This window comes from Mycobacterium sp. SM1, assembly GCF_018361265.1.
Lineage (GTDB): Bacteria > Actinomycetota > Actinomycetes > Mycobacteriales > Mycobacteriaceae > Mycobacterium.
The window spans coordinates 461374-692059 of the sequence record NZ_JAFLNH010000002.1 but is presented as its reverse complement, the minus strand read 5'-3'; the positions used below and the strand labels follow the sequence as shown (position 1 = coordinate 692059).

The window sequence follows — 230686 nt, the reverse complement described above, 5'->3', positions numbered from 1 at the left end:
CTCGGCCTCCGCGACAGCGCTGACCCCGTTTGCCCCACCCCGGCGCAACACCGACCCCGCCGCATCGGCCGATCAGGCCGCCGCGGTCAACCGGGCCGCCGCCACATCGGCCGGCAACGCGCAAAGCACCGTCTCGTCGGTCCAGCACGCTCTTTCCGCGGTACCCAACGCGCTGCAGGCTGCGGCCGCGCCGGCAGCCGCGGATCCCACCCCGGCGAGCCTGCTGAACATCCTGGACCTGCTCAGCGACCTGGTCACCATCTTTCTCGACATACCGGCCGACCTGGTTACCTTCTCGGTCGACATACCGGCCGGGGCGATCAGCGTCGTGTCGCTGCCCCTGGACGTCGTCGGCGCCGGGACCGGTTTGCACACGGACGAGATTGTCAGCGGCTGGGCGGGCGAAGAGCCCTGGCCGGGCACGGGTGAGGCGCCCCCCACCCCGTTCAAGGCGATCATCACTGGCCCGGTGGCGCCATCGGCGCCGGCGCCGGTGCCCTCGCTGTCGGCCGGTCTGGGCGAGGCGAACACGGTGGGGGCCTTGTCGGTGCCGCCGACCTGGCAGATCGCCACACCCGCGGTGCGCCCGGTCGCGGTGGCGTTGCCGGCGCTACCCGGCCTTAGCGCCATCCCCGTGGCGGCGGTTGAGGAGATCGTGGAAACCGGCTCGGGCAGCACGCTCGGCGAGATAGCGCTGGCGGGGATGGCCGGGAGAGCCGTCGCCGGGGCGGTCGGCGCCGGCGGCGGCAAGGATGCCGGCAAGGCGGCCACCGACCGACGGGTGGCCGCCCTCCCGGCAGGCTCCGGAATCGCAGGCGCCCCGGCGGCGGCCGACCCTGACGCCGACGCGGCCAAGCCGCGGACCGTGGTGACGGGAGTCGCGGCCGAACTGCGCGAATTCGCCAAGCTTCGCGACGAAGGCATTCTCACCGATGAGGAATACACCGAGCAGAAAAACCGCCTGCTGGGGCGCTGAACACGCGCCGCGCTGTGACATCGGCGCCGGTCTTGCGCAGGTAGGGGCACGCAGCAATGGATTTCGGAATCTATCCACCGGAGATCAACTCCGGCCGGATGTATACCGGTCCGGGATCGGGCCCGATGCTGGCCGCTGCGCAGGCCTGGGAAGCACTAGCCGACGAGCTGTACACGGCGGCGGGCTCGTATCGGTCGGTGGTGACGGCACTGATCTCCGGGACGTGGGCCGGACCGTCGTCGGCGGCGATGGCGGTTGCGGCCGAATCGTTTGTGACATGGCTCAGCGCCACCGCCGTACAGGCGGAAGAGACGGCAATCCAAGCCAAGGCCGCTGCCGCCGCCTACGAGGCGGCGTTTGCTTTGACGGTGCCGCCGCCGATGATCGCGGCCAATCGCAGCCTGCTGATGGCTCTGGTGGCGACCAACTTCTTTGGCCAGAACACGCCGGCGATAGCGGCCACCGAGGCGCAATACGCCGAGATGTGGGCCCAAGACGCCGCGGCAATGGCCGGCTACGCGAGCTCGTCGGCATTGGCGACCGTGCTGACACCGTTCAGCCCACCACGCCAAAACACCGCACCGGGCGGGTTGGCCGGTCAGGCCGCCGCGGTCGGCCACGCCGCCACTACCCCCGCGGGACATGTGCAGAGCACCGTCTCGGGTGTGTCCCAAGGGGTTTCGTTGGCGGATCCGCCAGCCCTGGCGACCCCGCTGGATGTGCTGAACACGTTAAGCAACCTGGTGACCGTCTTTCTGGACGCGCCAACCTATACGGCTATTCTTTCCGCCGGCGCGCCGATGGAAATCCTGGGCGGGATCGTGGACCTTCCGCCGGCCTATCTGGGTACGGTGGCCGGTCTGCATACCGATGACGACGTCAGTGGCTGGGCAGGAGTCGAGCCCTGGCCCGGGACAGCGCAGGTTCCCCCCGCCGAGTTCCGGGCGATCATCACCAACCCGGGTCCGCTCGCGACGTCACCACCAACGGTGTCAGCGAGTCTGGGCCAGGCCAACACCATCGGGACGTTGTCGGTGCCTCCGAGGTGGGCCGTCGAGGCGCCGGCGGTACGCCCCACCTCGATGACCCTGCCGATGTCGTCGGCCACCAGCATCACCCCTGCCGTTGCGGCGGCGGCCGCAGAGACGACGCAAGCCGAATTGGGCAGCCCGTTCACCTCGATGGGCCTGGCGGGCATGCTCGGGTCGGCCATGGCCGGCGGCGCGGGCACCGACGGCGGCAAAGTCGGCGCCGCAACACCCGAAAAACGGACGGCGGCCAGAATCGCCGAAGCCGCGACCGACAAGGCGACGGGCGATAAGCCAGCACCATCGCCCGTCAACCCAAGGATCGTGGTGACGGGAGTCGCGGCCCGGATACGGCAGCTGGCCGAGCTTCGCTCCGCGGGCATACTGACCGAAGAAGAATACGCCGAACACAAGAATCGCCTGCTCGGCCGCTGACTCTGCGACCCGATCAGGCGATGATCGACGCCGCGACGCCGTCCAGGATGTCGTGTTCGCTCACGATCAGCTCCCCGATGCCGGCGCGCTCGTGCAGCAGCCGCGCCAGCTCGTCGACGATGATCGCGCCTCCCCCGATCACGTCGGCCCGGCCCTCGTGCATCGGTCCCAGCGCGGCGCGCTGGCGTCGTGCCATGCCGATCACCTGTTCACAGGCCGTCAGCAGCTCATTGCGCCGCACACGTGAAAGGTGGATGGCCGCAGCGTCATACGTCGTCAGGCGCTGCGCCAGCGCCGAGAGCGTCGTCATTGTCCCGGCCACCCCCACCCAGGTCCGAGCCTCCTCGACCGGCACCACGCGCAGTGCCGCAGCAAGCTGCTCGCGCACCACCCGGCGGGCGGTCGCCACCTCGTCGGGTGCCGGCGGGTCGGCATGCAGGCAACGCTCCGTCAGCCGCACACAGCCGATGTCGACCGAAACACTGGCCCGCACCCCGTCGGGTCCGCCAAGCACGATCTCGGTGGAGCCGCCACCCACGTCGACGACCACGAAAGGTGCGCCGACGGGATCTAATTCGCTCACCGCTCCCCGGAAGGACAGCTCAGCCTCCTGGGCCCCGCTGATCGCCTCCGCCATCGCCCCGGGCATCACCGCACCCAGCACGCCGGCGGTCATCGCAAAGAAGGCATCCCGATTCGCGGCGTCACGAACGGCCGAGGTGGCCACCATCCGCACCCGCTGCACGGCATGCCTCGCACACAGCGCCGCGTAATCGGTGAGCGCGGCGCGGGCACGCTCCAGTGCCTCCGGGGCGAGCCGGCCGGTGGCGTCCACTCCCTGTCCCAGCCTCACGATGCGCATCTCGCGGTGCACATCGCGCAGGTGCCGGTTGACCGCCTCGGCGATCAGCAACCGGATCGAGTTGGTGCCGCAGTCGATCGCCGCGACGCGACTCATGCCCACCGCCCTGGCGCCAAGATCCCGATCCGCTCCAACCCGAGGTGCGCTTCGCTGGCCAGCAGCGCCAACGCCTCGTCACCGAGCGGATTCACCCCAGGGCCCTTGGCCAGCGAATGCGCGATCAGCGCATGCAGGCATTTGACCCGCTCGGGCATGCCACCGGCGGAGACTGCCGTTCCCAGCGGGTAGAGCGCATCACGCTCGGCCAGGTATGACTCGTGGGCCCGCCGGTAGGCGGCGGCCAGTACGGGATCCTGCCGCAGCCGCGTGGTCATCTCGCGCATCACACCCGAGCATTCCAGCCGGCTCACGGCGGCGGTCAGCACCGGATGGGTGAGGTAGTACAGCGTCGGAAACGGGGTGCCGTCAGGCAATTTCGGGGCCGTCTTTATCACGGCAGGCTCACCGTTGGGACAGCGGTAGGCGACCTCGAGCACTCCGCGGGGCTCGCGTCCGAGCTGACGCGCCACCGCCTCCAGGTCCGCAGGATCAACCACCGGGCGATAACGGACTCGGCGGGACAGCTGCAGGTGAGGGTAGCGGAGCTTGTGGGGCGGAAGCCGGTCCGTGCGGAGCGTCGGCGATGGTGTGCCACAGCGCCGTATACCAGGGGTCGTTGCTGACCGCAGGAGTCGATCCGGATCCCGGTTGCGTCGGGGCAGCTGCCGCGGCGGGAAGTTGCACCTGAAACGGGATGTCCCCGGGCTTCACGAACCCGAGGCGTTCACGGGCCTGCGCGGCAATGTAGGCGGGATCGGCCAGCTTGGCCTTCTGCTGCTCCAGGTCGGCGATCTGCCGCCGCAGCGCGGCCTCGGTCGCGGCTAACTGCGTCATCTCGGTGCGCTGCGCGAAATAGGTGCGGACTGGGCCCGTGATGGTCAGCGTCAAGACACAGGCAACCGCGGCCAGCACCGCGGCCCGGCGCGCGGTGAACCCCAGCCGTTGCTCAGACCGCTGCTCGGCCGATTCGGTGACCGACCGCTTGATGGGGTCGATGACGGGCGCTGCCTGGGCTCGCGGTGAGCCGCGGTTGCTCTTCGTCGGCGGCGTCCGCGGAGGCCCCCCAACCGAGTCAGCGGATCCACCCGGTCGCGGCGCAGGCGAGCGCCGCTTCAGGTTAGTCCGTTTCGCTTCGGGCATCCGGATTCACTGCCAGCCTATTTCGTTTCCTTCATCTCCGGAGCGTACCGGGGAAAGGCCAGATCGCCGGCGTAGCGGGCAGCGTCGCCGAGCGCTTCCTCGATGCGCAGCAACTGGTTGTATTTGGCCACGCGCTCGCTGCGCGCCGGTGCCCCGGTCTTGATCTGGCCGCCGCCCACAGCCACCGCTAAGTCCGCGATGGTGGTGTCTTCCGTCTCCCCGCTACGGTGGCTCATCACCGTGCGGTAGCCGCTGTGGTGCGCCAGCGCCACCGCATCGAGCGTCTCCGTCAACGTCCCGATCTGATTAACCTTGACCAGCACAGCGTTGGCCACCCCCTTTTCGATGCCGTCTTCGATCCGCTCGGGATTGGTGACGAAAATGTCGTCACCGACGACTTGCACCCGGTCGCCGAGGGATGTGGTCAGCGACACCCAACCATCCCAGTCATCCTCTGCGAGCGGGTCTTCAAGCGACACCAGCGGATAGGCGCTGAGCAGCCCGGCGTAGAAATCCGTCATCTGATCCGCGGTGAGCGTCTTGTTTTCGAAGCTGTACCCGGTACCGTCCGCATAGAACTCGCTGGCCGCCGCGTCCAGCGCCAAAGCCACGTCGGCGCCCGGGCGCAATCCTGCCTGCTCGATGGACCGGCAAATCAGGTCCAGCGCCGCCTTGGTACCGGCCACGTTCGGAGCGAAACCACCCTCGTCTCCCAGACCGGTGCCCAGTCCTTGCTTTTTAAGCACCGACTTAAGCGCGTGATAGACCTCGGCGCCCCACCGCAGCGCCTCGGAAAAGCTGGGCGCGCCGATCGGCGCCACCATGAACTCCTGGATGTCCACCCCGGTGTCGGCGTGCACGCCGCCGTTGAGGATGTTCATCATCGGCACCGGCAGAATGTGGGCGTTCGGGCCGCCGAGGTAGCGGAACAGCGGCAACCCTGCGGAATCCGCGGCCGCCTTGGCGACGGCCAGTGACACACCGAGGATCGCGTTGGCGCCCAACCGCGACTTGTCGGGAGTGCCGTCCAAGTCCACCAGCGCCTGGTCGACCAGCCGCTGATCATCGGCGTTAATCCCGATGACAGCCGGTGCGATCTCGTCAAGCACGGCCTGCACCGCCTTTTGCACGCCCTTGCCGCCGTAGCGCTCACCGCCGTCGCGCAACTCGACGGCCTCATGCTGCCCGGTCGATGCCCCCGACGGCACCGCTGCCCGCGCGAATGTCCCGTCGGTCAGAGCCACCTCGACCTCGACCGTCGGATTGCCGCGGGAATCGAGAATCTCGCGGGCGCCGACCTGCTCGATAATGGGCACTGCGTTCTCCTTGCGTCGTAACCGAGTTGCGTCTTAACCGCGGCTACGGACATCGCGGGCAGGATCTCGCGAAGACCGTCCGGCAGGGCACCGCAGCTGCCGATAGCCTAATGCCGCGCCCGCGGCGCACGTGCCCGCCCGGCGATGCGCGCCGCGACGGCGGCCCGAGGAGCCGGAGGCACGCTAACACGTTAAAGTGCGTGGCCCGCTGCATAAGCGGTGGCCCAGTCCCGCACGGCGCGCGCGTACGGGCCGGAATTGTTGTAGGCCCGAAGCGCGGTGATCCATCCCCGGGGTGTTGCAAGGTCCTTTCCGCGCCAACATAAGTACCCGGCAGCGGACAGCGCGGCGTCGTCGATGTTGTCCACGCTGGCAACTCCGTTGTTGTGGGCGTCGACCCCGTACAACCGCCAGGTCTCCGGAATGAACTGCATCGGCCCCATCGCCCGGTCCGCAGCCGAGTCACCGTCCATGCCGCCGTCGTCGCTGTCGACAATGCGCATGGTGCCGCCGCTGCCGTCGAGGCGCACCCCCCGAATCGGCGGACGCACATCACCGTTGGGCGCAATCGTCGCGTGGTGATAGGTGCCGTGGTGGCTTTCCACCTCCCCGATGCCGGCCAACGTCGTCCACGAGAGATGGCATTTCGGGTTTTCCACCTCGGCCACCCGCGCCGCATACCCGTAGGCCTCCAGCGCGATCACCGGGATTTTCAGCGCCGCGGCGCGCCGCACCGCCCAATCATGCAATTGATCGGCGGGCCGGCCTTTGACGTGCGTGTCAACCGGCGGCACCGGGTCCCCCGCCGGGGGCGGAACGCCCTCCGGGATGAAAGCGCTAAGCTGCCACGTGCAACTCGATGACAAGAGCACCGCCGTTGCCCCCAGGACAGCGACCGCCCGCAACCACCGCACCGGCGACACACCACTTCCTAAGCCGTCTTGGTCACCACCATCGTCGCACGCCGTTGGGACTACCCATCCCTTAGTCTGCGCCGCACCATGCAAATCGGCCATTGTCGGGACCATACCGGCCGACACGCGTGCTTTTGGGAAACGAAGCACACTTCCTGGGAGCGGATGTTCAACGGCATCGACAACCCATTCCTGCGGGATCACCGCTGTGATGAAAAACATCGAGGTGAGCGACCACCAGCACGGATCCCAGTATCGGGTGCCTCCCGCGCTTACTTGGTTGTTTACTTGGCTTACTTGGCGTCGACGGCGCCGTCCTGGTCGCCCTGGCCGCTCGCCGGCGCTTCCGGCACCGGCTCGACCGGCGTCGCTGCGCCCGCCACGGTAACCGATTGTCCCGAGACCGCCGGCGCGGACCCGTCCGCCGATCCCGCGGCGGCAGCGGGGTCATCCGGCCACCCGTCGGCCTCCCCGGTAAGCTCGTCAGCCCCCTCGTCAACCGTCTCCCCCACCGGCGGCGGCCAGTACGCCCGCCACTCGTCTTCGGTGATCACGCCCAGTGGCGCGACATCGAGCTCCTCGGCGACATCCTCACCACGGCGCGCTGCGGCGACGGCTTTCTCGGTGCTACGGACATCCTCCATGAAATCCAAAACTGCTGCCCGAAGGGCATTCTCGACGTCGACTTCGGCGGACACCGTGATCGAGGTGAGCGCTGCTGGGATGAGGTCGGCCGGCACCCCGGCTTTGCTCGCCCGCTGAAGGACCTTCTGCGCCAACGCTAGTGCGGGCTGACTGGTTGGAACACCGTCCATGATCGAGTTACGCGACTTTCGGGTATTTTCGACGGCCTTGGCCTCCTCCCATTGAGCCAACTGCTCGTCAAGCGAGATCGCCTCGCCGGCAAGCACGCCCGGCACTCGCTTGGTCAACTTCCGCACCAACGTGTCGGCGACGTCGTCGATGGAGAACGGGCGCTGCGGCGCCTCCTCGGCGATGCGAGCGTGGAAGAGCACCTGAAGCAAAACGTCGCCGAGTTCTTCGCGCAGCTCGTCGACGTCGCCGCGACGGACCGCGTCGAAGAGCTCGTAGGTCTCCTCCAGCAGGTACCGGCGCAACGAGTCGTGAGTCTGTTCGCTTTCCCACGGACCGGCAGTGCGCAACTTGTCCATCATCGCGACCGCGTCGACGAGCCGCTCGCCACGCTGCTGCTCCGGCGCCGCGATCAGCCGCTCCCCGGCGGCCAACCGCGCCACAACGGCCGGATGGTCCGGGTCAGATGACAACAACACCGGGGCGTCGTCACCGGAATGCACCGGTCGCGCCGAGGGTAGCGACCAGGGGACCGCGACGGGCATTTCCTCGGTGTATTGGACCTGCCCACCGAGAAACTCGACCGCTTCGACGGGCACCAGCGACGGTCGGCGCGGATCCACCAGGACCACGGTCATCGCGTTCGCCGCCTCCCACCGATCGCCGCCGGGTGGTTCGATCGCCCGGCTCCTCCTCGCCCCGCGTCACGGCCCGCATCATCGCCAGTTATCACGGGGTTCGTTATATCAATTTGCCGCTGCGGCGTCCCATCGAGTACCGATACCAGCTCGGCCACCATGTGCACCAGCTCAAGGTCGCGGATTCGCGGTGCCCCGGCACCGCCGCCCGCTCGTGGAATGGGAACGTGCACCGTCGCGGTGGTGGCGCTGTAGCGCGCGCCCGGATACCGTCGCGCCAGGCGCACCTGCGCGGAGTCCGGCAGCGTCAGCGGCGAGAGCCGCACCGTAGCAGCCGAGACCGCCGAGACCTCGGTGATGCCGCGATCACGGCACAGCAGCCGCAGCCGCGCCACCGCCACCAGCCGCCGGGCCGGGTCGGGCAGCGCCCCGTACCGGTCGGTCAGCTCCTCGACGACGGCGTCAATAGCGGCGTCGTCCGACGCGGCGGCCAGTCTGCGGTAGCCCTCCAAGCGCAGCCGGTCGCTGGCGATGTAGTCCGGCGGCAGGTGGGCGTCCACCGGCAGATCGATGCGGATGTCCTTGGGTTCCGCGGCCGACGTGACGGTGTGCCCGTCGACGGCGGCGCGGTATGCCTCGACGGCCTCGCCCACCAGCCGCACATATAGGTCGAACCCGACACCGGCCACGTGCCCGGACTGCTCGACACCGAGCACGTTACCGGCGCCGCGGATCTCGAGGTCTTTCAGCGCGACCGCCATGCCCGCGCCGAGTTCGTTGTTCTGCGCGATCGTCGCCAACCGGTCATAGGCCGTCTCGGTCAGCGGCGTGTCGGGTGGATAGAAGAAGTAGGCATAGCCGCGCTCGCGGCTACGCCCGACCCGCCCGCGCAACTGATGCAGTTGGGATAGCCCGAAGCTGTCGGCGCGCTCGACGATGAGGGTGTTGGCGTTGGTGATATCTAGGCCGGCTTCCACGACGGTCGTGCACACCAGGATGTCGTATTCGCGGTTCCAGAACCCTTGCACGGTGCGTTCCAGCAACTCCTCGGGCATCTGGCCGTGCGCGACCACCACCCGGGCCTCGGGCACCAGGGCCCGCACCCGCGCCGCGGCGTGGTCGATCGTGCTGACCCGGTTGTGGATGTAGAATGCCTGCCCGTCGCGCAGCAGCTCGCGTCGTAACGCGGCAGCGATCTGCTTGTCGTCGTGCGGCCCGACATAGGTCAGCACCGGGAAGCGGTCCTCGGGCGGGGTCAGGATCGTGGACATCTCGCGGATCCCGGCCAAGCTCATTTCCAGGGTGCGCGGAATCGGGGTGGCGCTCATGGTCAGCACGTCCACATGGGTGCGCAGGCTTTTGATGTGCTCCTTGTGTTCGACGCCGAACCGGTGCTCCTCGTCGACGATCACCAGCCCGAGGTCTTTCCAGCGCACCCCGGTCTGCAGCAAGCGATGGGTGCCGATCACGATATCCACGCTGCCGTCGGCCATCCCGTCGAGCACCACACGCGACTCGGCGGGGCCGGTGAACCGCGACAGCCCCTCGATCCGCACCGGAAATCCGGACATTCGCTCACGAAACGTCTGCAGGTGCTGGTCGCACAGCAGCGTGGTGGGCACCAGCACGGCGACCTGTTTGCCGTCTTGGACGGCCTTGAACGCCGCGCGCACCGCGATCTCGGTTTTGCCATAGCCGACGTCACCGCAGACCACCCGGTCCATCGGGATCGGCTTTTCCATATCGGCCTTGACCTCGCTGATCGCGGTGAGCTGGTCGGCGGTTTCGGTGAAGCCGAAGGCGTCTTCCATCTCGGCCTGCCACGGGGTGTCCGGGCTGAACGCGTGCCCGGGTGTGGCCTGCCGCTTGGCGTACAGCGAGACCAGCTCGCCGGCGATCTCGCGGACCGCGCGGCGCGCCTTGTTTTTGGTGTTGGCCCAGTCGCTGCCGCCCAGGCGGCTCAACGCCGGTGCCTGCCCGCCGACATACCGCGATAGCTGATGAAGCGAGTCCATCGGCACGTAAAGCTTGTCGGTCTGCTTGTCGGCCCCTCGGCGGCTCGACGCGTACTCCAGCACCACGTATTCGCGGCGGGCCCCGCCCACGGTGCGCTCGGTCATCTCCACGAACCGCCCGATCCCGTGCTGATCGTGCACCACCAGGTCCCCGGCGGTGAGCGCCAGCGGGTCGACGGTGTTGCGGCGTTTGGCGGCCAGCCGTTTTCCGTCCACGGCGGCCCCCCGATTGCCGGTCAGATCGGTCTCGGTGATGACGACGAGGTTGGCGCCGGGCACCACCACACCGTTGCGCAGCGGACCCTTGAGCACCCCGACGAGCCCGGGTTTTGGTGCCGCACCCGGCTCCAGAATGGTTGCGGGCGTGTCGGATTCGCCAAGCTGCTCGACCATCCGGTGCACTGTTCCGGCTCCGGGGGCGACGATCGCCGCATGCCCGCCGGCGGCCCCTCCGGTCAGCACGTGCGCGCGCAGTGCCGCGAAGATGGCCTCGATGTCACGCTGATGTCCGCGCGCCGACGGCGCGGCGCGGATATCCACTTCGAGAGCCGACTCGTCGGGCAGCTGGCTCAGGGTCCACCACGGATGACCCGAGCGCCGGGCCGCGGCCCGCACCGCGTCGAGTCCGACGAAGCCCGATCCGCCGAGCTGCTCGATGTCGATGGGCGCCGTATTACCTAGGCCGCCGCCGGCTGCGGCGGCCGACCAGGAAGCTTCGAGGAACTCCCTGCCGGTCTTGATCAGGTCGGCGGCCCGGGCACGGACCTTTTCCGGGTCGCACACCAGCACCGGGGTGCCGTCGGCCAGCTGGTCGGTCAGCAACACCTGCTCGCCGGGACAAAGCACCGGCAGCAGCGCCTCCATGCCGTCCACCGGGATGCCCTCGGCCAGCTTTGCCAGCATGTCGGTGACGCTGCCGAGGGCCGGGGTGTCACCTCGGGAATGGTCGCCGAGCAGTTTCGCGGCGCGCTCTCGGACCTCGCCGGACAGCAGCAACTCCCGGCACGGCATCGCGATCAGGGTGTCGACGCGCAGGTCGGGGATGGACCGCTGGTCGGCGACGGAGAACATGCGCATCTCGGTGACCTCGTCACCCCAGAACTCGACGCGCGCCGGATGCTCGGCGGTCGGCGGAAAGACGTCTAGAATTCCTCCGCGAACCGCGAACTCGCCGCGTTTGCCGACCATATCCACCCGGGTGTAGCCCAGGTCGCTCAGGCGGGCGATCACCCCCTCAAATCCGCCGTCGGCGGCGGTGTCGGTGCCCGCGCCGAGCGTAACCGGCTCAATCATGCCCAGCTGGGGCGCCATTGGCTGCAGCACCGAGCGCACCGGCGCCACCACCACCCGCAGCGGCGCACCCAGCCGGACTCCTGTGGGATCGGGGCCGGGGTGGGCCAGTCTGCGCAACACCGTCAGCCGGATGCCGGCGGTATCGACACCCGGCGAAAGCCGTTCGTGCGGCAGGGTTTCCCACGACGGGAACATCGCCACCGCATCCCCGAAAACGCCGCGCAGCTCGGTGGTCAGGTCCTCGGCTTCCCGGCCGGTCGCAGTAACCACCAACAGCGGGCCGTGGCGGGCCAGGGCACTGGCAACGAACAGCCGCGCAGCGGCCGGAGCGACCAGGCGCAGCTCGTCGGGCCGATCGGCCGCGCGCTGCATGAGCTCTTGGAATGTCGGCGCCCTCAGCGCCAGATCAACCAGCCCCGCGATCGGGGTGTCTGGGCAGGCCGGCCCCGGTGCGGTCATGATGCCGCCATTGTAAGGCGCTACCTGCCGCCCCGGCCGGGCCCGATGCCGGCAAAGACGCGTCGGGGCGGCTGCCCGTCGCGGCAGCCGTCGCCGCGGCCGCCCGGTCGTGGTCCGCCGCGGCGGGCGTCCCCGCGGCGGGCGTCCCGGTGGCGGGCGTCCCCGCGGCGGGCGTCTTCCCGCGCGACAGTTTGGCGGTTACTTAAGAGAAGTTTAAGATGTTCGGCGGTGACGAGTAGCGGTCAAGACGTGTGCCCATCGACTCGCCCGGCGGGTATGCCCGCCGGGCGCTCGACGAATTTCCCCGGGTGCGTGCTCGCCCACCGGCTCATCACCGATTCGAGACCCAACCGCTCCCCAATTGTGTACGCGAGGCTGCTGCGAAGTGCTCTCTAACGGGTGGAGCATCAAATCCCGGCCCTGGGGAAACCACCGGTGCCAGACAGGAGGTTGTGGTGAGCAAGTTCACCGAGACGATGTTCCGCAACGCTCGCGAGAGCACCAAGGGCATGGTGACCGGAGAGCCGCACAACCCAGTCCGGCACACCTGGGGTGAGGTGCATGAGCGCGCCCGCCGGGTGGCCGGCGGGCTGGCCGCTGCGGGTGTGGGGCACGGGGATGCGGTGGGCGTGCTGGCCGGCGCCCCGGTGGAGATCGCGCCGACCGCGCAGGGGCTCTGGATGCGCGGGGCCAGCCTGACCATGCTGCACCAGCCGACGCCACGCACCGACATGGCGGTCTGGGCGGAAGACACCACCACCGTTATCGACATGATCGAGGCCAAGGCGGTTGTCGTGTCCGATCCGTTCCTGCCGGCGGTGCGGCTGCTGGCGGACAAGGGCGTCAAGGTGCTCACCGTCAAGCAGCTGCTGGCATCCGAGCCGACAGACCCCGTCGACACCGACGAGGATGATCTGGCCCTGATGCAGCTGACCTCGGGCTCAACGGGGTCCCCGAAGGCGGTTCAGATCACCCACCGCAACGTGTCCGCCAACGCCGAAGCCATGTTCATCGGCGCCAAGTATGACGTCGAGACCGACGTGATGGTCAGTTGGCTGCCGTGCTTCCACGACATGGGAATGATCGGTTTCCTGACCGTGCCGATGTATTTCGGCGCCGAGCTGGTCAAGGTCACCCCGATGGACTTCATGCGCGACACTTTGTTGTGGGCGAAGCTGATCGACAAGTACCGGGGCACGATGACCGCTGCCCCCAACTTCGCCTACGCGCTATTCGCCAGACGACTGCGCAAGCAGGCCAAGCCGGGGCAGTTCGACCTGTCCACGTTGCGTTTCGCGCTTTCGGGTGCCGAGCCCGTCGACCCGGCCGATGTCGAGGATCTGATCGATGCGGGCCGGCCGTTCGGGCTGAAGCCCGAGGCGATCCTGCCGGCTTACGGCATGGCCGAGACGACGCTGGCGGTGTCGTTTTCGCCCTGCGGCGCGGGCTTGATCGTCGACGAAGTGGACGCCGACCTGTTGGGCGCGCTGCACCGCGCGGTGCCCGCCACCAAAGGCAACGTTCGCCGACTGGCCTCGCTGGGGCCGCCGCTCGACGGATTTGAGGTTCGGATTGTCGACGAGGACGGCACGGTGTTGCCGCCGCGCGGTGTCGGGGTAATCGAATTGCGTGGCGAGTCGCTCACCCCGGGCTACCTCACCATGGGCGGGTTCATGCCCGCGCAGGACGAGCACGGCTGGTATGACACCGGCGACCTGGGGTATCAGATGGAAAACGGCCACATCGTGGTATGTGGCCGGGTCAAAGACGTCATCATCATGGCGGGCCGCAACATCTACCCGACCGACATCGAGCGAGCCGCCGGCCGCGTCGAGGGGGTGCGGCCGGGTTGCGCCGTGGCGGTGCGACTCGACGCCGGGCATTCGCGGGAGAGTTTCGCGGTCGCGGTGGAGTCCAACAGCTGGCAAGATCCCGCCGAGGTCCGCCGCATCGAGCACCAAGTCGCCCACGAGGTGCTAGCCGAGGTCGACGTGCGGCCCCGCAACGTTGTGGTCCTGGGCCCCGGGACCATTCCGAAGACGCCGTCGGGCAAACTGCGGAGGTCTACCTCCGTCACCCTGGTCACCTAAAGCCCACCCTGGTCACCTCAAGCGTCCCAGCCCTGCCCGGAACGTTGCGGCGTGATCCGATTACCAAGCGTGCACAACGTTTTGGGCGGATTCCAGGCCCAACTCGATGAGCAGCTCGGTGGCGTCGGCGGCCCGCTCGCAGATGGCGGGAACCTGTGTCCGCTCGGCGGCGCTGAAGCTCTCCAATACGAACCTCGCCGGGTCTTTGCGTCCGGGCGGACGCCCGATCCCGATGCGGATGCGCTGAAAGTCCTTGGTGCCCAACGCAGTCACCACCGAGCGGAGCCCGTTGTGCCCGCCCTCGCCGCCGTCGAGTTTGAGCCGGATGCGCCCGAACGCAATGTCGAGATCGTCGTGGATGACGATGATATCGGTCGGCGGCACCGAATAGAATTGCGCCAATGGTGCCACCTGCCGGCCCGACTCGTTCATGTAGCAGCGCGGCTTGGCCAGCACCACCGAGTGCCCGGCTAGCCGACCGGTGACGACCTCGGCACCGGAACGCTTGTGTGCCTTGAACGCCGAACCGAGCCGTGCGGCGAGGATATCGGCGACCATGAACCCCAGGTTGTGCCGAGTCTGGGCGTAGTTTGGCCCTGGGTTGCCCAGGCCGACCACTAGCAGCGGCTCGGCCACGCCGGCGACCGTCTACTCGGATTTGGCTGCGCCGGGCCCGGCTTCCCCGGTCTCGCCGGGCGCCGGCCCGGCCTCGGGCCGCTCGCCGGCGCCCTCGACCGCGAGCTGCTCGGCGGTCGGGGCGTAACCGACATTAACGACCAGCAGGTCCGGATCGGAGACCAGCCTGGCGCCCGGTGGCAGCGGGATTTGCCCCGCGGTGAGCTGCGTACCGGGCTCGGCGCCCTCGACCGATACCGTCAGCCGTTCGGGGATGGACAGCGCCTCGGCCTCGATCTCGAGGCTGGTGGCCTCCTGGGTCACCAGGGTGCCGGCAGCGGCCTCGCCCTCGACATCGACCTCCACCTCGACGACCACCTTCTCGCCGCGCCGCACGATCTGCAGATCGGCGTGCTGGATGGTGCGCCGGATCGGGTGGATGTCTAGCGCCTTGGTCAACGCCAGCTGCTGCTTACCCTCGACGTCGAGGGTAAGCACCGCGTTGGTGCCCGAGTGGCGCAGCACGGCGGCGAACTCCAGCGCGGGCAACTCCAGGTGTTGGGGGGTCGCGCCGTGACCGTAGAGCACGGCGGGAATCTTGCCGTTGCGCCGCGCCCGCCTCGACGCCCCCTTGCCGGTCTCGGTCCGCACCGACGCGCTCAGCCGGTTGGCCGCCTTACCCGCCGATCCCGCAGATCCCGCAGATCCCGCCGATCCCGCAGATGTAGCCATAGTGTCTCTCCCGTGTTCATCCTGGCCCGGGGAGAATGGCGACAGCCGTAGGCCTACCGGTTCCCGTCGATAACGGTGCTTGGCGCTACCGCCGATCTCACCCTCGCCGTGACGCCCGCACAGGGTAGCGCATCAGCGGTTCACGGCGGAAATGTGGTGTCGATGACCCGCTACCCAGGCCCGACCGCGGCCCGGTGGTGCGCTACTTGGCGGCCACGTTGAAGCCGCGGATGATTTCCTCGACATCGGCGGCCTGAGCGAAAGCCTGATCGGCCAGGGTGGTGATGGACAGCTGAACCAGGTAGCGCTGCCTGGCGGGCGGCGAGCCGGTCGCGATGACGATCCGGCTCCAGGTGTGCAATCGCCTGCCGTCGAGGTCATAGCTGCCTTGGATCATCGCCGACGGAAAGCCGTGAAAGGCGGCCGTGGACGCGTCCAGCCGTCGGAAATTCTGGGACAGCTCGGCGTCGTCATAGCCGTGTTTGACCGCTTCGGCGGCATCGAAGTCGCCGCGCAGCCTGAACACCATCAGGATGGCCGTTGGAAGGTCGTCGCCTTTGGCGATGATCTCCGTCTGGGGCTTGATGCTCGGGTTGGTGCGGGCCTCCCAGCCCGGCGGCGTCGGAATCGACACCGTCAGGTCGGTCAACGTGCGGGGATCCACCTGTTCCCCGGATACCCCCACGCTTTGCAGGTACTGCGCAAACGGCACCGGCCTGGTGGTCGCCGTCGTGGCCGTCGTGGTACTGCTTGTCGTCCAGATCGACTGGTAGTCAGGTGTTTTCGGCCCACATGCGACCATCGTCAGCGCGAGTGCCGCGCCGGCGGCCGCGCTTAACTGGACGGCCCGTGTCCTTGGCGGGTGATCGGCGCGCTGCCGCGCGCCGCCGGACCGCGCGCCCCGCCGCCGCGCGGGACAGTCTCGGCCCGCACCGTCGCCACAGCGGATCACAGGATCTCGTGGACGCAGTCGACCGGGCGGGCCAGCCGGGTTCCCCTCGTTGTGATGACGAACGGCCGTTGGATGAGGATGGGGTGCCGGGTCATCGCGTCGAGTAACTCGTCATCGGTCGCCTCGGCCAGGTTCAGCTCCGCATACAGCGGCTCTCGCTTGCGCACCGCAGCGCGCACGTCGATACCGGCGTCACGGATCATCCGGGCCAGTTCATCGCGTGCCGGCGGCGTCTTCAGATACTCGATGATCTTTGGCTGTAATCCTTTGTCCTGCAACAATTTCAGAGTCTTACACGACGTACTGCATCTGGGATTGTGGTAGATGACGGTAGCGTTTGCCGTGGGTTGCATTTACGTTGGCTCCATTTATGCGTCTCCATCGAAAAGCCCAGTAACCGAACCATTTTCAAAGACAGCCCGAATAGTGCTGGCCAGCAGCGGCGCGATCGAGAGGACGGTGAGCTGCGGAAACCGCTTGTCCTCACCGATCGGTAGCGTGTTGGTGACAATCACCTCCCGGACGCCACATCCGGCGAGCAGCTTGGGGGCCGGGTCGGATAGCACGCCGTGAGTGGCGGCGACGATCACGTCACCGGCGCCGGCCTCGTGCAACAGCGGCACCGCACCGGCGACAGTGCCTCCGGTGTCGATCATGTCGTCGACCACGATGCAGGTCTTGCCACTGACTTCGCCGACCACGCGGTTGGACTTGACCTGGTTGGGCACCCGCGGATCGCGGGTTTTGTGAATGAACGCCAACGGCACGCCGCCCAGCGCGTCGGCCCATTTCTCGGCGACGCGCACCCGCCCGGAGTCGGGGGAAACGACGACCATGTCGTGGCCGGTGTAGTTGTCTTTGAGGTAGCCGGTGAGCAGGTTCTGGGCGCGCATGTGATCCACCGGGCCGTCGAAGAAGCCCTGGATCTGGTCGGTGTGCAAGTCGACCGTGACGATCCGGTCAGCGCCCGCGGTCTTGAGCAGATCGGCGACCAGTCGCGCCGAGATCGGTTCGCGACCGCGGTGCTTCTTGTCCTGCCGGGCATAGGGGTAGAACGGCAGGACCGCGGTCACCCGCTTGGCGCTGCCGCGCTTGAGCGCATCCAGCATGATCAGCTGTTCCATCAGCCACTTGTTCAGCGGGTAGGGATGCGATTGCAGCACGAACGCGTCGCAGCCGCGCACCGATTCGTGATAGCGCACGAAGATCTCGCCGTTGGCGAAATCGCGCGCGGTCTGCGCGGTGACGTGGACGTTGAGCTCCTTGGCGACCTGCTCGGCCAGCTCGGGGTGTGCGCGCCCCGCGAAGAGCATCAGGTTCTTGCGATTATCGGTCCAGTCGTGGCTCAACGCGCTGCTCCCGCCGTGTCGCACCGAGATGACCGCTTCATCGTACGTAGCCCAGTGTCGGTTTTGCGGTCGGACCGGCCGATAGCCGGCTCAGCGAGACCGATCCGGATCTTCCTCGCCCGGCGTCGGTAGCGTGGCCGCGCGCGCGTTTTCGGCGGCATCTCGGGCGGCCTTCGCCGCGGCGCTGCCCGGCCGTTTGCGCTGCACCCAGCCTTCGATGTTGCGCTGCGGACCGGCGGACACCGCCAGCGCACCGGGGGGAACGTCGCGGCGCACCACCGTGCCGGCGCCGGTGTAGGCGCCGTCGCCGACCGTCACCGGGGCCACGAACATGGTGTCCGACCCGGTGCGCACGTGGGAGCCGATAACGGTGCGCTGCTTGGATTCGCCGTCGTAGTTGACGAAGACGCTGGATGCGCCGATGTTGCTGTGGTCACCGATGTCGGCATCCCCGACGTAGGTCAGGTGCGGCACCTTGGTGCCGGTGCCGACGGTGCAGTTCTTGGTCTCGACGAACGCGCCCAGTTTGCCCTCCGCACCCAGCACCGTGCCCGGCCGCAGGTATGCGAACGGGCCGACTTGGGCCCGCTCGCCAATGACCGCCGAGATGGCGTGGGTGCGGATGACCGACGCCTCGGTTCCCACGACGACATCGGTCAAGGTGGTGTCCGGGCCCACGGTGCAGCGCTCGCCGATGCGGGTGCGGCCCAGCAATTGGGTGCCGGGCTGGATCACGGTGTCGCGCCCGATGCTCACGGCGACGTCGATCCACGTGGTCGCCGGGTCGACAACGGCGACACCGGCAAGCTGGTGGGCGGTCACTATGCGCCGATTAAGCTCGGCGCCCAGCTCGGCCAGCTGAACCCGGTTGTTGACGCCGGCCACCAGCGCGCTGTCGTCGACATGCCGGACTTGAACGGGCCGACCGTCTTGGCGCATGATCGCGATGACATCGGTGAGGTACAGCTCCTGCTGCGCATTGTCGGCGCGTAGCCGGCTTAGCGCCGACCGCAGCGCCGCGACGTCGAAGGCATACACCCCGGCGTTGACTTCGCGGATCTGCCGTTGCGAGGGCGACGCATCGACATCCTCGATGATCCCGATGACGCGCTGACCGGGGCCCCGCAGGATGCGGCCGTAACCGCTGGGATCGCTCAAGGTCGTCGTCAGCACGGTCACCGCGGCGTGCTGGGCGGCGTGCGCGGCGATCAGGTCGGCCAGCGTGTCGGCGTCTAGCAGCGGAATATCGGCCGCCGTGACGACGACGATGCCGTCATAGTCGTCCGGCAGGGCCGATACCCCGCATCGCGCGGCGTGCCCGGTGCCGAGGGGTTGCTCCTGCAGTGCCACGTCGATGGTGCGCCCGAGCGTGCGGGCCAAGTCGGCGACGACGGGAGCGACGCGCTGGTGATCCGCGCCCAGCACGACGACCACATGCTGTGGCGCTACCTTGGCGATGGCGTGCAACGCGTGGGCCAATAGGCTGCGCCCGGCCAGGGTGTGCAGCACCTTCGGGGTATCCGAACGCATCCGCGTTCCCGCGCCCGCCGCCAGCAACACCACCGCCGACTCACCCTGAGCCGTCATAAGCACTCCTCCCGCGTGGGCGCGCAGGTGATCGCCGACACGCCGTCAAGCGTGTCATCCTCGGCCCGCTGGGGGCAAAATTCGCGGCAACCTGGGTGTGCCGATGGTGGCATGACACCGCGGGGGTGCGGTTTTGCACCGGTGACACGGGCCAGTTTCACCGCTTCAGCGCCAACGACCCGAAAGCCCGGCTCCGTCGCCAGGACTCGAACCTGAACTCTCAGAACCAAAATCTGATGTGCTGCCGATTACACCACGACGGACCACTCATCAGCGGCGGCGCCACTGATCTTCCGACGTGACTTTAGTCCGGCGACGACGCCGGCCCGTCGCGGGCCGGTGAGAAGCCGGACCAGCCAACCCCGCCCGGCGACGACGCCGGCCCGTCGCGGGCCGGTGAGGAGCCGGACCAGCCAACCCCGCCCGGCGACGACGCCGGCCCGTCGCGGGCCGGTGGTGCGAAATCGGACCACCCCTTCGGCGCGGCCGATACGCTGAGGGGCGTGGCTGCGCTGGATAAGGGCCCGGACAAGCAGGTGCGTGTGCCACGCGCCAGGATGACCGGCAGCGAGCGCCGGCATCAGCTCATCGACATCGCGCGATCGCTGTTTGCCGAGCGCGGCTACGACGGGACCTCCATCGAGGAGATCGCGCAGCGTGCCAACGTCTCCAAGCCGGTGGTCTACGAGCATTTCGGCGGCAAGGAGGGCCTGTACGCCGTCGTGGTCGACCGAGAGATGTCGGCGCTGCTGGACGGCATCACGGCGTCACTGACCAACAACCGGTCCCGGGTGCGGGTGGAGCGGGTCGCTCTGGCGCTGTTGACCTATGTCGAAGAGCGCACTGACGGTTTTCGAATTCTGATCCGCGACTCTCCAGCGGGCATCAGTTCGGGCACCTACTCCACCCTGCTCAACGACGCGGTCAACCAGGTGAGCTCCATCCTGGCCGGTGACTTCGCCCGCCGTGGCCTGGATCCGGAGATGGCACCCCTGTATGCGCAGGCGCTGGTGGGCTCGGTATCTATGACGGCGCAGTGGTGGCTCGACGTGCGAGAGCCCAAGAAGGAAGTGGTCGCCGCCCATCTGGTCAACCTGGTCTGGAACGGCCTGACTCACCTGGAAGCCGATCCGCGCCTGCAAGACGAGTAGGCGCAGGAGACGCGTCGCGCACGGCGACGCCGCCGCGTCCGCAGGCCGGCGCCGTAAGGCCGTAAGTAGGCTATCGGCCGCGCTGCCTACAGTCGTTGTGCCGCTGAGGCGGCTGACCCGCTCAGGTCTGAGCCGGCCGCGCTCGGCCGGCGCCTGGCCGGCTCAGCGTCATGTGGGCGTGCTCGAGGATCGGCCTGTGACCTGGTGCGTGACCGACGCCGCTGGGCGGTGCCGATCGTTTACTTCGACAGCAGCGCGTTCGGCAAACTACTGGTTGAGCCGCCCGGGAGGGAGGGCAGCACCGCTGCCGCCGGGCTCACGCCCCGGTGACGGGCGCCGGCACCACCCGGGCGCCGTGCACCGGGCCACTGGCGACCCGAACGGTGCGGCAGACCCCCGCCCCTGACAGCTGCGTCGCGACATCGACGGCCGCGGTCGCCGACTGGCACAGGAAGGCGCACGTTGGCCCCGAGCCCGACACGATACCCGCCAGCGCACCGGCGGCTACGCCCGCACGCAAGGTTCGCCGCAGCTCCGGAGCGAGGCTCACCGCGGCAGCCTGCAGATCGTTGCCCAACAGCGGCGCCAGCCGCTGCGGATCCCCTGCGGCAAGAGCTGCCAGCACCGGCCCGGGCTCACCAAGCCGCGGCGGATGGCCGGTTTTCCTCAGCCGATCGAGTTCGTTGAACACCGCCGTCGTGGATAACCCGCTGTGGGCAAACGCCAAAACCCAGTGGAAGGTGTTGCGCGCAAGCACCGTAGCGAGCCGGTCCCCGCGGCCGGTTCCCAGCGCGGTTCCGCCGTGCAAGGCAAACGGCACGTCGCTGCCCAGCTGCGCAGCCAACGCGTGCAGGTCGCGGCGCGGCACGCCCAGCTCCCATAGCGTGTTCAGCGCGACCAGCACTGCCGCCGCATCGGCGCTGCCTCCGCCCATCCCGCCGGCCACCGGGATGGATTTTTCGATCATGATCGAGACATCCAGGGCGCGCCCCACATGGCCGGCCATCAACTCGGCCGCCTGCCAGGCCAGGTTGCGCTGGTCCAAGGGCAGCTCGTCGGCCCCCTCTCCGCTGATATCGAGTGCCAGCAGATCGGCGCTGCGGACCGTGACCTCGTCGAACAGTGACACGGCGTGAAACACCGTCACCAGCTCGTGGTAGCCGTCTTTGCGCCGATCGCCAACTGCCAGGAAGAGGTTGACCTTTCCGGGCACCCGGACCGTGACCGAGCCGGTGGGCACCCACTCGCCGGCGGCGACTACGTCAGAGGCGGGCACGGCATGAGACTATCGCCGCTGCGGCCAGATCACACGATGTGACGATCACGCCGGGCGACACCGGAGGGAACCGGGTCGCGCCCGGACCCTCACCCCGCCGGGGCGTGTTGCTCTGGTGTCACCCGGTTTCGGGTGCTGCCCGCATCCCAGTCCCCGCAACGCCGCAAGAGCCTCACAAAGTCATCGATGGACAGCGTCTCGCCGCGGCGGGCGGGATCGATACTCGCCGCGAGCAGCCGATTGGCAGATTCGTTGCCCGAGCCTGCCCACTCGGCGAAGGCATTGCGAGATGTCTTGCGCCGCTGAGCGAATGCAATGTCCACTAATCGGAAGACCTGCTGGCGGAAGGCGTCGTCGGTAGGCCATGGCGGGGCTTCATAGCGATCGATACGCACCAAACCGGAATAGACTCGCGGAATCGGCCAGAAAACAGTTGGTGACACGGTGCCGCAACGGCGCACCCGACCATAGAATCGCACTTTGACGCTGGGCACGCCGTAGTCCTTGGTGCCCGGCTCGGCGGCAAGCCGTTCGGCGACTTCCGCCTGTACCATCACCATTGCGGCCCGCACGGACGGAAATTCAGCAAACACATGCAACAATGCCGGCACCGCAACGTTATACGGCAGGTTAGCGACCACCGCCGTCGGTTGTCGGGCAAGATCCGTATGGCGCACGGACAGGATGTCACGGTTGAGCACCATCAGCCGATGGATTTCGCTATGCGAGTGCGCCACAACAGTTTTGGGCAGCTGGGTTGCCAGCACCGGGTCGATCTCCACCGCCGTGACCGCGGCGCCCCGGTCGAGCAGAGCCAACGTCAGCGAGCCGAAGCCCGGTCCAACCTCCAGGACGTGATCACCACGGCTCACCCCGGAGGCGGACGCGACCCGACGGACCGTGTTGGCATCATGGACGAAGTTTTGTCCCAAGGATTTATGGGGCCGGAACTCGAGTTCTTTGGCTAACCGCCGGATTTCGGTGCGGCCGAGCAGACGGATGGTCAGTTCGCACCCACTCGCGCACTGCACGTCGGCCAGGCTCCCCACCCCTGGCGCACTCGCACCGCCTCGGCGACGGCGATCTGCTCCTCTTTGGTGGCAAGGTCGGCGCGCGCGGCGTACTGCAGGCCGCCGTTGCGCTCCCAGGTTCCTTGATCGAATTGCACCCCACCGTAATACCCGTTTCCGGTATTAGTCGCCCAGTTTCCGCCGGCCTCGCAGGCGGCGATAGCGTCCCAGATCGATTCGTCGAGCGCCGCCGGCACCTCGGTGCCCGGCTTGGCACCGACGCGCACCACCGCCTCCCGGGCCGGTGTCACCACCGTGCTGGCCACCGGAAGTCGTCCGGTCTCGACACCGTTGACCTTGGCGACCGCAAACGTCACCTCCTGGGTACCGGGAACTCCTGGGTCTTCGACGAGTTGCCGGCTCTTGTTCATCGTGGGGTCCTCGATCCGGCGCACCGGCGGGGCCAGTGGCACTTGCTCGGTCACCTTCTCGATGCGGTTGCGGGTGACCTGGATCTGCATCCCGTCTACTACCGGGGTCGCCGCGCTCGGTGCCACCTGGTCGCTTGGCTGCAGCGGCGCACCGGCGACCGCCAGCAGCTCTCCGACATTCGGCGCGGCAAGATGCACCGAACGCACGACACCACCGTCGTCGATCTGGACGGCTTTGGCGCTGACAACCGGCAGGGCCATTCCCGCCAGGGGAACCCGGCTTCCGCGAGAGGCCGCAACCGGCGCCGTATCGGTCATCGACAGCTGAGCCAGCGCCTCGTCGACGGTGGAGGCCGTTGTCCACACCTGCTTGGCGTCCTTGCCGTCCAGTGAGATCTGCAGCGGCCGGCTGCGCCGCAACACGATCTTGTCGGCGTTGTGCACCCGCTCACCGGCGGCCGGGTAAAGGTCGTCGCGCTCGTCGATGTTAAACCCATTCTCCTTGAGGACATCGATCACCCGCGACTTCATGGTCGTCACCGTCAACGGCGCGCCGTCGACACTCAGGGTCACCGTTTTGCGGGCGGCGACCGCGTAGCCACCGGAGAACGTAAGCGCGAGCAGCGCCGCGCCAACGAGACAACGCAGGATCGGTGATCGAGTCTGGTGGAGCTTGGCAAGTACGTTCAACGTGCGTTTATCCCCGGCGTTTCAGCAGCACTTCAACGACAGCTTCAGCGACACACGACAGGCAGCCGCAAGACAACCGATCGATCACAAGACGGTAACGAACCGGCTTAAATAGAGCAACGTTGGCGCAGGGGCTTTTAGAATTCTTTTACAATATTTAAAAATCTCTTAAAGGCGTTCCAATCCCATAGACCCGTTGTGCGTTGGCCGTGGTGATCTCGGCCAACTCGCCGGCGGGCCGATCCACCAACTCGGCAAGCGCCCGGACCGTGTAGGGCAGGCAATACGGCTCGTTGGGCGCGCCGCGGTAGGGGTGCGGCGCTAAAAACGGCGCGTCGGTTTCCACCAGCATCTGCTCGACCGGAATCAGCGGGACGGCTTCCCGCAGCTCACGGGCGTTACGGAAGCTGATCGTCCCGGCCAGGCTGAGCATCCATCCGGCGTCGGCGCAGGCGCGGGCCATCGCGGCACCCGACGAGAAACAGTGGAAGATCACGGTCTCGGGAGGACCCTCGGACCGCAGCACCTCGAGCACCTCGGCGTCGGCCCCGCGATTGTGGATCATCAGCGGTTTGCCGGTGCGCTTGGCCAGGTCGATATGCCAGGCGAAGGCCTCACGCTGCGTATCCGGCTGTGCGCAGCCCTCGAGCCGACCCGGCCAGTACAGGTCCATCCCGGTCTCGCCGATCGCGACGACCCGTGGATGGGCGGCCAATCGCGCGATCTCGGCGCGAGCCGGGTCGGTGAGCGCGTCCGCACGGGTGGGGTGCAGTGCCACCGCGGCGTAGACCCGCGGCTCCCAGTCGGCGGCCCGGGTCACCCAGCGCGCCGAGGTCAAGTCATCCGCGACGGTGATCACCGCGACGACACCCGCCGCCGCCGCGCGGTCGACGATGGCGCGCACCCCGTCGGCGTCATGGGCGCCGCATGCGTCGAGGTGGGTATGCGCGTCGACCAAAGGCGTCACCGGCTCCGGGAGGGGCGGCGGTTCTCGGCTACCGGACCGATCAGAACTCACCCCGCACACAATAGGGTGGAGTGTCGATGAGGCCTTACTACATCACCACCGCGATCACGTATCCCAATGCCGCGCCACACCTGGGACACGTGTATGAATACATCGCCACCGATGCCATCGCCCGGTTCAAGCGGCTCGACGGCTTCGACGTGCGCTTTCAGACCGGCACCGACGAGCACGGCCTCAAGGTCGCGCAGGCGGCCGCCGCCGAGGGCCTGCCCACCACCGAGTTGGCCCGGCGCAACTCGGATGTGTTTCAGCGCCTGCAGGAGCGGCTGAACATCTCTTTCGATCGCTTCATCCGCACCACCGATCCCGACCACTACCGGGCCTCCCAAGCGATTTGGCGGCGGATGGCCGACGCCGGCGACATCTACCTGGACACCTACTCGGGGTGGTACTCGGTGCGTGACGAGCGGTTCTTCGTCGAATCCGAAACCAGGCTGCGTGACGACGGCACCCGGGTGGCGACCGAAACCGGCGCCCCGGTGACCTGGACCGAGGAGCAGACCTATTTCTTCCGGCTCTCGGCATACACCGACAAGCTGCTGGCCCACTATTCGGCCAACCCCGATTTCATCGCGCCCGAGGTGCGGCGCAACGAAGTGGTCAGCTTCGTCTCCGGGGGGTTGCGCGACCTGTCCATCTCCCGGACCTCGTTCGACTGGGGGGTGCCGGTGCCCGGGCATCCCGAGCACGTGATGTATGTGTGGGTGGACGCGCTCACCAACTATCTGACCGGGGTCGGCTACCCCGACACCGACTCGGAGCTGTTCTGCCGCTATTGGCCCGCTGATCTGCACATGATCGGCAAAGACATCATCAGGTTTCATGCGGTGTACTGGCCGGCGTTTTTGATGTCGGCGGGAATTGAGCTGCCACGAAGGGTTTTCGCTCACGGATTTTTGCTCAACCGGGGCGAGAAGATGAGCAAGTCGGTGGGCAACGTCATCGACCCGGTGGCGTTGATCGAGAGGTTCGGGGTAGACCCGGTCCGCTACTTCTTGTTGCGGGAGGTCCCCTTCGGGCAAGACGGCAGCTACAGCGACGAGGCGATCATCACTCGGATCAACTCCGATCTGGCCAATGAGCTGGGTAACCTGGCGCAACGGTCGCTGTCGATGGTGGCCAAAAACCTCGACGGAATCGTCCCCGCGCCCGGTGAGTTCTCCAGTGACGATAAGGAATTGCTGGCCACCGCGGATGGCCTGCTGCAGCGGGTGCGCGCCGATTACGATGCTCAGGCACTGCATCTGGCCCTGGAGGCGATCTGGCTGATGCTCGGCGCCGCCAACAAATACTTTTCCGCGCAGCAGCCGTGGGTGTTGCGCAAGAGCGAGTCCGAGGCCGATCAGGCGCGCTTTCGCACGGTGCTCTACACCACCTGCGAGGTGGTGCGTATCGCGGCGCTGCTGATCCAGCCCGTCATGCCCGAGTCGGCGGGCAAACTGCTGGATCTGCTCGGTCAGCCCGCCGAACGGCGGACCTTCGCCGCGGTTGGGGAGCGCCTAGCGCCCGGCACGGTCCTGCCGCCGCCCACGGGCGTGTTCCCGCGCTACCAGCTGCAGTGAGTCGCCGTCGCGAGCGTGCATCCCGCGACGCGTTTGCCGAGTAGACCCGCCGGTAGTGGCACTCTCGCGGCATGCCGAAAGCCACCAGATCAGTCGCCACTGAGAACGCCGCTGAGAATCTGTCAAGCTGGGGTGGTGCGAATCGACCGGCTCGGCGACCTGGGCGGCGCACCGCGGGTGCTGCGCGCCGTCGGCGAGGCCGCCGGCCGGCTGGGCCTGCCGCCGCCGGCCGCGCTGACCGGCGAGTGGTTCGACGCGCTCGCGGTGATCGCGCCCAGTGTGTCGGTGCGACCGGTCGACGTCGCCGACGCATTCGACGTTTCGCCCGGTTTGGCCGCCTCGGATTGCGCGGCGGTGGGCGGCGGCTGGATCGGCTACCTGTCCTATCCGGACGCCGGCGCCGACGGGCGCCCCAACCGCATCCCCGAAGCCGCCGGGGGCTGGACGGACTGCGTGCTGCGCCGCGACCGCGGCAACCAGTGGTGGTATGAGAGCCTGTCCGGCATCCCGATGCCGCCTTGGCTGGCCGACGCGCTGACAAGCAGGCGACCGCCACGGGCCTGCCGCATCGACTGGGGCGCGCCGGACCGGGCGGCCCATCGCGCCGGGGTGCTGGCCTGCCTGGAGGCGATCGCCGCGGGCGAGGTTTATCAAGCCTGCGTGTGCACGCAGTTCACCGGGACCGTCACCGGGAACCCGCTGGACTTCTTCGTCGAGGCCATCACCCGCACCGCCCCGGCGCGGGCCGCCTACGTCGCGGGAGCCTGGGGGGCGGTCGCGTCACTGTCGCCGGAGCTGTTTTTGCGCCGCCGCGGGGGGGTGGTGACGAGCAGTCCGATCAAGGGCACCCTGCCGGCGGATGCCTGGCCGTCGGCGCTGCGGGCTTCGGTCAAAGACGTGGCCGAAAACATCATGATCGTGGACATGGTGCGTAACGACCTGGGCCGGGTCGCGGTCACCGGCACGGTGAGCGTGCCCGAGCTGTTGGTGGTGCGGCGCGCGCCGGGCGTGTGGCACCTGGTGTCGACGGTGTCGGCGCAGGTTCCGGCGGAGCTGTCGACCTCCGCCCTGCTGGACGCCGCCTTCCCCCCGGCATCGGTCACCGGTACACCCAAGCTGCGTGCCCGCCAATTGATTTCCCGTTGGGAGCCGTTTTCTCGCGGCGTGTATTGCGGCACAGTGGGTTTGGCGTCACCGGTGGCCGGGTGCGAACTGAATGTCGCGATCCGCACCGTCGAGTTCGACACCACCGGCAACGCCGTGCTGGGGGTCGGCGGCGGGATCACCGCCGACTCCACCGTGGAGGCCGAGTGGGAGGAGTGCCTGCACAAGGCGGCACCGATCGTCGGGGCCGCGTTCGCCTCAACGCTGGCCTCGCCGTCGCGATCGCACGACCGCGTCGTAGAGCTCACGTCGTGACGGCGGGTGCGGGGTCGCGCCGATCACCTGGGCGCAGGCGTCTTTGACACCCGTTCCCGCGGCGATCCGGGCCAGCGCCTCGGCCACCAAAGCGGGTAAGTCCGGGCTCGGGTGCGCACCGGCCAGCACCACGGTGATCTCGCCGAGCACCCCGTCGGCCGCCCACCGGGCGAGTTCCTCCAGCGGGCCACGCACCACTTCCTCGTGCGCTTTGGTCAGCTCTCGGCAGACCACCGCGCGGCGGGCGCCGCCGAGCAGCTCGACCGCGTCTCGCAGACACGCCGGCAAACGGCGCGGCGATTCGAAGAACACACAGGTACGCGACTCGCCGGCCAGCGACGCCAGCCACGTCCGGCGGGCCGAGCGGCTACGCGGCGCAAAACCCTCGAAACAGAACTTGTCCGACGGCAGCCCCGACAGCGCCAGCGCCGCGGTCACCGCCGACGGGCCCGGCAGGCACCTCACCGCCAGGCCGGCGTCTATACAGGCGGTCACCAGCCGGTAGCCCGGGTCACTGATCAGCGGCATCCCGGCGTCGCTGACCACCAGAACCGTGGCTCCGGCGCGGATCTCGGCGAGGAGGGCGGGCACCCGCGCGTCCTCGTTTTGGTCGAAAAGGCTGATCACCCTACCGGGGATCCGCACGTCGAGCGCCCCGGCCAGCCGCCGCAGCCGCCGGGTGTCTTCGGCAGCGATGACATCGACGGAGCCCAGGGCCTGCACCAGCCGTGGTGAGGCGTCGAGCGGCTGACCCAACGGGGTCGCGGCCAGCAACAATCCACCGCTCATGGCGGACAGCCTACGATCGTTGTGATGCTCGCCGACGACGATGCAGAGCGAAGCGATAAGGAGGGGCGGCGCCGATGATGACCGCCCCGCCCCGCGAAGCCCCGATAGCGGCGGCCGCGGCGCACCCCGCGCCGGTCATCAGCCCCGGGCCGCTGGTGCCGGTCGCCGATTTCGGGCCCGCCGACCGGTTGCGCAGCTGGGTGGTGACCGCGGTGATCACCGCGCTGGCGGCGGTGACCCGGTTCCTCAACTTGGGCTCGCCGACCGATGCCGGCACGCCGATCTTCGACGAGAAGCATTACGCGCCGCAAGCCTGGCAAATGCTGCACAACCACGGCGTGGAGGACAACCCCGGCTACGGCCTGGTGGTTCACCCGCCGGTCGGCAAGCAACTGATCGCGCTCGGGGAAGCGATCTTCGGCTATACCGGGCTGGGCTGGCGGTTCAGCGGCGCGCTGCTCGGGGTGATCATGGTGGCGCTGGTGGTGCGGATCGTGCGGCGAATCAGCCGCTCGACGCTGGTCGGTGCCATCGCGGGGTTGCTGCTCATCGGTGACGGTGTCAGCTTTGTCGCCTCCCGCACCGCGCTGCTGGACGGTTTCCTCGTCTTCTTCGTGGTGGCCGCGTTCGGTGCGCTCATCGTCGACCGCGATCAGGTTCGCGAACGGATGCATCTGGTGCTGACCGACGGCCGTATCGCCGAAACCCCCTGGGGCCCACGGCTGGGGGTCCGCTGGTGGCGTTTCGGTGCCGGGGTGCTGCTCGGATTGGCTTGCGCGACAAAGTGGTCCGGCCTGTACTTTGTGCTGTTCTTCGGTGCCATGTCGTTGGCGTTCGACGTGGTGGCCCGCCGCCAGCATCGGGTGCTACGGCCGTGGCTGGGGGTGGTCCGGCGGGATCTGGGACCCACCGGGTATGCGCTGCTGCTCATCCCGTTCGCGGTCTACCTGGCTTCCTATGCGCCGTGGTTTGCCTCCGAGACCGCGATCAACCGCCACGAGGCCGGCCAATCGATCGGCGAGAAAGGCGTCATTCCGTTACCCGACGCCATCCGCTCGCTATGGCATTACACCTATAACGCCTACCATTTCCATGCCGGCCTGACGAACTCCGCGGGCAACTACCACCCGTGGGAATCCAAGCCGTGGACCTGGCCGATGTCGCTGCGCCCGGTGCTCTACGCCATCGACCAGCAAAACGTCCCCGGTTGCGGCGCGCAATCGTGCGTGCGGGCGGTGATGCTCGTCGGCACCCCCGCCATGTGGTGGCTCGCGGTGCCGGTGCTCGGTTACGCCGCCTGGCGGTCGTTCGTGCGTTCCGACTGGCGCTACGCCGCGGTGCTGGTCGGCTACTGCGCGGGCTGGCTGCCGTGGTTCGCCGACATCGACCGGCAGATGTACTTTTTTTACGCGGCCACCATGGCACCGTTTTTGGTGATGGCGATCGCGCTGATTCTCGGCGACGTTCTCTACCAGCCTCACCAAGGCGCCGAACGCCGCACGCTGGGGCTGATCGTCGTCTCCTGCTACGTGGCGCTGGTGCTCACCAACTTCGCCTGGCTGTTTCCGGTGCTCACCGGCCAGCCGATCTCCCAGGCCACCTGGAACATGGAGATCTGGCTGCCTAGTTGGCGTTAAGCCCCAGCGGGTCGCGGGCCACCGGACACGCCATGCAGCGCGGACCGCCGCGACCGGTGCCCAGCTCGGAGGCGGCGATGGTGAGCACTTCGATGCCCGCATCCCGCAGGCGGGCATTGGTTTGGCTGTTGCGCTCGTAGGCGACGACGACGCCCGGCGCCAACGCCAGGGTGTTGTTGCCGTCGTCCCACTGCTCGCGTTCTGCGATGACGGGATCCCGCCCGGTGTCGATGACACGGAGTTTGTCGATCCCCAGGGCGTTTGCCGCGGCCTCGAGGAACGGTGCCTCCTCGTCGATCTGCACGCCGTCGGGGGTGTGATGAATAGTGAACGCGGACAGCGTGTCGACGACGTTCGCATACATCACCACCGCGTCGGTGTCGACCATCGTGCACACCGTGTCCAGGTGCATCTGGGCCCGCTTTTGCTCGATCGGCACGGCGAGCACGGTGTGCGCAAGGCCGTCGTCGAACAGGCTGCGGGCCAAGGCCTCCGCCCCGGCCGGGCTGGTCCGCTCGCCTACCCCCACCGCGACGGCGCCCGGGGCGAGCAACAGCACATCCCCGCCCTCGACGGGCGCGGTGTGCGATTCATATGCCCGCCGGACACCGCTGAACCGCGGGTGATGGGCGTAGATGAGATCGGTCAACGAGGCCTCGCGGGCACGGGCCGGCAGCGCCAGCGACGGGATGATCACCCGGGGTCCGATCCACACCGACGAATCCCGGGTGAACACCAGATTGGGCAACGGCTCGATGACGAAATCCGCGCCGTGGTGCATCCGGCGCACCAGCGACATGTCGGTCGCGCTTTCGGGCAGCTCGGTAAAGGTCATGCCGGCCGTCAAAACCTGCGCGAGATCAGCGGGGGCCAGGCTCCGCAGGTAGGCTGAAAGCTCCTGAGCCAGCGGCAATCCCAACCGTCGAGCGTCTACCGCGGCGGCGATCCCCTGCATCCGGGCGGCTCCGCTTTCCAGCGCCTCGGTCAACAGGTCGGCCAGCAACAGAACCTCCACGCCGCGGGAGCGCAGCAGCTCGGCGAACGCGTCGTGCTCCTCCTGCGCGCGCGAGACCCACGGCAGCCCGTCGAAAAGCAGCTGGTCGTTGTTGCGCGGGGTGAGGCGCCGCAGCTCCGCCCCCGGGCGGTGCAGGATCGCGGCCCGCAGCGTGCCCACCTCGGAATCGCAGCCCAACTCGGTGACACTCACACCTAGCACGGTAACGCCGGCCCTCAGGCGGGTGGCTCGGCGATACACTTCCTGGCGTGACGACGGCGGTGCAAGGGGCGCTGTTTCAGCTCGCGCAACGCCGCCAGCTCGGTGACGGCGCGTGGATCGACATCCGCACGGGCTGGCTGGCCGAGGCCGATGATCTGTTCGGCGCGTTGCTCGCAACGGTGCCGTGGCGTGCCGAGCGCCGTCACATGTACGACCGGGTGCTTGACGTGCCGCGACTGGTCAGCTTCCACGACCTGACCGCCGAGGATCCCCCGCACCCCCTGCTTGAGCGGCTGCGGGGGCGGCTCAACGACAGCTACGCGGGTGAGCTCGGCGAGCCGTTCACCACGGTGGGGCTGTGCCTGTACCGCGACGGCTCTGACAGCGTCGCCTGGCACGGCGACACCATCGGCCGCGGCAGCACCGAAGACACCATGGTGGCGATCGTCAGCCTGGGCGCCACGCGCACCTTTGCGTTGCGGCGCCGCGGCGGCGGCCCGTCGGTGCGGCTGCCGCTGGCGCACGGCGATCTGCTGGTGATGGGCGGATCCTGCCAGCGCACCTGGGAGCACTCGGTTCCCAAGACGTCGGTGCCCGCCGGTCGCCGGATCAGCATCCAGTTTCGGCCGCGCGAGGTGCGCTAAGCCCGCGCTAAGCTCGCGCTTTGCCCGGCCGGGCCGGAGCCGGCGCCCGCCGCCGAGCGCGCTTAACTGCGGATCGCGGCCACCGCTTTGACGAGCAGGTCACGTGCTCGCTGCGTGTCAACCGGGGCAACGGGTTTATCCGGGACCACAAGCGGATTGGCGGTGACGATAACCTGATAGCTGCCGAAGTGAGCGGAGTAGTCGTAAAGCTCACCGGTGCTGGGCTTTCCGTCGAGCACCGTCTGCAGAACGCGGTGCACGCCCAGCGTCTGGGCATCCGCGATCTGCGGCGCGCCGACAACCTCGATGACCCCCCGCAATTGCCCGCCGGCGAATCCCACTTTCTGACAGTTCCGCCCGGGCTGGGTGATCGGCACGGGCTGGGATGTCTGCACCGCGATGGTGATGAAGCGGTTGCCCGCGCCTTCGGCGGACACCGCGGCCATGTTGCCCCGCAATCCCGGCGGCATCGATTGGCCCAGAGCAAATTTCGCGCAGTCCGCCGGCTCGAACGTCATACCGGGAGGCAGTTTCTGGGCCGCGAACAACGTCGGGTTGATACCCGTCGGCGCGACGCTGGTGACGCGGAACTGCGGGCCGAAACTCGCCTTCACGTCGAGAACCTTGCCGATGTCAACCGACGCGGCTGGCCTGCTCGGCGCGCAGGCGGCGAGCGCACCCGCACACGTGATCACCAGCGCCGCCCTAAACATCGCCGTCAATCTACCCGAAACACCACGATCAGCCGCGTAACGCGGACACCGTTTTCACCAGCAGATCGGCGGCGAATTGCGGCGCTAGCGGCGAATCCGCCGACCCCGGTTCGGCGATCAGCGTGGTGAACGCGTAATAGTCACCCAGATACGCAATAAAGCTGTAGGCGTGAGAAAGGATTTCAGCGCCCCCCTCCGCGGTTGTCGTGATGTCGGCGGCCATGCCGAGAGTTTCAACACCATCGACATGCGGCGGGTCGATGAGGTGGACACGGGCCGTAGCGTGCCCGCCGCTGATGGCCCATTGCCGGCACTGCGTGACGACGTGGGGATCCGGCGTCACCGGCCCCGACGGGGACGCTACGACCACCGCGTCGACGACGCCGCCGCCGCCAGAGCCGGACACCCCCCGCGCGGCGCCGACACGTCCGCGCGCAGGGTCGGCCAGCACCGAGCACTGCGGCGGGCGCGCGGCTGACGCCGCCGTGAGACCCCAGAGCCGCGCGGGTGCCGAAATGCCGGTGACCTTGGCCACTTCGTATCCCCGGGGCAGCGCGCCCGCAACTTTGACGATGTTCGCCGGGTTGAGCGGGGCGGTGCCGGTGGGCGCACCCGGGGATGGTGTTTTCGGCCCGCTCGAGCAGCCGGCCGAGCAGACGCAGCTGACCGCAAGCAGCAGCACCAGCGTCGCGACCCGGGGCCAGCGTCGCGGCAGCGGGGAAAGCACGTCAGCCGACCGCGCGGATCAACTGGCGGGCAACGTGGCGGATCTGCTCGGCCATGTCACGCCCGAAAGGCCAGTCATCCGGAACGTCGATGACCGTGCTGACCACCCCGACGTCGTCGCGCTGCCAGATGGCGCCGTAGTGGTCCATGATCGCCCGCATCGGCACGTTCTCGGAAAGTGTGCGCCCGGAGAACATGCGCACCCCATCCACCTGGGCCGCGATCGCCAGGGCGCCCATCAGGAAGGTTCCGATGCCGCGGCCCTGGTAGGCGTCGGCGACGGTGAACGCGATCTCGGCGCGGCTCGGGTCGTGTTCGTCACGAACGAAGCGGGCGTCCGCGACCGGATCCCCCTCGGCATCGGTCACCACCCAGACGAAGTGATCGACATAATCGACCTCGGACAGATAGTGCAAGAGCGCCGGGCCGGGCGCCCGGGGCGTCAGGAACCGCCGGTAGAGCGTTTCCCTGGAGAATTGGACGTGCCCCCGCAGGGTGCGCTCGCTGTCGCCGGGCAGCACCGGGCGTAGCAGCAGCTCGGTTCCGTCGCGCACCCGGATGGGGATCGGCGTGACGAGAGCCGCGAGCCGCTGGCGCACCGTGCGCAGCAGTCGCGGCATGATGCCCGGGACATGCACCAGCAGGGCAAACGCGTGGCTGTCGCCGCTCCAGCCGGTCAGCGGCTCACGGACGGTGACGGTCGCCGTGCGCGGACTGTCGCGCAGCAGCGCGATCTCGCCGACGATCATGCCGGAAGACACTTCTTCGACCATCACGACGGCATCCTCGCCGACGTGTCTGACCTCTGCGGTACCGGATGCGATGAGCAGAAACCACGCGGCCCGCTCGCCCTGGCGCATGAGCACCTGCCCGCCGGCGGCACGGACGGGCTGAAGGCTCGCCGCTAACGGCGCCAGATCATCGACGGGGCATCCCTTAAAGATGTCCATTGCCGCGAGTGCGTCCGCGGGGCCGCCGACCGGTTCGGTCACGGTGACCCCCCGGCCTGAGCGCATCGAGCGGGGTGCCGCGGCGCACACGTCGACATCAACCACCGCCCTGGTCGCGTCGCGTCCACGGCAGGCTGCAGCGATGCTGCTCTTGGTCCATTGCCACTCAAGACTATGGCTTGGGCGGGCCTAAGACGGCTAAGGCGGGCTTAACGTTTAACCGGTGTTGTCGAGCGGCTCTCACTAGCGTTCGAGGGCGGTTCAATGGCGCGACCCGAGGCAGTCGTCGGGCGGTGTCTCGCGGACGGCGGCGTGACTCCCGGCAGCGGCGCGCAACCAGCGTGGAAAGCCGCCGGCGCCGGGGTGATCTTGACCCGGGTTGTGCCCGGCGTGACCTTTGGTTTTCCTTGTGGAGCTAAGGGGATTCGAACCCCTGACCTACTCGATGCGAACGAGTCGCGCTACCAGCTGCGCCATAGCCCCTCGCGGTTAGCAGGCTACCAGCAGGCCGGCGCATACCGAATGCGGCCGCCGCCAACCCAGGCCCGCCGGCTACTGACCGGCGGCTCGCGGCAGGTCGTAGTCCCGCGCGCACGCCGCGTGGTCGAGATGCTCGAAGGTGGGATCCTCGTCGTCGACCTCCAGCACCACCGCGCCCGGGCGCCGCAACCGCGAGGACACCACATCGAGCTCTTGGTCCAGGGCGTTCTGCACACCAAGGCCCGAACGCGCCACCCGCTGCATCCGCCGGCGGCGCAGCCGTTCCTCGATCCGGGTCTGCCGGCGCAGATACGCCAGGTAGAGCGCCGTGACAACGCCGACGCTGGCGCACACCCACCAGGCGCCTGGCGCCACGGCGATCGCCGACGCCGCCGAGCCCACCAGTATCAGCGCCATCGACAGCAGCATGCGCTTGCGGAACGCGTATTTGCGAGCCCTGACCGCGGCGGCGACATCCAAGTCGTGGCGGCGACGCCGCGAGACCCCGGGCGTGTCGGCCGTCGACGGTTCGGCTGCGGGCGCCACACCCGACGTGTCCTCGACGCATTCGAATCCACCGGCACCGTCATCGGCGTCGCGCTCGCTGCCGGTGCCTGCTGCCGAGTCTTGCGGCCGTTCGTCGTCGTCACCGGGATCGTCGCCGGCGTCGGCGTGTTGGTCTTGTTCCGGCTGCCAGTCGGGGTCGCTGCGATGCCCGGCGGCCGGACCGGTGCGCTTGAGCAGCCGGGCACCGGCGGCGGTGTTGAGCACCCGGGTGGCCAGCGCCACGTCGCTGGTGCGACGTACCGCGTCGCGCTTGCTGACCAGCATCGGAACCAGCACGAATAGCCAGAGCACCACGAGCGAGACCCACAGCAGCGATTGCGGGATGCTGGGCATGGCGACCTGCTCCTTTCCGCGCCAGGCTGGGTGCGCTCGCCGTTCTCGGCCGCCGCACGGGTGCCACTGTCACAGCGCCGCTACAATTACACACCTGTAATTTGCGAATTACAAGCACCATTAGCCCCATATGTCACGCTAGTAACAGTTGGGTTGGGTGCCCAAGCCCGGCTTGCCCGCGGGCGCTACACCCAGCTGGCGTGCCCGCTGCGCACGAGAGTCGACGTCACCGACCCGGACACCTCTTCGATGGTCAGCCCCATCAGCAGGTGGTCGCGCCACGCCCCGTCGACCTGCAGATAGCGGCGCAACAGGCCTTCCTCACGGAAGCCAACCTTTGCCAGCACAGCCCTGCTGGCCACATTCTCCGGACGCACGGTCGCCTCCACGCGATGGAGCATCACCGGACCGAAGCAATGGTCGAGGCCCAGCGCCAACGCGCCGGTGGCCACCCCACCCCCGGTGACCGCGCTGGACACCCAGTAGCCGATCCATGCCGACCGCAATGCCCCGTGGGTGACGTTGCCGATGGTCAACTGACCGCAGAACACGTCGTCCAGCTCGATGGCGTACGGCAGCATGCGGCCTTTGCGGGCTTCGGAGCGCAGCATCGAGTACAGCGCCGGCCAGGCCGAAACCGCATGCCGGAGGGTCCAATCACCCTCAGCGCTGGGTTCCCAGGGCTCCAGGTGGGCGCGATCGGCCAATCGGATTCGGCTCCACTGTGCGCCGTCGCGCATCCGCACCGGTCGCAACCGGATCACACCCGCCTCGACCCGCAGCGGCCCCACGGTCATCGGCCAACCGGGGTGGCGGGAGCTGGAGCGCCAGAAGTTCACGGCAATGCGCCGTCATACGCCTCAGCCGCGCTGAGCCAGGAATGCCACATCGACGATCTCGCCGGTGCGAATCTGCTCAGCCTCCGCGGGAACCATCACTAGACAGTTTGCCTCGGCGAGTGTCGCGAGCAAATGCGACGAGGTGCCCGGGGCTCCGCCTAACGCCTGGACCAGGTAGTCACCGGTGTCTTGATCACGCATCAGCTGACCCCGAAGGTAGCCCTTGCGCCCGGCCACCGAGGCGATCGGTGAGAGGGCGCGGGCCGGCACGATCCGACGCATCGGCTGCCGCTTCCCCAGCGCCAGCCGGATCAGGGGACGCACCATGACCTCGAAGACCACCAGCGCGCTGACCGGATTGGCCGGCAGCAAAAACGTCGGGACACCCTCGGGTCCCAGCTGCCCGAAGCCCTGCACCGATCCCGGATGCATGGCAACGCGGGTGACCTCCATCTCCCCGAGCTCCGACAGCACCGACCGCACCGCCTCGGCCGCCGCGCCGCCCACCGCGCCGGCGATCACCACGACCTCGGCCCGGTTCAGCTGGCCCGCAACGACGTCGCGCAGCTCCGCGGGATCGCTGCTGACAATGCCGACGCGGGTCACCTGCGCGCCGGCGTCCCGCCCCGCGGCTGCCAGCGCGTAGGAGTTGACGTCATACACCTGCCCGTTGCCCGGTGTGCGCGAGATATCGACCAGCTCGCCACCGACCGCCATCACCGACAGCCGCGGGCGCGGGTGCACCAGCACCCGTTCCCGGCCCACCGCCGCCAGCAGACCCACCTGCGCGGGGCCGATGATCGTCCCGGCGCGCACCGCGATGTCGCCGGGCTGGACATCGTCGCCGGTGCGCCGCACGAAGGCGCCCGAGCGCACCCCCCGCAGCACCCGCACCCGCGACTGGCCCCCGTCGGTCCAGCGCACCGGCAGCACCGCATCGGCCAACGCCGGCAGCGGAGCCCCGGTCTGCACCCGCACCGCCTGACGGGGCTGCAGCCGGCTGGGTGCCCGGGACCCGGCTTCGATGGTCGCCGTCACCGGCAGAACCACCTCGGCGCTCCCGTCGTCGTGCCCACCGCCGGGCTCACCGGCGTTGAGCACGTCGACGCTGCGTACCGCGTAGCCGTCGATGGCCGCCTGGTCGAAGCCGGGCAGCGGGCGTTCGGTCACCACTTCTTCGGCGCACATCAAGCCCTGAGCCTCCGCGATGGCGACCCGCACCGGCCGTGGGGCCACCGCGGCCGCCGTTATTCGGGCCTGCTGCTCCTCCACCGAACGCACAGCGCGCCTTTCTGCCTCGTGTCGGGTTGTCGACCCGGGCGCCCCGCCGGGCTGGCCGGCTACTGCTCGGACAGGCCCAATCGCGTTACCAGCCACCGCCGCAAATCCGGGCCGTAGTCGTCGCGGTCCAACGCAAAGTCAACCGCAGCCTTGAGGTAACCGCCGGGATTTCCCAGGTCGTGTCGGGACCCGTGATGGACCACGACATGCACCGGGTGACCCTCTTTGATCAGCAACGCGATCGCGTCGGTGAGCTGCACTTCGCCGCCGGCGCCCCGGTCTATCCGGCGCAAGGCGTCGAAAATAGCGCGATCGAGCACGTAGCGGCCGGCCGCCGCGTAGCACGACGGCGCGTCTTCCGGCTTGGGTTTCTCAACCATGCCGTTGACCTTGAGCACGTCCGGATCGGCGTCGCCGTGAACCGGCTCCACGTCGAAGACCCCGTAGGCGCTCACCTCGTCGGGCGTGACCTCGATGGCGCACAACACGGTGCCGCCCAACCGGGCCCGCACCGCCGACATCGTCACCAGCACACCGGTCGGCAGCACGAGGTCATCGGGTAGCAGCACCGCGACCGCGTCCTCGTCGGGCGCCAACGTCGGTTCCACGCAGCCGATCGCGTGCCCCAGCCCCAGCGGCTCGGCCTGCACCACGGACTCGACCTTGATCAGCCTGGGCGCGCGCCGCACCTTGTCCAACATGGCTTTTTTGCCGCGCGCCTCCAGCGTGCCCTCGAGCACCAGATCCTCAACGAAATGCGCGACGACGCCGTCCTTGCCCTCGGAGGTCACGATCACCAGACGCTCGGCGCCCGCCTCAGCGGCCTCGGCGGCAACCAGCTCGATGCCGGGCGTATCGACAACCGGCAGCAGCTCCTTGGGCACCGTTTTGGTCGCGGGTAAAAACCGGGTGCCCAGGCCCGCCGCGGGCACGATCGCCGTGCGCGGAACCAAGACATGTGGGCGTGGCATCGTTCACACGATAGTTCACCCGATAGCGGGACCGGCCCACGCAGCCCGCGTGGTGGCGCGTACCCGGGGACCGTCATCGTTAACGGCATGACGACGACGGACAAACCCGCGCTGCGGGAGCGGCTGCTCGCGGCCCGGCGGTTGGTTACCGACGACGTGCGCACCCGCGAGGCCCGCGCCCTCGGCGAGCATCTTGGGTCGGTGGCGCCCAGCGGCAGCACGGTCTGCGCGTATGTGCCGACGGCGACCGAGCCCGGATCGATCGAGATGCTGGAGCTGTTGCTGCGCCGGGCGGGACGGGTGCTGGTGCCGGTCGCACGCACCGCCGACGACGGCACCGCGATGCCGCTGCGGTGGGGCGAATACCGGCCGGGACGGCTGGTCCCCGGGCGGTTCGGGCTGCTCGAGCCGCCCGAACCCTGGCTGCCGGCGCCGGCTCTGGCCCAGGCCGCCATGGTGCTGGTTCCCGCGCTGGCCGTCGACCGCCGCGGCGTCCGGCTGGGCCACGGACGTGGCTTTTACGACCGCTCGTTGGTCTACCGCGACCCGCGGGCACTGGTGGTCGCCGTGGTGCGTGACGAGGAGTTCGTCGAGGAACTGCCGTTCGAGCCGCACGATGTGCGGGTGAACCAGGTGCTCACGCCGGCACGTGGGATGGTCCCCGTCGACACCCACCGGGAATGACTCAGGTCACGTAGCGGTTTTAGCACTTGACAAGCTAGAGTGCTAACAGCACTCCCACACTCGGAGGTTTTCGGTGCCGACTTACAGCTATGCGTGCACGCAGTGCGGTGACCGTTTCGACGTGGTGCAGGCGTTGACCGACGACGCGCTGACCACCTGCCGACGGTGCTCCGGCCGGCTGCGCAAACTGTTCAACTCCGTGGGAATCGTGTTCAAGGGCAGTGGTTTTTACCGCACCGACAGCCGCGAACCGGCGAAAGGCTCGACCGCTGGCTCCACCAAGGCCCCGTCGGCGGAAAGCGCGACGTCCGGATCAGCAGAGAAGTCGAGCGCATCGGCGGAGTCGGCGTCGAAGACCGCGGCCGCCGTTTAGCCGGCACGTTATCCACAGGAGCGCCCCGGGCGGGTGCCGTGGCGCTTCGGCATGCCTACGGTGTGGGTCATGGGGGAATCGCTGAATCCCGCGCTGGCCAGCCGGGTGGGCATGGCATTGCGCCCGGACTGGACGCGAACCACGCCGGCCCGGCGGGCCGTTGCGGGTGGACTGGTCGTGTTGGCGGCGGTGGCGGCGCTGCGGGCAAATCCGCAGGGCGATCGTGTCGACGTGGTAGTCGCCGCCCGTGACCTGAGCCCCGGCGCCGCGTTGACCTCCGACGACCTTCGCCTGGAAAAACGCGTGGTGACAGCGGTCCCCGATGGGTCGCAGGCCACCCTGGCGGCGGTGGTCGGATCGACACTGGCCGGTCCGGCGCGGCGGGGCGAGGTGCTCACCGATGTGCGCGTGCTGTCGAGCCGGCTCGCGGAGTCGACGGCCGGGGTGGGCGCCCGTATCGTGCCGCTGCACCTGGCCGACGCCGCGCTGATCGACCTGCTCCGTCCCGGTGATGTCGTCGACGTGCTGGCCGGCCCGGCTCACGACTCCCAAGCCGCCGCGCGGGTGGTGGCCGCAAACGCCGTCGTGGTCTTGGCCTCGGCATCGCCAAAGCTGCAGGCCGCTGACAACGACCGACTGGTGCTGGTGGCGCTGCCGGCCGGGGCGGCGACCGCGGTGGCCGGGGCGACGCTGGCTCAGGCGGTGACGGTCATCTTGCACTGAGCCGCCCGGGCGCTCGGCCGTCAGCAGGGCCGGCCCCGCAGCCCCGGGATGGCTCACGGGGACGTGATCTGCAGGCTGCCGCAATACTTGCACTTGCGCGCGGCCTCCGGAATGTCGGACAAGCACTCCGGGCAGGCCTTTGTCGGCGGCTCCTCGCCGAACACGGTGACACCGCGGCGGGCCTGGATGTGCTTATAGGGAAGCACGATCAGGAAATACACGACCGCCATGAACACGACGAAGTAGACAATCGCCGAGATGAACGATCCAATATCGACAAATGTCGCCTTGTTGCCCGCCTGGCCAAGCTGCCAACCCAGCCCGAAGCGGGCGGCGGGCTGGGCGGCCGCGACCAGCGGGGTGATCACGCTGTCGGTGAAGGCCTTGACTAGATTCGAAAAGGCCAGGGCCACAACAAGGCCCACGGCCACGGTGATCACGTCATCACGCATCAAAAAATTTTTGAAACCCTTGAGCACGCAAACTACCTCCGTGACCACCAATTACCGGGAAAACGGTATGCTCATTTGCGCACACAATTGCCCGCCGCGCAGAGCCTCGGGGTAATTCGACACCGAAGCGTGATCAGGCGGCAACATTTTTGGGGAATCCTCGGGGAGCGGCCGCCATGCGTTATATACACATCGGCCCGCTCGCTCACACGTGGCGCGCAGAATTGATGTGCAGAGTCGGCCGCCGGTGGTGCACGCCCGGTCAGATCTCCAGGCTCGACAATTGCCCGATAATGTAGGCCGCCAGCGGATTCAGCGTGGCCATGCCGTCGCGCACCGCATACCGCGAGGCGGCCAGGTTCACCACCAGCGTGCTGCCAGATATTCCGGCCAAACCGCGCGACAATGCGCCGTCGACAATGCCGGCGGACCGTGCCGAGGCGCGGATGGCCTCGGCGATGCCGAGGATTTCGCGATCGAGAATGTCTCGAGTGGCTTCCGGGGTGACGTCACGGGGTGTGACGCCGGTCCCGCCGACCGAGACCACCAGGTCGACCCCGCCGATCACAGCGGTGTTGAGCGCGTTGCGGATCTCCACCTCATCGGCCGCCACGGCCACCACCCCATCGACAACGAACCCCGCCTCGGTGAGCAGCTCGGTCACCAGCGGTCCGCTGTGGTCCTCGTCACCGTGGGCGGTGCGGTCGTCGACGACGACGACCAGCGCCCGGCCGATCAATTCCACGCGCTGTTCCATGGTTGCCACCGTATATCCGGGGTGCGACCGCGGCGCGCCCGCTGTGCTCACTGCGGCGCCTTGCCGAGCGTGACCTGCACGGTCTTGGTGGCACCCGAGGGATCCAGGTAGGTCAGCGTGATCCTGTCGCCCGGCGCCTTGGATCGCACGGCGGCCACCAGCGCGTCGGCACCGTTGATCGGGCGGTCGTCAACTTTGGTGACCACCGCCCCGGTGGGCAGCCCGGCGGCGGCCGCGGCACCATCCGGCAGCACCTGGACGACCTTGGCGCCGGGGGTCTCCTTGTCGCTGATCACCTGCACACCCAACGACGCGTGGGTCGCGTGGCCGGTCCTGATCAGCTCATCGGCGATACGCTTGGCCTGGTCGACCGGAATCGCAAAGCCCAGCCCGATGGAACCGCTTTGCGCGTCGGGGGAATCCGCACCCAAGGTGGCGATCGCGGAGTTGATGCCGATCAATTGGGCGCTCATATTGACCAGCGCGCCTCCGGAGTTGCCCGGGTTGATCGCCGCGTCGGTCTGAATGGCGTCCAGCACGGTGTTCTGGTTACCCGATTCGCCGGTGGTCGACACCGGCCGGTTCAGCGCGCTGATGATCCCGCTGGTCACCGTTCCTTCCAGACCAAGCGGTGAGCCCACCGCCACCACCGGCTGGCCGACGCGCAGATTCGCCGAGGAGCCCATCGTGATCGGGGTCAGGCCGGACACGCCCTGGGCACGAACGACCGCGATGTCGGTGGTGGGATCCGCCCCCACGACCGTGAACGGCGCGGTGTGGCCGTCCGAGAAGGTCACCGTCGTCTTGGGCGATCCCCCATCACGGGCCACATTGGCCGCGGCCGCGATGACGTGGTTATTGGTCAGGATCAACCCGTCCGGCGACAAGATAACCCCGGAACCCTCCTCCTGCTGACGGCCCAGGTCGGTCTCCAGCATCACGACGCTGGGCACCACCTTGGCGGCCACCTGTTCGACAGAGCCCGCCGGCGCATTGGCGGCCGGCATCCCTGGCGCAGGCCCGTTTAGCGCGCTCCCGGCCCCGCCGGCCGACTGCTCCCCTTGCTCGACGAGCAACGCCACCCCACCGCCGATACCGGCCGACACCATCGCGATAGCCACCGCACCGATAACTAAAAGCCCTGCGCGAGAGCGTCTTTGCGGAAATCCGCTCGGTGGGCCGGCCTGCGCGCCGCCGAAGGGCTCGAACCCCTGGCGGTAAGCGGGCTGCGACGGATACCGCCAGTCGTACGGCTGGGAGTACGGCTGGTGCTGACCGGGATAGCCCGGGGACGTGGGCTGGCCGGGCGCCGGGTGGTATCCGGGTTGCCGGGGCGGTGGCGAATACGGGGGGTGATTCGTCATATCGCTGGGTTGCACTTCCTCTAGGGTGCTTTACGGTGGCTCGCCCTCCGGTGGGCTCGGAGTCCACACTAGCCGCACAACTACCCTGGCCGCGTGGGCTAAGAATCCACTGAGAGAACGCTCGTTGCGCCCGTAGGGCTCGCCGCCTCGGTCGCCGCCGCTTCGGTGGCTTCTCCCTGTCCGGCAGTGCTGCCGCCGGCCCGGCCACCCGCCGCCGGCACCGGATACGGCGGAGCCGGCATCGGCCTGCCCGGGAGCAGCACCCGGATCGACGTTCCCGGGGGTTGCCCGCCGGGGACGGTCTCTTCGACACGCAGCGCCCCGCCGTGCTTGAGCACCACCTGTTTGACGATCGCGAGCCCCAGGCCCGAGCCGGGCATCGCCCGCGCCGACTCCGAACGATAGAACCGCTCGAACACCAGCGGTCGCTCGTGGGCCGGGATCCCCGGGCCGTGGTCGGACACCACCAGCTCGGCGTGCGTGGCGTCCAGCTGTGTCATCCGGACACCCACCTGCCCGCCCGGCGGACTCCATTTCGCGGCGTTATCCATCAAGTTCACGACCGCGCGCGAGAGCCCCGCTCCGTCGCCGTAGACCTGCCAGGGGATCACCCGGACATCGAAGTCGATGTCGTTGCGGCGGCGCCGGACCCGCTCCAGGCTGCGGTCCACGACCTCGGACATATCGACTGGCTCGTGCGCCGCCTGGCCGGCGTCGTCTCGGGTGAGATCTACCAAATCGCCTACCAGAGTGGACAATTCCTCGATCTGCGCGAGCACATCGGCACGCAGATCGACCATCTCCTGCTCCGGAAGCCGTGGCGCTCCGGGCGCCATCGAGGCCATCAGTAGCTCCACATTGGTGCGCAGCGACGTCAGCGGGGTGCGCAGTTCATGGCCGGCATCGGTCACCAGTCGGGCCTGCCGTTCCCGAGACTCTGCCAATGCGCGCAGCATCAAGTTGAATGACTCAGTCAGCCTTGCTAATTCGTCACTACCAAACACGGGGATAGGGCGCAGATCATCGGTGCGGGCCACCCGCTCGGCGGCTTCGGTGAGGCGGGCGACGGGACGCAGACCGGCCCGGGTGACCATCCCCCCGGCCACCGCGGCGACCGCAACACCGACCCCGCCGACGATCAGCAACACCCACCGCAGCTTGGTCATGACCGCATCCGTGGGGGCCAGACTCTTGGAGATCAAAAGCGAACTGCCGTTGGGCAAGTGAATGGCCAGCACCCGTTGATCACCCACGGTGCGGCGCGACATGAACAGCTCGCCCCGGATGACGGCTTTCTCGGGCGGGCCCACGGGCAGGGTTTGGCCTGCCTGATGGGCGCTGTAGATGGATCGGCCGGGGATCACCAGCATGGCGTTGACATCTGAATATGCCGTGCCCTCGATAGCCTTCGCGGGATCGGCGGCTAGCGACCCACTGGCGATCAGTAGCTGTGCCCTGCTTTGCAGCTGGCTGTCGATGTCGCTATACAGCGCCGCGGAGATCACCGCGTAGACGGCGACGGCGACCAGCACCACCACCATCGCCACCATTGACATCGCCAGCAGCATCACCCGCCACCGCAGCGACAACGAGGTGGTGGCTCCCAGCGCAGCACGTCGCCGTCGGCGGAGCGGGGACATCAGGGAGGCGTTTCACGTAGCACGTAGCCCACGCCGCGCACGGTGTGGATCAGCCGCGGCTCACCATCGGCTTCGGTCTTGCGGCGCAGATACCCGATATAGACCTCTAGCGCATTGCCCGAGGTGGGAAAGTCAAATCCCCACACCTCCTCGAGAATGCGGCCGCGGGTCAGCACCCGTCGCGGGTTGGCAATCAGCATCTCCAGCAGTGCGAATTCGGTGCGGGTCAAACTGATCTGGCGTTGCCCGCGAGTCACCTCGCGCGTTGTCGGGTCCAGGGTCAGGTCGGAGAACGTCAAGGCGGCCACCTCGGTGGACTCGTCAGACTTGGTGCGGCGCAACAGAGCCCGCATGCGTGCCAGCAGCTCTTCGAGGGCGAACGGCTTGGGCAGGTAGTCGTCGGCCCCGGCGTCCAGGCCCGCGACCCGCTCAGAGACCGAATCACGGGCGGTCAGCACCAGAATCGGCAAGTCATCACCGGCGCCGCGGAGCTGCCGGCATACTTGCAAACCGTCCAGGCGCGGCATCATCACGTCGAGGACAAGCGCGTCGGGCCGATCGCTGGCGATCATCTGCAAAGCCTCGACACCGTCTTGGGCCAGCGCAACCGAGTAGCCGTTGAACGAAAGGGACCTGCGCAGCGACTCGCGCACCGCGCGATCGTCATCAACGACGAGTATCCGCACGGCCATCAGTGTCGTCTCATCGCCTGAGAGCGGCCTGAGAGGCGCTCGAGCCGATAGCCCGGCAAGGAGGCCCTAGCGACGATCGAGATCGATAAGCCCGAGACGGGCCGCCTTGAGCAGCCGGCGCGGCACCTGATGCCGCCGACCCGCCACGGTCACACCCACCAGGTGGATGGGGGCAGCCTTCCATTGCGCGCGCCTGCTGCGCGTGTTCGCCCGTGACATCCTGCGCTTGGGTACCGCCATAGCTGGGCCTTACTCCTCGGGTCGTGGTCGCGGGTCTGACACCACCGGCGATTCGGCCGGCAATCTGGCGCGACCACTGGGCACGACGATCACCGTTAACGATAGCCGGTGACGCGATGGTCGCCAAAATGCGGCACCGCTGCCGACGGGCCGCCGCGGCGGTGGTGAGCGCACCCCGGCGGCAACCGAAATACGACGAGACGTTCTTGACGGGGCACCGGCGATACCCGCTAACCTACCAGTTGGTTGGTGAGCCCGCGCGGTGGCGGTCCGAAGGGAGGGCACAGCGGGGTGTCTGCGGTCCGCATCGGGAACTGCTCGGGGTTTTACGGCGATCGCCTGTCGGCGATGCGCGAGATGCTCACCGGCGGCGACCTGGACTATCTCACCGGCGACTACCTGGCCGAGCTGACCATGCTGATCCTCGGCCGTGACCGGGCCAAACACCCCGACCGCGGTTATGTGAAGACCTTTTTGAGCCAACTCGAGGAGTGTCTAGGGCTGGCCCACGACCGTGGGGTACGCATCGTCGCCAACGCCGGCGGCCTAAACCCTGCGGGCCTGGCCGACGCGGTGCGCGCGCTGGCCGAGCGCTTGGGGATTCCGGCGCGGGTCGCCCATGTCGAGGGCGACGACCTGCACGCCCGGGCCGCCGAACTGGGACTGGGCTGCCCGCTGACGGCCAACGCCTACCTGGGCGCCTGGGGGATCGTCGAGTGCCTTAACCACGGGGCCGACGTGGTGATCACCGGCCGGGTGACCGATGCTTCGGTGACCGTCGGGCCGGCCGCCGCGCATTTCGGCTGGGCCCGCACCGACTACCACCGGCTTGCCGGCGCGGTGGTCGCCGGCCACGTCATCGAATGCGGCGCCCAGGCCACCGGCGGGAACTATGCTTTTTTCACGGAAATACCCCAGTTCCCCGGTCTGCTTCATCCCGGTTTCCCGCTGGCCGAGATCCACGCCGACGGCTCATCGGTGATCACCAAGCACCCCGGCACCAGCGGGCAGGTCAGCGTGGACACCGTTACCGCGCAACTGCTCTACGAAATCACCGGCGCCCGCTACGCCAACCCGGACGTCACCGCCCGGGTCGACAGCATCCGCTTGTCGGGCGCAGGTCCCGACCGGGTGCGGATCAGCGGGGTGAGCGGTGAACCGCCGCCACCCACGCTGAAGGTGTCGCTGAATAGCGTCGGCGGATTCCGCAACGCGGTGACGTTCGTGCTGACCGGTCTGGACATCGACGCCAAGGCCGCGCTGGTGCGCCGCCAGCTGGAGGCATCGCTGCGCGTCAGGCCCGCCGAGCTGCAGTGGACCCTGGCACGCACCGACCACCCCGACGCCGACACCGAAGAAACCGCCAGCGCGCTGCTGCACTGCGTGGCCCGCGACCCCGACCCCGCTAACGTTGGACGCCAATTCTCCTCGGCCGCAGTCGAACTCGCTCTGGCCAGTTACCCGGGCTTTCACCTCACCGCCCCCCCGGGTGACGCCCAGGTCTACGGGGTGTTCACCCCCGGCTACGTCGACGCCGCAAAAGTGGCGCACCTCGCCGTCCACGCCGACGGCACCCGCACCGAGGTCCCCGCCGCGAGCGACACCCTCGAACTGGCCCCGGTCGAGCCGCCGCCGCTGCCCGAGCCGCTGCCCGCCGGGCCGGCCCGGCGGGTGCCGCTGGGCCGGATCGCGGGCGCCCGCAGCGGAGACAAGGGCGGATCGGCCAACGTCGGGGTGTGGGTGCGCACCGATGAGCAGTGGCGTTGGCTGGCCCACACACTGACGGTCGAGGTGCTGCGGGATCTGCTGCCCGAGACGGCTGACCTGCCGATCACCCGCCACGTGCTGCCCAACCTGCGCGCGGTGAACTTCGTCATCGACGGCATCCTGGGCCAGGGGGTCGGCTACCAGGCGCGCTTCGATCCCCAGGCCAAGGGGCTGGGCGAATGGCTGCGCAGCCGCTACGTCGACGTTCCGGAAAGGCTGCTGGTGTGAGCATCTGGACCACACCCGAGCGTGATCACCTACGAAAGACGGTGCGCGCCTTCGCCGAGCGCGAGATACTGCCCAATGTCGAGGAGTGGGAGCGCACCGGGGAGTTGCCGCGCGAATTGCACCGCCGGGCCGGGCAGGCCGGCCTGCTGGGCGCGAGCTTCCCCGAAGCGGTCGGGGGTGGGGGCGGTGACGGCGCCGACTCGGTGATCATCTGCGAGGAACTGCACAAGGCCGGCACCCCCGGGGGCGTTTACGCGTCCCTGTTCACCTGCGGGATCGCGGTGCCCCACATGGTGGCCTCGGGGGATCGGCGGCTCATCGACGCCTTCGTGCGGCCCACGTTGGCGGGCGAGAAGATCGGCGCGCTGGCCATCACCGAGCCCGGCGGCGGCTCGGACGTGGGGCATTTGCGAACTACCGCCGTCTTGGAGAACGGGCCCGCCGGCGACCATTACCTCGTCAACGGCGCCAAGACCTACATCACCTCCGGGGTGCGCGCCGACTACGTGGTCACCGCCGTGCGCACCGGCGGTCCCGGCGCGGCCGGGGTGTCGTTGCTGGTCGTCGAGAAAGGCACACCGGGCTTTGCGGTCACCCGCAAGCTGGACAAGATGGGGTGGCGCTCCTCGGACACCGCCGAGTTGTCCTACACCGATGTGCGGGTGCCGGCCGCTAACCTGGTCGGCGCCGAGAACAGCGGCTTCACCCAAATCGCGCAAGCCTTTATCGCAGAGCGCATCGGCCTTGCCGTCCAGGCGTATTCGAGCGCCCAGCGCTGCCTGGACCTCACCGTGGCATGGTGCCGCGATCGGGAAACGTTCGGCCGCCCGCTGATCTCCCGGCAAGCGGTGCAGAACACGCTGACCGAGATGGCCCGGCGCATCGACGTCGCCCGGGTTTATGTGCGCAGCGTGGTGGAACGCCAGCTGGCCGGCGAAACGAATCTGATCGCGCCGGTATGCTTTGCCAAAAACACCGCCGTGGAAGCCGGTGAATGGGTGGTCAACCGGGCCGTGCAGTTGTTTGGCGGCATGGGCTACATGTCCGAATGCGAAGTCGAGCGCCAGTACCGCGACATGCGGATTTTGGGCATTGGCGGCGGAGCCACCGAGATCCTGACCGCGCTGGCCGCCAAGGCCCTGGGATTTCGCTCATGATTCCCCCACCGCCTTCTCATCGGTTCGCTCGCCATCCCCGGCGGTGCCCATGACGGTGCTGCGGTCCACCCTGGATCCCGCCTCGGCGGCGTACCGGGAGGCGGCATCGGCGTTGACCGCCAAACTCGACGAGATCAACGCCGAATTGGCCAAGGCCCTTGCCGGCGGCGGACCAAAATATGTGCAGCGTCATCACGCCCGCGGCAAGCTGACCGCACGGGAGCGCATCGAGCTGCTCGTCGACCCGGATTCACCATTTTTGGAATTGTGCCCGCTGGCCGCCTGGGGCAGCGAGTTTCAGGTCGGTGCCAGCGTGGTGGTGGGCGTCGGAGTGGTGTCCGGGGTGGAATGCGTGATCGTCGCCAACGATCCGACGGTCAAAGGCGGTGCCAGCAACCCATGGACATTGCGAAAGATCTTGCGCGCTAACCAGATCGCATTCCAGAATCGGCTACCGGTGATTTCGCTGGTGGAGTCCGGGGGCGCTGACCTGCCCACGCAGAAGGATGTTTTTATCCCTGGCGGGCAAATGTTTCGCGACCTGACCCGCCTGTCGGCAGCCGGAATCCCAACCATTGCACTGGTGTTCGGTAACTCCACCGCAGGCGGGGCATATGTTCCCGGGATGTGCGATCACGTGGTGATGATCAAGGAACGCTCGAAGGTGTTTCTGGCCGGCCCGCCGCTGGTGAAGATGGCCACCGGAGAGGACTCGGATGACGAATCCCTCGGTGGTGCCGACATGCATGCCCGCATCTCGGGCCTTGCTGACTACTTTGCCGTCGACGAGCCCGACGCGATTCGCATCGGCCGGCGAATCGTGGCGCGGCTGAACTGGAAGAAGCTGGGGCCGAAGCCGGGTCTGGCCATCGACCCGCGGTATGGAGCCGAGGAGTTGATCGGCATTGTGCCGGCAGACTTGCGTATCCCGTTCGACCCGCGGGAGGTGATCGCCCGCATCGTCGACGGCTCCGAGTTCGACGAGTTCAAACCGCGCTACGGCTCGTCGCTGGTGACCGGCTGGGCGGCACTGCACGGTTACCCACTGGGGATCTTGGCGAACGCGCGCGGCATTTTGTTCAGCGAGGAATCCCAGAAGGCAACCCAGTTCATCCAGCTGGCCAACCGTTACCACACGCCGCTGCTGTTCCTGCACAACACCACCGGGTATATGGTCGGCAGGGTTTACGAAGAGGGCGGCATGATCAAGCACGGGTCGATGATGATCAACGCCGTTTCCAACTCCACGGTGCCGCATATCTCGCTGCTGATCGGTGCGTCTTACGGCGCCGGACACTACGGCATGTGCGGGCGCGCCTACGACCCGAGGTTTTTGTTCACCTGGCCGTCCGCCAAGGCCGCGGTGATGGGCGGCGCTCAGTTGGCCGGGGTGATCTCGATCGTCGGTCGGGCCGCCGCGGAGGCACGCGGCCAGCCGTTCGACGAACAAGCCGACACAGCGATGCGCGCGGCGATCGAAGCGCAAATCGAGGCCGAGTCGCTGCCGCTGTTTTTGTCGGGGCGGCTATATGACGACGGCGTGATCGACCCGCGCGACACCCGCACTGTGCTGGGAATGTGCCTGTCCGCCATTGCCAATGCCCCAATCGAGGGTACGTCGAATTTCGGCGTGTTCCGGATGTGAGGGCGCGGTGATCACTCGGGTGCTGGTGGCCAACCGCGGCGAGATCGCTCGGCGGGTCTTTGCCACCTGCCGGCGGTTGGGCCTGGGCACCGTCGCCGTCTACACCGACCCGGATGCCGGCGCGCCGCACGTCGCGGAGGCCGACGCACGGGTGCGGCTGCCCTCAGCAACCGACTATCTCAACGCCGGGGCCATCATCGCCGCCGCCCGCGCCGCCGGTGCCGACGCCGTGCATCCCGGCTACGGATTCCTCGCCGAAAACCCTGATTTCGCTGCGGCCGTGCACGATGCGGGCCTGACATGGGTTGGGCCGCCGGCGAACGTGGTGCGGGCGATGGGGTCCAAGATCGAGGCCAAGAAGCTGATGGCCGCCGCCGGCGTGCCGGTGCTCGACGAACTCGACCCGGACGCCGTCACCCACGCGCAGCTGCCGGTGATCGTCAAGGCCGCGGCCGGCGGCGGGGGACGCGGAATGCGGGTTGTTGATGAAATATCATCCCTGCCAAGCGAAGTCGAAGCAGCGCGTCGCGAAGCGCAGTCAGCGTTCGGCGACCCGACCGTGTTTTGCGAGCGCTACGTCGCGGCCGGCCGCCACATCGAGGTCCAAGTGCTCGCCGACACCCACGGCACCGTGTGGGCCGTCGGCGAACGGGAGTGCTCGATTCAGCGCCGCCACCAGAAGATCATCGAGGAATCACCGTCGCCGCTGGTGGAACGCACACCAGGGATGCGCGCCAAGCTATTCGACGCGGCCCGGCTGGCCGCCGCGGCGATCGGCTATACCGGTGCGGGAACGGTGGAGTTTCTCGTCGATCCCGCCTCTCCAGAGGGAGCGTTTTATTTTCTGGAAATGAACGCCCGGCTGCAAGTCGAGCACCCGGTCACCGAGGAGACCACCGGGCTGGATCTTGTCGAACTCCAGCTCGCGATCGCCGACGGCGCCCGGCTGGACACTGAGCCCCCTGCCGCCCGGGGGCATTCGATCGAGGCACGACTCTACGCGGAGGATCCGGCTCATGGCTGGCGGCCGCAGGCCGGCCTGGTGCATGCCCTCGAGGTTCCGGGAGTGCGTGCATGCTTTGACACCCTGCGCCAGCGGACCGGCATCCGGCTGGACTCCGGCATTGCCGACGGCTCCACCGTGTCCGTCCACTACGACCCGATGCTGGCGAAAGTGATTTCCTACGCTCCCACCCGGCGGCAATCTGCGATGGTGCTCGCCGACGCACTGGCGCGCAGCCGCCTCCATGGGATCCGCACCAACCGCGACCTCCTGGTGAACGTGCTTCGGCATCCGGCGTTCCTCGACGGTGCCACCGACACGGCGTTTTTCGACACCCACGGCCTGGCCAGGCTGTCGGCGCCGCTGGCCGACGCCGGCACGGCGCGGTTATCGGCGATCGCTGCCGCACTGGCGGACGCCGCGCACAACCGCGCTAGCGCACCGGTTCTCGCCTCCATTCCCAGCGGCTGGCGCAACCTGGCATCGGGTTATCAGGTCAAAAGCTACCGCGACGACAATGCGCACCAGCACCGTGTCGAATATCGCTTCGACAGAAACACTCTGGTGCTTCCCGGTGATGAGGCGGTGCAACTGGTGTCGCTTGCCGCAGACGCGGTGGTGCTCGCCGACGCGTGCGGGGTGGCGCGTCGCTTCGCCGTCGCGCGCTACGGTGACGACATCTACGTCGACTCGCCCGGTGGGTCGGTTCATTTCGTCGCGCTGCCACGCTTTTCCGAGCCGGGTGTGGCGGTCGAGCAGGGGTCGTTGGTGGCGCCGATTCCCGGCAGCGTCACCCGGGTCGGCGCGCGGCTCGGTGAAAACGTCACCGCCGGGCAGCCACTGATCTGGCTGGAAGCGATGAAAATGGAGCACCCCATCACCGCACCGAGCGACGGGGTGCTTGTGCAACTCCACGTCACACCCGGCGCGCAGGTCGAGGCCGGCGCCGTTTTGGCACAAGTGGAAGCTCCTGCTGCAGAAAGAGATCCGTCATGACCCAGAACGCGAGCACCCAGTCCGCTTTCGTCGAAAGCCCGGAGCGCCAGGCGTTGCGCCAGGCGGTGGCCGCGTTGGCGGCCAACTACGGCGCGGACTACTACCTGCAAAAGGCCCGGCAACACCAACACACTGACGAATTGTGGGCCGAGGCAGGAAAACTCGGATTCATCGGCGTCAATATTCCCGAGGAATATGGCGGCGGTGGCGCCGGGATGTACGAGCTGTCACTGGTGCTGGAGGAGATGTCGGCGGCTGGATGCGGGCTGCTGATGATGGTGGTCTCCCCCGCCATCAACGGCACCATCATCGCGAAGTTCGGCACCGATGAGCAGAAGCGCCGCTGGCTGCCCGGCATCGCCGACGGCTCGCTGATCATGGCGTTCGCGATCACCGAACCTGACGCCGGGTCCAACTCCCACCGGATCACCACCACGGCGCGCCGCGTCGGCGACGACTGGATCATCAGCGGGCAGAAGGTTTTCATCTCCGGTGTCGACCAGGCGCAGGCGGTGCTGGTGGTGGGCCGCACCGAGGAAGCCAAGACCGGCAAACTGCGTCCGGCGCTGTTCGTCGTGCCCACGGACGCGCCGGGATTCACCTGCACTCCGATCGAGATGGAGCTGATCAGCCCGGAGCGCCAATTCCAGGTCTTCCTCGACGACGTGCGGCTGCCTGCCGACGCGCTGGTGGGCTCCGAACACGCCGCGATGGCGCAACTGTTCGCCGGCCTTAATCCCGAACGCATCATGGGTGCGGCCAGCGCGGTGGGCATGGGCCGCTTTGCGCTTCACAAGGCGATCGACTACGTCAAGACCCGCAAGGTGTGGGATATTCCGATCGGCGCCCACCAGGGCATCTCGCATCCGTTGGCGCAGAACTACGTCGAGATCGAGTTGGCTAAGTTGATGATGCAGAAGGCGGCGACGCTCTACGATCACGGTGATGAAGCCGGCGCAGCGGAGGCGGCCAACATGGCGAAGTACGCCGCGGGCGAGGCATCGGCGCGCGCGGTCGACCAGGCCGTGCAGTCGCTGGGAGGCAATGGGCTGACCAAGGAGTACGGCATCGCCGCCGCATTGGCGGCGTCCCGGTTGTCGCGGATCGCGCCGGTAAGCCGCGAGATGATCCTGAACTTCCTCGCGCAGACATCGCTGGGCCTACCGCGGTCCTATTGATGGGGACACTCGTGCAGTGCGTCAGCGCCGGCCCGGTTGCCCGGCTGACGCTGGACTCTCCGCGTAACCGCAACGCGCTGTCGAGCGCCCTGGTCAGTCAATTGCACCGGGGGTTGCGGGAAGCGGCCGCAGACCCTCGCGTGCGGGCCGTGGTGCTTGGCCACACCGGCGACACGTTCTGCGCCGGAGCGGATCTGGGCGAGGCCAGCGGTGGCGATCCGTTCGAGGTGGCCGCGGCCCGCGGCCGGGAGCTGGCCGCACTGCTGCGCGCCATCGTCGCGTTACCGCTGCCGGTCATCGCGGCGATCGACGGCCATGTCCGTGCCGGTGGCCTGGGCCTGGTCGGCGCGTGCGACATCGCGGTCGCCGGCCCGCGCAGCACCTTCGCGCTGACCGAGGCGCGGATCGGGGTGGCACCGGCGATCATCTCGCTGACGTTGCTGCCGAAAATGTCCCCCCGCGCCGCGGCCCGCTACTTCCTGACCGGCGAGACGTTTGACGCGGCCGAGGCCGCGTCGATCGGGTTGATCACCATGGCCGCCGACGACGTCGGCGCCGCAGTCGCTTCGCTGCTCGCCGGCCTGGGGCGCGGCTCACCGCAGGGCCTGGCCGCATCCAAGGCGCTGACCACCGCGGCGCTACTGAACGGATTCGACCGCGACGCCGACCGGCTCGCCGTGGACTCGGCGCGGCTGTTCGTCTCCGATGAAGCCCGGGAAGGCATGCTCGCGTTCCTGCAGAAACGCCCGCCCAGCTGGGCTCCCCCGGGTGACGATGCGGCCCGTGACGCGGGCCGGTAACACGGCCGAGCCCGGGAGCGATGAGCCGGTTTGCCCAACTAGCATTACCGCCAAATTTGTTCGTCGTAGTCTCGGGTGTGATGAGCGAGTCAGCGCAGCGAAACGCGGGTGAGGAGTGGTCGCGCGCCGCGGACACCGACCGGATCCGGGTAGCGCAGTTGCTCACCGACGCCGCTGCGCGGGGCCGCCTACCGATGAGCGAGTATGAGGAGCGCCTCGCCAAGGCGTATGCGGCCACCACGTATCAAGAATTGGAGCGGTTGCAAGCGGATTTACCCGGCTTAGCGGTTAGCCCGTGCCGGGGTGGCGTCTGCAAACCGGCGCCGTCTACCCTGCTGATGGCCATCATGGGCGCGTTCGAGCGGCGCGGGCGATGGAATGTCCCACAAAAGCTGACCACCTTCGCGCTGTGGGGCGGGGGGGTGATAGATCTCCGCTACGCCGATTTCACCTCCACCGAGGTCGAGATTCACGCGTATTCGATCATGGGTGGGCAGACAATCCTGCTGCCGCCGGAGATCCACGTCGAGATTCACGGCCACGGCGTGATGGGCGGTTTTGACCACAACGTCCCCGGTGCGGGGACGCCGGGCGCGCCCACGGTGAGGATCCGGGGTTTCTCGCTGTGGGGCAGGGTGGGCATCAAGCGCAAAAAGCGCCGGACCCAGCCCTAGCCCGCTGCGATCGTCGCGGTGACCGGCCCGGCATTCGGGAGTATGTGCTGCGGCGACAACCGGTGGGTGCCGGCCCAGGCGACGGCGGCTAGTCGGCAAGTCATCAACGGATGCCGTCCGCGGGCCAACTGCTCAGAGCCCCAGCCGCGGTGTCAAGCGGCCAACGAAGTGGCCAACCATGGCGAGGCGCTGCAGGCGCCGCAGCGGTCCCGCCACGGCCAAGCCGACACCGCGCCGTCGGGATGGGTTGGCTCCTCGGCCGCCGCGCTGTCCGGGCTACTGGACAGCTGGGCGACAACCAGCATCGCCCACCTTCCTGCCTGGGCTATGACGCGCTCGACGGCGTCAGGGACGTCGTCAACGACCGGGCCGCGCGCGACGCCGCGGGTGCGTTGAGCTAAGGCCAGCGTGGTCAAGACGGTGCGGGACCACGCAACGCACCCGAGCAGCTCGGCAAATGCCCTGGTCACCACCCGAAAAATGGGTCAGGCCGCAGCGCAGTGGCGTGCCCCTACCCGCCGCGTCGGCTACCGCCGCGGCAGATCGGTAGCAGCAGATCAGTAGCCGCCGCACCAGGTGCGAAGGTGCTCGGCGTGCTCGGCGGCGGCGCGGGTGGTCGGGCCGCTGCCGTAGCGAAGGACGTCGCGGGCTTCGGTGAGCCGTTCGCGTGGCCAATCCAGCCGCGCCGGGTCAATGCTGATCGGCGGGTCGGGAAGCGGGGGCGGTGGCGGGCGTTTGAGCGACGCTTCAAAGGGTGCCGGGTCATCCGGGATGGGCAGCTGCCCGCGGAACATGCCCGCGTTCAACTCGTCTGTGGCGCGCAACCTGATCGCGCACCGGCGAAATTCCTCGGCCAGCCAGGTGACGACCTCCGAGGCGGTCAGCAGCCGGGCCGCGTCCCGCTCAGTCAGCCTCCACAGCCGCGGGTCTTGCCCGAAAGTTTCGAATTGCCTTGCGACGTTGTCGAATAACGCTCCGGCCAGCTCCAGCCGCAGAGCATCCAGCTGGGGTTCCATCGAAACTACCGTTCCAACTCCAGAGCGCCATCAGCGCTTCATTTGGATTGCACGAGCTTATCCCGGCAAACGCAAGCAAACGCAATTCTACGTTAACGGCCGGGCCATGACTGCAGTATGGTGGGCTCCGGGCTCACAACCCCGGCCGGCGCGCTCCCGAGTGTGACCATCGGGTGCCCGACGAGGCCGCCCGGCCGCATCGCCGGGCGCCGAGCCACTACCGTCGCCGCCGCGAACGCAGGTAGTCGCCGACCACCGCCGCGCCCAGGCCATCGAGGTCGGGCACCACCACCCGGCCCTCGACCCGGCGGGCGACCTGGTCGATGAACCGCGCCAGCCCCGGGTCGTCGCCAAGGCGGAAGATCGTCACGTGTGCGCCGAGCCGGGCCACGTCGTCGAAACCGCGCACCGTGTGGGCGATGGTCCGCGGATGTGGTGGGTAATCGAAAAACACCGCCAAATCATCACCCTCGCGGTCTTCCAGGTGCGCGGTGGGCTCACCGTCGGTGACGACCAGCACAACAGGCTGCGCGTTGGGGTGCCGGCGTAGATGCCGAGCCGCCAGTGCCAACGCGTGGTGCAGGTTGGTGCCCTGCTCATAGGCGCCGTCCAGACCCATGAGCTCCGTGGCCGTCACCGCCCGCGCGTAGCGGCCAAACGCGATGATCTGCAACGCATCCGAACGAAATCTGGTGCTCACCAGGTGGTTGAGCGCCAGCGCCGTTCGTTTCATCGGCAGCCAGCGGTTCTCCATCACCATCGAAAACGAGGTGTCCACCAACAGCGCAACTGCGGCTTGGGTGCGCGTCTCGGTCTCAGAAACCTCCACGTCATCAACGGTTATCCGGACCGCGCCGTCGACAGGTGCGGTTCCCGCCTGCCGCAAGACGGCGTTGGTCAGCGTGCGGCTGACGCTCCACGGCTCGGTGTCGCCGAACTGCCAGGGCCGGGTGGCGCCGGTCAGCTCGCCCGCCGCCCCGGCGCGCCGATGATCCCGCTCACCACGACGTCCAGAAAGCTGTTGGGACACATCACGTAACGCCGTCTCGCCCAGCCGGCGCATCGCTTTGGGTGAGAGCCGCCACTGGCCGTCGGGACTGCGGTCTAAAAATCCTTGGTTGAGCAGTGCGCGTTCCAACTCCGCCAGCGTTTGAGCGTCGATAGCAGCTTGATCACCGAGCTGGCGCGCCAGCGCATCCAGGTCGAGGTCGTCCATGGTCGCGCCCGGGTAGCTTTGGGAGAGCTGCTCGGCCAGCTGCTCCAGCTCGGCGATATCGGCCAGCGCTTGCGCGCCTTCGCCCATTCCTAACGGATTATCACCCGTAAACTGCGCACTCCCGTGCCAGTCCTCACCCGGACGCGCGGCTTGCAAGTGGGCGTCCAGCCGATTCAGCGCCTGCATCAGCGCGGGAGACCCGAATGCCTGCTGGGCCAAGGCATCCAGTTCGGCACGCTGTTCCGGGCTCAAGCTGTTGCGGAACCGTTGGGCGGCGGCGGCCCGCTTGGCCAGCGAATCCAGCAGCTCCTCGACGTTGCGTGGGTTCTCCGGGAAGAATGCCCCGTGCTTGCTCATGAAGTTGTCGAAATCCTGCTGGGTGTCCGTACCGCGGGCGTGTTTTTCCAATAGATCGTTGAGGTCATCCAGCATCTCGGTGACCCGTCGGCGATCCTCCTCGGTGGCGTTCTGCAGCAGCTGCTTCATTCCGGCGAAGCGTTGGTCGAGCATCTCGCGGCCAAGGAGATCCTTGATCTGCTCGTAGAATTCGTGGGCCTCCCTGCTGCGCCAGTGATAGTCGGCAAGTTCTTGGATGGCCTTGGCCGGCGACGGGGACAACGCATCAAGCTGCAGCTCGCGAAACCGCGCGTCGTCGTCCAGGGCGCGGGCCAGCGCTTTGCGTTCGGCCAGCACCGCTTGATCAAGCAGCTTTTTGACCTCCTGCAGCGTGCCATCTAAGTTATGGCGACGCAACAACTCTCGTCTACGCCGGTTGGCTTCCGCGGCCAGCCGGTCAGCCCCGGGCATGTTCGCGGTGCCCCGGCGCAGCAGTTCGGACAGCGCCCGGCGCGGCGAAGTGCCCGCCATGACGTCCCGGCCGATCTGCTCGAGGGCCTCCCGCAGCTCCACCGGCGGAGCCAGCGGGTCGGGGCCGCCCGTGTACGCCTTGTATCGCGCCGAACGCCCTTTAGCCATAGACGGTTTCGCCTGCCTCACACACCTTGTCGATTCGCCTCGCCAAGTACAGTGCCTCAAGCGCCAGCTCGAGCGCCGCGGCGCGCTCCCCGTCGGACTGCACGCCCAGCTTTTTCGCGATCTTGTCGATGACCGGCAGCCCGGGCAATGCGGCCAGCACGTCCTTGGCCGACACCCGCTCGCCCGTCGTCACCGCAGCGCCGCCGTCAACAGCGGCCACCAGCGGCGCAACATCGATGCCGGCGAGCAGTGCCGAGGCGGTATCGGCGGTGGCGCGGCGCAGCAAATGCTCCAGCACCGCCTGCTCGCGGCCTTCCTCTCCAGATTCGAACTCCACTTTGCCGCGCAAGACGTCGATCACCGTTCCCAGATCAACCACCCGGGCCACCGGATCCGTTTCCCCGAGCACCGCGCTGCGATGGCGCGCAGCGGCGGCGACCGTTTCCGCGGCCGCGATTCCAAACCGTGCCGAGACCCCCGACCGCTGGTCGATCGACCGGGACTCCCGCAGGTAGCGGGCGAACCGGGCGATGATCTGCACGATGTGGTCGGGCACGTGCGCGGTTAAGTGCGCTTCTTGGGTGATGACGCCCATTTCGGCCTGCAGCTCCAGCGGATAGTGGGTGCGAATCTCGGCGCCGAAGCGGTCTTTGAGCGGGGTGATGATGCGGCCGCGGTTGGTGTAGTCCTCGGGGTTTGCGCTGGCCACGACCAACACGTCCAGCGGCAGCCGCAGCGTGTAACCGCGCACCTGGATGTCGCGCTCCTCCATGACGTTGAGCATCGACACCTGGATACGCTCGGCCAGGTCGGGCAATTCGTTGACGGCGACGATGCCGCGGTGCGCCCGCGGGATGAGCCCGTAGGCGATGGTCTCGGGATCACCCAGGCTGCGGCCCTCAGCGACCTTGATCGGGTCGATGTCGCCGACCAAATCGGCCACGCTAGTGTCGGGTGTGGCCAGCTTCTCGGTGTAACGCTCGCTGCGGTGCCGCCACCCCACCGGCAGGTCATCACCGAGCTCCGCCGCCCGCCGGATCGATTCCGGCGTGATCGGCGAGTAGGGGTGCTCACCGAGCTCGGCGCCGCTGATGACCGGCGTCCACTCGTCGAGCAGGCCGACCAGCGCCCGCAGTAATCGGGTCTTGCCCTGACCGCGCTCGCCGAGCAGGACAACATCGTGACCGGCGATCAGCGCCCGCTCCAGCTGCGGGATTACGGTGTCGTCAAACCCCAGGATCCCCGGCCAGATGTCCACGCCCTCGGCCAGCGCGGTGAGCAGGTTCTCCCGGATTTCCTGCTTGACGCCCCGCTCCCGGTGACCGGAAGCACGCAGTTCGCCCACGGTGCGGGGTAGGTGACTCGGTGCACGCACCACTCCACGCTACGACCCTGTCGCGTGCACGTCATGCCGTCAGCGGGTTTTTCCCCTCGGCTGCGGCCTAGCCGCACCTAGCCGTCTTGCCGCGAGAGTGCACTTCGCGACGCAGATCTCAAGTGAACCCGTCGTTGGTGGCACTTTGGCGGGGCTAGCGATGAGCTAGTGGGCAAAATGGCGGGAGCCGGTCAGGTAGAGCGTTACGCCGGCTTCGACCGCTGCCGCGGTCACCTCATCGTCGCGGACCGAGCCACCGGGTTGCACGATCGCTGTGACCCCGGCAGCGGCCAGCGTCTCCAACCCGTCGGGGAATGGGAAGAAGCCATCCGATGCTGCCACCGCACCGCGGACCCGCTCCCCGCCGCGCGCGACGGCCAGTCTGGCGGCGTCCACCCGGTTCACCTGTCCCATGCCGATGCCGACAGTGGCGCCGTCGGCTGCGATCACGATCGCATTCGACTTGACTGCACGGCAGGTACGCCACGCAAAAACCAAGTCGCTCAACATATCCTGGCTAGCCGGCAGCCCGGCCGCCAGCGTCCAGTTGATCGGGTTGTCCCCGGGGGCGTCGAGCTCGTCGCGTTGCTGCATCAGCAGTCCCCCGCTGACCTGACGCAGTTCAGTGCCGTTGCGCAACGGCTCGGGGGCCAGCAGCACCCGGATGCTCTTCTTGCGTGCCAAGATATCGACAGCCCCGGGCGCGTAAGCAGGCGCGACGATCACTTCGGTGAAGATGGTGCTCACATACTCCGCCATTTCGACGCTGACTTCGGTGTTGGCCGCGATCACTCCGCCGAAGGCGCTCAGTGGATCACAAGCGTGCGCCTTGCGATGCGCGTCCGCGACCGAAATCGACGAGATCGCGATCCCGCACGGGTTGGTGTGCTTGATGATGGCCACGCATGTCTGGTCGTGGTCGAAGACAGCCCGCCAGGCCGCGTCTGCATCGGTGTAGTTGTTGTAGGACATCTCTTTTCCGTGCAGCTGAGTGGCCTGCGCCAAGCCCGGCCAGGCACTGGGGTCGCTGTAGAGCGCGGCCTGCTGATGCGGATTCTCGCCGTAGCGCAGCAGCGTCGAGCGACGCCAGCTTCCAGCGAACCACTCGGGCAACGTAGTTCGCGGTTGCTCAGGCGCCAGCACCGAGGCCATCCAGTCGGCGACCGCGACGTCGTACTCGGCGGTATGCCGAAATGCCAGCAATGCCAGTCTTTTACGTTCGGCAAGGGTGAATCCGCCGTGGCGGACAGCGGCCAGCACACCGTCATAGCCGCGCGGATCCACAACCACCGCGACACTCGGATAGTTCTTCGCGGCCGCCCGGATCATAGCCGGTCCACCGATGTCGATTTGCTCGACGCACTCATCTATTCCCGCGCCGGAGTCGACCGTCTCGCGGAACGGATACAGATTGACCACCACCAGTTCGAATGGCGCGATGCCAAGTTTCTGGAGCGCCGCGGTGTGTTCCGGTTTGCGCAGGTCAGCCAGGAGCCCGGCGTGCACCCGCGGATGCAGAGTCTTGACGCGCCCGTCCAGCAACTCGGGAAACTCTGTCACCTCCTCCACGCGTGTTACCGGAATGCCTTTCTCTGCAATCATTTTCGCGGTCAAGCCAGTAGAAACAAGACCGACACCGGCGGCGTGCAGACCGCGGGCAAGGTCTATCAGGCCGGTTTTGTCGTAGACACTGATCAGCGCGCGGCGGATCGGCCTGCGTGATATGGTCTGCCCGGCATCTGCGCTCATCCTATTCTCGCCTTTCGTCCTTCCCAGGTCACGCCGCCCATCGCCACCGCGGCGACCACGTCCGCCAACAGCCGCCGCTCTTCGACCTTGATGCGTTCGTGCAGAGTCTGTTCGTCGTCATCGTCGAACACCGGCACCGGTCGCTGCGCGAGTATCGGTCCGGTATCCGTGCCAGCGTCTACCAAATGCACTGTACAGCCTGTGACTTTCACGCCGTACGCCAGCGCGTCGGCCACGCCGTGGGTACCGGGGAACGACGGCAACAGCGCCGGATGGGTATTGATAACGCGTCCGAGATAACGGGACAGGAATTGCGGCCCCAGAATTCTCATGAAACCCGCCGAGACGATCAAGTCAGGTGAATGTGCTGCGGTAGCCCCTGTGAGGGCGGCATCCCAGGCATCGCGGCTGGGGTAGTCGGTCAGCCGGACAGTGAAGGCCGGCAACGACTCCGCTTGGGCGATCGCGACGGCCCCACAATCACGGTCGGTACCGACGGCGACCACCCGCGCCGGATAGTCGCCGGCGGCGGCGTCGATCAGGGAACGCAGCAACGAGCCGGTACCAGAGGCCAGCACCACCACCCGTGCCGGCGCGGTGGGAGGCACACGCAACGGCTGCTGCACATCGCGAGCCTAACCGCTTTCCCCCGGCGGCTGGTCGGTGCTTAAGCCTGCTGGTGGGGGCTCCGCCGCGCCGGCGTCACCATCGGCGGGGTCCGCGGGGAGCGCCCCGACTTCGACGGGTTCGGCAACCGCGTGATCGCCGCCCAACTGCCCGTCGTGCCTGGCCGCGGACCCCGTGGGCGGGGCGGGGTGCGCGCCGAAGGCCGCCGCGGACTTCGGCGTCGACGGCGACTGGGGCCGGTGAGCCCGGCGCCTGACGCCCCCGGCCATCGCCACGGTGACCCAGCCGACGCCGGCAAACCAGAGGAAGACCGCGATGCCGAACGTGCCCTGGTCCACACCGACGTCACCGAAATTACCCAGCCGCCCGCCCCCGGCGTAGCCGAGGGCTGCCATCGTCAGCGCCGCAAAAGCCGCGGCAACCAGCAGCTTGGCCGTCGCCGCAACGAGCGGCAGCGCGCGTCGCGCGCATTGCTGGCCGACCGCGACCCCCGACGAGGCGCCGACGACAAGCAGGGCCACCCACACCGGGCCCAACGGCGGTGTCGGCACCGCAGCCAGCACGGGCAGTGCCGGAATGTCGCCACCAAAGACGCTGAACGAACTGAACGTTGCCACGCCCAGATGCGCGCTGGACCCCACCGCGATCGCGGCCGCGCCGACGATGACGTTGGGCGCGTAGAGCACCGACAGCACGGTGAGACTGAACTGCCCAAATATCGAATCGGTGATGGTGTAGAGCTCATGCATCGTGGCCCAGTGCACCACCAGCGAACCGGCCGTCACCACACCGGAAAGCCCGAGCAACGCCAAGACGCCGGCCGTCGCGGCCCGCAGCGAATCACCCAGCCACTCCGGCAGCCGCGGGGCCGTCGAAATTCGCTGGCGGACTTGGGATCCCACCCCGATCGTGGCGCCAATCGCATGCACCGCAAGGACGCTGAGGAACGCGCGCAGCGCGTTAGGCGTCTGCAGTTCGGTGAGCACCGACGCCGCGTCGTGAATGACCGCCAGGGCGATGGCCGCGACGAGCACCGGCCCGCCCAGCGCCGACGCCACGACCCAGCGGATGACCAGCCAGGACGCCTGCGGAAGGGTCGCCTGAGCCGTGGTGCGCGCGGTGGCCCAGACCATCAACAGCACGGGTGCCAGCGGCATCACCCCGAGTTCGCGGCCGCCGATCGAGATCGGCACCAGATGCGCGCCCAACCACATGCTGGCTATGGCGCCCGGCGCGCCGGTCATGTCGCTGTTGGCGATCAGCAACTGCAACAACGTGATCGCGGCAATAATGACCAGCGCCACCAGACCCGGACCGAACGCCACCCGCAGCAAATCCCGTGCCTGGCGAGCACCTACCGCCCGGCTGTCCACCCGTGTCACTCCCCGGCTCCCGGCCGGCTAGGCCCGAGAGCACCCACTTAGGAGGGCGTGGGCCCTGATGACGATGACGGCGACTGGCGCTGGCCCGGACCGTGTGACGGCTGGTCCGAAGTGGTGGTGGCGCCGCTGTGCTCGGAGTTGGCGGACTCGTGTGACTCCGTGCCCGACCCGGCCGAGGGCGGCTGGCTGAAGCTGGGAAAGCCGGTCGGCGGGGTAGGTGAGCCCTGCTGAGGACCGGGCTGGGGCGCCTGGTGTGCGCCGGGCTGTGTGCCCGCCGGACCGAACCCGCCGCTCGAGGGGGGCGGATAGCCGTATTGCGGCCCATGCTGGGCCGGCGCGTGGTGCTGCTGGCCGAAATACGCGCCCGATTGTGGCGGGCCGTACTGGCCGTACTGCCCGTACGGGCCGTACGGGCCGTACTGGTCATACCTCGGCCGGGGAGCGGGCGGGGTGATAACACCCGCCTCCAGCAGTAGCGCGCCCACGGCGGCGATCGCCTGGATCACGCTAAAGGCGAGCACCAGCCACAACCCCACGCCAATGGTTAAGCCGCTGTGCCCGCCGACTGCCTGCGCAATCGCCAGTAACGCGCCCAGCACCGCGATCGCCGCGACGATCCCGGTGTAGTTGCTGGCCTTGGGTAGCAGGCCCACCGCGGCCAGCAAACCGGCCAGCAGCGCAGCTATCACGCCGACCACCGCTCCGAGGTCACTGGGGAGCAGTTCACCGCCACCCGGCCCCATCTCCGCACTGAGGGTGAACATCGGAAGGAAGCTTGCCGCGTACGCGCCCAGGCCGAGCGCCACCACAACGATGGTCAGGTACACCTGCGCCCTGCTCGCACTGTCAACGGTTTTGGCGAACGAGGGGGTCGACCCTCCATAAGAGCCCGGGGACTGCGCGGGCGGGTATCCGGGGCTGCCGGGCGAGTAGGTCATGACCTCTCCTGTGCTGTTGTGCTGTTGGGTCTCGTGCTCTGCGGCGCTGCCTTTCCAGGCACCGCTGCCGCACCGCTGCCGCGCGACGCCACGCTGGGCGGCGCCGGAAACATTGCGCAGCGCGGGCGTTACGACACGACGTGATCCCACGCTAGCGCACGTTCGCGCGTAGGCCATGCGCCAGTCCGCGTGTCACGCCCGCTCCTCGCCGCGGGCCCCGGTGCATTGTGCTTAATGTCTCGCTTAATGTCCTCGCCTCGGGTCCCGCGTCGCCCGCGGCTCACAGGTTCTGCAGGATCTTGCGCACCAGGGTCGCGGTTTCGGACGGGGTCTTACCGACCTGCACGCCGGCTGCTTCCAGGGCCGCTTTCTTGGCGGCCGCGGTGCCCGACGAGCCGGATACGATCGCGCCGGCGTGACCCATCGTCCTGCCTTCCGGGGCGGTGAATCCGGCCACGTAGCCGACCACCGGCTTGGAGACGTTGGCTTTGATGTACTCTGCGGCGCGTTCTTCGGCGTCGCCACCAATCTCGCCAATCAGCACGATGACCTTGGTTTCCGGATCCTTTTCGAACGCTTCGAGGGCGTCGATGTGGGTGGTGCCGATCACCGGGTCGCCGCCGATGCCGATGGCGGTGGAGAAGCCGAGGTCGCGCAACTCGAACATCATCTGGTAGGTCAAGGTGCCCGACTTGGATACCAGACCGATCGGGCCGGGTCCGGTGATGTTGGCGGGGGTGATGCCAGCCAGTGACCGGCCCGGGGAAATGATGCCGGGGCAGTTGGGGCCGATGATGCGGGTCTTGTGCCCCTTACCGAGGTTGTAAGCCCACGCATAGGCGGTGTCGTGCACCGGGATTCCCTCGGTGATAATGACCAGCAACGGGATTTCGGCGTCGATAGCCTCCAGGATGGCGTCCTTGGCGAATCGCGGGGGCACGAAGACGATCGAGACGTCCGCACCGGTCTTCTCGATCGCCTCAACCACGGTGCCGAACACCGGGAGCTCGATGTCGTTGCCGTCGGCGTCCGTGTGCGTGACCGTGGTGCCGGCCTTGCGGGCGTTGACACCACCGAGGATCCGGGTGCCTGCCTTGAGCATCCGCGCGGTGTGCGCGGTGGCCTCGTTGCCGGTGATGCCCTGCACGATGACCTTGGACTCTGCGGTGAGGAATACAGCCATAAGAGGTGACGAGTCCTTTCTGTGTCTCAGACGCTGGCCAGCGCGGCAGCCTTGTCAGCGGCCTCGTCCATGGTGGGCACCAGGGTCACCAGCGGGTGGTTGGCCTCGGCGAGGATGCGCCTGCCTTCCTCGACGTTGTTGCCGTCGAGGCGAACGACCAACGGCTTGTCGGCCTCGTCGCCGATGATCTGCAGCGCTTTGACTATGCCGGTGGCCACCGCGTCGCAGGCTGTGATACCACCGAACACGTTGACGAAGACGACCTTGACCTGCTCGTCGCTGAGAACCACGTCCAGCCCCGCGGCCATAACCTCGGCAGACGCACCGCCACCGATGTCGAGGAAGTTGGCCGGCCTCACGCCGCCGTGCCGTTCCCCGGCATAGGCGGCGACGTCAAGGGTCGACATCACCAGACCGGCGCCGTTGCCGATGATGCCGATCTGCCCGTCGAGCTTGACGTAGTTGAGGTTGTGTTCCTTGGCCTTGAGCTCCAGCGGATCGGTGGCCTCGCGGTCCTCGAACGCGGCGTGGTCAGGATGCCGGAAGCCGGCGTTGTCGTCCAAGGTGATCTTGGCGTCCAGCGCCAGGATCCGCCCGGGATCACCCGGCCCCCGCGACGGCGTGCGCACCAGCGGGTTGACCTCGACCAAGGTGGCGTCTTCGGCGGCGAAAAGCTCCCACAGCCTGGCGATGGTGACCGCCGCGGTGTCCAGTACCTCAGCGGGCAGATGGCCTTGCGCGGCGATAGACCGGGCGAACGCCAGGTCTACGCCTTTGACGGGGTCTACCGGAACCTTGGCCAGCCGCTCAGGTTTGGTGGCGGCGACCTCCTCGATGTCCATGCCGCCCTCCACCGAGCACATGGCCAGGTAACCGCGATTCGCCCGGTCCAGCAGAAAGGAAATGTAGTACTCCTCGGCGATGTCACTGGCCTCGGCGACCAGCAGCTTTTTCACGACGTGGCCCTTGATGTCCAGGCCGAGGATGCTCTGGGCGTGGAGATAGGCGTCCTCGGGCGTGGCGGCGTATTTAACACCGCCGGCCTTGCCGCGGCCACCCGTTTTGACCTGCGCTTTAACCATGACCGGATGACCGATTTCCGCGGCGATCGCTCTGGCGTCCTCGGCGCTGTCGGTCACCCGGCCGGGCGTGGTTGGCACGTTATGCTTGGCGAACAGCTGCTTCGCCTGATACTCGAAAAGATCCATCGGCTCACTGTCTCGGGTCGGCGTGCACGTCGGCGGTTGCCTGATTCGGCAACGCGCCCGGAGGAACTGTATCGACCCGGGCAGATGGTTCCGACGGCGCATCCGCCGATGTGGCCCATCTCACCCGGGCCGATGACGTGGCGCTCATCCCCGCCGGCCGCAGTGCCCCGCGGAGCCGCCTGCACGCACCCGACCCGGCACTTGCGCTACGTGATCCACATCACATTCCTTGCCCGGATTGTTCACTTGGGGTTGCACGTTTCTGGCACTCCGGTTAACGTACCGGGGTCCAGATAACGTTTTGGTCACGACCCGAGGATGCTCCCGGTTGAACCAGCGCCGTTATATCCGGTCTCCTGCAACAGGCCCTCGCCGATCCCGCGACTGCTGGCCCGACCTTGACCCCACCGAGGTCACCGACATCATCCCGTTCAACGAGTTCGGCAACCTCGATGACCTGGACTTTAGCGACAACTCCGTGTTCAACACCGAAGCGCAGGTGCTGCGCGCGCCCGAGCTGGACGACCTGCACGACGTCGATGACCTGACGCCGCTGACGCTGACGCCGCCCAGCGAATTTGTCGCCGGCCAAGGCCTCGATGGGGATCCTCCGCAGGGCCGTGACTGGGGCGCCGAATGTCGCACCGAGCCGTACCGGTACCGGTTGCAGCGATTTCCCGCCCCGGATGTGACCGGCACGCCCTGGCGCGGCGGGCAGCATCGCAAGCAGCAGATGACCGGGGTCGTCAGGGGCCGGGTGCTGATTACCGCGATGGCCGCGGGTGCGGCGGCCGCGGCTGCGCATTCGGCAGCCCATCACCCGAGCGCCGCCAGGGCCGAAACCGTGCTGGCGGCTAACGCGTCAAGCCTCAAGAACAACCCGGCTAGCGAGTGGCCGCGGGGCGTGCAGATGATCACCGTCAAGCCCGCGGCAAATATCGCCGTGCACAGCGAAGAGCTCGCCAAGGGAATGGCCTTCGCCCAGGAACGTGCCCAGCGCGAAGCCCGGCTGCGGCAGCCGTTATTCGTCATGCCGACAAAGGGCGCCTTCACTTCGGGTTTTGGCTACCGCTGGGGTGTGCTGCATGCGGGCATCGACCTCGCCAACGCGATCGGCACCCCGATCGTCGCGGTCTCCGACGGCGTCGTCATCGACGCCGGACCCACCGCCGGCTACGGAATGTGGGTCAAGCTGCGCCACGCCGACGGAACGGTCACACTGTACGGGCACGTCAACACCACGACGGTGAGCGTGGGTCAGCGCGTCATGGCGGGCGATCAGATCGCGACAATGGGCAATCGCGGCAATTCCACCGGCCCGCATCTGCACTTCGAGGTGCTGCTGGGCGGCACCGACCGCGTGGATCCCGTGCCGTGGCTGGCCGCGCGGGGCCTCAACATCGGCAATTTCGGCGGTTAGCCTGGTGTCATAACCAACGAACGCTCCCGCGGCGTCAACCCGCCCGAAATCTCCGAAGGTGTGGTTTCTATGGCGGGAACCGGAGCAAGCTGCAGAAAGGCCTGCGGTGACGACATCGCCCCACGACCCACGAAGGCCTGAGGCAACCCAGTCCGGGGACGACACCCGGACCCGTATCATCCGGCGCGCCCCGACCGCGCCCCTGCCGCCGCTGCCGCAGAGCGGTCACGTTGCCCACCCCCCGCCCGGCTGGGGCGGGCCAGCCGGTGGCGTCCTGCGCGAGAGTGTGGCCGACTCGCTGGCCACCGGCACCGCGGAACCGGCCCCTAAGACGGTCATCGCCGCGTGCGCCGTGAGCATTATCGGCGGGTGGGCTACCTCCGTGGTGGCCACCGACCTGATCGCCGGGTGGTGGAAATCCGACCGCCTGTTCTGCATCGCGGTGGGATTCCTCGCCCTGGTGTTCGGCTCGGCCACGGTGGCGGGCGTGATCACGCTGTTGCAGCGCCGTCCCTACGGCCGCTACCTCATCGTGGCCGGCGCCGTGGTCGCGTTGCTGACCTACCTCGGCGTTTTCATCGCCGGTGCTCGTGTCGCGTGGATCGTGCACGCGCTGCCGCTGGCGCCGATCGCCAGTGTGGTGTTGGCGCTGCATCCCGACACCACACGCTGGGTTCTCCGGGAGTAACGCCTACAGCTTGGTGATCGGGGCGTGGTTGTGCATCAGCTTCACCCGCCCGGAGCTGCCGAAGTCGATCAGCGACGTCGCCGACTCGCCGGTGCCGGACACCTCCTCCACCCGTCCCAGCCCGTACTTGTCATGCGACACCCGGTCACCGGGCTGCAGCACCAGCAGCGGGCGCCGCTGGGCCGCCGGGCGGGCCGGTGCCGGGCGGGATGGGCCGACCCCCCCGCCACCGCTTAGCGGCGCGCTGAACGACGGGGCGGGATCGACGCGCCGCCAGTCGATGAGCTCCTGCGGGATTTCCCGTAAAAACCGCGACTCCGGGTTCAGCACCGGCTGTCCCCACGAGGACCGGACCTTGGCCCGGCTCAGATACAGCCGCTGACGGGCCCGGGTGATGCCGACATAGGCCAATCGGCGCTCCTCCGACAGCTCGGTGGGATCATCCAACGACCGCATGTGCGGGAACATGCCGTCTTCCCAGCCCGTCACGAACACCACCGGAAATTCCAAACCCTTCGCGGTGTGCAACGTCATCAGGGTAACCACACCCGCATGCTGTTCGGGGATTTCGTCAGCGTCGGAAACCAACGACACCCGCTCCAGGAAATCCGCCAAAACCCTGGCATCGGGCACATCCTCGTCGCCCTGGTCCTGCGAAGACCCGTCGATAGCGGCGGCGTTCGCCCGGTCGGTGCTGAATTCGTGTGCGACGCTTACGAGTTCGTTGAGGTTATCCAGCCTGGCGAGATCCTGTGGATCGGTGGAGGATTCCAACTCCACGCGGTAGCCGGTCCGGTCCAGCACCGCCTCGACCAGATCGCCGAGATCCTCGTCGAGGCGGCCCCGCAAGTCCTCGAGCAACTCGACGAAACCGGCAATCGCCTTCACCGATCGGGCATTCAGCGTCGGCACTTTGCCTTCGGCCGCGGCCACCAGAGCGTCGGCGAAGCCAACCCCGCAATTGTCGGCATACACCGCCACGGCGGCCTCGGCGCGATCGCCAATGCCGCGGCGCGGTGTGTTGAGAACGCGTCGCAGACTGACGGCGTCATCGGGGTTGTCCAGGACTCGCAGGTAGGCGAGAATGTCACGGATTTCCTTGCGCTCGTAAAACCGAACTCCCCCAACGACTTTGTATGGAATTCCGGCTCGGATGAACACCTCTTCCAAGGACCGCGACGAGTTGTTGGTGCGGTAGAAAACCGCGACGTCGTCGTAGGTGATCGCCCCGCGTTGCACGAGCGCATCGATCTCCTCGGCGACAAACCGCGCCTCGTCGTGCTCGTTGTCGGCCACATAGCCGACGATCAACTCCCCCGGGCCGGCGTCGGTCCATAGCCGCTTCTCGCAGCGCCCGGTGTTATGGGCGATCACCGAGTTCGCTGCCGAGAGGATGTTCTGCGTTGAGCGGTAATTCTGTTCCAGCAGGATTGTTGTGGCGTTGGGATAGTCACGCTCGAAATCTTCGATGTTGCGGATGGTGGCCCCGCGAAAGGCATAGATCGATTGGTCGGCGTCGCCGACAACGCATAGCTCGGCGGGTGGGACGTCATCTGCGGCATCGCGTCCGGTCAATTCCCGCACCAGCACGTATTGCGCGTGGTTGGTGTCCTGGTACTCGTCAACCAGGATGTGGCGGAACCGGCGGCGGTAGTGCTGGGCGATCTGCGGGAAGGTCCGCAGCAGCGCCACGGTCTCCCCGATGAGGTCATCGAAGTCCAGCGCATTGGCCGCCCGCAGCCGGCGCTGGTATTCGCCGTAGACCCCGGCGACGGTGGCGGCCAGGTCATCGGAGGTGTCTGAGGCGTTGGCCTGTGCCCGTTCGGGGTCGATCAACTCGTTTTTCAGGTTGGAGATGGCGTGGGCCAGCAGCCGTGGCGAGTGGCGTTTGATGTCCAGCCCCATCTCCCGGCCGATCATCTGCAGCAAACGCCGCGAGTCGTCGGCGTCGTAGATCGAAAAGTGCGCGGTGAGACCGGGAATCAGCGATGCCTGGTTGCGCAGGATGCGCACGCACATCGAGTGAAAAGTCGACACCCACAGGGCACGGCCGGCGCGGGCTCCGATCAGCTGAACTACCCGCTCGCGCATCTCCGCGGCGGCCTTGTTGGTGAAGGTGATCGCCAAGATCTGACCCACCTCGACACCCCGCGCGGCTATCAGGTAGGCGATGCGCCGCGTCAGCACCGCGGTCTTGCCCGAGCCCGCGCCCGCGACGATCAGCAGTGGCGAGCCCTGGTGCAGCACCGCCCGGCGCTGCTGGGGATTGAGGCCGTCAAGGAGCCGATCTGCGTCGCCGGCAGGCTGTGCGTTGGTCCCCGCATCGGTCCCCGCGTTGGTCCCCGCATCGGTCGCTTGCACACTCATGTCGGTCCCAACTTACCGCCGTCGGGTGACAGACTTTGCGCCGGCGCCGCCGGGTGTGGCACACTCGGGCAATGCTCAAGGCGCGGCGCCGCCGACGGGCCCCAACGCCCCATCGCCGATTTCTCTACGGGTATCCCCGAGCCGTGCCCGTGGTCTAGCTGCGCTGCAGAGCCCCGTGGTCCGCTTTCCGGATTCGGCGCTTCCAGGTTTTGTGTGGGTCCGGCTTGGGGTTGACGGGCGATCAGCGGCAGGATTTGCCTCATGCGCGACACCGAGCTGTACCGCCATCTGCTGGGACTGGAGACTCCATGGAAGGTGGGGCGGGTCGAGCTGTCAGCAACCGACCGGCGAGTGGACGTATGGGTTGAACATCCAGCCCGGACCCGGTTTGCCTGCCCGGACTGCGATGCCGTGCTGTCGGTCTATGACCACTCGGCCGAGCGGGTGTGGCGGCATCTGGACTCGTGCGCGTTTTTGACCTTCCTGCACGCAAGTCCGCCGCGAGTGGATTGTCCCGAACACGGGGTGCGTCAGGTTGCGTTGCCGTGGGCCGAGCCGCACTCGCGGTTCACCGTGTTGTTCGAGCGGCTGGCGATCGACGTGCTCGCCGCCTGCGACGTAGCCGCCGCAGCCAAGCTGCTGGGTATCAGCTGGGACGAGGCGTGGCACCTGATGGAGCGTGCGGTCACTCGAGGTTTGGCCGCCAAACCGCTGAACGTGCCAGCCCATGTGGGGGTCGATGAGAAAGCGGCCGGGAAAGGACAGGATTACATCACCGTGGTCTCCGACCTAGATGCCGGGACCGTGGAATATATTGCTGACGAGCGCCGACAGGCCAGCCTGGACGGCTATTTCGAGAAATTCACCGCCGAGCAGCTCGACGGGATCGCGGCGGTTGCGATCGACATGTGGGAGCCGTTCGCCGCCTCGGTGCGTGCGCACCTAGCCGACGCCGACGACAAGATCGTGTTTGACCGCTATCACCTGATGGGCTATCTCACCAAGGCCGTCGACACCGTGCGCAAGGCCGAGAACCAGGCGTTGGCCGCGGTCGGTGACAAAAGCCTGGCCGGCAGCAAGTATCTGTGGCAGTACTCCGCGGAGAACCTGCCCGAGCGCCACACCGACCGCTTCGCCGCCCTGCGCGGCGCCGACTTGAAGACCGCCCGGGCCTGGGCCATCAAGGAGAACCTACGGCGCTTCTGGTCCTACCGGCGCCGCGGCTGGGGCGCCAAGCATTTCAAGCGCTGGTACTTCTGGGCCACCCACTCCCGACTGCAACCGATCATCGACGCAGCAAAGACACTCAAACGCCACCAAGCGGGGCTGCTGTCCTACTTCGCGCATCCGATCACCAACGCCGGAGCCGAAGGCCTCAACTCCCGCATCCAGGCCATCCGCGTCTCCGCCCGCGGCTACCGCAACCGAGAGCACTTCAAGACCGCAATCTACTTCCACCTCGGTGGATTACAGCTCTACCCGGTCGCACCATGACCCACAAACTTCCCGGAAGAACCCCGGATTCGGGGCTCGATTTTTGTGCGAGGCCCGATACTGGATTAACGACCGGTCTCCCACACAACCAGCATGCGGAGTCAGCAAGGATGAACACCGAGACTCAACAGCTTCCCGATATCGAGGAGCTCCGTCGGGAAATCGACCGCTTGGACACCGAAATCCTCGCCGCCGTCAAACGGCGAACCGAGATTTCCCGCACTATCGGTAAGGCCCGAATGGCCTCCGGTGGCACCCGGCTGGTACACAGCCGCGAGATGCAGGTCATCGAGCGTTACAGCGAGCTGGGTCCCGAGGGTAAGGACCTCGCGATCGTGCTACTCCGCCTGGGCCGCGGCCGACTTGGTCATTGAGCCGTCCCGCGATGTGCTCAATTCCGCCGGTGGCGTCGGCGGCCACTCGCTGACCGGGGCCGATCGCCCGGCGCTGTCGCGTGCCGTCGAAGCGCTCCGCCCCGGGCCGTCCGGACCGCATCGTCACCGGATTAGGGTCGATGTCATGACTGGGCTTCGAGAGGTTCCCGACGTCTCGGCTACCCGCGCATGGCAAGCCCTGCGCAGCCATCACGACCGGGTCAAAGATATCCATTTGCGGCAATTCTTCGCCGATGATCCCGACCGCGGCCGCGAGCTGGCCGTCACGATCGGCGACCTCTACATAGACTACAGCAAACACCGCATCACCCGCGAGACCATCACGATGCTGATCGATCTGGCCCGCGCGGCCAACCTCGAGCAGCGCCGAGACGAGATGCTGGCCGGCGCACCCATCAACACCTCGGAAAACCGCGCGGTGCTGCACACCGCGTTGCGGCTACCGCGGGACGCCGAGCTGATCGTCGACGGCCGGAACATCGTCGACGACGTGCATGCCGTCTTGGACGCGATGGGCGACTTCACCGACCGGTTGCGCAGCGGCGAGTGGACCGGCGCCACCGGGAAGAAGATCACCACCGTCGTCAACATCGGCATCGGCGGCTCGGACCTCGGCCCGGCGATGGCATGCCAGGCACTGCGCCACTACGCGGACGCGGGCATTTCGGCGCGGTTCGTCTCTAACGTCGACCCCGCGGACTTGACGACGAAGCTGGCCGACTTAGACCCTGCGACAACGCTTTTTATCGTGGCATCGAAAACTTTTTCGACACTGGAGACGCTGACCAACGCCGCCGCGGCCCGGCGCTGGCTAACCGGCGCCCTCGGCGAAGGGGCGGTGGCGAAGCATTTCGTCGCGGTGTCGACCAACAAAAGGCTCGTCGAGGAGTTCGGGATCGACGCCGCCAACATGTTCGGCTTCTGGGACTGGGTCGGCGGACGGTATTCGGTGGATTCCGCGATCGGGCTTTCGGTGATGGCCGTGATCGGGCGGGCGGCCTTCGCCGATTTCCTGAACGGATTCCGCATCATCGACGAGCATTTCACGAGCGCTCCGCTGGAGCGCAATGCGCCGGTGCTGCTGGGGCTGATCGGACTGTGGTACTCCAACTTCTTCGGCGCGCAGTCACGCGCGGTGCTGCCGTACTCCAACGACTTGGCGCGGTTCGCGGCGTATCTGCAGCAGCTGACGATGGAGTCCAACGGCAAGTCGGTGCGCGCCGACGGCACGCCGGTGAGCACCGACACCGGTGAAATCTATTGGGGCGAACCGGGAACCAACGGGCAGCACGCCTTCTACCAGCTGCTGCATCAAGGCACGCGGTTGGTGCCGGCCGATTTCATCGGATTTTGCCAGCCCCTTGACGACCTGCCCACCGCCGACGGCAGCGGCAGCATGCACGACCTGTTGATGAGCAACTTCTTCGCCCAAACCCAGGTGCTGGCATTCGGCAAAACCGCTGAGGAGTTCGCCGCCGAAGGCACCCCGGCCGCCCTGATACCGCACAAGGTGATGCCCGGCAACCGGCCTACCACCTCGATCCTGGCTACCCGGCTCACGCCTTCGGCGCTCGGCCAGCTGATCGCGCTCTACGAGCACCAGGTGTTCACCGAGGGCGTGGTGTGGGGCATCGACTCATTCGACCAGTGGGGGGTGGAGCTGGGCAAGACGCAGGCCAAAACGCTCTATCCGGTGCTCAGCGGCGGCAGCTCGCCCGATAAGCAGTCGGACAGCTCCACCGACGCGCTGGTGCGCCGCTACCGCGCCGGGCGGGGCCGGGCCGGCTGAGCCGTTGCGCCGCTGCGCGCATTGGCAAGCCCACGGGCCTGGCTGGGGCCCGGCTGAGACCAGGCTTAGGACCAGTACTTGGTCAGCGGCGCCGGCAGCACCCCGAGCAGCCGCGCCAGCGGCGCCCACGGCCACCACGGCACCGTCGCCCGGGCCGGCTCGCGTTCGATGGCGCTGACCAGTGCGCGCACCCCGGTTGCGGTGTCCACCAAGAACGGTGTGCTGACCGCCTTGGCGGTCATCTCCGACGCGATGTAGCCGGGCTCTAGGACGGTGACCTTGATCGGGCCTTTCGCGTACTCGGCGCGCAGCGATTCCCCCAGCGATGACACCCCGGCCTTGCTGGCCGCGTAGGCGGCTTTGACGCCCGGCACGCCCCTGCGGGCCAGCACCGAAGACATCAGCACTAGGTGCCCCGAGCCGGCCTTGTGGAACATCTCCAGTGCCGTTTCGATCTGCACCAGCGCGGCCACCAGGTTGGTCTCAATGGTCGCCTTGTTGGCCCATAACTTGCCCGACCCCAGCGGCGCACCTTTGCCGATTCCGGCGTTGACGATGATCCGGTCGACCCCGCCGAGCTCGGTGTCGAGCTCGGTGAACACCTTCGGCACCTGTTCGTGGTCGGTCACGTCCAGGGTGGCGACGGCCACCTTGATGCCCGGACAGCGTTGTGTCAGTTCGGCCTTGAGTTCGCCGAGGCGGTCGGCTCGACGGGCGCACAGTGCCAGGTCGCGGCCCTTAGCGGCGAATGCGCGCGCCATGCCGGCGCCCAGGCCGGAACTCGCTCCGGTGATGAGGATTTTGCGCCGGATCACCAGGGCAGCATAACCACCGCTAGCTTCCCGGGATTATTTCAAGAGCCGCGACATCCGCCGGTCGGCCAGCACCTTGCCCCCGGTCTGGCAGGTCGGACAGTACTGGAAGGACTTGTCGGCGAACGACACTTCCCGCACGATGTCACCGCACACCGGGCACGGCAGACCGGCCCGGGCATGCACCCGTAGGCCGGACCGCTTTTCACCCTTGAGCGTCGCGGCCTGCTGACCCGCCGAGCGGGTCAGCGCATCGGTGAGCACCGACACGATGGCCGCGTGCAGCGCGCCCACCTGAGACGTCGTCAGCTTCCCGGCCGTGGCAAACGGGGAGATTTTGGCTTCGTGCAGGATCTCGTCGCTGTAGGCGTTGCCGATACCGGCGATCACCGTTTGGTCGGTAAGGACGGTTTTGATCCGGCCGGTGTTGCCCGCCAACAGCCGGGCGAGCTCGTCGGCGCTGACGTCCAGCGCGTCGGGCCCCAGGGCGGCGACCCCGGGAACCTTGGCCGGCTCGTCGACGAGCCACACGGCCAGCCGCTTCTGGGTGCCGGCCTCGGTGAGATCGAAGCCGGGGGCCCTACCGGGGGTGCCGAGGTGCGCGCGCAGCGCGATCGGTCCCTTGCCCGGGCGCGGCGGCGTGGCGGGCAGCGTTTCCGACCAGCGCAGCCAGCCTGCGCGCGCCAGATGGGTCACCAAAATCAGCGTCCCGGCGCGCAGACCCAGGTATTTGCCCCACCGCTCGGCCCCGGCAATGGTCTGGCCGTGCAGCGCGCTGATCGGGGGATCAACCGTCTTGAGCACCGAGAAGGCGACGACATCGACACGGCCGATGGTTCGTCCGACCGCGTGGCGGCGCAGCTGGGCTGCCAGCGCTTCGACCTCGGGCAGCTCGGGCACGCTAGCCAGTTTGCGCCCGCAGCAGGTAGGTGTCCATGATCCAGCCGTTACGGGCCCGGGCGTCGGCCCGTAGGGAAGCGATGCGCTCCCCAACCTCACCGACCGTGCCCGACACCAGCAGCTCTTTGTCGGTGCCCAGGTAGGCGCCCCACCAGATTCGGGTCTGCGGCGGGCAGGTGCGAAACGAGCACTCGGCGTCGAGCATGACCACAGCGGAGCCGGACAATCCCTGGGCACGCAGCCGGCGGCCGGTGGTAATCAGCACGGGTTCACCGACCTCGTTGAGCGGGATGCGGTGCCGCGCCGTCAGCGCCTGCACGGCGGTAATACCCGGGATGACGTCGTAGCTGAGGTCCACCTCGGCGGCGACGGCATCCAGAATGCGCAGCGTGCTGTCATACAGCGATGGGTCACCCCAGGTCAGAAACGCACCCACGGTGCCCACGCCCAGTTCCGTGGCGATGGCGTCGGCCCAGATCCGCACCCGCGCCGCATGCCAGTCCGACACCGCCTGCCGGTAATCGCCGCCCGCCGACCGCGGCGGGTCGGGCAACTCGACGAAGCGGTAACCGGGCTCGCGGATGAACCGCTGGCAGATGTGACGCCGCAGTGCGAGCAGGTCACGTTTGGCTTCACCTTTTTCCGGGGCGAAAAACACCCGGCTGTCGTTGAGCGCAGCGATAGCCTGCGCGGTCAAGTAGTCCGGGTTCCCGGCGCCGATGCCGATCACGTGGATATGCCGGCTCAACACGCGCGCACAGCCTACAACCAGCCGCTCCCGTGGGCTATCGGGGACTGGCGGTATCCGGTACCATGGGTATTGACATGTTGCCCGGGTTCTTCCTACCGTCTGGAACAGCACCCATGAAACACCTATGAACGGACGTCGGCGATGACGCGCGCTGGCGACGACGCAGAGCGAAGCGATGAGGAGGAGCGGCGCCAGCGACGTGCGCTGGCGACGACGCAGAGCGAAGCGATGAGGAGGAGCGGCGCCAGCGACGTGTGCTGGCGACGACGCAGAGCGAAGCGATGAGGAGGAGCGGCGCCAGCGACGTGTGCTGGCGACGACGCAGAGCGAAGCGATGAGGAGGAGCCGCGTTATGACCACCGCGGCGACGCGAGGCGGGCCGAGCCGTGAGGAGTTCTCCGAGCGGTTGCTGAAGGGCTCGGTGAAGAAGTCCTACGCGCCGGTCGTCGATATCGACTGGGACGCGCCGCTCGACCCGGACAAGTTCTACCTGCCGCCCAAGACGGTGTCCCTGTATGGCACCCCGATGTGGGATGAGATGACCCGCGCGCAGCGCGTCGAGTTGTCCCGCCAGGAGCTGGTCAACACGCTCTCGGCGGGCATCTGGTTTGAGAACGTCCTGAATCAGGGATTGCTGCGGCGACTCATCCACGAGGACCCCGCCGCATCCGAATCGCATTACGCGCTGACCGAGCTGGGCGATGAAACCCGTCATATGGTGATGTTCGGCAAGGCCATCGAGCGCGTCGGCGCCAAACCGGTGACCCCGCGGCGCTACCAACGGGTGATCATCAACATCCTGCCGCTGCTATTTCGCGGCGCGCTGTTGTGGGTGGCCGCGCTGATCGGCGAAGAAATCTTCGACGCTTTGCAGCGCCAGATGATGGACGACCCCGAATTGCAGCCGTTGGTCCAGCGGTTGATGCGGATTCACGTCACCGAAGAATCCCGCCACATCCAGTTCGCGCGCGATGGCCTGCGCCGGCGGGTGCCCGAGATGTCACGGCTGGGCCGGTGGTTCGTGGCTAACATCAACGGGCTGGGGGGATGGTTTTTCCGCTACCTGCTCACCAACCCGGTCCCCTACGCGCGGGCGGGCCTAAATGTGCGTCAAGCACGCGAAACCGCCCGCAACAGCCCCCACCGCCACGACGTTATGGTGGCCGGATTCGCCCCGCTGGCGGCGTTTTTGACAGAGCTGGGATTGCTCGGCCCGCTTGCGCGCCGGATGTGGGCGCGCAGCGGGTTTCTGTGAGCCTGGCAGCCGTGGAACCCCATCAGGTCGCTGTCGTCGGCGCGGGCGCGGCCGGCGTGCGCCTCGGGGCTGAACTGCTCGACACCGGCATCACCGACTTCGTGATGCTCGAGCGGGCGCCGCGCGGCAGCGTCCCGCCGGCCCTGCACCACCGGCTACGACTCAACCACGACGTCAGCTGCTTGGTCTTTGATGACGACACCGACACCTGGACGCTGAAAATCCGCGGCGGCGAGGTCTGCCGCGCTCGGGTAGTCATCGCAGCGCACCAGCCCGGCTTCGTTCCCTGGATCCCGGATTTTCCCGGGCGCAACGACTTTCGCGGACCGTCGTTTCACGCCGCAGCCTGGGATCACGATTTCGATCCGGCCGGAAAGCGAATCGCCGTGATCGGCGTCGACACCACCGCCGCAACCCACCTCGGCCGGCTGACCAGCTCGGCGGCGGTCATGGTGTTCGCGCAACCCCCACGCCGGGTCATCCCGCGACTCCCCTCTGCGGGTGCCCGCGCCAAGAGCTGGCTGCGACGCCGCCTGCCGGGAGCTCGGCTGCTGGCGGGCGGCGTCCCGCGGCGGTGGGAGCCCCAACTCGTGGGCGTGACCATCGACGCGGTGACCGCGTCGGGTGTCCGCACCCGTGACGGCGTCCACCACGACGTCGACGCGATCATCTATGGCACCGGGTTCACCATCCCCGACGAGATTTGCGGGCCGAAGCTTTTCGGCGCGCGCGGAGTGACCATCCGGCGAGCCTGGTGCGACGGCATGGAGCCCTACCACGGTGTGGCCATTCACGGCTTTCCCAACTACTTTCTGCTTGCCGGGCCCGGTATCAAAGCGCAGACACGCTACATCGTCGGGTGCCTCGCGTTGATGATGCGGGCCGGGGCTACCCGCATCGAAGTGCGCCGCAGCAGCCAACGGCTATTCAACGAGCGCGTTCACCTGCGAAGCCCCCACCACCGCGTGGTGCGATCGGCGTTCGACTTGTCGTCCGGCGCGGGCGACGACGCGGCCTACGACGGTGCGGCGACCCTCACGATCGCCGGCACCAGCCAGGCGGCGCGCGTCCGGCTAGCCGGTTACCTCGACCCCGTCGATGGTCAATACCATTGGCGAGGAATAGTTTTCGATCACCTGTCCGCTGAGCTTGTGCAGCAGACACGCACGGTGATAATCACCGTGGGCGATCGGAGCGCCACCGGGCAAATCACCGAGCAAACCCCGTGGGCCAGCCATTCGATCGTCGGCGTCGGGACACCGCCGTTCGCGGTGCCTGCTGCGACAGCCGCAGCCCGCCGCTGAGCCGTCAACCCGGTTCATCGGGGGAATGCGCCCGGCTGCCACCCGGGTCCCGGGTGCATCTGGGGAACACCGCGGACGGCGGACCCGGTGCGCCCGCTAGGCGGAAACGGTGTGCGGCCAGCCACCTATGGTGGGGTAGGAAGGCACACCGCGATGCGACATCCACGGCATCCACGACATCGAAGGACTGGCTATGGCACGAACCGATGACGACACCTGGGACCTGGCGACCAGCGTCGGAGCCACCGCCACCATGGTCGCCGCCGCCCGCGCGGCCGCAACCAGGCGCCCACAGCCGGTGATCAGCGACCCATTCGCCGAGCCCCTGGTGCGCGCGGTCGGCATCGACGTGTTCACCCGCATGGCGGCCGGCGAGCTGGATTTCGACACCATCGAACCCCGCGCCGCGTTTCCGCGGATGGTCGACACCTTCGCCGCACGGGCACGGTTTTTCGACGACTTCTTCGCCGACGCCGGACGGGCGGGCATTCGGCAGGTGGTGATCGTGGCGTCCGGGTTGGATGCCCGCGCGTACCGGTTGCAATGGCCGGCGGGAACCACCGTGTATGAGATCGACCAGCCCGAGGTAATCGAATTCAAGACTACGACGCTGTCGCAGCTCGGCGCCGAGCCGACCACCGAACACCGCCCCGTGGGCATCGATCTCCGCGGAGACTGGCCAGCCGCGTTGCAGCGGGCCGGCTTCCACCGCAGCCAGCCAACGGCGTGGCTCGCCGAAGGAGTGCTCATCGGATTTCTGCCCCCACAGGCCGAGGTTCGGCTGCTGGACACCATCACGGAGCTCAGCGCCACCGGCAGCCGGCTGGCTGCCGACTATGGATCGGTTGCAGGTGAGTTCGAGGCGGATCAGGATCGCCGGAAGACAATGACCGAGCTGTGGCGCGAGCACGGCCTGGATCTCGACATTGCCGAGTTGACCTATCCCGGCGAGCACACCGATGTCGCGGCGCACCTGCAGGCCAACGGCTGGGACACAAGCAGATCGGTGCTCGCCGAGTTGTTCGCGGCCGCCGGGCTGGCTCCCCCGCCGGACGACGCGCAGACCGGCCCGGCGGCCGCGATCAGGTTCGTGCGCGCCATCCGCACATAGCCGGCGGCTCAGCCATGCGATACGTGGCCGGCCGCATGCTGGCTGGCTGCTTCCCGCGCTACTTCGCTCGGATTCTTGTCCTCCCGCAGCCCTCGCCAGCTCGGCTGGCGCAGCCGGCCGTCGGCGGTCCACTCGCTGTAGCGCACCTCCCCGACCAGCACCGGCTTGACGAATGTCGCACCCTTGGCGTCGCGGGCGGACAGCGGTGCATCAAACGGAGATTCGCCGGTTTGCAGCGGCGCCAGGCGTTTCTTGAGATCGGCGAGCGCGCGCTCGGTGAAACCGGTGCCGACGCGGCCGGCGAAATGCAGGCCACTCGGCCCCGGGATACCCACCAGCAGCGAGCCGATCCCGCCGGCGCGCCCGCCTTCACCCGCACGCCAGCCGCCGATGACGACTTCCTGGGTGTTCCAGTGTTTGTGTTTGATCCATGACGCCGAGCGCCGACCGGGCCGATAGGTTGAGTCGCGTCTCTTGGCGATCACGCCCTCCCAGCCGTGCTTGCGGGAATACGCCAGCGCGTCGGCGCCGTCGCCGGGCAGCAAGTCTGGAACGATGAGATTGCTTGTTCTGGAAAGGGTTTCCAGTAGCTGGCGCCGGTCGTTGTATGTGGCCCGCAGCAGCGAGCGGCCGTCGAGGTAGAGCAGGTCGAACGCCCAGAACTCGAGGTGGGCGCCACGGAGGCGGTTCTGCAGTTCGGCGAATCTCGGTACCCCGGATTTGTCAAGCGCGACGAGCTCCCCGTCAAGCACGACATGGTGATCGACGAGATCAGCTGCTACTGAATGTAATTGGGGATGCTCTTGGGTGACGTCGCGTCCGCTGCGGGACCGCAGCCGTACCCGGCCGTGGTCGGCGTCGACCAGCAGCCGGTAACCGTCCCACTTGCCTTCGAACGCCCACCGGCCGGATGTCAGGTTGGCTACCGAGCCCCCGGTGGCCAGCATCGGGTAGAGCTCGTCGAAGCGGAAAGCCTTCTGGTCTTTCATCCGATGTATCAGCCACTGGTTGCCGTTGGTGTGAATCAGCGCGTAGCGCCCGGATATCCGGTTGCCGTGCAGCGTGACGATGACCTCGTCATCGCGGAACTTCTCGGTGTCATAGGTGCCGGCGTCCCAGATGATGACCGTGCCGGCACCGTATTCACCCTTGGGGATGGCGCCCTCGAAGGCGGCGTATTCCAGGGGATGGTCCTCGGTGCGTATCGCGAGATGGCTCACCGATGGGGTGTCGGGCAGGTTTTTCGGCACCGCCCACGACACCAGCACACCGTCGTGCTCCAGCCGGAAGTCGTAGTGCAGCCGGCGGGCATGGTGCTCCTGGATGACAAATATATTGCTTTGTGTATTGTATTGGCCGGTAATAGGTTTCGCGCTGGGTATCGGTTCGGGTGTTTTTGACGGGTCACGCCTGCCGCGGTAGGGCGTCAGCCGGTCCACGGCTAGATCGGCATCCAGCGGCGCCAGCAGATCACCGTCACGGGCGACACGGGCCAGCACCTCGTCGTAGCGCAGCTGCCGCAACGCCGGATCGTCGAGTTCCTCCCAGGCGCGTGGCGCGGCCACCGTCGGCCACTCCCGGCCGCGCAGCGAGTACGGCGCGATGGTGGTCTTCGATCCGTCATTCTGACTCCAGTCGACGAACACCTTGCCCGCACGGACGCTTTTGGCCATGGTCGCCGTGACTAACGCCGGCATCGTCTGTTCTAATTGCTGCGCAATGCGTTTGGCCAATACGGTCGCGCCCCTGGAACTCACCGGCTTGTCCAGCGGAGCGTAGAGGTGCAGCCCTTTGCTGCCGCTGGTGACCGGGAGGGTCCTCAGCCCGATATCGGCGATCAGGTCGCGAATGGCGCGTGCCACCGCAGCCAGCTGAGCCATCACCACACCGTCACCAGGGTCGAGGTCGAACACCAAACGCGTTGCCGGGCCGGGCTTTAACTTTTCCCCACCGCGCGTCCACGCGGCGACGAACCGCCACTGCGGCACGTGCACCTCCAGCGCCGCCTGCTGGGCGATCCAGGCCAGCGCGGCGGGGCTGTCGATGATCGGATAGGTCGTCGTTCCGGACCGGTGCGTCACGCTGGCACGGGGCAGCCAGTCGGGCGCCGAGGAGGCGAGTTGCTTTTCGAAGAACGACGGCTCCTGCACACCGTCGGGCCAGCGTTTTCGGGTGGCGGGGCGACCGGCGATGTGTGGCAGCAGGACGTCGGCGATGGTGGTGTAGTAGCCGAAGACGTCTTTCTTGGTCGTCCCGCTGGCGGGATACAGCACCTTGTCGGCGTTGGTGAGCTGCACTCGCGGCCGAGCCTGCGCCCACTTCATAGGCTCACGGTACGTCGCCCACGCCGTGACGGTGCCGGTGTCGCTCGCCTCGAGCCCTCCCCGTCACCCCGGCACCGTCGAACCGCCCACCAGATTGCCCAGCGCCGTCGCACACACCCCGGCGGGGCGGGTTGTCGTCGTACCGTCGAGGCGTGTGGCGGCACCCGGCGATGCGGGCCCCGACCAGGAAGGAGTCAAGAGATAGGGCGCAGCGCCGTGCAACTAAACAGCACAACCCTGACTGCGTCGGATCACCCCGGCCACCAATGCCTACGCTATTTCGCCTACCTGTGCGGGTACCGGCTGGTCCACGACGCCGCCCGCGACCCCCTGCTGGCCGAATTCCTGATGTCATCCTTCGATTCCGCGAAGCCACCCAACGCTGCGGCCGGTGGTCGCGTCGCTGGTGCCGATCACCCGCTCGCAGCGCGCCCACCGCCTTCATCGAGAACACCGCGGTGTTCGGGGATTTGGCGGCGCTGGTGGCGCACTTCAGCGAGGCCTATCGCGGGGCGCTGGAATCGTTGCATCGCCGCGGGGCACGAGCCACGCTGGAGGTGTTGCTCCGCGAGGACGGGGCATGAGCCGCCCCGGCAAGTCAGCGTCGAGCACGTTGGCGGCACCGTGCTCAACGTGGCCGTCGGACTCTCAAGGCCCGGCCGCGACGTCGATTTCCGCAGCCGTATCGCAGACGACCCGAACGGGCGGTGCATCAGCGATCACGTCAATCCCTCCGGCGCACAACTTGTGCCGGGAAGCATCACCGCGACCCGGATGGCGACCGCGCGAGTAGCCGTCACCGACGACTGGTTGGCCGGCGCATCACGGGTCACGCCACTGAAATGCCGTAACAAGCGTCGCCGATAGCTAACGTATCGGGGGTAGCTGGACGGAAAGCTCAGCCGCCGGAGGTGCCGATGCACGTTGGTTTGCCGTCCCGGCGTACCCGTTGGGACCATGGCCTCGCCGCGTGGGTGGGACACCTCGGTGCCGCAGCCACCGATAGCAGCGAAATGGCGCTGCAGAAGCGTCTCGCCGTCGTGCTGTTCGCGGGAACGCTGCCGCTCACGGTGCTGTGGAGCCTGATCTACCTGCTGATGCACGTCCCGCTTGCCGCGGCAATACCGGCGTTCTATTCGGTCTTCACGCCGGTGAACACCGCCCTCTTCGCCTGGAAGCGCAGCCTCGAGTTCTACCGCCTCACTCAACTGCTTTTGATCCTGACCCTGCCGTGGCTGGTGACGCTCGCGCTGGGCGGCTTCCGGCAATCCAGCGCGGTCATCATCTGGGCCGCGCTGTGTCCGCTGGGGTCATTGCTGCTCGAAGCCCCCAGGCGGACACGGGCTTGGATCGTTGGCTTCGTCGCGCTGCTGGTCGCGACCGCGCTGCTGCAGCCGCATCTGGCGCCGGCGCACCTGCCCGACACCTTCGTCACCTGGTTCTTCGCGCTCAACGTCGGAACGGTGGTCGCAATCACGTTCGGGCTGCTGCACCATTTCGTCGGTGCCCGCAACTTCTTCCAGGAACGCTCGGAGACGCTGCTGCTCAACATCTTGCCGAAGGAGATCTGCGAGGCGCTGAAGACGGAACCGCGCGCGATCGCCGCGCACTACGACCACGCGAGCATCCTGTTCGCCGACATCGTCGAGTTCACCCCGCTGGCGGCGACCATGACGCCACTGAGCCTGGTTGATCTGCTCAACGAGGTGTTCCAGTGCTTCGACGCGCTCGTCGACAAGTACGACCTGGAGAAAATCAAGACGATCGGAGATTGCTACATGGTCGCCGCCGGCGTGCCGCGCCCGCGCGCCGACCATGCCCGGGCCCTGGTCAACCTCGCGCTTGACATGCAGGAAGCGATCAGCGAGCGGACGTTCGGCGGGCGCAGGCTCGCCTTCCGCATCGGCATCAACTCCGGCGCGGTGGTCGCGGGTGTCATCGGACGCAAAAAGTTCATCTACGACCTGTGGGGCGACACGGTGAACATGGCCAGCCGCATGGAGTCGCACGGCCAAAGCGGCGTCATCCAGATCACTCGCAACACCTTCGACCTCGTCGGCGATGAATTCGATTGCCGGCCACGGGGCACCATCGCGGTCAAGGGCGCGGGTCGCGCCGAAACATGGTGCGTCATCGGAAGGAAACCGGCCGGCAAGCGACCCGTTCGCGGCACCTCGTACCCCACGTGAAGCGGCCGAAGGGCGCTGCAGAGCGACCCGCACCCGCCGGCCTCGCCGAGCCCCGATCCCAACGCCTGGCCATGCATTGCCGATCGCCGGGTACACCGGCCCTGATGTGGGCATACTGGACGCTATGCGGTCCATCTGGAAGGGCTCGATCTCCTTCGGGCTGGTCAACGTGCCGGTCAAGGTGTACGCCGCGACCCAGGACCACGACATCAAGTTCCGCCAGGTGCACGCCAGGGACAACGGGCGGATCCGCTATCAGCGGGTCTGTGAGGTGTGCGGTGAGGTGGTCGAATACAGCGATATCGCGCGGGCGTACGAATCCGATGACGGCCGGATGGTGGTGATCACCGACGACGACATCGCGACGTTGCCGGAGGAGCGTAACCACGAGATCGAGGTGCTGGGGTTCGTCCCGGCCAGTGAGCTCGACCCGATGATGTATGACCGCAGCTACTTCCTGGAGCCGGAGGGGAAGTCATCGAAATCATATGTGCTGCTTGCTAAGACGTTGGCCGAAACCGATCGCGTCGCGATCGCGCATTTCGCGCTGCGCAACAAGACCCGACTTGCGGCCTTGCGGGTCAAGGATTTCAGCAAGCGCACAGTGATGGTGGTGCAGACGTTGTTGTGGCCCGACGAGATCCGTGATCCTGACTTCCCGGTGCTGGACAAAAAAGTCGAGATCAAGCCGGCAGAGCTGAAAATGGCGGGACAGGTGGTCGAGTCGATGGCCGAAGAGTTCAACCCGGACCGCTACCACGACATCTACCAGGAACAGCTGCGCGAACTCATAGATGCGAAACTTGAAGGCGGGCAGGCGTTTACCGTCGAGGAACAGCCGACCGAGCTGGAGGAGGCCGAGGACGTCTCCGACTTGCTCGCCAAGCTGGAGGCCAGTGTGAAGGCGCGCTCCGGCGATGGCAAGGCGTCGGCCATGAAAGCCTCGGCGAAAAAGGCCCCGAGCAAGAAGGCGCCGGCCAAAAAAGCCCCGGCGAAGTCAAGCGTGCGGCCCTAACGGCCGAACCCGGTTTGACGGGCATGGCCTGGGATGCGCGCCCGGGCGGCACCGGCCGGCTGGACACGGCCATCGCCTCGCTGGGTAAGGCTCCAAGTTTTCGGCTAGCCTAACTTTCGCATTCGTCATTTCGGATCAAAGGTCGCTGACTTGGCCCAGGGCATCCTCGCCCCGCTCAAAGCGGGTTGGTATCTGCTCGGGCCGGCATTCGTCGCGGCCATCGCCTATGTGGACCCGGGGAACGTGGCCGCCAACGTCAGCGCCGGCGCCGAGTATGGCTACCTGCTGCTGTGGGTGATCATGGTGGCCAACGCAACGGCCGCGCTGGTGCAATACCTGTCGGCAAAACTGGGCCTGGTCAGCGGAAAGTCGCTTCCCGAGGCGGTCGGTGCCCAGATGCGCCGCCCCAGCCGTTTGGCCTATTGGGCGCAGGCCGAACTGGTGGCGATGGCCACCGATTTGGCCGAGGTGGTGGGCGGAGCTATCGCGCTGGGCATCTTGGCGCATCTACCGCTGCTGATCGGCGGGGCGATCACCGGGGCGGTGTCGCTGCTGCTGCTGATCGTGCAGAATCGTCGTGGCCAGCGGGTGTTCGAGCGGGTCATCGAGGCACTGCTGATGGTCATCGCGGTGGGCTTTGCCGCCAGTTTTTTTGTCAAGACACCACCCCCGGGTGCCGTCATCGAAGGCCTGGTGCCCCGCTTCCGCGGCAGCGAAAGCATACTGCTGGCCGCCGCCATCCTGGGCGCTACGGTCATGCCGCACGCGGTTTACCTGCACTCCGGCCTGGCCCTCGACCGGCACGGGCATCCGGAGGCCGGGCCCCAGCGGCGCCGGCTGCTGCGAGCCACCCGCTGGGACGTCGGGCTGGCGATGTTCATCGCGGGAGCGGTGAACGCGGCGATGCTGTTGGTCGCCGCGATCAATCTGCAGGGCCGCGACAACAGCGGGTCGATCCGGCGCGCCTACCAGGCCGTGCACACCACCCTCGGGCCCACGATCGCGCTGCTATTCGCCATCGGGCTGCTGGCGTCGGGTCTGGCGTCCACCTCGGTGGGCGCCTATGCCGGCGCCATGATTATGGACGGGTTGCTGCACCGCTCGATCCCCGTGGTGGTGCGCAGAGTGCTCACCCTGATTCCCGCCATGGTGATTCTGGCCAGCGGGCTGGATCCCACGCGCGCCCTGGTGCTCTCGCAGGTGGTCTTGTCATTTGGCATTCCCTTTGCGCTGTTTCCGCTGGTGGGACTGACCGCCAACCCCGTGCTGATGGGTGATGACGTGAACGCTCGGCTCACCACGGCCGCAGGCTGGGTGATTACCGCGCTGATCAGCCTGCTCAATGTGGTGCTGATTTATCTGACGGTGGCCGGCTGAATACCGGCCGGCCGCGCTGCCCGAACCTGGCATCTTGCCCGCCTTGCGATCCTCCGGCGCGATACCGGAACATTCGAAGGATGGTCAGCCGGGACACGTCGGCGCTCAGGATGCCGATGCGGGATCGGGCCGCCCTGCGGGCGGTCAACTTTTTCATGGCGGACATGGAAGCCGGCATGGGCCCGTTCCTCGGTGTGCTCCTGGCCGGCCGTGGCTGGAGCACCGGGGCGATCGGCACCGTGATGACCCTGGGCGCCATCGTCGGTATGTGCACTGTGGGGCCCGCCGGGGCGCTGGTCGACGCCACCACTCGCAAGCGAACCGTCGTCATCGTCGTCGGCCTGGGCGCGGTCGCGGCCTCGGCGGTGATCCTGACATCGCGACAGTTCTGGGTCGTCGCCGCCGCGCAGGCCGTGATGTGCATCTCGGGCGCGACGATCGCGCCCGCGATTATCGGCATCACCCTCGGCATGGCGGGCCAGGCCGGGTTCACCAGCCAAAACGGCCGCAATCAGGCCTACAACCACGCCGGCAACATGGCTGGTGCCGCGATCGGGGGCCTGTTGGGCTGGGCGTTCGGATACGCCGGGGTATTCTGGCTCGCCGCGGCGTTCGCGGCGCTGACCATCGTCGCCGTGCTGCGAATCCCCGCTGGGCACATCGATCATCACGTGGCACGCGGCGAGGCGCTGGCGATCGACCAGGCTCCGGTCAAACGGATGCGGGTGCTGCTCGACTCCCGGCCGCTGCTGGCGGTGGCCGGCGCGGTGATGCTGTTCTGGCTGGGTAATGCGGCGATGCTGCCGCTTTACGGGCTGGCCGTGGTCGCCACCCACGCTAACCCGTTCACCACCGTGGCCAGCACCGTGGTCGTGGCCCAGGCGGTGATGATCCCGGCGTCGCTGGCGGCCATGAAGATCGCCCAAGCCCGCGGCTATTGGCTGGCGATCCTGATCGCGTTTACCGCGCTGCCCGTCCGCGCGCTCATCGCCGCCGGTGTCATCACCACCTGGGGAGTCATCCCCGTGCAGATCCTCGACGGGGTCGGTTCGGGCATGCTGTCGGTAGCGGTGCCCGGGCTGGTCGCCCGGATTCTCGACGGCACCGGCCACATCAACGTCGGCCAGGGCGCGATCATGGCCGCTCAGGGCCTCGGGGGAGCGCTCAGCCCGGTGCTGGGCGGCTTCGTCGCTCAACTATTCGGCTTTCCGGCTGCTTTTGCGTTGCTCGGCGGACTGTCATTGGGATCGCTGGTGATCTGGCTCGGGTTCGCGCCCGTCCTGCGGTGCGTGGATAACCAGGTCCCCGCGACGCCCGTCGCCGTCGAGGCGACCTGAGCCGATACCCGGTGCGCACGTCCCAAGCCTGCGGCACGCGAAGGTATTTCGGGTCCGCACCCGCCTGCGTCACGGCGCTCTCGGGTGAGGCACGGCGCTCTCGGGTGGGTGCGTGCACCCAGGCGGTAAACTAGCGCTGCCAATTCCGCAAGGACAACGTCGTTAACGTCGTTGAGGAAGGGCCTCGGACCTCGCCTGGCTATGGAGGAACATGAAACGTCCGGTATTCGGCGCCCTGTCCGTGGCCGCCTTCATGGCGGTTGCGGTGATGTTTCCGGGCGCACCGGTTGCTCGCGCGCAAACGGATGTCGAGACCACGTGTAAAAGCTCCGGGGGCGAATACACGTCGGAGCAGGTACAACCTCATTGGGGTGCCGCGCCGACCCTCATCGAAACGTGTTGCACCGGCACCGCCGGATCGCGGCAGTGCGTCACGTACCGCGATGGCGTTCCCGGCCCCGCGTACAAAAGCGGTTAACCACCCGGTTTCGGCCGGGTAAGACCTCGCCCGCGCGGGGCCGCACGCGGTGTAGCCAAAACCTCAATCCGTACGGGGCGCTGGGTCCGCTCGACCACGCGGACCATTGCCGGGTGGCAGCGGGATTCGCCGACGGGCCGCCGAGGCTGCCGCCAGGCTAGGAGCTGATACGCCGGGCCCTGCGGGCCCATTCGGTGAGCGCCCGGATCTCGTGGTTGACGTCGGCGGGATGTTCCAGCATCGCGCAGTGGCCGCCGGGCAATTCGACCAGACCCGCGAGGTTGGGAACGGCCGCGGCGATCCGGCGGGATTCGCTGATCGGGGTCAGCCGGTCGCGTTTGCTGCCAATGACAAGAGTCGGGACCGTCAGCCCGGTCAGGCTGAGGTGCCGCCGCCCCATCGCGCTGAGCATCTTTGCGCAGCCACCGCGGCCCGCCGGTGCGGTCGCCAGAAACAAATCGCAGACAAACGCGGCGACCCCGGGGTCCGCGTCAGCTCCGACGGCCATCATGGCGACGATTTCACGGGCCACTCGTCGCACCGCGCCCGGCAACGGTAACGAGCCAAGCGTCGCAATCAGGGCCTGCGCCGCCCAGGCACGCGCCGTCGCCAGCTGCGGGGGGACCGGCATCAGCTGCACTTTCCGCAGCAAATCACCGGTGGTGGTGTTGATCAGCGCGACGGCGTCGGCCCGTTGCTCAACCCTATGGCGGTAACGGTCCGCCCATGCGGTGATGGCGATACCGCCCATCGAGTGTCCGGCGATTACGGCGCGCTCGTGTGGCCCGAGTGTGGCCTCAAGCACGGCGTCGAGGTCGGACGCCAGGTGGTTAAGGCTGTAACCCCCGCGGCCCGGAACCCCGCTTGCGCCATGGCCGCGGTGATCGAACGCGATCACCCGGTGGTCGGTGGCTAGGTCGGCGATCTGGTGTGCCCACACGCGGATCGCGCAGGTGATGCCGTGCGCCAGCACAATCGGGTAGCCACCAGTGGGCCCGAACACCTGGGTGTGCAACGGCGTGCCGTCGGCGGCCCGCACGGCCACGGTGCGGCTCGGCGGCAACGCGACGGACAGCCAGGCGGGCGTGGTACGGCCGATCGCTCGACGAGAACCCATCGCCGTTCCCCCCTCGAGGCCGCGCCTGCTCACCGTCGCTTCAGCTACCCAAGTCTAGAGCTACGGTCTCAGGGGCGTTGGAGGCCCGGCCCGGCGGCCGTGGTGTCATTAGGCTGCGATCTGCACCCCGGGAGATCGACGGACGCCCGCCGTGGATCGGGTGCCCGCCGATAACGCTGGGTCCGCCGCTTGAGGATTAGGGAGGATTGCGATGCGCGCGGTTCAGGTAGCCCGCCTCGACGGCCCCGGGGCGGTTGAGGTGGTCGAACTCGAGGAGCCCCGCGGCGACGACGCCGTCGTCATCGACGTCCATGCCGCCGGTGTGGCCTTTCCCGACGCGCTGCTCTCCCGTGGCCGCTATCAGCACCGGCCGCCCCTGCCGTTCATCCTGGGCGCCGAGGCGGCGGGCGTGGTGCGCAGCGCGCCCGCCGGCGCCGGTGTCCGCGCGGGTGACCGGGTCGCTGCGTTGACAATGCTGACCGGCGCAATGGCCGACGTGATCGCCGTGGTGCCGCAACGGGTATTCAAGCTGCCCGACGCGGTGTCGCTGGAGGCCGGTGCGGGTTTGTTGTTCAACGATCTCACCGTGCATTTCGCGCTTCGGGCCCGCGGGAGGCTGGCGCCCGGCGAAACTGTGCTGGTGCACGGGGCTGCCGGTGGCATCGGCACGTCGACGCTGCGGCTGGCCGCGGCGCTCGGCGCGGCCCGCACCGTCGCGGTGGTCAGCACGCCCGAGAAAGCCGAGGTCGCCACGGCGGCTGGCGCTACCGATGTGGTACCCGCCGACGGGTTCAAAGACGCCGTGCTGGAGCTGACCAATGGCCGCGGGGTCGACATCGTCGTCGATCCGGTCGGCGGCGACAGGGTCACCGACTCGTTGCGCTCGCTGGCCCCGGGCGGCCGCTTGTTGATCGTCGGCTTCACCGGTGGCGAGATCCCGACGATCAAGGTGAACCGGCTGCTGCTGAACAACATCGAAGCCGTCGGCGTCGGCTGGGGCGCGTGGGTGGCGTCACACCCGCAATACCTCGCCCAGCAATGGTCGGAGTTGCAGCCGCTGCTGGCCGGGGGCACGGTTGCGGCACCTCAGCCGGTGATCTATCCGCTGGGACGGGCCGCCGAGGCGATCGCGTCGCTGGAAAACCGAACCGCCCGGGGCAAGGTCGTGATCGGGCTGCGGGATTAGCGGCCCGGCCGCCACGGCCCGGGCGCCGGATAGCCGCCTGACGGGGAGACACCCGGCCAGAAGCTGCTGAGCTGAAGCGCCCCGGGGCCGCGGCAGCCCGGGGATAGACTCTCGGTAGCAGCGGAAACCGGGCTGAAGAGGAGCGTAAATGATGGCCACCACTGTCGAAGCGGACGCCGCGGCCCGCACACCGTTCGAGCAGGAAGTCGCCGACACGCAGCGATACTTTGACAGTCCGCGCTTCGACGGGATCATCCGGCTCTACACCGCCCGCCAGGTGGTCGAGCAGCGTGGCACGATCCCCGTCGATTACACCGTGGCGCGCGAGGCGGCGACCGCGTTCTACGCGCGGCTGCGCGAACTGTTCGCTCAGCGTAAGAGCATCACGACATTCGGCCCGTACACGCCGGGGCAGGCCGTCACCATGAAGCGGATGGGCATCGAGGGGATCTACCTCGGCGGGTGGGCCACCTCCGCGAAGGGCTCCACCACCGAGGATCCGGGGCCGGATCTGGCCAGCTACCCGCTGAGCCAGGTGCCGGAGGAGGCCGCCACGCTGGTGCGCGCGCTGTTGACCGCCGACCGCAATCAGCACTACCTGCGGCTGCAGATGAGCGAAGAGCAACGCGCCGCAACTCCGCCGACCGATTTTCGCCCGTTCATCATCGCCGATGCCGACACGGGTCACGGCGGCGACCCGCACGTGCGTAACCTGATTCGCCGCTTCGTCGAGGCCGGAGTGCCGGGCTATCACATCGAAGACCAGCGCCCCGGCACGAAAAAATGCGGCCACCAGGGCGGAAAGGTGCTGGTCCCGTCGGACGAGCAGATCAAACGCCTGAACTCCGCGCGTTTTCAACTCGATGTGATGCGGGTGCCGGGGATCATCGTCGCGCGCACCGACGCCGAGGCGGGCAGCCTGATCGACAGCCGCGCCGACGAGCGCGACCAACCGTTCCTGCTGGGGGCGACCAACCTGAAGATTCCCCCGTATAAGGCCTGCTTCCTGGCGATGATGCGGCGCTTCTACGACCTGGGAGTCAAAGAGCTCAACGGGCATCTGCTCTACGCACTGCCCGAGGGGGAGTACGCCGCCGCCGACGCCTGGCTGAAGCGACAGGGTATTGCGGAGCTGATTGAGGAGACGGCCGGGGCATGGCGGCGAAACGGCCGGCAATCGATCGACGCGCTGTTCGACAACGTCGAATCGCGGTTCGTTGACGCCTGGGAGCGAGACGCCGGGCTGATGACCTACGGCGAGGCCGTTGCGAACCTCCTCGAGTTTCGCGAAAGCGAGGGCGAGCCCCCCGACATGAGCGCCGCGGAGTGGCGGCGATTCGCCCAGCGGGCGTCGTTGTACGCCGCCCGCGAGAAAGCCAGGGAGCTGGGGGCCGACGTGGGCTGGGACTGCGAGCGGGCGAAGACTCCCGAGGGCTACTACCAGGTTCGCGGCGGCATACCGTATGCGATTGCCAAGTCGCTGGCCGTCGCGCCGTTCGCCGACCTGCTGTGGATGGAGACCAAGACCGCGAACCTCGCCGAGGCCCGCCAGTTCGCCGAGGCGATCCACGCCGAATACCCCGACAAGATGCTGGCCTACAACCTCTCGCCGTCGTTCAACTGGGACACCACCGGGATGACCGACGAGGAGATGCGGGCCTTCCCCGAGGAGCTTGGCAAGCTGGGCTTTGTTTTCAACTTCATCACCTATGGCGGTCACCAGATCGACGGACTGGCCGCCGAGGAGTTCGCCACCTCGCTGCGGCAAGACGGCATGCTGGCGCTGGCCCGGCTGCAGCGCCAGCTGCGGCTGATCGAGTCGCCCTACCGCACCCCGCAAACCCTGGCCGGCGGGCCGCGCGCCGACGCGGCGCTGCTGGCCTCCTCGGGGCGCACGGCGACCACCAAGGCCATGGGCAAGGGCTCCACCCAACACCAGCACCTGGTGCAGACCGAGGTTCCCAAAAAGCTGCTGGAGGACTGGCTGGCGATGTGGAGCGAGCACTACCAGCTCGGCGAGAAGCTGCGCGTGCAGCTGCGCCCGCACCGCGCCGGCTCGGAGCTGCTCGAGCTCGCCATTTACGGAAAGGGCGAGGAGGAGCTGGCCAACGTCATCTTCTCACCGTTCCAAGACCGCCGCGGCAGCACCATTCTCTCGGTGCGTGACCAAAACACGTTCGCCGAGCAGTTGCGCCAAAAGCGGCTGATGACCTTGATCCATCTGTGGCTAGTGCACCGTTTCAAGGCCGACGCCGTGCACTACGTCACCCCCACGGAGGACAACCTGTATCAGACCTCGAAAATGAAATCCCACGGCATCTTCCGCGAAGTCAACCAGGATGTGGGCGAGATCATCGTCGCCGACGTGAACCACCCACGCATCGCCGAGCTGCTGGCACCCGATCGCGCGGCGCTCTGGCGCCTGATCCGCAAGGAAGACAAGGCCACGGGATAACGGCGACCCGTGGCGTGACCCGCCGGGCGGCACGCAGGTTCCTCCGGATGACCCGGTCCTCTGGATGAAGATCATGATCCCCACCGGCCGGCAATCCCGCCGCGGGACACGGACCGCCGAACCGGGTCTGGTCAATCCCGGGGGAAGGATGGCATCCTGGGGCCGTGGTCGCTGTTCACTCGGTGATGCTTCCCCTGGGGACGCCGGTTCCCGACTTCAGGCTTCCCGACGCGCAGGGAAAGCTACACGGCCCGGCCGACGCGGCCGGGGCCGGGGGGCTGCTGGTGGCCTTCGTGTGCAACCACTGCCCGTACGTCATCCACATCGGGCCGACCCTCGGGCGGCGGGCCCGCCAATGGATGGATCAGGGGCTGGCGATCCTGGCGATCAACGCCAACGACACCGCCGCCTACCCGCAAGACGGGCCCGAGCACATGCCCGCCTTTGCCGAGCGGAACGGGTGGGGCTTCCCGTACCTGCTGGATGAGACCCAGGAGGTCGCCCGCGCCTTCCGGGCCGCCTGCACCCCGGATCTGTTCCTTTTCGACCGGGAGCGCAAGCTGGCCTACCGAGGCCAGTTCGACGCGAGTCGGCCCGGCAACGACCAGCCGGTCACCGGCGACGACCTCGACCGGGCCGTTCAGGCCGTGCTGGCGGGCCGGGCGGTTCCCGGCGACCAGGTGCCCAGCATCGGCTGCAACATCAAGTGGAAACCGGGCAACGAGCCCGGCTACGCGCCCTCTTGACCGGCGCGGCAAGGCAAGCGTCCACCAAAGGCCGTGAGGCCCGGCGGGATGTCACGGTCCTGCCCTTCGGTCTAGCGCACCTGCCCGGCCGGGCGCCTTGGCGGGGTCCGGCACCGTGCGCCCGCGGGCCAGCTGGTCGGCGCGCTTCAGCAACGTGGGCAGCCGGTGGGGGCCGTGCATGACGCCGATCAGCTCGGCGGCCGTATGCGCGGTCATCCCCGCCGCGGTCACGAACAGCGGCCGGCTGCTCTTGCCGCGAAGCACCGGGACCGCGTCACCCCCCGCGAACGCGGCCTTCGCCACGCCGATGACCGCCTTCCGCGCGCCGAGCGCCTCGTACAGCCGCGCGCCCAGTCCAGGTTGACCCTCACGGAGCCACACGTGGCCGTCGATGACCACCGCCTCGATGGGATGATGCCGCTGCGCCAGGCCAATCACCTCAAGAAGGAAGGGCAGCTCCCGCCGGTAGAAAGCGCCGGGCTGATAGGGCTCTGGGGTCACCCCGGCGCGAAAGACGCATTCGAGCGCAGACGCAGGGTCCGACCACTCGAGGAAGCCAACGGCGGCGGTGACCACGAGTCCGGCATACTGAACGTCCACGGCAATCAGCATCCAATACCGTCTCTACAGCCATCGGGCAACTCGGCTAAGGGGCCGTACCTAGCAGCCGGACCGCTTCCAAGAAGCTGGCCCCCGCGCCTGCGCGCAGCCTGCGTCATCCATTGCACCGTCTCGCCACCACGATTCGATCGCAAATTCCTTCGCCACAGCTCATTTGGGCTGACGGCCAGCAAAGGGTCCTGGACGGCAAGGCTGCCGCGCGCACGTGCGCCAGGCGCGCAACCGGATGAGATCTCATCTCGCGCTCGCTCGCGCGACACACGGCGCCTCCCACACGGGTTGGCCCGCGCCCATTTCACAGTCCTCCTACAGACCGATCCACACCCGCCAAACCCGCTGACCGCTAACCCGCCGGAAAGGTAGTCACGGTCCTGACCGGCTAAGACTGAAGTTCAGGCACCGCGCAAGCTAAGCGATTAGCTTTAGCAATGCTCATGTTCCCAAATCCGTTCCCAACCGGTGCGAAAATGGCCCCCGCAGCGTCCTCCGGGAGCCACTTTCTTTAGTAGCGGGGACAGGATTCGAACCTGTGACCTCTGGGTTATGAGCCCAGCGAGCTACCGAGCTGCTCCACCCCGCGACGGTAAACACCAGGTTACCGAACGCTGGGCGGGGCCGCCAAATCACCCGCATGGCCCGAGCTATTTGGCGCTGTTGAACTTGTTGATGGCGTCGTCCAGGCGCTGCAGGGCGGCCCCGTAGGCGGCAAAGTCGCCCTTCCTTTGGGCATCGCGCGCCGCGCCGATCGCCGCCTGGATTTCCTTGAGCGCGGCGGCCTTGGCCGCAGACAGCGCAACCTCCCCGTTGGGCGAGGGCCCCACCACGGCCGGGGGCTTTGAGCCCGGTGAGGCGGCTGGGGGCGGAGCACCCGACGGCCGGTTCGGGGGCGCCCCGGCGTCGGTGGGCGCGATACCCGCGGCGGTGGCACCGGCACCGGGCCCGAACAATCCGGTGAGCGCGTCGCTGACCGTCGGGCCGTAGCCGACCTTGTCGTTGTACATCATCGCGACCCGAATCAGGCGCGGGTAAGACGACGCGGCGTCGCTGGCGCCCGGGGACGCGTAGACGGGTTCCACGTAGAGCAGCCCGCCGTGGGCCACCGGCAGCGTGAGCAGGTTGCCCCACCGGATCCGGTTCTGGTTGTCGCGCCCGATCACCCCCAGATCCTGCGAAACCGCGGTGTCGGTGGTGATCGCGTTGTTGGCCAGTTTCGGCCCGTTCACCTGACCCGGGATGGTCAACACGGTGATCTTGCCGTAGGTGTCGGGATCGGAGCTGGCACTGATATAGGCGGCCAAGTAGTCGCGCTTGAACCTGTTCATCGCGCTGGTCAGCTGGTATGACGCCGAATCATCGTCTTTGGCAAGGTTTTTCGCGACGATGTAGTACGGCGGCTGGTAGCTGCTGGCGGTCGGGTTGGGATCTAGGGGAACATCCCAGAAATCCGACGTGGAGAAAAAGGTCACGGGGTCGTTCACGTGGTATTTGGCCAGCAGCATCCGCTGCACCTTGAACAGGTCTTCGGGATAGCGCAGATGGTCGGCGAGGTCGGGCGTGATCGCGCTTTTAGGCTTGACCGTCCCGGGAAACACTTTCATCCACGCCTTCAGCACCGGGTCGTTTTCATCCTGCTGATACAGCGTGACGGTGCCGTCGTAGGCGTCGACGGTGGCCTTCACCGAGTTGCGGATGTAGGAGACCTGCTTGTTGGGCGCCAACTGGTTGAACGCCACCTCATTGGAGTCGGCGGTGGCCAACGACAGCGAGGTGAGTTCGGAGTAGGGGTAATTGTCGAGTGTTGTGTAGCCGTCGATGATCCACACCAGCCGCTTGTTGACAACCGCGGGATATACCCTGCTGTCGGTGGTCAGCCACGGCGCCACCGCCTGCACCCGCCGCGCCGGGTCACGGTTGAACAAGATCTTGCTGTTGGCTCCGATCACGTTGGAGAACAAGAAGTTGCGCTCGGCGAACTTGGCGGCGAACACGCTGCGCGACAACCAATCCCCGATCGGGACCCCGCCCGTTCCGGCATAGGTGTAGTTCTTGGTTTCGGTGTTGGTTTCGTAGTCGTATTCGCGGTCGGGGCCGTTTTTCCCGACGATCGCGTAATCCGCAGGGGTGTTGGAGATAACCGGCCCGAAGTAGATGCGCGGCTGGTCCAGACGCGCCGGACCATCGGAGATCACGCTCCCATTGGCGCCGACCACGTTGACCAAAAACTCGGGGTAGCCGCCGTTCTGATTCGGGTCATTGGCGATGCCCCGCACGGTGTTCGCCGGTGACGCAATGAACCCGTTGCCGTGGGTGTAGACGGTGTGGCGGTTGATCCAGTCACGCTGGTTGTCGATCAGCCGGTCGGGGTTGAGCTCACGGGCGGCGACGACGTAGTCGCGCAGGTGACCGTCGCGGTCGCGGTACCGGTCGATGGAGAGCTGGTCGGGGAAGTAGTAGAAGTTTTTGCCCTGCTCGAACTGGGTGAATGCCGGGCTGACGATGGTCGGGTCGAGCAGCCGGATGTTGGAGGTGGTGGCACGGTCGGCGGCGACCTGCTGCGCGGTTGCCGGCGCGTCGCCACTGTAATTGCGGTAACTCACCACGTCGGAGGTCAGCCCGTAGGCCTGACGTGTAGCGGTGATACTTCGGCTGATGTATTCGCTTTCCTTCTGCGCGGCATTGGGTTTGACGCTGATCTGCTCCACGATCAACGGCCAGACGGCACCGACGATCAACGATGACAGCAATAACAGAACCAGCCCGATAGCGGGAATCCTCAAGTCCCACAATGCGATCGCGGAGAATACCGCGACCGCGCAGATCAGCGCGATCGCCACCATGATCAGCTTGGCGGGCAGTACCGCGTTGATGTCGGTATAGCCGGCCCCGGTGAAGGGCTTACCACCGCGGGAGTGCGACAGCAGCTCGTAGCGGTCCAGCCAGTAAGCAACCGCCTTGAGCAGCACCAGCGCGCCGAGCAGGCTCATCAGCTGGATGCGTGCCGGGCGGGTCAGCACGCCGGTGCGCCCGGACAGCCGGATTCCGCCGAAGACGTAGTGGGCCAGCAGATTGGCGACCAGCGCCAGAAACAGTGCCACGAATAAATAACTGAGCGCCAGGCGATAGAATGGCAGATCGAATGCGTAAAAGCCAAGATCCTTGCCGAACTGCGGGTCGCGTATTTTAAAGTCACCGCCGTGCAAGAAAAGCTGGATGCGCACCCAGTAGGTCTGGGCGATGATACCGGCCAGCAGAGCGATCACCGCCGGTATCCCGAACCCCACCAGCCGCAGCCGCGACATCACGACGGCCCGGTACTGCGCCACCGGATCGTTGCCGTTGCCGGGGACGAACACCGGGCGGGTGTGATAGGCCAATGCCAACCCGCCGAAGACGATCCCGCCGACCGCTAATCCGGCTACCAGAAACACCACCAGGCGGGTAACCAGAACGGTGATGAACACCGGGCGGTAGCCGAGTTCACCAAACCACAGCCAGTCGACGTAACCGTCGATCAGTCGTGGGCCTGCGAGCAACAGCGCCAGCACCGCCAGCGCAATAACGACAAGAATCCGGCTGCGCCGGGTCAGCTTCGGCATCCTGGCGACGGGCCGCATGCCCACTGGCTACACTCCCTGCCTCAAGGTGGATAGTGCCGTCGGCGATCTTTCGGACGTTTCCGGGACCTCTGTTGTCGACGGTCACCACTGTACGCATCCCATGGCCACGTCTGCGGCCTGCATCGTTTCCGGTGGGCGCCGCGGTCTAGCAACGTCTAGCAGCTCGGGGGGCGGCCACCCGAGGTCACGGTGTGCAGCGCGGCCACCGCCTGACCGAGGCTGTCGACCTTGACCAATTGCAGGCCCGGTAGCTTGTCGGCGTTGGCCTCATAGCAGTTTTTGGAGGGGACGAGGAACACCGTGGCCCCGGCCGCGCGGGCGGCGACCATCTTGTGCACCACGCCGCCAATCGGGCCCACTTTGCCGTCGGCGCTGATCGTTCCGGTGCCCGCGACGACCTTCGACCCGGCCAAGTCACCGGTGGTGAGTTTGTCGACGACCGCCAGGCTGAACATCAACCCGGCGGAGGGCCCACCGACGTTGGCGAGATTAAAGTCGATGACGAACGGCGCCCAGGGCGCATCCAGCACCGCGATACCGAGAAAACCATAATTGCGATCCTTGTTGGCGCCCAGCGTGATCCGTGCAACACCCGGTGGAGCGTTCTTGCGGCGGTAGGCGATCGCCACCGGCTGGCCCGGTCTGGTGTTCTTCAGCAGCGACGTGAACTGCTCTACGGTGGCGACCGGGGTGCCGTTGACCGCGTCCACGGCGTCACCGGCCTGCAGCTTGCCCGCCGACGGCCCGGGATTGTTGACCGCCGCCACGGTAACGGCCTTGGGGTATTTGAGGTAGCCCAGCGCGGCGTACTCGGCGTTGTTTTCGGACTGCTTGAATTCGGCGTTGTTGGCCTTGTCGACCTCTTCCCGTGACTGTCCGGGCGGATACACCAGGTCGCGCGGTATTAACTGTTCGTTCCCCGACAGCCACAAGGTGAGGGCCTCGCCGAGGGTCAGGCCGTCGCGCTGCGACACCGTCGTCATGTCCAGCTGGCCCGACGTCGGATGCGTCTGGACACCCTTGATGTCGACGACCTGCTTGCCGTCCACCGTGCCAAGGGTGTCGAACGTCGGCCCGGGGCCCAACGACACGAACGGCACGGTCACCACCGCGAACAGCACCCCGAAGAGCACGATCGGCACCAAAGCCACCGTCAACGTCAGAATCCGCCTGTTCACGCCGCCAACATTAGACGGGCGGCGGGGCTGCCCGGCCGCTTCGCCCGCGGTGGCCCAGCACACCGAGTATGTATCCCGCAGGTGTCCGCACATCATGCCCAGGCAAATGCCCAGGGAAACGGTTCACTGACGGCGTGAACGTGGATAGCGCGTTCTGCCTTCGTGGTGAGTACCGTTAATGGTATGGCTGATCTGCCTTTCGGCTTCTCCGCTGGGGATGACCCCGAGCGCGACAAACCCGGAAACAACGACCCGGGCTCGTCCGGGCCGTTCGGTCTCGGCGGCGATTTCAACATGGCCGACCTGGGCCAGATCTTCACCCGCCTGGGTCAGATGTTCAGCGGTGCCAGCACCGTGGTGGCCGGCAAGTCCTCCGGCCCCGTCAACTACGAGTTGGCCCGGCAGGTGGCGTCGAGTTCGATCGGGTTTGTCGCGCCGATCTCCGCGGCAACCAACTCGGCGGTCGCCGACGCGGTGCACCTTGCCGAGACCTGGCTGGACGGGGTGACCTCGCTGCCCGCGGGCACCACCAAAGCGGTCGCCTGGACCCCCACCGATTGGGTTGACAACACCTTGGCGACATGGAAACGGCTATGCGATCCGATGGCTAACCAGATCGCCACGGTCTGGGCGGCAGCGCTGCCCGAGGAGGCCAAGAATATGGCCGGCCCGTTGGTGGCAATGATGTCGCAGATGGGGGGCGTGGCATTCGGTTCGCAGCTCGGCCAGGCCCTAGCGCGGCTGTCTCGCGAAGTGCTCACCTCGACCGACATCGGTCTGCCCCTGGGGCCCAGGGGGGTGGCCGCGCTGCTGCCCGAGGCCATCGAATCGTTCGCCGCCGGTCTGCAGCAGCCGCGCGGTGAGATCCTGACATTTCTGGCCGCCCGGGAGGCCGCGCATCACCGGCTGTTTAGTCACGTACCCTGGCTATCCAGCCAGCTGCTGGGCGCGATCGAGGCCTACGCCCGAGGCATGAAGATCGATATGGCCGGTATCGAGGATCTGGCGCGCGATTTCAACCCGGCGTCGCTGACCGACCCCACCGCCGTGGAGCAACTGCTGAGCCAAGGGGTGTTCGAGCCCCAGGCGACACCGGAACAGATGCAGGCACTTGAGCGGCTAGAGACGCTGCTGGCCCTGATCGAGGGCTGGGTGCGAACCGTGGTGGCTGCGGCCCTGGACGACCGGATTCCCAGTGCCGCCGCGCTGGCCGAGACGCTGCGTCGGCGCCGGGCCACCGGCGGTCCGGCCGAGCAGACATTCGCCACGCTGGTCGGGCTGGAGCTGCGCCCCCGCAAATTGGGCGAAGCCGCGGCGCTGTGGGACCGCCTGACGCAGGCTGTCGGCGTGGATGCGCGGGACGCCGTCTGGCAGCATCCGGATCTGCTGCCCGAGTCGGAGGATCTCGACGAGCCGGCCGCCTTTATCGACCGGGTCATCGGCGGTGACACCAGCGGTATCGACGAGGCCCTCGCCGAATTCGAAAAGAGCGCAGAATTTGAAAGCGGCGCCGAATTGGACGCCGAATTGGACAAGGGCTCTGACATCCAGGGCGGTTCCGCCGATGACGCGGATTCCGGGGACACCTAGATATCCGATATCCGTCTAGATATCGTCCTCGGTGTTATTCTAGGTATTTCTCTAGCTATTTGGCTATTCTTTTCCTATTATTTCCCTATTATTTCCTTGGGTATTTTACCGGGAATTAGGTCTAGGGTATTCGATCGAGGTATTAGATAACCGTAGACCGCCTCATGGACGGGCTTAGCCCAACGCTGTGGATAACCAAAGCGGCCGGTGCGCCCGGGGTGGCACAGTGCCCACATGCCGCCGACCGGTTGTGTGTACACGCTAGACCCCGCCATGCCGGTGGTGCTTCGCCCCAACGGTGCCGTGCAAGTGGGCTGGGATCCCCGCCGGGCCGTGCTGATCTATCCGCCTTCCGGGCTGACGCCGGGTGCGTTGGCCACCCTGTTGCGCTCCATGCGAACACCGGCGTCGATTACCGAGCTGGCGCGCCGGGCTGCGCATCACGGGTTGATCGACGATAGCGGCGATGAAGCGTTGGCCGGCCTGCTCGCGCAACTTATCGATGCCGGTGTTGTGACCAGCGCGCCCCGGCGGTGCCACGGACGGTCGGCGGCGATCCGGGTGCACGGCCGCGGGCCGCTGGCGGAGCTGCTGGTGCAGGCACTGCGCTGCTCGGGAGCCCGGATCGGCCAAAGCTACCAGCCCCATGCCGTGGCGTCCGCGGCCGCAACGGATTTGGTGGTGCTGTCGGATTACCTGGTCGCCGACCCGCGAATGGTCCGCGATCTGCACAGGGCGGGGATTCCGCATCTCCCGGTACGGGTGCGTGACGGAACCGGGCTGGTGGGGCCGCTGGTCATCCCGGGGGTGACGAGTTGCCTGGGCTGTACGGATTTGCACCGCCGCGACCGCGATGCGGCGTGGCCGGCCGTCGCCGCCCAGCTGCGAGACATGGTCGGCACGGCCGATCGCGCCACCCTGCTGGGGACCGCGGCGCTGGCGCTGAGCCAAATCAACCGGGTGATCGGGGTGGTGCGGGGACTGGCAACGACGCCCGATCCCGGGCCGCCGGCGGCGTTGAACGCCACGCTGGAGTTCAACCTCCACGCCGGCTCGATCCGCGCCCGGCAATGGACCCGGCACCCGCTGTGCTGCTGTTGACATCACCTGTTGCCAGATTGATGCGACCGGCGCCCCACCCGTGATGGATGATGGGTACGTGACAGACATCAAACGCGGGCGCGCGGCTCGTAACGCGAAGCTCGCCAGCCTGCCGGTCGGCATCGCGGGCCGGGCGGCGCTCGGGTTTGGCAAACGACTCACCGGCAAATCGAAGGATGAGGTTACCGCCGAGCTCACGCAGAAAGCGGCTGAGCAGCTCTTTACCGTGCTCGGTGAGCTCAAGGGCGGCGCGATGAAGGTCGGGCAGGCGCTCTCGGTGGTGGAAGCGGCCATCCCCGAAGAATACGGCCAGCCCTACCGGGAAGCGCTCACCAAGCTGCAAAAGGACGCCCCGCCGCTGCCCGCGAACAAGGTGCACCGGGTGCTTGACGCCCAGCTGGGCACCCGATGGCGGGACCGGCTCAGCTCGTTCGACGACACCCCGATGGCCTCGGCCAGCATTGGGCAGGTGCACAAAGCGGTGTGGTCGAACGGTCGTGAGGTGGCCGTCAAAATTCAGTACCCGGGCGCCGACGAGGCGCTGCGCGCGGACCTGAAAACGATGCAACGCATGGTCGGTGTCCTCAAGCAGCTGGTGCCGGGCGCCGACGTGCAGGGCGTGGTCGATGAGCTGATCGAACGCACCGAGATGGAGCTCGACTACCGGCTCGAGGCCGACAACCAGCGCGCCTTCGCCAAGGCGTATGACAACCACCCGCACTTCCTCGTCCCCCACGTCGTGGCGAGTGCCCCAAAAGTCGTCATCCAGGAGTGGATCGAGGGTGTGCCGATGTCGGAGATAATCCGCAACGGGACCACCGAACAGCGCGACCTTATGGGCACGCGGCTGGCCGAGCTCACCTTCGACGCGCCGCGCCGGCTGGAAATGATGCACGGCGACGCGCACCCCGGCAATTTCATGCTCATGCCCGACGGCCGGATGGGGGTTATCGACTTCGGGGCGGTCGCGCCGTTGCCCGGCGGTTTCCCGGTGGAGCTGGGGATGACAATCCGGTTGGCCCGGGACAAAAACTACGATCTGCTGCTGCCGACGATGGAAAAAGCCGGCTTCATCCAAAAGGGTCAGCACGTCTCGGTGCGCGAGATCGATGAGATGCTGCGCCAGTATGTCGAGCCGATCGAGGTAGAGGTTTTTCACTACACCCGCAAATGGCTCCAGCGGATCGCCACCCGCCACATCGACCGGTCGGTAGCGCAGATCCGGACGGCGCGGCGGCTGGACCTGCCGGCCAAGCTGGCGATCCCGCTGCGGGTGATCGCGTCGGTCGGAGCGATTCTCTGCCAGCTAGACGCGCATGTGCCGATCAAAGCGCTGTCGGAGGAGCTGGTCCCGGGTTTCGCCGAGCCTGACGCCGTTGTCGTCTGAACGGCCCTCGGAATCGGCGTTCGACAGCGTGACCCCCAGGTCAGAGCGCGCACCGGTTACTCGGGGTACGGCCGAGGTTTGCGTGCCGCCGCGGAGCGGCAGTGGTCCTGGATGAGTCGCAGCACCGCGGGCCCGTACCGTTGCAGCTTGTGCGCGCCGATGCCCGGCACGGCGAGCAGGGCGGCCTCGTCGAGAGGCCGCAGCTCGGCGAGCGCAGTCAGCGTGTTATCGGTGAAAACGGCAAAGGCCGGCACGCTCTGCTGCTTCGCCGTGCGCAGCCGCCACTCCTTAAGCCGCCGCAGCAACGTGTCATCGATATCGGCGGCACAGGTCTCACAACGCTGGAGCAGGATGGCGGCCGGCGTGTTCAGCGTCGTGTTACAGATCCGGCAGCGTGACCCGGCGCCTCGGCCCCGGCGTGGCCGGGGCGCCGTCCGATCAGCGGCTGTCTGCGGGGCGATGCCATTGAGGAACCGTGACGGCTTGCGGGTCTGCCGGCCACCCGGGGTCCGTGACAGCGCCCAGCTGAGCGCCAAATGCACGCGCGCCCGGGTGATCCCGACGTAGAGCAGCCGGCGCTCTTCCTCCACGGCGTCGCTGGCGGCGCCGTGCGCCAGCGCATGCGAGATCGGCAGTGTGCCGTCGGCCAATCCGACCAAAAACACCGCGTCCCACTCGAGCCCTTTGGCTGCGTGCAGGGAAGCCAGCGTGACACCCTGCACCACCGGTGGGTGCGGTGCGCCGGCGCGGGCCCGCAGTTCGGCCACCAGCCCTGGCAGATCCAGCTGCGGGTGCTCAGCGACCTCGTCGTCGACCAGCTCCGCCAGCGCGGCCAGCGCCTCCCAGCGCTCCCGGGCCCGGACGCCGGCGGGCTGCTGCGCCGTCAGCCCCAGTGGCTCGAGCGTCCGGCGCACCACGGCGGGCAGGTCACCGTCGATGCCATGCTCGCCGCCGCGTTGCGACGCGCGGTGCAAAGCCAGCAGCGCCTGCCGGATCTCCTGACGGCTGAAAAACCCCTCCCCGCCACGGACCTGGTAGGCGATACCCGCCTCGGTCAGCGCCTCCTCGTAGACCCCGGATTGGGCATTGATGCGGTAGAGCACCGCGATCTCTGCCGGCGGGGTCCCCGCTTCGATGAGCGCCGAGATCGAAGCGGCCACCGCGACGGCCTCGGCGACCTCGTCGGGATACTCGCGAAAGCACGGCGGCGGACCCCCACCACGCTGACCGGATAGCTGAAGCGTGCCGCCCGCCATCCGGCCCCGGGCGGCGGCGACCACCCGGTTCGCCAGCGCCACCACCTGCGGAGTGGAGCGATAGTCCCGCTCGAGCCGCACGACCGTGGCGTCGGGGAACCGCCGGCTGAAGTCAAGCAGGAACCGTGGCGACGCCCCGGCGAATGAGTAGATGGTCTGGTTGGCATCGCCGACGACGGTGAGGTCATCGCGCTCGCCCAGCCAAGCCAACAGAACCCGCTGCTGCAGCGGGGTGATGTCTTGGTACTCGTCGACGACGAAGCAGCGATACCGATCACGGAACTCCTGAGCGACACCCGGGTCGTTTTCGAGGGCGGCCGCGATATGCACCAGCAAGTCGTCGAAGTCCAGCAGCACGACCCCGTCACCGCGGGTCTTCAACGTTTCATACGCCGCGTAGACATCGCCGACCTGCGCGGCGTCCAACGGCGTCTCGCGGCCCGCGGCCGCCGCGGCGGGCCCGTACTGCTCGGGGCCGATCAGGGACGCCTTGGCCCACTCGATTTCCCCGGCCACATCCCGGATGACGTCGGTGCCCACACGTAGCCCCGCACGGTTTGCGGCCCGAGCGACGAGAGCGAATTTGCTATCCAGTAGTTGCCAACGGGTAGCTCCGACCACCCGCGGCCAGAAGTAGCGCAGCTGACGGTGCGCGGCCGCGTGAAACGTCAGAGCCTGCACCGCGCCCAGGCCACAGCTGCGCGCCACAGCGGCCTCCAGCGAGCGCAGCCGAAGGCGCATCTCACCGGCCGCGCGCTGGGTGAACGTCACCGCGAGCACCTGGTGGGCGGCGACGTGGCCGCCGGCGACCAGCTGGGCGATCCGACGGGTAATGGTGCGGGTCTTGCCCGTTCCGGCACCGGCCAACACGCAGACCGGCCCTCGGGGCGCCAGCACCGCTTCGAGCTGCTCGTCGTCCAAGCCGGCCAGCAACGGGCTTGCGGTCACCGGCATGACGTCCATCTTGGCACCCGGGGCCGACGACCTCCGGGCAGCACCACGCCTCGGGGCGCTGCGCGTGCCGCATTGTCGCCCGGACGCGCCTGCTGCGAGACCCGACAAGAGCCGTTAGGGTGGCCATCGATGACCGGCGCCGTCCTCACCCTCTACACCACACCGTGGTGTGGCTACTGCATTCGGCTGAAAGCGATGTTGAAGGCCGCCGCAATCCCCTACGACGAGATCAATATCGAGCAGGACGCCGCGGCCGCGGAGTTCGTCGGCTCCGTCAACGACGGCAATCACACGGTTCCGACGGTACGGTTCGCCGACGGGTCGACGCTGACCAACCCCACGGCCCGCGAGATCGAGGCCAAGCTGGCCCAACTGCGCAGCTAGCCGTGCCCTCAGTCCAGCGCCGCCCACGACTCGACGATCGCCCGGGCAATCGACGCCGCGCCGGGCAACCGAAGCTCGGACTCTGAGGCGCTGCTCCAGTCACCGGCGTTGAGGGCGGCGCGCACCTCAGCGCGGGTGAACCATGCCGCCTCGGCGATCTCGGTGTCGGTGAACGAGAATCCCTGATCCGGGTCGCCGATCGCATGAAAGCCGACCATCAGTGAGCGCGGAAACGGCCAGGGTTGGCTACCCAGGTAGCGCACGTCGCGGATGGTCAAGCCGATTTCCTCGCGGACTTCGCGGACGACGCACGCCTCCAGCGACTCACCGGGCTCGACGAACCCGGCTAGCAGCGAGAACATCCCCGCGGGCCAGGCCCGCTGGCGGGCCAGCACGGCGCGATTCCCGCCGTCATGGACCAGGCAGATCACCGCCGGGTCGATACGCGGGAACTCCTCGTGCCCGGTGACCGGGTTAGTCCGCGACCAGCCGGCCCGGGTCGGCGTCGTGGGCCGGCCGTCTACCGCGGAATATCGGGCGCTGTCATGCCAGTTCAGCAGCGCCACCGCCGCGGACACCAGGTGCGCGCTGACATCGTCGAAGACCTGGCCGGCGCGACGAATGTCGACCACCTCGGCCGCCGCGTCGCTCTCCCCGGGCGCATCCAGGGGGCTGCGGACGGCCCAGACGTGGCGACCGCCTTCGAGACGCCCCAGAAACACCGCCTCCGGGGGTGGTGTGTCGGCCACCGCGATCGCGGCGTCGAGAACGACCCGCCCGCTCGTGACCAGCACTCGGTTGCGGGAATCCACCCGCAACACGGCCGCGTCCGCCCACCCGGCGGTCCTCGCCTCCACATCGGTACGCAGCTCGGCGGCCCGGTCCGCTCCGACGCGCGACAGCAATGGCACGCTCCGCAGCTGAAAGTCCACGTCAGCGACCCCCGCTGCGGAGGTAGAGCAGCCGGTCGCCGGCCTCGATCGCGGTGGCCTGGGGGGCGTCGACGCGCAGCAATTGACCGTCGCGGACCACGGCGAGCACGACGTCGCGCAGCTGCCGCGGAGACCCGCCCACCTCGGCCTGCTCGACCTGACGTTCGGCGATGGCAAACCCGGCCTCCGGCGTCAGCAGGTCTTCGATCATCTGGACGACGCTAGGGGTGGTGGTGGCGATGCCCAGCAAGCGGCCAGCCGTCTCCGACGACGTCACCACCAAGTCGGCGCCCGACCGCAGCAGCAAGTGCTTGTTGTCGCCCTCCCGGACGGCCGCGATGATCTTGGCCGTGGGCGCGATCTCCCGGGCCGTGAGCGTGGCCAGCACCGCGGTGTCGTCGCGGCCGGTGCAGACGATGATCGAGGCCGCCTGCGGCCCGCCGGCGAGCCGCAGCACGTCGGATCTGGTGGCGTTGCCGTGGACCGTGACCAGGCCGGCCGCGTTGGCGTGCTCGAGCGCGACCCGGTCCACGTCCACCACGACGATGTCGGGGGGCCGGACATCGTCGCTGAGCATGGCGGTGATCGCGGTGCGGCCCTTGGTGCCGTAGCCGACGACGACGGTGTGGTTGCGCATTTTCCTCCTCCATCGCCGGATTTTGATTGCTTGCCGCTGGCGTTCGGCGAGCACTTGCACCGTGGTGCCCACCAACACGATCAGGAATGCCACCCGCAGCGGTGTGATCAGCAAAATGTTGATCAGCCTCGCGGATTCGGTAATCGGTGTGACATCGCCATACCCGATTGTTGTTAGCGACACGGCGGCAAAGTACACGCAGTCCAGCAGTGACAGCGGCTTACCCCGCACGTCGGTGTACCCGCCACGGCCGAGGTAGACGACGACCGCCGCGATCAGCAAGGCGAGCACAACGACGCCCGCCCGCCGCGAGATGGCGCGCGTAGGGTCACGGCTCTGCGGAATCCGCAGCACGCCGACCAGCGCGTAATCGGGCTGGGCGGTCAGCGGCTCATCAAGGCCCTTCGGGCGCAACCTAGGTCTGGGCATCGGCCTGGGCATCGCAATCCGTCATCGGCTCGTGGCGCACGACACCATGTAAGCACCATGACCGTGGCGAGCCCCCGCCCGGCGCGGGAACTCAGCTAGCGGAACAGCGGCCGGCGGCGCCGCCGGCCGAGTGGGCCAGCAACGCCGTCAGCTCGTCGCGGCCGGGCAGGGCGTCCGGGACCACCGTGATCCCGGTGCGAACGTAGTGGAACGCTGCACGCACCAACGACTCCGGGCATCCGCACAATGCGGCCCAGGCCAGGCGGTAGACACCCAGTTGGATCGCGGCCTCCCGCATCGCGTTCGGCCCCGCCGGCGGCTCGCCGGTTTTCCAGTCCACTACCGTGGCGCCGCCATCCGGCTCGGCAAAAACCGCGTCGACGCGTCCGCGCACCACGGTGTCACCGATCGGCATCTCGAACGGCACCTCCACCGCGACCGGAGTGCGCCCGGCCCACTGCGAGCTGGCGAACGCCGTCTGCAACGCGGCGAACTCCTTGCTGTGCGACCACGCCGGGTTGCTGTCCGCCGAGCCCGCCAGGTCGCCGAGGTCGAACAGCCGCCCGGCCCCGTAGAACTGCTGCACCCACTCATGGAAAGCGCTGCCCAGCACCGCATGCGGATCGGGACGCGTGGGCAGCCGATGCGTTAGGCGCGGCACCGCGCGCACCGGGTCGCGGGCCAGCTCCACGAGGTTGCTCACCGACAGCTGGGTGGGCAGGGCGCGCGCCGCGGGTCGCGAGGTGCGGGCCCGCTCGGCCACTAGCGCGTCGACGTCGATCGCCCAACCGCCGGTGTCGGTGCCGGGCGGCACCACGCCGGCCGAGATCGCCGCGGCCACCAGCGCCGCGCCACGTTCGACGTCGCGACGGCGCTCCCCCAACGGGTCGGCAGGCCAGGTTGCTTCGACAGCGTTGTCGCGCAACGGGTTTCTGGTGCCAGCAGGCGGTGGCGGTGCCCATCGTTCCGCCACCCCGCACGTCCGGCCTGCCGTGGCCGAGCGGTCGATGACGTCCTTGAGCTCACACAGGAACGCTGACGGGCCGCGCGCGTTGATCCCGGTGGCGCCCCAGTGATAGCCAGACAGCAGCAGCGTGTCCTCGCTTCGGGTGATGGCCACATACAACAGCCGGCGTTCCTCGTCGAGGCGCCGCTGCTCGAGCTGGCGGCGGTGTGCGGAGATCTTGTCGCTCAGCTGTTTTCGATTGCACACATCCGACGTGTCCAGAACCGGCACCCCGTGGGCGTTCGCCGACACGCGATCGCCGCGCAACAGTGGCGGCAGCTCGGCGGGGTCGGTCAACCAGGTGCGGGCGCGCGCGGTGCTCGGGAAAACCCCGGCCGAAAGGTGCGGCACCGCCACCACCTGCCACTCCAAGCCTTTGGCGGCGTGCACGGTGAGCACCTGGACCCGATCCCGCGCGGCGGCGAACTGAGGGCTCGGCAAGCCATCCTCGACCATCGCGGCGGCGTCCAGGTAGGCCAGGAATCCCGCTGCCGAAGGCCCGGCCACGCCGTTTCGCGCGGCGGCCCGCTCGCTGTAGCCGCTGACCACATCGGCGAACGCCTCGAGGTGCTCGGTCCCGGTGCGGTCCGCGGATCCCGCGTGCGCGGCGTGCGCCTCGCAGTCAACGCCCAGCACCCCGCGCACCTCGGCGACCAGGTCGGCAAGCGGATGGGTGAGGTGGCTGCGCAGCGCGTTGAGCTCCCCGGCCAGCGCCAAGATGCGCCGATGCCCCGCAGTGGAATACCGGCTGGCCGGCCCCGGGTCGCTCAGCGCGTCGGCCAGGCATGCCGCATCGGCGTCCCGCGCGTTTCGTGCCGCACTCGACTGCGCGCTGCCGGCGAGCTCCCGCGCGCGCCGCCACAGCGCGGCGATGTCGCGGGCACCGAGGCGCCACCGCGGACCGGTGAGCACGCGCATCGCTGCGGCGCCGGCGGCCGGGTCGACGACCAGGCGCAGCATCGCCACCACGTCGGCAACCTCGGGAACCGACAGCAGGCCCGCCGCGCCGACCACCTCAACCGGGAGGCCACGGGCGCGCAGCGCCTGGGCCATCGGTGCGGCGTCACTGTTGCGGCGCACCAGCACGGCGGCAGTCGGCGGGGGGACACCGTCGGCCGCGGCTCGCCGGTAGCGCCGCTGCATATGATCGGCGATCCATTCGCGTTCGCTTCGCACGTCGGGTAGCAGCGCGCAGCGCACGGTGCCCGGCGGCGCGGCAGGACGCGAGCGCAGGGCATGCACCGTGATCGCGCGTTGCCGCGCGGGCGCCGAGACGGCGTTGGCCACGTGAAGGACCGCCGGCGGGTTGCGCCAGCTGGTGCGCAGCTCCAGGACCGGCGCAGGGGCGCCGTCCGAGCGGGGGAAATCGGTGCAAAACAGCGGCAAGTTCGTGGCCGAGGCGCCCCGCCAGCCGTAGATCGACTGGACCGGGTCGCCGACGGCTGTCAGCGCCAACTCGTCGTCGACGCCGCCGCCGAAGAGCGACGACAACGCGACGCGCTGAGCGTATCCGGTGTCCTGGTACTCGTCGAGCAGCACTACCCGGTAGCGCTGCCGTAGCTGTTCGCCAACCTGGGGGAACCCCGAAGCCAACCGGGCGGCGGACGCCATCTGCAGCCCGAAGTCCATCACGTTTTCGGCGCGCATCCGCCGCCGCAGCGCGTCGAGTAACGGCACCAGCTCGGCGCGCTCGGTCTGGGTGGCCAGCATCCGCAGCAGCGACTGGCTGGGGCCGTCGCCGCGCTGGTGCGGGCCCGCCGGCAGGGTGTGCGCCAGCCGGTGCAGCTCGACATGGGTTTCCCGCAGCTGGTCGACGTCAACCAGGTGCTCCGTGAGCTGGCCCCATAGCCGCAGCACCGTCGAGGTGACCGCGGCCGGCGTTTTCTCCGTGCGCAGCTCGCCGGGATACCCGTTGACCACGTCAAAGGCCAGCTGCCAGAGCTCGGTCTGGCCCAGCAGCCGGGTATCGGGGTCGACCGCGGCCAACAGGCCGTGGTCACGCAGCACCGAGCCGGCGAAGGCGTGATAGGTGCTCACCACCGGGCCAACCGCGAACTGGGCGTCCGGCCCGGTCGCCGGGTCGCTGCCGGCCAGACCGGAGCCGGCCAATCGGGCGAGCCGGGACCGGACCCGGCGCCGCAGCTGGCCGGCGGCCTTGCGGGTGAACGTCAACCCCAGCACCTGACCGGGCTCGGCGTAGCCGTTGGCGACGAGCCACACCACCCGCGCGGCCATGGTCTCGGTTTTGCCGGCACCGGCTCCAGCGATGACGACCAGCGGGCCGGGGGGCGCGGCGATGATCGCGGCCTGCTCGGCGGTGGGCTCGACAAGGCCGAGCGCGTGGGCCAGCTCGGCCGGGCTGTGGCGCGGCGGCGGGATCGTCATCGCGGCTCCGGGCCGAAGCCGCTGTGGGCCGGGCAGCTCGGCCGCATCGGGCACTGCGCACAGCCGTCGTTCACCCGGGCCGGGAACTGTGGTCCGGCGCTCGCCGCGGCCGCCCGCCCGACCAGCGCGCGCCATTCCTCGCGGGTCGCCGGTGTCAACGGGTCTTGCGCCCGTTCGGTGACGCCGTCGGCCCCGTTTCTGCCGAGATAGACCAGGCGCGCGCCACCCGGCTCGCCGCCGGCAGCCAGCAGCCCCTCAGCCACCGCCAACTGGTAGGCGCCCAGCTGAGGATGCCGTTGCGCGTCATCCTTGCTGACCGGCGTCTTGCCCGTTTTCAGGTCCACGACCACCAGCCGGCCCGCGCCGTCGCGCTCGACTCGGTCGATCCGGCCGCGCAACCGGACGGGCACGCCGCCCGGGGTGTCGATGACTCCGTCGACGTCGACCTCGACACCCACCTCGGCCAGCTCGCGGCGGGTCTGCGCCCGCCATTCCAGGAAGGCCTGGATCATGCCCCGGTAGCGGGCCAGCTCGTTGGCCGCATACCACGGCGAATCGAACGGCAACCGTTTCCACATCCCCTCCAGCTCGGCCAGCAGCGCCGATGCGCCGGTGGCCGGCTGGGCCATCAGCGCGTGCAGCAGCGAGCCGGTCGTTGCTCGCAGATCCGCGGCGTCGGTTCCGCCGTGCCGCTCGGCCAGCCAGCGCAGCGGGCAGTCGTTGAGGGTCTGCAAGCTCGACGGGGTCAAGGTGACGAGGTGAGCCCCGCCGCGCCACAACGGCTCGGTGCTGCTGAGCGGGATAAGGCCGTGCCATGCGGCCGGATCGGCGCCCGGCACGCCGGCCCTGGCCAGCCGCGCTAAGTGGGCAGCGGCGCGGCTGCGATCCGCGTCGTCCACGGTGCCTTCCGGGGCGCATACCACCGCGCGCAACCGCCCCACCACCGCGGGCGCCGAGAGCACCCGCGGTGCTGCGACCGGCCGAGCCGCGTCGGGAGCACCGTCGCCGCCGGCCCAGCGGGCGATCTCGAAGAACAACGCCGAGGGCAGCGCCTCCTCGGCCTCACCACCTGCGCCGTTTCCGTCTACGGCGGTCACCAGCACGCGGCGGCGCGCCCGGCCCATGGCCGCGACCAGCAGCCGGCGCTCCTCGGCCAGCAGCGGCGCGCGCATCGAGGCGTCCCGGCCAACCCCGTCGAGCACGTCCAGCAGCGCCTGGGTACGCAGCACGCCGCCGCGGGGAACCGTATTTGGCCACAACCCTTCCTGCAGTCCGGCGATGACCACCAGATCCCACTCGTGGCCCAGCGCGGCGTGCGCGCTGAGCAGCGTGACCTGCTCTGCGGGTACCACCGGATCGGGATTGACCGGCGGCAGCTGCAGCGCAGTGACGTGCTCGACCAGTCCGCCCAGTGAGGCGCCGGCCATGCGGGAAACGTACTGATCGGCGACGTCGAACAACGCGCTCACCGCGTCCAGGTCCCGGGCGGCCTGGGCGCCACTCGGTCCCCCGCGCCTAGTGGCCCTCAGCCAGCGACCCTGCAGACCGGATCGCCGCCACGCCGCCCACAGCGCGTAGCGCGGGTCCAGGCCATTTCGGTGGCAGCGCGCGGCCGCGTCCAGCACGGCACGTACCCGACGCAGCGGACGCGCCTGTGCACCCGGCAGGTCCGGGGGCGAGTCGCCGGACAGCGCCTCAACCAGCAGATCCCCGAGGCGGTCGGGGGTGCGCTCAGCGTCTGCGCGGCGCAGGGCCCGCCACAGTTGCCGAAGGGCGACCGGGTCAACCCGCCCGATGGGCCCGGTCAGTAGGGTAAGTGCGCGCTCGGCGTCGAGCCCGTGAGCGGTGGCCGCCAGCACCGTCAGCAAGGCCTGCACCGCGGGTTGCCGCGCCAACGGGATCCCGGCCGCTGGCACAGCCACGGGAACGCCGGCGGCGCCCAGCGCTCGCGGCAACCGCGCGGCACCCCGCGGCACCGATCGCACGATGATCGCCATCTGAGACCACGGCATCCCCTCGATGAGATGAGCCCGTCGCAGCGTGTCGGCGATCAGCGCGGCCTCCGCGTGGGCCGAGGCGGCCAGACGCACGGTGACCGATCCGTGATCGGGCCCGGCACCATCGATGTGCCTGCCGGCGCTGCTCCCGGGGAGCCGACGTGCGATGCCGCTGACGGCACGCGCCACCGCGGGCGCGCAACGATGAGACACCGCCAGCACCACCGCGGGCGTGTCGTCAGCCAGCAGAGCGGCCGGCTCGGCCCCCCGGAAACCGAACACCGCTTGGTTGGGGTCGCCGGCCATCAGGGTCAGCTCGGTGCCCGCCGCCAGCAGGCGGACCAGCCGGGCGGCCTGCGGATCCAACTGCTGCGCATCATCCACCAGCAGAATCCGGATCCGGGCGTGCTCGCCGGCCAGCAACCGCGGATCGGCCGCCAAGGCATTCAGCGCCGCCCCGACGAGTTGGGCGGCATCCAGCGCCGGTGTGCTCGCCTGGGGAGCGGCGGTTCCCACCGCCGCCCTCAGCAGCATCACCTGCTCGTACTGCTGGGCGAAGCGGCCGGCGGCCGTCCATTCGGGGCGTCCACATGAGCGGCCCAGCCGCTGCAGCTCCAACGGACCCACCCCGCGTTCGGCGCAGCGTGACAACAGATTACGCAGCTCGGCGGCAAAGCCCGCACTGCCCAGGGCGGGCCGCAGCGCCACCGGCCAGGCGACCGCGCCGTCGGCAACATCACCGGCGAGCAACTCCCGGATGATGGCGTCCTGCTCGGAACCGGTGATCAGCCGCGGTGGCCGACCGCCGGTACCCTCAGCGGCCCGGCGCAGCACGGCGTAGGCGTAGCTGTGCACGGTGCGTACCAGTGGCTCGCCGATCACGGCGGGACGCGGGCCGGCCGCATGGGCGGCCAACACCGACGTTGTCAACGCGCTGCGGGCCCGGGTGCCGATACGGCCGGACCCGGTGATGAGCAGAATCGATTTCGGGTCGGTGCCCGCAGCGATCCGGGCGGCAGCGGCGTCGATCAGCAGGCTGCTCTTGCCGGTGCCCGGACCGCCCAGGACGCGGATCCGCCCACGCAACCTTGGATCCAGCACGGCCTGCGCCGCAGCGCCCCAGGTGTGTCGCATAGCGCGATCACACCACGGGGGTCTGACATTTAGCCTCGGTGTGAGTCCACGGGCAGGTCCGAGGGTCCGACTGGGACACCTGGTGATCCCTGAGATTTGAGCGGCCTCCCGTGGACTTTGGTGTCTGGTCGCGCGGTGTTGTTGCTCGGGAACTTGGAGCCAGCCCGTGGTGTGGACTCCTGCTTAGAGAATGTCTGGACCGTGGCCGTGGCGCTCAGTCACCTGGTGATCTGGAAGAGCTTGTGGCAGGAGGGTTTTGCAGTGGCATTGACGTTGGGGATCGACGTCGCGGCCCGGGCAGCGCATCAGGCGACGCTGGCCCGTGAGGGCAAGACGGTGTGGCGGGGCCGTAAGTTCTTGACCCGCCCCGACGAGCTGGAGCGGGTGTGGGCCGATGTGGGTGCCGAGGATCCAGGCGAGCTGACGGTGGTGCTCGAGCCCACCAGAAACGCCTGGATTGTGGTGGCGGAGTGGTTTCGCCGGCGCGGCGCGAAGGTGGTGATGGTGCCGACGACTCAGTCAGCGGACCTGCGCAAGTACTACTCCAAGCACGCCAAGAACGACCGGATCGACTCAAAGCTGTTGGCCCGGCTGGCGCTGCTGCACCCTGAAGGATTGCGTCCCTACACCGGGCAAGGCCCAGCTGATCCGTTGCGGCGGCTCACCAAGCAGCGTTGCACGATGGTCAAGCGCCGCACCGCGGTCTATGCCCGCCTCGACTCCCTCATCGAGCTGCTGGGACCGTCCTGGTATGCGGCGCTCGGGTCGAACTACGGCAACGCCGCGCTGCAGTTTCTGGCGCACTACGCCAATCCCCACGCAGTGATCCGGCTCGGCCAGGCCAGGCTGGCCAGGTTTCTCGCCACGCGGTCCCGTGGCGCCTGGCGTGACGAGCATGCCGCCGGCCTGATCGTCGCGGCCAAAGAAACCCTCGCCCTGTGGAATGTCGACGGCACCGATGAGATGAACTTCGCGAACTGGCCGCCGACATCGCCCACGAGGGCGAACAAGCGCTGTTTTTGACCCGTCAGATCAAAGAGATCGACGAACGGATCGCAAACCTCTACGCCCAGGCCGACCCGCAGGGGATTGTCGCGTCCGCGCCCGGCCTCGGAGCCACCATCAGCGCGGTCATCGCCGGCCGGATCGGTGATCCGCACCGGTTCACCTCGCTCGCGGCGATCCGCGCCTACACCGGACTGGTCCCGAAAGTCAGCCAATCGGGGGTGGTCAAGACCGAGTCGTCGATCACCAAGGCCGGCGACCCGCTGCTACGCGAAATGCTTTACACCGCAGCCGATCAGGCGCGCAAAGTCGATCCCCAATTTGCCGCGAAGTACCACCGTCTAATGGCCGGGGACCGCCACCACGACTCGGCGATCTGCCACCTGGCCACCATGCTGATCACCCGCATCGCCACCTGCATGCGCAACGGGCAGCCCTACCAACTGCGCGACGTCGATGGCACCGCGATCACCGAATCGGAAGGCCGAGCCATCGTCAAAGAGCGCTACCAACTCCATCCCCGCCGCCGCGACCACGTCCGCCACAAACTCATGCGCCAGCGCCGCAAAAAGGCGGGCCAGGAGTCACAGGAGAGTCACAGGAGTCGCCACGCGCTCTAACATCCCAGCCCGCTAAACGCAAGCCTACGAACCCCCAAGTGGCTTGACTTCAGTTAGGAACTCACGTCGGCTCGACCGCCGCCGGGGCGCGGGCGGCGTCAACGTCGAGGTTGTGTCCGGACCGCGACCCACCACCGGCCTCCGGGTCCAGCCCCGCCGGTGGGTCGTCGAACGCGCCACCGGCTGCAGCAACCACTGCCGCCGACTCGACCGCAGCCAGTTGTTCGACACGCGTTAGCTCCGGGAGCGCCGGCGCAATCCGCGGCGGGCGCGGTCAACGGTGCCAGCGGACCGGCCCCGCCCACAGGGGAGGCTGGTCATTCCCGCTCTTGACACGGCTGACCCGTATCCGGATCGGCCCGGTGGGCTTCCCGGCGTCCTTGACCGGGCGGGCGCTGCGATCGTATTCGGCTCGTCGGCGCGGGTCACGCAGCACCGCGTAGGCGGCAAGGATTTCCCGCAGCTTCTCATCGGCACCGGAATTCGCGGTGTCGCGACGACTATCCGGGTGCAGGCTCCGCAATTGGCGCCGATACGCGCGGGTGATCTCGGCTTGCGTCGCAGTCGGCGATACTCCCAGCACCGTGTAGGGGTCCGTCATCGGTGAGCGCCGCGCCTTCCAGCCGTGCCCTGGGGCCACCTCGGCGGTGACATGCCCTCGGTGGGCGCGCCCGACGTGACACGCGCCCGAAGCATCGATGACCCATACGCCCCGCTCACGTCCTGCGGCATCGCTCGCGCGCCGCTATCTCCGGGCCGCACCAGGGCCATCGGGTGATCTGGCACCGTCGACGCGTCACCTCCTCGTGCCGGCCAGGGTGCCCGGAGCAAGGCGCGCCCAGCGCCGGAGGGTCGTTCCCGACCGACTGGGCGCGCCGCCCAGGGCTTTCAGCCCTTGATCGCCGTACGCTCGCTGTCGTGGCTGATCGCGATGCGGCGTGGCTTTGCCTGTTCGGCCACCGGGATCGTCAGCCGCAATACGCCGTCATGGTAGCTGGCTTCGATCTTGTCGGTGTCCAGATTCTCTCCGAGAAACAGCTGCCTGCTGAACACGCCGCGCGGCCGCTCTGCGGAGACCATCTCCCGGCTCTGATCGAGTTCGGGGCGCTCCGCGCGGACGGTAAGCACGTTGCGCTCGATGTCGAGGTCGAGAGAGTCGGTCTGCACGCCAGGCAAATCGAATTCGACGATGAAACGGTCACCTTCCCGCCAGGCATCCATCGGCATCACCGCCGGGCGGGCCGCCGTCCCCAGCACCTGTTGCGTCAAGCGGTCAAGCTCACGGAACGGATCTGTGCGGATCAACACCATGTTCACCTCCTGACCTACAGCAGATGATCTATGTCTGCTGACATAGCTTTTTCATATCACCTCGAGAAGACTTATGCAAGTAGAAGACAGAAATTTTCTAGTCACGGGTTGCCGCGAACCCCGTGGTCACCAGCGATGAGGCAGGACGCCACGCGGGCAGTGCAATTGCCATAGCCGGGCGGTACGGCAGCGACCAACACCCGAAGACACAACGCGAGACGGACGAGACTAACCTATGTGTAGCCACATAGATTCTTCATGTTAAAGATGCTATTTTTATGTATGTGGACGTTAACAGGTTTCCTCGCAACAGAGACCGCCATTTGGGCGAAGATGCCACATCGCGGTCTGCGCGCGGTGTATACGGCATCTCGGTGGCATCCGAGCTGTCGGGAATCGGCCCGCAGACGTTGCGGCTCTACGAGCGCTGGGGACTGTTGAGGCCGTCCCGCACGCCTGGCGGTACCCGTCGTTACAGCGATGACGACCTCGACCGGCTCAAGCAGATCACCGATCTGGTTCAGCAGGGCGTCAACCTGGCCGGCATCGCTCGGATACTGGAGCTGCAGAGCAGAAACAGCCAACTGGAGTCGCACAACACCCAGTTGCAACTGGATAACGCCAAGCTCAAGACAGGCCGACGGGCGGCAGCTGGTACCGTCGCATCGAGAAGGGGAAGGAGGGGCTCGAGCGATGGACGCCAGGGAAACCGCGGGAACCGGCGAAACGCCTGACGCCGACGCGGCCGAACAACGAGCGATTGTCGCCGGGGAGGATGCGGGCCTGGATATCTCCTATCTGACCGGCATCGGCGACCGCGAGGCCAACGAGGCCGACGTGATCGATCAAGCGATCGTCGTGCCCATTCCTGACGAGGAGGGAGAGTTCCCGCGCTGACACCGTCGCCTGGTCGCGGCTCGGTTCGGCGAGTTACGGGTCCTCAGAGGGCAACGAGGCGGCCGTCGGTCGCGCGGGTTGAGGGCCGAACAAGGGTCCCCAGACAGTGCGGGCCACGGCGGCGGCGTCATCGAGGTTCTTACCGTGCTGGGCTTCGGCGATGGTGGCCAGCGAGCGCGCTAAGTCGACCGCACCACATGGTGCCGCTTAGCCGTTTGTGCCGTCGAGCCTATCTCCTGCTCTTTCGTGCTTTCGGCCTGCTTTCGGCCCGCTTTCGGCCAATGCGGGGCCGGCGCCGGCCGCTTTCGGCCGATGCGGGGCCGGCTCCGGGCACATCGGCCCAGGCGACGCCGGGAGAAATCCCGGCTGGCAGCATCGAGTCGTGAGCGGCGATCTCTACGTACACCGTTACGGTCCGTCCGGCCCCCTGCGAATCTTGGCACTGCACGGGCTGACCGGCCACGGGCAGCGCTGGCACCGGCTGTCCGCCGAGCACCTGCCGGAAGTCGCCCTGGCCGCACCCGATCTGCTCGGCCACGGGAGGTCGTCGTGGGCCGCACCTTGGACCATCGACGCCAACGTCCGGGCGCTGGCCGGTCTGCTCGATGAGCAGGCCAACCTTCCGGTGCTGGTGGTCGGGCACTCGTTCGGCGGCGCGATCGCGCTGCATCTGGCCGCTACGCGCCCAGACCTGGTCGCGGCGCTGGTGTTGCTGGACCCGGCGATCGGTTTGAACGGCGATCGGGTGCGCGCAATCGCCGACGCGATGTTAGCCTTCCCCGACTATCCGGGCGCGGCGGAGGCCCGCGCCGACAAGGCCGCGGGCTCCTGGGCAGACGTAGCGCCTGCCGTGCTGGACGCCGAGCTCGAGCAGCACCTGGTCGCGCTGCCCGGTGGCCGCTACCGCTGGCGGATCAGCCTGCCGGCGATGATGTCCTACTGGAGTGAGCTCGCCCGTGCCATCGTGCTGCCGCCCAAGGGAACTCCGACAACCGTAGTGCGGGCGAAGCGGACTTCGCCGCCTTATGTCACCCAGGAGCTCATCACCGGGCTTCGACAGCGGCTGGGATCCGACTTTCGCCTGCTGGATTTCGATTGCCAGCACATGGTGGCGCAAGCCAAGCCCGCCGAGGTCGCCGCGGTGATCCGCGCGCAGATCCGCTGACCGTGGCGCGAGTGACCGATGAGCAGGTCGAACGGGTGCGTGCGCTGATAGCGGCCATCCCCGCGGGGCGGGTCGTTACTTACGGCGATATCGCCGCTGCCGCAGGACTGCCCAGTCCACGGATCGTCGGATGGATCATGCGCACCGACTGCGGCGACCTGCCCTGGCATCGGGTGATCAGCGTAGCCGGGCGCCCGGCTCGGCATCTCGCCGCCCGCCAGTTGGAACTGCTGCGCGCTGAAGGGATTCTCAGTGTTGATGGCCGGGTTCCGTTGCGCGAGATCCGCTACGACTTTTCACCCGGCGGGGATGCGGCCGGGTAACGGCCAGGGAGGAGTGACGCCCTTAGAGCATCAGCCGGACCAACGCCGCGGTGCGGGCCAGCCCCGGAAAAGCGGCCGCCGTGGACCGTGGGTGCAGCGCATGGACGGCCAGGCGGAATATCAACGCGCGCAACAACATTTGCGGCCACTCCGGGAACGCGCTCCACCTCTCGATCAGTCCGTCGTCGGCCTCGCCCCAGGAGAGTGCGTCGACGACGACCACGCCCGCAGCCCACGAGGCGGGCCGCCAGTAGGGTGTGATGTCGGTGATCCCGGGCGCCGCGGTGCCCTCGAAAAGCACCGTCCCATAAAGGTCTCCGTGCACCAGCTGGCTGGGGCTCCTCGTGGGCCGGCGCAGCCCGGCGAGCTGGTTGATCAGATCGATCGAGCGCTGCCCCTCAGCTGTCGGAGGGGCCAACTGCGCGGCCGGCGGCACGGATTGCAACGGCCGCTCCTCCCACGCGGCACGGTCGGCGGCGATGAAGACATCGACGTCCGCCCATGGCTCCGTAGGCCCTTGGGTGAGGAATCTGGGACGCTCCAGTGTGGCCGTAGCCTCATGCAAACGCACTGCGGTTGAGACGACTTCGTCATGTCGGGGCTCCGGCGTGCCGGCGACGAACGTGTCTGCGCGCCAGCCGGAAACCACGTAGCGACCATCGGTGGAGCGCACCGGCCGGGCCAGACGCACACCGTCGACGAAGAGGGTCTCGCGCACCCGCGCCGACCAGGCGGCGCGGGCGTGGTCGACTGCCATCGACAGCACCACCTCGCCGCACCGCCAACCGCCTTCCCACACGTCACCTAACAGCACCGGGCGCACACCGCTCAGACCGAACGCCGCCAGAACGTGCTCGGGCGGCCGCTCGACACTCAACCGGTCCTCGACGCTCACAGGCTCAGGGTAACCGCGCTGAGGTCCCGCGACGATCAGTACATCACCATGTCGGGCTGGATCTGCTTGGCCCACGCCACGATGCCGCCCTGCAAGTGCACCGCGTCGGAGAAACCCGCCTTCTTCACCACGGCCAGGGCCTCCGCGGAGCGCACTCCCGTCTTGCAGTACAGCACCGGTGTCCGGTCCTGGGGCAGCCTGGCCAGACCCTCACCGGAGTTGATCAACGATTGCGGGATCAACTGCGCGCCGTCGATGCGGTTGATGGCCCACTCCACCGGCTCGCGGACGTCGATCAAGGCCAGCTGCTTGCCGGAATCCAGCAACGCACGCAGCTCACGGGGGGTGATGGTGGATCCGGCCGCCGCGTCGGCGACCTCGTCGGACACCGCACCGCAGAATTCCTCGTAGTCAGCCAACTCGGTGATTTTGGGCGTCGACGGATCTTTGCGAACCGTGATCGTGCGATAGCTCATCTCCAGGGCGTCATATACCAGCAGCCGGCCCAGTAACGGTTCGCCGATCCCGGTGATCAGCTTGATGGCCTCGGTGCCCATCACCGACGCGATGGAGGCGCACAAGATGCCCAGCACCCCGCCCTCGGCGCAGGACGGCACCATGCCGGGCGGCGGCGGCGCCGGATACAAGTCCCGGTAGTTGAGGCCACGCCCGCCCGGCGCGTCCTCCCAGAACACCGAGACCTGGCCCTCAAAGCGGTAGATCGATCCCCACACGTACGGCTTTTTCGCCAGCACGGCGGCATCGTTGACCAGATAGCGGGTGGCGAAGTTATCGGTGCCGTCCAAGATCAGGTCGTATTGCGCGAACAAGTCGACGGCGTTGTCCGGCTGCAGCCGCATCTCATGCACGCGCACCTGGACCAGCGGGTTGATCTCGGCGATCGAATCCCGTGCCGACTGCCCCTTGGGCCGGCCGATATCCGACATGCCATGGATGATCTGACGCTGCAGGTTCGACTCGTCGACGACGTCGTCATCGACGATGCCGATGGTGCCGACGCCGGCTGCGGCCAAATAGAGCAACGCCGGCGCCCCCAGCCCACCGGCCCCGATCACCAGCACCCGGGCGTTTTTTAGCCGTTTCTGCCCGTCGACACCCAAGTCGGGGATGATGAGATGCCGACTATAGCGGGCAACTTCTTCTCGGGTCAGCTCGGCCGCCGGCTCCACCAGCGGCGGCAACGATGTCGACACCACTGTCTCCTCGTTATCTCCTCTTTCCAACTGCCCGGCTCGCTTCCTGTCCGCGGCGCGGCTCGCCTCGTCGCCAGGCAATGTTGCGTTCCTCACCAGTGTTAGCCACCACCATCACAGCAGTTGTCAGCGCCCACGGCAAACAGGTCAACGGTAACGGTCCCAGGTAGCTTCCCGCCGGCCCGCAGCCGCCGGTTCTTGCCGGTGCCCGGCGGGCGTCCGGCCCGGCTGCCCAAGCCGGGTCGGGGTTTCCCGGCCCGCGCCCGCGACCCGGTCCCGGGTGCATTGGGGCATTAGGCGATCGGATAGGGCCAGGGGTTGTATCGACAGGACTTGCCATCCGGCTTGACCCATTCCGGGTCGAACTTCGCGGCATCGTCATCGGAGGTGGAAAACGTCTGCTGCATCATCACCGGCGCCAACCCGCCCTGCTTGTCGCACGACTCGTGGCGGAGATATCCGATTGCATGGCCGACCTCGTGGTTGATCACATACTGCCGGTAGGAGCCCACGTCGCCCTCGAAGGGGACCGCCCCGCGAACCCATCGCGCCTCGTTAATGAACACCCGTGCCTGGCCGGCGGGCCCGAACGACGGGTTATAGCAGGACGTCTCCAGCGGGAACTCGTAACCGCATCCCTCGCGCACCGTCATCGGGGTCGTCAACGAAACCCGAAAGTCGGGGTTTCCGCTGTCGACCCTGGTAAACGCGAACTGCGGGTTATGCGTCCAGCCTTTGGGGTTGGCCAGCGTCTGGTCGATCATCCGCGCAAACGCATCGTCGCCGCCGAACATCGTCGGATCGATACCGTTTTCGACCTCGACGGTGTACCTGAACACCTTGGCGGTGCCCCGGCCGACCTGCGGCTCGGTGCCCGGGACGACATGCCAGCTCTTGTCACCTGCCACGGTGAACGGGCCGCCGTCGGGCAGCATGCCGGTGGGCAGGCTGGCATCGAAGTGGACGAGGCCTGCGGGCGGCGCGTCGATGATCGCTGTGCCCACCGCCCCGATGGCCACCGGCCGCTGAGCCGGTTCCTGGGAGGCCGGAGCCGGCGCACCGGTTCCGGCCACCGTCTGATACACCACCACCGCGGTGAGCACCACCAGCGCGGGCAGGGCGTACGCGCGCCACCCATAGGTGGACACGAAACGGCCGAGCCATGTTTGTTTGCGCCAACGGCGCCGCTCACGGTTGGCCCGCGCTCGGCCGGGACTCCACGCAAGGGGATCACGCTGCGCGCGCAACGGCTCTCGCCACTCGTCGCGGAGCACCGGTAGCCGACCGGCGCTGGGCCACTGCCGCGACGATGTCACAGCCCCAGGATGACACAGTGGCGGTGGGCTGTAAGCTGCGGCGCGCCTGATAGCCTTGCCGACGCGGTGCGACGGCCCGCACATCGGCGCCGATCGCAAAGGGCTAACACACCGACGGTAGTAGTGTCGGTGCGACAAGCCGCGCTACAAGCAACGGTCGGCGGCGAACCCAACCCAAATTGAGGATTCGATGAGTGATCTCGCCAACGCGGCGGAACCGGGCGCCGAGAAACCGTCCGGCAGCGATGCCTCCCTGGACAGCCTGGTCACCAACCGGCGCGGTAACCGGCTGCCCCGAGACGAGCGCCGAAGCCAATTGCTCATCGCCGCCAGCGAGGTGTTCGTCGACCGCGGCTACCACGCGGCCGGCATGGACGAAATCGCCGAGCGGGCTGGGGTTAGTAAACCTGTTCTATACCAACACTTTTCAAGTAAACTGGAATTATATCTGGCGGTGCTCCAACGGCACGTGGACAATCTGGTGTCCAGCGTGCGCCAAGCGTTGCGTACCACCACCGACAACCGGCGGCGATTACGCGCGGCGGTGCAGGCGTTCTTCGACTTCATCGAGCATGAGAACCAGGGCTATCGGCTGATCTTCGAGAACGACTACGTCACCGAGCCACAGGTCGCTGCGCAGGTGCGGGTGGCCACCGAGGCGTGCACCGACGCGGTGTTCGACCTGATCAGCGCGGATTCCGGGCTGGAGCCCCACCGGGCCCGGATGATCGCGGTCGGACTAGTGGCCATCAGCGTCGACTGCGCCAGGTACTGGCTGCACGCCGACCGTCCGATCTCTAAAGAAGAGGCCGTGGAGGGCACCGTGCAATTCGCCTGGGGCGGGCTGTCGCACGTGCCGCTTACCCGCTCCTAGCGGACTCCACCCCGATCCCGAAGCCCACCCGGCGCGCGTCGGCGACACCGATCTCGACGTAGGCGATCTTGGCGCTGTGAATCAAATAGCGACGCCCCCTCTCGTCGGAGAGGCTCAACACCTCCGAGTCCTTGCGCAGGGCGGCGCTGACCAGTGCTTCGACCTCATCGGGCGTCTGCCTCGTCGTGAACACCAGCTCGCGGGGGCTGTCCGTGATACCGATCTTGACCTCCACGCCGATCCCTTCCGTCCACCTTCAGGCCCCTCGGGCAAACCTGCAGACAACATCGTCTTAGCAGCAGGCTAGTGGACGCGGGCAGCAGACGGGGCCCGGCCGTCCGCAGCGACGGGCGCCGGCGAGCCGCCTCACCACCGCCGCCTCACCACCGCCGCCTCACCACCGCCGCCTCACCACCGCCGGCGATCGGCCGACACGCCCACGCCTCACTTAGACCCATCTAGTTTACATATATATCATCAGCATCATCAGTACCAGACACCGGCTCGGCGCCGCCATCGAGGACCGCCCGAACGACGCGACCAGCGCCGACGGCGATCGGCGCGCCGAACCACACGACCATCGCTGGCGCCCCGTGGCCGCCGTCGCCGGCGGTGTGCTGGTGCTGGCCGTCATCGCCACCATCGTCATCGTCAACGGTGGGGACAGCGCGTCAACGACGGCCACCGTGATGCCCTCACCGAGTCGAACGGTGACCGCCCAACCACGGCCGACAAGCCCGAAAGCGGCGCCCCCCGCGGTGCTCCCTCCCGAAACGGTCACCACGCTGCCACCGCCTCCCACGACACCGCCCACCGCCGAAACGCCCACCGCGGAACCGACCGTCCCACCGCCGGCAGTCAGCCCGCCCGCAGCGCCCCCCGTGAATCCCCGCACCGTCGTTTACACGGTGACCGGGACCAAGCAACTCCTCGATGTGGTGACCGTGATCTACACCGACGCCCAGGGCCTGCCCCACACCGACTTCAATGTGGCGCTGCCGTGGAATAAGACGGTGGTCTTGAACCCGGGCGTGCAGACCCGGTCCGTCGTCGCGACCAGCCTGTACGGCCGGCTTAACTGCGCGATCATCGACGCCGAAGGTCAGACGATCGCGGCGTCCACCAGCAATACGATGATCGCCACCTGCACCCGCTGACCGCACGGCCTATCCGGAGGATCGGACCGCCGACAGGCTAGCCCAGGCCCAGATCGCGCATTCGCCTGGCGTGGGTTTGCTGTAAACGGTCGAAAAACGCGCCCAACTGGCTTAGCCCCGCTGTGGCGGAGACCACCAGATCCACCAGCTCGTCATGGAGGGCCAACACGTACTGAGCCTGGGTGATCGCCTCACCGAGCAGGCGGCGAGACCACAGCGCCAGCCGGCTGCGCTGCCTGGCGCTCGAAGTCACCGCGGCCCGCACTTCAGCGACGACGAACTGCGAGTGCCCGGTCTCCGCCAGCGCCGCACGCACCACATCGGCGACCTCGTCGGGTAGCCCGTCGGCGATCTCCAGGTAGAAATCGGCGGCCAGGGCATCGCCGACATAGGTCTTCACCAACGCCTCCAGCCAGGTGCTCGGCGTGGTCAGCCGGTGGTAGTCATCGAGCACCGACGCGTACTTGGACATCGCCGGCACTACGTCGACGCCACGTCGTTCCAGGGCCTCGCGCAACAGCTCATAGTGCCCCATCTCGGCGGCCGCCATCCGCGCCATCGAAATCCGCCCCCGCAGGTCCGGTGCCATCCGCGCCTCGTCGGCGAGTCGATAAAACGCGGCCACCTCGCCGTAGGCCAGCAGCGCGAACAACTCGTTGACCCCCGGATGATCCGCGGGCAGGCGCGGCGGAGGCGGGTCGGTCACCTCGTCAGCACGCGACAGCGAAGACATGGCAACACTCTAGTCGGCGTATGCAGCGCAAACCGGGGCTGCGTCGCCCGACCCGCTACTATGAAAGGCAGTGGCTGTTTCCCGATGGCCGCTAGAGCGAAATGTGCGTGCACAGTTGGCCCGCCTGACTTGGCGCAGGGCCCGCGACTTGGCAACGTTTTCGGCAGTCGGCTCGTGCGCGCGTGGACCGCGACGAGATTGACCCAACCGAACACCGAAAGGCCTATTGCCCACGCATGACCCACCTTCAAACGACAACTCGACCCACGTTTGCCGAACTCGGAGTCCGCGACGAAATAGTGCGCGCACTCGCCGACGACGGCATCGACCATCCCTTTGCCATCCAGGAGCTGACGCTGCCGCTGGCGCTCGCCGGCGAGGACATCATCGGCCAGGCTCGCACCGGCATGGGTAAGACCCTCGCGTTCGGGGTGCCGCTGCTGCAGCGCATCACGGCGCCGGCCGGCGAGCGGCCGCTCACCGGCGTTCCACGGGCCCTGGTGGTGGTGCCCACCCGGGAGCTGTGCCTGCAGGTGACCGGTGACCTGGCCGCCGCGGCGAAATACCTCACCGCCCCCGACGGTCGCCGGCTGTCGGTGGTGTCCATCTACGGCGGGCGTGCCTACGAGCCGCAGATCGACGGACTGCGCGCCGGCGCCGACGTGGTTGTGGGAACCCCGGGCAGGCTGATTGACCTGGCCCGGCAGGACCATCTGCGGCTGGGCGGGGTAGCGGTGCTGGTGCTCGACGAGGCTGACGAGATGCTTGACCTGGGCTTCCTGCCCGACATCGAGCGCATTCTGCTCCAGATCCCCGACAGCCGGCAGTCGATGCTGTTCTCGGCCACCATGCCGGATTCGGTCATCACGCTGGCGCGCACTTTCATGAGCCGGCCCACCCACATCCGCGCCGAGGCACCGCACAGCTCGGCCGTGCATGACGCCACCGCGCAGTTCGTGTACCGCGCTCACGCGCTGGACAAGGTGGAGCTGGTCAGCCGGATACTGCAGGCGCGGGACCGGGGTGCCACGATGATCTTCACCCGTACCAAGCGCACTGCCCAGAAGGTTGCCGACGAGCTGGCCGAACGTGGCTTCAAGGCCGGCGCCGTGCACGGCGATCTCGGGCAGGTGGCCCGCGAAAAGGCGCTGAAGGCGTTTCGCACGGGCGGGATCGACGTGCTGGTCGCCACCGACGTGGCCGCCCGTGGTCTGGACATCGACGACGTCACCCACGTCATCAACTACCAGTGCCCCGACGACGAGCACAACTACGTGCACCGGATCGGCCGCACCGGCCGGGCCGGCCGCACCGGGACCGCCGTCACCCTCGTCGACTGGGATGAGCTGGAACGGTGGGCGATGATCGACAAAGCACTGGGCCTGGGTTGCCCGGCACCCGCCGAGACCTATTCCAGCTCGCCGCATCTGTACAGCGAGTTGAGCATTCCGGCCGACGCCGGCGGTAGCGTCGGCGCGACGCGTCCCTCGCCACCCAAACGCCACGAGTCCGACCATGACCGTCGGCAGTCACGCGCCACCCGGCCCCACAACCGCATCCGGCCGCGGCGGCGTACCCGCGGCGGCAAACCCGTGACCGCGCCCCTGAGCACCACCGGAGAGGCTGCGTCGCAGCCGCCCTCCGGATCACCGCCCGGCGATGCTGTGCGCCACCGGCGCCGCCGGCGCCCGCGGCGGGCAGAGACGCCGGCAATACTGGCCGCCAGCACTAGCTGAACTGCCGGGCAGGCGCATGGTCAGACCGGAACGCCGCACCACAGCCGATATGGTGGCCGCTGCGGCGATCTCGGTCGTGGTGGCCGTAGCCGCGGCGCTGATCTGGTGGACCAGCGACGCTCGGGCCACCATTAGCCGGCCGGCCGCCCAACTGCCAGCCACTCCGCTGCCGGCCCGGGAGATACCGGTCTCGCTGCATCAGCTCTGGAGCGCCCCCAGCGCGGCCACCACCCGGCCCATAGTGGTAAGCGGAAGGGTCGTCACCGGCGAGGGACGAGAGGTCGACGGCCGCGACCCGGCCACCGGCGAGGTGCGCTGGAGTTACTCCCGCGACAGCGACCTGTGCGCGGTGTCCTGGGTCTACCGCTACGCGGTCGCGGTCTATCGAGATGGCCGTGGCTGCGGTCAGGTCAGCACCATCGACGCGGCCACCGGTCGCCGCGGGCCGGCCCGCACCGGCTACGCCGACGACCACGTGGACGTGCGCTCCGACGGCACGACGGTCTTGTCCGCAGGCGACACTCGGCTGGAACTCTGGCGCTCGGACATGGTCCGGATGCTGTCCTACGGCGAGACCGACGCTCGGGTGAAACCGTCGGCGCGGGGGCTGCACAGCGGATGCACCCTGGTCTCGGCGGCGGCCAGCTCGTCGGCGGTCGCGGTGCTCGAGGCCTGCGGCCCGCAGCGCGGCCTGCGCCTCGTCCTGCTGCGCCCGGCCAAGGAAGAGGACGAACCCGAGCAACGTGTTGTCCCGGTGCCGGGGGTCAGCGCGGATTCGGGTGCCCGCGTGCTGACCGTCTCGGAGACCACCACGGCCGTGTATCTGCCGTTGCCAACGCCACGAGTCGAGGTGATCGACGAGACCGGCACCACGGTCGCGAGCACACTGCTACCGCACCCGGCCGGACCGTCGACGGCGGTGTCGCGGCCCGGCAACCTGGTGAGCTGGTGGACGGGCGACGCGGTGCTGGTCTTCGACGCGGCGAATCTGACCTACCGCTACACCATCGCCGGCGCCGGGGCCGCTGCTCCGATCGGACCGGCCGCGACCATGGCGGGCCGGCTGCTCGTCCCGGTCACCGGCGGCCTGGGGGTCTTCGACCCGGCCAGTGGCGCCAATGAGCGCTATGTGCCGGTCAGCCGGGCGCCCGTCAGATCAGCGGTGATCCCCGCCGTCTCCGGTAGCCGGGTGTTCGAGCAACGCGGCGGCGTCGTCGTTGCGCTGGGTTGACACGGTTTGACGGCCCGGTTGCTCCCGGCGCCGCTACCGGCGCGTCATTCGACCGTTAGAGCGGTGAACGTCGGTAGCGGCCGCCCGGATTTCCAGTGCTCGAGCAGCGCCTGCGCCAGCTCGCGGTAGGCTTGCGCGCCTTTATTCTTGCGGGCGGCCAGCACCGACGCCCCCGACGCGCTGGCCTCGGCGAACCGCACCGTGCGCGGGATGGGCGGCGCCAGCACCGGCAAGTCGTAGCGGTCGGCGACGTCAAGCAAGACGTCGCGGGTGTGGGTGGTGCGAGAGTCGTAGAGCGTGGGCAGCGCGCCCAGCAGCCGCAGGCGGGGGTTGGTGATCTGCTGCACGTCGCCGACGGTGCGCAGGAATTGACCGACGCCGCGGTGCGCCAGCGTCTCGCACTGCAGCGGCACGATCGCTTCGTCGGCGGCCGTCAACCCGTTGAGGGTCAGCACCCCCAGCGAAGGCGGGCAGTCGACGACGACGACGTCGAACTGGCCGGCGAGCCTGTCCAGCGCACGTTTGAGCGCGTACTCCCGACCCGCGCGCATCAGCAGCATCGCCTCGGCGCCGGCCAGGTCGATATTGGCCGGCAGCAAAGTCATACCCTCCGCCGTGGTGACCAGCGCCGCGCTCGGCTCCACCTCGCCAAGCAGCACTTCGTGCACCGATACCGGCAGCTTGTCCGGGTCGTGTCCCAGCGAGAACGTCAGACAGCCTTGCGGGTCCAGGTCGACGAGCAGCACCCGTTGGCCCTCGGCCACCATCGCAGCACCCAGCGATGCCACCGTCGTCGTCTTGGCCACCCCGCCCTTTTGGTTGGCCACCGCCAGTATGCGCGTCTTCGTCACACCGATATCCTGGCACTTTCTCGTCCTGCCGCGGGCCAAGTAGTGAAGGTGCGGCACAATCGATCCACATGGGCGCGAAGAATCACCGGCTGCTGTTGCTCCGGCACGGGGAGACCGAGTGGTCGCAATCGGGCCGGCACACGGGGCGCACCGAGCTGGAGCTAACCGACCGCGGGCGCAAACGGGCGCAGGCGGCCGCCACGACGCTGAATCGGCTGCGGCTGGACCATCCGGTAGTGATCTGCAGCCCGCGTCGGCGCGCGCTGGTCACCGCCGAGCTGGCCGGGCTGCGTGTCGACGAGATCACCGAACTGATCGCCGAATGGGACTACGGCGCCTACGAGGGGTTGACCACAGAGCAGGTCCGGGAATCGGTGCCCGACTGGCTGGTGTGGACGCACGGGTGTCCGGACGGGGAAAGCGTGGCCCAGGTCCGCGATCGCGCCGACGCGGCCATCGAGTTGGCATCGCGGCACCTGGCCACACGCGACGTGGTGTTCGTCGGCCACGGCCATTTCTCCCGCGCGGTGATCGCCCGCTGGCTTCAGCTGGCGCTATCCGAGGGACTGCGCTTCGGCATGGCGGCCGGGTCCATCGCCGTGTGTGGCTTTGAGCACGGCGCGCATCAACTGGCCGCGCTCGGGCTCACCGGCGACTCGGATCCACCCGCACACGGGTGACGGGAGATAGCGGGACGCGGTCCCCGGAACCACCGTTCACGCTGTGCGGGCCGGATGGCACCCTCATTGCCGACGGCGTGGCGGCCTGCTATTCCGAGGTAACCGCCGCCCAAACGGCGCTGCGCTCGACCAAAGTGCCAATGCTGGTGGGTGCGTTACCGTTCGACGTGACAAGGCCGGCCTCATTGATGGTGCCTAACGCTGTCCTGCGGACCAGCGCGCCGCCCGCCTGGCCGGCCGGGCCGTTGCCGGCGACCCGTATCGCCGCGACGATACCTCCGCCCGAGCGCCACCGCACCCGGATCCGCCGGGCACGAGATCAACTGGCGGGTGACACCGTGCTGCGTAAAGTGGTGCTCGCCCGGGCGCTGCGGCTGGTCGCCGACGGTCCGCTGGACGGCCGGATCATCTTGCGCCGATTGCTCGCCGCCGACCCAGCTGCCTTCGGGTATCTCGTGGACCTCTCTTCGGCGGGCACACAATATTCAGGCGCCGCCCTGGTCGGTGCCAGTCCGGAGCTGCTGGTCGCCCGCTCCGGTGACCGGGTGATGTGCGAGCCGCTGGCGGGTTCGGCACCACGCGCTGCCGACCCCGAGCTCGATGCCGCCGCCGGCGCGGCTTTGGCGGCCTCGGCCAAGAATCGCCGCGAACACCGGCTGGTCGTCGACACCATGCGCGATGTCCTGCGCCCGCTGTGCACCCAGCTGACGGTCGCGCCCACGCCCCGGTTGCGCCGCACAGCGGCGCTGTGGCATCTGTGCACGCCGATCAGCGGTCTGTTACGTGACACCGCCACCACCGCACTGGATCTGGCGTTGGCACTGCACCCGACCCCGGCGGTCGGGGGTGTCCCGGCCGATGCCGCATCCAGGCTTATCGCCGCGCTGGAGGGCGACCGCGGTTTCTACGCCGGCGCGGTTGGCTGGTGCGACATGCGAGGTGATGGCCAGTGGGTGGTGTCCATCCGTTGCGCGCACCTGTCGGCCAACCGCCGCACCGCGCTCGCCCACGCCGGCGGCGGCATCGTCGCCGAATCCGACCCCGATGAGGAATTGGACGAGACAACAACGAAATTCGCGACGATATTGACCGCGCTGGGGGTGCGGAGCAGTTGGCGGAATACTGAGTGATAGTGAGCGTATGAGCGTTCTAGTGAGTGTGCTGGTGGTGTGAGCCTGACGGAGTGGGCGCGTGCTCAGGGTGTGCATCCGCAGACGGCGTACCGCTGGTTTCGGGAGGGCACGTTGCCGGTGCCGGCGGTGCGGGTGAATTCCCGCTCGGTGTTGGTGTCCCCGGACGCGCCTGGTGAGTCGGGAACCGCCGCGTTCGGGTTGTATGCGCGGGTGTCCTCCCATGATCAGAGGTCCGATTTGGACCGGCAGGTCGCTGGGCTGACTGGCTGGGCCGCGCAGGCCGGTGGCCAGGTGGTGCGGGTGGAGGCCGAAGTCGGCTCGGGGATGAACGGGTCGCGGGCCAAGGTGCGACGGTTGTTGGCTGATCCGAAGGTGACCGTGGTGGTGGTGGAGCATCGGGATCGGTTGGGTCAGATGAACACCGAGCTGGTCGAGTCCGCGCTTGCCGCGCACGCCCGGCGGCTGGTGGTGCTCGACGACGGTGAGGTGACCGATGATCTGGTGCGCGACATGGTGGATGTGCTCACTTGGTTCTGCGCACGACTCTATGGTCGCCGAAGTGCTCGAAACCGCGCGTTAAAAGCGGTGGGCTGCGCGCAGCGCGACATCGGCCCCAAGGCTGTTGTCGGAGGCCGGGTGGATGATGCCGGTCATGGATGAGCTGCGGCGGGCGTTGCGGTCAAGGTCTGCGCGAAGGCGGCCGTCATGACCATCCTGCGCCAGATCGCTGCACCGTTTGTCGCCGACCCGGCGACGGGTGTGTGCATACGCACCCGGCTGAAAGGACTCACCGCCGCCGACGAAGACGTGCTGCGTCAGGTGGGTGCCCACTTGGGCGGGCTGGCCGGCGCTGATCTGGCGGCGCGGGTGCGCGCCGGTGTGGGCCACGGCAAGGACGCCTGGGCCGAGCGCAAACGCGGCCTGACCGTGGAGTCGACGGCGCGCTGGGCGGGCGCCATCACCAAAGCCACGCACGACCAGTGGGGGCTGGCGCGGCGCGCGCAATACGCGCACGCCCAATCCCTGCGCGACGGGATCGCGATGATCCGCCACCGGCTCGCCCAGGAGTTGGGATCAAAAGGCGTCGACGGTATGCCGGGCGGCTACCGCAGCCGCCAGGAGTGGTTCGCCAAATCACGGCGTCTGGCGGACCTGCAAGCACGGCTCGCGCGGGTGGAGGCTGACCGGGCAGCCGGTCATGTGAGCGTGGTGCGCGGCGGCAAACAGCTGTTGCGCAAACGCCACCACCTGGCCCAGGCCGGGCTCACCGAGGCGCGGTGGCGAGATCAGTGGGAAGCGGCCCGCTGGTTTTTGTCTGCTGATGGCGAGTCGGGTAAACGCTGGGGCAACGAAACCATCCGCGTCACTGGTGAGGGTGAGCTGTCGCTGCGCCTACCGGCTGCGTTGGCGCACTTGGCGAACGGCCCGCACGGCCGCTACGTCTTCTGCGGCAGGGTGGAGTTTGCGCATCGCGGCGCCGAATGGGCCCAGCGGGTGGCCGTCAACCGGGCGGTGGCTTACCGCATCCACTTCTGCCCCGATAAGCAGCGCTGGTATCTTGACGCTGCCTGGCGGCGCACGCCGGCACAGGCGGTCCCGCTGGAGTCGCTGCGCGCCGGGGAACTGGTCGGGGTGGACATGAACGCTGATCACCTCGCCGCTTGGCGCCTCGACCCGCACGGCAACCCGATCGGCTCCCCGCGCACGTTCGGCTATGACCTCTGCGGCGCCGCCGACCGCCGCGACGCCCAAGTCCGCCACGCCCTGACCCGGCTGCTGCATTGGGTCACCGACAACGCGATCACGGCGATCGCGGTCGAGGACCTCGACTTCACCGACAGCAAGGCTCGCGAAAAGCACGGCCGCAAACACAGGTTCCGCCACGTCATCTCGGGCATGCCAACCGCCAAACTGCGCGCTCGACTACTCGCCATGGCAACCGGGGCAGGGATCAGCGTGATCGCCGTCGACCCCGCCTACACCAGCAAGTGGGGCGCCCAGCACTGGCACAAACCACTGGCCGCACACCATCCACAGACCACCCGCCACCACGCCGCGAGCGTGGCGATCGGACGGCGCGCCCTCGGACATCGGATCCGGCGACGCGTGGCACCGCCTCAACCACACCAGAGTGATGTGGCTGAGCATCGGACCACGCAGGCCGAATCTGGCGGCCGGGAGCGTGAGACAACCCGCCACCCCGGGCCGGGACCACGGACACGATCCGCTTGTCCGACCGGGGCGAAGAACGCGGGAAGTCAGGCGACCCAACACCGTTCGGGGCTGCCCACTGAGCAAAACTCAGTTTCGCTCAGTGTTTAGGAACGGTGACCCGGTAAGTGAACCAGACCGCACACGGCGGTGAGCCGGCCGCCACGAGCCGCGTTTCAGCAAATCAGCTATCGGCTCTTTGCCGGCGATTGGCGAAGCCGGCCGAACCGCGTTGACCGTCGCGGGCCACCCAGCGCGTTGCGGGTGGGCTGAAGAGCGACGCCAACACCGTCAGCGCCATGATGATGATGCCCATCGGGATCGCAAACCCCAGGCGGTACGAGCCCACCGCGAGATGCCACGTTACGGGCAGCAGGAGCAACTGCGTGAAAACCGCCGGCCCGCGTCCCCAGCGCTTGCCGACCAGCAGCCCGCATCCGGCGGTGAGTACCCCGGTGCCGGCCAGAGCAAACCACACCGCGGTACCAAAGCCGTTGACCACGCGCTGGTCGGCCCCATCGAAGCCACGCACAACCAGAGCCACGGCGACCCCGAGCGCAGCCGTGCCCTGCACCGCGACGATCACTCCCGCCCCGCGCACCGCGGCCGGAACAGTCACGGCACCAGCGTAGCCAGTCCCGGGATACCCAATGCTCCCCGACCCGCATCGTCGCCGGCACACCCCACCCGCCCGGCTCCTCCCCGGGTCGCTCCCCAACCCGCATCGTCGCCGGCACACCCCACCCGCCCGGCTCCTCCCCGGGTCGCTCCCCGACCCGCATCGTCGCCGGCACACCCCACCCGCCCGGCTCCTCCCCGGGTCGCTCCCCGACCCGCATCGTCGCCGGGCCTAAGCTCAATGCCGGGTAGTTAAGGTCCGAGGGCTGTTGTCAACGATTTCGACTCGTGTGTCGCATGTTTGGGTTCGGGGTCGTTGATGATGGCGGTGATGCTGGTGATCGGTGTGCTGCGTTCGGGCCGATAGGGGTCTTTCTTGTTGTAGCGCGACAGTGGGGATTTGACCTTGCGGACGCTGGTACGTGGTCGCCGGGGTGGGAGCAGGTCAGCGAGCACGGCGCGGCCGATGTGCCCGACGAGGTCGGTGTCGTTGGTCACGTTGGCGGCGTTGACCAGCAGGTCTTTCGCCGTTTCCAAAGCGGTGGTGAAGCTGGCCCGGTCCGGGTCAGTACCGGGGCGGGATTCGACCGCACTGACCATGGCACGCCGCAGCGCCTGGTAGACGGTCAGCAGCGCCCACATTTCCTGTTCGAGTCCGGCCGGGTCGGTCGATCGCAACACGCGGCCGGCGGCCAGAGTGTGCCGCAGCGCCAGGTAGGCGATCTCGTGCTCCCAGCGCTGGTGATAGACGGCGATGAACCGCCGCGCGGGATAGCGGCGCGGGTCGCACAAGGTGGTGGCCAACCGGTAGGCCGCTGTGTAGCGGGTGCCATCAGCGCAGGTGACGGTGATATCGGCGGTGATGATCCGCACCGGCAATGTTCCGATGCGCGACAGGTAGGAGCCGTCGTCGAGGCGCGCGAGTACGGGCAGGCGGCGGGTGGCGCACAGCCGGACGAGGAACTGCGCGCCGGTGCCGGCCAGCTCGGTCAGGAAGGTTTCACCGTCGAATCCGCGGTCGCATAGCACCAGCATCTGTGCGTTGAGCAGGTGCAACAGTCGCCGGGCGTAGTCGGTCTCGCCGGTGGACGGCGGTCCGAACACCGCCCCCAGCAGCGCCCGGGTACCGGTCTCGACCACGCTCATCAGCCTGATCACCGGATACCCGGTGACCCCGAGCGAGGCCTTGAGTTTGCCCAGCCAGCAGCGGTTGCGGTCGCTGTCAGCGACCTTGAACGACACGCACCCATCGAACGCGACGGTGCGATAGTGCCCGAACCGCACGCCTGGGGTGTCCGGTGCGGCCACCGGGCCGGCCAGCACTTCGAATAACGACCGCATCGGTGCGGCGCCAAGGCGGCGACGCAGATCTCGAAGCGCCTTGTCCGACAACGATCTGCGGCGGCCCGGCAGGGCTGCGGTGAGCTTGGCCCAAACCTTGCGGTAACCCAATCCGGGGAATAGGCACATCGCCAGCACGAAGTACACCCCCACCCGCGAGGGCAGCACCCGCAGCCGCCGCTGGGTGCTGCCGGTCTCAGCCAGCACCGCGTCCACCAACTCCACCGGGATCTGCCAGGTCAGCTCGCCCAGATGACCTGGAGCCAAGAGTTCGGCACGACGTACGGATTCGGGCATGGCAGAATTCGGCACCGCGACTCCTCGGTAGCAGAATTGGATCTTCGTCGACCGTTCTTCTACCAGGAGTCGCACCCATATCGTTACACAACACGCGCCACATAAGCACCGCGTGTCACCTTGACAGCTCCCGCGACGCCTTAACTACCCGGCATTGGGCCTAAGCTCAGGCGTCATGCGCGCCGTGCTCATCGTCAACCCCACCGCCACCTCCACCACCCCGGCCGGCCGCGACCTGCTAGCGCATGCGCTGCGAAGCCGGCTCGAGCTCACCGTCGAGCACACCGGCTACCGTGGTCACGGAGGGGAAATCGCACAGGCGGCCGCCAAGGACGGAGTCGATCTCGTCGTCGTGCACGGCGGCGATGGCACGGTAAGCAACGTGGTGAACGGCCTGCTCGGCCCGCCTGGGCCATTGCCAACCGGCCATGTTCCGGCGGTGGCGATAGTGCCGGGCGGGTCGGCGAACGCGCTGGCCCGATCGCTGGGCATTCCACCCGACCCGATCGACGCCACCAACCAGCTTCTCAGCCTTCTTGACGCCTACGAACGCCAGCAGACGTGGCGACGCATCGGGCTGATCGATTGCGGAGAGCGGTGGGCCGTGCTCAATGCCGGTATGGGTGTCGACGCCGAGGTGGTGGCGGCGGTCGAAGCGCAACGTGACAAGGGTGTCAAGGTCACTCCGTTGCGCTATTGGCGGGTGGCGGTGCCCATCACGGTGGCCTACGCGCGCCGTGAGCCAAGATTGACGCTGCAGTTGCCTGATCGTGAGCCCATCCCAGGCGTGCACTTCGTTTGGGTGTCCAACACCAGCCCGTGGACCTACAGCAACAACCGCCCGATGGTGACCAATCCCGGCTGCAGCTTCGACACGGGTTTGGGGGTGTTCGCACTCACCAGCATGAAGGCGATCCCCACGCTGAGATTGCTCCGCCAGATGCTGTCGAAACGACCCAAGCTCCGGGCCAAACAGCTGATCCGCGACGATGATGTGGCCTGCCTGCGGGTCACTTCCGCCGGTGCGCCGATCGCCAGCCAGTTCGACGGAGACTACCTCGGCGTGCGCGACACTATGACGTTCCGCGCGGTTCCCAATGCCCTGGCTGTGGTCGCCCCGCCGGCGGAAACCCCTTCTGAGCTGCGGTGATCACACCTTGCTAAACCAGCTCGGGGTACAACTGCGAGCGCAGCGAAAGACACCCGAGTAAGGGTTTCGGCAACGAATCATCAAAGTGAGATTTCCCACGTGTTAACTTGCACTATTGACATCTGTTGAGCCTGTGACACGATCGAACAGGTCGCACGTAACGGTAGTGAAACCTTTTTCGTGCAGGTAACAGCCGAAGAAAACGCCGGTGCGCTTTGCTGCGCACATAGTAAGGAGTAACGACGTATGGATTGGCGCCACAGGGCGGTCTGCCGCGACGAGGATCCGGAGCTGTTTTTCCCGGTGGGGAACAGTGGCCCGGCTCTCGCGCAAATCGCTGAAGCGAAACTGGTCTGTGCCCGGTGTCCGGTGACCACAGAGTGCCTCACCTGGGCGCTGAACACCGGCCAGGACTCCGGCGTTTGGGGCGGAATGAGCGAAGACGAGCGGCGCGCGTTGAAGCGTCGCAATGTCCGGCCGACGGCGCGCAGCGGCGTCTAACCTCATCTAAAGCGCAGATAGCGGCCCCGGCCAATGCCGGGGCCGCTATCTGCGCACGGGGCCACCATCTGCGCTACTGCACCGTTATTGCATAGACCGGTACCGGCGACCGATCGGAATCCGCAGCACCACATCGGTACCACCCGTGGGGGCGGCGTGTATGCGCAGGGTGCCGTCCAGCTCGGCCGATACCAGCGTGCGCACAATGTGCAGGCCCAAGCGATCCGACCGCTCCAGGCTGAAGCCCTCGGGCAGGCCACGACCATTGTCGTGGACCACCACGTCCAGCCAGCGCGCTGAGCGCTCCGCGCGGATCGTCACATGCCCTTGGTCGGCCTCGGGCGTGAACGCATGCTCGATGGCGTTCTGCACGAGTTCGGTGATCACCATGATCAGCGCCGTCGCACGATCGGAGTCCAGGACACCCAGCGCGCCGACCCGACCGATCCGGATCGGCGAATCCACACACGCCACATCGTTCATGATCGGCAAGATCCGATCGATGACCTCATCGAGGTTTACCTGCTCGTCCACCGACATCGACAGTGCGTCATGAACCAATGCGATCGATGACACCCGGCGCACCGACTCCAGCAGCGCCTCCCGCCCTTCGGCGTTCGCGAGCCGGCGCGCCTGCAGACGCAATAGCGCCGCCACTGTCTGCAGGTTGTTCTTGACCCGATGATGAATTTCCCGGATCGTGGCGTCCTTCGACATGAGCGCGCGATCGCGGCGCTTCACCTCCGTGACGTCGCGGATCAGCACCGCTGCGCCGGCCACCGAGCCGTGCACCACCAGCGGGAGTGTCCGCAGCAGTACCGTCGCACCCCCGGCGTCGACCTCCATCCGCATGCTCGCTCCCCCGGTGAGTGAGCCGCGCACGTGGTTGGCCATTTCCTGCGCCTCGAACGGGTCGGATATCAGTGGCCGGGTGACCTCGATGAGGTTGTGGCCCTCCAACTCCGAGGTCAGGCCCATCCGGTGGTAAGCCGACAGCGCATTCGGGCTTGCATAGGAGACAACACCGTCTACATTCAGGCGGATAAAGCCGTCTCCGGCGCGGGGGCTTGATCGCGCCATGGCTACGTCACCCACGTTGGGAAAGGTGCCTTCCGACAGCATGTGGACAAGATCCGCAGCGCAGTCCAGGTAGGCGGTTTCTAGCGGGCTGGATTTGCGGCTGGCGGCCAGGGCGGTTTGGCGCGTCAGCACCGCGACTACCCGTTCGCCATAGCGCACCGGTACGGCTTCTACGTTCAGGCCTCTCTGCTGCCACGAAAAGTGTTGGCCCACAGTATTTTCCCACCCGATCGTGCCCGACTCGAACGCTGCGGCCACCAGCGGCAGCCGGTCAGCGGCGACCACCGTGCCCACCGCGTCGGTCAGCAGGACAGTAGCCGCGGTGTTGGGGCGGCATTGCGCCACGCATACCAAAGCGCCGTCGTCGCGACGAACCCACATCAAATAATCGGCGAACGAGAAATCAGCCAGCAGCTGCCACTCCCCGACCACGGCGTGCAAGTGGTCGACGGCGTTTCCCGGCAACACGGTATGCTCCGCAAGCAAGTCACCAAGAGTCGACATCTGCTACCCCCGGGCTAGTCCCGGCCAGCAAGCCAGCAAGTAGGAAGAGTCCAAAGGCTTAGCTGATCACCGCGATGAGGTCGCCAGCCTGAATGACATCGCCCACCGAGACGCTCACCTTGCTGACCGTGCCGGCGACTTCGGCGATGACGGGTATTTCCATCTTCATTGACTCCAGCAGCACTAGCGTGTCGCCCTCGCCGATCCGGTCGCCCTCATTGACCACGACCTCGAGCACACTGGCCACGATCTCCGCGCGGACGTCCTCAGCCATCATCACCTCATTCATCGCCGAGTCGGTGCTGGGGTAATTCTGTCGCTCCATCGAACCACAATCAGCGGTTGGTCGGTCCGCATTGACCGCGCCGGGCGGCTTGCGACCCGCTCGACGCCCCGGGAAACGTCTGCCCCGCCGATGCCTGCGGGCCGGTGGTGGGGGCTCAGGGCTTCGGCAGCGTCGCAGTCGCCCGGACTACATCAACACAAGAATAAGCGAACGCCAAGATTAGTAAGCAGATCTATAGAGTTCGATCTGTAATCGTGTCGTCTTACAGCTGTGATTTTTGAGCAGAATCGTTACCAGAGTGATTTAAGCGTGTGAAGCACGCTCCGTTTGTTGGTTGCGCGAGAGGAGTATCCCTTGTCCGTAATAACGTCTGCAGCCGCTAAGAGTCGGGGGCCGTTAGCCCGTGCGACCGTCGGCGCAGGGCTCGCACTGGTGGCGATTGGTGCGATCGGGCTCGGCAGCGGGGTCGCCGGGGCCTCTCCGCAGCAGCCAGTACTCGTCGACGATCCAGCTCCGGGTCCCGTCGCGCCCAACCCCGCTGCGGGTGTGAGCGCCGCCAACGCGATCTTCGGGGAACTCGATTCCCTCCTCAACCAGGTGTTCCCCGGCATTGGTCCCATCTTCATGCCCGCAGCCTCCGGTGCCAACCCCTTGACTCCGGGCTCTACCGGTTCGCTGTTGCCCGGACAGAGTCCGCTGTTACCGGGGCAAACCCCGGCGCTACCCGGACAGAGTCCGCTCTTACCAGGGCAAGCCCCGGCGCTACCCGGACAGGGTCCGCTCTTACCAGGGCAAACCCCGGCGCTACCCGGACAGAGTCCGCTCTTACCAGGGCAAGCCCCGGCGCTGCCCGGACAGGGTCCCGCATTGCCGAGCTACCTCAGTCCCAACGCGTCAGTGAACACCAGCCCGGTGGTATAAGCCCGGTGGTATAGCCCATCCCAGGCACCGCCGGGCCCGTGAAAGACTAGCATCCAGTCGGATCCTGCAGGGAGGAGCAGTCATGGCCAAGCGTGGCCGCAAGAAACGAGACCGCAAGTACAGCAAGGCCAACCACGGCAAGCGTCCCAACGCTTCGTAGCGGGCGCCGCTGGAGGGTTAGAAGGGCTGTTGGTCACGAATAATGGTGGTTCGGCGGATCTCCAGCCGCAGCCGCTCGCGTAGGCGCTCGGGGGCTTTTTCGCCTCTGCACTTCTTGCTGATCAACGCCTTGATCCGTTCCTCAAGCCCGTAATACCGCAGGCATTCCGGGCAGGCCTGTAGGTGCTGTCGCAGCTTCTTTCGAGTGTCGGGCGTGCACTCACCGTCGAGCAAGGCCCATATCTCGGCGATCACCTGCGCGCAGTCGACGCTGAAATCGCTGCCGCCGGGATGACCCGAGCGCTCAGAGGGGTCCCGCGCAGACGAAGACTCGGTCATGGCGAAACCTCCTCGGGCGCTTGATCGCCGCGCGTAAATCCCCGTTCTTTGGCCACGTTGGCCAAAAGGCCACGCAACTGGCGCCGGCCGCGATGCAGCCGCGACATCACCGTCCCGATCGGCGTATCCATGATCTCGGCGATCTCCTTGTACGGGAAGCCCTCAACGTCGGCGTAGTACACCGCCATGCGGAACTCTTCGGGCAACGCCTGCAGCGCCTCGATGATCTCGGTGTCCGGCAGCGCCTCAAGGGCTTCGATTTCGGCCGAGCGCAAACCGGTGGAGGAGTGTTCGGCCGTCGACGCCAACTGCCAGTCGGTGATCTCCTCGGTCGGATACTCAGGCGGTTGGCGCTGCTTCTTGCGGTAGCTATTGATATAGGTGTTGGTCAGAATCCGATACAGCCACGCTTTGAGGTTGGTGCCCTCCTTAAACGACCGAAAACCCGCGTAGGCCTTCACCATGGTCTCCTGAAGCAGATCTTCGGCGTCGGCCGGATTGCGGGTCATCCGCAACGCGCCCCCGTACAGCTGGTCCAGTAATGGAATTGCGTCGCGCTCGAAACGCGCCGTCAGCTGTTCGTCGGTTTCCTCAGCGCCGGTGGGCTCTGGACCCTCCGCCACCTCGGGCCCAGTCGCGCCATCGACGTCGGCCATGGTGAATAACACAGTCCCTTCTGCCGCGGTGTCATCAGACAACTCCGATGCCAACACCGGGCCCTCAAGGCAGTGCGCCAACGGCTTCTCGTCGAGCAGACTCATCGCCGCTGACACCAGACTCCCTCCTCACCAATCTAGAAGCCGCCACCGCGGCCGTCTGCCGCGGCCCGGGCGCAAGTACGCCAGATCGCCTCAATCAACCGTCTGCACCGCCCGGCTATTTCCGGCCTAGCATCCGGCCGGATCGCGTTCAGGGCCAAGCGACGCCGAAAGCGGGCATGACGCTAGGGTGACGGCCATGTCGCTTTCCGGCAAGACCATGTTCATTTCGGGCGCCAGCCGAGGGATCGGGCTGGCCATCGCCAAGCGGGTGGCGCGCGACGGCGCGAATATCGCACTGCTCGCAAAGACCGCCGAGCCGCACCCAAGGTTGCCGGGAACCGTTTACACCGCGGCACGCGAGATCGAGGAGGCCGGCGGGCAGGCGCTGCCGATCGTCGGTGACGTCCGCGACGCCGACGCGGTGGACTCCGCTGTGGCGCGGACCGTCGAACAGTTCGGCGGTATCGACATGTGCGTCAACAACGCCTCGGCGATCGACCTGGGCTCCATCACCGAAGTACCGTTGAAGCGCTTTGATCTGATGAACGCCATCCAGGTGCGCGGCACCTATGCGGTGTCGCGAGCATGCATCCCGCACCTGAAAGGCCGAGATAATCCCCACATCCTGACGCTCTCCCCGCCGGTCCGGCTGGCGCCTAAATGGCTTAGGCCCACGGCGTACATGATGGCCAAGTTCGGGATGACGTTGTGCGCGCTGGCGATCGCCGAGGAGATGCGCGCCGACGGCATCGCCTCCAACACCTTGTGGCCGCGCACCCTGATAGCCACCGCCGCGGTGCAGAACCTCTTGGGCGGCGACGAGGCGATGGCCAGAGCCCGCAAGCCCGAGGTGTACGCCGATGCCGCTTATGTCATCCTCAACAAGCCCGCCCGCGACTACACCGGCAATTCGGCGCTGTGCGAGGACGTGCTGCTGGAGTCGGGGGTGACCGACTTGTCGGTCTATGACGTGGTGCCCGGCGCCAGGCTCGGCGTCGACCTGTGGGTGGACGCCGTCAATCCTCCGGGCTACGTTCAGCCGTAATACGTGTTCAGCGGTAACGCGTTCTTCTCTGCTCCGGTGCCGCGCAGCCGACGCGATGCTGGCATTGCCCCCGCCGGGATTCCCGCCTCGGCCCGGCGGCGCAGAGGGCCTTCTGCTATGGCAGCTATTTGCTATGGCAGCGATTGCTGCGTCGCCTGTTCGCGCTGCGGGCCGATCGCCTCGATCAACTCGGGCCCGTTGTTGCGCACGTCGTTGACCAGCGTGGAGATCTCACGCATTCGCACGCCGCTGACATCGGGCGACCGAGCCAGCAGCCCGGCATCCGGCGGGGCATCGGGGTCCAGCCAGCGGTCCCAGTCCCGCTCGGCCACCACCAACGGCATGCGGTCATGGATTCTAGCGAGCTCAGCGACCGCGTCGGTGGTGATAATCGTGCAGCTCAGCAAGGGAGCGGCGGCGGGATCTGCGCGCCACGCCGACCACAGGCCCGCTACGAACAGGGGCTCGCCATCTTCGCGGTAGATGTAAAACGGCGTCTTGCGGGGCTTCGTACCCCGGTGCGGGTCATCCTCGACACGCCATTCGTAGAAGCCGTCCATCGGGACCAGGCAGCGCCTGGATTGCGCGCTCGACCGGAACGCGGGCGAGGTGGTGATCTTGTCCGCGCGGGCGTTGATCAGCTGCGGCCCCTTGCTCTCGGGCGCGCCGGCGGGTCCCGCCTTGGCCCATGGCGGCACCAGCCCCCACCGCATCAGCCGAACCCGCCGGGTCGGCTGGTCGCCGGGCTCGCTGTGGCGACTCACCACGGTCGCGACGGTGGCCGTCGGGGCCACGTTGTAATTTGGGACGCCGACAACCCCATTGCCGGTCGCCTCGTCAGTCGCCTTGATCTTCTCGGCTAGCGTCGCCGGGTCGATGGTCACCGCAAAACGACCGCACACACCTCCATGATCGCAGGACAAGCGATGATGGACGAGTGACTACCTGGACGGCCCCGTGCACGCCGGCACCGGTGTGCGCGACCCTGGCCGTGCCCGGCTCGAAATCCCAGACCAACCGGGCGTTGGTGCTCTCGGCGCTGGCGGCCACGCAAGGCCAGGGCTCGTCGACCATCAGCGGTGCCCTGCGCAGCCGCGACACCGACCTGATGATCGCCGCGGTACGCACCCTGGGCCTGCGAGTCGATGCGGCCGGGTCCGAGCTGGTGGTCAGCGGCCGAATCGCGTTGGGTCCGGGAGCCCGCGTCGATTGCGGCCTGGCGGGCACGGTATTGCGTTTCGTCCCGCCGCTGGCGGCGCTGGGTGCCGCACCGGTCACCTTCGACGGCGACGAGCAAGCCAGGGCCCGACCGATCACCCCGCTGCTGGACGCGTTGCGCGCTCTTGGCGTCGACGTCGAGGGCGCGGGTCTACCGTTCCGTGTGCGCGGCCGCGGAACGGTCACCGGCGGCACTGTGGCCCTCGACGCCTCGGCGTCCTCCCAGTTCGTGTCCGGCCTGCTGCTGTGTGGTGCCGCATTCGTCGAGGGGCTCACCGTGGTGCACACCGGTCCGGCGCTGCCGTCCACACCGCATATCGCGATGACGGTGGCCATGCTGCGGCAAGCCGGGGTCGACATCGACGATTCGGCACCCAATCGCTGGGTGGTGCGGCCGAGCAAGGTGGCCGCCCAGCACTGGGTCGTGGAACCGGACCTGTCCAACGCGGTTCCGTTCCTGGCGGCCGCCGTGGTCAGTGGCGGCACCGTGCGCATCACCGGTTGGCCGCAGACCAGCATCCAACCCGCCGACACCGTTCTGGGTATCCTGAGACGGCTGAACTCCGTTGTCGCGCATACTGACTCGTACCTCGAACTGCGCGGATCAGCGAGCTACGGCGGGCTCGACGCCGACTTGCACGACGTCGGTGAGCTGACGCCGGCGCTGGCGGCGCTGGCGGCCCTGGCCAGCCCGGGATCGGTGTCGCGGTTAACGGGTATCGCGCATCTGCGCGGTCATGAGACCGACCGATTGGCCGCGCTGAGCGCCGAAATCAACCGCCTGGGCGGCGACTGCCGGCAGACCCCCGACGGTCTGGTGATCACCGCGACAGCGTTGCGGCCGGGCGTCTGGCACTCCTATGCCGATCATCGGATGGCGATGGCCGGCGCGATCGTCGGGCTTCGGGTCGCCGGGGTCGAGGTGGACGACATCGCCACCACGGCCAAGACGCTCCCGCAGTTTCCGCAGCTCTGGGTGGACATGGTGGGGCAGGGGCGTAGCGGTTGAGGCCCGGCGACTACGACGAGTCCGACGTCAAGATCCGCTCCGGCAGAGGGTCACGGCCGCGGACCAAGATGCGCCCCCCGCATGCCGACGCCAGGACGGCCATGGTGGTCAGCGTCGACCGGGGCCGCTGGGGCTGCGTGCTCGACGGTGACCCCGAGCGCCGGGTTACCGCGATGCGGGCCCGCGAGCTGGGCCGCACCCCGATTGTCGTCGGCGACGACGTCGACCTCGTTGGCGATCTCTCCGGGCGTCCCGACACCCTGGCCCGCATCGTTCGTCGCGGGCCGCGGCGAACGGTGCTGCGACGCACCGCCGATGACACCGACCCCACCGAGCGGGTGGTCGTGGCCAACGCGGATCAGCTGCTGATCGTGGTGGCACTGGCCGACCCGCCGCCGCGCACCGGGCTCGTGGATCGGGCGCTGATCGCCGCCTACGCCGGCGGGCTGACCCCGATCTTGTGCCTGACCAAAACCGATCTCGCCCCGCCGGAGCCGTTCGCCGCACAGTTCGCCGGCCTGGGTTTGACCATCGTCACCGCGGGACGCGATGACCCGCTCGACGCCGTCGCTCCTTTGCTGACCGGGAAAGTGACCGTGTTGCTGGGGCATTCCGGCGTGGGCAAATCGACATTGGTGAATCGTCTTGTGCCGCAAGCAGACCGGACTGTCGGTGAGGTCACCGAGGTCGGCAAGGGGCGACACACATCGGCGCAATCGGTGGCCCTGCCCCTGGGGAGTTTGGGGCCCGGATCCGGTTGGGTGATCGACACTCCCGGGGTGCGTTCGTTCGGATTGGCGCACATCAAGCCCGGCGACGTGCTGCTGGCGTTTTCCGATCTGGCCGAGGCTATCGAAGACTGCCCACGCGGCTGCGGACACCTGGGACCGCCGGCCGACCCCGAGTGCGCCCTGGATCGCCTGACCACACCGGCGCAAGCTCGTCGCGTGGCCGCTGCCCGGCGGCTGCTGGCCGTGCTGCGGGAGACGTAAGCGGCGCTATGCGGCTCAGGCCGCGAGGGCGTCGCCGCATGCTGGGCCGTCGCCGCATGCTGCGGAGCGTGCCGTGACGCCAAGCGACTTGGCCCGCTTAGCCCGTCGCCAGGCTCGTACGGTTGCGATCGCGGTCTTCAGCCCGCGCCGGCGCCCGGTTGCCGGATCGGTGCCAGCGAAACCGGGCTCTAGTTGAGCGAACATCCGCTCGCTGCGGGTCTCGGGCGCATTGTCGGCCGTGTCGCGCAGGTATTTGTCCGGCAGCGACAGCTTGGCGATCGTCCGCCACGCCTTGGCGTACTGCAGCAGGAACGGGCCCGTAGTGTAGGGCAGATCGTATTTGTCACAGACCTCGCGCACCCGCACCGAGATCTCGGCCAGCCGATTGCTGGGCAGATCGGGATACAGGTGGTGTTCGATCTGGTGGCACAGGTTGCCGCTCATAAACCGCAGCACCGGCCCGGCGTTGAAGTTGGCACTGCCCAGCATCTGGCGCAGGTACCACTGGCCCTTGGTCTCACCGATCATGTCGGTCTTGGTGAATTTCTCGGCACCATCGGGAAAATGCCCGCAAAAGATCACGGCGTTGGCCCACACGTTGCGGATCACGTTGGCCATCGCGGTCGCCTTCACCGTCGACGTGAACGTCGCGCCCGGTGAGAGCGAGGTCAGCGCCGGAAACGCGACATAGTCCTTGAACAGCTGCCGCCCGGCTTTGCGCGCGAATAACCGCAACCGCACCCGGGTGTCCTCGGGGGCCGCCCGGCCCTTGACGACCTTGCCGAGCTCCACGTGCTGCAACGCCACACCCCACTCGAAGCCGATCGCCAGAATGGTGTTGAACAGCAGGTTTAGCAGATGATGTCGCTTCCAGCGCTGGTCTCGGGTGACCCGCAGCAAGCCGTAGCCTACGTCGTCATCCATACCCAGGATGTTGGTGTATTTGTGGTGCACGAAATTGTGGGTGTAGCGCCAGTGCTTGGCTGCCCCCAGGTTGTCCCACTCCCAGGTCGAGGAGTGAATTTCCGGGTCGTTCATCCAGTCCCACTGGCCGTGCATGACGTTGTGGCCGATCTCCATGTTCTCGATGATCTTGGCCACGCCCAGCGTCACGGCGCCCGCCCACCACGCCAGCCGCCGTGAGCCGGCTGCCAGCAGCACCCGGCCGGTCACCTCCAGGGCCCGCTGCGCGGCGATGGTACGGCGGATATAGCGGGCGTCGCGTTCGCCCCGGGAATCCTCGATGTCGCGGCGGATCGCGTCCAGCTCGGCGGCCAGGCTGTCGATGTCGGCGTCGGTGAGGCGCGCGAATTCGTCCACATCGGTGATCGCCATCTGTTGCCTTTCCCGGTCCTGCGGTCGCTGACCTACGCTATCGTAACCTACGAAAGCGTAGGTTACCACTGGGTAATTGCTAGATGTCGAGCACGCAATCGCCGGACGCGACCGAAATGCAGGTCTGAATCCGGGTGCCGGGCTCGTGCTCGACGCCGGTCCGCAGATCGCGCACGTGACCCTCCAGCAGCGCAACCACACACGACCGGCAGATCCCCATCCGGCAGCCGAACGGCATCTGCACCCCGGCCCGCTCGCCGGCTTCCATCAGCGATGTCGCGGCATCGGCGGGCGTGCTCTTGCCGCTGTGCGCGAAGGTGACCGTGCCGCCCACGCCGGCCGGGGTCGCGCGCGACACCGCAAATCGCTCCACGTGGAGCCGTTCGGCGAGTCCCGCCGACGACCAGACCTGCTCGGCCCGGTTCAGCATTCCCTCCGGCCCGCACGCCCACGTCTGGCGTTCCCGCCAGTCGGGCACCTCGTCGGACAGCCGGGCAAGGTCGAACCGGCCCTCGGTGCGGGTCGTACGTATCCGCAATCGGTAACCGGGATGACGACGCGCCAGTTCGCCCAGCTCGCCGGCGAACATCATATCCGGTGCGGTCGGCACCGAGTGCAGGTGCACGATGTCGGTGATCTGGTTACGGCGCACCAATGTGCGCAGCATCGACATCACCGGCGTGATCCCGGACCCACCGGTGATGAACAAAATCGCCGGCGGCGCCGGATCGGGAAGCACGAAATTGCCCTGCGGGGCGGCGAGACGCACGATCGTCCCGGGCTCGACCCCACCCACCAGGTGAGCGGACAGGAACCCTTCGGGCATCGCTTTGACCGTGACGGTCACGGTACGTGTCCGCCGGCGAGAACCATCGGTGACCGGACTCGACGTCAGCGAATACGACCGCCACCACCAGCGCCCGTCCACCAGCAGGCCTATCCCGATGTACTGGCCCGGCTGGTAGTCGAAGCTAAAGCCCCAGCCCGGTTTGATGACCAAAGTCGCGGAGTCCGCCGTCTCGCGGCGGACCTCTAGGACGCGGCCCCGCAACTCCCGCGCCGACCACAGCGGATTGAGCAAATGCAGGTAGTCGTCGGGCAGCAACGGAGTGGTGATGCGCGCGCCGATCTTGCGCAGCAGGTGCCACCCTGGATGCTGATCCGCGCCGACAACGGTGGGCGGCTTGGTGTCGATGAGGTTGGCGGTAATCGGCGCCGTTTTCATGTTTCCGGGAAGCGTGTTCGTGAGGGAACTCCTTGCGATGGGGCCCGGGAATCAACCATCCCCGACGAACCTACGGTACCGTAACCTACGGTGGCAGAGCAATCGTCGCTACAGCAGGTCGAGGAGAAACGGCAGCTCCTGGGTGGCGTACCAGGCCAGATCGTGGTCCTGGGCATCGCCGACGAGGAGTTCAGCGTCCTCGTCACCGAGGTCGGCCGCGTCGATGACCGCTTTCGCCGCCACAACGTCGGCCTCGGCATCAGCGGTGTCGACGAACACGGCGAGGACCTGGGTGATCGCAACGGGAGCCGCGAGCCTGACGACGGCGGCGTCGAGATCCGGGCGGGAGGTGACGTCGCCAACCTCGGCGACCACCACCGCGCGTCGCGGCGGCAGCTCGTCACGCGTGTCGGTGGCAAGCAACCGCAGCGAGGCCAGCGCCGCCTCCCGCAGCGCCACCTCGGCGAGCTCGTCATCGTCGCCTTCGACGTAGGCCTCGCGCAGCGCCGGCGTCACGGCGAACGCGGTCCCGCCGGGCGGCCACAGCGCATCGTCGGCGACAAGGTGCTGCAACATGGCCAGGGTTGCCGGAAGGTAGACCCGTGTCATGAGAGGTCAACCCCGGCCGCCGTCACGCCTCACGCCCCGATCAGCGTGGCCACGTAATCATCGACATAGGTCGATAGCTCACGAGGCGGGCGCTGATAGTTGCCGCTCACCACCGGATGCGCCGGCAGCTCGACCTTGGGCTTCTCGACGTCGTGATAGTCGATGGTGGACAGCAAGTGCGCCATCATGTTCAGCCGTGCGTGCTTCTTGATATCGGAATCGACGATGTACCAGGGGCTTGCCGGAACGTCGGTGTGTACCATCATCTCGTCCTTGGCCCGCGAGTAGTCTTCCCACCGGTACACCGATTCCAGGTCCATGGTGGTGATCTTCCATTGCCGCACTGGGTCGCTCATACGTGCCTGGAACCGGCGCAGCTGCTCCTCCTGGGATACCGAAAACCAATACTTCCGCAGCAGAATCCCGTCATCGATGAGCATCTGCTCGAAGATCGGCGTCTGCCGCAGGAACAGCACGTACTCTTGCGGGGTACAAAATCCCATGACTTTCTCCACACCGGCCCGGTTGTACCACGACCGGTCGAAAAGCACGATCTCCCCCTTGGCCGGCAGATGAGCGATATATCGCTGGTAGTACCACTGGCCGCGCTCCCGATCGGTTGGGGCGGGCAGCGCAGCGATCCGCACGACCCGCGGGTTGAGGTACTGGGTAATCCGTTTGATCGCGCCACCTTTGCCCGCGCCATCACGCCCTTCGAAGATCACCACGATGCGCGCTCCGCAATGGCGCACCCACTCCTGTAGTTTAACGAATTCTGTTTGCAGCCGGAATAATTCGGCTTTATAGACGTGGTTGGGGAGCTTGTGTGCCGACGGGCTGTTGCGTTCCGCCTTTGTTGAGGCGCTGCTTTTATGCGCTTTGCTCACACCAACGAATGCTATGCCGGCACCCGGGCCGGGCTCGGCCGATTACCGGGCCGCGTCCAGCAGCTCGTCGAGTGATTCGGCGAGCAGCGCCGGCAGCACGTCGACGTCGCTCATCGCGTCCCGGTCGGCGTTGATCCCGAAATACAGCATGCCGTTGTAGGACGTCACACCGATGGCCAGCACCTGGTTGTTCAGCAGCGGGGGCACCGGGTAGGTCTCCAGCAGCTTGGCGCCGGCGACATACATCTGCGATTGGGCGCCGGGCGCGTTGGTGATCAGCACGTTGAACAACCGCGGGGAAAAGCCGCTCGCGACCCGAACGCCCATAGCGTGCAGGGTCGGTGGGGCAAAGCCGGGCATCGTCAGGATGGTTCGCGCATCGATCAGGCTGGTGGCCGTCGGGTGCGTTTCCGTGGCGTGGGCGATCTGCGAGAGCCGCACCACCGCGTTGCCCTCCCCCGCAGGCAGGTCGACAAGAAACGGCGTCACCTGGCCGATCGCCCGACCCCGACGGTTCACGTCGGAATGATCATCCGGGCAGACCGGCATCGGTGCCATCGCGCGGATCGTCGCGGTCGGTGCCAGCGCCTCACCGCGCGACAGCAGCCAGTTGCGCAGCGCGCCGGTAACCACCGCCAGCACCACATCGTTGACGTCGCAGTCGTAGCGGGCCCGCACGGCGCGGTAATTGTCGAGGCTTCCACGGGCAACCGTGAAACGCCGGTGGCGGGAGACCGGGGCATTGAGCGGACTGCTGGGAGCGGTGCCCCGTGCCCAGGTGCGTGCCTTATCGAGCAGCCGCCGGCCGGTCTGCACCAGGTGTCCGGAATTTGTTGCCAGGCCCGCGAGCGTGGAGCCCACGGCCTGCAGCTGCGCTCGCGGGCCCGATGCCCAGTCACCGATCGCGCCCAGCAGCAGCCGCGTGGGACCGGGGTCGCGTTCTGGCATCCAGATGTCTTCGGGCAACGGCCGCGGCTGTCGCGTCCGCTCGGCGATGACCTGGTCGAGCGCCACCGCGCTGTTCCCGTTGACCAGCGCCTGATGCGACTTTATGTAGAGGGCGATGCGGTTGTCGGCGAGCCCTTCAACCAGGTACATCTCCCATAACGGCCGGGATTTGTCCAGCGGCCGCGCGGCCAGCCGCCCGATGAGCTCGTGCAGTTGCCCGTCACTGCCCGGCGACGGCAACGCTGACCGGCGGATATGGAAGGTGATGTCGAAATCGCGATCATCGACCCACACCGGCCTGCCCAGGCCCATCGTCACTTCGCGGACTTTCTGGCGGTACCGCGGCACCTGCGGCAGCCGTTTCTCAACGGTGTCCAGCAAGGTCTCATAGCTCAACCCGGCGCGCGGCCGGCGCAAAATCCACACCGACCCGAGATACCTCGGGGTGGTGGTGCTCTCCAACCGATAGAAGGCGGCGTCCGCGGTGCTCAGCCGGGTCACCATGGGGCGCCCTCCCTGCATGCGTCGCCAGATCCGTCGATCGAAACCTGCCGCTCACGGTACCGCCGGCTCGACCGCGTCGCGGGGCGCATACACCACGACGCGAGTTGTGCGATGATCATCGGCGGTTGTCTGCCACTCTCCAGCAGGCCCGTCCGGTTGCCCGAACACTGGAGAGTGCCCGTTGACCCTCAAGCCCGGCCCGCGCGCCACGTTCGCCGTCACACCCGTCGTCGACTATGAGCCACCGCCGCGGGCCGTCGACCACTGCCGGGGTGTGGCACCCACGGCGCTGCGGCATCGCCGCACCCGTGCGCCGCTCGGGCATCGCGGCCCGCAACCACCGGCGACCGACGCGGCCGGCCTTTCCCCGCAGCTGCGCCAGGCGGCAATTTTCGCCGACTCCGCATTGCGCCGAGTGCTCGAAGTCATCGACCGGCGCCGCCCGGCGGCCCAACTGCGTCCCGTGTTGGCGGCCGGCCTGCTCGACGCGGTGCTCGCGGTGAACCGGGCGGCGGTCGGCCACGGGGCAGCGGTGCTGCGCCGGGTGCGGCTGCAGGCGGTCGACTGCGGCGGCGACTTCAGCGCCGCCGAGGTGTTCGGCACCTATAGCCGTGGGCGCCGCGTGCACGCCATCGCCTGCCGGGTCGAGCTGCTGCCCACCCCCGGCGGAACCAGCTGGCGGGTGATCGCCCTGCACATCGGCTGATCGATCCCGTTGCAAGTGAGTGATCGTTAGTGGTCACGCGACTTGCACCCCGTCTCGGGGTTGTTCGGCGGCCTTGCGGCCGCGTCCCTTGCGCGCTTCACGGCCACCTGCCCGGCCAGGCCGGGTGTTACGGTCGGCTGCACGCTTGACGGCGGCCCCACCTGGGCCGACGACGCTAATGGTTTCCTGGTAGCGCGCGAGGTTGATCGCGGCGTTGTCATCGCGCTGATGGAGCGCCAAACACGTGGCACATTGCCACTTTTCGTCCCATCCGATGTCCTGCACATGCCCACGAAGGTGGCAGGTTTTGCTCGACGGGAACCAGCGGTCAGCGACCACCAGCCGTGACCCGTACCAGCCCGTTTTGTAGGCCAGGTGCCGCCGCGGGGTGCCCAGGGCGGCATCGGATAGTCCGCGCCGTCTGGCGCGGGCACCGGGCAGCCCTCTTTGCCGCAGCATCCCGGCGGCGTCTAATGCTTCCACCACGACCCGGCCGTGGGTTTTGGCCAATCGTGTTGTCAGGACGTGCAGGTGATGGGTGCGGGCATCGTTGAGCCGGCGATACAGCCGAGACATCTGCGTGGTGCGCTCACGATATTGGCGGGAGCCTTTCACACAGCGTGAACGGGCCCGCGACACCCGCCGTAATTCGCGCAGCGCCGCGCCCAGCGGGCGCGGGTTAGCCACCTGTTCGATCACGCCGCCGCCGGCGCTGGCCACGCTCGCCAGCCGGCGCGCCCCGACATCGACACCGACCCGCGACTCGGGCAGCGCCACGCCGGGCTGAATCGGCCGCTGCACCAGCACCCGCACGCTCGCGTCGAGTCGGGCGCCGTCGCGCCGCGCGCTGATCGCCAGCACCCGCGCGCGGCCCTTGGCGATGAGTCGCTCGATGCGGCGGGTGCTCTCATGAGTGCGGGCGGTGCCGATCAGCGGCAAGGCGACATGCCGGCGATCCGGTTCGACGCGCATCACCTCGGTGGTGAACGTCACCCGGTCGGCGTCGCGTCTTTTCTTCTTCAACCGGGGGAAGCCCATCGGCTTGCCGTCGCGTTTGCCCAATCGGGAGCTCTGCCAGTTCCAGTAGGCGTCCACCGCGGCGGCGATCCCGCCCGCGTAGGCCTCTTTGCAGCACTCACCCCACCACGGCTGGCCCGTCTCGGCGTTGACACACACCTCGTCTTTGACCTGATTTCAGCGTTTCCGCAGCACCCGCAGCGAGGGCCTCGCGGTCTTAACACCGGCGGCGCGCCACGCCCGGATATCGGCTTTCAGCGTGGCGACGCTCCAGTTGTAGGCCTTGCGGCGGGCCCCGAAATGCCGCGCCAGCGCGCGGGCCTGGCCCCCGTTCGGGTCCAGGGTGAAACACAACGCCTGCACACACCAGCCGTCGGGCACCTCAAAACGCGGCATCTCAGGCCACCCCCACCGCGTCGGACACCGCGGCCGCCAGCGCGCGCTTGGCCCCGTTCTGCGCAGCGCGTTTGCCATACAACCGAGCGCACATCGAAGTCAGGATCTCGCTCATATCGCCCACCGGGTCGTCATCGACCTCAGCGGAATCGACCACCACCAGCTCACGGCCCTGAGCGCCAAGAGCGGCTTCGACGTACTCCGAGCCGAACCGGCAGAACCGGTCCCGGCGCTCGACCACGATCCGACTCACCGTCGGGTCACCCAGTACGGCGAGAAACTTCCGGCGGTGCCCGTTGAGCGCGAAACCAACCCCGGTCACCACCGTGTCGACCGGGATCTGTTTTGCCGTGGCCCGCGCGGTCACCCGCGCCACCTGCCGATCCAAATCAGCCTTCTGATCAGCCCAGGAGCCGCGCGCGTACACGGTCGTGCGTGATCTTCGGCCAGCCGCGCCGATCGGCTCATCCACCACAATCAGCCGACCCACTCGCCGCGCCGGCACCGGCAACAGCCCGGCGCTAAACCAGCGATACGCACTCACCCGCGCAACACCGTTGCGCTCAGCCCACACCGCAAGATTCACACCCCTGTTCCTACAGCACACCACCGACAACTACCGACCACCCACGCCGCAACAGTTGACAGCCCTAGAACGCTAATGCGGCGTGCCGGCGCCCACGGGCCGCGGAGCACCCGAGATACGGGCCAGCACCGGGCCCATGATCGCCATGACGAACACGTACGACATCGCCAGCGCGGTGAGCCCGGGAATCGACGAGCCGACCAATCCGATGATGACTAGCGAAAACTCGCCCCGGGCGATCAGCGCGGTGCCGGCCCGCAACTGCCCGCGGCGCGCCACCCCGTCACGCCTGGCGGCGATGACCCCGGTGGCCACCTTGGTTGCCGCGGTGACCGCGGCCAGGGCCGCGGCGGTCGGCAGCGTCGGAAGTAGCTCTCGTGGATCGGTCGAAAGGCCGATTCCGAGAAAGAAAATCGCGGCGAACAGATCGCGCAGCGGGCCCAGCACTGCGCGGGCCCGCTGCGCGGTCTCACCGGTCAGGGTGAGCCCCACCAGAAACGCGCCGACGGCGGCCGACACATGCACCGATTCGGCCACCGCCGCCACCAGCAAGGTGATGCCCAAAACCCGCAGCAGCAGCTGCTCGGAATCCGGATGGGTCACCAGCCGCCCGACGTGATGGCCCCAGCGATACGACACGGTGAACACCATCCACAACACGGCGACCGCCGCGGCCATGCTGCCGACCGCGGGCAACCATGTGCCGCCCGCCGCGAGCACCGCGAACAGCGGCAGGTAGCCTGCCATCGCGAAGTCCTCGAGCACCAGCATCGCCAGTACCGCCGGTGTTTCCCGGTTGCCGAGCCGCTGCAAGTCCTCCAGCAGCCGCGCGACCACCCCCGAAGAGGAGACGTAGGTGACACCGGCCAACGCCAGGACGCCGACCCCGTCGAGTCCCGCCAGCCACCCGGCCAGCGCGCCGGGCGTGGCATTAAGGGCCAGGTCCAGCGCGGCGGACGGCAGGTGGTGCCGCAGGCTGCTGGCGAATTCCGCCGCGGAGAACTCCAAACCCAGGGTCAACAGCAGCAGCACGATGCCGATCGGGGCGCCCGTGGTGATGAATTGGCCCGCCGCGGCCACCGGGGCGATCCCGCCCTTGCCCAGCGCCAAGCCGCCGAGCAGATAGACGGGTATCGCCGATAACGCGAATCGGCGTGCGACACTGCCCAAAAGGGCGAGCCCGGTCAAGATGGCGCCCAGTTGCAGCAGCAGCGCCACCGAGATCGCCACCGGCTCAGCCCTTGTCGACGATCTGCTCGACTCCGGCGATGCCCTCTTCGGTGCCGATCACGACCAGGACATCTCCCGCCCGCAGGATTTCCGCCGGCGCGGGCGACGGAAGCACCTTTTTGTCGCGCACGATCGCCACGATCGACGCGCCGGTGCGGCTGCGGGCGCCGGTGTCGCCGAGCGGACGGTTCACGAACGGACTGCCCGGCTCGATGTGGGCCTGCCCGACATCTAGCCCGGGAACTTCCCGGGTCAGCTCGGTGAACCGTTCGGCGATCCGGGGTGCGCCCAGAATCTGGGCCACCGCGTCGGCCTCTTCGTCGGTGAAGCGCAGCACCGGTTGCGCCCGGTCCGGATCGTCGCGGGCGTATCGGCAGATCTCGAAGCCACCGCTACGCCGGGCGATGATGCCGATCCGGTCGCCGTCGTGGCTGGTGAACTCGTAGCGCACACCGATGCCCGGTAGCCGCACCTCCTTGACGTCCATGCGCTTGATCCTTCACCACGTGCCGCGATACCGGCAATGCGGTGCCCTGGGGGACGATTTCCTGGACCCGATTCGCCGAACCGCCGTACTGTTGGCGAATGGACGCAAACAGTATCAGTGTCGAGCGCGTCATCAACGCGCCGCCCGGCAAGATTTTCGCGTTGCTGGCAGACGCCGGCAAACACGCCAGTTTTGACGGGTCGGGTGGGGTCGACCACGCCGCGCAGGAGTCGGTGCCGTTATCGCTGGGCACAACGTTCACCATGGCGATGCGAGGCCGGCCGGAATCGCTGTTTTTGCCGTACCGCACCAGCAACACCGTCGTCGAGTATGAGCCGGATCGGCGCATCGCCTGGAAGACCACCGCGTTGGGCGGGCTGATCGGCGGCCGCATCTGGCGTTACGAGCTGACCCCGACCGACGGCGGCACCCTGGTGCGAGAAACGTGGGACGTGTCTCAGGATCGGCAGCGGCCGCTGATTAAGCTGGGCGCCAAGCAAACCGAGAACGCGATACGCGCCACCCTGGAACGGATCGCTGAGCTCGTCGAGAACTAGCTTCCGAGAACGAATCCCGACGATTCGCGCGGTCTTACCGCTTCTTCGCCGATTTCGGCGGCTTGGGGCCGCGGCCTTGCCGGCGGGCGGCCTCGCGGCGTTCCCGCCGGCTGGCTCCCGGCGGCACCCCGGCGGGTGTCCGCTGGGAACCGTCACCGCGGCGTTGCACCTGGGCTGAGCCGTCCTCGGACGGCCCGGTGTAGGTCAGTGCGCGCGACTCGTCCTCAATGCCTTTGGCGCGAAGTGCGTTCGGTGCTGTCGCACGCGCCCCAGCGGCGACCCGCTGTTGGGCGGCAACGGCGGACGCCGTCGCCAACTCCGCAAGCTCTTCCGGTTCCCCCCCTGCAGGGGCCTGCGGCGCGGGCATCGCCTCGACGGCGACGTTGAACAAAAAGCCCACCGACTCCTCTTTGAGGCCGTCAAGCATGGCCATGAACATGTCATAGCCTTCGCGCTGGTATTCGACCAGCGGATCACGCTGCGCCATCGCACGCAAGCCGATGCCTTCCTTGAGGTAGTCCATTTCGTAGAGGTGCTCGCGCCACTTGCGGTCGATGACGTTGAGCAGCACGCTACGCTCCAACTGGCGCATCGCGCCGTCGCCCGCCAGCGCGTCGATCTCGGCTTCCCTTGCGGCGTAAGCGCGTTCGGCGTCCTTGAGCAACGCGTCGAGCAGCTCCTCCCGGGTCAGCTCACCGGGCTCACCGACCGCATCGGAGTTGAGCAGCTGCTTGTGGTCGATCCCCACCGGATACAGCGTCTTGAGCGCCTCCCACAGCTTTTCCAGATCCCAGTCCTCGGCGTAGCCCTCGGCCGTCGCCCCGTGAACGTAGGCGGTGATCACGTCGCGAATCATCGACAGCGCCTGCTCTTTGAGGTTCTCACCCTCGAGAATGCGGCGCCGCTCCTCGTAGATCACCTTGCGCTGCTGGTTCATCACCTCGTCGTATTTGAGGACGTTCTTGCGGATCTCGAAGTTTTGCTGCTCGACCTGGGTCTGCGCGCTCTTGATCGCGCGGGTGACCATCTTGGCCTCGATCGGCACGTCGTCGGGCAGGTTAAGCCGGTTAAGCAGCGCCTCCAGCGTGGCACCGTTGAAGCGACGCATCAGCTCGTCGCCCAGCGACAGGTAAAAACGCGACTCGCCGGGGTCGCCCTGGCGCCCGGAGCGCCCCCGCAGCTGGTTGTCGATGCGTCGGGCTTCGTGGCGCTCGGTGCCCAGCACGTACAGGCCCCCGGCCTCGATGACTTCCTTGGCCTCTTTGGCGGCCTCGGCCTTGACGATGGGCAGCTCCTCGTGCCAGGCCCGCTCATAGTCCTCGGGTGTCTGTATCGGGTCGAGTCCCCGTTCGCGCAGCCGTTTGTCGGTGAGGAAGTCGACATTGCCGCCCAGCACAATATCGGTGCCGCGGCCGGCCATGTTGGTGGCGACGGTGACGGCGCCACGCCGTCCCGCCTCGGCGATTATGGCCGCCTCCTGCTCGTGGTATTTGGCGTTGAGCACGTTGTGCGGGATACGTCGCTTGGCCAGCAGCCGTGAGAGGTATTCCGATTTCTCGACGCTGGTGGTGCCGACAAGGACCGGCTGACCCTTCTCGTAGCGTTCGGCGATGTCGTCGACGACCGCCTGGTACTTCGCTTCCTCGGTCTTGTAGATGAGGTCGGACTGATCGATGCGGATCATCGGCTTATTGGTGGGGATGCTGACCACACCCAGCTTGTAGATCTCGTGCAACTCGGCCGCCTCGGTCTGGGCGGTGCCGGTCATTCCGGCCAGCTTCTCGTAGAGCCGGAAGTAGTTCTGCAGCGTGATGGTGGCCAGGGTCTGGTTTTCGGCCTTGATCTCGACGTGTTCTTTGGCCTCGATGGCCTGGTGCATGCCCTCGTTGTAGCGCCGGCCGATCAGCACCCGGCCGGTGAACTCATCGACGATCAGCACCTCGCCGTCGCGGACGATGTAGTCCTTGTCACGGTGAAACAGCTCTTTGGCCTTAAGCGCGTTGTTGAGGTAGCTGACCAGCGGAGAGTTGGCGGCCTCATAGAGGTTGTCGATGCCGAGCTGGTCTTCGACGAACTCCACGCCCGCCTCATGCACACCGATGGTGCGCTTGCGCAGGTCGACCTCGTAGTGGACGTCTTTTTGCATCAACGGCGCGATCCGCGCGAATTCCGCGTACCAGTTGGTGCCGCCGTCGGCGGGGCCGGAGATGATCAGCGGGGTGCGCGCCTCGTCGATCAGGATCGAGTCGACCTCGTCGACGATGGCATAGGCATGCCCGCGCTGCACGCACTCCTGCAGCGAATGCGCCATATTGTCGCGCAAGTAGTCGAAGCCGAACTCGTTGTTGGTGCCGTAGGTGATGTCGGCGGCGTAGGCGACCCGGCGTTCGTCGGGGCCCATCCCGGCCAGGATCACGCCGACATCCAGACCCAGGAAGCGGTGCACCCGGCCCATCCACTCGCTGTCACGCTTGGCCAGGTAGTCGTTGACGGTGACGATGTGCACGCCCCTGCCACCCAGGGCATTGAGATAGGCCGGCAACACCGAGGTGAGGGTCTTGCCCTCACCGGTCTTCATCTCGGCGACGTTGCCGAAGTGCAGCGCCGCCGCGCCCATCACCTGCACGTGGAACGGGCGCTGGTCCAGCACCCGCCAGGCGGCCTCGCGGGCCACCGCGAACGCCTCGGGCAGCAGGTCATCAAGGCTTTCCCCGTCGGCGTGGCGCTTTTTGAACTCGTCGGTCTTGGCCCGCAACTCGGCGTCGGTGAGCCTTGCGACGTCATCGGACAACGTGTCGACATAGTCGGCGACCTTCGCCAGGCGCTTGACCATGCGGCCTTCACCGAGGCGCAGCAACTTACTCAGCACAGCTAGGTCCCCTATGGGTAGACGGTCTCGTCGGGCGTTCTCGCCAGTCCATCCTAGGTGACCCCGCGTCGCGGGGGCGCTGCGTCGGCCCACCGGCGCCGACAACCACCCACCCGGGCCGCCGTGGTCAGGCGAGCCGGATCAGGCCGTAGTCGTAGCCGCGGCGGCGGTAGACCACCGACGGCCGATCGGTGTCTTTGTCGTGGAACAAAAAGAAGTCGTGGCCGACAAGCTCCATCTCATACAGCGCGTCATCGACCGACATGGGGGTCGCCGGGTGCTCCTTGACGCGCACGATCCGGCCGGGTTCGTGGTCGGTCACCGCGCCGCCGTGCTCGTGCGCCGGGGCGGCGTCGGTACTGAAGGCCGTCTGCGCCACCGCGGCCGTGGTGGCCTCAAACACCGAGACCGGGGTCTTGTCGCCGTGATGGACCATGCGGCGATCCTTGACCCGGCGCAGCCGGCTTTCCAGCTTGTCGACGGCGGATTCGAACGCGGCATAGAAACTGTCGGCACAGGCCTCGCCGCGGGCCACCGGCCCCCGGCCGCGGGCACTGATTTCGACACGCTGACACGATTTGCGCTGACGGCGGTTGGGCGCATGTTTGAGCTCGACGTCGAACAGGTAGATGCTGCGGTCGAACCGCTCCATGCGGGCAAGTTTCTGCGAAACGTAGACGCGAAAGTGATCGGGGATCTCGACGTTGCGGCCCTTAACGACGACTTCGGCACGCGGTGCCGCCTCGCCGCGCTCTTGGGCCTCACCCATTCCTGGAGCCGTTTGGCCGGAGTCCACGATTTGGCTTGACATAGTTGACATCTCGTTTCTCTCTCGCGTTGCACGCGCCGGGCGTGTGCCCGGCTTGCCCTCCAGAGGTGGCGATGGGTGCGTCACGCCGATTCCGCGGCAGACCACCCGTCGATGAAAGGTATCGGGAAGTAACCTCCTACCGCTGTCGGTGAAGTGGCGCTCAACCTCGCAGGATCACCACCGTGAAAGCGTTCACGGATATCTGATTATCTGATCCGACGGTAGCCTGCGTTCACCTGGCAGTGCTAGTGCTTTCGCTCACCGTGGCGAGTTGTGCACACCCGCACGCCGGATCGGCGCCTCAATTGCCGGGGTGGTTAAGCGGCGGCGAGCGTCAGCACACCGGCCACTTGCATGCCTGCGCTGCGCAGGATCCGGACCGACTCGCGCGCCGTCGCCCCGGTGGTAACGACGTCGTCGACGAGCAGCACCTCCCCGTTTTCGGGGAGCTGCGGCGTTCGCAACACCACCCGCCCGACGATATTGCGCTCGCGCTCGGCACCGCTCAGGCCCACCGAGTCGCGGGCCCACGCCCTCATGCGCAACCCTTGGACCACCCTGATCTGCGGATGGCCCGCCACCGCGGCCGCTGCCACCCGGCTCACCGGATCACCCCCGCGCCGGCGCGCCGCCCAGCGTCGCGTCGGCGCGGGCACGAGCGTCAGCGGCGTCTCCAGCAGTCCCCAGCTCAGCAGCCGGTGCACACCGAGGGCCAGGGCGCGCGCCAACGGTGCGATGAGATCGGCGCGGCCGTGGTCTTTCATCGCGACGATCGCTTGACGGCGCGCACCGGCGTAGCGGCCCAGCGCGAACACCGGCACCTGCGGGTCGATACGCGGGCTCACCAGGTATGGCTGATCGGGGCCGACCTCGAGCTGCTGTGCGCACGCGTCACACCAGCGGGTGCCCAGCGCTCCGCAGCCGCCGCATTCCACGGGAAGGATCAGATCGAGCATCAGCGCAGTGTGGCCGTGGGGTGTGACAAGGGCACGGTCCGGCCTATCACCAAGTCGCGAGTATCGTCCTGTCTCCTGTTTTTCCCGGCTTCATCACCGCGAAGCGGCTGGCGGGGGTAAGAATTCCACCATCCCAATTTTTGACGATCATCCTGTTACCGGCGCAGACCGACACTGCACACGCATTCGGCCGCTGCAGTGTTAGCGCAGACTCCATCCAGCGCATCGTCCGATTTCAGATAGCGCCAGCTCTGGGTACCTCTCGTAAAGCCGTTGCAGGATGTCGTTCACGCCTTTCGCCGGTCGTGGTGTGCTGGCATAAGCGCCTCTGGTGTTGTCCGCCCGCAGCGTGCCCCCAAAAGACCTGGACCGAGCAGCATCCTGCGATCGCATCCCGCGGGTGTTTGACCGAGCGCGCCCGATCGTGGGCGTTCGAGCTGATCGGCGCCCGCGACGGCATCGCGTCACGGGTCGGCATCGTGTCACGGGTCGCCTCGGCGCTTGGTGTGGGCGATATCATGCGGATCCTCACCACACGCGGAGAGCCGATCATCGACGACCCCGCACAGCTGGACACCTATCCCCGATTTCGTCGGCGAGGGCGTAGCGTCACAAGACGTCGAAAGACAGCGTAGGCGTCTCATCCCCTGAGCCGCACCTGGCACCGTGTCCACCGTCGTCGACAGCGGTCGATACGCTCCGGTTTCGGCGGCGCCGACCGCCGATCGCCCGCTACCAACGTGACGAGCCCCAACCGAAAACCAACCCGAGCCCTAACCGAAAACCAACCCGAAAACCAACCCGAAAACCAACTACGCATCAGGAAGGCAGGCCGATTATGCTTTCGGTTTTCTGCTCCCCCACACGCTACACACAGGGTAAGAACGCGACTGCCGCCCTCGGAGCCGAAATGACGGCGATCGGCCTGCAAGGCCCCGCGCTGATCGTGGCGAGCCGAAGGGTCGCTAACCTGTTGGGCCCGACCTGGAAAAGCAGTCTAGCCGCCGAGAACATCTCTTATGGCGTCCACCATTTCACTGGCGAGTGCTGCAACACCGAGATCGAGCGGGTAAAGGCGCGGGCATGCGACCTTTCGGCCCGAACGATCATCGGCGCCGGCGGCGGCAAAGTGCTCGACACGGCGCGCGCCGCCGCGTCTGATCTGCATCTTCCGATTGTGAACTGCCCGACGATCGCCTCCAGCGATGCCCCCTGCAGCGCCCTTTCGGTGGTCTATACCGATGAAGGCGTTTTCGAGGAATACCGCATTTATCCGCAGAACCCCGACCTGGTATTGGTCGACACCGCGGTTATTGCGCAGGCACCGGCGCGGCTGCTTTCAGCCGGCATGGGCGACGCGCTGGCGACCTGGTTTGAGGCCCGAACCTGCGCCGCCGGCTCGGTTCGCAATATGCGCGGGGGCGCCTCGACGCGGTCCGCTCTGGGTCTCGCCGAGCTGTGCTATCGAACGCTGCTGGCTGACGGCACCGACGCGTTAGCTGCCGTCGCCGCCGGGTCGGTTACACCGGCCCTCGAACGGCTCGTCGAGGCCAACACGCTTCTTTCGGGCCTCGGCTTCGAATCAGCCGGATTGGCGGCCGCCCACGCCGTCCACAACGGCCTGACCGTCGCCCCCGAAACCCACGACTTTTACCACGGGGAAAAAGTCGCGTTCGGCACACTGGTGCAGCTGGTGCTTGAAGGAGCACCGCATGAGACCATCGCTGAGGTGCTGACGTTCTCCCGGTCGGTGAATCTGCCCATCACGCTGAACCAGATTGGCCTTCGCGACGTCACCCGCGAAAGCCTGCTGCCGATCGCCGGCCGTGCTGCCGCCCCTGGCGAAACCATCCACAACGAGCCGTTCGAGGTTGTTCCGGAGAACGTGGTCGACGCGATCCTCACCGCCGACGCCGTCGGCCGGGACTTCATCAAACAGCGAACCGGCGAGGCAGGCGAGAACCGCGACGTTGCGCCCGGCGACTAAGCCGAAGTCACGGCGGTCGGTGGGCCGCATCGGCGCACCGGCTCGACTGTGGGTCAGCGCCACTGGCCGGACGGGCTCGCCGGCCAGCTGGGCGCCGCTACCCCGGCAAGACCGGCAGCGCCCCGGGTGTCGCCAGGCCCTCCACAATCGACCAGCTCTGCTCGTTTTCAGCGGCCGAAGTCGACAGCTGGGCCACCCCACGCGGGCCGGCCACGTACACCGTCGACGGGTTGGCCGCCACCGTGAACACCGGAGCCTGCAAACCACGGCTGGGCGCATCGGAATTCACCCCGTCCAGGTTCACATACGACACCGGATGAGCCGCATCGGTGCGGCTGACCACCATGTCATCACCGGTGCGCCACGACAGCGACACCACCGAAAAACCCAGCCCATAACCCAGCCGCCGCGGATAGGTCAGGGCGAACTCGCCCGGCTGCCGCTGCTCGACACTGGCCAAGATCACCTGGCCCCCGATGACCATCGCCGCCCGGGTCGCATCCCGTGACAGCTGCAACTCGCTGATCGCACCCGGGAAGCGGCTGGACACCGCCGTAGAATCCACCGGAACGCGCACCGGCTGCCCGGAGGCCGGCTCCTGGATAGCGCGCAGCACGGTGGTTCCGTCGGCCACCACCCACGCCGCGTCATCAAGCGCCCAGCTGGGTCGCGATAGGCTGCGCCCGTCGGCGGCCGGCACCGCCTCACCCCCCAGATCGCCGATCCACAGCGTGGCCGCCATATCCGGGGCGCCGGGATGCTGCGTCACCACCGACGCCACCCGGCGCCCGCTGCGCGACAGCGCGGCGCCGGTCTGATCCGGCATCCGCCCCAACTCTCCCGGCACCGGGGCGGAATGCTGTCCGTCCAGCGCCACCAGCGACCCGTCCACCAAAGCGTGCACCCCGGCGCTTTCGCCGGCGGCCACACCCGGATCAGTGGCCGCGACATCGGAGGTGGTCCACCCGTCGGCGAACCTGTCATCCAGGGGAGCACCATCAGCGTTGATCACATATGGACCCTTGATGTCCGCCCTGGCCAGCGTCCAAATGATCTGCGCGGCAACCAATTGCCTGCTGTGCGGATCGGTGGTGGACAAGTTCTGCAGATCGATCCTCGCGCCGGCGTAACCACGGCCGACGCCGGTCTTGCCGCCGTCGGCCCGGGTAACCGGGCCGCTCAAGCGCAACGGCGGCGCCAGCAGATTCAGCACCGCGCGCGCCAACTCGGGACGCGGACCTGCGATCAGCTTCGACACCAGTTCGGTAGCCAGTTGATTGTGGTCGGCTACCGCGATATAGCGCGGGTCGGGAACCATGGTTTTGCCGGTCGGGTCGACGAAGTACAGCATGTTGCGCTTGTAAGTCGCCTGGAATTGCCGCCAATCCAAAAACACCCCGTTGGGCAGGCGATTGATGCGCCAGCCGCCGGGCGTCTTGACCAATTCGATCGGCCCGGGATCCGGTAGTGCGCCCTCGGCGGTCTCAAAGACCCCCATATCCGATAACGAGCCCAGGATGTCGGCCCGCATGGTGACCGAAATCCGATCCGCACCACGGGTTTCGACGAACACCACGTGATCGATCAGCGTGGCGCTGCCGCCGTCGTCCCAGGCGCTGGACGCCGACTGGGTCAGAAACTGGCGGGCTGCTAGGTGGCGGTTGGCCGGATCGGCTGTGGCTTTGAGGAATTCGCGCAGCAGCTTATCGGGATCCATGCCCGAGGCCGGTTTAGGCAGATTCGACGGGGCTGTTTTCTCCACCGTACCGATGGCCTGCGGTGCCGACATGCTGGGCACCCCGGCGCAGGCAGCGAGTAACACCCCCAGGAGCAGCACGGCCAGCCGCCGCATCACCCACTCCTTTCGGCGTGCTCACGCTGGAGTTGCGGATACCGTTCCGGTGCAATCGGTTTCAACGGTAACGGGCTGGTGGTGACCTTGTGCCCGCGAACCAACGGCAGCGTCAACCGGAAACAGGAGCCCTTGCCGGGCTCGCCCCAGGCTTCGAGCCGGCCCTGATGCAATCGCGCGTCTTCGAGGCTGATCGCCAAACCCAGACCGGTGCCCCCGGAGCGCCGTACCCGCGACGGGTCGGCACGCCAGAATCGGCTGAACACCAGCTTCTCCTCGCCGGGCCGCAGCCCCACCCCGTAGTCGCGCACGGTGACCGCGACGGTGTCCTCGTCGGCGGCCATCCGGATTCGCACCGGCTTGTGCTCGGCATGGTCGATGGCGTTAGAGATCAGGTTGCGCAAGATACGCTCCACCCGGCGCGCGTCGACCTCGGCGATCACCGCGGTTTCGGGCAGATCCACGATCAGCTTGACGCCGGCGTCGGCGGCCAGGTGGCCCACACTGGTCAGCGCGCTCGTCACGGTAGCACGCAGGTCGACCGACTCGACGGACAGCTCGGCCACGCCCGCGTCATGCCGCGAGATTTCTAGCAGGTCGTTGAGCAGCGCCTCGAACCGGTCCAACTCGCTGACCAGCAGTTCAGCGGACCGCCGCAACGCCGGGTCAAGGCTTTCGCTGTGGTCATAGATCAGGTCGGCGGCCATCCGCACGGTCGTCAGCGGGGTGCGCAACTCGTGGCTGACGTCGGAGGTAAAGCGGCGCTGCAGGTTGCCGAACTCCTCCAGCTGGGTGATCTGCCGCGACAAGCTTTCCGCCATGTCATTGAACGACAACGCCAACCGGGCCATGTCGTCCTCGCCGCGCACCGGCATCCGCTCAGACAAATGTCCCTCGGCGAATCGCTCAGCGATCCGGGATGCAGAGCGCACCGGCACCACCACCTGACGCGATACCAGCAGCGCGATACCCGCGAACAGCACCAGCAACACCAGGCCGCCGGTGACCATGGTGCCGCGCACGAGCGCGATCGTGGCCTGCTCGTTGTTCAGCGGATAGATGAGGTACAGCTCCAGGTTGGCCACCCGCGACCGCGTCGGGGTGCCGATGATCAACGCCGGTCCCGAGAAGCCCTCGGTGCGCACCGTTGCGTACTGGTACGCCACCTGCCCGGCCTTGACGAAATCCCGCAGTGTAGCCGGCACCTGATCGATGGGCCCGGCCACGGCGGCGGCCCGCGGGCCGTCACCGGGAACCACCAGCGCCGCGTCGAACGCACCCGCAAGACCGGCGCCCAGGGCCGGATCGGTCTTCGATGTCAACGTGTTGCGCGCGAGTTGGAGGCTGCTGTCCAGGGAGCGCGCCTCTTCGCCGTTGACGATGCCGCTCACCGTGTTACGCGCCCGCTCGATCTGCTCGATTGCGGCCTTGAGCTTGATGTCAAGCACACGGTTGGTGATTTGGCTGGTCAGCACGAAGCCGAGCACCAAAATCACCGCGAGCGAAAGCCCTAGGGTCAGGGTCACCACTCGTAGCTGCAACGAACGACGCCAGGCAACACCCACGGCTCGACTCACCGCAGTTAGAGCACGGGTGAGCGGTGCCGAGCGGCGGTGAATTCGTCGCCTCGAGCCCAGGATCACTGGCGCCGCTCCTCAGCAGGGCCGCGCCCGGCATCGTCGCCGGCGCGGATCACTGGCGCCGCTCCTCAGCAGGGCCGCGCCCGGCATCGTCGCCGGCGCGGATCACTGGCGCCGCTCCTCAGCAGGGCCGCGCCCGGCATCGTCGCCGGCGCGGATCACTGGCGCCGCTCCTCAGCAGGGCCGCGCCCGGCATCGTCGCCGGCGCGGATCACTGGCGCCGCTCCTCGACAGCGCCGCGCCCGGCATCGTCGCCGGCGCGGATCACGGCGGTCCGGCCTTGTAACCCACTCCTCGAACGGTCAGCACTACCTGCGGGTTCTCCGGATCTTTCTCGACCTTGGCCCGCAACCGCTGGACATGCACGTTCACCAAACGGGTGTCCGCGGGATGCCGGTAACCCCACACCTGTTCGAGCAGCACATCACGAGTAAACACCTGGCGGGGTTTGCGTGCCAGCGCCACCAGCAAGTCGAATTCCAGCGGCGTGAGCGAGATCTGCTCGCCATTGCGGGTGACCTGATGGGCCAGCACGTCGATGTCGACATCCCCGATCGACAGCACCTCGGCGGGCTCGTCGTCGTTGCGCCGCAGCCGCGCGCGCACCCGGGCGACCAGCTCTTTGGGCTTGAACGGCTTCATGATGTAATCGTCGGCGCCCGACTCCAGTCCCAGCACCACGTCGACGGTGTCGGTCTTCGCCGTCAGCATCACGATGGGAACACCGGAATCCGCCCGCAGCACCCGGCAGACGTCGATGCCGTTCATGCCCGGCAACATCAGGTCCAGCAGCACCAGGTCGGGGCGCAATTCGCGCACCGCGGTGAGCGCCTGGCTGCCGTCGCCGATGACCGCGGTGTCAAACCCTTCGTTGCGCAGCACAATGGTCAGCATCTCGGCCAGCGAGGCGTCGTCATCGACGACCAGAATTCTTTGCTTCATGGTGTCCATGGTGTCACCAGTTCGCGACAAATCTGAGGTATCACACGCGCGTTTCTTGAGCGGCGCCGGCAAACTTTCACCCGGCGCTTTCCCGCGGCGCCTTCCCGTAGCGCCGCGCCGGCAGTCCCCGCGCTCAGCCGGTGATCAGGGTGGCGGCCAGCTGGCGGGGATCCACGCCGGCGTCGACGACCACCCATCGTCCGCCCCATCCGGCGGCCGCCAGCCCCGCGTACACCGCGCCGGCGCGCCGTTGAAGTTCGTCGTCGCGTTCGTAGCTGTCGCGGGCACGCCCGGCGTCGAGCCGGGCCCGGCGGCGTGCCTGCTTCCGGGCGAGGTCGGGGGAAACACCGAGCAGCACTTGGCAATCGGGCTGCGGCACACGCAGCCGCTGATACTCGATCGCGTATACCCAGGCCGCCGCCTCGCCCGTCGCGTCCTGGTGCAGGCGTGCGGCGCTGTAGGCCGCGTTGGAGGCCACGTAGCGGTCGAGGATCACCACGTCGTGGTCGCCGCACAGCCCGCCGATCTGCTCCTTGGCGCCCACCCGGTCGAGCGCAAACAGCAACGCCATGGCATACACCGACGACGCCAGGTCGCCGTGCTGGCCATGCAGCGCTTCGGCGGCGATATCGGCCACCACTGACTCCCCGTAGCGCGGAAACGCCAGCGTGGCCACCGAGAGCCCGTGGGCTTCGATAGCTGCGGCTAAAGCGTGACAGAGCGTGCGCTTTCCGGCCCCGTCCACCCCCTCGATGGCGACCAGCACGGCGCGAGCCTATCGCCGCGTCGCACGCCTGGCGGGAAATCGGCCGTTAGTAGCGGTAGTGGTCGGGCTTGTAGGGGCCATCGAGGTCGACGCCGATGTAGTCGGCCTGCTCCTTGGTGAGCCTGGTCAGCTTGCCGCCGAGCGCCTCGACGTGCACCCGGGCCACCTTCTCATCGAGGTGCTTGGGCAGCCGGTAGACCTCGTTGTCGTACTTGTCGTTTTTGGTCCACAGCTCGATTTGGGCGATCACCTGGTTGGAGAAGCTGTTGCTCATCACAAACGACGGGTGCCCGGTGGCGTTGCCGAGGTTGAGCAGCCGGCCCTCGGAGAGCACGATGATCGACTTGCCGCTGTCGGGGAAGGTCCACAGGTCGACCTGGGGACGGATGTTCGTCTTGGTGGCGCCGGAGCGCGCCAGGGCGGCCATCTGGATCTCGTTGTCGAAGTGCCCGATGTTGCCCAAGATCGCCTGGTTTTTCATCGCCTTCATGTGCTCCAGCCTGATGACGTCCTTGTTGCCGGTGGCGGTGATGACGATGTCGGCCTCGCCGATCACGTCCTCGACGGTCTTGACGTCATAGCCGTCCATCAGCGCCTGCAGCGCGTTGATCGGGTCGATCTCGGTGATGGTGACCCGGGCGCCCTGGCCCTTCATCGACTCCGCGCAGCCCTTGCCGACGTCGCCGTAGCCGCAGATGAGCACGTTTTTGCCGCCGATGAGCACGTCGGTGCCGCGGTTGATGCCGTCAATCAGCGAATGCCGGCAGCCGTATTTGTTGTCGAACTTGGATTTGGTCACCGAATCGTTGACGTTGATCGCCGGGAAGGGCAGATCCCCGCTGGCCGCGTACTGGTAAAGCCGGTGCACGCCGGTGGTGGTCTCCTCGCTAACGCCCTTGACCGACTCGGCGATCCTGGTCCATTTGGTCTTGTCGGTCTCGAAGCACCGGCGCAGCCGGTTCAAGAGCGCCGTGAGATCGGCTGGGTCGTCTTCGTCGGCGGGGGGCACCACGCCGGCTTTTTCATATTGCCTGCCGCGCAGCACCATCAGGGTGGCGTCCCCGCCGTCGTCGACGATCATGTTGACCGGCTTGTCGGGGTCGGGCCAGGTCAGCGCCTTCTCGCAGGCCCACCAATACTCGTCGAGGGTCTCGCCCTTCCATGCGAACACGCTGACGCCGCGGGGCTCCTCGGGGGTGCCGTGCGGACCCACCACCACCGCCGCGGCGGCATGGTCCTGGGTGGAGAAGATGTTGCACGACGCCCATCTGACTTCGGCGCCCAGCTCGACGAGGGTTTCGATGAGCACCGCGGTTTGCACCGTCATATGCAGCGAGCCGGAGATGCGGGCGCCCTTGAGTGGCTTGGCCTCGGCGTACTCGCGGCGCAGCGACATCAACCCCGGCATCTCGTGTTCGGATAGCTGAATGTCGCGGCGCCCGTAGTCCGCCAGTGACAGGTCGGCGACCTTGAACTCGATGCCATTGCGAATATCGGCGGCGGGTGGCTTTTCCGTGATCGTCATCCTGTGAGCCCCATCTTCGTCGATTCAACTGCTTAGCTCCGCTCCACGTTAGTCGCGGTGTCACGGGGGGGTGCAACCCGGCCAGTTAGACGCAGCGCACCGGTGATCCATCCTGCGGCCCACGGCCGTGCCGATCCGCCGTCGAGCTCGGCCACCGGGTGCGAAGCCTGTCCGGCCCGCGATGCTGCCGCGGGCTGAAATCTTTGCCCGCCAGGGCAATACACCAAGCCACGTAAAGGATTTACGGGGAAGCGACCCGGGATCCGGGGTGTTGCCCGGCATGCGATCCGGCATTGGATCTGGCATCGGGTCCGGCATCGGAATCGGCCCGGTGGCCGGCCAGCACCGAGTGCCGGCGGCCATAGCCAACGTAGATCACGACTCCCGCCGCCATCCAGACGGCAAACCGCAGCCAGGTCAACCCGGTCAGGTTGAGCATCAGCCACAGGCACGCGCCTATCGATGTGATCGGCAGCAACGGCACCCAGGGCGCCCGGAAACCCCGCTGCAGGTCCGGCCGGGTGCGGCGCAACACGATCACCCCCGCCGACACCAACACAAACGCGAACAGCGTTCCGACATTGACCATTTCCTGCAGCCTGCCCATCGGCAACGCCAACGCCGCCGTGGCCACCGACAACCCCACCAGCGCGGTGATCCGCACCGGCGTGCCGCGCGGGCCGGTCTTGGCCAGCTGCCGGGGCAGCAGTCCGTCACGTGACATGGCAAACAGCACCCGGCACTGCCCGAGAATCAGCACCATCACCACCGTTGTCAACCCCGCCAGCGCCCCGACAGAGATGACGCCCGACGCCCAGTGCACCCCGTCAACGGCGAAAGCGGTGGCTAGGTTGGCGTGCCGGCCGTCCGGGGTGGTCCTGAGGTCGGTGTAGGGGACCATGCCGGACAATACGACCGAAACCGCGACGTAAAGCACGGTGACGATTCCCAGCGTGGCCAGGATTCCCCGGGGAAGGTCGCGTTGTGGACACCTGGTTTCTTCGGCCATGGTCGCCACGATGTCGAACCCGATGAACGCGAAGAACACGATCGACGCCCCCGCCAGCACGCCATACCAGCCGTAATGGCTGGTATGCGCACCGGTCAGCAGCGAGAGCACCGACTGATCGACACCTGTTCCGGCCCGGCCGGCCCGCGGCGCCGGGATGAATGGTGAGAAGTTTGCGGGCTTGACGTAAAAGGCGCCGACGATGACGACCAGCACCACCACCGAAACCTTGATCGCGGTGACCACCGCGGAAACGTTCGACGACAACTTGGTGCCCAGCGACAGCAGGCCCGTGACCAGAGCGACGATCAGCAGCGCCCCCCAATCTGCCGTAAATGAGCCGAAAGTGATTGTGGCGTGCATGAATCCGAACACTGTGCCGAGGTAGCTCGACCAGCCTTTGGCCACCACGGCCGCGCCCATCGCCAGCTCGAGCACCAGGTTCCAGCCGATAGTCCAGGCGAAGAACTCACCGAAGGTGGCATAGGAGAAGGTATAGGCGCTGCCCGCGACCGGAACGGTCGAAGCGAATTCGGCGTAGCACAGGGCCGCCAGTCCGCAGGTCACCGCGGCGATCAGGAAGGATACCCAGATGGCGGGCCCGGTGATATCACCTGCGGTCGACGCGGTGACCGTGAAAATTCCGGCCCCGACCACCACGGAGACCCCGAACACCACAAGGTCGCGCCAACCGAGCTCCTTGCGCAACCGGGTGCCCGGCTCGTCGGTATCGGCGATCGACTGCTCGACCGACTTTGTGCGCCAGCGACCGGCCATCCACCGTCCCCTCTATCGCCTGTCGGCACAGTACCGAGTACTCTCCGGGGATGCGCGGGGAAGGCACACGGTCACACGCAGTCGTGATCGGCGCCAGCATCGCGGGCTTGTGCGCCGCGCGGGTGCTCTCCGACTTCTACGACCAGGTGACGGTTTTCGAACGCGACGAGCTGCCGAACACACCCGCCAACCGGGCGGCGGTCCCGCAGGGCCGGCACCTGCATTTGTTGATGGCGCGCGGCGCGGTGGAGTTCGACGCGCTGTTCCCCGGACTGCTCCAGGAGATGGTCGCCGCGGGGGTGCCGATGCTGGAGAACCGGCCGGACTGCATCTACTTCGGCGCAGCCGGCCATGTCCTGGGGACCGGACACACCCTGCGCGACGAGTTCACCGCCTACGTGCCGAGCAGGCCCCATCTGGAGTGGCAGATCCGGCGCCGGGTCGCCGGCATCGCCAACGTCGATATCGTGTGGCGCAGCGTCGCGGAGCCCCAGTTTGACGCGGCACGGCAGCGGGTGAGCGGCGTGGTGCTGGACTCGACACACGGCGAGTTCATCGCCGCCGATCTCGTCGTTGACGCGGCCGGCCGCGGTACCAGGCTGCCGATGTGGTTGGCGCAGTGGGGGTACGGACGGCCGCGCGAGGACACCGTCGAGGTCGGCATCGGTTACGCCAGCCATCAGTTCCATCTGCCGGAGGGCCTGATCGCCGAGCGGGTCGTCGTCAACGGCGCGTCCCGCGAGCAGCCGCTTGGGCTGGGCATGCTGGGCTATGAGGACGGCACTTGGGTGCTGACCACTTTCGGTGTGGCCAAAGTCGAACCGCCGCAGACGTTCGCCGAAATGCGCCTACTGGCCGAAAAGCTGCTGCCCGCCCACTTCACCGCTGCTCTGGAGCAAGCCGAACCCGTGGGCGAGGTGGCCTTCCACCGCTTTCCGACCAGCAAATGGCGCCGCTACGACAAGCTGGACCGCTTCCCGGCCGGGATCGTGCCGTTCGGCGACGCGGTGGCCAGCTTCGACCCCACTTTCGGGCAGGGCATGACGATGACCTCGCTGCAAGCCGGCCATCTGCGTCGAGCGCTGCAGGTTCCGGGCCGCGACCTGGCCCGTGAACTGAATCGGGCCACCGCCAAAACCACCTACCCGGTGTGGCTGATGAACGCCATCGGCGATCTCACATTCCACCACGCAACCGCGCCCGCGCGCTGGTGGTACCGCCCGGTCGGTGATTTGTTCGACCAGTTCCTCGGTGCCGCTGAGAGCGATCCGGTTCTGGCCGAATGGTTTTTGCGTCGGTTCTCGCTTCTGGACAGCCTGTACATGGTGCCGTCGGCGGGGCTGGTCGCCCGGACGATCCGCCACAATATGCGGCTGTGGCTCGGTGAGCGCCGGCAGCTGCTCCGCGAGCGCCGCCAGGCACGGCGCGGCCGCTACCGCGTTGCGGCGCGATCCAGGTCGGGCTCGATATAGATGACCCGGGCGGCGGGTATCGCCGCGCGGATGTTGGCTTCGGCGGCGTCGATAACGGCGGCCACGGTGGCCAGCTGCACTTGGGGAGCCAGCGCGATCTTGGCCCCGACGAGCATCTCGTCGGGGCCCAGGTATTGGGTGCGCAGATGGATGAGGCGATCGACGTGCTCGGTTTGCTCCAGCGCCGCGCGGATAGCCCGGTCTTCGGCCCTGGTGGCGCCCTCACCGATCAGCAGACTGTGCATCTCGACCATGAGAATGACGGCGATCACCCCGAGCAGCCCCCCGATGCCGATCGTGCCGACACCGTCCCACACCGGGTCACCGGTAAGCGCCGCAAGGCCCACCCCGACCAGTGCGAGCGCCAAGCCGATGAGCGCCGCGGTGTCCTCCAGCAACACCACCGGCAGCTCGGGGTTGCGGGAGCCGCGGATAAACCGCCACCACCCGTCATTTCCCTTCAACGGCCGCGACTCGAGGACCACGGTGCGAAAACTGTAACTTTCCAGCGCGATTGCCACCACCAAGATCACGATCCCCACCACGGGTGAGCTCAGCGGGGCGGGGTGGGCGATCTTGCGGTAGCCCTCATAGAGCGCGACGGCCGAGCCGACCGTGAACAGCACCAGGGCGACCACGAAGGACCAGAAGTAGCGATTGCGCCCGTAGCCGAAGGGGTGCAGGCTGTCGGCCTGCTTGCCCGCCGCGCGCTGGCCGAGCAGCAGCAGGCCCTGATCGGCGGTGTCGGCCAACGAGTGCACCGACTCGGCCAGCAGCGCCGAGCTGCCGGTGATCAGGTATCCGGCGAACTTGGCGAGCGCGATGCCGGCGTTTGCCGCCAGCGCTGCCATGATGGCCCGCTTGCTACCGGAGGTCGCCACGCCCGCTCCCCGCGCTCACAGGCCCACGGTTGCCCGGAACACCTGGGCCGGCCGGTCCGCCAGTAGCCGGATCGGCCCGTCGTCGGCCGGCACCCAGGCGGCCATGCCGCGGTGCAGCGCGAGCATCCCGGACTTCCCGCAGACCGTCACGCGGCCCTCGGCGCACAACAGGATCTGCGGGCCGTCGTGCCGCGACGGCGCGTCGACCTCATGGCCGAGGTTGTCACCGTCGAGGGCCAGCAGCGACACCGCGAACTCCTCAACCGGCGTGTCGTAGACCAGCGCGAGCCCGTCTCGGTGTGTCGGCACCCGCAGCTGGGCCTCGGTTGTGGGGGTGAAGTCCAGCACCCGCAGCAGCTCGGGCACATCGACGTGCTTGGGGGTTAGCCCGCCGCGCAACACATTGTCGGAGTTGGCCATCACTTCGAGCGCTACCCCCCGCAAATAGGTGTGCAGGTTGCCGGCCGGCAAGAAGATCGCCTCTCCGGGGGCCAGGCTGATGCGGTTGAGCAACAGCGCCGCCAGCACACCGGCATCACCGGGATAGCGCTCCCCCAGTTCCAGCACCGTCTTGGCTTCCGCGGCGAACCGCGTTGCCCCCGAACTGACATAGTGGATTGCGCCGTCGAGCACGGCGGGCACCAGCACATCGATGTCGGGCTGTGGAGCGGTGATCCACGTGGTGAACAACGCGCGCAGCCCGTCGGCGTCGGACTGACCGCTCAGCAGGTCGATGAACGAGTCGAGGTCTGAGACCGCCAACGCCTGCAGCAGCTCCACGGTGCGCCCCGCCGGCCGGAACCCGGCCAGCACCTCAAACGGTTGCAGCGCGATCGCCAACTCGGGTTTGTGGCTGGTGTCGCGGTAGTTGCGCTCCGGCGAGGTGACCGGAATGCCGAGCTGCTCCTCACGCTGGTAACCCTCCCGCGCCTGCTCCGCGCTGGGATGGGCCTGTAGCGACAGCGGCTCCTCGGCCGCAAGCACCTTGACCAGGAAGGGCAGCGCGTCCCCGAACCGGGCCCGCACCGCGGTGCCGAGCTGTCCGTCGGGATCGGCGGCAAGCGCGTCCAGCAGCGATGTTTCGCCGTGCTTCGTCTCCAGCCACGCCGGATCCCCGGGATGCGCACCGAGCCACAGTTCGGCCTCGGGGTGAGCCGCCGGCACCGCTCGCCCGGTGAATTCGGCGATTGCGGTCCGCGAGCCCCAGGCGTAGGTCCGTATCGCTCCGCGTAGCAGTTCCACTATTTTGTTATCCCCGCACCAGTCGCAAGTAAACCGCGGCCATTTCCAGCCGAAGGGCCAAAATTGCCAGCTGCTGCTCGGCCCGTCGGGCACCCGGCGACGTTGGCGCACTGCCGGGTGTCTCGGACGAATCGGGCACATCCTCGGCCCCGATGAGGTCCACGTTGTCGAGCCCGGCGACCCGCGCGGCCACCACCGTCCGTTCCCCGGGCAACGTCAAAGCCAGCACCCGCAGCCGCTCGGGCAGCGGACCGTCGATCTGCTCGTCGTGAAACAGCGCATCCGCGCCGGTGGGCCCGGACATCGCTGAGGAGCGCAACGCCGCCACGGCATCCACCAGCCCGGCCGCGGCCGCCACCTGATGCGCAACCCGCAGCAAAACCGAGCACCCATGCCGGGCCAGGGCCAGCGTGGCAGCGCTGTCGCCGACCAATGCGACCCGCCGGCCGGACATGCGCTCGGCGAGCGTCTTAGCCGGGTTGGTGAACAGTTCGCGGCCGGCGCTGTTGCGCAGCGCCTCGGCATCCAACTGGTCGGCCAGGCCCGCCAGGTCGGTGCGCAGCTTAGCGTCCACGCTTCCCAGCGCTGCCAGGCCGGCGGCCAGATACCGGCACAGCCCGAATTCGTCGTAAACAGGCAGTCGCGGCGATAGCACCGCGACGCGGCCGGCCGCCGTGTCGCGCAGCGGACCTTCGTAGGGGGCCACCACGACCACCCGGGCGCCACGACGCACCCCGGACGCGGCCGCACCGACCAGCGCGGGGTCGCCCGGGTCGTCGCCGGCGACGATCAGCACGTCAAGCGTCCCGAGCCACGGCGGTGCTTCGGCCGTGACAACGATCGGCTCGTCGGCCAGACCGCCCAATGCCGCGGCCAGCATGGTACCGGCGGTCTCGGCGGTGCCACGGCCGGCCACCCAGGTCACGGTGCGCGGACGGCCCTGGTCGCGCACCGAGTCCAGAGCACCCTCGTCGAGCGCTGCCGCGGTGGCGCGCACCTGCGCGCCCGCGCTCGACGCGGCACGCAACAGCCCGTCACGGTCGGCGGCGATCAAGCCCTGGGTGTCATCAAGGTCGATCACGGCATGAATGGCGTTCACCGGCGCGCCCTTTCGCGCGAGTGTTCGCGCACGGCGCCCGCCGCAACGAGCTGCCCGGCGACTTGCCGCACCACCGCCTCGACCTCCCTGGCGCTGCGCCCCTCGACATTTAACCGCAGCAGCGGCTCGGTGTTGGAGCTGCGCAAGTTGAACCAGCTGCCCTCCCCCACGTCCACGGTCAACCCGTCAAGGTCATCGACCGCGCGGATCCTGGGGGCGAAGGACCGCAGCACCGCGTCGATCGCTGCGGGCGCGTCGGCGACGGTGAAGTTGATCTCGCCGGAGGATTCGTAGCGTTGGTAAGCGGCGGTCAGCTCCGATAACGGCCGCTGCTGCTCACCAAGCGCGGCCAGCACATGCAACGCGGCCAGCATCCCGCAATCGGCACCCCAGAAATCGCGGAAGTAGTAGTGCGCGGAATGCTCGCCACCGAAAATCGCGCCGGTTTCGGCCATCAGGGTCTTAATGTACGAGTGCCCGACACGGGAGCGCACCGGTATGCCACCGCGCTCGCGCACCAGTTCGGGCACCGCGCGCGAGGTGATCAGGTTGTAGATCACGGTCGCACCGGGCTCGCGGTCCAGCTCGCGCGCGGCGACCAGGGCGGTCACCGTGGACGGCGAGACCGGCCGGCCACGTTCGTCGACCACAAAGCACCGGTCGGCATCCCCGTCGAAGGCCAGCCCGACGTCGGCGCCACTTTCTTGCACATAGGCCTGCAGATCCGCCAGGTTCGCGGAGTCGAGCGGGTTGGCCTCATGGTTGGGAAACGTGCCATCAAGTTCGAAGTACAACGGCAGCACGGTAATCGAATCGATCGCGCCGAACACCGCCGGGGCGGTGTGACCGGCCATCCCGTTGCCGGCGTCGACGGCCACCCGGAGCCGACGCAGCCCCGATAAATCCACCAGCGAGCGCAAAAACGCTGCGTAGTCACCCAGCACGTCGCGATCGCTGAGGTGCCCGGGCGGCCCGTCATATCCGGGGACACCGGCGATCAACTCGTCACGGATTGCGGCCAGCCCGGTGTCCTGACCCACCGGCTTGGCGCCCGCCCGGCACATCTTGATGCCGTTGTAGGCCGCCGGGTTGTGGCTGGCGGTGAACATCGCGCCGGGGCAATCCAGCAGCCCCGAGGCGAAATACAGCTCGTCGGTGGAGGACAGGCCGATGCGCACCACGTCAAGGCCCTGAGCGATCACCCCGCCGGCGAAGGCTTCGGCCAGCGACGGCGAGCTGTCTCGCATGTCGTGGCCGATCACCAGCCGCCGCGCACCCTCACCGCGCACCATCCTGGCGAACGCGCCGCCGATGTCCGCGGCCAGCGCCTCGTCGATCTCCTGACCGACCAGCCCACGCACGTCATACGCCTTGATCACGTGGTTGACAGCCGCGACGGGCCGAGACATACCAGGCTCCTACGAGGTGGATTCTTGGCACCCAAGCCTAGTCGTTGCCTACCGGGTTGCCCGTCGCTGCGCCAAAGCCCTGTGAGTTTCCGCCGCCCCGCTGTCAATCGGGGGGATCGGGCAGCACCCGCAGATGGCCTCGCCGGCGTCCGGCGCGGCCGGAGCGCTGCTCGGGCGGGGTGTTCCGGCCGGCACCCGGCAGGCTGGTGCGGGCACTGGCGGGCCGGCCGCCTGAATCGCTGCCGGCGCCCGCTGGATGCGGGGCATTACCGTTGGCCGGCCGGGGGACCGGCAGCCGGTCCCGTCCCTCGCGCACCGCGTTCGCGAGCGCGACCAGGTCGTCCTCATCGGGATTGGTGGGCAGCGGGCCGGGATGGCGGACCAGCTCCCAGCCACGTGGCGCAGTGATCCGGCCGGCGTGGCCCACGCACAAATCCCAGGAATGCGGGTCGCGCGCGGTGGCAAGCGGACCGATCACCGCTGTGGAATCCGAATAGACGAACGTCAGCGTCGCCACCGCGTAATGCGGACACCCGGGCCGGCAACAGCGACGGGGAACGGTCACGACCGAAGGCTATCGTCAACAACTGGCCCGCCAGCGCCGGACACGCGCACTGCCCCGGGGCGCGATGTTCAACCGTTACCATCGATCGATGGGCGATACGCGTGGCTTCCGGCGACGCGGCTGGTCGCCAGGCAGGTCGGCGTCGCGCCGGGGCCGTGATATGCGGGGGCCGCTGCTTCCGCCAACGGTGCCCGGGTGGCGCAGCCGGGCCGAGCGGTTCGACATGGCCGTGCTGGAGGCGTACGAGCCCATCGAGCAGCGCTGGCACGAGCGGCTGTCGGAACTAGACATCGCGGTCGATGAGATCCCTCGGATCGCCCCTAAGGATCCCGAGAGTGTGCAGTGGCCGCCCGAGGTGCTCGCCGACGGGGCGATACCACTGGCCCGGTTGATCCCCGCGGGCGTCGACGTCCGCGGTAACGCCACGCGGGCGCGAATCGTCTTGTTCCGCAAGCCGATCGAGCGGCGCGCCAAGGATACCGTCGAACTGGGTGAATTGCTCCATGAAATCCTGGTGGCCCAGGTAGCCACCTATTTAGATGTCGAGCCGTCGGTTATCGACCCGACGATCGATGAGGACGGGAGCTGATCGCCCCGCTCTTCCGCGCCGCTGAGCGCGCGGACCTTTTGCCCCGCGCCCCGCCCCCCCGGCACCCCGTTGTCGTTGTCGCGCCGGCTAGACGACGCCGCGCTTGAGCCGGCGACGCTCCCGCTCGGAAAGACCGCCCCAGATGCCGAAGCGCTCGTCATGCGCCAGGGCATATTCCAGACACTCGGCGCGTACCTCGCAACCAAGGCAGATCTTTTTGGCCTCGCGGGTGGAGCCGCCCTTTTCGGGAAAGAACGCCTCGGGGTCGGTTTGCGCGCACAATGCCCGGTCTTGCCATTGCTCCCTGGTTACCGGCACCCGCGGAAATAGCTCGGGTGCATCGGCAACCAAACTCAAGTGCGGCCGCGCCATTGGGGTTGTTCTCGCGGTGCCGGCATTGGCGCGCGGGGTGCCTCCCACTACGCCCCGCAGGTGCTCACAGGACATCTCCGACTCCTCACCTGGTTGATCGTGAATGTCGCCCGCTGTTGTGATGTGACTGTTGTGATGTGGCTGGGGTCTGCGACCATCTCAATTTTCGAACGTGTGATCGAATCTCGGCTGCGACAAGGCGATTGATCGACGCCGGGAAATGACACTCATGTGATTACACACGCGTAAGCAGCCGTGGTCAAGAGCCGGAATGCAATTTCATACCATCTCGTGATCAAAATTTGGCGCTTCTGCGGCGGTTTGGCTCACGGCGTGTCGCACCGGGCTGGGGTAGCCCTCTCCTTCGCACCGGCAGCTGAGGCCGGGCCCATGGCCCAGACCCGCGGCCGCACCGACTCCGCGTACTGTCTGCGGTGTGAAGGTCACGGTTCTGGTCGGTGGCGTCGGCGGCGCCCGTTTCCTGCTCGGGGTGCAGCGCCTGCTCGGTCTGGGTCAGTTTGCCTCGCAACACTTTTCGGGTGGTGACCACGAGTTGGCCGCTATCGTCAACGTCGGCGATGACGCCTGGATCCACGGGCTGCGCGTCTGCCCTGATCTGGACACCTGCATGTATACCCTCGGCGGCGGCGTCGACCCGGAACGCGGCTGGGGCCACCGCGACGAAACCTGGCACGCGATGGAGGAACTGGCCCGCTACGGTGTCCAACCCGACTGGTTTCACCTCGGCGATCGCGATCTGGCAACTCATCTGGTGCGCACCCGGATGCTGCGGGCCGGCTACCCACTGTCCCAGGTCACCGCGGCGCTCTGCGACCGCTGGCAGCCGGGGGCACGGTTGCTGCCGGCGAGCGATGATCGATGCGAAACCCATGTGGTCATCACCGACCCTGCCGATGACACGCAGCGGGCAATCCATTTCCAGGAATGGTGGGTGCGCTACCGCGCCCAGGTGCCAACGCACAGCTTCGCCTTCATCGGTGCTAAAAAGGCCAGCGCGGCAACCGAATCAGTGCAAGCCATCGCCGAGGCCGACATCATCTTGCTGGCGCCGTCGAACCCGGTGGTGAGTATCGGCGCCATCCTGGCCGTCCCCGGCATGCGAACGGCGCTGCGCTCGGCCGCCGCCCCGATTGTCGGTTACTCGCCGATCATCGGAGGAAAGCCGTTGCGCGGCATGGCTTACGAGTGCCTTACCGCAATCGGCGTGGAGTCCACCGCGGAGGCGGTAGGCCGGTATTACGGCGCCCGTAGCGACACCGGGATCCTGGACTGCTGGCTGGTGCACGACGGTGAGGACGCCGAGATCGCCGGTGTCGCGGTGCGATCGATTCCCCTGCTGATGACCGACCCGGAAGCGACGGCCAAGATGGTGAGCGCCGGCCTGGAGCTTGCCGGGGTGGCGGCGTGAGCGTCCGGGGCCCGGTGGTGCCGCCAGACCATGGGGCCGGCTCGCCGGTCGAGATCCTTCCGGTGGCCGGGCTTCCCGAATTCCGGCCCGGCGACGACCTCGCCGCGGCCCTCGCAGCGGCCGCGCCCTGGCTGCGCGACGGCGACGTGGTGGTGGTTACCAGCAAGGTGATCTCCAAGTGCGAGGGCCGGCTGGTACCGGCACCCAAAGACGCTGCGAAACGAGACCGGCTGCGGCGCAAGCTGATCAACCAGGAGTCGGTGCGGGTGCTGGCCCGTAAGGGGCGAACCCTGATCACCGAGAGCCGTCGCGGTGTGGTGCAGGCGGCCGCCGGAGTGGACGGCTCCAACGTCGGTGCGGGCGAGCTGGCTCTGCTGCCCGTCGACCCGGATGCTAGTGCCGCGGCGCTGCGCGCCGCCCTGCGTGAGCGGCTCGGCGTCACGGTCGCCGTCGTGATCACCGACACCATGGGCCGCGCCTGGCGCACCGGCCAGATCGACGCCGCCGTCGGCGCCGCCGGTCTGGCCGTGCTGCACAGTTATGCGGGTGCCCTCGACCGGCACGGAAACGAGTTGCGGGTCAGCGAGATCGCCGTCGCCGACGAGATCGCGGCCGCGGCCGATCTGGTCAAGGGCAAGCTGGCCGCCGTGCCGGTGGCTGTGGTGCGCGGGCTTAACGGCCACATCGTGGCCGACAACGGCTCCACGGCGCAGGACCTGCTGCGGCCCGGCGCCGAGGACCTGTTCTGGCTGGGCACCGCCGAAGCCCTCGAATTGGGCCGCCGGCAGGCCCAGCTGCTGCGCAGGTCGATCCGTCAGTTCGACGACCGGCCGGTGCCGGCACACCTCGTCGAGGCCGCCGTTGCCGAGGCCTTGACAGCCCCGGCCCCGCATCACACCCGCCCGGTGCGGTTCGTGTGGCTGCAGACACCCACGGTCCGCACCCGGCTGCTGGACGCGATGCGCGCCAAGTGGCGATCCGACCTGAGCGCTGACGGCCGGCCCGCCGAGGCCGTGGAACGGCGGGTGGCGCGGGGCCAGATCCTCTACGAGGCACCCGAAGTCGTTGTCCCGGTGCTGGTCGCCGACGGCGCGCACCGCTACCCCGATGCCGCTCGCGCCGCCGCCGAGCACACCATGTTCACGGTGGCGGGGGGGGCGGCCGTGCAGGCCCTGCTGGTCGCGCTGGCGGTGCGTGGACTGGGCAGCTGCTGGATCGGGTCGACCATCTTCGCGGCCGAGGTGGTGCGCGCCGAACTCGGCCTGCCGGGCGACTGGGAACCGTTGGGCGCCATCGCGATCGGCTACCCCCACGAGCCGGCGCAACCACGGGACCCAGTCCCGGTCGCCGATCTGCTGGTACGCAAATGACGTACGCAAATGACGCACCAGCCCGCCTGGTTTTCCGCGCGACTCACACGTCGCTGGAGTAGCGGATACCGCCGTCGGGAATAACGACCCCCGGCCATACCCGGGCGCCATACAACAGCTCGCAGCGGGCGCCGATATCGGCGCCGTCGCCGATCACACCGTCACGGATCAGTGCCCGCGGACCGATACGGGCGCCGAAGCCGATGATCGACCGCTCGATCACGCTGCCGGCCCCGACCCGCACACCGTCGAAGATCACCGCACCGTCCAACCGGACACCGGGACCGATCTCGGCGCCCCGCCCGACAGCCGTCCCGCCGATGAGCACCGCTCCCGGGGACACCGCCGCCCCTTCATGCACCAACTTCTCACCGTGCTGACCGCGCAGGGCCGGCGATGGGGCAATGCCGCGCACCAAATCCGCGGAACCCCGCACGAAGTCCTCCGGCGTGCCCATGTCCCGCCAGTAGGTGGCATCCACATAACCGCAGATCTTGACCCCGTCGCCGAGCAGCGCCGGGAACACCTCGCGTTCCACCGAGACCTCGCGGCCCCGGGGGATGCGGGCGATGATCTCGCGGGAAAAGACATAGCAACCCGCATTGATCTGGTCGGTCGGCGGATCCTCCGTCTTCTCGAGAAACGCAGTGACCCGGCCATTCTCGGTGGGCACGCAACCGAAAGCCCGGGGGTCGGAAACCCGTGTCAGGTGCAACGTGACGTCGGCCCGGCTGCTGCGGTGGTACTCGAGCAGCTGGCCCAGATCCAGGCCCGAGAGCACGTCGCCGTTGAACACCATCACGGTGTCGTAGCGCAGCCGCTCAGCGACGTTGGCGATGGCGCCGCCGGTGCCCAGCGGGTGCTCCTCGGTCACGTACTCGATCTGCAGGCCCAGCTTGGACCCGTCACCGAGCTCGGCCTCGAACACCGCGGGCTGATAAGACGTGCCCAGCACCACGCGCTCGATACCGGCTGCGGCGATGCGCGCCAGCAGGTGCGTCAGCAACGGCACCCCGGCTATCGGCAGCATCGGCTTGGGCGCCGACATCGTCAGTGGCCGCAGCCGGGTGCCCTTGCCGCCGACCAGGACCACCGCATCAACCTCGGGGTGGCTCACGGTGTCCGCCGCCTTTCCGCCCGGCCGCGCCGCGACCTGCGCACCATCAACCACGAGCGCGCCATCAAACCTGCCCGCATCGTCCAGCGCAGCGGCGCGCGCCACCAACCGGAATGCCGGTCGGCGAGGAAAATATAGGTGCTGCTGTGATGGGCCACCAGGTTACTGGCCGGATCGCGCCGGGTGACGTGGCCCTTATGGTGCAGCACCTCAGCGGAAGGCACGTAGACATTCAGCCATCCCGCTTTGGCCAGCCGGTCGCCGAGGTCGACATCCTCGAAGTACAAAAAGTAGCGCTCGTCAAAGCCGCCGACCTGATCGAAGGCCGCGCGGCGCACCAGCAGACACGATCCTGACAGCCAGCCGACCGGGCGCTCACAGGGCGCCAGGCACTCCTGGCGGTAAGCCCTCGACCACGGGTTGCCACGCCAGATCGGGCCGATCACCGCGTGCATGCCACCGCGGACCAGGCTGGGCAGCTGCCGTGCCGAGGGATACACCGACCCGTCGGGCTCCCGGATGAGCGGACCCAGGGTGGCCGCCCGGGGCCAGCGGGCGGCGGCGTCCAACAGCGCATCGATACTGCCCGGGCCCCACTGGACGTCCGGGTTGGCCACGATGACCCATTCGTCGCTGACCTCGCCGTCTTGGGCCAGCTGGCGGATCGCGCGGTTCACCGCCGTTCCGTAACCGAGGTTGGCCCCGGTGTGCAACAGCCGCACCTCGGGGTAGCGCTCCAGGGCCGCCTGCGGGGCCCCGTCGGTGGAGCCGTTGTCGGCCAGCAGCACTTGCAGCGGCCGTTCGGTGGCCAGCGACAGCGATGCCAGAAAGCGCTCCAGGTGCGGGCCCGGGGAGTAGGTCACCGTCACCACCGGCAGGATGTCACTCACGCGTAGAGGGTAACGGTCTCGCGGCCAGGGCTGCGGCCAACGCGTCCCGCCACGGCCGAAGCGGCGTCAGGCCCGCCTGCGCCGACAGCCGGGTTGACAACGCCGTGTAGCGCGGCCGGGGCGCCGGCCGCGGCTTATGGTCGCTGCTGACCGCCAGCACCCGCTGCGGGTCGGCCCCGAGCTCTTCGAACACCGCGCGGGCCAGGCCGAAGCGGTTGACCACCCCCTCGTTGGCGATGTGCAGGATGCCCGTCGGCGCGCGCCCGACGGGCCCTTCGACCACCTCCAACAGCGCCGCGACCAGATCCGCGACGTAGGTTGGTGAGCCGCTCTGGTCATCGACCACCTCCACGGTGCCGTCACCGGCGGCCAGCCGGCGCATGGTGGCGACGAAGTCGGTGCCGCTCCCCCCGGTGTAGACCCAGGCGGTGCGCACCACGGTAGCGTCCGGAAGCTCTTCCAGAACCGCCACTTCGCCGGCGAGCTTGGTACGACCGTACACATTCAGCGGCCCGGTCTGGTCGCCGGGCTCATACGGGCGGGGCGGCTGGCCGCCGAAGTCGCCGCTGAACACGTAGTCGGTGGAGATGTGGATCAGCCGCGCGCCGGCGCGCGCGCAGGCGCGGGCTAGATGTCGGGGGCCGGCCGCGTTGACCGTATACGCCCTCGCCGGCTCGCTCTCGGCGGCGTCGACGTCGGTGTAGGCCGCGCAGTTGACCACCACGTCGCCGGTCCGCACGATACGCTCGGCGACGGCCGGGTCGGTGATATCCCACTGCGCCGAGGTCAGCGCCAGCACATCGCCGCCCCGGCCCGCGGCCGACGCCGCCAAAACGCTCCCGACCTGCCCGCCGGCGCCGGTGATCACGATCCTGCGGGAGAGGGTCATGAGTCTTGAGTCTGGCACGCCGAACCCTCGTCCCCCCGATATAGCTGTGGCGGAAGTAGTCTAAAGTGATGGGTGTTCAACGAGCGAGCCGTGTGGTTGCAACGGTGGCAGCTGTCGCCGTCCTGCTCGGCACCGGGGTCGCCTGGAGCAAGATCCACTCCCTCGAAGACGGCATCTATCACATGTTCGCCCCCTCGCTGGGCCGTGGCGGCGACGACGGCGCGATCGACATCTTGCTGGTGGGCATGGACAGCCGCACCGACGCCCACGGCAACCCGCTGTCCGCCGAGGAGCTGGCCACGCTGCGCGCCGGCGACGACGTCGTCACCAACACCGACACCATCATCCTGATCCGCATCCCCAACAACGGGAAATCGGCCACCGCGATCTCGATTCCGCGCGACACCTACGTGGCGGCGCCGGGGCTGGGCAAGACCAAGATCAACGGGGTCTACGGGCAAGTCAGGGAGGAAAAGCGGGCCAGCCTCGTCAAGTCGGGGGTGGCGCCGGTGGAGGCCGAGGCGCGGGGCACGGAGGCCGGCCGGGAGGCCCTGATCGCAACGGTCGCCGACCTGACCGGGGTGACCGTCGACCACTACGCCGAGATCGGCCTGCTGGGCTTCGCGCTGATCACCGACGCCCTCGGCGGTGTCGATGTGTGCCTCAAAGAACCGGTGTACGAGCCATTTTCGGGCGCCGACTTTCCGGCCGGCTGGCAAAAGCTCAACGGCCCGCAGGCGTTGAGCTTTGTCCGCCAGCGCCACCAGCTGCCCCGCGGCGACCTGGATCGGGTGGTGCGCCAGCAAGCGGTGATGGCCGCACTCGCCCACCAGGTCATCTCCGGCAAGACGCTCTCGCATCCCGCCACGCTGAATCGGCTGCAGCAGGCCATTCAGCGCTCGGTGGTGATCTCCTCCGGGTGGGACATCATGGATTTCGTGCAACAGTTGCAGAAGCTGGCCGCCGGCAATATCGCCTTCGCCACCATTCCCGTGCTTGACGAGGCCGGCTGGAGCGACGACGGCATGCTCAGTGTGGTGCGGGTGGACCCCAACCAGGTTCGCGACTGGGTCGCCGGCCTGCTGCGTGCCCAGGATCAGGGCAAGACCGAGGAGGTGGCCTACACACCCAACAAAACCACCGCCGACGTGTTCAACGACACCGACATCAACGGACTGGCGGCTGCGGTGTCAGCGGTCTTGACCGCCAAAGGATTCACCGCGGGCACCGTCGCCAACAACGAAACCGGGCACGTGAGCGGCAGCCAGGTGCGGGCCGCTAAGGCCGATGATCTGGGCGCGCAGGCGGTCTCCAAAGACCTCGGCGGCTTGCCCGTCGTCGCCGATCCGTCGGTGCCGGCCGGCTCCGTCCGGGTGGTGCTCGCCAACGACTACACCGGCCCCGGCTCCGGCCTTGAGGGCACCGCCGCGGCGCGGTCCGCCGGGGCGTCGCGGCAGGATCCCGGCGACAACGGCGCTCCCCCGCCGTCGCCGATTCTGACCGCCGGCTCCGAGCACCCGGAGTGTGTGAGCTGACGACGCTCACCGAAGCGATCCTGGGTCCGATGCTGCGCGCCGACCCGGTGGGGCCGCGCATCACCTACTACGACGATGCTGCCGGCGAGCGCATCGAGCTGTCCGCGGCCACTTTGGCCAACTGGGCCGCCAAGACCGGCAACCTGGTGCGCGACGAACTGGGCGCCGGGCCGGGCTGCCGGGTCGCCGTGCTGCTACCGGCGCACTGGCAGACCGCGGCGGTGCTGTTCGGGATCTGGTGGGTCGGCGCCGAGGCCGTGCCCGGCGGGCCCGCCGATGTCGCGTTCTGCACCGTTGGGCGGGTGGCCGCCGCGGACGCGGCCGTCGACGGCCGCGGCGAGGTAGCGGTGCTCTCGCTGGATCCGTTCGGGCGGCCGGCGCCGGATCTGCCGGTGGGCGTCACCGACTACGCCACGGCGGTGCGGGTGCACGGCGACCGGATCATCCCCGAGCCCCATCCCGGCCCGGCGCTGGCCGGCCGCACGGTCGGCGAGGTCCTGGATGCCTGTGAAAGCTCGGCGGCTGCACGGGGGTTGACGTCTGCCGACCGTGTGCTCTCGACTCTGGCGTGGGACCAGCCCCGCGACTGGGTCGATGGTTTGCTGGCCATCCTGGCGGTCGGCGCGTCATTGGTGCAGGTCGCCAATCCCGATCCCGTGGCGCTGCCGCGCAGGATCGAGACCGAGAAGGTCACCCGGGTCCTGCGGTAGCCCCGCCGGCCCGGCGGGCGCGCCCCCCGGCGGTGCCGGTCACCGCCGCCCGGGAGGCTTGTGCGGGTGTGACGGCACGAACGACGGCCCCCCAAGCGGGCCCTGGCCGGATCCAGGCGAACCCCGGCGCCGGCGTGGCCGTCGATCCCGGTGCGGATCGCGCCGCTTTTCTTGCGGAAGCCGATGGAAGGCGTCAAGCGCATCCAGCTCGCGGCCCAGCAGATCGGCCAGCGCGCCGATCTGCGGAACGGCGCGGCGGCAACCGGTCAGGCCGAACGACATCTGACCGTTGACGCTGGTGCAGGTGATGTTGAGGGTCTGCCCGTCGACGGGCACCGACACCGGATAGAGCGCTTCCAGGCGGGCGCCGTTCCAAAACAGGGGTCCCGCGGGGCCGGGAACGTTGGAAATCATGACGTTCGGTGGGCGTGGCGTCCCGGGCGCGCGGCCGAGCACCATGGCGAGCGCGAGCGGGGCAGCGCCCAGCGCGCTCATCGCCAGCACCTGCAGCTGGCTTCGGCCCGCGAGCGCGGCCTTGCCCTCGCGCATGCTGGCCCGCACCGCCGCCAGCCGCTCGGCCGGATCGGCCAGGTGTGTCCCCAGCGCGCACATCAACGTCCCGATCTTGTTGCCGGGAACGTCACCCCTCGCCCCGACGTTCTCCGCGGCGCGCAGCGACACGGGCACCATCGCGACCAGCGGCACGGCCGGCAGCGCCTCGCGGGCAAGCAGATAGCGCCGCAGCGCCCCTGCGCACATCGCAAGCACGACGTCGTTGAGGGTGGCGTCGGCGTGCTTGGCCACCAGCCGCAGCCGCTCGATCGGGAAGGTGCAACCGGCAAAGGCCCGGGAGGTGCCCATGGCCACGTTCAGTGGGGTGCGGAGCAGTTGGCGGAATACTGAGTGATAGTGAGCGTATGAGCGTTCTAGTGAGTGTGCTGGTGGTGTGAACCTGACGGAGTGGGCGCGTGCTCAGGGTGTGCATCCGCAGACGGCGTACCGCTGGTTTCGGGAGGGCACGTTGCCGGTGCCGGCGGTGCGGGTGAATTCCCGCTCGGTGTTGGTGTCCCCGGACGCGCCTGGTGAGTCGGGAACCGCCGCGTTCGGGTTGTATGCGCGGGTGTCCTCCCATGATCAGAGGTCCGATTTGGACCGGCAGGTCGCTCGGCTGACTGGCTGGGCCGCGCAGGCCGGTGGCCAGGTGGTGCGGGTGGAGGCCGAAGTCGGCTCGGGGATGAACGGGTCGCGGGCCAAGGTGCGACGGTTGTTGGCTGATCCGAAGGTGACCGTGGTGGTGGTGGAGCATCGGGATCGGTTGGGTCGGATGAACACCGAGCTGGTCGAGTCCGCGCTTGCCGCGCACGCCCGGCGGCTGGTGGTGCTCGACGACGATGAGGTGACCGATGATCTGGTGCGCGACATGGTGGATGTGCTCACTTGGTTCTGCGCACGACTCTATGGTCGCCGAAGCGCTCGAAACCGCGCGTTAAAAGCGGTGGGCTGCGCGCAGCGCGACATCGGCCCCAAGGCTGTTGTCGGAGGCCGGGTGGATGATGCCGGTCATGGATGAGCTGCGGCGGGCGTTGCGGTCAAGGTCTGCGCGAAGGCGGCCGTCATGACCATCCTGCGCCAGATCGCTGCACCGTTTGTCGCCGACCCGGCGACGGGTGTGTGCATACGCACCCGGCTGAAAGGACTCACCGCCGCCGACGAAGACGTGCTGCGTCAGGTGGGTGCCCACTTGGGCGGGCTGGCCGGCGCTGATCTGGCGGCGCGGGTGCGCGCCGGTGTGGGCCACGGCAAGGACGCCTGGGCCGAGCGCAAACGCGGCCTGACCGTGGAGTCGACGGCGCGCTGGGCGGGCGCCATCACCAAAGCCACGCACGACCAGTGGGGGCTGGCGCGGCGCGCGCAATACGCGCACGCCCAATCCCTGCGCGACGGGATCGCGATGATCCGCCACCGGCTCGCCCAGGAGTTGGGATCAAAAGGCGTCGACGGTATGCCGGGCGGCTACCGCAGCCGCCAGGAGTGGTTCGCCAAATCACGGCGTCTGGCGGACCTGCAAGCACGGCTCGCGCGGGTGGAGGCTGACCGGGCAGCCGGTCATGTGAGCGTGGTGCGCGGCGGCAAACAGCTGTTGCGCAAACGCCACCACCTGGCCCAGGCCGGGCTCACCGAGGCGCGGTGGCGAGATCAGTGGCAAGCGGCCCGCTGGTTTTTGTCTGCTGATGGCGAGTCGGGTAAACGCTGGGGCAACGAAACCATCCGCGTCACCGGTGAGGGTGAGCTGTCGCTGCGCCTACCGGCTGCGTTGGCGCACTTGGCGAACGGCCCGCACGGCCGCTACGTCTTCTGCGGCAGGGTGGAGTTTGCGCATCGCGGCGCCGAATGGGCCCAGCGGGTGGCCGTCGACCGGGCGGTGGCTTACCGCATCCACTTCTGCCCCGATAAGCAGCGCTGGTATCTTGACGCTGCCTGGCGGCGCACGCCGGCACAGGCGGTCCCGCTGGAGTCGCTGCGCGCCGGGGAACTGGTCGGGGTGGACATGAACGCTGATCACCTCGCCGCTTGGCGCCTCGACCCTCACGGCAACCCGATCGGCTCCCCGCGCACGTTCGGCTATGACCTCTGCGGCGCCGCCGACCGCCGCGACGCCCAAGTCCGCCACGCCCTGACCCGGCTGCTGCATTGGGTCACCGACAACGCGATCACGGCGATCGCGGTCGAGGACCTCGACTTCACCGACAGCAAGACTCGCGAAAAGCACGGCCGCAAACACAGGTTCCGCCACGTCATCTCGGGCATGCCAACCGCCAAACTGCGCGCTCGACTACTCGCCATGGCAACCGGGGCAGGGATCAGCGTGATCGCCGTCGACCCCGCCTACACCAGCAAGTGGGGCGCCCAGCACTGGCACAAACCACTGGCCGCACACCATCCACAGACCACCCGCCACCACGCCGCGAGCGTGGCGATCGGACGGCGCGCCCTCGGACATCGGATCCGGCGACGCGTGGCACCGCCTCAACCACACCAGAGTGATGTGGCTGAGCATCGGACCACGCAGGCCGAATCTGGCGGCCGGGAGCGTGAGACAACCCGCCACCCCGGGCCGGGACCACGGACACGATCCGCTTGTCCGACCGGGGCGAAGAACGCGGGAAGTCAGGCGACCCAACACCGTTCGGGGCTGCCCACTGAGCAAAACTCAGTTTCGCTCAGTGTTTAGGAACGGTATGCGGCGCGGCCAGGCTCAGCGGGCCACCCCGGCCGCGCAGCGCCCGCCAGGCGGTGTCGGCCAGCGCGGGCACCATGCCGGCCAGCTCTTCGGCGGTCCCCACCATCCGGCGGGCGGCGCCCAGCGGACCGGCCCGGCCCCCGGCGGCAACTGATGATGGTGTCGGCTCGGCGAGTTCCCACATCGCGGGCATGCCGCGCCGATGCGGGTCGGCGCTGACGGCTCGCTGCAGCAGGCCCATCGCCGAGACGCCGTCGGCCATGGCGTGGTGGGTCTTGACGTACAGCGCGTAGCGCTGGTCGGGCAGGCCCTCGATCACGTGCAATTGCCACAACGGCCGGGAGCGGTCCAGCATCTCGGAATGAAGTTCTGCAACCAATTCCCACAACCCGGCCATGCCGGCGTTGCGCGGCAACGCGCTTAGCCGCACGTGGTAGGACAGGTCGGCGCTGGCATCGGTATGCCAATACCACTGCCCGAGCGAAGCAAGTGAGCGGCGCGGACGCCGTCGCCACAGCGGCGCCACCCGCTCGCGGGCCAACGCCGCGGCGAACATCTCCCACACGTAGCCGGTGTGACTGCCCTCGGGGCCGCTCAGCAACGCCAGCGCGCCGAGATGCATCGGCCGCTTCGGTGTCTCGGCGGCCAAAAACACCGCGTCGGCGGCCGACATGGGTAGCGGCATCGCACACACCCTTCCGGGCGGAAACCTTTTCAGTAGGCAAAACCGGTTACACGCGTCCGCTTTGACCCGCCACTGCGTGGGTTGCGACGCCGCCGGGGGTGCTGCTGTGCCCCCATGCCGGCGCCGGCGGGATCGCTGAGCTACCGGCTGCCGCAACGCTGCGGCCGCACACCCCGCCACATCCTGGACGGCTGGCCCACCCAGCCTAGCATTGGTCGTCCGCCCCGGTAAAACATATTGGTATAGCGATATATTTATGTTATCGTGGCGATCGGTGGTGTCGAACAACGCAGCACAGAGGAAGGCTAAACGATGGCAATGCACCGACTGTTTGCGAGAACGGCCACCCTGGCACTCAGCGGGGTGATCGGGGCGGCCGGCTATGAGGCGCTGCGCAAGGCCGCGGCCAAAGTTCCGTTACACCGGGCCGCGGTCACCGCGGCGGAATGGGGGTTGCGCGGCACCCGGCGGGCCGAGGAGGCGGCGGAGTCGGCCCGGCTGAAGCTGGCCGACGTGATGGCCGAAGCCCGGGACCGCATCGGCGAAGAGGTGCCGGCCCCGGCCGGAACCGACACCGAGCGGCACGAGCACTGACCCCCTGACATGACGATCTCGAACGATCCTGAGCTGCAGGTTATTTCGGACGCCGCTGGACGGATGCGGGTGCGGGTTGCGTGGGTGCACCGCGATTCTCGTCGTGCCGTGGCCGTGGAGGACACGGTGGCCAAGCAGCCCGGCGTGCGCGCGGCGCACGCCTATCCCCGTACCGGATCCGTGGTGGTGTGGTATTCGCCGAGACGCTGCGATCGCGCCGGGGTGCTCGCGGCACTCCGCGCGGCCGCCGATGTCCCCGTCAGCCTGATCGCGGTGCGCGCGCCGCATTCGGCGGAGATCGGCAGCGCCGACGTGCTGCGCATGGTCGCCGGTGGCGTGGCTTTGGCGCTGCTCGGTGTGCGCCGCTACGTGTTCGCGCGGCCACCGCTGTTGGGCCCGACCGGCCGGCTGGTGGCCACCGGCGTCACGGTGTTCACCGGCTATCCGTTCCTGCGCGGGGCCTTGCGCTCGATGCGCTCCGGCCGGGCGGGCACCGATGCGCTGGTGTCCGCGGCAACGGTGGCCAGCCTGGTGCTGCGCGAGAACGTGGTCGCGCTCACGGTGCTCTGGCTGCTCAATATCGGCGAGTACCTGCAAGACCTGACCCTGCGGCGCACCCGGCGGGCCATTTCGGAGCTGCTGCGCGGCAGCGCGGACACCGCGTGGATTCGCCTGGCCGGCGGCGGCGAAATCCAGGTGCCGATCGATTCGGTGCGGATCGGCGACGAGGTGGTGGTGCACGATCACGTGGCGATCCCGGTCGACGGAGAGGTGGTCGAGGGTGAGGCGGTTGTCGACCAGTCGGCGATCACCGGGGAAACCCTGCCCGTCAGCATCCTGCCCGGCGCGGCGGTTCACGCCGGTTCGGTGGTGGTGCGCGGCCGCCTGGTGGTGCGGGCCCGCGCCGTGGGCAGCCAAACCGCCATCGGCCGCATCATCACCCGCGTCGAAGAGGCCCAGCATGACCGGGCACCGATTCAAACCGTCGGCGAGAACTTCTCCCGGCGCTTCGTGCCCACCTCGTTCATCGTTTCCGTGCTCACCCTGGCGATCACCGGTGAGGTCCGGCGCGCGATGACGATGCTGCTCATCGCCTGCCCGTGCGCGGTGGGGCTGGCCACCCCGACCGCGATCAGCGCGGCGATCGGCAACGGCGCCCGCCGCGGGATCCTCATCAAGGGCGGGTCGCACCTCGAACAAGCCGGCCAGGTGGACGCCATCGTTTTCGACAAAACCGGCACCCTCACTGTCGGGCGGCCCGTGGTAACGAATATTATTGCCATGCATAAGGATTGGGAACCCGAGCAGGTGCTTGCCTACGCGGCCAGCTCGGAGATCCACTCGCGTCACCCGCTGGCCGAGGCGGTGATCCGCTCGACGGAGGAACGCCGCATCAGCATTCCGCCGCATGAGGAATGCGAGGTGCTGGTGGGCCTGGGCATGCGGACCTGGGCCGACGGCCGGACTTTGCTGCTGGGCAGCCCCTCGCTGTTGCGGGCCGAAAACGTCGAGGTGCCCACCCAAGCGGCCGAGTGGGTCCACAAGCTGCGACGCCAAGCGGAGACCCCGCTGTTGCTCGCCGTCGATGGCACGCTGGTCGGCTTGATCAGCCTGCGCGACGAAGTGCGACCTGAGGCCGTCGACGTCTTGAAGAAGTTGCGGGACAACGGCATCCGCCGAATCGTCATGCTCACCGGGGATCACCCTCAAATTGCCGAGGCGGTTGCCGGCGAACTGGGCATCGACGAGTGGCGCGCCGAGGTGCTGCCCGAGGACAAACTCGAAGTGGTACGCGCGTTGCAGGACGAGGGTCACGTCGTCGGAATGGTCGGCGACGGCATCAACGACGCGCCCGCGCTGGCGGCCGCCGACATCGGGATTGCCATGGGACTGGCCGGAACCGACGTCGCCGTCGAGACCGCCGATGTCGCGCTGGCCAACGACGATCTGCAGCGCCTGCTCGACGTGCGCGACCTGGGTGCCCGGGCCGTCGACGTGATCCGGCAGAACTATGCCATGTCCATCGCGGTCAACGCCGCCGGGCTGCTGATCGGCGCGGGTGGGGTCTTGTCACCGGTGGCGGCGGCGATCCTGCACAACGCCTCCTCGGTGGCGGTCGTGGCCAACAGCTCCCGGCTGATCCGTTACCGCCTCGACCACTAGTGGCGACCGCCGGCGCTGGAGGCGGGCTTATGCCGGCGGCCGGCCCGGCGATTCAGCAGCCGCAGCCTTCGCCCCGCCAGGATCGAATGCCCTGCCACACCGCGGCAGCGGCGATGGCCAGACCGATCACCGGGTCGCACCACCGGCCTCCCGGCCACCCGGCGGTGAGGAGAAGACCGACCAGAACCGCGGCAGCCTGGGCGCCGCACAGGTAGTTCTGGGTGGCCTCGCCGGCGGTGGCCAGCGAGCCCAGCCGCATCGCGAGGTTCCGTTTGGCCCGGCCGAGGACCGGCATCAGCAACAATGCGATGCCCGTGAGTGCGATACCGATCCGCGAGGTGTCGGCGTGGTGCCCGCCAAGCAGATCACGGACGGATTCGGCGGCGATGTAGGGTGCCGTCAGCCAAAACGACAGCGCGACACCGAGCTGGGCACGTCGTTCGGCGGTCGCCGACAAGGTGCGCACGCCGCTGAACCGCCAGATCACCATGGCGCTGGCCAGCGCCTCGGGTGCGCTGCCCAGCGCCCAGCCGGTCAGTGCGATAGACCCCACCGCCAGGCCCTGCCACAACCCCACCGCACCCTCGGTGAGCATTGCGGCCAGGCTCACCCAGGCCAGCCGCCGCGCCCACCGGGCCAGCCGGTGCCATGCCGCTTCCCGGCCCGGTGGTGCGGAGACGTCGTCGCAGCAGGCGCCGCCGACGTGGCTGGCGGGGTTCCCGACGGGGTGGGTCACCCCCGTGATGCTAGCGGCACCCCCGGTGGGCTTTCCGACGGCCACGCCGGACATCCGATTGCCTGCCCGCCCACCGATGGCACCGCAAGACTCCGCGTCTCGAAACGCGACACCCCGCTATCATCCGCTGCGGGCACACTGCGCGATGAGCGTTATTGGTGCGCGAGCGGGAAGGGATGGGTCACGGTGGCCGAGAGACTGCAGGGCAAGGTGGCGTTGATCACAGGTGCCGCCCGCGGGCAGGGCGCCGCGGAGGCCCGCTTGTTCGCCGCCGAGGGTGCCCGGCTAGTGATCGGCGATGTGCGCGAAGATGAGCTGTACGCGCTTCGCGACGAGTTGGCCCGCAGCAACCGCGAGGTCTATGCGATGCGCCTCGACGTCACCCTCGAGAGCGACTGGATGACCGCGGTCACGCAGGCCGAGAACCGCTACGGGCGGCTGGACGTCCTGGTTAATAACGCGGGAATCCTGAGCATGGCGGGGGTCGAAGACACCGACCTGGCGGTGTGGAACAAAGTCATCGCGGTCAACCAGACCGGTGTGTGGCTGGGCATGAAGACATGCGTGCCGGCAATGCGCCGGGCGGGGGGCGGCTCGATCATCAATATCTCATCGATTTACGGCCTCATCGGCAGCGGCGCCGCAACCGCATACCAGGGCACCAAGGGGGCCGTTCGCCTGCTGACCAAGACGGCCGCGGTCCAGTATGCCCCGGAGGGCATCCGGGTCAACTCCGTGCACCCCGGTGTCATCGCCACCGCGATGATCGACGAGGAGGTGCCGGCCGACGCGCTGCCACGGTTGATTCAGGCCACCCCGCTGGGCCGGGCCGGGCAACCCGAGGAGGTTGCCTACGGGGCCCTGTTCCTCGCCTCGGACGAGTCCTCCTTTGTCACCGGCTCCGAACTGGTCATCGACGGCGGTTACACCACCCAGTGAGGCGGTAGGGCCCAGTGAGGCGACGCGTTTCAGTAACGTTTCAGTAGAACGCATGGTCGATATCGATGCCGACGCTGTGCAACTTGCGGTACAGGCGGGAGCGCGAGATACCCAGGCGTTGCGCTGCCGCCTTCTTGTTGCCCCCGGTTTCGTGCAGCGCGGCCAGGATCGCATCGACCTCGGCGCGCTCAAAGCGGCTGACGGGACGGCGGGTCGCTGCGCGCAACAGCTCGGCTGGAACTTCGGCCAGCCGGATCGGACCCGGCTGCGGACGAGAGCTCAGGGTCTCGACGAGTTCGGCCAGCTGAGCGACGTTGCCCGGCCAGTACAGCCGCTGGAAGGCCTGCAGTACTTCGCCACTGAACTCGCGGCGCCGCCCGGTGCGCCGCGCCTGGCGCGCCATCAGCGCGGCGGCCAACGGCGGCAGGTCTTCGGGCCGGTCACGCAATGTCGGGACGTCCACCCGCACCGCCTCGAGAAACGTCGTTATCGGATCGCAGTCGCCGAGGCCGGTCGCGGTCGCGATGAACAGCCACCCGCCCGCAGGCAGGTCTTGCGCCAGCGCACGCAATCCGCGCACCAGGGCCGGTGCCAGCAAATCCACGCTGCGGACGACCAGGGTACCGTGCGGGGAGCCGGCGAGCTCCTGGCGCAGCTGCGACAACCACGGCGACGGACCCTTGACGGCCGCCGCGGCCCCGTCGGCCACAACCAGTGCGGCCCCGGGGTGCAGCGCCTCGTGCAGGGCCTTGGCCAAAGTGAACTTGCCCACCCCGGGCTCGCCCGCCAGGACCAGCGACCCGGTGCGGCGCGCAGCGTCGTAGGCAAGCCGGCAGCACCCACGCCAGACGGCACTGCGGCCGACCACACCGGGCAGCTCGTCGACGCCGTCACCGGCCTCCGGTGGCGGGCCCGGCGGCGGCGTCACCTCGCGGATCTCCAGCAAGGCACCGATCGGTGCGCCGGCGTCGCGGATCGCCCTGGCCCGTACCCGCAAACCCGTCTCACCGGGCAACGCGAGGTCGTGTTCGCCACCGGTGTCGTTCGCCATCAACCGGCCCGCCTGTTCCCACAGCACGGCATGTTCGGCTCCGGCGAGCAGGCGTGACGCCCGCGCGTTGGCAATCATGATCCGCTGGTTGATGGCGACCAGCGCCTGCGAGCTGGTGTGGCCGGCCTTGAGGAAATGCTGCAGCAACGCCTGCTCATCCATGCTGCGCTGGTGATACAGCCGCTCGCTGATGTCCCGGCTGGCTTGTTCCACCAAGGGGCGCAGCAAACCGTTGGTATCGCGCACGTGGCACGTCAAATCGATCACGCCCACCAGCCGCCGGGTGAGCGGATCGAGGATGGGCACACCGACGCAGGTCAGCTCGACCAGCCGCTCGGCGAAATGCTCGGGACCGACCACCTGAATCGCTCGCCCGATTTCCACCGCGGTGCCCAGGCCGTTGGTGCCGACGATGTCCTCGGCGTAGACGAAACCCTCGGCCGCGCACACCCGGTCCAGGTGGCGCATCAGGTCGCCCTGACCCACCCGGCGGGCCACGATGCGCCCGAGCGGATCGGAGAGGATGATCGCGGTGTTGGTGTCCGCCAGCAGGGTCGCCAGCCGGTCGACAACGGGAACCGCGGCGCGCAGCAGCGGGCTCTGCGCGTCAAACTCGGGTCGGTATGGCAGCGCAAACCGGGCCGGATCAGCCCCGAGCATCCGGGACCGCCGCCAGGAGGTCAGGATCTCGTCGCGAACGCTCTGGCTGATCGGCTCTCCGTTGATAAACCGGACTTTCGCGTTCTCCACCGCGGTGTGCCTGGTTGATGCCCGTGCACCCGCCACCTGCAGCCTCCGCTTTTCTCACGGTATGTGAGCCACGTTACAGCGAGTCTCGCGCATCGATGCAAAAGGCAACTGTGCCGTTTTGAGACACATTTCCTGTGTGGTTGATGCCACAATGGCGATGACCTCGCTCGGCATTCCAATGCTCCACGCTGTGACCTCGTGAACTCCGCTCCGCGGAGAGGGCACCCACATGCAGGGACTGATGATGGACCGCCAACTGCTGGTCCAGCGGTTGCTGTGGCGCGCCGAGCACGTCTTCGGCGACAAGCAGATCATCGCGCGCACCGGCGAAGGCCTGCACCGCTACACCTATGCCGAGCTCGCGGCTCGCGTTCGCCGGCTCGGTCAGGCGCTGGCCGCGCTGGGGGTGCGTCCCGGCGACCGGGTGGGCACGCTGGCGTGGAACACCCACCGCCACTACGAGGCTTATTTCACGGTGCCCTGCATGGGCGCGGTATTGCACACGGTGAACCTGCGGCTGCCTCCCGAGCAGGTTGCCTACAGCATCAACCACGCCGGAGACCGCGTGCTGCTACTGGAACCCGACCAGATACCCCTGGCCGAGCAGATTGCCCCGCAGCTGCCCGGCGTGCGGGCCTACGTGGTGCTGGCGCCCGGGATACTCGAGACCCGGCTGCGCCCGGTGTACGCCTACGAGGAGCTGCTGGGCGCCCACAACGGCGAGGCCGAGTGGCCCGAGTTCGACGAGAACACCGCCGCGGCGATGTGCTTCACGTCGGGTACCACCGGCGATCCCAAGGCCGTGGTCTACAGCCACCGCAGCCTGGTGCTGCATACCTTGGGGTTGTGCGTGCACGGCTCGATCGGCGTGCGGGAGGGCGCCACCTTCCTGGCGATCACCCCGATGTTCCACGTCCACAGCTGGGGCGTTCCCTATGCGGCCGCGTTGCAGGGAGCCACCCTGGTGCTGCCCGGTCCGCACCCCCAGGCACGGGATTACCTCGAGCTGATCGAGGCTTGCCGCGTCACCCACGCCGTCGGCGCGGTCACGGTCGGGGCGCTGATGCGCGACGCGCTCATGTCGGCCGGGCGATCCTATGACGTCTCGTCGCTGCAGGTGCTGTGGCTGGGCGGGCAGGCGCCGCCCAGCGGCTTGATGCGGTGGTGGCGCGACACGCACGGGGTGGCCATTGCCCAGGGCTGGGGCATGACCGAGGCCTCCCCGCTGGTCACCTTCACCGAGCTGAAGGAAAAGCACCGGAACCTTCCGGAGGATGAGCGGGACGCGGTCCGCGCAACTCAAGGGCTCCCGTTGCCGCTGTGCGAGATCAAGGTCGTTGACGAGGCCGGCCGGGAAGTGCCGTGGGACGGCGCCAGCGTGGGCGAATTTCTGCTGCGTTCACCCTGGGTCGCTCGCGAGTATTTCAACGACCCCCGCAGCTCGGAGAGCTTTCGCGACGGCTGGTTTTACACCGGCGACGTCGGCTCGATCGACCCGGACGGTTACGTGCGCCTGACCGACAGGGCCAAGGACCTGATCAAAAGCGGCGGTGAGTGGATCTCGTCGGTCGAGGTGGAAAACGCGTTGATGGCCCACCCCGGTGTGGTCGAGGCGGCGGTAGTGGCGGTACCGGACTCCACATGGCTGGAGCGTCCCGTGGCCTGTGTTGTCGCCAGGGCCCCACTGACCGAATCGGAGCTCAGGGCGTCTCTGGCCGACCGCCTGCCGCCCTGGTGGATACCCGACGAGGTGCTGATATTGCCGGAGATTCCCAAGACCGGGGTGGGCAAATTTGACAAGAAGGCGCTGCGCGCACGGTTCGCCGATCCCGCCTGGCGCACGCCGCTGCGCGCCCCCCGCGGGGAGGTGTCGGCCCGGTGATCCTGGTTGACTATCGCTGCCCGACCTGTTGCGGGCGAGTGGAGCGGTTCGTTTCGACACCGCCGCCGGCGGTGATGCCCTGCCCGGCCTGTGGGGCCGCGGCAAGGCGGCGCTACCGCCCGGTGAGCCTGGGCGGTGTCGCCCGTCCGCCGGCGGCGGACGGGCCCGCTGACTGGGCGCCGTCGTGCCGTGACTACCCCGATGTGCCCGGGTTGTGCCACTTGGCTCCCCCGGCGGCGCGTGCCTGGGTGGCTCGCGCCCGGCGCGACCACCGGCTACTGGAGCGCGAACTGCAGCGACAGGAGCACGCGCTGCGCGAGCGCGATGATGCTCCGGCCGGTGAGCCGGTGCGCCATGATCACGGGCACAGCCACCCGCCTCGCCCCGCCCACCCACACGTCCACCCCGGCGCGTGACCCGCGCACCCGCACGGGCGGAATCCCCGAAGTGTCCCAATGGTCCCGTGTCCCGTTTCGGGACCTGCGGCGCCCGGGTATCGCGCGCAAGCTGTCGGTAACACACCCTCCGGTGTGGCGCGCCCACCGTCCACCTGAGACCCACAGCCCAGATCAACGACCCAAAACACCCACCAAGGAGCACCATGATCGAGATCGGGATCTTCCACAACGGAGCATCGGACCTGCCCGGGGTCGCGGTGGACGTGGACGGGGTGCCGGTCACCGTCAACGACGGCACGCTCGCCGAAACGCATGCGGCCGCCCAGCGGACCATCGTCAACCAGGTGCGGCAAGGCATCCTGGCCGATCAGCTCGGCTATGACTACTGGTTTCAAACCGAGCACCACTTCCAGCCCGAAGGCGCGGAGCTCTCGCCGAATCCGCTGCTCAGCGAGGCCGCGATCGCGTCTCGAACCAAGCGGATCAGGCTCGCGCAAGCGGCGAACATCATCACCTGGTGGCACCCGCTGCGGATCGCCGAGCAGGCCGCGATGCTCGATGTGATCAGCGGGGGGCGCCTGGAGTTCGGCATCGGCCGCGGCTATCAACCGCGGGAAAACGAAACCTTCGGCTGGACCTACGGGTCGACCATCCAGGACCAGGAACGCAACCGCGCCTACTATGAGGAGGCCTACGAGACCATCATCAAGGCCTGGACCCAGGACTCGTTCAGCCATCACGGCGAGTTCCTGTCGCTGCCGCCGTCATACACCAAGTGGAATCACAAGCAGACGATCGCCTATTTCAGCCGCCCGGGTATGGGACGGTCGTTGGAGCAGGTGCTCAAGCTGGGGCCACCGGACATGTACTCCGGCGGCAATCCGGTCCAGGCGACCACCACCAAGCTGTTGGAATTTCCGGTTTACCCGCAGCCGCTGCAGAAGCCCTACCCCCAGATCTGGGAGCCGCTGACCAGCTCCCGGTCCATCAGGTGGGCGGCCGAGCACGGCATCAACGGGTATTTCATCGTCGAGCCCAACTCGCGGCTGCGCAAGAACATCGAGGTGTACTACGACGCGGCGGAGAAAGCCGGCTGGCCGGACCGTCAAAACCGCGGGCAGTTCAAATACGGCTGGGATGCCGACAACCGCCGTGGCGTGGTGACCTGCCGCTACATCCACGTGGTCGACAAGGGGCTGGGCGACCTGGACCGCGCCGCGCGCGGAATGGAGCTGCAGTGGGACTACTACGGGCCCTTCGGGTTCGCCGCGGTGCTCGCCGAGGCCGACGAGCCCATGTACGACCTGAACATGAAGGTGACCGCCGATCTGCTGCGCCAAAAGGAGGTCGCCATCCACGGCTCCAAGGACTACGTGATCGACACCATCATGAAAGTCAAGGAGCAGTGCGGCTACGAGGACTTCATGTTCAACGCCTGGTTTGAGCTCGGAGGCTTCGCCGGCGAGGAGATCGAGGCGCAAATGCAGTACTTCGCCGAGGAGATCATGCCGGTGCTGCGCAAGGAGTGCGGCGGCAGTCCGCAGCGTCAAGACAGCTCGGTGAGCCTGGACGTCGCCGCGCCGGCGATGACCCGGAGCTGACGGCGTTGCTCCGCGGATGACCGCGTTCGGCACGGCGAAGCGCCTGTGGGCGCTGGATTCGCCGACGTTCACTCTCGACAAGTCGATTCTCATGGTCGGCGCCTCCGGCGAGTGCACCATTCCGATGCCCGCCTACCTCATCGAGCACCCCAAGGGGCTGGTGCTGTTCGACACCGGCCTGGTCCCGGCGGCCGCGACCGACCCCGAAGGGGTCTACGGGGAGCTCGCCGGTCTGCTCGGGCTGCGCTTCCGTCCCGAGCAGGCGATCGACCGCCAGCTTGCCGCGCTGGGTTACGCGACGTCCGACGTTAGATATGTGGTCGTCTCCCACACCCACTTCGATCACAGCGGTGGCCTGTACCTGTTCCCGCAGGCCGAGTTTTTCGTCGGGCAGGGAGATATCCGCTATGCGTACTGGCCCGACCCCGCGGGCGCCGTGTTTTTCCGGCGAGCGGACATCGACGCCGCGCGCATGTTCCGGTGGCGGGAGATCCCGGGGGTAGACCACGACGTGTTCGGTGACGGCAGCGTCGTCATCCTGTTCACTCCCGGGCACACCCCCGGCGAGCTGAGCCTGCTGGTGCGCCTGCCCGGTCGCAACTTCATCCTCACTGGCGACACGGTGCACCTGCGCGAGGCCCTCGAAAGGGTAGTGCCGATGCCCTATGACGCGAACACCGAGCAGTCGCTGCGCTCGATCCGACGGCTGCAATTGTTGCGCGACAGCGCCGACGCCACGGTATGGATCACACACGATCCACAGGACTGGGCGGAATTCGGCCACGCCCCCCACTGCTTCGAGTGACGGACCATGTCTTGGATGCTGGGGTGAGCCGTGAGTTGCTCGGTCGATGAGGCCGTCGCCGCGATTCGCCGCGGCCGGCCGGTGATCGTGGTCGACGCCGAGGACCGCGAGAACGAAGGCGATGTGGTCGTGGCAGCGGACACCATCACCATCGAGCTGATGACGCTGCTGATCCGGCACACCAGTGGAATCGTCTGCGTGCCGATGGAGCCGGCCAGACTTGACGCACTCGGATTGCCGCAGATGGTCGATGACAACACCGAAGCGCATCGCACCGCGTTCACCGTGTCGGTCGACGAGAGGTGGACGACGACCACCGGTATCTCGGCCCGCGATCGGGTAGCCACCGTTCGCGCGCTGAAACACGAGCGGACCCGCCCCGCCGATCTGGCCCGGCCGGGCCACGTCTTTCCGCTGCGCGCACGAGCGGGGGGCGTGCTCAAGCGCGCCGGGCACACCGAAGCCGCGGTCGACCTGACCCGCCTGGCCGGACGGACACCCGCCGCGGTGATTGCGGAGATCATGAACGACGATGGGACCGTGGCGCGGCTGCCGGACCTGCAGCGGTTTGCCGAGCACCACGGCATGCCGCTCATCACGATCAGCGATATCGTCCGCTACCGGATGGACCACGAGCGGCTGGTGGTGCGCACCGCGCGCGTTCCGGTCCGGTGCGCGGCGGGCGCTTTCACCGTGCACGCTTACCGGTGCACCCTCGACGGTCAGGAACACCTCGCGCTGGTCCACGGTGACATCGCCGCGCGGGACGACGTGCTCGTTCGGGTGCATTCCGAATGCCTCACCGGCGACCTTTTCGGCTCCCAGCGGTGTGACTGCGGCCCGCAATTGCACGCGTCCCTTGCCCGCATCGTGAGTGAGGGTGCCGGCGTGGTGGTATATCTGCGCGGCCACGAAGGCCGTGGAATCGGGCTGACCCACAAGCTGCGCGCCTACTCACTGCAAGACGGCGGTCTAGACACGGTGGAGGCCAACCAGGCTTTGGGCGTTCCGGTCGATGACCGCGACTACGGCATCGGGGCACAAATTCTGCGTGATCTCGGGGTGCGCCGGATGCGGTTGCTGACCAATAACCCCGCGAAGTACACCGGCCTGGCGGGTTACGGCCTCGACGTCGTCGACAGGGTTGCGCTGCAGTGCGGCATCACCGCGGACAACCTTCGCTACCTGCGCAGCAAGCGGGATAAGCTCGGTCATCTCCTCGATTTGCCCGACGAGCTGCCCGACGACGTTCAAGTGGTGCCACGATGAGCATCGGCCACGACACCGGGGCCACCCAAGCGCTGTTCCGCGAGGCGATGAGCCGCTTTCCCAGCGGGGTGACGCTGGTCACCACCGTGGACGCCGACGGCCGCCCCCGGGGCTTCACCGCCACCGCGTTCACCGCGGTGTCCATGGCTCCGCCGCTGGTGCTGACGTGCCTGGACCGCACCGCGGACTGCCATCCGGCCTTCCTGGCAACCCGGGCGTTCGCGGTCAACATCCTCGGCGTTCAGCACCGCGCCTTGGCGTGCAGATTCGCCTCCAAGGGCGTCGACAAGTTTGCCGGCGCGTCGTTCACCGACACCGCCCTCGGCTCGCCGGGACTCGTCGACGCGGTGGCCACCGTCGATTGCGAGACCGCACAACTGATTGAAGCCGGCGACCACACCATCCTGCTCGGCCTGGTGCGGCACGTTCGCCTGGGCGAGGCCCCGCCGGTCGTCTATGCGCACCGCGGTTTTCGCGAGATGACCGAACGGCATGATCCGCTGGGGCCGCTATGACCGAGCCCAGGCGCGCCGGTCGGCGAGTCGCCGTCCGGTGGGCTCGGGGATGACACGGCGGTCGCCGGCCTCGGCTGCGGCGGCCGGTCCCGGCTAGTCCACCGCTAGCCTGCCGCTAGTCCAGGAAAAAGCCCTGGTGCTGCTCCCGCAGCAGATTCTTTTGCACCTTGCCCGTCGCGGTGCGGGGCATCTTGTCGGTGAAGATCACCGCCTTGGGGACTTTGAAGCCCGCCAGCCGCCTGCGTGCGGCGGCCAGTACGTCTTCCTCGGTGAGCTGGGCTCCCGGCTTGGGGGTGACAATGGCCACGATGGCCTCGGTCCAGCGCTCGTGCGGCAACCCCACCACGACCACCTCCTGGATCCGGGGCTCGGCCTCGTATAGCGCCTTCTCGACTTCGATGGAGGCCACGTTCTCACCGCCGGTTTTGATCACATCCTTCTTGCGGTCGGTGAACCACAGCAGCCCGTCGGCGTCGAAGCGCCCGATGTCACCGGAATGCAACCACCCGTGCGCGAATGCCTCGGCGGTGGCCTGCGGGTTGCGCAGGTAGCCCTCCATCGCGTGCGGGCCACGGTAGACGATCTCGCCGGCCTCGCCACCGGGGAGCAGGCGACCGGCATCGTCCATGATCCCCACCTGGACGTTGGGAACCGGCAGGCCGACGGAGCCCGCGTGCGAGAGCTGATACTCCGGCGGGAAGACGGTTGTCAGCGGGTTCATCTCGGTCTGGCCGAACCCAAGCGCGAACCGACAGCCGAAAACCTCCATGGCCTTGCGCAGGTCGGTGTCGGGCATCGGCGCCATCGCATACAGGGCCAGGCGCAGGCTTGACAGGTCGCGCGTGGCAATATCGGGGTGCTCCATCATCGCCCGGTACATCATCGGCAACCCGAAGATCTGCGTCACACGCTCAGCCTCGATGGTCGCCAACAGCGCGGCCGGGTCGAACGCCCGCATTAGCACCGCGGTGCCGCCGACGTAGATCAGACCGGTGGTGAACCCGTTGAGTTGAGCGGTGTGAAACAGCGGCATCATCACCACCGCGCGGTCCTGCGCGCCGATCCCCAACACCAGGGGAGCCGTGAGCGACTCGATGTAGACCGCGAGGTGACTGCTCACCACCCCCTTGGGGGCCGACGTCGTGCCACTGGTGTACAGATAGGTGATGGCGTCGCGGTCGGCGACGAAGCATTCCGGCTCGGCGTCACCGGTGTCGCCGATGAACTCGTGCAACGGCCGCCACGACCGTGTGCCGACGGATTCCCAGCGGGCACCGGTGCCGGGCGCGACGATCACGTCGGTCACCGTGTGATCCTCGGTGTGATGCTCGAGGCGGTCTAGCGCCGCCCCGACCAGGTCGGCCAATTGGCTCTCCACAACCACCCCCTTAGCGCGGGAGTGCCCGAGCACGTAAGCCGTCTCAGAGGCGCCCCAAGCCAGGTTGACCGGCACACACACCACCCCAGCTTTGGCGCACGCGTAATAGGTGAGCAGGAACTCGATGCTGTTGCCGCACACCAGAGCGAGCACGTCGCCCCGCTGGTAGCCCGCCGATAATAGCGCGTTGGCCAGCCGATTCACGGCGGCGTTCAGCTGCCCATAGGTAAGCCGGCGCGGCCCGTCGATCACGGCCTCTTTCCCAGGGAGCCGCCAAGCGGTGCGGGTCAGCATGTCGCCGACGTTCACGCGCGTCACGAGATTCTTCTGCAGGTCCAAGTCGGTCACCGACGCTCCCTCTCCGGTTGAATACGCAGGCACCCTCGACCGTTCCTAAACACTGAGCGAAACTGAGTTTTGCTCAGTGGGCAGCCCCGAACGGTGTTGGGTCGCCTGACTTCCCGCGTTCTTCGCCCCGGTCGGACAAGCGGATCGTGTCCGTGGTCCCGGCCCGGGGTGGCGGGTTGTCTCACGCTCCCGGCCGCCAGATTCGGCCTGCGTGGTCCGATGCTCAGCCACATCACTCTGGTGTGGTTGAGGCGGTGCCACGCGTCGCCGGATCCGATGTCCGAGGGCGCGCCGTCCGATCGCCACGCTCGCGGCGTGGTGGCGGGTGGTCTGTGGATGGTGTGCGGCCAGTGGTTTGTGCCAGTGCTGGGCGCCCCACTTGCTGGTGTAGGCGGGGTCGACGGCGATCACGCTGATCCCTGCCCCGGTTGCCATGGCGAGTAGTCGAGCGCGCAGTTTGGCGGTTGGCATGCCCGAGATGACGTGGCGGAACCTGTGTTTGCGGCCGTGCTTTTCGCGAGTCTTGCTGTCGGTGAAGTCGAGGTCCTCGACCGCGATCGCCGTGATCGCGTTGTCGGTGACCCAATGCAGCAGCCGGGTCAGGGCGTGGCGGACTTGGGCGTCGCGGCGGTCGGCGGCGCCGCAGAGGTCATAGCCGAACGTGCGCGGGGAGCCGATCGGGTTGCCGTGCGGGTCGAGGCGCCAAGCGGCGAGGTGATCAGCGTTCATGTCCACCCCGACCAGTTCCCCGGCGCGCAGCGACTCCAGCGGGACCGCCTGTGCCGGCGTGCGCCGCCAGGCAGCGTCAAGATACCAGCGCTGCTTATCGGGGCAGAAGTGGATGCGGTAAGCCACCGCCCGGTCGACGGCCACCCGCTGGGCCCATTCGGCGCCGCGATGCGCAAACTCCACCCTGCCGCAGAAGACGTAGCGGCCGTGCGGGGCGTTCGCCAAGTGCGCCAACGCAGCCGGTAGGCGCAGCGACAGCTCACCCTCACCGGTGACGCGGATGGTTTCGTTGCCCCAGCGTTTACCCGACTCGCCATCAGCAGACAAAAACCAGCGGGCCGCTTCCCACTGATCTCGCCACCGCGCCTCGGTGAGCCCGGCCTGGGCCAGGTGGTGGCGTTTGCGCAACAGCTGTTTGCCGCCGCGCACCACGCTCACATGACCGGCTGCCCGGTCAGCCTCCACCCGCGCGAGCCGTGCTTGCAGGTCCGCCAGACGCCGTGATTTGGCGAACCACTCCTGGCGGCTGCGGTAGCCGCCCGGCATACCGTCGATGCCTTTTGATCCCAACTCCTGGGCGAGCCGGTGGCGGATCATCGCGATCCCGTCGCGCAGGGATTGGGCGTGCGCGTATTGCGCGCGCCGCGCCAGCCCCCACTGGTCGTGCGTGGCTTTGGTGATGGCGCCCGCCCAGCGCGCCGTCGACTCCACGGTCAGGCCGCGTTTGCGCTCGGCCCAGGCGTCCTTGCCGTGGCCCACACCGGCGCGCACCCGCGCCGCCAGATCAGCGCCGGCCAGCCCGCCCAAGTGGGCACCCACCTGACGCAGCACGTCTTCGTCGGCGGCGGTGAGTCCTTTCAGCCGGGTGCGGATGCACACACCCGTCGCCGGGTCGGCGACAAACGGTGCAGCGATCTGGCGCAGGATGGTCATGACGGCCGCCTTCGCGCAGACCTTGACCGCAACGCCCGCCGCAGCTCATCCATGACCGGCATCATCCACCCGGCCTCCGACAACAGCCTTGGGGCCGATGTCGCGCTGCGCGCAGCCCACCGCTTTTAACGCGCGGCTTCGAGCGCTTCGGCGACCATAGAGTCGAGCGCAGAACCAAGTGAGCACATCCACCATGTCGCGCACCAGATCATCGGTCACCTCACCGTCGTCGAGCACCACCAGCCGCCGGGCGTGCGCGGCAAGCGCGGACTCGACCAGCTCGGTGTTCATCCGACCCAACCGATCCCGATGCTCCACCACCACCACGGTCACCTTCGGATCAGCCAACAACCGTCGCACCTTGGCCCGCGACCCGTTCATCCCCGAGCCGACTTCGGCCTCCACCCGCACCACCTGGCCACCGGCCTGCGCGGCCCAGCCAGTCAGCCGAGCGACCTGCCGGTCCAAATCGGACCTCTGATCATGGGAGGACACCCGCGCATACAACCCGAACGCGGCGGTTCCCGACTCACCAGGCGCGTCCGGGGACACCAACACCGAGCGGGAATTCACCCGCACCGCCGGCACCGGCAACGTGCCCTCCCGAAACCAGCGGTACGCCGTCTGCGGATGCACACCCTGAGCACGCGCCCACTCCGTCAGGTTCACACCACCAGCACACTCACTAGAACGCTCATACGCTCACTATCACTCAGTATTCCGCCAACTGCTCCGCACCCTTCCCGGACCGCGGCCCGGCGGATGTCGGGGCGCGATGCCATGTCTTACGCGCGCCTCGCAGCCCCACCGATCACGACCAAGGCGACAAAGGGGTGACACTGCACATGTCCAGGGTAGGCGCTGTCGTGAACGCTGCCTGGGCGTCAACCCGCAGCCACGGGCATGCGCCGGCGAGCCACGGCCGAACATCCACGGATCAGTCAGTTGGACCAGCAATCGGCGCGAAATCGCCGCGCGTGAACCCACCAGATGGCCCCGTTACACTGGCTGCGATGGTGCGCAGCGAAAACGACACCTGGGATTTGGCGACCAGCGTGGGGGCCACTGCCACGATGGTGGCGGCGGGCAGGGCCCGCGCCACCAGAGCCGATCACCCGCTCATCCAGGACCGGTTCGCCGAGCCACTGGTCCGAGCGGTCGGCATCGACTTTTTCACCCGGTGGGCCACCGGCGAGCTCGAGTCGGTCGACGTCGACATTCCCGGCCTGCCGTGGGGAATGCAGCGGATGACCGACGTGCTGGCCGCCCGCACCCGCTTCATCGACATGTTCCTGTCCGATGCCCTCGCGGCCGGTATTCGTCAGGCCGTGATCGTGGCCTCCGGCCTCGATACGCGCGGCTATCGACTTTCCTGGCCGGCCGGCGCGACACTGTTCGAGATCGACCAACCACGGGTGATCGAGTTCAAGACCGCCGCGCTTGCCGAGCTCGGCGCCGCGCCGACCGTCGATTTGCGAACGGTGCCGATCGATCTGCGGCACGATTGGCCCACAGCGCTGCGGGAGGCCGGGTTCGACACGGCGCGGCCCGCCGCGTGGATCGTCGAAGGCCTGCTCGCGTTCCTGCCTCCCGAAGCCCAGGACCGCCTGCTAGACAACATCACCGAGTTCAGCACCGCCGGAAGCCGGCTGGTGGCCGAAGTCTTCGGGAGCTCCCCGAATAACCAGCAGATCATGCGTGCGGCCACCCAGAAGTGGTATGAGCATGGTCTGGACGTGAAACTCGACGACTTGTGGTTTTCCGGTGAGCGCAACGATGTGGTGAGCTACCTGCAAGGCCACCACTGGAGCACGGTGCGCATATCGCAAGCCCAACTGTTGGCCGACAACGGATTGCCGGTGCCGCAAACCAAAGACGGCGAGGCGTACTCCACCGACAACTACTACTGCACCGCGCTGCGCACCGAGGACGGCGCGCTCTAGGGAAGGGGCCGCAGATGCCCGACGGCGATGGCCCCAAGCCTCTGGCGGGGTTTCGGGTACTGGATTTCACCCAGAACGTGGCCGGGCCGCTGGCCGGGCAGGTGCTGGCCGACCTGGGCGCCGAGGTCATCAAGATCGAAGCACCGGGCGGCGAGGCCGCCCGGCACCTCACCGCGGTCCTCCCCGGACGCCCACCGCTGCCCGCGTACTTTCTTCCTAACAATCGCGGCAAGAAGTCGGTGATGGTCGACCTCGGCGCCCAAGACGCCAAGCAGCAGATCCTGCGGCTCGCCGACACCGCGGACGTGATCCTCGAGGCGTTCCGCCCGGGGGTGATGGAAAAGCTTGGCTTGGGCCCCGCTGACGTGCAGTCGCGCAACCCCAAGCTCATCTATGCGCGGCTCTCGGCCTACGGTGGTAACGGCCCGCACGGCAGCCGCCCCGGCATCGACTTGACGGTCGCGGCCGAAGCCGGCATGACCTCCGGGATGCGCACCCCCGACGGCAGGCCGCAACTCATCCCGTTTCAGCTGGTTGACAACGCCAGCGGTCACGTGTTGGCCCAGGCGGTGCTGGCCGCCCTGCTTAACCGCGAACGCCACGGGGTGGCCGACATCATCACCGTCGCAATGTATGACGTAGCGGTGGGACTGCAAGCCAGCCAGTTGACAGTGCACCTCAACCCGCCCGGCGAGCCTGCGGTGCCGCGCACCACGGGCCGCAAGTCAGTGGGGTTCGCAGCGCAACCCTCAGGTGCGTTCCGCGCCGCAGACGGCTACGTCGTCATCAGTGCGTATGTGCCCAAACATTGGGCGCTGCTGTGCCGGGCGATCGGCCGCCCCGACCTTCTCGGCGACGAGCGGTTCGCCGACCAGCGGTCACGCGCGGTCCACTACGCCGAGCTGACCGATGAATTGGAGGCGACGCTGCTCACCAGGACCGCTTCCGAATGGGTCGACGCGCTGTGCCGTAACGGGGTAATGGCGTGCCTGCCGTACACCTGGAAACAAGTCGTCGCTACCCCGCTGTTTGCGGAGAACGAGCTGGCCCTGAAAGTTGGTAGCGGCCGGGACGCGGTCACGGTGATCCGCACGCCGGCGCGCTACTCCACCTTCACCGCGACGGTGACCGACCCGCCTCCCGCCGCCGGCCAGCACAACGGCGAGTTCCTCGCCACCCCACAGGCCACTTCAGCGCAATAACGCCCGCGACATCACCACGCGCTGAATCTGATTGGTTCCCTCGTAGATCTGGGTGATCTTGGCGTCACGCATCATCCGCTCGACCGGGAAGTCGCGGGTATAGCCATAGCCACCGAACAGCTGCACGGCATCGGTGGTGACTTCCATCGCGACGTCGGAGGCAAAGCATTTTGAGGCCGCCGAGATGAAGCCCAGCCCGGTCTCGCCGCGTTCGGCGCGAGCGGCGGCCGTGTACACCATGAGCCGGGCGGCCTCCAGCTTCATCGCCATGTCGGCGAGCATGAACCGCACACCCTGAAAGTCGCTGATCGGCTGGCCGAACTGCTTGCGCTCCTTGGTGTAGGCGATCGCGGCATCCAGTGCGCCCTGGGCGATACCCACCGCTTGGGCGCCGATCGTCGGGCGGGTGTGATCCAGCGTCTTCAGCGCGGTCTTGAACCCGGTGCCAGGCTCGCCGATGATCCGGTCACCCGGGATACGGCAGTTCTCGAAGTACAGCTCCGTGGTGGGCGAGCCTTTTATGCCGAGCTTGCGTTCCTTGGGCCCAACCGAAAACCCCTCGTCGTCCTTGTGCACCATAAACGCTGAGATCCCGTTGGCCTCCAGGTCCGGGTCGGTCACCGCCATAACCGTGTACCAGGTTGACTTGCCGCCGTTGGTGATCCAGCATTTCGACCCGTTGAGCACCCAGGAGTCTCCGTCGGCCCTGGCGCGGGTGCGCATCGCCACCGCGTCGCTGCCCGAGCCGCGTTCGGACAGCGCATATGAGGCCAGCGCCTCCCCGGACGCCACCGCCGGCAGCACCTGCTGCTTTAGCTCCTCGGAGCCGCTGAGCAACAAACCCATGGTGCCCAGCTTGTTCACGGCAGGGATCAGCGACGCCGAGGCATCGACGCGCGCCACTTCCTCGATCACGATGCAGGTCGCTACCGCGTCCGCCCCCTGTCCCCCGTACTCCTCCGGCACGTGCACAGCGTTGAACCCCGACGCGTTCAGCGCGGCCAGCGCCTCCTCGGGAAACCGGGAGCGCTCGTCAACGTCGGCGGCATACGGCGCGATCTCTTTCTCCGCCAGCGCGCGGACCGCCGCACGCAGATGCTCGTGCTCCTCGGGCAGTTTGAACAGATCGAACGCCGGGTCTCCGGCCCACTCACCCACCTCGGCCTCCTTGCTATGCCCGATCGCTATGGCCCGATCACCCGGGTCTTCTCGCAAATGCAGTGTCTCGCGCGTCGGGTGGCCGGCGTCGGCGCGCGGCTATTCGCCGGTAACTCTACCTTGGAGCGTGGCGTCCTTAGCCCGTACCGTCTCCGCCAGCTGCTCTTGAAAGGCCAGCATCCGCGCGCGCAGCCCCGGGTCCCCCGACCCCAGCATGCGCACCGCCAGCAGGCCCGCGTTGCGGGCCCCCCCGATAGCGACCGTGGCCACCGGCACCCCGGCCGGCATCTGCACGATCGACAGCAGGGAGTCGAGGCCGTCAAGCCGGGCCAGCGGCACCGGCACTCCGATGACCGGCAGCGGCGTGGCGGCGGCGACCATTCCCGGCAAGTGGGCGGCGCCTCCGGCGCCAGCGATAATCACCTCGATACCGCGGTCGGCGGCGCCACGCGCGTAGTCGAGCATCAGCGCGGGAGTGCGGTGCGCCGAAACCACCCGCACCTCGAAGGGGATGTCGAACTCGGCCAGCGTCTTAGCGGCATCGGCCATCACCGACCAGTCGCTGTCGCTGCCCATGATCACCCCGACCCGGGGTTGTCGGGTCATCGGCGCCGCTCCTCCTCATCGCTTCGCTCTGCATCGTCGCCGGCGCACCTCACCGGCGCCGCTCCTCCTCATCGCTTCGCTCTGCATCGTCGCCGGCGCGATGCGGGTCCCATCCGTCGGTCCACTGCCCGTGTGCTAACCAGTGTGCCGCCCGCTCGGCGCGTTCACGCAGGTTTGCCAGATCGGCGACATCGGCGCCGAGCAGGTTGACGTGCCCGACCTTGCGACCCGGGCGCTCCTCCTTGCCGTAGAGGTGGACTCGGGCGTCGGGCATCCGGGCGAACAGGTGGTGCAATCGCTCGTCGAGGGTCATCGCGGGCCGCTGCGGGGCTCCCAGCACGTTGGCCATCACGGTCAACGGCACGGTCGCGGTGGTTGCGCCGAGCGGGTAGTCGCACACCGCGCGCAGATGCTGCTCGAACTGACTGGTGCGGGCCCCGTCCATGGTCCAGTGCCCGGAGTTGTGGGGGCGCATCGCGAGCTCGTTGACTAGTAGCGCGCCCTCGGTGGTCTCGAACAGCTCGACCGCCAGCACGCCCACGACGCCCAGCTCGGCCGCTAGGCGCAACGCCAGGCGCTGCGCCTCCGTCCCGGCGTCTTCGGAGAGACCCGGCGCCGGCGCGATCACCAACACACAAATGCCGTCCCGCTGCACCGTCTCAACCACCGGCCAGGCCGCGCCCTGGCCGAAGGGTGAGCGCGCCACCAGTGCCGACAGCTCTCGGCGGAGCGCCACCCGCTCTTCCACCAGCACCGGCACGCCGGCCGCCAGCAACTCGGCCGCGGTATCGCGCGCGTGCGCCAGGTCGCGGGCCATCCGCACTCCGCGCCCGTCGTAACCACCGCGAACCGCCTTGACCACCACGGGACCCCCGACCCGCCGGACGAAGGCGTCGATATCGGCTAAGTGGTCGAGGCTCTCGACGCCGACGTAGCGCGGCGCCGGCACGCCCAGCGACGCCAGCCGGCGGCGCATCAGGAGTTTGTCCTGGGCGTGCGCCAGGGCCTGCGGCGATGGCGCAACATTGACGCCTTCGGCGACCAGCTTCTCCAGCAGCTCGGTCGGGACATGCTCATGGTCGAAGGTCACCACGTCCGCCCCGGCGGCGACGCGGCGCAGGTCGTCAAGGTCGGTGTGCGAGCCGATCACCACATCCGGGGTGACCTGAGCGGCCGGGTCGTGCGAGTCGGCGGCCAGCACCCGCAGCGACTGCCCCAGCGTGATCGCCGCCTGATGGGTCATCCGGGCGAGCTGACCGCCACCGACCATCGCGACCAGCGGCGCGGCGGCGCGGGTTGCGGGCACGCCAGTTATGGTGTCATACCGGCTGACCGGGGTATATAACGGTGGTGACACCGTCGCGGCGCACCGGTAACTGGCGGTACGTACACTGCCAAACTGTGTCCTTTGCCGATGCCACTATCGCGCGGTTACCGGGGCTCGTCCGGCCATACGTCGAACGCCATCACGAGCTGATCAAGTTTGCGATCGTCGGCGCCACCACGTTTGTCATCGACTCGGCGATCTTCTACACCTTGAAGCTCACCGTCCTGGAGCCCAAGCCGGTAACGGCCAAGGTCATCTCCGGGATCGTCGCCGTCATCGCCTCCTACATCTTGAACAGGGAGTGGAGCTTCCGTGACCGCGGCGGCCGCGAGCGCCACCACGAGGCGCTGCTGTTCTTCGCGTTCAGCGGCGGGGGCGTGCTGCTTTCCCTGGCGCCCTTGTGGGTCTCCCACTACATCCTGCAGCTGCGGGTGCCGACGGTGTCACTGATGGTGGAGAACATCACCGACTTCCTCGCCGCCTACATCATCGGCAACCTGCTGCAGATGGCGTTCCGCTTCTGGGCGTTCCGGCGTTGGGTGTTCCCCGACGAGTTCGGGCGCAACCCCGAGAAGGCGCTCGAATCCACCCTCACGGCCGGTGGATTCGCCGAAGTCTTCGAAGACAATATCGAGGGCGGCAACGTCACCCTGCTGCGCTCCTGGCGATCGCGCGCCAGCCGGTTCCGTCAGCTGGGCGATTCACCAGACTCGAGGGTGTCGAAGACCTCGTGATAGAGCAGCGTGTGCACGTGTGCCACGCGCGGAATGTCGCGGAATTCCAGCGGATCTTGTGATGCCGACTCGATGATCAGCGTGCCGGTGCGCAGCATCCGGTCGATGACGCGCTGCCGGAACTCGAGATGCAGGATGCGGGCCAGCGGAATATCAATCCCGCTACGGGTCAATATCCCATGCCGGAACATCACCCGCCGGTTGGTGATAACGAAATGCGTTGTCAGCCATGCCAGAAACGGCCGTATCGACAGAGGGCCGACAGCTAGAATCCAGATCGCCCAGATGACCCCGAAGAGCGCGTTCTTGGCGGTGTGCCCCCAATCCGTTGCGTTCACAACCGCGGCGACGAAGGTCGCCACCGCGGTGGCGAGGATGAAAACCAGGACCGCCCCGGTCAATTGCCTCCAGTGTGGGTGACGGTGCACGACCACCTGCTCGTCGCCGGCCAGCGCGTTGTCGGGATAGCGCACGCTGGCACTCTAAAGCGCTCGTAGGTGGGTGATATCGCCGGCCGATATCGTGGCCGTCTGTTCGCCCGTGTCGATGCATAGCCGGCCCAACTCGTCGACCTCTCGGGCGAGGCCGGCAATGTGGCAGCCGCCGGGAAGCGCCGCCCCTACCCGCCGACCCAGTGTCAGGCTGTAGCGTCGGTAATCGTCATGCAGTGCCCGGTTGGCGCCCCCCGCCGCGCGCCACTGCCGGATACGTCTGGCTAATTCACGAAGAATACTGGCGGTCAACACGTTTCGGTCCGCTGGTGATCCCGCCAGCAGCAGTGACGTGGCCCCCGGATCCGGTGCCTCGTCGGCCGTCATCGTGACGTTGAGCCCCAGGCCCACCACGATCACCGGGTTGGGCACGGCGACTTCGGCGAGGATACCCGCCAGCTTGCCGCCACCGAGCATCACGTCGTTGGGCCATTTCAGACCCGCCCTGACGCCGCTCCCCGCGGCCAGCGCGTCGACCACCGCAACACCGGTCGCCAGCGGCAGCCAACCCCACCCCGACCGGGGAACCGACGACGCGTCGACCCCGACCGACATGGCGATCTGGCTACGGGGCGGAGCCGACCATTGCCTGCCGTGCCGCCCGCGACCGGCGTGCTGGTACTCGGCGAGCAGCACCGATCCGTCGATGTCGATACCGGCCGCGCACCGGGCCAGCAGATCGGCATTGGTGGACCCGGTCTCCTCGACGACGTCAAGCCGCCGCCACGGCAGCCCCGGCCCCACCAGCCCGTCGCGCACCGCTAGTGCGTCCAGTGGCGGCCTCAGCAAATCACCCGGCAAACCACGGGGCAAATCACCGTCCATTGCCGCCCAGCTTAGGAGCCGGACGGGGTTCGACGGCTAAGCTCGACGGCCATGACAAGCGTTACGGACCACCATGCCGAACCCGCCGCCGAGCACACCATCGACATCCACACCACGGCGGGCAAGCTGGCAGAACTGCGCAGGCGGACCGCAGAGACCCTGCATCCGGTCGGCGAGGACGCGGTCGAGAAGGTGCACGCGAAGGGCAAGCTCACCGCTCGCGAGCGCATCTACGCCTTGCTTGATGAGGGCTCGTTCGTGGAGTTGGACGCCCTGGCGCGCCACCGCAGCACGAACTTCGGCCTGGACGCCAAGCGCCCGCTAGGCGACGGCGTGGTGACCGGCTACGGCACCATTGACGGGCGCGACGTGTGCGTCTTCAGTCAGGACGCCACGGTGTTCGGCGGCAGCCTCGGCGAGGTGTACGGCGAGAAGATCGTCAAGGTGCAACAGCTGGCGATCAAGACCGGCCGCCCGCTCATCGGCATCAACGACGGGGCGGGCGCACGGATCCAGGAGGGCGTGGTCTCACTTGGCCTCTATAGCCGGATCTTCCACAACAACATCCTGGCGTCCGGGGTGGTCCCGCAGATCTCACTGATCATGGGCGCCGCCGCGGGTGGGCACGTGTACTCCCCGGCGTTGACAGACTTCGTGATCATGGTCGACCAGACCAGCCAGATGTTCATCACCGGCCCGGACGTCATCAAGACCGTGACCGGCGAGGACGTCACCATGGAGGAGCTGGGCGGGGCCCACACCCATATGGTGAGATCCGGCACCGCCCACTACGTCGCGTCGGGCGAGCAGGACGCCTTCGAATGGGTCCGTGACCTGTTGAGCTATCTTCCGCCCAACAACTACGCCGACCCGCCGCGGTACGCCGCACCGGTTGCCCAGGGCGCCATCGAGGACAACCTCACCGCCGAGGATCTCGAATTGGACACGTTGATCCCGGACTCCCCCAACCAGCCCTACGACATGCACGAGGTGATCACCCGCATCCTCGATGACGAATTCCTCGAGGTGCAGGCCGGCTACGCCAACAACATCATCGTGGGGTTCGGCAGGGTCGAGGGCCGTCCGGTGGGCGTCGTCGCCAACCAGCCCACCCAGTTCGCCGGCTGCCTGGACATCAACGCCTCAGAGAAGGCGGCCCGCTTCGTGCGGACCTGCGACTGCTTCAACATCCCGATCGTCATGCTGGTGGACGTGCCGGGCTTTCTGCCGGGCACCGACCAGGAGTACAACGGCATCATCCGCCGCGGCGCCAAGCTGCTTTATGCCTACGGCGAGGCCACCGTCGCCAAGATCACCGTGATCACCCGCAAAGCTTACGGCGGCGCCTACTGTGTGATGGGCTCCAAGGACATGGGTGCCGATGTCTGCGTCGCCTGGCCGACGGCGCAGATCGCGGTGATGGGTGCGTCCGGGGCGGTCGGCTTTGTCTATCGCCAGCAGCTCACCGAGGCCGCGGCCAAAGGCGAGGACGTCGACGCGCTGCGGTTGAGGCTGCAGCAGGAGTACGAGGACACCCTGGTCAACCCGTATATCGCCGCCGAGCGCGGATACGTGGACGCCGTCATCCCGCCGTCACATACGCGCGGCTACATCGCCACCTCACTGCGGCTGCTGGAACGCAAGATCGCCCAGTTGCCGCCCAAGAAGCACGGAAACATCCCCCTGTAGGTCGAGTGAGCGGAACGAACAACGTGAGTGACGGGAACGAGACGAACAAACCAGCCCCGACCGAGTTCCATGACCTGCGTGAGCCCCATATCCAGATCCTGAAAGGCCAGCCCACCGACGAGGAGCTGGCCGCGCTGATCGTGGTGCTGGGCAGGACCGGCGGCGGCACGGCCACACCCGGACCCGTCGAGCGCAACATGTGGGGACATCCCGTTGACAAGCTGCGCTATCCGATCTTCAGCTGGCAGCGTGTCACGCTGCTGGAACGGATCCACATGCGCCGATGACCCGCGCCGACGACGATGATCCCGGCGAGGCCGGGATCAAGGAGTGGCGCCCATGACCCGCGCCGACGACGATGATCCCGGCGAGGCCGGGATCAAGGAGTGGCACCGATGACCCGCGTGGTACTCGCGTCCACGTCTCCCGGTCGGCTCAAGGTACTCCGCCAGGCGGGCATCGAACCGCTGGTCCTGACCCCGGGCATCGACGAGGACACCCTCACCGCCTCTTTGGGACCAGACCCCGCACCCCGTGACGTCGTCTGCGCCTTGGCCCAGGCGAAGGCCGAGCGGGTCGCGGCCGATGTCGACCGTGCTATCGCGGCGGACTGTGTTGTCATTGGCTGCGACTCGATGCTTCACCTCGACGGCCGACTCTGCGGCAAACCGCGATCCGTCGTTGCGGCTCGCGCCCTTTGGCAGTCGATGGCGGGCCGTGCCGGCCAGCTCTACACCGGGCACTGCGTAATCCGATTGCAGCACAACAAAATTATCTACCATGGTATTGAAACATCAATAACCAACGTATATTTCGGCGTTCCTTCACCCGAGGACCTCGATGCCTATCTGGCCAGTGGGGAATCCCTGCGGGTCGCGGGCGGATTCACTCTGGATGGGCTGGGCGGCTGGTTCATTGACAGAGTCGACGGCGATCCGTCGGCGGTGGTGGGATTGGGGCTGCCGGCGACGCGCTCGCTGCTGCGCCGCGCCGGATTGTCGATCGCGGCGTTGTGGACGGCCAATCCGCTCACCGGGACCGCGCCCTCGGCTACTGGCATCCAGTTTGGCGGCTGGCCCCACCAAGGCCATGGTGAGTAGGCTTAAGACGTGCCGCTACCAGAAGATCCAAGCCCCAGCTTGCAGTCCTACGCCCATCCGGAACGGCTGGTCACCGCCGACTGGCTGGCCGCCAACATGGGCAGGCCCGGTCTGGTCATTGTCGAGTCCGACGAGGACGTGCTGCTCTACGACGTCGGCCATATTCCTGGCGCGGTGAAAATCGACTGGCATACCGACCTCAACGACCCGAGGGTGCGGGACTACATCAACGGCGAGCAATTCGCTAAGTTGATGGACCGCAAAGGCATCGCCCGCGACGACACCGTGGTGATCTACGGCGACAAGAGCAATTGGTGGGCGGCCTATGCGCTGTGGGTGTTCACGTTGTTCGGCCATCCCGACGTGCGGCTGCTCAACGGAGGGCGCGACCTTTGGCTGTCCGAGGGTCGTGAGACCACATTGGAGGTTCCCACCAAGACCTCGAGCGGCTACCCGGTCGTGCAGCGCAACGACGCACCGATTCGCGCCTTCAAAGATGACGTCCTGGCCAGTCTCGGTAGCCAGCCGCTGATCGACGTGCGCTCACCGGAGGAGTACACCGGCAAGCGCACGCACATGCCCGACTACCCCGAAGAGGGCGCGCTACGCGCCGGGCATATCCCGACGGCGGTGCACATCCCCTGGGGGAAAGCCGTCGACGAGACCGGGCGGTTCCGCAGCCGCGAGGAGCTGGAAAAGATCTACGGCTTTGTCAAGCCGGACGACAAGACGATTGTGTATTGCCGCATCGGTGAGCGATCCAGCCACACCTGGTTTGTGCTGACGCACCTGCTCGGCAAGCCCGGGGTCCGCAACTACGACGGGTCGTGGACCGAGTGGGGCAACACCGTGCGGGTTCCGATCGTCGCCGGCGAGGAACCCGGAGAAGTACCGGCGCTATGACCCTGCCCGCGCCGCTGGCCGAGGTGGTGTCCGACTTCGCCGAAGTCCAGGGCCCCGACAAGCTGCGGCTGCTGCTCGAATTCGCCAACGACCTGCCGCCGTTACCCGCCGAGTTGGAAGAAGCGGCGATGGAGCCGGTGCCCGAGTGCCAATCCCCACTGTTCCTGCACGTCGACGCCACCGACCCGCAGCGGGTGCGGCTGTATTTCAGTGCGCCGGCCGAGGCTCCCACCACCCGCGGATTCGCGTCGATCTTGGCGGCCGGCCTGAACGAGCAGCCCGCCGCAGACATTCTTGCCGTGCCCGAAGATTTCTACGCCGACCTGGGCCTGGCGGCGCTGATCAGCCCGCTGCGGCTGCGCGGCATGTCAGCGATGCTGGCGCGGATCAAGCAGCGATTACGCCAGGCGGCCTGAGGTTAAGACACTGCCCCGGCCGACTCGCGGCGCGACCGCTTAGACTTCCCCCGACACCGTAGTAAGAAATTCTCTTAGAGAATGTCGGCCTAGATGCCGGTGACGCCAGACAGGAGGCGCAGTGCCTAGTCACGCCAGCTCGAGGATCTCCAAAGTGCTGGTCGCCAATCGCGGTGAGATCGCGGTGCGGGTGATCCGCGCGGCCCGGGACGCCGGCCTGTCCAGCGTCGCGGTATACGCCGAACCCGACGCCGAGGCGCTGCATGTGCGGCTGGCCGACGAGGCGTTCGCGCTGGGCGGGCAGACGTCGGCGGAGTCGTATCTCGACTTCGGTAAGCTCCTCGACGCCGCGGCGAAATCCGGAGCCAACGCCATTCACCCCGGTTACGGGTTCTTGGCGGAAAACGCCGACTTCGCGCAGGCGGTCATCGACGCCGGCTTGATCTGGATCGGGCCCAGCCCGCAGTCGATCCGCGACCTCGGCGACAAGGTCACCGCGCGGCACATCGCCGCCCGCGCCCAGGCGCCCCTGGTGCCCGGCACCCCCGACCCCGTGAAGAACGCCGAGGAGGTCATGGCCTTTGCCCGAGAGTACGGGGTACCGATCGCCATCAAGGCGGCATTCGGCGGGGGTGGCAAGGGTATGAAGGTGGCCCGCACGCTGGAAGAGATCCCCGAGCTGTACGAGTCGGCGGTGCGCGAGGCGACGGCCGCATTCGGCCGCGGCGAGTGCTTCGTGGAGCGCTACCTGGACAAGCCACGTCATGTCGAGGCACAGGTGATCGCCGACCAGCATGGCAACGTCGTCGTCGCCGGCACCCGGGATTGCTCGCTGCAGCGCCGTTACCAAAAATTAGTCGAAGAGGCGCCGGCGCCGTTTTTGACCGATGCCCAGCGCAGGGAGATTCACGAGGCCGCCAAGCGGATCTGCAAGGAGGCGCACTACTACGGTGCCGGCACCGTGGAGTTCCTGGTGGGCCAGGACGGCCTCATCTCTTTTCTGGAAGTCAACACCCGGCTGCAGGTGGAGCACCCGGTCACCGAGGAAACCGCGGGAATTGATTTGGTCCTGCAGCAGTTCAAGATCGCCAACGGCGAAAAGCTGGACATCACCGAGGATCCGGTGCCCCGGGGGCACGCCATTGAGTTCCGGATCAACGGCGAAGACGCTGGGCGCAATTTCCTGCCCGCGCCGGGGCCGGTGACAAAATTCCACCCACCCGCCGGCCCGGGTGTGCGGCTGGACTCCGGTGTCGAGACGGGGTCGGTGATCGGTGGCCAGTTCGACTCGATGCTGGCCAAGCTGATCGTGCACGGCGCCACCCGCCAGGAGGCGATCGCTCGGGCCCGGCGCGCGCTGGACGAGTTTGAGGTCGAGGGCCTGGCCACCGTGATCCCGTTTCACCGGGCGATCGTGCGGGACCCGGCGTTCATCGGGGATGAGAGCGGCTTCTCGGTGCATACCCGCTGGATCGAGACCGAGTGGAACAACACCATCGAGCCCTTCACGGGCGGTGAACCCCTCGATGAAGAGGACGTCCGACCGCGCCAGAAGGTGGTCGTCGAAGTCGGTGGCCGCCGGCTGGAGGTATCGCTACCCGCCGATCTCGCGCTGTCCAACGGGGGCGGCTGCGCACCCGCGGGTGTCATTCGTAAAAAGCCTAAGCCCCGCAAACGGGGTGCGCTCGCTGGCGCGGCGGCATCGGGCGACGCGGTGACCGCACCCATGCAGGGCACCGTGGTGAAGGTTGCGGTCGAGGAAGGCCAGACGGTCGCCGCCGGGGACTTGGTGGTGGTGCTCGAAGCGATGAAGATGGAAAACCCGGTTACCGCACACAAGGATGGCACCATCACCGGACTGGCCGTCGAGGCCGGCTCCGCTATCACCCAGGGCACGGTGCTCGCCGAGATCAAATGACACGCGTCGTTCGGCGAGGACGCAAAGCGGTTACTACTCCAAGGCGTCTCGCAGTCGCGCTAACGATTTGGCGAGCAGCCGCGAGACATGCATCTGTGAGATTCCGACCCGTTCGGCGATCTGCGTTTGCGTCATCGACTCGAAGAACCTGAGCACCAGCACGGCTCGTTCGCGCTCGGGCAGCGCGTTCAGCAAGGGCCGCAATGCTTCTCGGTTTTCGACCCGCTCCAGCCCGGCGTCTATGTCACCCAGGCGGTCGGTGATCGCACCCGCATCATCGTCGCCTGCACCGCCGCCGCTGTCGATAGATGACGTGGTGTAGAAGCTTCCGGCCACCAGACCCTCGACGACTTCGGCGCGGTCCACCGCGAGTTCCTCGGCGAGTTCGGATGCGCTCGGCGCCCGGCCGAGCCGTTGTGACAATTCGGCGGTGGCGGCGCCGAGCTGCAGATGCAGCTCCTTCAGTCGCCGGGGAACCTTGACCGACCAGCTGTTGTCGCGAAAGTGTCGCTTGATCTCACCCATGATGGTGGGCACCGCGAAGGAGACGAAATCCGCACCGATAGCGGGTTCAAAGCGGGCGACCGCGTTGACCAACCCCACCCGCGCGACCTGAACCAGGTCATCACGCGGCTCACCCCGGCCCTCGAATCTGCGTGCGATGTGCTCGGCCAGCGGCAAACAACGGTTGACGATCTGGTCTCGATGGCGCTGGAACTCGGTCGAACCAGGATCGAGATGAGCCAGCTCGCGAAACATCTCGCGAACGTCGGGGTAGCCCACGGCGCGCGAGCCGGCGGCCCGGGCGGCTCGCGGCGTCACCTGCCGGCGCCCGTCCGTCGTGTCGTCAGGCTGACACCGACCACGCCACCGCCGTCATCGGGCCCGGGTCCACCGTGGAAGGTTTGCACGCCGTCGGCCAACGATCGCAGAACATGCCAGCTGAAGCTGCCCGGCACCAGCACGTCGCCGGTCCGGCACTTGGCCGAAATCTCCACCACCACTTCGTCATCTCGCGGATCGATGACCACAATCAGCGCTGCGTCCGGTACCGCCGAGCGGATCAACCGGGTGCACACCTCGTCTACCGCCAGCCGCAGATCTGCCACGGCGTCCAAATCCAGGTCCTCGAACGTGCCGACCGCGCCAACCAATGCGCGCAATACCGCCAGGCTTTCCAGACGGGCGGCAACCCGCAACTCGATGGCGCGATCACCCGCTCGTGGCCGGCCAACCGGGGATTCGGCGGAAAGGTCGCCCGCCGGCGCTGCCCGCATCGAGCCCAACCCGTGTTCGAGTCGGTCAGTCATGAGCACCCCCGGGTGCACCCGGCGTCGACCACGGCGACACCACCGGAACAGCCGGGGTGCAGCGGCTGCGGCGATCGCCGTGGCGCGCTGCTTGTCGTGGTCGTTGCCATAGTAGCGGCATACGCGATCGCTCTCATGGTCTTTCCCCACCGATCCCACCGATCGGGGAGTGGCGATCGCGCATCGTCCGGGCCTTGATCTGATCGATCATCGGCTTCATCCTGGTCATGCGGCAAGGGATACCCGCTTGTCGCGCCGATTAAAACGCCGATTAAGACGGGGCCGTTCACAGCGGCGGCGCGGCACCACCCCCAAGGATGGGCCCGGGTCCATCCGTCCCGTAACGGGCCCATGACAGCCCCGGGGTAACAACCTACGCTGGTCGCTATGAAACAAATCCTGCTGCGCGCGGCCGTGTTTCTGGGATCGTGGGCGATCGGGCTCCTGGTGGCGGCGTGGGTTGTTCCCGGTGTAGCGGTATCGGCCTCGGGGTTCATCGCCGCAACACTGCTGTTCTCGGTGTCGCAGGCGAGCCTTTCCGCGTTGATCTTGAAACTACCCCGTGCCTATGCGTCGCTGATGCTCGGGGGAACTGGCCTGGCGTTGACCGTGGTGGCGCTCGGTTTCGCCTCGGCGTTTACCGATGGGCTAAGCATCGACGGCGTCGCCTCTTGGGTTGCGGCAACGGTTGTGGTATGGCTTGTCACAACGATCGGGGCGATCTCGGTGCCCGACGTGTTGGTTCGCGGTGAAGCCGGTGCGGCCTGACCGCGGGGGCGCCGCCACAGGAAACCCAATTGCCGTTGTGCGCAACCGCTGGTCACCGGTACAGTCAAGCATTTCGTCGGGCCCGTCGCCTGAGTAGTATTTTGCTCACTCGCCTGCTCACTCGCCGAAGACGGAGGGGCTGATGGGAGATACACACCACGATCCGACGGATCGCTGGCGGACCACGCTGCCGCACGCCGGGATGACGATGAAGGACAACTTGCTCTGGCCCGGGTTCATCCTGCTCGCCGTCGCGTTGTTCGGGATGATCGCCACCGCCGCGGCTGCGGCCTACGGACATTACGAGTGGCTCGCGACGACGGGGCTTATCACCGTGCTGGGAGCGATCGCCGGAACGCTCTGGTGTGTCGTAGAACGCCGCCGCGTGGCCCGCATCGACGCGCAGTGGCAGGTTGCGCATTCCGATAGCCGGTCGCGCCAGCACGTCGGCTAAGGGCCGGTACGGGCCGCTAGCAGCTCTCAGTGGCCCAGCGCCGGGCCCGCGATCGGGGGAACACCCACCGTGAGCGTCAGCAGCATCAGCATTAACAAAAACCATCCGGCACCCTGCCATGCCCACCAGGTGCCGTGCTCGTGCCAGATCCGATAGGTGCGCAAAAAAGCCCTAATCCCGCTGGCCAGCAGGATCGCCGGTGCCCCCAACGCCAACAGCACACGCTGGGGGTTGCCACAGGCCGCGGTGTCAACGCTCAGTTCCCCGCCGCACGTGCTGACCCACAACGCGGCAACGATGAGGAAACCCACACCGGCGGCGGTGGCCAGGACGGCGAACCGGACCGCCGCCCGGACCTCACCGTCTTCCTGCCCCAGGCTGTCGCCACGTGAGCTCTCGCGCGGTCTCTGCATCCCAGGAACCTCTCTACGGGCTCGGCCGCCCGTAGCGTCATCGCGCGACCGGCAGCATCAGTTACATTCTGCGCTCGACTGTGCTGCGGCGCTAAGCGTGTCAGGCACATTCATCGACTGCCGCCCACACCGTTCGGTGACCCGCCCCGCGATCAGGATGTGATCAACCGGCCAGGTCAGCGCCCCGACGACCGCATGTCGCCCAAGGCGTCGCGGACGGCGGCGACCGCTGCGTCGATCTCTTCGCGGGACACGGTCAGCGCCGGGCGAAAACGCACACTGTCGGTGCCGCTGGGCAGCACGATCACCTGACGCTCCCACAGGCGGCGGATCAACTCGTCGCGCTCTGGGGTGCCCGGCAGGCTGAAAGCGCACATCAAACCGCGCCCGCGGGGGTCGAGCACCAACGCCGGGAAGTCTGCGGCCAGCTCGTCAAGCCGGGCGCGCAGGTAACGGCCCTGCTCGGCGGCGCGCTCGAACAGTCCCTCGGCTTCGATCACCTCGAGGATGCGCCGCGCCCGAACCATGTCGGTAAGATTGCCGCCCCACGTCGAGTTGAGCCGACACGGGACAGCGAACACGTTGTCGGCGATTTCGTCGACTCGGCGCCCGGCCATCACGCCGCATACCTGGGTCTTTTTGCCGAAGGCCACCACATCCGGCGCAACCCCCAGTTGCTGGTACGCCCAGGCGGTTCCGGTCAGCCCGCAGCCGGTCTGCACCTCGTCGAAGATCAACAAGGCGTCGTAGTCGTCGCACAGCTCGCGCATCGCGGCAAAGAACTCGGGCCGGAAGTGCCGGTCGCCGCCCTCGCCCTGGATGGGCTCGGCGATAAAGCAGGCGATGTCGTGCGGATGCGCTTCGAACGCCGCGCGGGCCTGCCGCAGCGACTCGGCTTCTAGCGCTTCGATGCCCGGCCCATCCAGCCCGGGACGGATGTAGGGCGCGTCGATGCGTGGCCAATCAAACTTCGGAAAACGCGCCACGGCAACCGAACCGGTGTTGGTGAGCGACAGGGTGTAGCCGCTGCGCCCATGAAATGCCCCGCGCAGGTGCAGCACCCGGGAGCCAAGCGCGGGATCGATACCGCGCGCCTCGTTATGGCGGCTCTTCCAGTCGAATGCGACCTTGAGCGCGTTCTCGACCGCCAGGGCGCCGCCGTCGATGAAAAACAGGTGCGGCAGCGCCGGGTCGCCCAGCACCCGGGTGAAGGTCTGCACAAAGCGGGCCATGGGCAACGAATACACGTCAGAGTTGCTGGGTTTGTTGATCGCAGCCTCGGTGAGCTCGGCGAGAAACGCCTCGTCCTCGGCCAGCGCCGGGTGGTTCATGCCCAGCGCCGACGATGCGACGAAGGTGAACATATCCAGATAGCGCCGACCGTCACGAGCGTCGACCAGGTAGGACCCGGTCGAGCGGTGCAGATCCAGCACCAAGTCGAGGCCATCGAGCAGCATGCTGCGTGACAGCACCGCGCGAGCCTGACCGGGCTGGATGTTCCGGTCGACAACTGCCGCCGCGCCCATAAAACCCATGATAGCGCGGTTTTTTACGGATTACTGACCATTGTCCCGTACTGATTACGGTATGTATTGGCGGCCACTGTAAAATGTATGCAATACGATCGTGCTGCGGGTTCGCACGTTCGCCGCCGTCCGGATTTGCTGCAGCAGATCTTCCAGCGCCCGCGGAGACGCGACGCGCACAAACAAGATGTAGCTTTCCTCACCGGCCACCGAATGGCATGACTCGATCTCCTCGAAGTGTTCGAGGCGGGCAGGCGCATCATCGGGTTGGGACGGATCGAGAGGGGTGATGGCCACGAACGCCGAGAGCAGGTTGCCTACCGCCTCCGGGTTGATCTGCGCCGTATACCCGGTCACGACGCCGCGCGACTCCAGCCGGCGCACCCGCGACTGCACCGCCGAGACCGACAGACCGGTGCCGGCGGCCAGCTCCGACAGCGTGGCGCGCCCGTTGGCGACCAGCGTGCGCACCAGCGCTCGGTCGATGTCGTCGAGGGACTCACCCATGGCCGGAGACTATCGCAGCGCCGGCCCGCCGCAGGAGGCGCGCAGGTGAGCACGACCGATCCCAATGCCGCCGGTGTTTCGGGTGCCCCGCCCGGCCAGCGCCGCCCGCAGCCGGGGGCTGCCCGGCTGCCCGCCGCCGGCGAATTGCGCGCCCGGGTGCGCCGCGCCTTCGAGGCAATCGGCGCCGACGACCGTCTCGGCGGCCCAGACGCCCCGGGCCTACCGGCGCGGACGCCAATCACCGGCGACGTGCTGTTCACCGTCACCCAGGCCACCCCGCACCAGGTCGATCACACGATTGAGGCGGCCGAGCACGCTTTTGCGGCGTGGCGGCGCACACCGGCCCCGGTGCGCGGGGCGCTGGTGCACCGGCTGGGCGAGCTGCTCACCATCCACCAGCGCGACCTGGCCACGCTGGTGACCACCGAGGTGGGCAAGATCACGTCCGAAGCACTGGGCGAGGTGCAGGAGATGATCGACGTCTGCCGCTTCGCGGTTGGCCTGTCACGCCAGCTCTATGGCCGCACCATCGCCTCCGAGCGCCCCGGGCATCGGCTGCTGGAGACCTGGCATCCGCTCGGGGTGGTGGGTGTGATCACCGCGTTCAACTTCCCGGTCGCGGTATGGGCGTGGAACGCCGCGGTGGCGCTGGTCTGCGGGGACACCGTGGTGTGGAAACCCTCCGAGCTGACCCCGTTGACCGCGCTGGCCTGCCGGGCGCTGATCACTCGGGCCGCCCGGGACGTCGGCGCGCCACCGGAGGTGAGCGGCCTCATCCCGGGCGGCCGCGACCTCGGTCAGCGATTGGCCGACGATGACCGGGTCGCGCTGGTGTCGGCGACCGGGTCGGTGGGGATGGGGCGGCAGGTTGGCCCCCGGGTGGCCCGGCGTTTCGGCCGGGCGTTGCTGGAGCTGGGCGGCAACAACGCCGCGATCGTGACGCCGTCGGCCGATCTGGAGTTAGCGGTGCGGGCCATCGTGTTCGCCGCCGCCGGCACCGCTGGGCAGCGCTGCACCAGCCTGCGCCGGCTGATCGTGCACCGCTCGGTGGCCGACGAGGTGGTGGCACGCATCGCCTCGGCCTACGGTCGGCTGCCGATCGGAGATCCGTCGGCCGAGGGCACGCTGGTCGGCCCGCTGATTCACCAGGAGGCCTATCGCAGCATGGTGGACGCGCTGGCGCAGGCCCGGGCTGACGGCGGTGAGGTCATCGGCGGTGAACGCCGGCATGGCGGGTTCCCGGAGAACGCGTACTACGTGGCGCCGGCGCTGGTGCGCATGCCTTCACAGACGGCCATCATGGCCACCGAAACGTTCGCCCCGATCCTCTACGTGCTGACCTACGACGATCTAGACGACGCGATTTCGCTTAACAATGGAGTGCCACAAGGGCTTTCGTCGGCAATATTCACCACCGACATCCGCGAGGCGGAGCGCTTCATCGACGGGTCGGACTGCGGTATCACCAACGTCAACATCGGCACCTCGGGTGCGGAGATCGGCGGGGCGTTCGGCGGCGAGAAACACACCGGGGGCGGCCGCGAATCGGGTTCCGACGCGTGGAAGGCCTATATGCGCCGCGCCACCAATACCGTCAACTACTCATCGGAGTTACCGCTGGCGCAGGGCGTGCGGTTCATTTGAGCGAGCCGCACGCCGCCCGCCGGCCGCCCCGCGGCGGCTCGAGTGTCGCCACTGGGCCCGGGCAAGAGCGGGTTTGACAACCCGTCACCAAGAATTTCGAAAGCTTCCGGTTTAAAGTCATGCTTTCATGGGAACCTCATGCGCCATGACCACACCTCGCCTCCGTCGTTTCGCGGGTTGTGCGGTGCTTGCAGCGGGGGGACTGGCCGCGCTCGCCTTTTCAGGTTTTGCGCCCCCCGCCGCGTCCGCTCAGCCATGCCCGGACATCGACGTCGTCTTCGCCCGCGGTACCGGTGAGCCGGCCGGGCTGGGCCCCACCGGGCAGGCGTTCGTCGATTCGCTGCGCCAGCGCGTGGGCGCAAAGTCGATGGCAATCTATCCGGTCAACTACCCGGCCAGCGACCAGTGGGACACCGGCCTAGACGGGATTAAGGACGCCGGTGCTCACGTCGTTTCCACCGTATCGGCCTGTCCCCAGACCAAGATGGTGCTCGGCGGGTATTCCCAGGGCGCAGCCGTCATGGGCTTCGTCACCTCGCCCGCGGTGCCCGACGGGATCGACCCCGCGACCGTGCCCAGGCCGCTGCAGCCCGAGGTGGCCGACCACGTCGCCGCCGTCGTCCTGTTCGGCATGCCCAACGCCCGCGCCATGAACTTCCTCGGCGAGCCGCCCGTCGTCATCGGCCCGGCATATCAGGCCAAGACCATAAAGTTGTGTGCTCCCGAGGATCCGGTGTGCTCCGATGGGATGAATTTCGCGGCCCACCAGGTCTACGCGGAGGACGGC

204 protein-coding genes, 3 tRNA genes and 5 pseudogenes (2 of these 212 running past the window's edge) are annotated in these 230686 nt (G+C 67.9%); 92 read left to right on the top strand and 120 right to left on the bottom strand.

From position 1 onward, the window contains the following. Both MSM1_RS12855 and MSM1_RS12850 read left to right on the top strand, forming a co-directional pair. A protein-coding gene (locus tag MSM1_RS12855; protein WP_213442678.1) for a PPE domain-containing protein crosses the window boundary here: on the top strand, positions 1-976 show its 3' portion. The gene continues 470 nt to the left of window position 1, outside the view; 976 of the gene's 1446 nt are visible here — the last part of the coding sequence; its start codon lies beyond the left edge, outside the window; it ends in the stop codon at positions 974-976. 56 nt (positions 977-1032) lie between these two features. Next, positions 1033-2439, top strand: coding sequence for a PPE domain-containing protein (locus MSM1_RS12850; protein WP_213442676.1), 1407 nt, complete (start codon positions 1033-1035; stop codon positions 2437-2439). A 13-nt stretch (positions 2440-2452) separates the two neighbouring features. Here MSM1_RS12850 and MSM1_RS12845 read toward each other — a convergent pair whose 3' ends face one another. The 7 genes from MSM1_RS12845 to mfd all read right to left on the bottom strand — a co-directional run bounded on the left by MSM1_RS12845 (position 2453) and on the right by mfd (position 11988). Further along, complete coding sequence (locus tag MSM1_RS12845; RefSeq protein ID WP_236055987.1) at positions 2453-3397, bottom strand: Ppx/GppA phosphatase family protein; 945 nt, start codon at positions 3395-3397, stop codon at positions 2453-2455. After that, positions 3394-3897 carry a DUF501 domain-containing protein gene (locus MSM1_RS12840; protein WP_213442671.1) on the bottom strand — a complete coding sequence of 168 codons (504 nt, stop codon included), beginning with the start codon at positions 3895-3897 and terminating at the stop codon, positions 3394-3396. The genes MSM1_RS12845 and MSM1_RS12840 overlap by 4 nt, the downstream gene beginning before the upstream one ends. Further along, on the bottom strand, positions 3890-4540 hold the full coding sequence (locus tag MSM1_RS12835; RefSeq protein ID WP_213442669.1) for a septum formation initiator family protein: 651 nt from the start codon (positions 4538-4540) through the stop codon (positions 3890-3892). Before MSM1_RS12835 ends, MSM1_RS12840 begins: the two co-directional genes overlap by 8 nt. A 17-nt stretch (positions 4541-4557) precedes the next feature. Then, a complete protein-coding gene (eno, locus tag MSM1_RS12830) occupies positions 4558-5856 on the bottom strand; it encodes a phosphopyruvate hydratase (RefSeq protein WP_213442667.1) in 1299 nt (432 codons plus the stop codon). A 191-nt stretch (positions 5857-6047) separates the two neighbouring features. After that, positions 6048-6779, bottom strand: a complete 732-nt coding sequence (locus MSM1_RS12825) for a lytic murein transglycosylase (RefSeq protein ID WP_213442985.1) — start codon at positions 6777-6779, stop codon at positions 6048-6050. A 284-nt stretch (positions 6780-7063) separates the two neighbouring features. Next, a complete protein-coding gene (locus MSM1_RS12820) occupies positions 7064-8221 on the bottom strand; it encodes a nucleoside triphosphate pyrophosphohydrolase (protein WP_213442665.1) in 1158 nt (385 codons plus the stop codon). Further along, positions 8218-11988, bottom strand: coding sequence for a transcription-repair coupling factor (mfd, locus tag MSM1_RS12815; RefSeq protein WP_213442663.1), 3771 nt, complete (start codon positions 11986-11988; stop codon positions 8218-8220). The genes MSM1_RS12820 and mfd overlap by 4 nt, the downstream gene beginning before the upstream one ends. A 455-nt stretch (positions 11989-12443) precedes the next feature. Here mfd and MSM1_RS12810 point away from each other — a divergent pair, with 455 nt between their 5' ends. After that, positions 12444-14078, top strand: coding sequence for a fatty acyl-AMP ligase (locus tag MSM1_RS12810; protein WP_213442661.1), 1635 nt, complete (start codon positions 12444-12446; stop codon positions 14076-14078). A gap of 60 nt (positions 14079-14138) precedes the next feature. Here the strand turns inward: MSM1_RS12810 and pth are convergent, their stop codons facing one another. The 7 genes from pth to MSM1_RS12775 form a co-directional block, all read right to left on the bottom strand. Beyond that, on the bottom strand, positions 14139-14714 hold the full coding sequence (pth, locus tag MSM1_RS12805) for an aminoacyl-tRNA hydrolase (RefSeq protein WP_213442659.1): 576 nt from the start codon (positions 14712-14714) through the stop codon (positions 14139-14141). Between the two features lie 12 nt (positions 14715-14726). Further along, entirely contained in the window at positions 14727-15425 is a 699-nt protein-coding gene (locus MSM1_RS12800; RefSeq protein WP_213442657.1) for a 50S ribosomal protein L25/general stress protein Ctc, read from the bottom strand. Positions 15426-15627: 202 nt separating this feature from the next. Beyond that, positions 15628-16227 (bottom strand): LpqN/LpqT family lipoprotein, encoded by a 600-nt coding sequence (locus MSM1_RS12795; RefSeq protein WP_213442983.1) that lies wholly within the window; start codon positions 16225-16227, stop codon positions 15628-15630. 146 nt (positions 16228-16373) lie between these two features. Then, positions 16374-16730, bottom strand: a complete 357-nt coding sequence (gene arsC, locus MSM1_RS12790) for an arsenate reductase (glutaredoxin) (RefSeq protein ID WP_213442656.1) — start codon at positions 16728-16730, stop codon at positions 16374-16376. Positions 16731-16745: 15 nt separating this feature from the next. Then, positions 16746-17726, bottom strand: a complete 981-nt coding sequence (locus MSM1_RS12785; RefSeq protein ID WP_213442655.1) for a ribose-phosphate diphosphokinase — start codon at positions 17724-17726, stop codon at positions 16746-16748. 90 nt (positions 17727-17816) lie between these two features. Continuing rightward, positions 17817-19313 (bottom strand): bifunctional UDP-N-acetylglucosamine diphosphorylase/glucosamine-1-phosphate N-acetyltransferase GlmU, encoded by a 1497-nt coding sequence (gene glmU, locus MSM1_RS12780; protein ID WP_213442654.1) that lies wholly within the window; start codon positions 19311-19313, stop codon positions 17817-17819. A 191-nt stretch (positions 19314-19504) separates the two neighbouring features. Then, positions 19505-19576: transfer RNA gene (locus MSM1_RS12775), tRNA-Gln, on the bottom strand. A gap of 294 nt (positions 19577-19870) precedes the next feature. On the opposite strand from MSM1_RS12775, the gene MSM1_RS12770 reads away from it, so the two are divergent. After that, complete coding sequence (locus MSM1_RS12770; RefSeq protein ID WP_236056314.1) at positions 19871-20464, top strand: TetR/AcrR family transcriptional regulator; 594 nt, start codon at positions 19871-19873, stop codon at positions 20462-20464. A gap of 316 nt (positions 20465-20780) precedes the next feature. Here MSM1_RS12770 and MSM1_RS12765 read toward each other — a convergent pair whose 3' ends face one another. The 4 genes from MSM1_RS12765 to MSM1_RS12750 all read right to left on the bottom strand — a co-directional run bounded on the left by MSM1_RS12765 (position 20781) and on the right by MSM1_RS12750 (position 24889). Then, entirely contained in the window at positions 20781-21740 is a 960-nt protein-coding gene (locus MSM1_RS12765; RefSeq protein WP_213442652.1) for a 4-(cytidine 5'-diphospho)-2-C-methyl-D-erythritol kinase, read from the bottom strand. A gap of 89 nt (positions 21741-21829) precedes the next feature. Then, positions 21830-22771 (bottom strand): 16S rRNA (adenine(1518)-N(6)/adenine(1519)-N(6))-dimethyltransferase RsmA, encoded by a 942-nt coding sequence (gene rsmA / locus MSM1_RS12760; protein WP_213442650.1) that lies wholly within the window; start codon positions 22769-22771, stop codon positions 21830-21832. Next, positions 22744-23871 carry a resuscitation-promoting factor gene (locus MSM1_RS12755; RefSeq protein WP_213442648.1) on the bottom strand — a complete coding sequence of 376 codons (1128 nt, stop codon included), beginning with the start codon at positions 23869-23871 and terminating at the stop codon, positions 22744-22746. Before MSM1_RS12755 ends, rsmA begins: the two co-directional genes overlap by 28 nt. 157 nt (positions 23872-24028) lie before the next feature. Then, a complete protein-coding gene (locus tag MSM1_RS12750; protein WP_213442647.1) occupies positions 24029-24889 on the bottom strand; it encodes a TatD family hydrolase in 861 nt (286 codons plus the stop codon). A gap of 26 nt (positions 24890-24915) precedes the next feature. Here MSM1_RS12750 and metG point away from each other — a divergent pair, with 26 nt between their 5' ends. After that, positions 24916-26460: a methionine--tRNA ligase gene (gene metG, locus MSM1_RS12745; RefSeq protein WP_213442646.1), complete on the top strand. Its 1545-nt coding sequence runs from the start codon at positions 24916-24918 to the stop codon at positions 26458-26460. A 135-nt stretch (positions 26461-26595) separates the two neighbouring features. Beyond that, positions 26596-27879 (top strand): aminodeoxychorismate synthase component I, encoded by a 1284-nt coding sequence (locus tag MSM1_RS12740; RefSeq protein ID WP_213442645.1) that lies wholly within the window; start codon positions 26596-26598, stop codon positions 27877-27879. On the opposite strand, the gene rsmI is transcribed toward MSM1_RS12740, so the two are convergent. After that, positions 27823-28668, bottom strand: a complete 846-nt coding sequence (gene rsmI / locus MSM1_RS12735) for a 16S rRNA (cytidine(1402)-2'-O)-methyltransferase (protein ID WP_213442644.1) — start codon at positions 28666-28668, stop codon at positions 27823-27825. The two genes, MSM1_RS12740 and rsmI, sit on opposite strands and share 57 nt — an antisense overlap. A gap of 77 nt (positions 28669-28745) precedes the next feature. Between rsmI and MSM1_RS12730 the strand changes: the two genes are divergently transcribed. Next, positions 28746-30305, top strand: coding sequence for a dolichyl-phosphate-mannose--protein mannosyltransferase (locus tag MSM1_RS12730; RefSeq protein ID WP_213442981.1), 1560 nt, complete (start codon positions 28746-28748; stop codon positions 30303-30305). Here the strand turns inward: MSM1_RS12730 and arcA are convergent. Next, entirely contained in the window at positions 30292-31512 is a 1221-nt protein-coding gene (arcA, locus tag MSM1_RS12725) for an arginine deiminase (RefSeq protein ID WP_374101712.1), read from the bottom strand. The genes MSM1_RS12730 and arcA overlap by 14 nt on opposite strands. A 56-nt stretch (positions 31513-31568) precedes the next feature. On the opposite strand from arcA, the gene MSM1_RS12720 reads away from it, so the two are divergent. Further along, entirely contained in the window at positions 31569-32165 is a 597-nt protein-coding gene (locus MSM1_RS12720; RefSeq protein ID WP_213442641.1) for an alpha-ketoglutarate-dependent dioxygenase AlkB, read from the top strand. 62 nt (positions 32166-32227) lie between these two features. Here MSM1_RS12720 and MSM1_RS12715 read toward each other — a convergent pair whose 3' ends face one another. The 8 genes from MSM1_RS12715 to MSM1_RS12680 all read right to left on the bottom strand — a co-directional run bounded on the left by MSM1_RS12715 (position 32228) and on the right by MSM1_RS12680 (position 39025). Continuing rightward, positions 32228-32878, bottom strand: a complete 651-nt coding sequence (locus tag MSM1_RS12715) for a DUF5642 family protein (RefSeq protein WP_213442639.1) — start codon at positions 32876-32878, stop codon at positions 32228-32230. Positions 32879-32906: 28 nt separating this feature from the next. After that, positions 32907-33605: a DUF5642 family protein gene (locus MSM1_RS12710; protein WP_307857378.1), complete on the bottom strand. Its 699-nt coding sequence runs from the start codon at positions 33603-33605 to the stop codon at positions 32907-32909. 1 nt (position 33606) lies between these two features. Further along, complete coding sequence (locus tag MSM1_RS12705; protein ID WP_213442977.1) at positions 33607-34620, bottom strand: GNAT family N-acetyltransferase; 1014 nt, start codon at positions 34618-34620, stop codon at positions 33607-33609. A gap of 344 nt (positions 34621-34964) precedes the next feature. Continuing rightward, positions 34965-35037, bottom strand: a tRNA-Ala gene (locus MSM1_RS12700). A gap of 69 nt (positions 35038-35106) precedes the next feature. Continuing rightward, on the bottom strand, positions 35107-35934 hold the full coding sequence (gene glpR / locus MSM1_RS12695; RefSeq protein WP_213442637.1) for a gephyrin-like molybdotransferase receptor GlpR: 828 nt from the start codon (positions 35932-35934) through the stop codon (positions 35107-35109). Between the two features lie 185 nt (positions 35935-36119). After that, positions 36120-36731 carry a GNAT family N-acetyltransferase gene (locus MSM1_RS12690; protein ID WP_236055983.1) on the bottom strand — a complete coding sequence of 204 codons (612 nt, stop codon included), beginning with the start codon at positions 36729-36731 and terminating at the stop codon, positions 36120-36122. A gap of 63 nt (positions 36732-36794) precedes the next feature. After that, the gene (glp, locus tag MSM1_RS12685) at positions 36795-38054 is read right to left on the bottom strand and encodes a gephyrin-like molybdotransferase Glp (RefSeq protein WP_213442633.1); all 1260 of its coding nucleotides are present in this window, start codon (positions 38052-38054) and stop codon (positions 36795-36797) included. A gap of 59 nt (positions 38055-38113) precedes the next feature. Then, positions 38114-39025, bottom strand: a complete 912-nt coding sequence (locus MSM1_RS12680) for a UTP--glucose-1-phosphate uridylyltransferase (protein WP_213442631.1) — start codon at positions 39023-39025, stop codon at positions 38114-38116. Between the two features lie 87 nt (positions 39026-39112). Here MSM1_RS12680 and MSM1_RS12675 point away from each other — a divergent pair, with 87 nt between their 5' ends. From MSM1_RS12675 to MSM1_RS12665, 3 genes are all read left to right on the top strand, one after another. Further along, positions 39113-39709, top strand: a complete 597-nt coding sequence (locus MSM1_RS12675; protein WP_213442629.1) for a 5-formyltetrahydrofolate cyclo-ligase — start codon at positions 39113-39115, stop codon at positions 39707-39709. Positions 39710-39782: 73 nt separating this feature from the next. Continuing rightward, on the top strand, positions 39783-40082 hold the full coding sequence (locus MSM1_RS12670) for an FmdB family zinc ribbon protein (protein ID WP_213442627.1): 300 nt from the start codon (positions 39783-39785) through the stop codon (positions 40080-40082). A 69-nt stretch (positions 40083-40151) separates the two neighbouring features. Beyond that, on the top strand, positions 40152-40805 hold the full coding sequence (locus MSM1_RS12665; protein WP_213442625.1) for an SAF domain-containing protein: 654 nt from the start codon (positions 40152-40154) through the stop codon (positions 40803-40805). A gap of 53 nt (positions 40806-40858) precedes the next feature. Here the strand turns inward: MSM1_RS12665 and MSM1_RS12660 are convergent, their stop codons facing one another. The 6 genes from MSM1_RS12660 to rpmF form a co-directional block, all read right to left on the bottom strand. Then, on the bottom strand, positions 40859-41284 hold the full coding sequence (locus tag MSM1_RS12660; protein ID WP_213442624.1) for an MscL family protein: 426 nt from the start codon (positions 41282-41284) through the stop codon (positions 40859-40861). 235 nt (positions 41285-41519) lie between these two features. Further along, positions 41520-42014, bottom strand: a complete 495-nt coding sequence (locus tag MSM1_RS12655) for a molybdenum cofactor biosynthesis protein B (RefSeq protein WP_213442623.1) — start codon at positions 42012-42014, stop codon at positions 41520-41522. Between the two features lie 47 nt (positions 42015-42061). Next, the gene (locus MSM1_RS12650) at positions 42062-43378 is read right to left on the bottom strand and encodes a S1C family serine protease (protein ID WP_213442622.1); all 1317 of its coding nucleotides are present in this window, start codon (positions 43376-43378) and stop codon (positions 42062-42064) included. A 98-nt stretch (positions 43379-43476) separates the two neighbouring features. Next, a complete protein-coding gene (locus MSM1_RS12645; RefSeq protein ID WP_213442621.1) occupies positions 43477-45018 on the bottom strand; it encodes a HAMP domain-containing sensor histidine kinase in 1542 nt (513 codons plus the stop codon). Then, positions 45018-45704 (bottom strand): response regulator transcription factor, encoded by a 687-nt coding sequence (locus tag MSM1_RS12640; RefSeq protein WP_213442975.1) that lies wholly within the window; start codon positions 45702-45704, stop codon positions 45018-45020. Before MSM1_RS12640 ends, MSM1_RS12645 begins: the two co-directional genes overlap by 1 nt. A gap of 72 nt (positions 45705-45776) precedes the next feature. Further along, positions 45777-45950: a 50S ribosomal protein L32 gene (gene rpmF, locus MSM1_RS12635; protein WP_213442620.1), complete on the bottom strand. Its 174-nt coding sequence runs from the start codon at positions 45948-45950 to the stop codon at positions 45777-45779. A 291-nt stretch (positions 45951-46241) separates the two neighbouring features. Here rpmF and MSM1_RS12630 point away from each other — a divergent pair, with 291 nt between their 5' ends. The 7 genes from MSM1_RS12630 to MSM1_RS12600 all read left to right on the top strand — a co-directional run bounded on the left by MSM1_RS12630 (position 46242) and on the right by MSM1_RS12600 (position 55398). Further along, complete coding sequence (locus MSM1_RS12630) at positions 46242-47945, top strand: acyclic terpene utilization AtuA family protein (RefSeq protein ID WP_307857377.1); 1704 nt, start codon at positions 46242-46244, stop codon at positions 47943-47945. Beyond that, positions 47942-49102 (top strand): acyl-CoA dehydrogenase family protein, encoded by a 1161-nt coding sequence (locus MSM1_RS12625; protein WP_213442616.1) that lies wholly within the window; start codon positions 47942-47944, stop codon positions 49100-49102. Before MSM1_RS12630 ends, MSM1_RS12625 begins: the two co-directional genes overlap by 4 nt. Positions 49103-49157: 55 nt before the next feature. Further along, positions 49158-50747 (top strand): acyl-CoA carboxylase subunit beta, encoded by a 1590-nt coding sequence (locus MSM1_RS12620; RefSeq protein ID WP_213442973.1) that lies wholly within the window; start codon positions 49158-49160, stop codon positions 50745-50747. Positions 50748-50754: 7 nt separating this feature from the next. Then, positions 50755-52746 carry a biotin carboxylase N-terminal domain-containing protein gene (locus MSM1_RS12615; RefSeq protein ID WP_307857376.1) on the top strand — a complete coding sequence of 664 codons (1992 nt, stop codon included), beginning with the start codon at positions 50755-50757 and terminating at the stop codon, positions 52744-52746. After that, positions 52743-53924 carry an acyl-CoA dehydrogenase family protein gene (locus tag MSM1_RS12610; protein WP_213442611.1) on the top strand — a complete coding sequence of 394 codons (1182 nt, stop codon included), beginning with the start codon at positions 52743-52745 and terminating at the stop codon, positions 53922-53924. The genes MSM1_RS12615 and MSM1_RS12610 overlap by 4 nt, the downstream gene beginning before the upstream one ends. Further along, positions 53924-54724: an enoyl-CoA hydratase family protein gene (locus MSM1_RS12605; RefSeq protein ID WP_213442609.1), complete on the top strand. Its 801-nt coding sequence runs from the start codon at positions 53924-53926 to the stop codon at positions 54722-54724. The genes MSM1_RS12610 and MSM1_RS12605 overlap by 1 nt, the downstream gene beginning before the upstream one ends. A gap of 80 nt (positions 54725-54804) precedes the next feature. Further along, positions 54805-55398 (top strand): DUF1707 domain-containing protein, encoded by a 594-nt coding sequence (locus tag MSM1_RS12600; RefSeq protein WP_213442607.1) that lies wholly within the window; start codon positions 54805-54807, stop codon positions 55396-55398. Between the two features lie 152 nt (positions 55399-55550). Here the strand turns inward: MSM1_RS12600 and MSM1_RS22975 are convergent, their stop codons facing one another. From MSM1_RS22975 to sucC, 10 genes are all read right to left on the bottom strand, one after another. Continuing rightward, on the bottom strand, positions 55551-55868 hold the full coding sequence (locus tag MSM1_RS22975) for a hypothetical protein (RefSeq protein ID WP_213442605.1): 318 nt from the start codon (positions 55866-55868) through the stop codon (positions 55551-55553). Positions 55869-55955: 87 nt separating this feature from the next. Beyond that, positions 55956-56414: a hypothetical protein gene (locus MSM1_RS12590; RefSeq protein WP_213442604.1), complete on the bottom strand. Its 459-nt coding sequence runs from the start codon at positions 56412-56414 to the stop codon at positions 55956-55958. 217 nt (positions 56415-56631) lie between these two features. Then, positions 56632-58605, bottom strand: coding sequence for a VWA domain-containing protein (locus MSM1_RS12585; protein WP_213442603.1), 1974 nt, complete (start codon positions 58603-58605; stop codon positions 56632-56634). After that, a complete protein-coding gene (locus MSM1_RS12580; protein WP_213442602.1) occupies positions 58598-59983 on the bottom strand; it encodes a sigma 54-interacting transcriptional regulator in 1386 nt (461 codons plus the stop codon). The genes MSM1_RS12585 and MSM1_RS12580 overlap by 8 nt, the downstream gene beginning before the upstream one ends. 162 nt (positions 59984-60145) lie before the next feature. Then, positions 60146-61729: a bifunctional phosphoribosylaminoimidazolecarboxamide formyltransferase/IMP cyclohydrolase gene (gene purH, locus MSM1_RS12575; RefSeq protein WP_213442601.1), complete on the bottom strand. Its 1584-nt coding sequence runs from the start codon at positions 61727-61729 to the stop codon at positions 60146-60148. Continuing rightward, positions 61726-62355, bottom strand: coding sequence for a phosphoribosylglycinamide formyltransferase (gene purN, locus MSM1_RS12570; protein WP_213442600.1), 630 nt, complete (start codon positions 62353-62355; stop codon positions 61726-61728). Before purN ends, purH begins: the two co-directional genes overlap by 4 nt. Positions 62356-62364: 9 nt before the next feature. After that, positions 62365-63738: a DUF6350 family protein gene (locus tag MSM1_RS12565; protein ID WP_307857375.1), complete on the bottom strand. Its 1374-nt coding sequence runs from the start codon at positions 63736-63738 to the stop codon at positions 62365-62367. Between the two features lie 38 nt (positions 63739-63776). Beyond that, on the bottom strand, positions 63777-64676 hold the full coding sequence (locus tag MSM1_RS12560; RefSeq protein ID WP_213442599.1) for a DUF5336 domain-containing protein: 900 nt from the start codon (positions 64674-64676) through the stop codon (positions 63777-63779). Positions 64677-64956: 280 nt separating this feature from the next. Further along, positions 64957-65859 (bottom strand): succinate--CoA ligase subunit alpha, encoded by a 903-nt coding sequence (gene sucD, locus MSM1_RS12555; protein WP_213442598.1) that lies wholly within the window; start codon positions 65857-65859, stop codon positions 64957-64959. 26 nt (positions 65860-65885) lie between these two features. Beyond that, positions 65886-67067, bottom strand: coding sequence for an ADP-forming succinate--CoA ligase subunit beta (sucC, locus tag MSM1_RS12550; protein ID WP_213442597.1), 1182 nt, complete (start codon positions 67065-67067; stop codon positions 65886-65888). Between the two features lie 328 nt (positions 67068-67395). On the opposite strand from sucC, the gene MSM1_RS12545 reads away from it, so the two are divergent. Continuing rightward, entirely contained in the window at positions 67396-68487 is a 1092-nt protein-coding gene (locus MSM1_RS12545; RefSeq protein ID WP_213442596.1) for a M23 family metallopeptidase, read from the top strand. 106 nt (positions 68488-68593) lie between these two features. Beyond that, positions 68594-69175: a hypothetical protein gene (locus MSM1_RS12540; RefSeq protein ID WP_307857374.1), complete on the top strand. Its 582-nt coding sequence runs from the start codon at positions 68594-68596 to the stop codon at positions 69173-69175. A gap of 3 nt (positions 69176-69178) precedes the next feature. On the opposite strand, the gene pcrA is transcribed toward MSM1_RS12540, so the two are convergent. After that, the gene (gene pcrA, locus MSM1_RS12535; RefSeq protein WP_213442595.1) at positions 69179-71542 is read right to left on the bottom strand and encodes a DNA helicase PcrA; all 2364 of its coding nucleotides are present in this window, start codon (positions 71540-71542) and stop codon (positions 69179-69181) included. Between the two features lie 261 nt (positions 71543-71803). On the opposite strand from pcrA, the gene MSM1_RS12530 reads away from it, so the two are divergent. The 3 genes from MSM1_RS12530 to pgi all read left to right on the top strand — a co-directional run bounded on the left by MSM1_RS12530 (position 71804) and on the right by pgi (position 75220). Then, positions 71804-73036 (top strand): ISL3 family transposase, encoded by a 1233-nt coding sequence (locus MSM1_RS12530; RefSeq protein WP_213442594.1) that lies wholly within the window; start codon positions 71804-71806, stop codon positions 73034-73036. 110 nt (positions 73037-73146) lie between these two features. After that, the gene (locus MSM1_RS12525; protein ID WP_213442593.1) at positions 73147-73410 is read left to right on the top strand and encodes a chorismate mutase; all 264 of its coding nucleotides are present in this window, start codon (positions 73147-73149) and stop codon (positions 73408-73410) included. Between the two features lie 145 nt (positions 73411-73555). Then, positions 73556-75220, top strand: coding sequence for a glucose-6-phosphate isomerase (gene pgi / locus MSM1_RS12520; protein WP_213442592.1), 1665 nt, complete (start codon positions 73556-73558; stop codon positions 75218-75220). 65 nt (positions 75221-75285) lie between these two features. Here pgi and MSM1_RS12515 read toward each other — a convergent pair whose 3' ends face one another. The 4 genes and pseudogenes from MSM1_RS12515 to cobF form a co-directional block, all read right to left on the bottom strand. After that, entirely contained in the window at positions 75286-76035 is a 750-nt protein-coding gene (locus MSM1_RS12515) for an SDR family oxidoreductase (protein ID WP_213442591.1), read from the bottom strand. 33 nt (positions 76036-76068) lie between these two features. Next, positions 76069-76563 (bottom strand): zinc finger domain-containing protein, encoded by a 495-nt coding sequence (locus MSM1_RS22375; protein WP_307857388.1) that lies wholly within the window; start codon positions 76561-76563, stop codon positions 76069-76071. A 120-nt stretch (positions 76564-76683) separates the two neighbouring features. Further along, positions 76684-76932, bottom strand: a pseudogene (locus tag MSM1_RS22370) (DNA-formamidopyrimidine glycosylase family protein); the annotation flags it as partial. 1 nt (position 76933) lies between these two features. Then, complete coding sequence (cobF, locus tag MSM1_RS12505; RefSeq protein ID WP_213442969.1) at positions 76934-77680, bottom strand: precorrin-6A synthase (deacetylating); 747 nt, start codon at positions 77678-77680, stop codon at positions 76934-76936. 355 nt (positions 77681-78035) lie between these two features. Between cobF and MSM1_RS12500 the strand changes: the two genes are divergently transcribed. The 3 genes from MSM1_RS12500 (at position 78036) to MSM1_RS12490 (ending at position 81353) form a co-directional block, all read left to right on the top strand. Further along, a complete protein-coding gene (locus MSM1_RS12500; RefSeq protein WP_213442587.1) occupies positions 78036-78938 on the top strand; it encodes a diiron oxygenase in 903 nt (300 codons plus the stop codon). Further along, complete coding sequence (locus MSM1_RS12495; RefSeq protein ID WP_307857373.1) at positions 78935-80242, top strand: DUF4873 domain-containing protein; 1308 nt, start codon at positions 78935-78937, stop codon at positions 80240-80242. The genes MSM1_RS12500 and MSM1_RS12495 overlap by 4 nt, the downstream gene beginning before the upstream one ends. Positions 80243-80435: 193 nt before the next feature. Next, complete coding sequence (locus MSM1_RS12490; protein ID WP_213442585.1) at positions 80436-81353, top strand: SAM-dependent methyltransferase; 918 nt, start codon at positions 80436-80438, stop codon at positions 81351-81353. An 8-nt stretch (positions 81354-81361) separates the two neighbouring features. Here MSM1_RS12490 and MSM1_RS12485 read toward each other — a convergent pair whose 3' ends face one another. Continuing rightward, positions 81362-83677 (bottom strand): ATP-dependent DNA ligase, encoded by a 2316-nt coding sequence (locus MSM1_RS12485; protein ID WP_213442583.1) that lies wholly within the window; start codon positions 83675-83677, stop codon positions 81362-81364. A gap of 258 nt (positions 83678-83935) precedes the next feature. On the opposite strand from MSM1_RS12485, the pseudogene MSM1_RS22715 reads away from it, so the two are divergent. The 5 genes and pseudogenes from MSM1_RS22715 to MSM1_RS12465 all read left to right on the top strand — a co-directional run. Next, positions 83936-84261 (top strand): annotated as a pseudogene (locus MSM1_RS22715) (hypothetical protein); the annotation flags it as partial. Between the two features lie 429 nt (positions 84262-84690). After that, complete coding sequence (locus MSM1_RS12480) at positions 84691-85866, top strand: adenylate/guanylate cyclase domain-containing protein (protein WP_213442581.1); 1176 nt, start codon at positions 84691-84693, stop codon at positions 85864-85866. A gap of 124 nt (positions 85867-85990) precedes the next feature. After that, positions 85991-86881, top strand: coding sequence for a Ku protein (locus MSM1_RS12475; RefSeq protein WP_213442579.1), 891 nt, complete (start codon positions 85991-85993; stop codon positions 86879-86881). A 120-nt stretch (positions 86882-87001) separates the two neighbouring features. After that, entirely contained in the window at positions 87002-88258 is a 1257-nt protein-coding gene (locus MSM1_RS12470) for an Nramp family divalent metal transporter (protein WP_374101722.1), read from the top strand. Positions 88259-88338: 80 nt separating this feature from the next. Further along, positions 88339-89595, top strand: a complete 1257-nt coding sequence (locus tag MSM1_RS12465) for an MFS transporter (protein ID WP_236055978.1) — start codon at positions 88339-88341, stop codon at positions 89593-89595. Between the two features lie 635 nt (positions 89596-90230). On the opposite strand, the gene MSM1_RS12460 is transcribed toward MSM1_RS12465, so the two are convergent. Further along, positions 90231-91190 (bottom strand): alpha/beta fold hydrolase, encoded by a 960-nt coding sequence (locus MSM1_RS12460; RefSeq protein ID WP_213442575.1) that lies wholly within the window; start codon positions 91188-91190, stop codon positions 90231-90233. Between the two features lie 211 nt (positions 91191-91401). On the opposite strand from MSM1_RS12460, the gene MSM1_RS12455 reads away from it, so the two are divergent. The 3 genes from MSM1_RS12455 to MSM1_RS12445 all read left to right on the top strand — a co-directional run bounded on the left by MSM1_RS12455 (position 91402) and on the right by MSM1_RS12445 (position 95577). Next, positions 91402-92376: an NADPH:quinone oxidoreductase family protein gene (locus tag MSM1_RS12455; protein WP_213442573.1), complete on the top strand. Its 975-nt coding sequence runs from the start codon at positions 91402-91404 to the stop codon at positions 92374-92376. A gap of 151 nt (positions 92377-92527) precedes the next feature. Continuing rightward, entirely contained in the window at positions 92528-94831 is a 2304-nt protein-coding gene (gene aceA, locus MSM1_RS12450) for an isocitrate lyase ICL2 (protein WP_213442962.1), read from the top strand. A 185-nt stretch (positions 94832-95016) separates the two neighbouring features. Beyond that, positions 95017-95577 (top strand): thioredoxin family protein, encoded by a 561-nt coding sequence (locus MSM1_RS12445; protein ID WP_213442960.1) that lies wholly within the window; start codon positions 95017-95019, stop codon positions 95575-95577. Between the two features lie 51 nt (positions 95578-95628). On the opposite strand, the gene MSM1_RS12440 is transcribed toward MSM1_RS12445, so the two are convergent. From MSM1_RS12440 to MSM1_RS12425, 4 genes are all read right to left on the bottom strand, one after another. Continuing rightward, complete coding sequence (locus tag MSM1_RS12440) at positions 95629-96189, bottom strand: endonuclease V (protein ID WP_213442571.1); 561 nt, start codon at positions 96187-96189, stop codon at positions 95629-95631. A gap of 515 nt (positions 96190-96704) precedes the next feature. Beyond that, positions 96705-96778, bottom strand: a tRNA-Met gene (locus MSM1_RS12435). A gap of 61 nt (positions 96779-96839) precedes the next feature. Next, positions 96840-99818 carry a UPF0182 family protein gene (locus tag MSM1_RS12430; RefSeq protein ID WP_213442569.1) on the bottom strand — a complete coding sequence of 993 codons (2979 nt, stop codon included), beginning with the start codon at positions 99816-99818 and terminating at the stop codon, positions 96840-96842. Between the two features lie 152 nt (positions 99819-99970). Then, positions 99971-100993, bottom strand: a complete 1023-nt coding sequence (locus tag MSM1_RS12425; protein WP_213442567.1) for a PDZ domain-containing protein — start codon at positions 100991-100993, stop codon at positions 99971-99973. A gap of 165 nt (positions 100994-101158) precedes the next feature. On the opposite strand from MSM1_RS12425, the gene MSM1_RS12420 reads away from it, so the two are divergent. The 3 genes from MSM1_RS12420 (at position 101159) to MSM1_RS12410 (ending at position 105071) form a co-directional block, all read left to right on the top strand. Next, positions 101159-102583: a zinc-dependent metalloprotease gene (locus tag MSM1_RS12420; protein WP_213442565.1), complete on the top strand. Its 1425-nt coding sequence runs from the start codon at positions 101159-101161 to the stop codon at positions 102581-102583. Positions 102584-102817: 234 nt separating this feature from the next. Beyond that, complete coding sequence (locus tag MSM1_RS12415) at positions 102818-103684, top strand: cyclodehydratase (RefSeq protein ID WP_213442564.1); 867 nt, start codon at positions 102818-102820, stop codon at positions 103682-103684. Positions 103685-103727: 43 nt separating this feature from the next. Continuing rightward, positions 103728-105071, top strand: coding sequence for an AarF/ABC1/UbiB kinase family protein (locus tag MSM1_RS12410; RefSeq protein ID WP_213442958.1), 1344 nt, complete (start codon positions 103728-103730; stop codon positions 105069-105071). 56 nt (positions 105072-105127) lie between these two features. Here MSM1_RS12410 and MSM1_RS12405 read toward each other — a convergent pair whose 3' ends face one another. Continuing rightward, entirely contained in the window at positions 105128-107281 is a 2154-nt protein-coding gene (locus MSM1_RS12405) for an ATP-dependent DNA helicase UvrD2 (RefSeq protein ID WP_213442563.1), read from the bottom strand. A gap of 129 nt (positions 107282-107410) precedes the next feature. On the opposite strand from MSM1_RS12405, the gene MSM1_RS12400 reads away from it, so the two are divergent. Further along, on the top strand, positions 107411-107665 hold the full coding sequence (locus MSM1_RS12400) for a mycoredoxin (protein WP_213442562.1): 255 nt from the start codon (positions 107411-107413) through the stop codon (positions 107663-107665). An 8-nt stretch (positions 107666-107673) separates the two neighbouring features. On the opposite strand, the gene nudC is transcribed toward MSM1_RS12400, so the two are convergent. The 4 genes from nudC to MSM1_RS12380 form a co-directional block, all read right to left on the bottom strand. Next, positions 107674-108597 carry an NAD(+) diphosphatase gene (gene nudC / locus MSM1_RS12395; protein ID WP_213442560.1) on the bottom strand — a complete coding sequence of 308 codons (924 nt, stop codon included), beginning with the start codon at positions 108595-108597 and terminating at the stop codon, positions 107674-107676. 1 nt (position 108598) lies between these two features. Continuing rightward, positions 108599-109663 carry a TrkA family potassium uptake protein gene (locus MSM1_RS12390; RefSeq protein WP_213442558.1) on the bottom strand — a complete coding sequence of 355 codons (1065 nt, stop codon included), beginning with the start codon at positions 109661-109663 and terminating at the stop codon, positions 108599-108601. A gap of 91 nt (positions 109664-109754) precedes the next feature. Continuing rightward, positions 109755-113054, bottom strand: coding sequence for an ATP-dependent DNA helicase (locus MSM1_RS12385; protein ID WP_213442556.1), 3300 nt, complete (start codon positions 113052-113054; stop codon positions 109755-109757). Then, positions 113051-116185, bottom strand: a complete 3135-nt coding sequence (locus MSM1_RS12380; protein WP_213442554.1) for an ATP-dependent DNA helicase — start codon at positions 116183-116185, stop codon at positions 113051-113053. Before MSM1_RS12380 ends, MSM1_RS12385 begins: the two co-directional genes overlap by 4 nt. Before the next feature lie 120 nt (positions 116186-116305). Here MSM1_RS12380 and MSM1_RS21850 point away from each other — a divergent pair, with 120 nt between their 5' ends. Together MSM1_RS21850 and MSM1_RS21845 are read left to right on the top strand one after the other, a co-directional pair. Then, positions 116306-117208, top strand: a complete 903-nt coding sequence (locus MSM1_RS21850; RefSeq protein ID WP_307857372.1) for a transposase — start codon at positions 116306-116308, stop codon at positions 117206-117208. Next, positions 117205-117810, top strand: coding sequence for a transposase (locus MSM1_RS21845; RefSeq protein ID WP_236055974.1), 606 nt, complete (start codon positions 117205-117207; stop codon positions 117808-117810). Before MSM1_RS21850 ends, MSM1_RS21845 begins: the two co-directional genes overlap by 4 nt. A gap of 61 nt (positions 117811-117871) precedes the next feature. Here the strand turns inward: MSM1_RS21845 and MSM1_RS22435 are convergent, their stop codons facing one another. From MSM1_RS22435 to MSM1_RS12365, 3 genes are all read right to left on the bottom strand, one after another. After that, complete coding sequence (locus tag MSM1_RS22435) at positions 117872-118006, bottom strand: hypothetical protein (RefSeq protein WP_282100899.1); 135 nt, start codon at positions 118004-118006, stop codon at positions 117872-117874. Between the two features lie 78 nt (positions 118007-118084). Beyond that, positions 118085-118411: a J domain-containing protein gene (locus MSM1_RS12370; protein ID WP_213442552.1), complete on the bottom strand. Its 327-nt coding sequence runs from the start codon at positions 118409-118411 to the stop codon at positions 118085-118087. A gap of 287 nt (positions 118412-118698) precedes the next feature. Beyond that, on the bottom strand, positions 118699-119121 hold the full coding sequence (locus MSM1_RS12365; protein WP_236056263.1) for an Hsp20/alpha crystallin family protein: 423 nt from the start codon (positions 119119-119121) through the stop codon (positions 118699-118701). Positions 119122-119399: 278 nt separating this feature from the next. Between MSM1_RS12365 and MSM1_RS12360 the strand changes: the two genes are divergently transcribed. The 4 genes from MSM1_RS12360 to MSM1_RS12345 all read left to right on the top strand — a co-directional run bounded on the left by MSM1_RS12360 (position 119400) and on the right by MSM1_RS12345 (position 121506). Beyond that, positions 119400-119855, top strand: coding sequence for a heat shock protein transcriptional repressor HspR (locus tag MSM1_RS12360; RefSeq protein WP_374101711.1), 456 nt, complete (start codon positions 119400-119402; stop codon positions 119853-119855). Continuing rightward, complete coding sequence (locus tag MSM1_RS12355; RefSeq protein WP_213442550.1) at positions 119815-120018, top strand: hypothetical protein; 204 nt, start codon at positions 119815-119817, stop codon at positions 120016-120018. Before MSM1_RS12360 ends, MSM1_RS12355 begins: the two co-directional genes overlap by 41 nt. A 382-nt stretch (positions 120019-120400) precedes the next feature. After that, positions 120401-121183 carry an alpha/beta fold hydrolase gene (locus tag MSM1_RS12350; RefSeq protein ID WP_213442547.1) on the top strand — a complete coding sequence of 261 codons (783 nt, stop codon included), beginning with the start codon at positions 120401-120403 and terminating at the stop codon, positions 121181-121183. Positions 121184-121185: 2 nt separating this feature from the next. After that, complete coding sequence (locus MSM1_RS12345; RefSeq protein WP_213442545.1) at positions 121186-121506, top strand: MGMT family protein; 321 nt, start codon at positions 121186-121188, stop codon at positions 121504-121506. A gap of 22 nt (positions 121507-121528) precedes the next feature. On the opposite strand, the gene MSM1_RS12340 is transcribed toward MSM1_RS12345, so the two are convergent. From MSM1_RS12340 to MSM1_RS12330, 3 genes are all read right to left on the bottom strand, one after another. Continuing rightward, complete coding sequence (locus MSM1_RS12340; protein WP_213442951.1) at positions 121529-122383, bottom strand: TIGR02569 family protein; 855 nt, start codon at positions 122381-122383, stop codon at positions 121529-121531. Positions 122384-122436: 53 nt separating this feature from the next. Continuing rightward, on the bottom strand, positions 122437-123615 hold the full coding sequence (gene moeZ, locus MSM1_RS12335; RefSeq protein ID WP_213442543.1) for an adenylyltransferase/sulfurtransferase MoeZ: 1179 nt from the start codon (positions 123613-123615) through the stop codon (positions 122437-122439). A gap of 293 nt (positions 123616-123908) precedes the next feature. Then, positions 123909-125015: a DUF3152 domain-containing protein gene (locus tag MSM1_RS12330; RefSeq protein ID WP_213442541.1), complete on the bottom strand. Its 1107-nt coding sequence runs from the start codon at positions 125013-125015 to the stop codon at positions 123909-123911. 106 nt (positions 125016-125121) lie between these two features. Between MSM1_RS12330 and MSM1_RS12325 the strand changes: the two genes are divergently transcribed. Next, positions 125122-125805 (top strand): TetR/AcrR family transcriptional regulator, encoded by a 684-nt coding sequence (locus MSM1_RS12325; RefSeq protein ID WP_213442539.1) that lies wholly within the window; start codon positions 125122-125124, stop codon positions 125803-125805. Here the strand turns inward: MSM1_RS12325 and MSM1_RS12320 are convergent. Further along, complete coding sequence (locus MSM1_RS12320; RefSeq protein WP_213442537.1) at positions 125792-126040, bottom strand: DUF3107 domain-containing protein; 249 nt, start codon at positions 126038-126040, stop codon at positions 125792-125794. The genes MSM1_RS12325 and MSM1_RS12320 overlap by 14 nt on opposite strands. Before the next feature lie 358 nt (positions 126041-126398). Here MSM1_RS12320 and MSM1_RS12315 point away from each other — a divergent pair, with 358 nt between their 5' ends. Beyond that, entirely contained in the window at positions 126399-126962 is a 564-nt protein-coding gene (locus MSM1_RS12315) for an MmpS family transport accessory protein (protein WP_307857370.1), read from the top strand. A gap of 37 nt (positions 126963-126999) precedes the next feature. Here MSM1_RS12315 and MSM1_RS12310 read toward each other — a convergent pair whose 3' ends face one another. Continuing rightward, complete coding sequence (locus tag MSM1_RS12310; protein WP_213442535.1) at positions 127000-127695, bottom strand: ferritin-like fold-containing protein; 696 nt, start codon at positions 127693-127695, stop codon at positions 127000-127002. A 236-nt stretch (positions 127696-127931) separates the two neighbouring features. Between MSM1_RS12310 and MSM1_RS12305 the strand changes: the two genes are divergently transcribed. Continuing rightward, positions 127932-129431, top strand: coding sequence for a DEAD/DEAH box helicase (locus MSM1_RS12305; RefSeq protein WP_213442533.1), 1500 nt, complete (start codon positions 127932-127934; stop codon positions 129429-129431). Positions 129432-129447: 16 nt separating this feature from the next. Then, the gene (locus MSM1_RS12300; RefSeq protein WP_213442531.1) at positions 129448-130662 is read left to right on the top strand and encodes a hypothetical protein; all 1215 of its coding nucleotides are present in this window, start codon (positions 129448-129450) and stop codon (positions 130660-130662) included. A gap of 44 nt (positions 130663-130706) precedes the next feature. On the opposite strand, the gene MSM1_RS12295 is transcribed toward MSM1_RS12300, so the two are convergent. After that, positions 130707-131513, bottom strand: coding sequence for a ParA family protein (locus MSM1_RS12295; protein WP_213442529.1), 807 nt, complete (start codon positions 131511-131513; stop codon positions 130707-130709). 68 nt (positions 131514-131581) lie between these two features. On the opposite strand from MSM1_RS12295, the gene MSM1_RS12290 reads away from it, so the two are divergent. Genes MSM1_RS12290 through MSM1_RS12275 form a run of 4 tightly spaced genes read left to right on the top strand, consistent with a single transcriptional unit; the run spans position 131582 to position 135648 of the window. Further along, positions 131582-132193 carry an acid phosphatase gene (locus MSM1_RS12290; RefSeq protein ID WP_213442526.1) on the top strand — a complete coding sequence of 204 codons (612 nt, stop codon included), beginning with the start codon at positions 131582-131584 and terminating at the stop codon, positions 132191-132193. Then, a complete protein-coding gene (locus MSM1_RS12285) occupies positions 132190-133323 on the top strand; it encodes an isochorismate synthase MenF (RefSeq protein ID WP_213442524.1) in 1134 nt (377 codons plus the stop codon). Before MSM1_RS12290 ends, MSM1_RS12285 begins: the two co-directional genes overlap by 4 nt. Positions 133324-133362: 39 nt before the next feature. After that, complete coding sequence (locus tag MSM1_RS12280) at positions 133363-133986, top strand: IS607 family transposase (RefSeq protein ID WP_213442522.1); 624 nt, start codon at positions 133363-133365, stop codon at positions 133984-133986. A 45-nt stretch (positions 133987-134031) separates the two neighbouring features. Then, a complete protein-coding gene (locus tag MSM1_RS12275) occupies positions 134032-135648 on the top strand; it encodes an IS200/IS605 family accessory protein TnpB-related protein (protein WP_213442520.1) in 1617 nt (538 codons plus the stop codon). 73 nt (positions 135649-135721) lie between these two features. On the opposite strand, the gene MSM1_RS12270 is transcribed toward MSM1_RS12275, so the two are convergent. Both MSM1_RS12270 and MSM1_RS12265 read right to left on the bottom strand, forming a co-directional pair. Continuing rightward, entirely contained in the window at positions 135722-136156 is a 435-nt protein-coding gene (locus MSM1_RS12270) for a hypothetical protein (protein ID WP_213442518.1), read from the bottom strand. A 251-nt stretch (positions 136157-136407) separates the two neighbouring features. After that, complete coding sequence (locus MSM1_RS12265; RefSeq protein WP_213440082.1) at positions 136408-137793, bottom strand: IS4 family transposase; 1386 nt, start codon at positions 137791-137793, stop codon at positions 136408-136410. A gap of 175 nt (positions 137794-137968) precedes the next feature. On the opposite strand from MSM1_RS12265, the gene MSM1_RS12260 reads away from it, so the two are divergent. Continuing rightward, a complete protein-coding gene (locus MSM1_RS12260; RefSeq protein WP_213442516.1) occupies positions 137969-138943 on the top strand; it encodes a diacylglycerol kinase family protein in 975 nt (324 codons plus the stop codon). Between the two features lie 246 nt (positions 138944-139189). After that, complete coding sequence (locus MSM1_RS12255) at positions 139190-139444, top strand: WhiB family transcriptional regulator (protein WP_213442514.1); 255 nt, start codon at positions 139190-139192, stop codon at positions 139442-139444. A gap of 84 nt (positions 139445-139528) precedes the next feature. On the opposite strand, the gene MSM1_RS12250 is transcribed toward MSM1_RS12255, so the two are convergent. Next, positions 139529-141028 carry a sensor histidine kinase gene (locus MSM1_RS12250; protein WP_213442512.1) on the bottom strand — a complete coding sequence of 500 codons (1500 nt, stop codon included), beginning with the start codon at positions 141026-141028 and terminating at the stop codon, positions 139529-139531. 58 nt (positions 141029-141086) lie between these two features. Then, complete coding sequence (locus MSM1_RS12245; RefSeq protein WP_213442946.1) at positions 141087-141302, bottom strand: biotin/lipoyl-binding carrier protein; 216 nt, start codon at positions 141300-141302, stop codon at positions 141087-141089. Between the two features lie 1015 nt (positions 141303-142317). Here MSM1_RS12245 and MSM1_RS22970 point away from each other — a divergent pair. Beyond that, complete coding sequence (locus tag MSM1_RS22970) at positions 142318-142395, top strand: 50S ribosomal protein bL37 (protein WP_374101721.1); 78 nt, start codon at positions 142318-142320, stop codon at positions 142393-142395. A gap of 17 nt (positions 142396-142412) precedes the next feature. On the opposite strand, the gene rsrA is transcribed toward MSM1_RS22970, so the two are convergent. Further along, on the bottom strand, positions 142413-142733 hold the full coding sequence (gene rsrA / locus MSM1_RS12240; protein WP_213442510.1) for a mycothiol system anti-sigma-R factor: 321 nt from the start codon (positions 142731-142733) through the stop codon (positions 142413-142415). Further along, positions 142730-143389, bottom strand: a complete 660-nt coding sequence (locus MSM1_RS12235; protein WP_213442944.1) for a sigma-70 family RNA polymerase sigma factor — start codon at positions 143387-143389, stop codon at positions 142730-142732. Before MSM1_RS12235 ends, rsrA begins: the two co-directional genes overlap by 4 nt. Before the next feature lie 301 nt (positions 143390-143690). Between MSM1_RS12235 and MSM1_RS12230 the strand changes: the two genes are divergently transcribed. Further along, entirely contained in the window at positions 143691-144539 is an 849-nt protein-coding gene (locus MSM1_RS12230) for an NAD(P)-dependent oxidoreductase (RefSeq protein WP_213442508.1), read from the top strand. 131 nt (positions 144540-144670) lie between these two features. Here MSM1_RS12230 and MSM1_RS12225 read toward each other — a convergent pair whose 3' ends face one another. Then, on the bottom strand, positions 144671-145441 hold the full coding sequence (locus MSM1_RS12225; protein ID WP_213442506.1) for an SOS response-associated peptidase: 771 nt from the start codon (positions 145439-145441) through the stop codon (positions 144671-144673). A 35-nt stretch (positions 145442-145476) separates the two neighbouring features. Between MSM1_RS12225 and aroA the strand changes: the two genes are divergently transcribed. Together aroA and rsgA are read left to right on the top strand one after the other, a co-directional pair. Continuing rightward, positions 145477-146766, top strand: coding sequence for a 3-phosphoshikimate 1-carboxyvinyltransferase (gene aroA / locus MSM1_RS12220; RefSeq protein WP_213442504.1), 1290 nt, complete (start codon positions 145477-145479; stop codon positions 146764-146766). Continuing rightward, entirely contained in the window at positions 146763-147758 is a 996-nt protein-coding gene (gene rsgA / locus MSM1_RS12215; RefSeq protein ID WP_213442502.1) for a ribosome small subunit-dependent GTPase A, read from the top strand. The genes aroA and rsgA overlap by 4 nt, the downstream gene beginning before the upstream one ends. Before the next feature lie 15 nt (positions 147759-147773). Here the strand turns inward: rsgA and MSM1_RS12210 are convergent, their stop codons facing one another. The 5 genes from MSM1_RS12210 to MSM1_RS12190 all read right to left on the bottom strand — a co-directional run bounded on the left by MSM1_RS12210 (position 147774) and on the right by MSM1_RS12190 (position 153266). Continuing rightward, the gene (locus tag MSM1_RS12210) at positions 147774-149093 is read right to left on the bottom strand and encodes a fatty acid desaturase (protein WP_213442500.1); all 1320 of its coding nucleotides are present in this window, start codon (positions 149091-149093) and stop codon (positions 147774-147776) included. A 79-nt stretch (positions 149094-149172) separates the two neighbouring features. After that, positions 149173-150318, bottom strand: a complete 1146-nt coding sequence (locus tag MSM1_RS12205; protein WP_213442498.1) for a ferredoxin reductase — start codon at positions 150316-150318, stop codon at positions 149173-149175. A gap of 108 nt (positions 150319-150426) precedes the next feature. After that, on the bottom strand, positions 150427-150927 hold the full coding sequence (locus MSM1_RS12200) for a hypothetical protein (protein ID WP_213442496.1): 501 nt from the start codon (positions 150925-150927) through the stop codon (positions 150427-150429). 29 nt (positions 150928-150956) lie between these two features. Further along, positions 150957-151814: a polyphosphate kinase 2 gene (ppk2, locus tag MSM1_RS12195; RefSeq protein ID WP_213442493.1), complete on the bottom strand. Its 858-nt coding sequence runs from the start codon at positions 151812-151814 to the stop codon at positions 150957-150959. 42 nt (positions 151815-151856) lie between these two features. Further along, complete coding sequence (locus MSM1_RS12190) at positions 151857-153266, bottom strand: wax ester/triacylglycerol synthase family O-acyltransferase (RefSeq protein WP_213442491.1); 1410 nt, start codon at positions 153264-153266, stop codon at positions 151857-151859. Between the two features lie 181 nt (positions 153267-153447). On the opposite strand from MSM1_RS12190, the gene MSM1_RS12185 reads away from it, so the two are divergent. Then, on the top strand, positions 153448-153972 hold the full coding sequence (locus MSM1_RS12185) for an Rv3235 family protein (RefSeq protein WP_213442489.1): 525 nt from the start codon (positions 153448-153450) through the stop codon (positions 153970-153972). Between the two features lie 33 nt (positions 153973-154005). On the opposite strand, the pseudogene tnpB reads toward MSM1_RS12185, so the two are convergent. The 4 genes and pseudogenes from tnpB to MSM1_RS12165 all read right to left on the bottom strand — a co-directional run bounded on the left by tnpB (position 154006) and on the right by MSM1_RS12165 (position 157688). Continuing rightward, a pseudogene (tnpB, locus tag MSM1_RS12180) lies at positions 154006-155385 on the bottom strand (IS607 family element RNA-guided endonuclease TnpB). A 1-nt stretch (position 155386) separates the two neighbouring features. After that, on the bottom strand, positions 155387-155971 hold the full coding sequence (locus MSM1_RS12175; RefSeq protein ID WP_213442487.1) for an IS607 family transposase: 585 nt from the start codon (positions 155969-155971) through the stop codon (positions 155387-155389). Between the two features lie 72 nt (positions 155972-156043). Beyond that, on the bottom strand, positions 156044-157201 hold the full coding sequence (locus MSM1_RS12170) for a cation:proton antiporter (protein WP_213442485.1): 1158 nt from the start codon (positions 157199-157201) through the stop codon (positions 156044-156046). 4 nt (positions 157202-157205) lie between these two features. Then, the gene (locus MSM1_RS12165; protein WP_213442483.1) at positions 157206-157688 is read right to left on the bottom strand and encodes a cation:proton antiporter regulatory subunit; all 483 of its coding nucleotides are present in this window, start codon (positions 157686-157688) and stop codon (positions 157206-157208) included. A gap of 98 nt (positions 157689-157786) precedes the next feature. On the opposite strand from MSM1_RS12165, the gene MSM1_RS12160 reads away from it, so the two are divergent. Further along, positions 157787-158245 carry an SRPBCC family protein gene (locus MSM1_RS12160; protein ID WP_213442481.1) on the top strand — a complete coding sequence of 153 codons (459 nt, stop codon included), beginning with the start codon at positions 157787-157789 and terminating at the stop codon, positions 158243-158245. A 34-nt stretch (positions 158246-158279) separates the two neighbouring features. On the opposite strand, the gene secA is transcribed toward MSM1_RS12160, so the two are convergent. The 3 genes from secA to MSM1_RS12145 all read right to left on the bottom strand — a co-directional run bounded on the left by secA (position 158280) and on the right by MSM1_RS12145 (position 162881). Continuing rightward, on the bottom strand, positions 158280-161114 hold the full coding sequence (secA, locus tag MSM1_RS12155; protein ID WP_213442479.1) for a preprotein translocase subunit SecA: 2835 nt from the start codon (positions 161112-161114) through the stop codon (positions 158280-158282). A 127-nt stretch (positions 161115-161241) separates the two neighbouring features. Next, positions 161242-161883 (bottom strand): ribosome hibernation-promoting factor, HPF/YfiA family, encoded by a 642-nt coding sequence (gene hpf, locus MSM1_RS12150; RefSeq protein WP_213442942.1) that lies wholly within the window; start codon positions 161881-161883, stop codon positions 161242-161244. A 359-nt stretch (positions 161884-162242) separates the two neighbouring features. Beyond that, positions 162243-162881, bottom strand: a complete 639-nt coding sequence (locus MSM1_RS12145; RefSeq protein ID WP_213442477.1) for a ComF family protein — start codon at positions 162879-162881, stop codon at positions 162243-162245. A 404-nt stretch (positions 162882-163285) separates the two neighbouring features. Between MSM1_RS12145 and MSM1_RS12140 the strand changes: the two genes are divergently transcribed. Both MSM1_RS12140 and MSM1_RS12135 read left to right on the top strand, forming a co-directional pair. Continuing rightward, positions 163286-163516 (top strand): hypothetical protein, encoded by a 231-nt coding sequence (locus MSM1_RS12140; RefSeq protein ID WP_213442475.1) that lies wholly within the window; start codon positions 163286-163288, stop codon positions 163514-163516. A 203-nt stretch (positions 163517-163719) separates the two neighbouring features. Further along, entirely contained in the window at positions 163720-164868 is a 1149-nt protein-coding gene (locus MSM1_RS12135) for a glycerol dehydrogenase (RefSeq protein WP_213442473.1), read from the top strand. A gap of 97 nt (positions 164869-164965) precedes the next feature. Here MSM1_RS12135 and lpqB read toward each other — a convergent pair whose 3' ends face one another. The 6 genes from lpqB to MSM1_RS12105 form a co-directional block, all read right to left on the bottom strand. Next, on the bottom strand, positions 164966-166720 hold the full coding sequence (lpqB, locus tag MSM1_RS12130) for an MtrAB system accessory lipoprotein LpqB (protein ID WP_213442471.1): 1755 nt from the start codon (positions 166718-166720) through the stop codon (positions 164966-164968). Beyond that, positions 166720-168363: an MtrAB system histidine kinase MtrB gene (mtrB, locus tag MSM1_RS12125; protein WP_213442469.1), complete on the bottom strand. Its 1644-nt coding sequence runs from the start codon at positions 168361-168363 to the stop codon at positions 166720-166722. Before mtrB ends, lpqB begins: the two co-directional genes overlap by 1 nt. Before the next feature lie 261 nt (positions 168364-168624). After that, positions 168625-169311: a two-component system response regulator MtrA gene (mtrA, locus tag MSM1_RS12120; protein WP_213442467.1), complete on the bottom strand. Its 687-nt coding sequence runs from the start codon at positions 169309-169311 to the stop codon at positions 168625-168627. A 124-nt stretch (positions 169312-169435) separates the two neighbouring features. Further along, positions 169436-170068: a dTMP kinase gene (locus MSM1_RS12115; protein WP_213442465.1), complete on the bottom strand. Its 633-nt coding sequence runs from the start codon at positions 170066-170068 to the stop codon at positions 169436-169438. 46 nt (positions 170069-170114) lie between these two features. Further along, positions 170115-171593, bottom strand: a complete 1479-nt coding sequence (gene ahcY, locus MSM1_RS12110; protein WP_213442463.1) for an adenosylhomocysteinase — start codon at positions 171591-171593, stop codon at positions 170115-170117. 241 nt (positions 171594-171834) lie between these two features. Next, on the bottom strand, positions 171835-173379 hold the full coding sequence (locus MSM1_RS12105) for an amino acid permease (protein ID WP_213442461.1): 1545 nt from the start codon (positions 173377-173379) through the stop codon (positions 171835-171837). Between the two features lie 50 nt (positions 173380-173429). Here MSM1_RS12105 and MSM1_RS12100 point away from each other — a divergent pair, with 50 nt between their 5' ends. Beyond that, the gene (locus MSM1_RS12100) at positions 173430-174851 is read left to right on the top strand and encodes an NAD(P)/FAD-dependent oxidoreductase (protein WP_213442459.1); all 1422 of its coding nucleotides are present in this window, start codon (positions 173430-173432) and stop codon (positions 174849-174851) included. Here MSM1_RS12100 and MSM1_RS12095 read toward each other — a convergent pair. From MSM1_RS12095 to MSM1_RS12075, 5 genes are all read right to left on the bottom strand, one after another. After that, positions 174812-175732, bottom strand: a complete 921-nt coding sequence (locus tag MSM1_RS12095; protein ID WP_213442456.1) for a cation diffusion facilitator family transporter — start codon at positions 175730-175732, stop codon at positions 174812-174814. The genes MSM1_RS12100 and MSM1_RS12095 overlap by 40 nt on opposite strands. Before the next feature lie 15 nt (positions 175733-175747). Then, positions 175748-176974, bottom strand: a complete 1227-nt coding sequence (manA, locus tag MSM1_RS12090; protein ID WP_213442454.1) for a mannose-6-phosphate isomerase, class I — start codon at positions 176972-176974, stop codon at positions 175748-175750. 7 nt (positions 176975-176981) lie between these two features. Then, positions 176982-178073: a TobH protein gene (locus MSM1_RS12085; RefSeq protein WP_213442452.1), complete on the bottom strand. Its 1092-nt coding sequence runs from the start codon at positions 178071-178073 to the stop codon at positions 176982-176984. Continuing rightward, positions 178070-179482, bottom strand: a complete 1413-nt coding sequence (locus MSM1_RS12080; protein ID WP_213442450.1) for a phosphomannomutase/phosphoglucomutase — start codon at positions 179480-179482, stop codon at positions 178070-178072. Before MSM1_RS12080 ends, MSM1_RS12085 begins: the two co-directional genes overlap by 4 nt. A 103-nt stretch (positions 179483-179585) precedes the next feature. Beyond that, a complete protein-coding gene (locus tag MSM1_RS12075) occupies positions 179586-180047 on the bottom strand; it encodes a DUF3499 domain-containing protein (protein ID WP_213442447.1) in 462 nt (153 codons plus the stop codon). A 160-nt stretch (positions 180048-180207) separates the two neighbouring features. On the opposite strand from MSM1_RS12075, the gene MSM1_RS12070 reads away from it, so the two are divergent. Beyond that, complete coding sequence (locus MSM1_RS12070) at positions 180208-180636, top strand: metallopeptidase family protein (RefSeq protein ID WP_213442940.1); 429 nt, start codon at positions 180208-180210, stop codon at positions 180634-180636. Positions 180637-180723: 87 nt separating this feature from the next. Here MSM1_RS12070 and MSM1_RS12065 read toward each other — a convergent pair whose 3' ends face one another. Beyond that, the gene (locus tag MSM1_RS12065) at positions 180724-181083 is read right to left on the bottom strand and encodes a WhiB family transcriptional regulator (RefSeq protein ID WP_307857369.1); all 360 of its coding nucleotides are present in this window, start codon (positions 181081-181083) and stop codon (positions 180724-180726) included. A gap of 361 nt (positions 181084-181444) precedes the next feature. Here MSM1_RS12065 and cofD point away from each other — a divergent pair, with 361 nt between their 5' ends. Both cofD and MSM1_RS12055 read left to right on the top strand, forming a co-directional pair. Then, a complete protein-coding gene (gene cofD, locus MSM1_RS12060) occupies positions 181445-182437 on the top strand; it encodes a 2-phospho-L-lactate transferase (RefSeq protein WP_213442445.1) in 993 nt (330 codons plus the stop codon). 14 nt (positions 182438-182451) lie between these two features. Continuing rightward, on the top strand, positions 182452-183807 hold the full coding sequence (locus MSM1_RS12055; protein ID WP_213442936.1) for a coenzyme F420-0:L-glutamate ligase: 1356 nt from the start codon (positions 182452-182454) through the stop codon (positions 183805-183807). Positions 183808-183850: 43 nt separating this feature from the next. Here the strand turns inward: MSM1_RS12055 and MSM1_RS12050 are convergent, their stop codons facing one another. The 3 genes from MSM1_RS12050 to rfbD are packed head-to-tail and all read right to left on the bottom strand — an operon-like array spanning position 183851 to position 186703. Next, positions 183851-184924: a sugar phosphate nucleotidyltransferase gene (locus MSM1_RS12050; RefSeq protein ID WP_213442443.1), complete on the bottom strand. Its 1074-nt coding sequence runs from the start codon at positions 184922-184924 to the stop codon at positions 183851-183853. Beyond that, positions 184921-185796, bottom strand: a complete 876-nt coding sequence (locus MSM1_RS12045) for a glycosyltransferase family 2 protein (RefSeq protein ID WP_213442935.1) — start codon at positions 185794-185796, stop codon at positions 184921-184923. The genes MSM1_RS12050 and MSM1_RS12045 overlap by 4 nt, the downstream gene beginning before the upstream one ends. Positions 185797-185806: 10 nt before the next feature. After that, the gene (gene rfbD / locus MSM1_RS12040; protein WP_213442441.1) at positions 185807-186703 is read right to left on the bottom strand and encodes a dTDP-4-dehydrorhamnose reductase; all 897 of its coding nucleotides are present in this window, start codon (positions 186701-186703) and stop codon (positions 185807-185809) included. Positions 186704-186771: 68 nt separating this feature from the next. On the opposite strand from rfbD, the gene MSM1_RS12035 reads away from it, so the two are divergent. Then, positions 186772-188238, top strand: coding sequence for an LCP family protein (locus tag MSM1_RS12035; protein WP_213442439.1), 1467 nt, complete (start codon positions 186772-186774; stop codon positions 188236-188238). Between the two features lie 29 nt (positions 188239-188267). Then, the gene (locus tag MSM1_RS12030) at positions 188268-188948 is read left to right on the top strand and encodes a TIGR03089 family protein (RefSeq protein WP_236056210.1); all 681 of its coding nucleotides are present in this window, start codon (positions 188268-188270) and stop codon (positions 188946-188948) included. A 195-nt stretch (positions 188949-189143) separates the two neighbouring features. On the opposite strand, the pseudogene MSM1_RS12025 reads toward MSM1_RS12030, so the two are convergent. Next, positions 189144-189827, bottom strand: a pseudogene (locus tag MSM1_RS12025) (WS/DGAT domain-containing protein); the annotation flags it as partial. A gap of 67 nt (positions 189828-189894) precedes the next feature. On the opposite strand from MSM1_RS12025, the gene MSM1_RS12020 reads away from it, so the two are divergent. Together MSM1_RS12020 and MSM1_RS12015 are read left to right on the top strand one after the other, a co-directional pair. Then, positions 189895-190518, top strand: coding sequence for an IS607 family transposase (locus MSM1_RS12020; RefSeq protein ID WP_213442433.1), 624 nt, complete (start codon positions 189895-189897; stop codon positions 190516-190518). A 45-nt stretch (positions 190519-190563) separates the two neighbouring features. Continuing rightward, positions 190564-192180 (top strand): IS200/IS605 family accessory protein TnpB-related protein, encoded by a 1617-nt coding sequence (locus tag MSM1_RS12015; protein ID WP_213442431.1) that lies wholly within the window; start codon positions 190564-190566, stop codon positions 192178-192180. On the opposite strand, the gene MSM1_RS12010 is transcribed toward MSM1_RS12015, so the two are convergent. Beyond that, positions 192170-192874, bottom strand: a complete 705-nt coding sequence (locus MSM1_RS12010) for a wax ester/triacylglycerol synthase domain-containing protein (protein ID WP_213442429.1) — start codon at positions 192872-192874, stop codon at positions 192170-192172. The two genes, MSM1_RS12015 and MSM1_RS12010, sit on opposite strands and share 11 nt — an antisense overlap. A 318-nt stretch (positions 192875-193192) precedes the next feature. Between MSM1_RS12010 and MSM1_RS12005 the strand changes: the two genes are divergently transcribed. Both MSM1_RS12005 and ctpC read left to right on the top strand, forming a co-directional pair. Beyond that, positions 193193-193468, top strand: a complete 276-nt coding sequence (locus MSM1_RS12005; protein WP_374101720.1) for a DUF1490 family protein — start codon at positions 193193-193195, stop codon at positions 193466-193468. 9 nt (positions 193469-193477) lie between these two features. Next, the gene (gene ctpC / locus MSM1_RS12000) at positions 193478-195631 is read left to right on the top strand and encodes a manganese-exporting P-type ATPase CtpC (protein WP_213442425.1); all 2154 of its coding nucleotides are present in this window, start codon (positions 193478-193480) and stop codon (positions 195629-195631) included. A 52-nt stretch (positions 195632-195683) separates the two neighbouring features. On the opposite strand, the gene MSM1_RS11995 is transcribed toward ctpC, so the two are convergent. Continuing rightward, the gene (locus MSM1_RS11995; protein ID WP_374101710.1) at positions 195684-196367 is read right to left on the bottom strand and encodes a cation transporter; all 684 of its coding nucleotides are present in this window, start codon (positions 196365-196367) and stop codon (positions 195684-195686) included. 186 nt (positions 196368-196553) lie between these two features. Between MSM1_RS11995 and MSM1_RS11990 the strand changes: the two genes are divergently transcribed. After that, a complete protein-coding gene (locus MSM1_RS11990; protein WP_213442421.1) occupies positions 196554-197306 on the top strand; it encodes a glucose 1-dehydrogenase in 753 nt (250 codons plus the stop codon). A 40-nt stretch (positions 197307-197346) separates the two neighbouring features. On the opposite strand, the gene MSM1_RS22710 is transcribed toward MSM1_RS11990, so the two are convergent. Beyond that, positions 197347-199143: a helix-turn-helix domain-containing protein gene (locus MSM1_RS22710; protein WP_213442419.1), complete on the bottom strand. Its 1797-nt coding sequence runs from the start codon at positions 199141-199143 to the stop codon at positions 197347-197349. Between the two features lie 193 nt (positions 199144-199336). Between MSM1_RS22710 and MSM1_RS11980 the strand changes: the two genes are divergently transcribed. From MSM1_RS11980 to MSM1_RS11955, 6 genes are all read left to right on the top strand, one after another. Beyond that, positions 199337-200989 carry a long-chain fatty acid--CoA ligase gene (locus tag MSM1_RS11980; RefSeq protein ID WP_213442417.1) on the top strand — a complete coding sequence of 551 codons (1653 nt, stop codon included), beginning with the start codon at positions 199337-199339 and terminating at the stop codon, positions 200987-200989. Further along, positions 200986-201405, top strand: a complete 420-nt coding sequence (locus MSM1_RS11975) for a hypothetical protein (protein WP_213442415.1) — start codon at positions 200986-200988, stop codon at positions 201403-201405. Before MSM1_RS11980 ends, MSM1_RS11975 begins: the two co-directional genes overlap by 4 nt. A 185-nt stretch (positions 201406-201590) precedes the next feature. Then, positions 201591-202988: an LLM class flavin-dependent oxidoreductase gene (locus MSM1_RS11970; RefSeq protein ID WP_213442414.1), complete on the top strand. Its 1398-nt coding sequence runs from the start codon at positions 201591-201593 to the stop codon at positions 202986-202988. Between the two features lie 16 nt (positions 202989-203004). Continuing rightward, positions 203005-203793: an N-acyl homoserine lactonase family protein gene (locus tag MSM1_RS11965; RefSeq protein WP_213442411.1), complete on the top strand. Its 789-nt coding sequence runs from the start codon at positions 203005-203007 to the stop codon at positions 203791-203793. Between the two features lie 30 nt (positions 203794-203823). Beyond that, positions 203824-205062, top strand: coding sequence for a bifunctional 3,4-dihydroxy-2-butanone-4-phosphate synthase/GTP cyclohydrolase II (locus MSM1_RS11960; protein ID WP_213442410.1), 1239 nt, complete (start codon positions 203824-203826; stop codon positions 205060-205062). Continuing rightward, complete coding sequence (locus MSM1_RS11955) at positions 205059-205577, top strand: flavin reductase family protein (protein ID WP_213442407.1); 519 nt, start codon at positions 205059-205061, stop codon at positions 205575-205577. Before MSM1_RS11960 ends, MSM1_RS11955 begins: the two co-directional genes overlap by 4 nt. Positions 205578-205692: 115 nt before the next feature. On the opposite strand, the gene MSM1_RS11950 is transcribed toward MSM1_RS11955, so the two are convergent. The 3 genes from MSM1_RS11950 to MSM1_RS11940 are packed head-to-tail and all read right to left on the bottom strand — an operon-like array spanning position 205693 to position 209634. After that, positions 205693-207303 carry an AMP-binding protein gene (locus MSM1_RS11950; protein ID WP_213442405.1) on the bottom strand — a complete coding sequence of 537 codons (1611 nt, stop codon included), beginning with the start codon at positions 207301-207303 and terminating at the stop codon, positions 205693-205695. A gap of 45 nt (positions 207304-207348) precedes the next feature. Beyond that, positions 207349-208965, bottom strand: a complete 1617-nt coding sequence (locus tag MSM1_RS11945) for an IS200/IS605 family accessory protein TnpB-related protein (RefSeq protein WP_213442403.1) — start codon at positions 208963-208965, stop codon at positions 207349-207351. Positions 208966-209010: 45 nt separating this feature from the next. Then, the gene (locus tag MSM1_RS11940) at positions 209011-209634 is read right to left on the bottom strand and encodes an IS607 family transposase (protein ID WP_213442401.1); all 624 of its coding nucleotides are present in this window, start codon (positions 209632-209634) and stop codon (positions 209011-209013) included. Positions 209635-209978: 344 nt separating this feature from the next. Between MSM1_RS11940 and MSM1_RS11935 the strand changes: the two genes are divergently transcribed. Together MSM1_RS11935 and MSM1_RS11930 are read left to right on the top strand one after the other, a co-directional pair. Next, entirely contained in the window at positions 209979-210908 is a 930-nt protein-coding gene (locus MSM1_RS11935) for a class I SAM-dependent methyltransferase (RefSeq protein WP_213442399.1), read from the top strand. A gap of 14 nt (positions 210909-210922) precedes the next feature. Next, positions 210923-212110 carry a CoA transferase gene (locus tag MSM1_RS11930; RefSeq protein ID WP_213442397.1) on the top strand — a complete coding sequence of 396 codons (1188 nt, stop codon included), beginning with the start codon at positions 210923-210925 and terminating at the stop codon, positions 212108-212110. Here the strand turns inward: MSM1_RS11930 and MSM1_RS11925 are convergent. From MSM1_RS11925 to MSM1_RS11915, 3 genes are all read right to left on the bottom strand, one after another. Beyond that, complete coding sequence (locus tag MSM1_RS11925; protein WP_213442395.1) at positions 212099-213268, bottom strand: acyl-CoA dehydrogenase; 1170 nt, start codon at positions 213266-213268, stop codon at positions 212099-212101. The two genes, MSM1_RS11930 and MSM1_RS11925, sit on opposite strands and share 12 nt — an antisense overlap. Before the next feature lie 99 nt (positions 213269-213367). Next, positions 213368-213874 (bottom strand): 5-(carboxyamino)imidazole ribonucleotide mutase, encoded by a 507-nt coding sequence (purE, locus tag MSM1_RS11920; RefSeq protein ID WP_213442393.1) that lies wholly within the window; start codon positions 213872-213874, stop codon positions 213368-213370. Positions 213875-213923: 49 nt separating this feature from the next. Then, complete coding sequence (locus MSM1_RS11915) at positions 213924-215189, bottom strand: 5-(carboxyamino)imidazole ribonucleotide synthase (RefSeq protein ID WP_213442934.1); 1266 nt, start codon at positions 215187-215189, stop codon at positions 213924-213926. Positions 215190-215275: 86 nt separating this feature from the next. Between MSM1_RS11915 and MSM1_RS11910 the strand changes: the two genes are divergently transcribed. Beyond that, entirely contained in the window at positions 215276-215935 is a 660-nt protein-coding gene (locus MSM1_RS11910; protein WP_213442391.1) for a GtrA family protein, read from the top strand. Here the strand turns inward: MSM1_RS11910 and MSM1_RS11905 are convergent. Further along, the gene (locus tag MSM1_RS11905; protein WP_213442389.1) at positions 215890-216408 is read right to left on the bottom strand and encodes a PH domain-containing protein; all 519 of its coding nucleotides are present in this window, start codon (positions 216406-216408) and stop codon (positions 215890-215892) included. The two genes, MSM1_RS11910 and MSM1_RS11905, sit on opposite strands and share 46 nt — an antisense overlap. A 9-nt stretch (positions 216409-216417) precedes the next feature. After that, positions 216418-217251, bottom strand: coding sequence for a biotin--[acetyl-CoA-carboxylase] ligase (locus tag MSM1_RS11900; protein WP_213442387.1), 834 nt, complete (start codon positions 217249-217251; stop codon positions 216418-216420). Positions 217252-217302: 51 nt separating this feature from the next. On the opposite strand from MSM1_RS11900, the gene MSM1_RS11895 reads away from it, so the two are divergent. From MSM1_RS11895 to MSM1_RS11870, 6 genes and pseudogenes are all read left to right on the top strand, one after another. After that, entirely contained in the window at positions 217303-218940 is a 1638-nt protein-coding gene (locus MSM1_RS11895) for an acyl-CoA carboxylase subunit beta (RefSeq protein ID WP_213442385.1), read from the top strand. After that, positions 218916-219227: pseudogene (locus MSM1_RS11890) on the top strand (acyl-CoA carboxylase subunit epsilon); the annotation flags it as partial. The gene MSM1_RS11895 and the pseudogene MSM1_RS11890, both read left to right, overlap by 25 nt. A 108-nt stretch (positions 219228-219335) precedes the next feature. After that, the gene (locus tag MSM1_RS11885) at positions 219336-220040 is read left to right on the top strand and encodes a nucleoside triphosphate pyrophosphatase (RefSeq protein ID WP_213442381.1); all 705 of its coding nucleotides are present in this window, start codon (positions 219336-219338) and stop codon (positions 220038-220040) included. Positions 220041-220049: 9 nt separating this feature from the next. Next, positions 220050-220943 (top strand): sulfurtransferase, encoded by an 894-nt coding sequence (locus MSM1_RS11880; protein WP_213442379.1) that lies wholly within the window; start codon positions 220050-220052, stop codon positions 220941-220943. After that, on the top strand, positions 220940-221359 hold the full coding sequence (locus MSM1_RS11875; protein WP_213442377.1) for a SufE family protein: 420 nt from the start codon (positions 220940-220942) through the stop codon (positions 221357-221359). Before MSM1_RS11880 ends, MSM1_RS11875 begins: the two co-directional genes overlap by 4 nt. Positions 221360-221480: 121 nt before the next feature. Next, entirely contained in the window at positions 221481-223277 is a 1797-nt protein-coding gene (locus tag MSM1_RS11870; protein ID WP_213442375.1) for an acetyl/propionyl/methylcrotonyl-CoA carboxylase subunit alpha, read from the top strand. 33 nt (positions 223278-223310) lie between these two features. Here the strand turns inward: MSM1_RS11870 and MSM1_RS11865 are convergent, their stop codons facing one another. Continuing rightward, positions 223311-224099, bottom strand: coding sequence for a SigB/SigF/SigG family RNA polymerase sigma factor (locus tag MSM1_RS11865; protein ID WP_213442374.1), 789 nt, complete (start codon positions 224097-224099; stop codon positions 223311-223313). Next, positions 224096-224554 carry an ATP-binding protein gene (locus MSM1_RS11860; RefSeq protein WP_213442933.1) on the bottom strand — a complete coding sequence of 153 codons (459 nt, stop codon included), beginning with the start codon at positions 224552-224554 and terminating at the stop codon, positions 224096-224098. Before MSM1_RS11860 ends, MSM1_RS11865 begins: the two co-directional genes overlap by 4 nt. A gap of 420 nt (positions 224555-224974) precedes the next feature. Between MSM1_RS11860 and MSM1_RS11855 the strand changes: the two genes are divergently transcribed. Then, the gene (locus MSM1_RS11855; RefSeq protein ID WP_213442372.1) at positions 224975-225355 is read left to right on the top strand and encodes a phage holin family protein; all 381 of its coding nucleotides are present in this window, start codon (positions 224975-224977) and stop codon (positions 225353-225355) included. A gap of 142 nt (positions 225356-225497) precedes the next feature. Then, complete coding sequence (gene usfY, locus MSM1_RS11850) at positions 225498-225809, top strand: protein UsfY (RefSeq protein WP_213442371.1); 312 nt, start codon at positions 225498-225500, stop codon at positions 225807-225809. A 26-nt stretch (positions 225810-225835) separates the two neighbouring features. Here usfY and MSM1_RS11845 read toward each other — a convergent pair whose 3' ends face one another. The 3 genes from MSM1_RS11845 to MSM1_RS11835 form a co-directional block, all read right to left on the bottom strand. Next, positions 225836-226222 carry a hypothetical protein gene (locus MSM1_RS11845; RefSeq protein ID WP_213442370.1) on the bottom strand — a complete coding sequence of 129 codons (387 nt, stop codon included), beginning with the start codon at positions 226220-226222 and terminating at the stop codon, positions 225836-225838. A gap of 176 nt (positions 226223-226398) precedes the next feature. Beyond that, positions 226399-227748, bottom strand: coding sequence for an L-lysine 6-transaminase (gene lat / locus MSM1_RS11840; protein WP_236055972.1), 1350 nt, complete (start codon positions 227746-227748; stop codon positions 226399-226401). 54 nt (positions 227749-227802) lie between these two features. Continuing rightward, entirely contained in the window at positions 227803-228255 is a 453-nt protein-coding gene (locus MSM1_RS11835; RefSeq protein ID WP_213442368.1) for an Lrp/AsnC family transcriptional regulator, read from the bottom strand. A 126-nt stretch (positions 228256-228381) separates the two neighbouring features. Between MSM1_RS11835 and MSM1_RS11830 the strand changes: the two genes are divergently transcribed. Both MSM1_RS11830 and MSM1_RS11825 read left to right on the top strand, forming a co-directional pair. Further along, a complete protein-coding gene (locus MSM1_RS11830; RefSeq protein ID WP_236056188.1) occupies positions 228382-229899 on the top strand; it encodes an aldehyde dehydrogenase family protein in 1518 nt (505 codons plus the stop codon). A 127-nt stretch (positions 229900-230026) separates the two neighbouring features. Next, a protein-coding gene (locus tag MSM1_RS11825) for a cutinase family protein (RefSeq protein ID WP_374101709.1) crosses the window boundary here: on the top strand, positions 230027-230686 show its 5' portion. The gene runs 108 nt beyond the window's last position; 660 of the gene's 768 nt are visible here — the first part of the coding sequence; the start codon lies at positions 230027-230029; its stop codon lies off the right edge, out of view.

What these genes read in the sequence shown, in the direction of transcription:
- MSM1_RS12255 (WP_213442514.1), top strand. Translation starts at nt 139,190, where the DNA reads ATGGATTGGCGCCACAGGGCGGTCTGCCGCGACGAGGATCCGGAGCTG.
- MSM1_RS12145 (WP_213442477.1), bottom strand. Translation starts at nt 162,881, where the DNA reads ATGCTCGATCTGATCCTTCCCGTGGAATGCGGCGGCTGCGGAGCGCTG.
- MSM1_RS11855 (WP_213442372.1), top strand. Translation starts at nt 224,975, where the DNA reads ATGAAACAAATCCTGCTGCGCGCGGCCGTGTTTCTGGGATCGTGGGCG.
- MSM1_RS12260 (WP_213442516.1), top strand. Translation starts at nt 137,969, where the DNA reads ATGCGCGCCGTGCTCATCGTCAACCCCACCGCCACCTCCACCACCCCG.
- MSM1_RS12370 (WP_213442552.1), bottom strand. Translation starts at nt 118,411, where the DNA reads ATGACGGACCCCTACACGGTGCTGGGAGTATCGCCGACTGCGACGCAA.
- MSM1_RS12165 (WP_213442483.1), bottom strand. Translation starts at nt 157,688, where the DNA reads ATGGACGTCAAGGAGGTGCGGCTACCGGGCATCGGTGTGCGCTACGAG.
- MSM1_RS12235 (WP_213442944.1), bottom strand. Translation starts at nt 143,389, where the DNA reads ATGGCCGACGTCGATGGCGCGACTGGGCCCGAGGTGGCGGAGGGTCCA.
- MSM1_RS12005 (WP_374101720.1), top strand. Translation starts at nt 193,193, where the DNA reads ATGCACCGACTGTTTGCGAGAACGGCCACCCTGGCACTCAGCGGGGTG.
- purH (WP_213442601.1), bottom strand. Translation starts at nt 61,729, where the DNA reads ATGAGCGCAGATGCCGGGCAGACCATATCACGCAGGCCGATCCGCCGC.
- MSM1_RS11900 (WP_213442387.1), bottom strand. Translation starts at nt 217,251, where the DNA reads ATGGACGGTGATTTGCCCCGTGGTTTGCCGGGTGATTTGCTGAGGCCG.
- MSM1_RS12035 (WP_213442439.1), top strand. Translation starts at nt 186,772, where the DNA reads ATGGGTGTTCAACGAGCGAGCCGTGTGGTTGCAACGGTGGCAGCTGTC.
- mtrA (WP_213442467.1), bottom strand. Translation starts at nt 169,311, where the DNA reads ATGGACACCATGAAGCAAAGAATTCTGGTCGTCGATGACGACGCCTCG.
- MSM1_RS12325 (WP_213442539.1), top strand. Translation starts at nt 125,122, where the DNA reads ATGAGTGATCTCGCCAACGCGGCGGAACCGGGCGCCGAGAAACCGTCC.
- MSM1_RS12310 (WP_213442535.1), bottom strand. Translation starts at nt 127,695, where the DNA reads ATGTCTTCGCTGTCGCGTGCTGACGAGGTGACCGACCCGCCTCCGCCG.
- MSM1_RS12560 (WP_213442599.1), bottom strand. Translation starts at nt 64,676, where the DNA reads ATGACCTACTCGCCCGGCAGCCCCGGATACCCGCCCGCGCAGTCCCCG.
- MSM1_RS12730 (WP_213442981.1), top strand. Translation starts at nt 28,746, where the DNA reads ATGACCGCCCCGCCCCGCGAAGCCCCGATAGCGGCGGCCGCGGCGCAC.
- rfbD (WP_213442441.1), bottom strand. Translation starts at nt 186,703, where the DNA reads ATGACCCTCTCCCGCAGGATCGTGATCACCGGCGCCGGCGGGCAGGTC.
- MSM1_RS11965 (WP_213442411.1), top strand. Translation starts at nt 203,005, where the DNA reads ATGACCGCGTTCGGCACGGCGAAGCGCCTGTGGGCGCTGGATTCGCCG.
- MSM1_RS12590 (WP_213442604.1), bottom strand. Translation starts at nt 56,414, where the DNA reads ATGGAACCCCAGCTGGATGCTCTGCGGCTGGAGCTGGCCGGAGCGTTA.
- MSM1_RS12030 (WP_236056210.1), top strand. Translation starts at nt 188,268, where the DNA reads ATGCTGCGCGCCGACCCGGTGGGGCCGCGCATCACCTACTACGACGAT.
- MSM1_RS12200 (WP_213442496.1), bottom strand. Translation starts at nt 150,927, where the DNA reads ATGACACGGGTCTACCTTCCGGCAACCCTGGCCATGTTGCAGCACCTT.
- MSM1_RS12530 (WP_213442594.1), top strand. Translation starts at nt 71,804, where the DNA reads ATGCGCGACACCGAGCTGTACCGCCATCTGCTGGGACTGGAGACTCCA.
- MSM1_RS12015 (WP_213442431.1), top strand. Translation starts at nt 190,564, where the DNA reads ATGACCATCCTGCGCCAGATCGCTGCACCGTTTGTCGCCGACCCGGCG.
- MSM1_RS12065 (WP_307857369.1), bottom strand. Translation starts at nt 181,083, where the DNA reads ATGTCCTGTGAGCACCTGCGGGGCGTAGTGGGAGGCACCCCGCGCGCC.
- MSM1_RS12445 (WP_213442960.1), top strand. Translation starts at nt 95,017, where the DNA reads ATGCTTCCCCTGGGGACGCCGGTTCCCGACTTCAGGCTTCCCGACGCG.
- MSM1_RS12770 (WP_236056314.1), top strand. Translation starts at nt 19,871, where the DNA reads ATGACCGGCAGCGAGCGCCGGCATCAGCTCATCGACATCGCGCGATCG.
- MSM1_RS12845 (WP_236055987.1), bottom strand. Translation starts at nt 3,397, where the DNA reads ATGAGTCGCGTCGCGGCGATCGACTGCGGCACCAACTCGATCCGGTTG.
- MSM1_RS12820 (WP_213442665.1), bottom strand. Translation starts at nt 8,221, where the DNA reads ATGACCGTGGTCCTGGTGGATCCGCGCCGACCGTCGCTGGTGCCCGTC.
- MSM1_RS12600 (WP_213442607.1), top strand. Translation starts at nt 54,805, where the DNA reads ATGAGCGAGTCAGCGCAGCGAAACGCGGGTGAGGAGTGGTCGCGCGCC.
- metG (WP_213442646.1), top strand. Translation starts at nt 24,916, where the DNA reads ATGAGGCCTTACTACATCACCACCGCGATCACGTATCCCAATGCCGCG.
- MSM1_RS12245 (WP_213442946.1), bottom strand. Translation starts at nt 141,302, where the DNA reads ATGGCTGAGGACGTCCGCGCGGAGATCGTGGCCAGTGTGCTCGAGGTC.
- MSM1_RS11860 (WP_213442933.1), bottom strand. Translation starts at nt 224,554, where the DNA reads ATGCGGGCAGCGCCGGCGGGCGACCTTTCCGCCGAATCCCCGGTTGGC.
- MSM1_RS12680 (WP_213442631.1), bottom strand. Translation starts at nt 39,025, where the DNA reads ATGCCACGCCCACATGTCTTGGTTCCGCGCACGGCGATCGTGCCCGCG.
- lat (WP_236055972.1), bottom strand. Translation starts at nt 227,748, where the DNA reads ATGGGCGCGGCGGCAGTTGTCGACCGGAACATCCAGCCCGGTCAGGCT.
- MSM1_RS12835 (WP_213442669.1), bottom strand. Translation starts at nt 4,540, where the DNA reads ATGCCCGAAGCGAAACGGACTAACCTGAAGCGGCGCTCGCCTGCGCCG.
- arsC (WP_213442656.1), bottom strand. Translation starts at nt 16,730, where the DNA reads ATGCAACCCACGGCAAACGCTACCGTCATCTACCACAATCCCAGATGC.
- pcrA (WP_213442595.1), bottom strand. Translation starts at nt 71,542, where the DNA reads ATGAGTGTGCAAGCGACCGATGCGGGGACCAACGCGGGGACCGATGCG.
- MSM1_RS12105 (WP_213442461.1), bottom strand. Translation starts at nt 173,379, where the DNA reads ATGGCCGGTCGCTGGCGCACAAAGTCGGTCGAGCAGTCGATCGCCGAT.
- lpqB (WP_213442471.1), bottom strand. Translation starts at nt 166,720, where the DNA reads ATGCGGCGGCTGGCCGTGCTGCTCCTGGGGGTGTTACTCGCTGCCTGC.
- rsrA (WP_213442510.1), bottom strand. Translation starts at nt 142,733, where the DNA reads ATGACCGAGTCTTCGTCTGCGCGGGACCCCTCTGAGCGCTCGGGTCAT.
- rpmF (WP_213442620.1), bottom strand. Translation starts at nt 45,950, where the DNA reads ATGGCGGTACCCAAGCGCAGGATGTCACGGGCGAACACGCGCAGCAGG.
- MSM1_RS12355 (WP_213442550.1), top strand. Translation starts at nt 119,815, where the DNA reads ATGGACGCCAGGGAAACCGCGGGAACCGGCGAAACGCCTGACGCCGAC.
- MSM1_RS12605 (WP_213442609.1), top strand. Translation starts at nt 53,924, where the DNA reads ATGGGGACACTCGTGCAGTGCGTCAGCGCCGGCCCGGTTGCCCGGCTG.
- hpf (WP_213442942.1), bottom strand. Translation starts at nt 161,883, where the DNA reads ATGGGTGAGGCCCAAGAGCGCGGCGAGGCGGCACCGCGTGCCGAAGTC.
- MSM1_RS12665 (WP_213442625.1), top strand. Translation starts at nt 40,152, where the DNA reads ATGGGGGAATCGCTGAATCCCGCGCTGGCCAGCCGGGTGGGCATGGCA.
- MSM1_RS12265 (WP_213440082.1), bottom strand. Translation starts at nt 137,793, where the DNA reads ATGCCCGAATCCGTACGTCGTGCCGAACTCTTGGCTCCAGGTCATCTG.
- MSM1_RS12480 (WP_213442581.1), top strand. Translation starts at nt 84,691, where the DNA reads ATGGCGCTGCAGAAGCGTCTCGCCGTCGTGCTGTTCGCGGGAACGCTG.
- MSM1_RS12715 (WP_213442639.1), bottom strand. Translation starts at nt 32,878, where the DNA reads ATGTTTAGGGCGGCGCTGGTGATCACGTGTGCGGGTGCGCTCGCCGCC.
- MSM1_RS12650 (WP_213442622.1), bottom strand. Translation starts at nt 43,378, where the DNA reads ATGACGAATCACCCCCCGTATTCGCCACCGCCCCGGCAACCCGGATAC.
- MSM1_RS12610 (WP_213442611.1), top strand. Translation starts at nt 52,743, where the DNA reads ATGACCCAGAACGCGAGCACCCAGTCCGCTTTCGTCGAAAGCCCGGAG.
- MSM1_RS12010 (WP_213442429.1), bottom strand. Translation starts at nt 192,874, where the DNA reads ATGCCGCTACCCATGTCGGCCGCCGACGCGGTGTTTTTGGCCGCCGAG.
- MSM1_RS11895 (WP_213442385.1), top strand. Translation starts at nt 217,303, where the DNA reads ATGACAAGCGTTACGGACCACCATGCCGAACCCGCCGCCGAGCACACC.
- MSM1_RS12415 (WP_213442564.1), top strand. Translation starts at nt 102,818, where the DNA reads ATGCCGCCGACCGGTTGTGTGTACACGCTAGACCCCGCCATGCCGGTG.
- MSM1_RS12230 (WP_213442508.1), top strand. Translation starts at nt 143,691, where the DNA reads ATGTCGCTTTCCGGCAAGACCATGTTCATTTCGGGCGCCAGCCGAGGG.
- MSM1_RS12655 (WP_213442623.1), bottom strand. Translation starts at nt 42,014, where the DNA reads ATGGAACAGCGCGTGGAATTGATCGGCCGGGCGCTGGTCGTCGTCGTC.
- MSM1_RS12460 (WP_213442575.1), bottom strand. Translation starts at nt 91,190, where the DNA reads ATGGGTTCTCGTCGAGCGATCGGCCGTACCACGCCCGCCTGGCTGTCC.
- MSM1_RS11930 (WP_213442397.1), top strand. Translation starts at nt 210,923, where the DNA reads ATGCCCGACGGCGATGGCCCCAAGCCTCTGGCGGGGTTTCGGGTACTG.
- rsmI (WP_213442644.1), bottom strand. Translation starts at nt 28,668, where the DNA reads ATGAGCGGTGGATTGTTGCTGGCCGCGACCCCGTTGGGTCAGCCGCTC.
- MSM1_RS12380 (WP_213442554.1), bottom strand. Translation starts at nt 116,185, where the DNA reads ATGCGACACACCTGGGGCGCTGCGGCGCAGGCCGTGCTGGATCCAAGG.
- MSM1_RS12080 (WP_213442450.1), bottom strand. Translation starts at nt 179,482, where the DNA reads ATGTCTCGGCCCGTCGCGGCTGTCAACCACGTGATCAAGGCGTATGAC.
- MSM1_RS12440 (WP_213442571.1), bottom strand. Translation starts at nt 96,189, where the DNA reads ATGCTGATTGCCGTGGACGTTCAGTATGCCGGACTCGTGGTCACCGCC.
- glmU (WP_213442654.1), bottom strand. Translation starts at nt 19,313, where the DNA reads ATGACGGCTCAGGGTGAGTCGGCGGTGGTGTTGCTGGCGGCGGGCGCG.
- MSM1_RS12465 (WP_236055978.1), top strand. Translation starts at nt 88,339, where the DNA reads ATGGTCAGCCGGGACACGTCGGCGCTCAGGATGCCGATGCGGGATCGG.
- ahcY (WP_213442463.1), bottom strand. Translation starts at nt 171,593, where the DNA reads ATGACGATCACGGAAAAGCCACCCGCCGCCGATATTCGCAATGGCATC.
- MSM1_RS12300 (WP_213442531.1), top strand. Translation starts at nt 129,448, where the DNA reads ATGGTCAGACCGGAACGCCGCACCACAGCCGATATGGTGGCCGCTGCG.
- MSM1_RS11835 (WP_213442368.1), bottom strand. Translation starts at nt 228,255, where the DNA reads ATGGGTGAGTCCCTCGACGACATCGACCGAGCGCTGGTGCGCACGCTG.
- MSM1_RS12500 (WP_213442587.1), top strand. Translation starts at nt 78,036, where the DNA reads ATGACCACCGCGGCGACGCGAGGCGGGCCGAGCCGTGAGGAGTTCTCC.
- sucD (WP_213442598.1), bottom strand. Translation starts at nt 65,859, where the DNA reads ATGGCTGTATTCCTCACCGCAGAGTCCAAGGTCATCGTGCAGGGCATC.
- MSM1_RS12360 (WP_374101711.1), top strand. Translation starts at nt 119,400, where the DNA reads ATGTATGTGGACGTTAACAGGTTTCCTCGCAACAGAGACCGCCATTTG.
- usfY (WP_213442371.1), top strand. Translation starts at nt 225,498, where the DNA reads ATGGGAGATACACACCACGATCCGACGGATCGCTGGCGGACCACGCTG.
- MSM1_RS12645 (WP_213442621.1), bottom strand. Translation starts at nt 45,018, where the DNA reads ATGTCCCCGCTCCGCCGACGGCGACGTGCTGCGCTGGGAGCCACCACC.
- MSM1_RS12410 (WP_213442958.1), top strand. Translation starts at nt 103,728, where the DNA reads ATGGATGATGGGTACGTGACAGACATCAAACGCGGGCGCGCGGCTCGT.
- glpR (WP_213442637.1), bottom strand. Translation starts at nt 35,934, where the DNA reads ATGCCCAGCATCCCGCAATCGCTGCTGTGGGTCTCGCTCGTGGTGCTC.
- aceA (WP_213442962.1), top strand. Translation starts at nt 92,528, where the DNA reads ATGGCCACCACTGTCGAAGCGGACGCCGCGGCCCGCACACCGTTCGAG.
- pgi (WP_213442592.1), top strand. Translation starts at nt 73,556, where the DNA reads ATGACTGGGCTTCGAGAGGTTCCCGACGTCTCGGCTACCCGCGCATGG.
- ctpC (WP_213442425.1), top strand. Translation starts at nt 193,478, where the DNA reads ATGACGATCTCGAACGATCCTGAGCTGCAGGTTATTTCGGACGCCGCT.
- MSM1_RS12135 (WP_213442473.1), top strand. Translation starts at nt 163,720, where the DNA reads ATGCTTTCGGTTTTCTGCTCCCCCACACGCTACACACAGGGTAAGAAC.
- MSM1_RS22970 (WP_374101721.1), top strand. Translation starts at nt 142,318, where the DNA reads ATGGCCAAGCGTGGCCGCAAGAAACGAGACCGCAAGTACAGCAAGGCC.
- MSM1_RS11875 (WP_213442377.1), top strand. Translation starts at nt 220,940, where the DNA reads ATGACCCTGCCCGCGCCGCTGGCCGAGGTGGTGTCCGACTTCGCCGAA.
- MSM1_RS12490 (WP_213442585.1), top strand. Translation starts at nt 80,436, where the DNA reads ATGGCACGAACCGATGACGACACCTGGGACCTGGCGACCAGCGTCGGA.
- MSM1_RS12210 (WP_213442500.1), bottom strand. Translation starts at nt 149,093, where the DNA reads ATGGCGATCACCGATGTGGACGAATTCGCGCGCCTCACCGACGCCGAC.
- MSM1_RS12070 (WP_213442940.1), top strand. Translation starts at nt 180,208, where the DNA reads ATGCGGGGGCCGCTGCTTCCGCCAACGGTGCCCGGGTGGCGCAGCCGG.
- MSM1_RS12305 (WP_213442533.1), top strand. Translation starts at nt 127,932, where the DNA reads ATGACCCACCTTCAAACGACAACTCGACCCACGTTTGCCGAACTCGGA.
- MSM1_RS11955 (WP_213442407.1), top strand. Translation starts at nt 205,059, where the DNA reads ATGAGCATCGGCCACGACACCGGGGCCACCCAAGCGCTGTTCCGCGAG.
- MSM1_RS12330 (WP_213442541.1), bottom strand. Translation starts at nt 125,015, where the DNA reads ATGTGCGGGCCGTCGCACCGCGTCGGCAAGGCTATCAGGCGCGCCGCA.
- MSM1_RS12205 (WP_213442498.1), bottom strand. Translation starts at nt 150,318, where the DNA reads ATGAAAACGGCGCCGATTACCGCCAACCTCATCGACACCAAGCCGCCC.
- MSM1_RS12390 (WP_213442558.1), bottom strand. Translation starts at nt 109,663, where the DNA reads ATGCCCAGACCTAGGTTGCGCCCGAAGGGCCTTGATGAGCCGCTGACC.
- MSM1_RS11970 (WP_213442414.1), top strand. Translation starts at nt 201,591, where the DNA reads ATGATCGAGATCGGGATCTTCCACAACGGAGCATCGGACCTGCCCGGG.
- MSM1_RS12485 (WP_213442583.1), bottom strand. Translation starts at nt 83,677, where the DNA reads ATGAAGTGGGCGCAGGCTCGGCCGCGAGTGCAGCTCACCAACGCCGAC.
- MSM1_RS12675 (WP_213442629.1), top strand. Translation starts at nt 39,113, where the DNA reads ATGACGACGACGGACAAACCCGCGCTGCGGGAGCGGCTGCTCGCGGCC.
- MSM1_RS12385 (WP_213442556.1), bottom strand. Translation starts at nt 113,054, where the DNA reads ATGACGATCCCGCCGCCGCGCCACAGCCCGGCCGAGCTGGCCCACGCG.
- MSM1_RS12475 (WP_213442579.1), top strand. Translation starts at nt 85,991, where the DNA reads ATGCGGTCCATCTGGAAGGGCTCGATCTCCTTCGGGCTGGTCAACGTG.
- sucC (WP_213442597.1), bottom strand. Translation starts at nt 67,067, where the DNA reads ATGGATCTTTTCGAGTATCAGGCGAAGCAGCTGTTCGCCAAGCATAAC.
- MSM1_RS12290 (WP_213442526.1), top strand. Translation starts at nt 131,582, where the DNA reads ATGGGCGCGAAGAATCACCGGCTGCTGTTGCTCCGGCACGGGGAGACC.
- MSM1_RS12365 (WP_236056263.1), bottom strand. Translation starts at nt 119,121, where the DNA reads ATGGTGTTGATCCGCACAGATCCGTTCCGTGAGCTTGACCGCTTGACG.
- MSM1_RS12455 (WP_213442573.1), top strand. Translation starts at nt 91,402, where the DNA reads ATGCGCGCGGTTCAGGTAGCCCGCCTCGACGGCCCCGGGGCGGTTGAG.
- MSM1_RS12850 (WP_213442676.1), top strand. Translation starts at nt 1,033, where the DNA reads ATGGATTTCGGAATCTATCCACCGGAGATCAACTCCGGCCGGATGTAT.
- mfd (WP_213442663.1), bottom strand. Translation starts at nt 11,988, where the DNA reads ATGACCGCACCGGGGCCGGCCTGCCCAGACACCCCGATCGCGGGGCTG.
- MSM1_RS12795 (WP_213442983.1), bottom strand. Translation starts at nt 16,227, where the DNA reads ATGGTCGCATGTGGGCCGAAAACACCTGACTACCAGTCGATCTGGACG.
- MSM1_RS11980 (WP_213442417.1), top strand. Translation starts at nt 199,337, where the DNA reads ATGCAGGGACTGATGATGGACCGCCAACTGCTGGTCCAGCGGTTGCTG.
- MSM1_RS12250 (WP_213442512.1), bottom strand. Translation starts at nt 141,028, where the DNA reads ATGTCGACTCTTGGTGACTTGCTTGCGGAGCATACCGTGTTGCCGGGA.
- MSM1_RS12525 (WP_213442593.1), top strand. Translation starts at nt 73,147, where the DNA reads ATGAACACCGAGACTCAACAGCTTCCCGATATCGAGGAGCTCCGTCGG.
- MSM1_RS11935 (WP_213442399.1), top strand. Translation starts at nt 209,979, where the DNA reads ATGGTGCGCAGCGAAAACGACACCTGGGATTTGGCGACCAGCGTGGGG.
- MSM1_RS12100 (WP_213442459.1), top strand. Translation starts at nt 173,430, where the DNA reads ATGCGCGGGGAAGGCACACGGTCACACGCAGTCGTGATCGGCGCCAGC.
- MSM1_RS12190 (WP_213442491.1), bottom strand. Translation starts at nt 153,266, where the DNA reads ATGGTGACCCGGCTGAGCACCGCGGACGCCGCCTTCTATCGGTTGGAG.
- MSM1_RS12275 (WP_213442520.1), top strand. Translation starts at nt 134,032, where the DNA reads ATGACCATCCTGCGCCAGATCGCTGCACCGTTTGTCGCCGACCCGGCG.
- MSM1_RS12690 (WP_236055983.1), bottom strand. Translation starts at nt 36,731, where the DNA reads ATGACCGTGGGGCCGCTGCGGGTCGAGGCGGGTGTGATCCGGTTGCGA.
- MSM1_RS12400 (WP_213442562.1), top strand. Translation starts at nt 107,411, where the DNA reads ATGACCGGCGCCGTCCTCACCCTCTACACCACACCGTGGTGTGGCTAC.
- MSM1_RS12705 (WP_213442977.1), bottom strand. Translation starts at nt 34,620, where the DNA reads ATGCGCTCAGGCCGGGGGGTCACCGTGACCGAACCGGTCGGCGGCCCC.
- MSM1_RS12160 (WP_213442481.1), top strand. Translation starts at nt 157,787, where the DNA reads ATGGACGCAAACAGTATCAGTGTCGAGCGCGTCATCAACGCGCCGCCC.
- MSM1_RS11845 (WP_213442370.1), bottom strand. Translation starts at nt 226,222, where the DNA reads ATGCAGAGACCGCGCGAGAGCTCACGTGGCGACAGCCTGGGGCAGGAA.
- MSM1_RS12405 (WP_213442563.1), bottom strand. Translation starts at nt 107,281, where the DNA reads ATGCCGGTGACCGCAAGCCCGTTGCTGGCCGGCTTGGACGACGAGCAG.
- purE (WP_213442393.1), bottom strand. Translation starts at nt 213,874, where the DNA reads ATGACCCGACAACCCCGGGTCGGGGTGATCATGGGCAGCGACAGCGAC.
- MSM1_RS11885 (WP_213442381.1), top strand. Translation starts at nt 219,336, where the DNA reads ATGACCCGCGTGGTACTCGCGTCCACGTCTCCCGGTCGGCTCAAGGTA.
- MSM1_RS11945 (WP_213442403.1), bottom strand. Translation starts at nt 208,965, where the DNA reads ATGACCATCCTGCGCCAGATCGCTGCACCGTTTGTCGCCGACCCGGCG.
- MSM1_RS12800 (WP_213442657.1), bottom strand. Translation starts at nt 15,425, where the DNA reads ATGGCTACATCTGCGGGATCGGCGGGATCTGCGGGATCTGCGGGATCG.
- MSM1_RS12585 (WP_213442603.1), bottom strand. Translation starts at nt 58,605, where the DNA reads ATGGCTAAAGGGCGTTCGGCGCGATACAAGGCGTACACGGGCGGCCCC.